At 66.2% G+C, this 222,483-nt stretch carries 213 protein-coding genes, 2 tRNA genes and 1 pseudogene (2 of these 216 only partly in view); 109 read left to right on the top strand and 107 right to left on the bottom strand.

What is annotated here, in order from left to right:
• A protein-coding gene (locus CHINAEXTREME_RS10625; RefSeq protein WP_007143526.1) for a hypothetical protein crosses the window boundary here: on the top strand, window positions 1-117 show its 3' portion. 201 nt of this gene lie to the left of the window's left edge; the window shows 117 of its 318 coding nt (coding positions 202-318); its start codon lies off the left edge, out of view; its stop codon occupies window positions 115-117.
• Between the two features lie 87 nt (window positions 118-204).
• On the opposite strand, the gene CHINAEXTREME_RS10620 is transcribed toward CHINAEXTREME_RS10625, so the two are convergent.
• A complete protein-coding gene (locus CHINAEXTREME_RS10620) occupies window positions 205-459 on the bottom strand; it encodes a HalOD1 output domain-containing protein (protein ID WP_007143525.1) in 255 nt (84 codons plus the stop codon).
• A gap of 238 nt (window positions 460-697) precedes the next feature.
• On the opposite strand from CHINAEXTREME_RS10620, the gene CHINAEXTREME_RS10615 reads away from it, so the two are divergent.
• Both CHINAEXTREME_RS10615 and CHINAEXTREME_RS10610 read left to right on the top strand, forming a co-directional pair.
• Window positions 698-907, top strand: a complete 210-nt coding sequence (locus CHINAEXTREME_RS10615; protein WP_007143524.1) for a hypothetical protein — start codon at window positions 698-700, stop codon at window positions 905-907.
• 146 nt (window positions 908-1,053) lie between these two features.
• Window positions 1,054-1,458 (top strand): SPW repeat domain-containing protein, encoded by a 405-nt coding sequence (locus tag CHINAEXTREME_RS10610; RefSeq protein ID WP_007143523.1) that lies wholly within the window; start codon window positions 1,054-1,056, stop codon window positions 1,456-1,458.
• Between the two features lie 211 nt (window positions 1,459-1,669).
• Here the strand turns inward: CHINAEXTREME_RS10610 and CHINAEXTREME_RS10605 are convergent.
• Together CHINAEXTREME_RS10605 and CHINAEXTREME_RS21455 are read right to left on the bottom strand one after the other, a co-directional pair.
• Window positions 1,670-1,744: transfer RNA gene (locus CHINAEXTREME_RS10605), tRNA-Glu, on the bottom strand.
• Window positions 1,745-1,809: 65 nt separating this feature from the next.
• Complete coding sequence (locus tag CHINAEXTREME_RS21455) at window positions 1,810-1,950, bottom strand: hypothetical protein (RefSeq protein ID WP_156875542.1); 141 nt, start codon at window positions 1,948-1,950, stop codon at window positions 1,810-1,812.
• 71 nt (window positions 1,951-2,021) lie between these two features.
• On the opposite strand from CHINAEXTREME_RS21455, the gene CHINAEXTREME_RS10600 reads away from it, so the two are divergent.
• Window positions 2,022-2,759: a fumarylacetoacetate hydrolase family protein gene (locus CHINAEXTREME_RS10600; RefSeq protein ID WP_007143522.1), complete on the top strand. Its 738-nt coding sequence runs from the start codon at window positions 2,022-2,024 to the stop codon at window positions 2,757-2,759.
• Window positions 2,760-2,801: 42 nt separating this feature from the next.
• On the opposite strand, the gene CHINAEXTREME_RS10595 is transcribed toward CHINAEXTREME_RS10600, so the two are convergent.
• Together CHINAEXTREME_RS10595 and CHINAEXTREME_RS10590 are read right to left on the bottom strand one after the other, a co-directional pair.
• A complete protein-coding gene (locus tag CHINAEXTREME_RS10595) occupies window positions 2,802-3,902 on the bottom strand; it encodes a CNNM domain-containing protein (RefSeq protein ID WP_007143521.1) in 1,101 nt (366 codons plus the stop codon).
• Between the two features lie 147 nt (window positions 3,903-4,049).
• Window positions 4,050-4,337: a DUF357 domain-containing protein gene (locus CHINAEXTREME_RS10590; RefSeq protein WP_007143520.1), complete on the bottom strand. Its 288-nt coding sequence runs from the start codon at window positions 4,335-4,337 to the stop codon at window positions 4,050-4,052.
• Window positions 4,338-4,519: 182 nt separating this feature from the next.
• Here CHINAEXTREME_RS10590 and grxC point away from each other — a divergent pair, with 182 nt between their 5' ends.
• Complete coding sequence (gene grxC / locus CHINAEXTREME_RS10585) at window positions 4,520-5,893, top strand: glutaredoxin 3 (protein WP_007143519.1); 1,374 nt, start codon at window positions 4,520-4,522, stop codon at window positions 5,891-5,893.
• 414 nt (window positions 5,894-6,307) lie between these two features.
• Here grxC and CHINAEXTREME_RS10580 read toward each other — a convergent pair whose 3' ends face one another.
• Window positions 6,308-8,944 (bottom strand): BGTF surface domain-containing protein, encoded by a 2,637-nt coding sequence (locus CHINAEXTREME_RS10580; RefSeq protein ID WP_076738722.1) that lies wholly within the window; start codon window positions 8,942-8,944, stop codon window positions 6,308-6,310.
• Between the two features lie 739 nt (window positions 8,945-9,683).
• On the opposite strand from CHINAEXTREME_RS10580, the gene CHINAEXTREME_RS10575 reads away from it, so the two are divergent.
• The 12 genes and pseudogenes from CHINAEXTREME_RS10575 (at window position 9,684) to CHINAEXTREME_RS10520 (ending at window position 25,815) form a co-directional block, all read left to right on the top strand.
• Entirely contained in the window at window positions 9,684-11,231 is a 1,548-nt protein-coding gene (locus CHINAEXTREME_RS10575; RefSeq protein ID WP_007143517.1) for a COG1361 S-layer family protein, read from the top strand.
• A 10-nt stretch (window positions 11,232-11,241) separates the two neighbouring features.
• Entirely contained in the window at window positions 11,242-14,160 is a 2,919-nt protein-coding gene (locus CHINAEXTREME_RS10570; protein ID WP_007143516.1) for an efflux RND transporter permease subunit, read from the top strand.
• Window positions 14,161-14,266: 106 nt separating this feature from the next.
• Entirely contained in the window at window positions 14,267-15,442 is a 1,176-nt protein-coding gene (locus CHINAEXTREME_RS10565) for a sugar phosphate nucleotidyltransferase (RefSeq protein WP_007143515.1), read from the top strand.
• A 3-nt stretch (window positions 15,443-15,445) separates the two neighbouring features.
• The gene (gene glmS / locus CHINAEXTREME_RS10560) at window positions 15,446-17,248 is read left to right on the top strand and encodes a glutamine--fructose-6-phosphate transaminase (isomerizing) (RefSeq protein ID WP_007143514.1); all 1,803 of its coding nucleotides are present in this window, start codon (window positions 15,446-15,448) and stop codon (window positions 17,246-17,248) included.
• Between the two features lie 227 nt (window positions 17,249-17,475).
• Window positions 17,476-18,015 carry a VanZ family protein gene (locus tag CHINAEXTREME_RS10555; protein ID WP_010546613.1) on the top strand — a complete coding sequence of 180 codons (540 nt, stop codon included), beginning with the start codon at window positions 17,476-17,478 and terminating at the stop codon, window positions 18,013-18,015.
• A 28-nt stretch (window positions 18,016-18,043) separates the two neighbouring features.
• Window positions 18,044-18,664 (top strand): hypothetical protein, encoded by a 621-nt coding sequence (locus tag CHINAEXTREME_RS10550; protein WP_007143512.1) that lies wholly within the window; start codon window positions 18,044-18,046, stop codon window positions 18,662-18,664.
• Between the two features lie 6 nt (window positions 18,665-18,670).
• Complete coding sequence (locus CHINAEXTREME_RS10545) at window positions 18,671-19,156, top strand: metal-dependent hydrolase (protein WP_007143511.1); 486 nt, start codon at window positions 18,671-18,673, stop codon at window positions 19,154-19,156.
• A gap of 110 nt (window positions 19,157-19,266) precedes the next feature.
• Complete coding sequence (aglF, locus tag CHINAEXTREME_RS10540; protein ID WP_007143510.1) at window positions 19,267-20,031, top strand: UTP--glucose-1-phosphate uridylyltransferase AglF; 765 nt, start codon at window positions 19,267-19,269, stop codon at window positions 20,029-20,031.
• A 157-nt stretch (window positions 20,032-20,188) separates the two neighbouring features.
• Complete coding sequence (locus CHINAEXTREME_RS10535; protein ID WP_010546612.1) at window positions 20,189-21,247, top strand: DUF4330 family protein; 1,059 nt, start codon at window positions 20,189-20,191, stop codon at window positions 21,245-21,247.
• 253 nt (window positions 21,248-21,500) lie between these two features.
• Complete coding sequence (locus CHINAEXTREME_RS10530; protein WP_238593249.1) at window positions 21,501-22,115, top strand: hypothetical protein; 615 nt, start codon at window positions 21,501-21,503, stop codon at window positions 22,113-22,115.
• A gap of 116 nt (window positions 22,116-22,231) precedes the next feature.
• A pseudogene (locus CHINAEXTREME_RS22540) lies at window positions 22,232-22,619 on the top strand (hypothetical protein); the annotation flags it as partial.
• Window positions 22,620-22,836: 217 nt separating this feature from the next.
• Window positions 22,837-25,815, top strand: coding sequence for a YegP family protein (locus CHINAEXTREME_RS10520; protein ID WP_010546611.1), 2,979 nt, complete (start codon window positions 22,837-22,839; stop codon window positions 25,813-25,815).
• A 34-nt stretch (window positions 25,816-25,849) separates the two neighbouring features.
• Here the strand turns inward: CHINAEXTREME_RS10520 and CHINAEXTREME_RS10515 are convergent, their stop codons facing one another.
• The 4 genes from CHINAEXTREME_RS10515 to CHINAEXTREME_RS10500 all read right to left on the bottom strand — a co-directional run bounded on the left by CHINAEXTREME_RS10515 (window position 25,850) and on the right by CHINAEXTREME_RS10500 (window position 30,393).
• The gene (locus tag CHINAEXTREME_RS10515; protein ID WP_007143505.1) at window positions 25,850-26,644 is read right to left on the bottom strand and encodes a VOC family protein; all 795 of its coding nucleotides are present in this window, start codon (window positions 26,642-26,644) and stop codon (window positions 25,850-25,852) included.
• 101 nt (window positions 26,645-26,745) lie between these two features.
• On the bottom strand, window positions 26,746-28,533 hold the full coding sequence (locus CHINAEXTREME_RS10510) for a Na+/H+ antiporter NhaC family protein (RefSeq protein ID WP_007143504.1): 1,788 nt from the start codon (window positions 28,531-28,533) through the stop codon (window positions 26,746-26,748).
• 135 nt (window positions 28,534-28,668) lie between these two features.
• Window positions 28,669-29,781, bottom strand: a complete 1,113-nt coding sequence (locus tag CHINAEXTREME_RS10505) for an OBG GTPase family GTP-binding protein (RefSeq protein ID WP_007143503.1) — start codon at window positions 29,779-29,781, stop codon at window positions 28,669-28,671.
• A gap of 132 nt (window positions 29,782-29,913) precedes the next feature.
• Complete coding sequence (locus CHINAEXTREME_RS10500) at window positions 29,914-30,393, bottom strand: nucleoside deaminase (protein ID WP_007143502.1); 480 nt, start codon at window positions 30,391-30,393, stop codon at window positions 29,914-29,916.
• A 209-nt stretch (window positions 30,394-30,602) separates the two neighbouring features.
• Here CHINAEXTREME_RS10500 and CHINAEXTREME_RS10495 point away from each other — a divergent pair, with 209 nt between their 5' ends.
• Window positions 30,603-30,806: a VNG_1110C family protein gene (locus CHINAEXTREME_RS10495; RefSeq protein ID WP_007143501.1), complete on the top strand. Its 204-nt coding sequence runs from the start codon at window positions 30,603-30,605 to the stop codon at window positions 30,804-30,806.
• A gap of 150 nt (window positions 30,807-30,956) precedes the next feature.
• Window positions 30,957-33,002 (top strand): hypothetical protein, encoded by a 2,046-nt coding sequence (locus CHINAEXTREME_RS10490; protein WP_238593248.1) that lies wholly within the window; start codon window positions 30,957-30,959, stop codon window positions 33,000-33,002.
• Window positions 33,003-33,124: 122 nt separating this feature from the next.
• Here CHINAEXTREME_RS10490 and CHINAEXTREME_RS10485 read toward each other — a convergent pair whose 3' ends face one another.
• On the bottom strand, window positions 33,125-34,438 hold the full coding sequence (locus CHINAEXTREME_RS10485; RefSeq protein ID WP_007143499.1) for a tRNA(Ile)(2)-agmatinylcytidine synthase: 1,314 nt from the start codon (window positions 34,436-34,438) through the stop codon (window positions 33,125-33,127).
• 181 nt (window positions 34,439-34,619) lie between these two features.
• Between CHINAEXTREME_RS10485 and CHINAEXTREME_RS10480 the strand changes: the two genes are divergently transcribed.
• Window positions 34,620-35,603: a transcriptional regulator gene (locus CHINAEXTREME_RS10480; protein WP_007143498.1), complete on the top strand. Its 984-nt coding sequence runs from the start codon at window positions 34,620-34,622 to the stop codon at window positions 35,601-35,603.
• 205 nt (window positions 35,604-35,808) lie between these two features.
• On the opposite strand, the gene CHINAEXTREME_RS10475 is transcribed toward CHINAEXTREME_RS10480, so the two are convergent.
• Window positions 35,809-36,054 carry a glutathione S-transferase N-terminal domain-containing protein gene (locus CHINAEXTREME_RS10475; RefSeq protein WP_007143497.1) on the bottom strand — a complete coding sequence of 82 codons (246 nt, stop codon included), beginning with the start codon at window positions 36,052-36,054 and terminating at the stop codon, window positions 35,809-35,811.
• Between the two features lie 86 nt (window positions 36,055-36,140).
• Complete coding sequence (locus CHINAEXTREME_RS10470; protein ID WP_007143496.1) at window positions 36,141-37,568, bottom strand: NCS2 family permease; 1,428 nt, start codon at window positions 37,566-37,568, stop codon at window positions 36,141-36,143.
• A gap of 253 nt (window positions 37,569-37,821) precedes the next feature.
• Between CHINAEXTREME_RS10470 and CHINAEXTREME_RS10465 the strand changes: the two genes are divergently transcribed.
• A complete protein-coding gene (locus CHINAEXTREME_RS10465; RefSeq protein ID WP_007143495.1) occupies window positions 37,822-38,484 on the top strand; it encodes a potassium channel family protein in 663 nt (220 codons plus the stop codon).
• A gap of 233 nt (window positions 38,485-38,717) precedes the next feature.
• On the opposite strand, the gene CHINAEXTREME_RS10460 is transcribed toward CHINAEXTREME_RS10465, so the two are convergent.
• The 3 genes from CHINAEXTREME_RS10460 to CHINAEXTREME_RS10450 form a co-directional block, all read right to left on the bottom strand.
• Window positions 38,718-39,800: a DNA methyltransferase gene (locus tag CHINAEXTREME_RS10460; protein WP_007143494.1), complete on the bottom strand. Its 1,083-nt coding sequence runs from the start codon at window positions 39,798-39,800 to the stop codon at window positions 38,718-38,720.
• A gap of 139 nt (window positions 39,801-39,939) precedes the next feature.
• Window positions 39,940-40,215, bottom strand: coding sequence for a DUF7513 family protein (locus tag CHINAEXTREME_RS10455; protein WP_007143493.1), 276 nt, complete (start codon window positions 40,213-40,215; stop codon window positions 39,940-39,942).
• Window positions 40,212-41,783, bottom strand: coding sequence for a Na+/H+ antiporter NhaC family protein (locus CHINAEXTREME_RS10450; RefSeq protein ID WP_029601561.1), 1,572 nt, complete (start codon window positions 41,781-41,783; stop codon window positions 40,212-40,214). Before CHINAEXTREME_RS10450 ends, CHINAEXTREME_RS10455 begins: the two co-directional genes overlap by 4 nt.
• A 164-nt stretch (window positions 41,784-41,947) precedes the next feature.
• On the opposite strand from CHINAEXTREME_RS10450, the gene CHINAEXTREME_RS10445 reads away from it, so the two are divergent.
• Together CHINAEXTREME_RS10445 and CHINAEXTREME_RS10440 are read left to right on the top strand one after the other, a co-directional pair.
• Window positions 41,948-42,931: a calcium/sodium antiporter gene (locus CHINAEXTREME_RS10445; RefSeq protein ID WP_007143491.1), complete on the top strand. Its 984-nt coding sequence runs from the start codon at window positions 41,948-41,950 to the stop codon at window positions 42,929-42,931.
• Window positions 42,932-43,137: 206 nt separating this feature from the next.
• On the top strand, window positions 43,138-44,208 hold the full coding sequence (locus CHINAEXTREME_RS10440; RefSeq protein ID WP_007143490.1) for a glutathione S-transferase family protein: 1,071 nt from the start codon (window positions 43,138-43,140) through the stop codon (window positions 44,206-44,208).
• 225 nt (window positions 44,209-44,433) lie between these two features.
• On the opposite strand, the gene CHINAEXTREME_RS10435 is transcribed toward CHINAEXTREME_RS10440, so the two are convergent.
• On the bottom strand, window positions 44,434-44,727 hold the full coding sequence (locus tag CHINAEXTREME_RS10435) for a DUF7535 family protein (RefSeq protein ID WP_007143489.1): 294 nt from the start codon (window positions 44,725-44,727) through the stop codon (window positions 44,434-44,436).
• Between the two features lie 66 nt (window positions 44,728-44,793).
• Complete coding sequence (locus CHINAEXTREME_RS10430; protein WP_007143488.1) at window positions 44,794-45,606, bottom strand: NAD-dependent epimerase/dehydratase family protein; 813 nt, start codon at window positions 45,604-45,606, stop codon at window positions 44,794-44,796.
• Between the two features lie 729 nt (window positions 45,607-46,335).
• On the opposite strand from CHINAEXTREME_RS10430, the gene CHINAEXTREME_RS10425 reads away from it, so the two are divergent.
• Both CHINAEXTREME_RS10425 and CHINAEXTREME_RS10420 read left to right on the top strand, forming a co-directional pair.
• Window positions 46,336-46,716, top strand: a complete 381-nt coding sequence (locus CHINAEXTREME_RS10425; protein ID WP_007143487.1) for a 2Fe-2S iron-sulfur cluster-binding protein — start codon at window positions 46,336-46,338, stop codon at window positions 46,714-46,716.
• Window positions 46,717-46,784: 68 nt separating this feature from the next.
• The gene (locus CHINAEXTREME_RS10420) at window positions 46,785-47,222 is read left to right on the top strand and encodes a thiol-disulfide oxidoreductase DCC family protein (RefSeq protein ID WP_007143486.1); all 438 of its coding nucleotides are present in this window, start codon (window positions 46,785-46,787) and stop codon (window positions 47,220-47,222) included.
• A gap of 13 nt (window positions 47,223-47,235) precedes the next feature.
• On the opposite strand, the gene CHINAEXTREME_RS10415 is transcribed toward CHINAEXTREME_RS10420, so the two are convergent.
• On the bottom strand, window positions 47,236-48,612 hold the full coding sequence (locus tag CHINAEXTREME_RS10415) for a nicotinate phosphoribosyltransferase (protein ID WP_007143485.1): 1,377 nt from the start codon (window positions 48,610-48,612) through the stop codon (window positions 47,236-47,238).
• A 151-nt stretch (window positions 48,613-48,763) separates the two neighbouring features.
• Here CHINAEXTREME_RS10415 and dps point away from each other — a divergent pair, with 151 nt between their 5' ends.
• A complete protein-coding gene (dps, locus tag CHINAEXTREME_RS10410; protein WP_007143484.1) occupies window positions 48,764-49,423 on the top strand; it encodes a DNA protection during starvation protein in 660 nt (219 codons plus the stop codon).
• Window positions 49,424-49,553: 130 nt separating this feature from the next.
• Window positions 49,554-50,009, top strand: coding sequence for an SRPBCC domain-containing protein (locus tag CHINAEXTREME_RS10405; RefSeq protein WP_007143483.1), 456 nt, complete (start codon window positions 49,554-49,556; stop codon window positions 50,007-50,009).
• Here CHINAEXTREME_RS10405 and CHINAEXTREME_RS10400 read toward each other — a convergent pair.
• Entirely contained in the window at window positions 50,006-50,665 is a 660-nt protein-coding gene (locus CHINAEXTREME_RS10400) for an HAD family hydrolase (protein ID WP_007143482.1), read from the bottom strand. The genes CHINAEXTREME_RS10405 and CHINAEXTREME_RS10400 overlap by 4 nt on opposite strands.
• A 247-nt stretch (window positions 50,666-50,912) precedes the next feature.
• On the opposite strand from CHINAEXTREME_RS10400, the gene CHINAEXTREME_RS10395 reads away from it, so the two are divergent.
• On the top strand, window positions 50,913-51,581 hold the full coding sequence (locus tag CHINAEXTREME_RS10395; protein WP_007143481.1) for a DUF6735 family protein: 669 nt from the start codon (window positions 50,913-50,915) through the stop codon (window positions 51,579-51,581).
• A gap of 30 nt (window positions 51,582-51,611) precedes the next feature.
• Here CHINAEXTREME_RS10395 and CHINAEXTREME_RS10390 read toward each other — a convergent pair whose 3' ends face one another.
• Entirely contained in the window at window positions 51,612-53,435 is a 1,824-nt protein-coding gene (locus CHINAEXTREME_RS10390; protein WP_029601560.1) for a MutS-related protein, read from the bottom strand.
• A 127-nt stretch (window positions 53,436-53,562) separates the two neighbouring features.
• Here CHINAEXTREME_RS10390 and CHINAEXTREME_RS10385 point away from each other — a divergent pair, with 127 nt between their 5' ends.
• On the top strand, window positions 53,563-55,203 hold the full coding sequence (locus CHINAEXTREME_RS10385; RefSeq protein WP_007143479.1) for a long-chain fatty acid--CoA ligase: 1,641 nt from the start codon (window positions 53,563-53,565) through the stop codon (window positions 55,201-55,203).
• Between the two features lie 33 nt (window positions 55,204-55,236).
• Here CHINAEXTREME_RS10385 and CHINAEXTREME_RS10380 read toward each other — a convergent pair whose 3' ends face one another.
• A complete protein-coding gene (locus tag CHINAEXTREME_RS10380) occupies window positions 55,237-55,791 on the bottom strand; it encodes a molybdopterin-dependent oxidoreductase (RefSeq protein ID WP_007143478.1) in 555 nt (184 codons plus the stop codon).
• A 111-nt stretch (window positions 55,792-55,902) separates the two neighbouring features.
• Between CHINAEXTREME_RS10380 and CHINAEXTREME_RS10375 the strand changes: the two genes are divergently transcribed.
• Window positions 55,903-56,691, top strand: a complete 789-nt coding sequence (locus CHINAEXTREME_RS10375; RefSeq protein ID WP_007143477.1) for an MOSC domain-containing protein — start codon at window positions 55,903-55,905, stop codon at window positions 56,689-56,691.
• Between the two features lie 60 nt (window positions 56,692-56,751).
• On the opposite strand, the gene CHINAEXTREME_RS10370 is transcribed toward CHINAEXTREME_RS10375, so the two are convergent.
• Both CHINAEXTREME_RS10370 and CHINAEXTREME_RS10365 read right to left on the bottom strand, forming a co-directional pair.
• Window positions 56,752-57,102 carry a rhodanese-like domain-containing protein gene (locus tag CHINAEXTREME_RS10370; RefSeq protein WP_007143476.1) on the bottom strand — a complete coding sequence of 117 codons (351 nt, stop codon included), beginning with the start codon at window positions 57,100-57,102 and terminating at the stop codon, window positions 56,752-56,754.
• A gap of 9 nt (window positions 57,103-57,111) precedes the next feature.
• Window positions 57,112-57,411: a sulfurtransferase TusA family protein gene (locus tag CHINAEXTREME_RS10365; RefSeq protein WP_007143475.1), complete on the bottom strand. Its 300-nt coding sequence runs from the start codon at window positions 57,409-57,411 to the stop codon at window positions 57,112-57,114.
• Window positions 57,412-57,650: 239 nt separating this feature from the next.
• On the opposite strand from CHINAEXTREME_RS10365, the gene CHINAEXTREME_RS10360 reads away from it, so the two are divergent.
• Window positions 57,651-58,736, top strand: coding sequence for a PLP-dependent cysteine synthase family protein (locus CHINAEXTREME_RS10360; RefSeq protein WP_007143474.1), 1,086 nt, complete (start codon window positions 57,651-57,653; stop codon window positions 58,734-58,736).
• Window positions 58,737-58,742: 6 nt separating this feature from the next.
• Here the strand turns inward: CHINAEXTREME_RS10360 and CHINAEXTREME_RS10355 are convergent, their stop codons facing one another.
• Complete coding sequence (locus CHINAEXTREME_RS10355) at window positions 58,743-60,008, bottom strand: RNA ligase (protein ID WP_007143473.1); 1,266 nt, start codon at window positions 60,006-60,008, stop codon at window positions 58,743-58,745.
• A gap of 119 nt (window positions 60,009-60,127) precedes the next feature.
• Between CHINAEXTREME_RS10355 and CHINAEXTREME_RS10350 the strand changes: the two genes are divergently transcribed.
• The 3 genes from CHINAEXTREME_RS10350 (at window position 60,128) to CHINAEXTREME_RS10340 (ending at window position 62,110) form a co-directional block, all read left to right on the top strand.
• Entirely contained in the window at window positions 60,128-60,571 is a 444-nt protein-coding gene (locus tag CHINAEXTREME_RS10350) for a hypothetical protein (RefSeq protein ID WP_007143472.1), read from the top strand.
• A gap of 174 nt (window positions 60,572-60,745) precedes the next feature.
• Window positions 60,746-61,384, top strand: coding sequence for an HTH domain-containing protein (locus CHINAEXTREME_RS10345; RefSeq protein ID WP_007143471.1), 639 nt, complete (start codon window positions 60,746-60,748; stop codon window positions 61,382-61,384).
• Between the two features lie 51 nt (window positions 61,385-61,435).
• Window positions 61,436-62,110, top strand: a complete 675-nt coding sequence (locus CHINAEXTREME_RS10340; protein WP_007143470.1) for an RNA ligase partner protein — start codon at window positions 61,436-61,438, stop codon at window positions 62,108-62,110.
• Window positions 62,111-62,153: 43 nt separating this feature from the next.
• Here the strand turns inward: CHINAEXTREME_RS10340 and CHINAEXTREME_RS10335 are convergent, their stop codons facing one another.
• The 4 genes from CHINAEXTREME_RS10335 to CHINAEXTREME_RS10320 form a co-directional block, all read right to left on the bottom strand.
• Complete coding sequence (locus tag CHINAEXTREME_RS10335) at window positions 62,154-62,729, bottom strand: diadenylate cyclase (protein WP_007143469.1); 576 nt, start codon at window positions 62,727-62,729, stop codon at window positions 62,154-62,156.
• A 162-nt stretch (window positions 62,730-62,891) separates the two neighbouring features.
• The gene (locus CHINAEXTREME_RS10330; RefSeq protein WP_007143468.1) at window positions 62,892-63,158 is read right to left on the bottom strand and encodes an elongation factor 1-beta; all 267 of its coding nucleotides are present in this window, start codon (window positions 63,156-63,158) and stop codon (window positions 62,892-62,894) included.
• A gap of 6 nt (window positions 63,159-63,164) precedes the next feature.
• Window positions 63,165-63,344, bottom strand: a complete 180-nt coding sequence (locus CHINAEXTREME_RS10325; RefSeq protein ID WP_007143467.1) for an HVO_2753 family zinc finger protein — start codon at window positions 63,342-63,344, stop codon at window positions 63,165-63,167.
• A gap of 377 nt (window positions 63,345-63,721) precedes the next feature.
• On the bottom strand, window positions 63,722-65,569 hold the full coding sequence (locus CHINAEXTREME_RS10320) for a cation:proton antiporter domain-containing protein (protein ID WP_007143466.1): 1,848 nt from the start codon (window positions 65,567-65,569) through the stop codon (window positions 63,722-63,724).
• A 101-nt stretch (window positions 65,570-65,670) separates the two neighbouring features.
• Here CHINAEXTREME_RS10320 and nreA point away from each other — a divergent pair, with 101 nt between their 5' ends.
• Window positions 65,671-67,011, top strand: coding sequence for a DNA repair protein NreA (gene nreA / locus CHINAEXTREME_RS10315; RefSeq protein ID WP_007143465.1), 1,341 nt, complete (start codon window positions 65,671-65,673; stop codon window positions 67,009-67,011).
• A 240-nt stretch (window positions 67,012-67,251) separates the two neighbouring features.
• Window positions 67,252-68,688 (top strand): arginine/ornithine antiporter ArcD, encoded by a 1,437-nt coding sequence (gene arcD / locus CHINAEXTREME_RS10310; RefSeq protein WP_007143464.1) that lies wholly within the window; start codon window positions 67,252-67,254, stop codon window positions 68,686-68,688.
• Between the two features lie 37 nt (window positions 68,689-68,725).
• On the opposite strand, the gene CHINAEXTREME_RS10305 is transcribed toward arcD, so the two are convergent.
• Window positions 68,726-69,868 (bottom strand): AI-2E family transporter, encoded by a 1,143-nt coding sequence (locus tag CHINAEXTREME_RS10305; RefSeq protein ID WP_007143463.1) that lies wholly within the window; start codon window positions 69,866-69,868, stop codon window positions 68,726-68,728.
• Between the two features lie 31 nt (window positions 69,869-69,899).
• Between CHINAEXTREME_RS10305 and CHINAEXTREME_RS21450 the strand changes: the two genes are divergently transcribed.
• On the top strand, window positions 69,900-70,064 hold the full coding sequence (locus CHINAEXTREME_RS21450; RefSeq protein WP_156875540.1) for a hypothetical protein: 165 nt from the start codon (window positions 69,900-69,902) through the stop codon (window positions 70,062-70,064).
• Here CHINAEXTREME_RS21450 and CHINAEXTREME_RS10300 read toward each other — a convergent pair.
• On the bottom strand, window positions 70,054-70,518 hold the full coding sequence (locus CHINAEXTREME_RS10300) for a DUF302 domain-containing protein (protein WP_007143462.1): 465 nt from the start codon (window positions 70,516-70,518) through the stop codon (window positions 70,054-70,056). The genes CHINAEXTREME_RS21450 and CHINAEXTREME_RS10300 overlap by 11 nt on opposite strands.
• Window positions 70,519-70,686: 168 nt before the next feature.
• Between CHINAEXTREME_RS10300 and CHINAEXTREME_RS10295 the strand changes: the two genes are divergently transcribed.
• From CHINAEXTREME_RS10295 to CHINAEXTREME_RS10285, 3 genes are all read left to right on the top strand, one after another.
• Complete coding sequence (locus tag CHINAEXTREME_RS10295) at window positions 70,687-71,016, top strand: hypothetical protein (RefSeq protein ID WP_010546607.1); 330 nt, start codon at window positions 70,687-70,689, stop codon at window positions 71,014-71,016.
• 71 nt (window positions 71,017-71,087) lie between these two features.
• Window positions 71,088-72,251 (top strand): DUF7345 domain-containing protein, encoded by a 1,164-nt coding sequence (locus CHINAEXTREME_RS10290; protein ID WP_007143460.1) that lies wholly within the window; start codon window positions 71,088-71,090, stop codon window positions 72,249-72,251.
• Between the two features lie 278 nt (window positions 72,252-72,529).
• Complete coding sequence (locus tag CHINAEXTREME_RS10285) at window positions 72,530-73,441, top strand: hypothetical protein (RefSeq protein ID WP_007143459.1); 912 nt, start codon at window positions 72,530-72,532, stop codon at window positions 73,439-73,441.
• A 134-nt stretch (window positions 73,442-73,575) separates the two neighbouring features.
• Here CHINAEXTREME_RS10285 and CHINAEXTREME_RS10280 read toward each other — a convergent pair whose 3' ends face one another.
• The 4 genes from CHINAEXTREME_RS10280 to speB form a co-directional block, all read right to left on the bottom strand.
• Complete coding sequence (locus tag CHINAEXTREME_RS10280) at window positions 73,576-74,283, bottom strand: CPBP family intramembrane glutamic endopeptidase (RefSeq protein WP_007143458.1); 708 nt, start codon at window positions 74,281-74,283, stop codon at window positions 73,576-73,578.
• Between the two features lie 6 nt (window positions 74,284-74,289).
• Window positions 74,290-74,574, bottom strand: a complete 285-nt coding sequence (locus CHINAEXTREME_RS10275) for a DUF5789 family protein (protein WP_007143457.1) — start codon at window positions 74,572-74,574, stop codon at window positions 74,290-74,292.
• A gap of 67 nt (window positions 74,575-74,641) precedes the next feature.
• The gene (locus CHINAEXTREME_RS10270) at window positions 74,642-75,820 is read right to left on the bottom strand and encodes a pyridoxal phosphate-dependent aminotransferase (protein ID WP_007143456.1); all 1,179 of its coding nucleotides are present in this window, start codon (window positions 75,818-75,820) and stop codon (window positions 74,642-74,644) included.
• A gap of 5 nt (window positions 75,821-75,825) precedes the next feature.
• Window positions 75,826-76,860 carry an agmatinase gene (speB, locus tag CHINAEXTREME_RS10265; RefSeq protein WP_007143455.1) on the bottom strand — a complete coding sequence of 345 codons (1,035 nt, stop codon included), beginning with the start codon at window positions 76,858-76,860 and terminating at the stop codon, window positions 75,826-75,828.
• 251 nt (window positions 76,861-77,111) lie between these two features.
• Between speB and CHINAEXTREME_RS10260 the strand changes: the two genes are divergently transcribed.
• A complete protein-coding gene (locus CHINAEXTREME_RS10260; protein WP_010546606.1) occupies window positions 77,112-78,218 on the top strand; it encodes a DUF128 domain-containing protein in 1,107 nt (368 codons plus the stop codon).
• Here CHINAEXTREME_RS10260 and CHINAEXTREME_RS10255 read toward each other — a convergent pair.
• From CHINAEXTREME_RS10255 to CHINAEXTREME_RS10240, 4 genes are read right to left on the bottom strand one after another with little or no spacing between them, the layout of a single operon-like run.
• The gene (locus CHINAEXTREME_RS10255) at window positions 78,215-79,090 is read right to left on the bottom strand and encodes a nitrilase-related carbon-nitrogen hydrolase (RefSeq protein ID WP_007143453.1); all 876 of its coding nucleotides are present in this window, start codon (window positions 79,088-79,090) and stop codon (window positions 78,215-78,217) included. The genes CHINAEXTREME_RS10260 and CHINAEXTREME_RS10255 overlap by 4 nt on opposite strands.
• Window positions 79,087-80,988, bottom strand: coding sequence for an ABC transporter permease subunit (locus CHINAEXTREME_RS10250; RefSeq protein ID WP_007143452.1), 1,902 nt, complete (start codon window positions 80,986-80,988; stop codon window positions 79,087-79,089). The genes CHINAEXTREME_RS10255 and CHINAEXTREME_RS10250 overlap by 4 nt, the downstream gene beginning before the upstream one ends.
• Window positions 80,989-82,089, bottom strand: a complete 1,101-nt coding sequence (locus CHINAEXTREME_RS10245; protein ID WP_007143451.1) for an ABC transporter ATP-binding protein — start codon at window positions 82,087-82,089, stop codon at window positions 80,989-80,991.
• A gap of 3 nt (window positions 82,090-82,092) precedes the next feature.
• Entirely contained in the window at window positions 82,093-83,193 is a 1,101-nt protein-coding gene (locus CHINAEXTREME_RS10240) for an extracellular solute-binding protein (RefSeq protein WP_007143450.1), read from the bottom strand.
• 220 nt (window positions 83,194-83,413) lie between these two features.
• On the opposite strand from CHINAEXTREME_RS10240, the gene CHINAEXTREME_RS10235 reads away from it, so the two are divergent.
• On the top strand, window positions 83,414-84,379 hold the full coding sequence (locus tag CHINAEXTREME_RS10235; protein WP_007143449.1) for a DUF7139 domain-containing protein: 966 nt from the start codon (window positions 83,414-83,416) through the stop codon (window positions 84,377-84,379).
• Window positions 84,380-84,431: 52 nt separating this feature from the next.
• Window positions 84,432-85,346, top strand: a complete 915-nt coding sequence (locus CHINAEXTREME_RS10230) for a phosphatase PAP2 family protein (protein WP_007143448.1) — start codon at window positions 84,432-84,434, stop codon at window positions 85,344-85,346.
• A 118-nt stretch (window positions 85,347-85,464) separates the two neighbouring features.
• Here the strand turns inward: CHINAEXTREME_RS10230 and CHINAEXTREME_RS10225 are convergent, their stop codons facing one another.
• The gene (locus CHINAEXTREME_RS10225) at window positions 85,465-85,950 is read right to left on the bottom strand and encodes a metal-dependent hydrolase (RefSeq protein WP_007143447.1); all 486 of its coding nucleotides are present in this window, start codon (window positions 85,948-85,950) and stop codon (window positions 85,465-85,467) included.
• 152 nt (window positions 85,951-86,102) lie between these two features.
• Window positions 86,103-86,645, bottom strand: a complete 543-nt coding sequence (locus CHINAEXTREME_RS10220) for a CinA family protein (RefSeq protein ID WP_007143446.1) — start codon at window positions 86,643-86,645, stop codon at window positions 86,103-86,105.
• A 135-nt stretch (window positions 86,646-86,780) separates the two neighbouring features.
• On the opposite strand from CHINAEXTREME_RS10220, the gene CHINAEXTREME_RS10215 reads away from it, so the two are divergent.
• On the top strand, window positions 86,781-87,881 hold the full coding sequence (locus tag CHINAEXTREME_RS10215) for a pyridoxal phosphate-dependent aminotransferase (protein WP_007143445.1): 1,101 nt from the start codon (window positions 86,781-86,783) through the stop codon (window positions 87,879-87,881).
• Between the two features lie 18 nt (window positions 87,882-87,899).
• Here CHINAEXTREME_RS10215 and CHINAEXTREME_RS10210 read toward each other — a convergent pair whose 3' ends face one another.
• The gene (locus CHINAEXTREME_RS10210) at window positions 87,900-88,097 is read right to left on the bottom strand and encodes a DUF7501 family protein (protein WP_029601557.1); all 198 of its coding nucleotides are present in this window, start codon (window positions 88,095-88,097) and stop codon (window positions 87,900-87,902) included.
• 144 nt (window positions 88,098-88,241) lie between these two features.
• On the opposite strand from CHINAEXTREME_RS10210, the gene CHINAEXTREME_RS10205 reads away from it, so the two are divergent.
• The 3 genes from CHINAEXTREME_RS10205 (at window position 88,242) to CHINAEXTREME_RS10195 (ending at window position 91,691) form a co-directional block, all read left to right on the top strand.
• On the top strand, window positions 88,242-89,411 hold the full coding sequence (locus tag CHINAEXTREME_RS10205; protein WP_007143443.1) for an ArsA family ATPase: 1,170 nt from the start codon (window positions 88,242-88,244) through the stop codon (window positions 89,409-89,411).
• A gap of 189 nt (window positions 89,412-89,600) precedes the next feature.
• Window positions 89,601-91,217, top strand: coding sequence for an MATE family efflux transporter (locus CHINAEXTREME_RS10200; RefSeq protein ID WP_007143442.1), 1,617 nt, complete (start codon window positions 89,601-89,603; stop codon window positions 91,215-91,217).
• Between the two features lie 72 nt (window positions 91,218-91,289).
• Entirely contained in the window at window positions 91,290-91,691 is a 402-nt protein-coding gene (locus tag CHINAEXTREME_RS10195) for a helix-turn-helix domain-containing protein (RefSeq protein ID WP_007143441.1), read from the top strand.
• 153 nt (window positions 91,692-91,844) lie between these two features.
• On the opposite strand, the gene CHINAEXTREME_RS10190 is transcribed toward CHINAEXTREME_RS10195, so the two are convergent.
• From CHINAEXTREME_RS10190 to CHINAEXTREME_RS10175, 4 genes are all read right to left on the bottom strand, one after another.
• Window positions 91,845-93,254: an FAD-dependent oxidoreductase gene (locus CHINAEXTREME_RS10190; protein WP_029601556.1), complete on the bottom strand. Its 1,410-nt coding sequence runs from the start codon at window positions 93,252-93,254 to the stop codon at window positions 91,845-91,847.
• A 268-nt stretch (window positions 93,255-93,522) separates the two neighbouring features.
• Window positions 93,523-94,452 carry an SDR family oxidoreductase gene (locus CHINAEXTREME_RS10185; protein WP_007143439.1) on the bottom strand — a complete coding sequence of 310 codons (930 nt, stop codon included), beginning with the start codon at window positions 94,450-94,452 and terminating at the stop codon, window positions 93,523-93,525.
• Between the two features lie 60 nt (window positions 94,453-94,512).
• Complete coding sequence (locus CHINAEXTREME_RS10180; RefSeq protein WP_010546603.1) at window positions 94,513-95,346, bottom strand: endonuclease V; 834 nt, start codon at window positions 95,344-95,346, stop codon at window positions 94,513-94,515.
• Window positions 95,347-95,470: 124 nt separating this feature from the next.
• Window positions 95,471-96,436, bottom strand: a complete 966-nt coding sequence (locus CHINAEXTREME_RS10175; protein ID WP_007143437.1) for a rhomboid family intramembrane serine protease — start codon at window positions 96,434-96,436, stop codon at window positions 95,471-95,473.
• 177 nt (window positions 96,437-96,613) lie between these two features.
• Here CHINAEXTREME_RS10175 and CHINAEXTREME_RS10170 point away from each other — a divergent pair, with 177 nt between their 5' ends.
• From CHINAEXTREME_RS10170 to CHINAEXTREME_RS10160, 3 genes are read left to right on the top strand one after another with little or no spacing between them, the layout of a single operon-like run.
• Complete coding sequence (locus CHINAEXTREME_RS10170) at window positions 96,614-97,054, top strand: DUF5788 family protein (protein WP_007143436.1); 441 nt, start codon at window positions 96,614-96,616, stop codon at window positions 97,052-97,054.
• A 5-nt stretch (window positions 97,055-97,059) separates the two neighbouring features.
• On the top strand, window positions 97,060-98,811 hold the full coding sequence (gene polX, locus CHINAEXTREME_RS10165; RefSeq protein ID WP_007143435.1) for a DNA polymerase/3'-5' exonuclease PolX: 1,752 nt from the start codon (window positions 97,060-97,062) through the stop codon (window positions 98,809-98,811).
• Window positions 98,811-99,371 (top strand): Mut7-C RNAse domain-containing protein, encoded by a 561-nt coding sequence (locus CHINAEXTREME_RS10160; protein ID WP_007143434.1) that lies wholly within the window; start codon window positions 98,811-98,813, stop codon window positions 99,369-99,371. The genes polX and CHINAEXTREME_RS10160 overlap by 1 nt, the downstream gene beginning before the upstream one ends.
• A gap of 30 nt (window positions 99,372-99,401) precedes the next feature.
• Here CHINAEXTREME_RS10160 and CHINAEXTREME_RS10155 read toward each other — a convergent pair whose 3' ends face one another.
• Window positions 99,402-100,130: a PHP-associated domain-containing protein gene (locus CHINAEXTREME_RS10155; protein WP_044961688.1), complete on the bottom strand. Its 729-nt coding sequence runs from the start codon at window positions 100,128-100,130 to the stop codon at window positions 99,402-99,404.
• A 267-nt stretch (window positions 100,131-100,397) separates the two neighbouring features.
• Here CHINAEXTREME_RS10155 and CHINAEXTREME_RS10150 point away from each other — a divergent pair, with 267 nt between their 5' ends.
• On the top strand, window positions 100,398-100,691 hold the full coding sequence (locus CHINAEXTREME_RS10150) for a DUF7565 family protein (RefSeq protein WP_007143432.1): 294 nt from the start codon (window positions 100,398-100,400) through the stop codon (window positions 100,689-100,691).
• Between the two features lie 170 nt (window positions 100,692-100,861).
• Here CHINAEXTREME_RS10150 and CHINAEXTREME_RS10145 read toward each other — a convergent pair whose 3' ends face one another.
• The gene (locus tag CHINAEXTREME_RS10145) at window positions 100,862-101,299 is read right to left on the bottom strand and encodes a transcription elongation factor Spt5 (protein ID WP_007143431.1); all 438 of its coding nucleotides are present in this window, start codon (window positions 101,297-101,299) and stop codon (window positions 100,862-100,864) included.
• Entirely contained in the window at window positions 101,299-101,475 is a 177-nt protein-coding gene (locus CHINAEXTREME_RS10140) for a protein translocase SEC61 complex subunit gamma (protein ID WP_007143430.1), read from the bottom strand. Before CHINAEXTREME_RS10140 ends, CHINAEXTREME_RS10145 begins: the two co-directional genes overlap by 1 nt.
• Before the next feature lie 165 nt (window positions 101,476-101,640).
• Here CHINAEXTREME_RS10140 and CHINAEXTREME_RS10135 point away from each other — a divergent pair, with 165 nt between their 5' ends.
• Window positions 101,641-101,847 (top strand): hypothetical protein, encoded by a 207-nt coding sequence (locus tag CHINAEXTREME_RS10135; RefSeq protein WP_007143429.1) that lies wholly within the window; start codon window positions 101,641-101,643, stop codon window positions 101,845-101,847.
• A gap of 6 nt (window positions 101,848-101,853) precedes the next feature.
• On the opposite strand, the gene CHINAEXTREME_RS10130 is transcribed toward CHINAEXTREME_RS10135, so the two are convergent.
• Complete coding sequence (locus CHINAEXTREME_RS10130; RefSeq protein ID WP_394295319.1) at window positions 101,854-102,939, bottom strand: S1C family serine protease; 1,086 nt, start codon at window positions 102,937-102,939, stop codon at window positions 101,854-101,856.
• 330 nt (window positions 102,940-103,269) lie between these two features.
• Here CHINAEXTREME_RS10130 and CHINAEXTREME_RS10125 point away from each other — a divergent pair, with 330 nt between their 5' ends.
• Complete coding sequence (locus CHINAEXTREME_RS10125) at window positions 103,270-105,219, top strand: glycoside hydrolase family 15 protein (protein WP_007143427.1); 1,950 nt, start codon at window positions 103,270-103,272, stop codon at window positions 105,217-105,219.
• 46 nt (window positions 105,220-105,265) lie between these two features.
• Here CHINAEXTREME_RS10125 and CHINAEXTREME_RS10120 read toward each other — a convergent pair whose 3' ends face one another.
• The 4 genes from CHINAEXTREME_RS10120 to CHINAEXTREME_RS10105 form a co-directional block, all read right to left on the bottom strand.
• Window positions 105,266-106,504, bottom strand: a complete 1,239-nt coding sequence (locus CHINAEXTREME_RS10120) for a mandelate racemase/muconate lactonizing enzyme family protein (protein ID WP_076738721.1) — start codon at window positions 106,502-106,504, stop codon at window positions 105,266-105,268.
• Window positions 106,505-106,576: 72 nt separating this feature from the next.
• Window positions 106,577-107,647: a glucose 1-dehydrogenase gene (locus CHINAEXTREME_RS10115; protein WP_007143426.1), complete on the bottom strand. Its 1,071-nt coding sequence runs from the start codon at window positions 107,645-107,647 to the stop codon at window positions 106,577-106,579.
• Window positions 107,648-107,810: 163 nt separating this feature from the next.
• Window positions 107,811-108,464: a bifunctional 4-hydroxy-2-oxoglutarate aldolase/2-dehydro-3-deoxy-phosphogluconate aldolase gene (locus CHINAEXTREME_RS10110; RefSeq protein WP_007143425.1), complete on the bottom strand. Its 654-nt coding sequence runs from the start codon at window positions 108,462-108,464 to the stop codon at window positions 107,811-107,813.
• A 136-nt stretch (window positions 108,465-108,600) separates the two neighbouring features.
• Complete coding sequence (locus CHINAEXTREME_RS10105; protein ID WP_007143424.1) at window positions 108,601-109,668, bottom strand: TrmB family transcriptional regulator; 1,068 nt, start codon at window positions 109,666-109,668, stop codon at window positions 108,601-108,603.
• 167 nt (window positions 109,669-109,835) lie between these two features.
• Here CHINAEXTREME_RS10105 and CHINAEXTREME_RS10100 point away from each other — a divergent pair, with 167 nt between their 5' ends.
• Entirely contained in the window at window positions 109,836-111,947 is a 2,112-nt protein-coding gene (locus tag CHINAEXTREME_RS10100; protein WP_007143423.1) for a glycoside hydrolase family 15 protein, read from the top strand.
• A 101-nt stretch (window positions 111,948-112,048) separates the two neighbouring features.
• Here CHINAEXTREME_RS10100 and CHINAEXTREME_RS10095 read toward each other — a convergent pair whose 3' ends face one another.
• Both CHINAEXTREME_RS10095 and CHINAEXTREME_RS10090 read right to left on the bottom strand, forming a co-directional pair.
• Window positions 112,049-114,196, bottom strand: a complete 2,148-nt coding sequence (locus CHINAEXTREME_RS10095) for an alpha-amylase family glycosyl hydrolase (protein WP_007143422.1) — start codon at window positions 114,194-114,196, stop codon at window positions 112,049-112,051.
• 72 nt (window positions 114,197-114,268) lie between these two features.
• Complete coding sequence (locus CHINAEXTREME_RS10090) at window positions 114,269-115,402, bottom strand: ABC transporter ATP-binding protein (protein ID WP_007143421.1); 1,134 nt, start codon at window positions 115,400-115,402, stop codon at window positions 114,269-114,271.
• 208 nt (window positions 115,403-115,610) lie between these two features.
• On the opposite strand from CHINAEXTREME_RS10090, the gene CHINAEXTREME_RS10085 reads away from it, so the two are divergent.
• From CHINAEXTREME_RS10085 to CHINAEXTREME_RS10075, 3 genes are read left to right on the top strand one after another with little or no spacing between them, the layout of a single operon-like run.
• Window positions 115,611-116,807: an extracellular solute-binding protein gene (locus CHINAEXTREME_RS10085; protein ID WP_007143420.1), complete on the top strand. Its 1,197-nt coding sequence runs from the start codon at window positions 115,611-115,613 to the stop codon at window positions 116,805-116,807.
• Window positions 116,808-116,830: 23 nt separating this feature from the next.
• The gene (locus CHINAEXTREME_RS10080) at window positions 116,831-117,865 is read left to right on the top strand and encodes a carbohydrate ABC transporter permease (RefSeq protein WP_007143419.1); all 1,035 of its coding nucleotides are present in this window, start codon (window positions 116,831-116,833) and stop codon (window positions 117,863-117,865) included.
• The gene (locus CHINAEXTREME_RS10075) at window positions 117,862-118,779 is read left to right on the top strand and encodes a sugar ABC transporter permease (RefSeq protein WP_007143418.1); all 918 of its coding nucleotides are present in this window, start codon (window positions 117,862-117,864) and stop codon (window positions 118,777-118,779) included. The genes CHINAEXTREME_RS10080 and CHINAEXTREME_RS10075 overlap by 4 nt, the downstream gene beginning before the upstream one ends.
• Before the next feature lie 235 nt (window positions 118,780-119,014).
• On the opposite strand, the gene CHINAEXTREME_RS10070 is transcribed toward CHINAEXTREME_RS10075, so the two are convergent.
• From CHINAEXTREME_RS10070 to CHINAEXTREME_RS10060, 3 genes are all read right to left on the bottom strand, one after another.
• On the bottom strand, window positions 119,015-120,253 hold the full coding sequence (locus CHINAEXTREME_RS10070; protein WP_010546599.1) for a mandelate racemase/muconate lactonizing enzyme family protein: 1,239 nt from the start codon (window positions 120,251-120,253) through the stop codon (window positions 119,015-119,017).
• A gap of 232 nt (window positions 120,254-120,485) precedes the next feature.
• The gene (locus CHINAEXTREME_RS10065) at window positions 120,486-121,889 is read right to left on the bottom strand and encodes an alanyl-tRNA editing protein (protein ID WP_007143417.1); all 1,404 of its coding nucleotides are present in this window, start codon (window positions 121,887-121,889) and stop codon (window positions 120,486-120,488) included.
• Between the two features lie 73 nt (window positions 121,890-121,962).
• Complete coding sequence (locus CHINAEXTREME_RS10060; protein ID WP_007143416.1) at window positions 121,963-122,511, bottom strand: helix-turn-helix domain-containing protein; 549 nt, start codon at window positions 122,509-122,511, stop codon at window positions 121,963-121,965.
• Window positions 122,512-122,650: 139 nt separating this feature from the next.
• Here CHINAEXTREME_RS10060 and CHINAEXTREME_RS10055 point away from each other — a divergent pair.
• Window positions 122,651-122,735 (top strand) — tRNA-Leu (locus CHINAEXTREME_RS10055).
• A gap of 371 nt (window positions 122,736-123,106) precedes the next feature.
• Complete coding sequence (locus tag CHINAEXTREME_RS10050; protein WP_007143415.1) at window positions 123,107-123,670, top strand: DUF420 domain-containing protein; 564 nt, start codon at window positions 123,107-123,109, stop codon at window positions 123,668-123,670.
• A 171-nt stretch (window positions 123,671-123,841) separates the two neighbouring features.
• On the opposite strand, the gene CHINAEXTREME_RS21850 is transcribed toward CHINAEXTREME_RS10050, so the two are convergent.
• Window positions 123,842-123,985 (bottom strand): hypothetical protein, encoded by a 144-nt coding sequence (locus CHINAEXTREME_RS21850; RefSeq protein ID WP_007143414.1) that lies wholly within the window; start codon window positions 123,983-123,985, stop codon window positions 123,842-123,844.
• 482 nt (window positions 123,986-124,467) lie between these two features.
• On the opposite strand from CHINAEXTREME_RS21850, the gene CHINAEXTREME_RS10045 reads away from it, so the two are divergent.
• Window positions 124,468-124,785 carry an RPA12/RPB9/RPC11 RNA polymerase family protein gene (locus tag CHINAEXTREME_RS10045; RefSeq protein WP_029601555.1) on the top strand — a complete coding sequence of 106 codons (318 nt, stop codon included), beginning with the start codon at window positions 124,468-124,470 and terminating at the stop codon, window positions 124,783-124,785.
• Between the two features lie 297 nt (window positions 124,786-125,082).
• Here CHINAEXTREME_RS10045 and purF read toward each other — a convergent pair whose 3' ends face one another.
• The 4 genes from purF to CHINAEXTREME_RS10025 all read right to left on the bottom strand — a co-directional run bounded on the left by purF (window position 125,083) and on the right by CHINAEXTREME_RS10025 (window position 129,227).
• Entirely contained in the window at window positions 125,083-126,555 is a 1,473-nt protein-coding gene (gene purF / locus CHINAEXTREME_RS10040; protein WP_007143412.1) for an amidophosphoribosyltransferase, read from the bottom strand.
• A 166-nt stretch (window positions 126,556-126,721) separates the two neighbouring features.
• Window positions 126,722-127,609 (bottom strand): ferritin family protein, encoded by an 888-nt coding sequence (locus tag CHINAEXTREME_RS10035; RefSeq protein WP_007143411.1) that lies wholly within the window; start codon window positions 127,607-127,609, stop codon window positions 126,722-126,724.
• Window positions 127,610-127,651: 42 nt separating this feature from the next.
• Window positions 127,652-127,960, bottom strand: a complete 309-nt coding sequence (locus tag CHINAEXTREME_RS10030) for a cupin domain-containing protein (RefSeq protein ID WP_007143410.1) — start codon at window positions 127,958-127,960, stop codon at window positions 127,652-127,654.
• Between the two features lie 100 nt (window positions 127,961-128,060).
• The gene (locus CHINAEXTREME_RS10025; RefSeq protein ID WP_007143409.1) at window positions 128,061-129,227 is read right to left on the bottom strand and encodes a YeeE/YedE family protein; all 1,167 of its coding nucleotides are present in this window, start codon (window positions 129,225-129,227) and stop codon (window positions 128,061-128,063) included.
• A 257-nt stretch (window positions 129,228-129,484) separates the two neighbouring features.
• On the opposite strand from CHINAEXTREME_RS10025, the gene CHINAEXTREME_RS10020 reads away from it, so the two are divergent.
• Entirely contained in the window at window positions 129,485-129,943 is a 459-nt protein-coding gene (locus tag CHINAEXTREME_RS10020; RefSeq protein ID WP_007143408.1) for a desampylase, read from the top strand.
• Between the two features lie 15 nt (window positions 129,944-129,958).
• On the opposite strand, the gene ubaA is transcribed toward CHINAEXTREME_RS10020, so the two are convergent.
• Complete coding sequence (ubaA, locus tag CHINAEXTREME_RS10015; RefSeq protein ID WP_007143407.1) at window positions 129,959-130,816, bottom strand: SAMP-activating enzyme E1; 858 nt, start codon at window positions 130,814-130,816, stop codon at window positions 129,959-129,961.
• 125 nt (window positions 130,817-130,941) lie between these two features.
• On the opposite strand from ubaA, the gene CHINAEXTREME_RS10010 reads away from it, so the two are divergent.
• Window positions 130,942-131,208 (top strand): MoaD/ThiS family protein, encoded by a 267-nt coding sequence (locus CHINAEXTREME_RS10010; protein WP_007143406.1) that lies wholly within the window; start codon window positions 130,942-130,944, stop codon window positions 131,206-131,208.
• A gap of 12 nt (window positions 131,209-131,220) precedes the next feature.
• Here the strand turns inward: CHINAEXTREME_RS10010 and CHINAEXTREME_RS10005 are convergent, their stop codons facing one another.
• Window positions 131,221-131,922: an MBL fold metallo-hydrolase gene (locus tag CHINAEXTREME_RS10005; protein WP_007143405.1), complete on the bottom strand. Its 702-nt coding sequence runs from the start codon at window positions 131,920-131,922 to the stop codon at window positions 131,221-131,223.
• Between the two features lie 59 nt (window positions 131,923-131,981).
• Window positions 131,982-133,160, bottom strand: coding sequence for a cystathionine gamma-synthase (locus tag CHINAEXTREME_RS10000; protein ID WP_007143404.1), 1,179 nt, complete (start codon window positions 133,158-133,160; stop codon window positions 131,982-131,984).
• 351 nt (window positions 133,161-133,511) lie between these two features.
• Between CHINAEXTREME_RS10000 and CHINAEXTREME_RS09995 the strand changes: the two genes are divergently transcribed.
• From CHINAEXTREME_RS09995 to CHINAEXTREME_RS09970, 6 genes are all read left to right on the top strand, one after another.
• Entirely contained in the window at window positions 133,512-133,820 is a 309-nt protein-coding gene (locus CHINAEXTREME_RS09995; RefSeq protein ID WP_007143403.1) for a 50S ribosomal protein L21e, read from the top strand.
• Between the two features lie 22 nt (window positions 133,821-133,842).
• Window positions 133,843-134,199, top strand: coding sequence for an RNA polymerase Rpb4 family protein (locus CHINAEXTREME_RS09990; protein ID WP_007143402.1), 357 nt, complete (start codon window positions 133,843-133,845; stop codon window positions 134,197-134,199).
• 104 nt (window positions 134,200-134,303) lie between these two features.
• Window positions 134,304-134,903 carry a DUF655 domain-containing protein gene (locus tag CHINAEXTREME_RS09985; protein ID WP_007143401.1) on the top strand — a complete coding sequence of 200 codons (600 nt, stop codon included), beginning with the start codon at window positions 134,304-134,306 and terminating at the stop codon, window positions 134,901-134,903.
• Between the two features lie 50 nt (window positions 134,904-134,953).
• Window positions 134,954-135,793, top strand: a complete 840-nt coding sequence (locus CHINAEXTREME_RS09980) for a 16S ribosomal RNA methyltransferase A (RefSeq protein WP_007143400.1) — start codon at window positions 134,954-134,956, stop codon at window positions 135,791-135,793.
• A 96-nt stretch (window positions 135,794-135,889) separates the two neighbouring features.
• On the top strand, window positions 135,890-137,071 hold the full coding sequence (locus CHINAEXTREME_RS09975) for a mechanosensitive ion channel family protein (RefSeq protein ID WP_007143399.1): 1,182 nt from the start codon (window positions 135,890-135,892) through the stop codon (window positions 137,069-137,071).
• Complete coding sequence (locus CHINAEXTREME_RS09970) at window positions 137,072-137,644, top strand: HemK2/MTQ2 family protein methyltransferase (protein ID WP_007143398.1); 573 nt, start codon at window positions 137,072-137,074, stop codon at window positions 137,642-137,644.
• 263 nt (window positions 137,645-137,907) lie between these two features.
• Here CHINAEXTREME_RS09970 and asnB read toward each other — a convergent pair whose 3' ends face one another.
• Window positions 137,908-139,803: an asparagine synthase (glutamine-hydrolyzing) gene (asnB, locus tag CHINAEXTREME_RS09965; protein WP_010546596.1), complete on the bottom strand. Its 1,896-nt coding sequence runs from the start codon at window positions 139,801-139,803 to the stop codon at window positions 137,908-137,910.
• A 329-nt stretch (window positions 139,804-140,132) separates the two neighbouring features.
• The gene (locus CHINAEXTREME_RS09960; RefSeq protein WP_007143395.1) at window positions 140,133-140,984 is read right to left on the bottom strand and encodes a VOC family protein; all 852 of its coding nucleotides are present in this window, start codon (window positions 140,982-140,984) and stop codon (window positions 140,133-140,135) included.
• A gap of 174 nt (window positions 140,985-141,158) precedes the next feature.
• On the opposite strand from CHINAEXTREME_RS09960, the gene CHINAEXTREME_RS09955 reads away from it, so the two are divergent.
• From CHINAEXTREME_RS09955 to CHINAEXTREME_RS09915, 9 genes are all read left to right on the top strand, one after another.
• On the top strand, window positions 141,159-142,163 hold the full coding sequence (locus CHINAEXTREME_RS09955; protein WP_007143394.1) for a hypothetical protein: 1,005 nt from the start codon (window positions 141,159-141,161) through the stop codon (window positions 142,161-142,163).
• Complete coding sequence (locus tag CHINAEXTREME_RS09950; protein WP_007143393.1) at window positions 142,160-143,275, top strand: methionine synthase; 1,116 nt, start codon at window positions 142,160-142,162, stop codon at window positions 143,273-143,275. Before CHINAEXTREME_RS09955 ends, CHINAEXTREME_RS09950 begins: the two co-directional genes overlap by 4 nt.
• 218 nt (window positions 143,276-143,493) lie before the next feature.
• Window positions 143,494-144,594 (top strand): BMP family lipoprotein, encoded by a 1,101-nt coding sequence (locus tag CHINAEXTREME_RS09945; RefSeq protein WP_007143392.1) that lies wholly within the window; start codon window positions 143,494-143,496, stop codon window positions 144,592-144,594.
• Window positions 144,595-144,631: 37 nt separating this feature from the next.
• A complete protein-coding gene (locus CHINAEXTREME_RS09940) occupies window positions 144,632-146,203 on the top strand; it encodes an ABC transporter ATP-binding protein (protein WP_007143391.1) in 1,572 nt (523 codons plus the stop codon).
• 44 nt (window positions 146,204-146,247) lie between these two features.
• Complete coding sequence (locus CHINAEXTREME_RS09935; RefSeq protein WP_007143390.1) at window positions 146,248-147,324, top strand: ABC transporter permease; 1,077 nt, start codon at window positions 146,248-146,250, stop codon at window positions 147,322-147,324.
• Complete coding sequence (locus tag CHINAEXTREME_RS09930; RefSeq protein WP_007143389.1) at window positions 147,321-148,355, top strand: ABC transporter permease; 1,035 nt, start codon at window positions 147,321-147,323, stop codon at window positions 148,353-148,355. The genes CHINAEXTREME_RS09935 and CHINAEXTREME_RS09930 overlap by 4 nt, the downstream gene beginning before the upstream one ends.
• A gap of 163 nt (window positions 148,356-148,518) precedes the next feature.
• The gene (locus tag CHINAEXTREME_RS09925) at window positions 148,519-148,764 is read left to right on the top strand and encodes a hypothetical protein (RefSeq protein ID WP_007143388.1); all 246 of its coding nucleotides are present in this window, start codon (window positions 148,519-148,521) and stop codon (window positions 148,762-148,764) included.
• 55 nt (window positions 148,765-148,819) lie between these two features.
• Window positions 148,820-149,779 (top strand): carbohydrate kinase family protein, encoded by a 960-nt coding sequence (locus CHINAEXTREME_RS09920; RefSeq protein WP_007143387.1) that lies wholly within the window; start codon window positions 148,820-148,822, stop codon window positions 149,777-149,779.
• Window positions 149,780-149,964: 185 nt separating this feature from the next.
• On the top strand, window positions 149,965-150,933 hold the full coding sequence (locus CHINAEXTREME_RS09915; protein ID WP_007143386.1) for a sugar phosphate isomerase/epimerase family protein: 969 nt from the start codon (window positions 149,965-149,967) through the stop codon (window positions 150,931-150,933).
• Window positions 150,934-150,955: 22 nt separating this feature from the next.
• Here the strand turns inward: CHINAEXTREME_RS09915 and CHINAEXTREME_RS09910 are convergent, their stop codons facing one another.
• Window positions 150,956-151,546 (bottom strand): riboflavin synthase, encoded by a 591-nt coding sequence (locus CHINAEXTREME_RS09910; protein ID WP_007143385.1) that lies wholly within the window; start codon window positions 151,544-151,546, stop codon window positions 150,956-150,958.
• Window positions 151,547-151,686: 140 nt separating this feature from the next.
• On the opposite strand from CHINAEXTREME_RS09910, the gene CHINAEXTREME_RS09905 reads away from it, so the two are divergent.
• A complete protein-coding gene (locus CHINAEXTREME_RS09905) occupies window positions 151,687-152,817 on the top strand; it encodes a Gfo/Idh/MocA family protein (protein ID WP_007143384.1) in 1,131 nt (376 codons plus the stop codon).
• A 5-nt stretch (window positions 152,818-152,822) separates the two neighbouring features.
• Here CHINAEXTREME_RS09905 and CHINAEXTREME_RS09900 read toward each other — a convergent pair whose 3' ends face one another.
• Window positions 152,823-153,074, bottom strand: coding sequence for a hypothetical protein (locus tag CHINAEXTREME_RS09900; RefSeq protein WP_007143383.1), 252 nt, complete (start codon window positions 153,072-153,074; stop codon window positions 152,823-152,825).
• A gap of 278 nt (window positions 153,075-153,352) precedes the next feature.
• On the opposite strand from CHINAEXTREME_RS09900, the gene CHINAEXTREME_RS09895 reads away from it, so the two are divergent.
• The 3 genes from CHINAEXTREME_RS09895 to CHINAEXTREME_RS09885 all read left to right on the top strand — a co-directional run bounded on the left by CHINAEXTREME_RS09895 (window position 153,353) and on the right by CHINAEXTREME_RS09885 (window position 156,297).
• The gene (locus CHINAEXTREME_RS09895; protein ID WP_007143382.1) at window positions 153,353-154,591 is read left to right on the top strand and encodes an HD domain-containing protein; all 1,239 of its coding nucleotides are present in this window, start codon (window positions 153,353-153,355) and stop codon (window positions 154,589-154,591) included.
• A 104-nt stretch (window positions 154,592-154,695) separates the two neighbouring features.
• On the top strand, window positions 154,696-155,718 hold the full coding sequence (locus tag CHINAEXTREME_RS09890; RefSeq protein ID WP_010546594.1) for an amidohydrolase family protein: 1,023 nt from the start codon (window positions 154,696-154,698) through the stop codon (window positions 155,716-155,718).
• A 105-nt stretch (window positions 155,719-155,823) separates the two neighbouring features.
• Window positions 155,824-156,297: a universal stress protein gene (locus CHINAEXTREME_RS09885; RefSeq protein WP_007143379.1), complete on the top strand. Its 474-nt coding sequence runs from the start codon at window positions 155,824-155,826 to the stop codon at window positions 156,295-156,297.
• A gap of 59 nt (window positions 156,298-156,356) precedes the next feature.
• Here CHINAEXTREME_RS09885 and CHINAEXTREME_RS09880 read toward each other — a convergent pair whose 3' ends face one another.
• The 5 genes from CHINAEXTREME_RS09880 to CHINAEXTREME_RS09860 all read right to left on the bottom strand — a co-directional run bounded on the left by CHINAEXTREME_RS09880 (window position 156,357) and on the right by CHINAEXTREME_RS09860 (window position 159,656).
• Window positions 156,357-157,307, bottom strand: coding sequence for a biotin--[acetyl-CoA-carboxylase] ligase (locus CHINAEXTREME_RS09880; protein ID WP_007143378.1), 951 nt, complete (start codon window positions 157,305-157,307; stop codon window positions 156,357-156,359).
• Window positions 157,308-157,356: 49 nt separating this feature from the next.
• Window positions 157,357-157,857 (bottom strand): small multi-drug export protein, encoded by a 501-nt coding sequence (locus tag CHINAEXTREME_RS09875; protein ID WP_007143377.1) that lies wholly within the window; start codon window positions 157,855-157,857, stop codon window positions 157,357-157,359.
• 127 nt (window positions 157,858-157,984) lie between these two features.
• Window positions 157,985-158,965 (bottom strand): tyrosine--tRNA ligase, encoded by a 981-nt coding sequence (locus tag CHINAEXTREME_RS09870; RefSeq protein ID WP_007143376.1) that lies wholly within the window; start codon window positions 158,963-158,965, stop codon window positions 157,985-157,987.
• Between the two features lie 98 nt (window positions 158,966-159,063).
• Window positions 159,064-159,261, bottom strand: coding sequence for a hypothetical protein (locus CHINAEXTREME_RS09865; protein WP_007143375.1), 198 nt, complete (start codon window positions 159,259-159,261; stop codon window positions 159,064-159,066).
• A 104-nt stretch (window positions 159,262-159,365) separates the two neighbouring features.
• A complete protein-coding gene (locus CHINAEXTREME_RS09860; RefSeq protein WP_007143374.1) occupies window positions 159,366-159,656 on the bottom strand; it encodes a HalOD1 output domain-containing protein in 291 nt (96 codons plus the stop codon).
• A 194-nt stretch (window positions 159,657-159,850) separates the two neighbouring features.
• Between CHINAEXTREME_RS09860 and CHINAEXTREME_RS09855 the strand changes: the two genes are divergently transcribed.
• Window positions 159,851-160,507 (top strand): hypothetical protein, encoded by a 657-nt coding sequence (locus CHINAEXTREME_RS09855; protein WP_007143373.1) that lies wholly within the window; start codon window positions 159,851-159,853, stop codon window positions 160,505-160,507.
• A gap of 34 nt (window positions 160,508-160,541) precedes the next feature.
• Here the strand turns inward: CHINAEXTREME_RS09855 and CHINAEXTREME_RS09850 are convergent, their stop codons facing one another.
• The 3 genes from CHINAEXTREME_RS09850 to CHINAEXTREME_RS09840 form a co-directional block, all read right to left on the bottom strand.
• A complete protein-coding gene (locus CHINAEXTREME_RS09850; protein ID WP_007143372.1) occupies window positions 160,542-161,393 on the bottom strand; it encodes an SDR family oxidoreductase in 852 nt (283 codons plus the stop codon).
• A 312-nt stretch (window positions 161,394-161,705) separates the two neighbouring features.
• Window positions 161,706-163,244 (bottom strand): sodium:solute symporter family transporter, encoded by a 1,539-nt coding sequence (locus CHINAEXTREME_RS09845; RefSeq protein ID WP_007143371.1) that lies wholly within the window; start codon window positions 163,242-163,244, stop codon window positions 161,706-161,708.
• A gap of 1 nt (window position 163,245) precedes the next feature.
• On the bottom strand, window positions 163,246-163,761 hold the full coding sequence (locus tag CHINAEXTREME_RS09840; protein WP_007143370.1) for a hypothetical protein: 516 nt from the start codon (window positions 163,759-163,761) through the stop codon (window positions 163,246-163,248).
• A 431-nt stretch (window positions 163,762-164,192) separates the two neighbouring features.
• On the opposite strand from CHINAEXTREME_RS09840, the gene CHINAEXTREME_RS09835 reads away from it, so the two are divergent.
• Genes CHINAEXTREME_RS09835 through CHINAEXTREME_RS09820 form a run of 4 tightly spaced genes read left to right on the top strand, consistent with a single transcriptional unit; the run spans window position 164,193 to window position 167,585 of the window.
• Window positions 164,193-165,380, top strand: a complete 1,188-nt coding sequence (locus tag CHINAEXTREME_RS09835; RefSeq protein ID WP_049918419.1) for a thiolase domain-containing protein — start codon at window positions 164,193-164,195, stop codon at window positions 165,378-165,380.
• Window positions 165,377-165,793 (top strand): Zn-ribbon domain-containing OB-fold protein, encoded by a 417-nt coding sequence (locus tag CHINAEXTREME_RS09830; RefSeq protein ID WP_007143368.1) that lies wholly within the window; start codon window positions 165,377-165,379, stop codon window positions 165,791-165,793. The genes CHINAEXTREME_RS09835 and CHINAEXTREME_RS09830 overlap by 4 nt, the downstream gene beginning before the upstream one ends.
• Entirely contained in the window at window positions 165,790-166,812 is a 1,023-nt protein-coding gene (locus CHINAEXTREME_RS09825; protein ID WP_007143367.1) for a CoA transferase subunit A, read from the top strand. The genes CHINAEXTREME_RS09830 and CHINAEXTREME_RS09825 overlap by 4 nt, the downstream gene beginning before the upstream one ends.
• Window positions 166,809-167,585 carry a CoA-transferase subunit beta gene (locus CHINAEXTREME_RS09820; protein WP_007143366.1) on the top strand — a complete coding sequence of 259 codons (777 nt, stop codon included), beginning with the start codon at window positions 166,809-166,811 and terminating at the stop codon, window positions 167,583-167,585. Before CHINAEXTREME_RS09825 ends, CHINAEXTREME_RS09820 begins: the two co-directional genes overlap by 4 nt.
• Here CHINAEXTREME_RS09820 and CHINAEXTREME_RS09815 read toward each other — a convergent pair.
• The 5 genes from CHINAEXTREME_RS09815 to CHINAEXTREME_RS09795 form a co-directional block, all read right to left on the bottom strand.
• Window positions 167,575-168,354 (bottom strand): helix-turn-helix domain-containing protein, encoded by a 780-nt coding sequence (locus CHINAEXTREME_RS09815; protein ID WP_044961670.1) that lies wholly within the window; start codon window positions 168,352-168,354, stop codon window positions 167,575-167,577. The two genes, CHINAEXTREME_RS09820 and CHINAEXTREME_RS09815, sit on opposite strands and share 11 nt — an antisense overlap.
• A gap of 172 nt (window positions 168,355-168,526) precedes the next feature.
• Complete coding sequence (locus CHINAEXTREME_RS09810) at window positions 168,527-169,303, bottom strand: 4-phosphopantoate--beta-alanine ligase (RefSeq protein ID WP_007143364.1); 777 nt, start codon at window positions 169,301-169,303, stop codon at window positions 168,527-168,529.
• Window positions 169,304-169,480: 177 nt separating this feature from the next.
• Window positions 169,481-172,402, bottom strand: coding sequence for a DUF1508 domain-containing protein (locus tag CHINAEXTREME_RS09805; RefSeq protein ID WP_007143363.1), 2,922 nt, complete (start codon window positions 172,400-172,402; stop codon window positions 169,481-169,483).
• A gap of 316 nt (window positions 172,403-172,718) precedes the next feature.
• Window positions 172,719-173,552, bottom strand: a complete 834-nt coding sequence (locus tag CHINAEXTREME_RS09800; RefSeq protein WP_007143362.1) for a pantoate kinase — start codon at window positions 173,550-173,552, stop codon at window positions 172,719-172,721.
• Between the two features lie 64 nt (window positions 173,553-173,616).
• Complete coding sequence (locus tag CHINAEXTREME_RS09795; protein ID WP_007143361.1) at window positions 173,617-174,678, bottom strand: zinc-dependent alcohol dehydrogenase family protein; 1,062 nt, start codon at window positions 174,676-174,678, stop codon at window positions 173,617-173,619.
• A 172-nt stretch (window positions 174,679-174,850) separates the two neighbouring features.
• Here CHINAEXTREME_RS09795 and CHINAEXTREME_RS09790 point away from each other — a divergent pair, with 172 nt between their 5' ends.
• Entirely contained in the window at window positions 174,851-175,291 is a 441-nt protein-coding gene (locus CHINAEXTREME_RS09790) for a hypothetical protein (RefSeq protein WP_007143360.1), read from the top strand.
• A 502-nt stretch (window positions 175,292-175,793) separates the two neighbouring features.
• Here the strand turns inward: CHINAEXTREME_RS09790 and aspS are convergent.
• The gene (gene aspS / locus CHINAEXTREME_RS09785; RefSeq protein WP_007143359.1) at window positions 175,794-177,098 is read right to left on the bottom strand and encodes an aspartate--tRNA(Asn) ligase; all 1,305 of its coding nucleotides are present in this window, start codon (window positions 177,096-177,098) and stop codon (window positions 175,794-175,796) included.
• Between the two features lie 151 nt (window positions 177,099-177,249).
• On the opposite strand from aspS, the gene CHINAEXTREME_RS09780 reads away from it, so the two are divergent.
• Window positions 177,250-177,729 carry a cupin domain-containing protein gene (locus CHINAEXTREME_RS09780; RefSeq protein WP_007143358.1) on the top strand — a complete coding sequence of 160 codons (480 nt, stop codon included), beginning with the start codon at window positions 177,250-177,252 and terminating at the stop codon, window positions 177,727-177,729.
• A gap of 25 nt (window positions 177,730-177,754) precedes the next feature.
• Here CHINAEXTREME_RS09780 and CHINAEXTREME_RS09775 read toward each other — a convergent pair whose 3' ends face one another.
• Window positions 177,755-179,134 (bottom strand): cytochrome P450, encoded by a 1,380-nt coding sequence (locus CHINAEXTREME_RS09775; protein WP_076738720.1) that lies wholly within the window; start codon window positions 179,132-179,134, stop codon window positions 177,755-177,757.
• A gap of 150 nt (window positions 179,135-179,284) precedes the next feature.
• Here CHINAEXTREME_RS09775 and CHINAEXTREME_RS09770 point away from each other — a divergent pair, with 150 nt between their 5' ends.
• Both CHINAEXTREME_RS09770 and CHINAEXTREME_RS09765 read left to right on the top strand, forming a co-directional pair.
• Entirely contained in the window at window positions 179,285-180,004 is a 720-nt protein-coding gene (locus CHINAEXTREME_RS09770; RefSeq protein WP_007143356.1) for a helix-turn-helix domain-containing protein, read from the top strand.
• Between the two features lie 76 nt (window positions 180,005-180,080).
• Window positions 180,081-180,977, top strand: coding sequence for an SIR2 family NAD-dependent protein deacylase (locus tag CHINAEXTREME_RS09765; protein ID WP_007143355.1), 897 nt, complete (start codon window positions 180,081-180,083; stop codon window positions 180,975-180,977).
• Window positions 180,978-181,003: 26 nt separating this feature from the next.
• On the opposite strand, the gene CHINAEXTREME_RS09760 is transcribed toward CHINAEXTREME_RS09765, so the two are convergent.
• The 7 genes from CHINAEXTREME_RS09760 to CHINAEXTREME_RS09730 form a co-directional block, all read right to left on the bottom strand.
• On the bottom strand, window positions 181,004-181,210 hold the full coding sequence (locus tag CHINAEXTREME_RS09760) for a hypothetical protein (RefSeq protein ID WP_007143354.1): 207 nt from the start codon (window positions 181,208-181,210) through the stop codon (window positions 181,004-181,006).
• A complete protein-coding gene (locus tag CHINAEXTREME_RS21695; protein WP_160165595.1) occupies window positions 181,207-181,503 on the bottom strand; it encodes a HalOD1 output domain-containing protein in 297 nt (98 codons plus the stop codon). Before CHINAEXTREME_RS21695 ends, CHINAEXTREME_RS09760 begins: the two co-directional genes overlap by 4 nt.
• A gap of 76 nt (window positions 181,504-181,579) precedes the next feature.
• Complete coding sequence (locus tag CHINAEXTREME_RS09750; protein ID WP_007143352.1) at window positions 181,580-182,245, bottom strand: helix-turn-helix domain-containing protein; 666 nt, start codon at window positions 182,243-182,245, stop codon at window positions 181,580-181,582.
• An 81-nt stretch (window positions 182,246-182,326) separates the two neighbouring features.
• Window positions 182,327-183,034, bottom strand: coding sequence for a phosphoglycerol geranylgeranyltransferase (locus tag CHINAEXTREME_RS09745; protein WP_007143351.1), 708 nt, complete (start codon window positions 183,032-183,034; stop codon window positions 182,327-182,329).
• 210 nt (window positions 183,035-183,244) lie between these two features.
• Window positions 183,245-184,438, bottom strand: a complete 1,194-nt coding sequence (locus CHINAEXTREME_RS09740; RefSeq protein WP_007143350.1) for a threonine synthase — start codon at window positions 184,436-184,438, stop codon at window positions 183,245-183,247.
• Window positions 184,439-184,583: 145 nt separating this feature from the next.
• Window positions 184,584-184,760 carry a 50S ribosomal protein L37e gene (locus CHINAEXTREME_RS09735; RefSeq protein WP_007143349.1) on the bottom strand — a complete coding sequence of 59 codons (177 nt, stop codon included), beginning with the start codon at window positions 184,758-184,760 and terminating at the stop codon, window positions 184,584-184,586.
• Window positions 184,757-184,987 (bottom strand): LSM domain-containing protein, encoded by a 231-nt coding sequence (locus tag CHINAEXTREME_RS09730; RefSeq protein WP_007143348.1) that lies wholly within the window; start codon window positions 184,985-184,987, stop codon window positions 184,757-184,759. Before CHINAEXTREME_RS09730 ends, CHINAEXTREME_RS09735 begins: the two co-directional genes overlap by 4 nt.
• Before the next feature lie 308 nt (window positions 184,988-185,295).
• Between CHINAEXTREME_RS09730 and CHINAEXTREME_RS09725 the strand changes: the two genes are divergently transcribed.
• Together CHINAEXTREME_RS09725 and CHINAEXTREME_RS09720 are read left to right on the top strand one after the other, a co-directional pair.
• Window positions 185,296-185,649, top strand: a complete 354-nt coding sequence (locus CHINAEXTREME_RS09725; RefSeq protein ID WP_007143347.1) for a hypothetical protein — start codon at window positions 185,296-185,298, stop codon at window positions 185,647-185,649.
• A 128-nt stretch (window positions 185,650-185,777) separates the two neighbouring features.
• Window positions 185,778-186,740, top strand: coding sequence for a zinc-dependent metalloprotease (locus CHINAEXTREME_RS09720; RefSeq protein ID WP_007143346.1), 963 nt, complete (start codon window positions 185,778-185,780; stop codon window positions 186,738-186,740).
• 15 nt (window positions 186,741-186,755) lie between these two features.
• Here the strand turns inward: CHINAEXTREME_RS09720 and CHINAEXTREME_RS09715 are convergent, their stop codons facing one another.
• The 3 genes from CHINAEXTREME_RS09715 to CHINAEXTREME_RS09705 form a co-directional block, all read right to left on the bottom strand.
• Complete coding sequence (locus CHINAEXTREME_RS09715) at window positions 186,756-187,010, bottom strand: hypothetical protein (protein ID WP_007143345.1); 255 nt, start codon at window positions 187,008-187,010, stop codon at window positions 186,756-186,758.
• Window positions 187,011-187,012: 2 nt separating this feature from the next.
• Window positions 187,013-187,441, bottom strand: a complete 429-nt coding sequence (locus CHINAEXTREME_RS09710; RefSeq protein WP_007143344.1) for a nuclear transport factor 2 family protein — start codon at window positions 187,439-187,441, stop codon at window positions 187,013-187,015.
• 87 nt (window positions 187,442-187,528) lie between these two features.
• Entirely contained in the window at window positions 187,529-188,080 is a 552-nt protein-coding gene (locus CHINAEXTREME_RS09705; RefSeq protein ID WP_007143343.1) for a helix-hairpin-helix domain-containing protein, read from the bottom strand.
• A 242-nt stretch (window positions 188,081-188,322) separates the two neighbouring features.
• On the opposite strand from CHINAEXTREME_RS09705, the gene CHINAEXTREME_RS09700 reads away from it, so the two are divergent.
• Window positions 188,323-188,592 (top strand): hypothetical protein, encoded by a 270-nt coding sequence (locus CHINAEXTREME_RS09700; protein WP_007143342.1) that lies wholly within the window; start codon window positions 188,323-188,325, stop codon window positions 188,590-188,592.
• Window positions 188,593-188,692: 100 nt separating this feature from the next.
• On the opposite strand, the gene CHINAEXTREME_RS09695 is transcribed toward CHINAEXTREME_RS09700, so the two are convergent.
• Window positions 188,693-189,241 (bottom strand): SPW repeat domain-containing protein, encoded by a 549-nt coding sequence (locus CHINAEXTREME_RS09695; protein ID WP_007143341.1) that lies wholly within the window; start codon window positions 189,239-189,241, stop codon window positions 188,693-188,695.
• A 153-nt stretch (window positions 189,242-189,394) separates the two neighbouring features.
• Here CHINAEXTREME_RS09695 and CHINAEXTREME_RS09690 point away from each other — a divergent pair, with 153 nt between their 5' ends.
• The 4 genes from CHINAEXTREME_RS09690 (at window position 189,395) to CHINAEXTREME_RS09680 (ending at window position 194,285) form a co-directional block, all read left to right on the top strand.
• A complete protein-coding gene (locus CHINAEXTREME_RS09690; protein WP_007143340.1) occupies window positions 189,395-192,223 on the top strand; it encodes an AAA domain-containing protein in 2,829 nt (942 codons plus the stop codon).
• Between the two features lie 136 nt (window positions 192,224-192,359).
• Window positions 192,360-192,500, top strand: a complete 141-nt coding sequence (locus tag CHINAEXTREME_RS21845; protein WP_007143339.1) for a hypothetical protein — start codon at window positions 192,360-192,362, stop codon at window positions 192,498-192,500.
• A 1-nt stretch (window position 192,501) separates the two neighbouring features.
• On the top strand, window positions 192,502-193,959 hold the full coding sequence (locus CHINAEXTREME_RS09685) for a sodium/proline symporter (RefSeq protein ID WP_010546589.1): 1,458 nt from the start codon (window positions 192,502-192,504) through the stop codon (window positions 193,957-193,959).
• Window positions 193,960-194,039: 80 nt separating this feature from the next.
• Window positions 194,040-194,285, top strand: coding sequence for a hypothetical protein (locus CHINAEXTREME_RS09680; protein WP_007143338.1), 246 nt, complete (start codon window positions 194,040-194,042; stop codon window positions 194,283-194,285).
• Between the two features lie 66 nt (window positions 194,286-194,351).
• On the opposite strand, the gene CHINAEXTREME_RS09675 is transcribed toward CHINAEXTREME_RS09680, so the two are convergent.
• Both CHINAEXTREME_RS09675 and CHINAEXTREME_RS09670 read right to left on the bottom strand, forming a co-directional pair.
• Window positions 194,352-194,750: a hypothetical protein gene (locus CHINAEXTREME_RS09675; RefSeq protein WP_007143337.1), complete on the bottom strand. Its 399-nt coding sequence runs from the start codon at window positions 194,748-194,750 to the stop codon at window positions 194,352-194,354.
• 130 nt (window positions 194,751-194,880) lie between these two features.
• The gene (locus CHINAEXTREME_RS09670) at window positions 194,881-195,861 is read right to left on the bottom strand and encodes an AIR synthase family protein (protein WP_007143336.1); all 981 of its coding nucleotides are present in this window, start codon (window positions 195,859-195,861) and stop codon (window positions 194,881-194,883) included.
• 199 nt (window positions 195,862-196,060) lie between these two features.
• On the opposite strand from CHINAEXTREME_RS09670, the gene CHINAEXTREME_RS09665 reads away from it, so the two are divergent.
• Entirely contained in the window at window positions 196,061-196,435 is a 375-nt protein-coding gene (locus CHINAEXTREME_RS09665; protein WP_007143335.1) for a hypothetical protein, read from the top strand.
• A 34-nt stretch (window positions 196,436-196,469) separates the two neighbouring features.
• Here CHINAEXTREME_RS09665 and CHINAEXTREME_RS09660 read toward each other — a convergent pair whose 3' ends face one another.
• The gene (locus CHINAEXTREME_RS09660) at window positions 196,470-197,246 is read right to left on the bottom strand and encodes an SDR family NAD(P)-dependent oxidoreductase (RefSeq protein ID WP_007143334.1); all 777 of its coding nucleotides are present in this window, start codon (window positions 197,244-197,246) and stop codon (window positions 196,470-196,472) included.
• A gap of 246 nt (window positions 197,247-197,492) precedes the next feature.
• Here CHINAEXTREME_RS09660 and CHINAEXTREME_RS09655 point away from each other — a divergent pair, with 246 nt between their 5' ends.
• Both CHINAEXTREME_RS09655 and CHINAEXTREME_RS09650 read left to right on the top strand, forming a co-directional pair.
• A complete protein-coding gene (locus CHINAEXTREME_RS09655; RefSeq protein ID WP_007143333.1) occupies window positions 197,493-198,200 on the top strand; it encodes an HAD family hydrolase in 708 nt (235 codons plus the stop codon).
• Between the two features lie 87 nt (window positions 198,201-198,287).
• On the top strand, window positions 198,288-199,358 hold the full coding sequence (locus CHINAEXTREME_RS09650; RefSeq protein WP_007143332.1) for a phosphotransferase family protein: 1,071 nt from the start codon (window positions 198,288-198,290) through the stop codon (window positions 199,356-199,358).
• 48 nt (window positions 199,359-199,406) lie between these two features.
• On the opposite strand, the gene CHINAEXTREME_RS09645 is transcribed toward CHINAEXTREME_RS09650, so the two are convergent.
• The 4 genes from CHINAEXTREME_RS09645 to CHINAEXTREME_RS09630 form a co-directional block, all read right to left on the bottom strand.
• Window positions 199,407-199,949: a winged helix-turn-helix domain-containing protein gene (locus CHINAEXTREME_RS09645; protein ID WP_007143331.1), complete on the bottom strand. Its 543-nt coding sequence runs from the start codon at window positions 199,947-199,949 to the stop codon at window positions 199,407-199,409.
• A gap of 75 nt (window positions 199,950-200,024) precedes the next feature.
• Entirely contained in the window at window positions 200,025-202,790 is a 2,766-nt protein-coding gene (locus CHINAEXTREME_RS09640) for an ATP-dependent helicase (RefSeq protein WP_007143330.1), read from the bottom strand.
• A gap of 81 nt (window positions 202,791-202,871) precedes the next feature.
• A complete protein-coding gene (locus CHINAEXTREME_RS09635; RefSeq protein ID WP_007143329.1) occupies window positions 202,872-203,138 on the bottom strand; it encodes a hypothetical protein in 267 nt (88 codons plus the stop codon).
• Between the two features lie 154 nt (window positions 203,139-203,292).
• Window positions 203,293-205,623 carry a hybrid sensor histidine kinase/response regulator gene (locus tag CHINAEXTREME_RS09630; RefSeq protein ID WP_238593385.1) on the bottom strand — a complete coding sequence of 777 codons (2,331 nt, stop codon included), beginning with the start codon at window positions 205,621-205,623 and terminating at the stop codon, window positions 203,293-203,295.
• Between the two features lie 433 nt (window positions 205,624-206,056).
• Between CHINAEXTREME_RS09630 and tsaA the strand changes: the two genes are divergently transcribed.
• The 5 genes from tsaA to CHINAEXTREME_RS09605 all read left to right on the top strand — a co-directional run bounded on the left by tsaA (window position 206,057) and on the right by CHINAEXTREME_RS09605 (window position 214,445).
• Entirely contained in the window at window positions 206,057-206,446 is a 390-nt protein-coding gene (gene tsaA / locus CHINAEXTREME_RS09625) for a tRNA (N6-threonylcarbamoyladenosine(37)-N6)-methyltransferase TrmO (protein ID WP_007143327.1), read from the top strand.
• A gap of 75 nt (window positions 206,447-206,521) precedes the next feature.
• Window positions 206,522-207,256 carry an MBL fold metallo-hydrolase gene (locus CHINAEXTREME_RS09620; RefSeq protein WP_007143326.1) on the top strand — a complete coding sequence of 245 codons (735 nt, stop codon included), beginning with the start codon at window positions 206,522-206,524 and terminating at the stop codon, window positions 207,254-207,256.
• A gap of 388 nt (window positions 207,257-207,644) precedes the next feature.
• Window positions 207,645-210,011, top strand: coding sequence for a PAS domain-containing sensor histidine kinase (locus CHINAEXTREME_RS09615; protein ID WP_007143325.1), 2,367 nt, complete (start codon window positions 207,645-207,647; stop codon window positions 210,009-210,011).
• A 367-nt stretch (window positions 210,012-210,378) separates the two neighbouring features.
• Window positions 210,379-213,669: an MMPL family transporter gene (locus CHINAEXTREME_RS09610; protein WP_007143324.1), complete on the top strand. Its 3,291-nt coding sequence runs from the start codon at window positions 210,379-210,381 to the stop codon at window positions 213,667-213,669.
• Window positions 213,666-214,445, top strand: coding sequence for a TrmB family transcriptional regulator (locus tag CHINAEXTREME_RS09605; RefSeq protein WP_007143323.1), 780 nt, complete (start codon window positions 213,666-213,668; stop codon window positions 214,443-214,445). Before CHINAEXTREME_RS09610 ends, CHINAEXTREME_RS09605 begins: the two co-directional genes overlap by 4 nt.
• Here CHINAEXTREME_RS09605 and CHINAEXTREME_RS09600 read toward each other — a convergent pair.
• Both CHINAEXTREME_RS09600 and CHINAEXTREME_RS09595 read right to left on the bottom strand, forming a co-directional pair.
• Window positions 214,426-214,776, bottom strand: a complete 351-nt coding sequence (locus CHINAEXTREME_RS09600) for a hypothetical protein (RefSeq protein ID WP_007143322.1) — start codon at window positions 214,774-214,776, stop codon at window positions 214,426-214,428. The two genes, CHINAEXTREME_RS09605 and CHINAEXTREME_RS09600, sit on opposite strands and share 20 nt — an antisense overlap.
• A gap of 26 nt (window positions 214,777-214,802) precedes the next feature.
• Window positions 214,803-215,870 carry an mRNA surveillance protein pelota gene (locus CHINAEXTREME_RS09595; protein ID WP_007143321.1) on the bottom strand — a complete coding sequence of 356 codons (1,068 nt, stop codon included), beginning with the start codon at window positions 215,868-215,870 and terminating at the stop codon, window positions 214,803-214,805.
• Between the two features lie 342 nt (window positions 215,871-216,212).
• Here CHINAEXTREME_RS09595 and CHINAEXTREME_RS09590 point away from each other — a divergent pair, with 342 nt between their 5' ends.
• The 3 genes from CHINAEXTREME_RS09590 to CHINAEXTREME_RS09580 all read left to right on the top strand — a co-directional run bounded on the left by CHINAEXTREME_RS09590 (window position 216,213) and on the right by CHINAEXTREME_RS09580 (window position 220,105).
• On the top strand, window positions 216,213-216,848 hold the full coding sequence (locus tag CHINAEXTREME_RS09590; RefSeq protein ID WP_044961658.1) for a hypothetical protein: 636 nt from the start codon (window positions 216,213-216,215) through the stop codon (window positions 216,846-216,848).
• Window positions 216,849-217,111: 263 nt separating this feature from the next.
• Window positions 217,112-218,911 (top strand): asparagine synthase-related protein, encoded by a 1,800-nt coding sequence (locus tag CHINAEXTREME_RS09585; protein ID WP_007143319.1) that lies wholly within the window; start codon window positions 217,112-217,114, stop codon window positions 218,909-218,911.
• A 54-nt stretch (window positions 218,912-218,965) separates the two neighbouring features.
• Window positions 218,966-220,105: a thiamine ABC transporter substrate-binding protein gene (locus tag CHINAEXTREME_RS09580; protein ID WP_029601551.1), complete on the top strand. Its 1,140-nt coding sequence runs from the start codon at window positions 218,966-218,968 to the stop codon at window positions 220,103-220,105.
• A 137-nt stretch (window positions 220,106-220,242) separates the two neighbouring features.
• Here the strand turns inward: CHINAEXTREME_RS09580 and CHINAEXTREME_RS09575 are convergent, their stop codons facing one another.
• Window positions 220,243-220,575 (bottom strand): thiamine-binding protein, encoded by a 333-nt coding sequence (locus tag CHINAEXTREME_RS09575; RefSeq protein WP_010546586.1) that lies wholly within the window; start codon window positions 220,573-220,575, stop codon window positions 220,243-220,245.
• Window positions 220,576-220,724: 149 nt separating this feature from the next.
• Here CHINAEXTREME_RS09575 and CHINAEXTREME_RS09570 point away from each other — a divergent pair, with 149 nt between their 5' ends.
• Window positions 220,725-222,483, top strand: the 5' portion of a protein-coding gene (locus tag CHINAEXTREME_RS09570) for an ABC transporter permease (RefSeq protein WP_007143316.1). Its footprint extends 173 nt past the window's final position; only the first 1,759 of its 1,932 coding nucleotides appear in the window; it begins with the start codon at window positions 220,725-220,727; its stop codon lies beyond the right edge, outside the window.

Raw genomic sequence — 222,483 nt, 5'->3', positions numbered from 1 at the left:
AGGCGGGACGGCGAACTCGAGCGCACGGACATCCCCGCCATCTCCGAAATCGAAACGGCGACCGACGATCCGACGCAGGACGAGACGACGTTCCAGCGTCCCGACGTCAACCCCTGAACTGGTCGAATCCGTTCCCCCATAGCCGTTCCCCCATAGGCTTCGTAACCGGAGCGATCGACAGTAGCCGGGCCCCAAGCCTCTCCGCTATTCACTCTCGACGGTCACGACCGGTTCGTCGTCGAACTCGACGGTGATCCGATAGCCCGCGTAGGGAAACTCGACCCGTCCCGTCCGGGTCGTCCCGGACTCGGTCGTCGAAAAGACGGCCGTCAGCGCGTCGGGATCGACCGCGTCGAACAGCGGCGGTAACTCGGTGGGATCCGCGTCCTCAAGCGTGGCAACCGCCGTTACGATCCGTTCGCATACCCCGTCGGCATCGCCCTCGAGGCTCTGTCTCATTGCTACGGTTGGCTACGCTCAATCGTTAATATATTCCGGTATCAAAATAACCCAAATTAATTTTCTGTAGTTATAGCTATCCACACTATCCGATTGCTTCCGCCAGTTCTCCACGACATCCTTATAGAGGAAACGCATGTCCAATTGAATTCGGTTTCTGCAGCCTCTAGTAGCCGATCGTTATCGACAGCGGGAAAATATTGAAGTGTCTGCACACCCTTTCGTGGTACACAATACCATGAGTGTAGATATCACTCTCGAGCGAGTCGACGACGTCCCTGCCGAATCCCGGATCTGCCACTACGACGAACTGGGCGAAGCAGCGAAGGAACGCCTTCCAGCGCTGACGGATGATCCGGGCACTGACGTCGACGGGACCGTCGCGGATGGATTCCAGGACTGCGATCTCGTCAAGTTCACCGAGTACTACGAAGTTTCCCTGCACTGACTGCGTTCGATCGAACTCTCGGTTTCATCACCCGCTAGCGACCGCACTACTCCGCTACTTCGCTACTTCGCTACTCCTGAGAAGACGACTCTCACCGGCGTTTACACGGTCGTACCTTTAGTGACCTCGAACGCGTACGTGTAGTCATGACCACGAGCGACTCGCGATCGATCCACAGGGCGTCGCCGACGGCACAGCGCGCAATCGGGCTCGCGGCCGGCATCGGCGCATGGACGGTGTTCTCGGGCGTGTTATTTACCGGCACCGGGTGGATCGTCCCGCACAACCTGCTGATCGGGGTCGCGATCGCGACAACCGCTGCCTTCGCCGCGGCGTTTCCCGGCGGCGGGCCGCTCCCGATCCCCGGCCTCGTCCCGCGGCTCCTGACCGGACTGCTCGGAGGGTGGTTGCTTGCGTCGGCGTTCGTCTTCGGTCTGTCAGGGATTCTGTTCTGGAACAACGTCGTGGTCGGCGCAGTCGTCGCCGTCCTGGGGATCGCGAGCGTCGTCGCGAACCGTAACACGGCGGACGTCTCCGCGACGGCGACCTGATCGGATACCGTCGGACGTCTCGAGAGAGGAACAGACCGAGTCCGGGACAGTACGATATCGACAGCTATCGCTACCGAACGTGAGTACCGAGGCGTGGCCAGTCCGGGATTCGAACCACGCGAAGACGGTCGCCTCGCCGCGCTCGGCACTGCGCCCCCTCTCGTTCAAATCAGAATCGCATTCCTAGCTCACGAAATTGTTTGCGAAGAAGTGCTCCGTCTGGGATTTGAACCCAGGTCATCGGCTCGAAAGGCCGAAATGATTGGCCGGACTACACCAACGGAGCGTTCACGTCTTCACGCACCGCACCGGGCGGCGCGTCCTTCGAACGTATTCCTTCGTTGCTCGGGGCTAGTAAAAAGCGTTCCGTTCCGACGCCGTCGTGGGACAGCCTGACGCACCGTGGTCGCCGGCCGCGAACGACGCCCCCTCCAGCGGGTAGTCGTCTCCCGGTTCCTTGGCCGATCGATCCTCGAGAACTGGCGACGCCATCGGACAGCAGCGACCAGAACCGCCGTCTTCTCAACGTTTTTGACCCGCCAAGACGACCGAACAGCCAGACGATGAAATACGTTCGATTCCGTGATCCGGCCGGCGCCGTCCGGCGCGGCGAGTACGAGAGCGGCCACGTCCACTTCGCGAACGAGAGCTACAGCCTCGAGGGCGACGAGATCGACGTCCTGCCACCCTGTGCTCCCTCGAAGATCGTCTGTGTCGGGCGCAACTACGCGGACCACGCGGACGAGATGGGGTCGGACGTTCCCGACCGACCGCTGCTGTTCCTGAAACCGCCGAACGCCCTCGCCGGCCACGGCGATACCGTCACCACTCCTGCCGGCAAGGACCGCATCGACCACGAGGCGGAACTCGCCGTCGTCATCGGCGAGCAGTGTCGCCACGTCCCCGAGGCCGACGCCATGGACGTCGTCGAGGGCTTTACCTGCATGAACGACGTCTCGAACCGCGACGACCAGCGACAGGAGAAAAACTGGATCCGCGGAAAGGCCTTCGACGGGGCCGCACCGCTCGGGCCAGTACTCGCGACGCCGGACGAGGTACCCGAGGACGCGGCCGTCCGATCGCGGGTCAACGGCGACCTCAAACAGGACGGCTCCCGGGAGCAGTTGATCTTCTCGATCCCCGAACTGATCGCCGAGATCACGACCTACCTCACCCTCGAGCCCGGCGACGTCATCGCGACCGGGACCCCCGAGGGCGTCGGACCGCTCTCCGACGGCGACGAGGTCGAGATCGAGGTCGAGGGCGTCGGGACGCTCGAGCACACGGTTCGAATTCCCTGACCGTCCGCGCTGTGAGATTCTCCGACGATCGATCCCGCTCAGTCAGTGGAGAGCGCTTTCCCGTGTCGTTCTTCCTTCCTGCCCCCCGTACTCGAGATCGAGGGGATCGTCGATTTCGCCCATTACCGCCTCCAGGGCGTCGGTCGCGGTGAGCAAGCCGACGACCTCCGTTCCGGACTCGTCGTACACCAATGCGAGTTCCTGATGGTTCTCCTGAAACCGGTCGACCGCTTCGCTGATGGTCACGTCCTCCCGGATCGTCATCGGCGGGGCGGCGACCGCTTCGAATCCGACCTCGCCCCGCCGGAGGTCATCGAGTCGATCGATAACGGCGGGGACGTAGACGATTCCCCGAAAGTCGGCCGGTTCCTCGCCGATCAGCGGAAACCGCGTGTGGGGACTGTGTCCGATCCGATCGAGGTTCTCCCGGAGGGAGACAGCCGTCGAGAGGAAGACGATATCCCCGCGGTCGGTCATCACGTCGCTGACGGGGATCTCGCCGACAGTGAAGGCGTTGATGATCTCCTCCTTGCGCTCCCTGGAGAGGCCGCCACGGTCGAGTAAGGACCCCAACCGGTGGCGAAGTTCCGCCCGTGACTCGACGCGGTCGGTCTCGGTCTCGAGCCACGCTCCGGTCATCTCGATGCCGAAGCGTCGGAGCGTCCACTTCGCGACGCCGTCGCCGATCAGGATAACAGGATACAGCAGCTTCGCGAACCAGTACAGCGGTGTCGCGCCGTACCGGGCGACGAACTTCGTCCGCTCGACGCCGAGGTACGTCGGCGTCTGCTCGCCGTGGGTCAGGTGCAGCAGGTTGATGATGACGAACGCGACGAGCCCGCCGGCACCGATCGACGCGAGAACCGTGTTCTCGAACACCGGCGCGAGCAGCGACTTCAGCGCCGGTTCGGCGACGATGCCGACGGCGATGCTCGTCGCCGAGATCCCGACCTGACAGCTCGTGAGATAGATCTCGAGGTCCTGGGTCATCTCCCATGCCCGCCGAAGTCCGGGGACGTCGAACTCGGACTGGGGGTACTGTCGAACGCGAGTGAGCGCGAACTCGATCGCGACGAAGAACCCGTTCGCCAGGATGAGCAAGGCCCCCGCGAGCAACCGGACCGACAGTTCTACGGCCTCCATACCTGCACTCTAGTAGCTATCGTTATGAATGTCGGCCGGCGGTCGGGTGCCAGACTCCCGCTGGCAGGTTGGCTCCGCGACCGGAACCCGGGCCCAAAGCACGCGACGATGCCCGACGGTCGACGCCCATCGAACGACTCGAACGACTCAGTCGACGGTGAACAGGTGCCCCTCGGTAGGGACATCGAACAGTCCGACTCGCGCGCCCGCGTCCAGCCACGCGTGCCCGTAGGAAAACGATGCCAGCGCGTTGACCGGATCGTCGTTCTCACGGAAATGTCGCCCGTCCTCGAGATAGGACTCGGCCATCTCGTAACACTCCGCGGCGGCGTCGGCCATCGGCGTCCCCTCCGGCGGGGCGATCGTCGCCTCCGCGAGCGCCTCCGCGAGCAGTTCCCCGTACCGGTCGGTCTTCTCCTCGAGATCGGCGGCCATACCGGATCGTCGGGGCTGACGGCCCTAAACGCGTCGACACGATGCCAGCGGACGGGACGACAAACTGGATGACTACCCCTGGACACGCCCTCTCGCCGATCCCGGGCGACCCTCGCTCACCCGACGACCCTGCAGGGAACGCAACTCGTATACGCCACGTTTCCGTACACGAAGACAGACAAATGAGCGACCAGCCTCGAGTCGAGATCTATACGAAGGAGGACTGTCCCTACTGCGAGAAAGCGAAGGACCTCTTCGACAACAAGGGCGTCGAGTACGAGGAGTACAACGTCACTGGCGACGAGGAACTCTTCGAGGAGATGGTCGAACGCGCAGATGGCCGCAAGACCGCACCCGAGGTCTTCATCGACGACGAACTGATCGGGGGCTGGGACGACACGAGCGCCCTCGACGAGACGGGCGAACTCGACGAAAAGCTCGGACTCGTCACCGACGGCGGCGACGAGATCGTCGAACACCGTCCGCTGCTCATCGCCGGCACGGGAATCGCCGGCCTCACCGCCGCGATCTACGCCGGCCGTGCGAACAACGACCCGCTGGTCATCGAAGGCGACGAACCCGGCGGCCAGCTCACGCTGACCACCGACGTCGCGAACTACCCCGGCTTCCCCGAGGGGATCAGCGGCCCCGAACTCGTGAACAACATGAAAGAACAGGCCCGGAAGTTCGGCGCCGACCTGAAAAACGGCGTCATCGAATCGGTCGAGCGTGTCGAACAAAGTTCGACTGCAAACCAGAACGCGTCGCGTTCCGGTGACGACTCGAGCCGACCGTTCCGCGTCGAACTAACGAACGGGGACGTCTACACCGCCGACGCCGTGATCGCCGCCTCGGGTGCGAGCGCCCGCACGCTCGGAATCCCCGGCGAAGACGAACTGATGGGCTACGGTCTGTCGACGTGTGCGACCTGTGACGGCGCGTTCTTCCGCGGCGAAGACATGCTCGTCGTCGGCGGCGGCGACGCCGCGATGGAAGAAGCAACCTTCCTCACGAAGTTCGCCGATACCGTCTACATCGCCCACCGCCGCGAGGAGTTCCGCGCCGAGGACCACTGGGTCGACCGGGTCCACGAAAAGGTCGAGGACGGCGAGATCGAGATCATGAAAAACACCGAACTCGTCGAGGTCCACGGCTCCCAGGAAGAGGGGGTCGACCACGTGACGCTCGTCGAAAACGAGAAGGGTCACCCCACCGACCGCCTCGACGACCCCGAGACCAACGAGTTCGAGTTCGACGTCGGTGCCGTCTTCCTCGCGATCGGTCACACCCCCAACACCGAATATCTGGAGGACACCGGCGTGAAGATGGACGACGAAGGGTATCTGAAGACACAGGGCGGCGAGGGCGGCGGCCAGACCGAAACGGACGTGCCCGGCATCTTCGGCGCCGGCGACGTCGTCGACTACCACTACCAGCAGGCTGTCACGGCTGCGGGGATGGGGTCGAAGGCCGCGCTCGACGCCGACGAATATCTGGAAGACCTCGAGCGTGCGGAATCGGCGGGTGAAGTCGAAGCGGCTGCGGCGGACGACTGACCGAGACGAACCTACCGATTCGACACGTCTGTTGCGTTCGTAAGACACAATTCTGTAGGGGATCTCTCCACTTTCTCGGAACTACCAGCGGTCTGGTCAGTTTTCTAGCACGGTGGATCCCGTACCGCCCAGCCCAGATCGGACGAAGGCCGACTGTACAACGGTTCAACGTTGTCCACGTTCTCACTGAGCCGTCCCGATGGACTGGCTGTGGTGTTTAGTGCCTACAGACGACGGTTCGTATCGATTTCAGTGGCATCAGTGGTAACTGCCGGCTCCGATCGAAGCCATTCGGACGGAGCTCACGAACGGCTCTCTGGCTGTGAGAAGCCCGAAGCTAACAGTCACGTAGCGTCGAAAAAAGCGGGATGCGGCGGAAACTGCAGGCCGGCGTGAGCCGGTAGTTAGTCGGCGTTAGTTCTGGCGGCGCAGGGCGAGCATGGCGGCGGCGAGCAGCGCGACGACAGCGACAGCGACGCCGAAGCCGGGCGTCCCGTCTTCTTCGCCGTTGTCACCGTTCTCGCCGTTCTCGCCGTTCTCACCGTTCTCGCCGTTCTCACCGTTCTCACCGTTCTCACCGTTCTCACCGTTCTCACCGTTCTCCTTCTTGTCTTCGGAGACGGTCAGGGTGCCGGTGGCTTCCTCGTCGCCAGCGGAGACGCTCCACTCGATGTCACCAGCTTCCGAGGTGTCGAAGTCGAAGCTCTCGCTCCACTCTTCGTCAGGCTCGAGGGTGACGTTGTCTTCGCTGTAGGTGTTCTCGTCGTCGATGACGACGCCGATGTCGATCGTGTCGGCGGCGCCACCGTTGTTCGCGACGGTCACCTCAAGCGAGGCGTCTTCACCGACCTGAGTCTTCTCAGGTGCGGAGGTGTCGAGCTGGATCAGTGGTTCACCAGCGTCGACGAGTTCAGCGCTGAGTTCGTCGGATTCATCACCAGGGCCGTAGGCTTCGAGGTCGACACTGGTGTTGGCTTCGTAGTCGCTGAAGTCGAAGGTACCCAGGAAGGTACGGTCGTCGTCGACGAGCGTGTCGTTGTCGAGGACGAAGTTACCCGAGGAGGCGGCACGGACTTCGACTTCCGAGCCGGGGGCGATCGTCGTGTCGCCCGTGACGGCGGTATCCTCAGCGTTCGGGAGTTCTTCGTTCGCGTCGTCGAGGGTCAGTTCACGCTCGTCGAGCGTGAGGTCGCCTTCGACGTCGATTTCTTCGTCGGAGTCTTCGACGTAGGCGTTGTCCTCGGTGATCTGGATGTTCCAGGTGTAGTCTTCGTCAGCGTCGGCGTCAACCCACTCACCGTCGAAGTTATCGCCGATCTCGTAATCGTTACCGCTGAACTCATTCTCGAGGTCGTCGATCGGGACTTCGAGGATCAGCTGGTCACCTTCGTACTCGTCAGCGTTGACGAAGTTGAAGTCAAGCGGATCTGCATCGACGTCCGAGTCGACGAGAGCGCTGTTGTTCCAGACCTGGTCAGGCGAGTTTGCAGGCACGTCGTCCTGCTCGAGTTCGAAGTAGATATCCTCACTGGCGAGAGTTTCGCCGATGTTGTCACCGGCGTTGAACTGATCGAGCAGGCCAGAGGTGCCGAAGTCGTCGATAGTGACGATGAGGTGGTCGCCTTCGGCAACGGTCTCCGTCGACGTAATAGTGGACTCGTTGAAGTCCTCGAAGCTGCTCATGCTGTCGTCACCAGGCGCAGTGTGCGTGGCGACTTCACTCGCGGGCATCCGCGGCGACAGCACCAGGAAGTCACTGTCGTCGGTATCGTCGATTTCGGGCAGGTCCTGGTCATCGAGCGTCCACTGACCGCCCGTGGTCACTTCGTAGTCGCCCTTAGCAAGCGGATTGCTGAGGCCGTCGTCTTCGATACTGAACGTATCGAGCGTCTCGTAGTTGTCGTCGTCACCAACACCGTTGAAGAGGTCGTTCGTTGCGGGGGTGTTGTCGAGCTCGTCGTTGTAGAAGACAGTGTCGGAGATGTTGAGGTAGGCGAAGTGAATCTCAACGTCGTCCTGCTGGGCCTCGAACACGTCCTCGCTCAGCACGTCGAAGTCCGCATCATCGGAATCGACGTGCCCAGCACCGGCCGTGTGGGTGTTCATCGTGACGTTGATCTCGTCGTAGCCGTCGTCGGAGTTGTCCACGACGATGAGGCCAGCCTCGTAGCTGACGTCCTCGTATTCACCGACCTTAATGGCACTGTAGTCGGTCTCGTAGGGTTCGACGGTGATGTTCGACAGTTCACCGCGATCGACGTTTTCAGCGTTGACGTCACGTTCGACGTCTTCGTCAGTCACCGTAATGGACGCGTTAGCGGACGCGTACGAGTCAGTGACACTGAAGTTGAAGTCGTAGTCACCAGCGTCGATGTTGGTGAAGTCAAGGTCGTAGTCCGTCTGCTCGGTAGTATCCAGCTCGAACGTCAGGACATCTTCATCTTCGTGATAGTCTTTGTCATTGACGCCAGATGCGTCGTCGTTGTCATTGAAGACGTCCACAAGTTCGTCACTGTCGAGGTCTTCCGACGTGACGTTCACCGTCTGCACATCACGGTCGGACTCGAACTCGAGAGTTTCAACGCCGTCCTGAATGACGGTCCCACTACTGAACTCGGCACCGAAGTCCTCACTCTGGACCTGGAACGTTGCCTCTACCGAGCCCTGATAGCTCCCACCGGCGTTCGGATTCCGGATGTGGTACGGCTCATCAGCTTCGAAGTCTTCATCGATTTCGAAGCTAACCGAGCCTTCATCTTCGAAGACGCTTGCAATGACTTCAGCGTCCTCGTCAGGGAAGCCAGCACGGATCTCGGCGTCACTACCGAAGTTTGCAATCGTTACCTCTTGGCCAAGCCAAACCGGATCTTCGTCCGCTAGCTCATCTGCGTCAGTGAACGTAGGTCCGGATTCGTACGTGTCCTCCGTGTTCTGGTTGACCGCTGCCGCCGCGCCCGCAAACGCTGCGGACATGGCGACAACGGAGAGGACCATCATCGCTGCCAGGAACGCTGCACGTCCCTTTTCGCGATATGAAATCTCGCTTGTCATGTTGTGTTGTATTATGTTTCGATTGTCTGCATTGGTTAGCGCGCGATCAGCGGAGGCGACGTCAACGACCACCGTCCGACTGCGTCGGCAGCGCCTACTCGACCTCCGGGTAGGGGTATCAGAGAGATGTTGGCATCGCGTAATAAGTTTTGTGTTCGATTACTACGATTGCGGTACTATCTCAAAGACGTATTAATCGACCGATGGCGCGGACTCGAGCGTGCTATCTATCCGAATAGTAACTATCGGTCTCACCGACGATCGGCGGATTTCTCCTTTGTAATTGGAGAGAATACGTGAGTCACAATCGGTAGTTTCTGTAAGGGCCTCCCGTCGAGAACTCCGTACTGACACCCAGCTATGGCAACAACCGAAACGATTCACACGTCGATCACACGCCGGTCGTTCGATCGGACTGCATTGACTTTCAGTGGCTACGAAACGTGAGAGAGCGCCGATCGAGGTCGGTGAGTATGTCCGTATCGGCCGCTGCATGACTGAACATTCAATCAAAAAGGTTATATTCCTATTAGCCTCGTTAACTATCAATGAGAGATTATCGGAACCGAGAACAGTTTTGCGAAACCAGAGTTCAGCAGTACCGTAGATCTGTACCAAAGGTTTCTGTACCAAAGGTTGGCGCACCCGGGTGGAAAACGACGGACCAAGGCGAAAAATGAGCGGAAGAACCACACTCAAAGGCACGGCTATCGTTTTCTCGGCTATACTGGCCCTCGGAATGACGGTACCGATGCTCGCCGGAGCGGCCGTCGACGGAACCGAGATCGGAAAACCCGATGTCGACGTTCACCTCACGGATAACCAGCTCGAAACGGGAACCCAGGAGACGCTCGAGCTTGACGTGAGCAACGACGGGCGTCTCGATGCCGGTTTCGGAGAGCAAGTTCTCAACGTCCGTGCGGGCACGTTAGAAATTTCTGATTCCGGCCCGTTCGAATCCAAATCCGGGGAAGCCTCACTCGGGACGATTCCCGACGGACAGTCCGTCCCGGCAACACAACGGATCGAAGTCCCGAACGGCATCGAACCCGGTGAATACGAGATTACCGTCGAAGTTGACTACACCTACGTCTATATGGTGAGCGGTTCGACCTACGATCGACGTTCGACTACCGAAAAGGAGACAGTGACTGTCGTCGTGCCGAGCGATCCGCAACTCGCCGTCACTGATCTTATGACCGACGTCGAACCCGGTGGTAGCGGAGAAGCCAGGATAGAGATCGAAAATACCGGACCAGTCACTTCGAACCAGACACGAACGAGCATCACGTCCGGAAACGGCATCACTTTGGACGGTAGCACACCGGAAGCTCCCGCCGAACAGATCATCGGCGACCTCGAGCCGAACGAATCGACGACGATGACCGTCGACGTGGCAATCGACGAGAGCATCAGCGGCGGCGAGCGCCCCCTCGAGATCGACTTTACCTACGAGGACGAGAACGGCATCGAACGAGCGGCCAACAGCGTAACGGCGTCGCTTTCGCCGGCAGCAGAGCAGACGTTCGCCATCGACGACCTCGAGAGTACTCTCGCGGTCGGCTACGACGGAGAAGTGACGGGGACGCTCACCAATGAGGGGCCACGAACCGTCGATGACGCGGTTCTCGACGTCACTCCCCAGAGCGAGTCGCTGTTCATCGAGGATACCCGGTACGCCTTGCCCGAACTCGAGCCGGGCGAATCCACGGAATTCCGCTACCCGACGGACGTCAGCGGACAGGCCGACGCGGGACCGCGCCAGCTCCAATTTACGGTCGAGTACGGCAGCGGTGACCGGACGACGGCCACCGACGGCCCGATTTCGGAACGCGTCGTGATCGACGACAGGTACGAGGAGTTCTCGATCGAGACGGTCGCGGCCGACGTCCGCCAGGGCGAGACGAGCGAGGTCTTGCTCGAGATCACCAACGAGCGGCCGGAGACGCTGTCGAACGTGGACGCGAAGCTCTACGCGGACAGCCCCCTGGATGCGCCCAACAGCGACGCGTTCGTGAACGAACTCGAGCCCGGCGAGTCCGCCGAGATTCGGTTCGAGATCGCGGCCACGGCGGACGCGGCACTCGAGACGCACCCGGTCGAACTCGACTTCGAGTACGACACGGAACGGGGCGACACGGTGGTCTCGGACGTCTACCAGCACCCGATCGACGTCGGCGAGGGCAACGGCGACGACGGCGGAACCACAGTCGGCTCGATCGTGACGGTGATGGCGCTGCTTACGGGTGCGGGGCTCGGAATCGGGCTCTGGTGGCGACGAGCGTGACTGTTCACCGATGAGTGATTTCGACGCGCCGGGTGACGAAGCGGAGAGCGAGGAGTCGAACGGCTCGGACGACGTGTGGGCAGCCGTCGAGGGAGATGGAGAGATCGACGCCGACGGGAACCCGCCTCGAGACGCGAGGAAGACGGAGTCGGAAGCGGGAGCGGAAGCAGGCTCCTCGAGCAGCGACGTGAAAGGGGCTGGCGAACGGGAAGGGAGTTCCACGACTGGTCCCGGAACGGAAACCACGACCACGACCACGAGCGCGAGCGCGACGAAAGCGATCGGAGCGCTCGTCTCACGGCTCGGCTCGCGATTCGGGAGGGGAACCGACGATGCTGGCGCGAACACCGGGCCAGCAGAACGTGACGGGAATCGCGACTTCGGGAGCGGTGGAGCCGCTGGCCTCTCCGATAGTACCTCCAAAGCCGGCTCCGAGTCCAGCCCCGACGGCGGGAGCAAGGACCCGTTCACTCGTCGCATCAACCCTCTGATCACCGAACGGACCTGGACCGTCGTGCTCGTCTTTCTGCTCGTGACGGCCGTCTTCCTCAGTGGGGCGGTGGCCGGCGGCGGCGAACAGCAGGCCGGTACCGACCAGTTTACCGAGGATTCGGAGGCGCAGGAGGCGTTCGATGAAATGCAGGAGAACTTCGACCGCTCCGGTCGGGACGCCGGCGGCACCACCGCCCAGCTGTTCGTCACCGATCGGAACGACGGGAACGTCCTCTCGAAGCCGAACCTGTTGCGAATGCTCGAGTTCCAGGATCGGGTCGAGAACGAGGACGGTCTGCGGGTCGCCTCGACGACGAGTCCGGCGTCGCTGATTGCGACGCAACTCGATCCGGAGGCGACGACGGCCGAACGGCAGTACCGGGCGATCGAGCGAGCATCCCCGCGTCAACTCGAGGACGCGATCGCTCGAGCCGACGAGCGGATGGGGATCCCGGTAAGCACCGACTTCACCCGTGAATCGGCGCGCGCGGACGTCGCACAGGTAGCGATCACCTACGACACGCCGCCGATGTCGGAGACGAGCGATCACGCCCACCTGCAGTTCGAGACCCAGGAGATCGCCGACGAGATCGAGGGCTTCGATACGGACGACAACGTCGTCATTTTCGGCGACGCCGTGATCGAGGAGGAGACCGTCCAGTTGCTGGGGGATACGGCCATCGTCGTCTTCCCGGCGGCGATCGTCCTGATCCTGTTTTTCCTGCTGGTCGCGTACCGCGATCCGGTCGACCTCGCGCTGGGACTGGCGGCGCTGGTGATGACGATGATCTGGACGTTCGGATTCATGGGGTTCGCGAACATCCCGTTCTCGGACTCCCTGATTACCGTCTTCCCGCTGTTGCTCGCGGTCGGGATCGACTTCGGGATCCACATCATCAACCGCTACCGGGAGGAGCGGGGCACCGGAACGTCGATCGGTGACTCGATGGGGATCACGACCGACCAGTTGACGACGGCGCTGCTGATCGTCACCCTGACGACGGTGTTCAGCATTATGGCGAACCTGGTCAGCGACATCACGCGGGATTTCGCCATCGTCGCGTCCGCGGGGATGGTCTTTACGTTCCTCATCTTCAGTGTGTTCCTCCCTGCGGGAAAGGTCGGCTTCGACCGCCTCCGGGAGGGGACGCGGTTCCCGGAGTTCGGTTCCACCCCGCTCGGGCAGGAGAACTCGTGGATGGGCCGTGTGCTGCCGGTCGGCGTTCACATCGCCCGGGCGGTTCCGGTGCTCTTCCTCGTCGCGATGCTCGTACTCGGTGCGGGGGCCACCGCGTACGGGACCGGCGTCGACACCGAGTTCGATCAGGAGGCGTTCTTCCCCGACGAGGACCGGATCGAACAGTATCAGTCGCTTCCCGGCCCGCTCCAGCCCAGCGACTACACCTTCATGACGGTGCTGAACTACCTCGAGGAGGACTTCGATCGGAGCCTCGACGGCTCGGTGACGATATACGTCGCCGACAGCGATCTCAGGTCCGATCGCGGGCTCAGGGAGGTCGACCGCGCGGTCCGGAACCCGCCCGAGGCGTTCAAATCCGACGGCCGGGAGGCCGACGCCGACACCATCCTCGACGTCATCGACTCCCAGGCCGCGACGGATCCGGAGTTCGCCGCGACCGTCGAGCGGTACGACTCGCGCGGCGACGGGATCCCGGATCGTAACGTCGACGCCGTCTACGACGCGCTGTTCGCCTCCGACGGGGCGGACGACGCCGCCGATCGGCTGACGACGGACCGGAGCGCGACCCGGATCGACGTCCAGATCGACGTCGACGCCGACCAGGACGAGGCCGTCGCCGCCGCCAGGAGCGTCGCCGACGGGATGGAACTCGACGCGACGGCGACGGGGCAACTGGTCATCTTCGAGGCCGTGATCGAGAAGACGACCGAATCATCGATCAACAGCCTCGTCGTCGCCTTTCTCCTGACGATGGTCTTCCTCGTGCTTTCCTACTGGTGGCTTGAGGGCCGGGCGATCTACGGCGTCTTGAACCTGGTTCCGGTGTTGCTGGCGGTTGCCCTGCTTGCGGGCTCGATGCGGCTGTTCGACGTGCCGCTAACGCCGATCAACGCGCCGATCCTCTCGGTCTCGATCGGGCTGGGTGTCGACTACACCGTCCACTTCATGCACCGGTTCGTCGACGAGTACGAGAACACGGGCGACGTGCACGAATCGCTGCTCGTGACCGTCCGCGGGACCGGCGGCGCGCTCACCGGGAGCATGCTGACGACCGTCACGGGGCTGGGAGTGCTGTACCTCGCGTTGATCCCCCTGATCATGGAGTTCGGCCTCCTGCTCGCGCTCGGCGTGTTCTACGCGTGGCTGACCTCCATTCTCGTGTTGCCGTCGGTGATCGTCGTCTGGGACCGACTCGAGAGCGGAGACGGCGTTTCCGTCGGAGTTCCGGGTCGCTGATCCCGGCTTCGGGAGTCGAGGCAGTCCCGATCGGCCACTACCCTTACGGGTTCCAGCGGGAGACATACCACAAGACGTACACTGGATGCCACGAGAAACGCGTTCGATGTCCGTCCGATCCGCTATCGTCCTGGCCGCGGGAGAGGGGAAACGGCTCCGGCCGCTGACGCGACACCGGCCGAAGCCCATGCTTCCCGCCGGTACCAAACCGATCCTCGAGCACGTCTTCGACGAGCTCGTCGCGGCCGGAATCGAGGAACTGACAGTCGTCGTCGGCTACGGCCGGTCGGCGGTCCAGTCCCACTTCGGCCCCTCCTACCGGGACGTGCCGATAGAGTACGTCGTACAGGAACACCAGCTGGGCAGCGGTCACGCCCTCGCCGTCGCGGCATCGACGGTCGAGGAGCGGACGCTCGTCGTAAACGGCGACCAGCTGGTCGACCGGAAGATCGTCGGCGACGTGATCTCGACTCATGAGACCGACCCCGACGCGGTCGCGACCCTCGGCGTCATCGGTCACGACGACCTCGCGGAGTACGGCGGCGCCATCGTCGACGCCGATGGAACGGTCTCCGAGATCGTCGAAAACCCGACCGACGACCGAACGTACCGACTCAACGCGGGCGTCTACGCGCTCGAGGCCGAGGCCGTCGAGGCGATGACCGACGTCGAACCCACCGCCGGCGAGTTCTCGCTGGTCGACGGCCTCGAGGCGCTGGTCGACGACCGGACGGTCAGGGCGGCGGCGAGCGAGGGGATCTGGATCGACGCGACCTACCCCTGGGACCTGCTCGAGGTCGCCGAGACCCTCTTCGAGACCGGAACGGTGACCGGATCGGTCGCGTCGTCGGCGCGCGTTCACGGAACGGCGACGATCGTGGAACCGGCGGTCGTCGGCCCGGACTGCGTGATCAACGCCGGTGCCGTCGTCGGGCCGAACGTCTGTCTCGGACAGAACGTGACCGTCGGCTCGAACGCGACGGTCCGGCGCAGCGTCGTCGACGCGGACTCGCGAATCGGGTCGAACGCGACCGCGATCGACTGCGTTACCGGCCGCGGCGTCCGGATCGGTCCCGGATCGGCAGTCGTCGGCGGGCCGGGTGACGTCCGCGTCGACTCGACGGTCCACCGGGACGAACGCCTTGGAGCGTTGATCGCCGATCGGACCCGGGACGAGGGGGGCGTCACCTACGCCCCCGGAACGATCGTCGGCGCGGAGGCGACGATCCACGCCGGAGCGACGGTCCGGGGCTCGGTCGACTCGGAAACGGAGGTCCGGTAAGCGATGTGTGGAATCGTCGGTTACGTCGGCGTCGACGACGGGCCGGACGCCCTCGAGGTCCTGCTGAACGGGCTCTCGACGCTCGAGTATCGTGGGTACGACTCGGCGGGGGTCGCCCTCGCGAACGCGTCGCTTTCGGTCCACAAATCCGAGGGCGAGCTGTCCGAACTCCGGTCGACGCTTCCCGAGGAGTCCCTTCGCGGGGAACGGACCGGTATCGGCCACACCCGCTGGAGCACGCACGGCCCGCCGTCGGACGCGAACGCTCACCCCCACACCGACACCGAGGGTCGCGTCGCGGTCGTTCACAACGGGATCGTCGAGAACTACCAGGAACTGCGGGACGAACTGACCGATGCGGGTGTCTCCTTCGACAGCGAGACGGATACCGAAGTCGTGCCGCACCTGATCGCTTCACACCTCGAGGCCGGCGACGATCCCGAACAGGCCTTTCGGCGGGCGATCGACCGGCTCGAGGGAAGCTACGCGATCGCGGCGGTCGTCGCCGGCGGGGACGAGATCTTCGCCGCGCGAAACGAGTCGCCGCTGGTCGTCGGCGTCGGCGACGATGGCCACTACCTCGCGAGCGACGTGCCAGCGTTTATCGATCACACGGATCGAGTCATCTACGTCGACGACGGCGAGTTCGTCCGGCTCTCGGCGACGGGGCGGCGGATCACCGACGCCGACGGGGAGGTCGTCGAGAAGCCGGTCGAAACCGTCGACTGGGACGCCGAAGACACCGGCAAGAGTGGCTACGACCACTACATGCTCAAGGAGATCCACGAGCAGCCGACCGCGCTCCGCCAGTGTCTCCGCGGACGGGTCGACGAGCTAGCGGGCGAGATCACGCTCGACGACCTCGACGGGCTCGAGCACGACGGCCCGATCCAGTTCGTCGCCTGTGGGACCTCGTATCACGCCGCCGTGCACGCGGCGACGATCTGTCGCGAGCGCGGTATGCGCGCGAACGCGTACGTCGCGAGCGAGTACGCGGCCGATCGAGTTCCGGTCGACGGGGAAACGCTGGTCGTCGGTGTCACCCAGAGCGGCGAGACCGCGGATACCCTGCGGGCGCTCCGGGAAGCGAAGCGCTCGGGGGCCCGGACGCTCGCCGTCACTAACACCGTCGGCAGTTCCGTGACGCGTGTCTGTGACGACACGCTGTATATCCGTGCCGGCCCGGAGATCGGCGTGGCGGCGACGAAGACCTTCGCCAGCCAGCAGATCGCGCTCACCCTGCTGGCCGGGCAGTTGAACGGCGGCCTCTCTTACGACGCGATCGAGGCGCTCCGGTCGGTCCCCGACCAGGTACAGACGGTGCTCGATACCTCGGACGCGAAGACCGTCGCGGAGGAACTGGTCGGCTCCGACGCCTTCCTGTTTATCGGCCGCGGGCTGGCTTACCCGGTCGCCCTCGAGGGTGCGCTGAAGTTCAAGGAGATCACGTACGAACACGCGGAGGGATTCGCTGCCGGCGAACTGAAACACGGTCCGCTCGCGCTGGTGACGGACGAAACGCCCGTGTTCGCGGTCGTGACCGGCGACGGGGAGACCGCACGGAAGACGATCTCGAACATCAAGGAGGTCGAGGCACGCGACGCGCCGGTCGTGGTCGTCACCGACGGACGATCAGAAGCCGAGCGGTACGCCGACTACGTGCTCGAGATTCCGGCGACCGACGACGTCGGTGCGGCCGTCGTCGCGAACGTCCAGTTGCAACTCGTCTCCTACTGGGTCGCCAATCTCATGGGACGGTCGATCGACAAACCACGGAACCTGGCGAAGAGCGTGACAGTCGAGTGAGCAGTGAGCGGGGCGACCGTCTTCGAAGGGGCGTCGGTATATCGAACCACCGTGTCGGACGTCGACGTTCTCCGGTTCCTTTCGACGGACCATGTCCCCACCGGGAAGGCAGTCCGGCCGGATAGCACGGAAACCACCGCCTGAACGATCGCAGTTCGTTCTTTACTAATTCGATAGGAGAAGCCACGACGTACGTGGCGGTCAGGTTCCCGCTCTTCCCACGATCCGTGCGTTGGACGACGACCGGCGTCGTCGCCGCGGCGATCTGTTACTGGTCCCTCGTTACGACGCCGCCCGCGTTCTCCTGGCCCGGAACGGGAGTGTTGCTCCCCGACCCGGCCGTCACCACCAGCGGATTGTACGCGACTGGACTCGAGCGGCTCCCACGCTCCACCCACCAGCACGCGCTGGCGTACGCGACGCTCGCTGTCACCCTCGGTTACACACTGGTTGACGATCGAGGGTTGGAGCCGCGAGAGGGACTGGTCGTGGTGCTCGTCGTGGCTGGGTTCGGCGGGGCACTCGAGGTCGCACAGCTGTCGCATCCGGCCCGTGTCGGTTCCCCGATCGACGCGATCGTCAACGGACTCGGCGCGACTGCCGTGTCGATCTGGTACGGCCTCGAGCGCCGAGTCGAGTTCGTTCCCGTCACCGTCCTGCCCGTCCTCCGGAAACGTTCCGGCGCAGCGGTCCGTTTCCTCGAGCAGTCGCCCGACGACCCCGGATCGGCGGGCAGTGGGGAAACGGAAAACGGAACGGTCAAGTGAGAAATCCGCGAGCACGTAGACGAACGGAATGCGTCTCGCAGTCAGAGCGACCGTCGCCGTCGTCCTGCTCGCCGGGGTGGTGGGGCTGTGCGTTCACTACGGAGCCACCTACGAGGAGAACTGGCCGCACCCGACCGGGGAGCAACTCGACGCGGAGTACGATCGCCACGTCGACGATCAGGTGCTCCTGTTCGGCGAGGTACAGGACGTCAACCCGGACGAGACGATGGAAATTCACGTCACCGACTCCGCGGACGAGGTGGTGGCGGAACTCGAGGTCGACGTCGGGTCCGACCCGAAGGGGACCACCGTCGACTCTCCCGGGACCGATTCGATCCGGGGCAAAGCGACGCCCCTCGATCCATCCGCCGTCGAACCGGGCGGGGTCGTACAGGTCTACGGCGAACTCGAGGCGGATCGTTCGATGACGGCCGACGAGGTAGTCGTGGTCAACCCGGGCCCGGACGCCGCGACGTACAAGCACGGGACGTCCGTCCTCGGAATCCTGCTTGCGGTGGGGTACTTCTTCCGGCACTGGCGGCTAGACGGTCGACGGCTCGGGTTCGAACCGCGGACCGCAGGGAAAACGGAACGTATCGGGGCGGACGTAGAACCTGAGCAGCGACCGAACGGGAGCCGGAACGGGTGAGACTCCGTGGCTGAACTCCTCTCCCACGTTCTCGTGGCCTACGTCTGTTTTACCGTCGCGAGCTGGAAACTCGACTGGCTCACGAAACGGTGGGTCGCCGTCGGAACGATCGGCGCGCTCTTGCCCGATCTCAATCGGATCGGACTGTTCGTCTCCGACGCGTCGCTCGAGGCCGCGTTCGGCGTGCCGTTTCGTATCGGCGCGATTCACACCCTCGGGGGAACGCTCCTGCTGGCGGGTGTCGGAGCGGTCGTCGTCGCCGACGAACACCGGCGGGCGTTCGGCGTGTTGCTCGCCGGGGGTCTCTCGCACCTGTTCGTCGATGCGCTGAAGGTGTATGCGGACGGAGCGGCGGGTGCGTGGCTGTATCCGGTCACCTGGCTTCGGCACCCGACGCCGAACCTCTACGTGTCGTCGGATCCGTGGGTACTCCTGTCGGCAGGAGCGCTCGCGGCCGTCGTGGCCTCCATCGACCGCTATCGAACCCGATGAAAGACCGCCGTGTGACGATCGAACCGTTCGTCGCGGCTGGGGGAGGGATGCGATCGAACTGGTACGCCAAGCAAGAAGACATATGTAACTCCAGTTGGTCGAATCGAATTATGCAAGCTGTCGTACTCGCAGCCGGAAAGGGGACGCGGCTGCGGCCGCTGACCGATGACAAACCGAAGGGAATGGTCGAAGTCGACGGGAAACCCATTCTCACGCACTGTTTCCAGCAAGTCGTCGACCTCGGCGCCGAGGAACTCGTCGTCGTCGTCGGCTACGAAAAGGAGCAAATCATCGAACACTACGGGGACGAGTTCCGGGGCGTGCCGATCACGTACACCCACCAGCGCGAACAGAAGGGACTGGCTCACGCCCTGCTCACCGTCGAGGACCACATCGACGAGGAGTTCGTGCTCATGCTCGGAGACAACATCTTCCAGGCGAACCTCGAGGACGTGGTCAACCGCCAGCGGGAGCAGCGAGCCGACGCGGCGTTCCTCGTCGAAGAAGTGCCCTGGGAGGAGGCCTCCCGATACGGGGTCTGTGACACCAACGAGTACGGCGAGATCACCGACGTCGTCGAGAAACCCGACGATCCACCCTCTAATCTGGTGATGACCGGGTTCTACACGTTCACGCCGGCGATCTTTCACGCCTGTCACCTGGTCCAGCCCAGCGACCGCGGCGAGTACGAACTCAGCGAGGCGATCGACTTGCTGATCCAGTCCGGTCGGACGATCGATGCGATCCGGATGGACGGCTGGCGGATCGACGTCGGCTACCCGGAGGACCGCGAGGAGGCCGAACGTCGGTTGCAAGACGAACGAGACGGGGCCCAGCCTTCGCCCGAGAGCACGTCCGAGGCATCCGAGGGATGAAGGGGAGGGGAATCGAACCCGTCACCGTTGCCGAAATGGGCGCGTTCGTCTCACCCAGTCGTGATGATACAGACGGTACACCTCCCAATATGAACACCGGTGTAGACACGGCTGCAGCCTCGACTCGAGCCGCTTCGATCACGATTCGGAGGAAGCCATGCCATTGATCGACGAAGAGGGGAACCTGTTCGGCGTCGTCAACGTCATCGACGCGCTCGTCGTTTTACTGGTCCTCGCGGTCGTCGTCGCAGGGGTTGCGGTCGTCGGCGTCCTGGGGTCCGACGAAGACCAGGAACCGGACTCCGACGTGGAGCCGGTCGAGCAGCCGGAGACGAAGTACCTCACGCTCGACCTGGGGCACCAGCCCGACTACATCGCCGAACGCGTCGAAGCGGGTGATTCGTTCGCGGTAACCGACGAGGAGTCGAACGTCGACGGGACGTTCTCGATAACGGACGTCCACGTTACCTCCACGGTCGACGACGAGCGGAACGCCCACGTCGTCGTTCGGGCGGAGGTCACGGGCGACTACCCCCGAATCGGGACGGACCTCCGGATCGAGACCGACGAATACGTCGCACAGGGCAAAGTGACTGCCCTCGACGACGACGGAACGTCCCTCGAGACGACGACCACGCCGGTCCTGCTCGAGACGACGGTCTCGGAACGAACGGCTACGGGGATTACCGAGGGCGATACGGTAACGTTTGGAAACCACACCGCGGCAACGGTCACGAACGTCCGACTATACCCGGTCGGGCCGGACCAGTACCGCGTACTCGTCGGCGCCGACCTGCACACCCACTCGAGAGCGTCGGCACCGACCTATGCAGGAGCACCAGTGTCGACCGGGACCCAGTTCACCCTGCCGTTCGACGGCTACGAACTCGTCGCCGAGGTGGTCGACCCGGCGACCGACGAACTTCCGGGTGAGCCGTCGACCGCGACCGCCGACGTCGAACTCGAGGACGTCCCGCCGGAAATCGCGGACGGGCTCGAGGCGGGACTCACCGAATCCATTCGGGGAGAAACGCTCGCAACGGTACAGTCCGTCGACCGCAGGGACGAAGGAAACGTGACGCTGACGGTCGAACTGCAGACACGGGAGACCGAGACCGGGCTGCAGTTCCACGGCGAATCGATCCGTGACGGCGACCGAATTATCCTCGATTTCGAAACGACGCTGATCGAGGGAACCGTGACACGACTCGACTGAGATGCTCGAGAGCGCACGCGAACGATCGACGGCGGTCCGAACGCTCGACGAGGTAGCCGCCCGTGTTCGGACCGCGTGGGAGCAGTCACGAGCGGGATCGATCGTGCGTGGGCGTGGTTTCGGTCACGCGCCACAGTCCGAATCCCACGACTGTGAGTCCGGGCCGTCGGAAAGAGCCGATCGATCGAATCGGTCTCGATCTCTTCCCCACGAGCGACTCGAGGCCGTCCGGTCATCGTCGCGGGTGTGGTCGGTGGGGACGGCGGTGGCGGAGCGGGTACGGACTGCGGGCTCGCAGTCCCGCGTCGCAGCGGCGGGACGGACGTTCCGTCGATACGTGATGGCTTCCTTCCTGTATCGATGGCTCACAGCCGAACCGGACCCGGACGTGATCGTGATCGACCTCCGCGAGACGTGGACGGTCGGTCCCGTCATCGCCGTACTCGATCGCGTGGTGGCAGCCCTCGAGCGGGGCGTTCCGGGGTCCGCCGTCGTCGCCGCAGGAGCGGATGCCGCCGCGGTCGTTCGTGCGCGTCCGGTCGCAGTGCTTTCGATGCTGGTACTTCCGGTCGTCGCACTGTCCGCGGTAACCAGTGCGCTCACCGCGTCACTGACAGCGGGTTCGTTCGCCGCCCATCTCGTCGCTGCCGTGCTCTCGGCGCTGGGAACTCGCTCGAAGCGAGACCTCGAGGAACTTCGGGAGACCCGTCTCGGTCGACTGCTCGTTGCTGCGTTCGAACCGCCGGAACCACCGGCCCCCGCTCGGGAGACCGACGAGCCGACTGCACCCCTGTCGTCGAAGGAGGCGCTGACGAACGGTTCGGAGGAAAACGAGACGACGAACGAATCGACCGACGAACGGCAGTGACGACGCTCCGACCGGTGAGTGACACCCTCTCCCTCAAGACCGTGCGAGTGGGAAATCGATAGGCGGACGCGCAACGTTCCCATCGGTGGGGGAGAGTGGATCTCGTGTGCTTTCGAGTCCAGTGGAGTCGGCTGCGAAACAAGATCCGCGATCAGACCGAACACGCCCAGTACATCCTCGAGACGATCGCAAAACTCGAGCAATGCGGCGAGGTACCGGCTCGACCGAATGAGATCCAGGAGGGGTACGAGCGGGTCGCGGACGCCTATGGGGCGACCCCGTTGACGACCCTGAAGAGCATCCAGGATCACCTCTCGGATCTACAGAGATACGGCGAGAGTGCCTCGGGGCTCGACCCCGAGTACTTCACACATGCTCGGCTTTCCGGTCCGTCACGAACGGAACAAGGGGCTCAGCGGCGGTCAGTACTACGAGTACGAACTGGACCTCGATCCGGCGATCGTCCGCGAGACGAGAGAAGAGATCGTCGAGATCGCCGACTGAAAGCACACGAAATCCACTCTCTCACCTCCATCTAGCGGAGTGACTGCCGTAACCCAGTCGTATCGCCGTTAGTCACGAACTACACGGCACGCTGAGTCCGGAGGTGCCGTGATTCTGGCCGTGCTCCCGGTATCCGCGACCGAACCGACCTACCGCTCGAGAGCACCGGATACGTCGCCCATAATAATGGGTTCGCTCCCCTTTGGCACTGGTATACATGTCACTCCCGCGGGCCGTCCGCCGACGCCTGCGCTGGATCGGGGTTGACGGGAACCGGCCGAAACCGTGGCCGCTCCGCTATGCTCGACCGCAGGGCCGACCCCGCCGCTCGCGATTCACGAACTCGAGTTCCCCCGCGTTCGGGGTCGTGCCGGCCGGCACGATCGGGGGGGTTCAGTGGGGCGAGCGCGGCCTCGAGATGAGTCCAGGGGCCGCTGTCGCGGTCGGCCTCCTGTTGTTCGCGGGCGTGGCCGTCGTAGTCGCGGCGCTCACCGGGGGAAGACCCACGAGTGGAGGCGGGGACTCCGACAGCCGAGAGACAAACAGGAACGATGTCGAACCCGCGGCCGATGCCGACACTGAAACCCTCCGGTCGGCCGATCACCCGCCCATTCCCGACGAGGGCGCACGGGTCGCGCTCTTCCGCGAGGACGGTGACTGGATCTGGCGGGTGTTCCACCTCGAGGCGCTCGGCGAGAGTTCGTCGGGAGCAGCGACCCAGTCGGCGGCTACTGCACGGATCGAGCGGGTGCAGGAAGCCGCCGACGGCGCTCGAGTGCGGGAACTGACCGAGGGCGAGGAGGCCTTCCGCGTATATACGGACGCCGACGGCCGCTGGCAGTGGGACCTGATCCGGACCGACGGGCACCGAGTCGGGACGAACGCCACCGAGTACGACGAGCGGGGTGCTGCGACGGAGGCAGTGGCCGGTCTACAGGATCACGGGCCCGATTCCGATTGCATCGCGGTCGAACGGGCAGCGTTCGCGATCGACGAGCATCACGACGGGTGGTACTGGCGGCTAGTCGACGACGAACGTGAGCCGCTGGCCGAAAGCGCCGACGGCTACGGGAGTCCGGACGAAGCCGAGCGCGCTGCCGAGAGGGTTGCCGAGGAGATGGCGGCGGCGCGGTTCCCGGAACTCGAGGCCGAGACGGACGAACCCGAGGCAGGGATGGACGGTTCGAGAGCAGCGGTCGGTATCGAACTGTACGAGCCAAGCGACGAGGGGACGGACAAAGGCGAGGCCGACAGCGAAGGCGATACGGGCGGCAACTGGTCCTGGCGCGTCGTCGACGACGTCGACGAAGTGGTCGCCGACGGAACGACCGCGTTCGACGGGCGAAAAGCCGCCGAGGACGAGGCGATGGCGGTCCTCGAATCCCTCGAGGAAGCGGCGGTGACCGTTGCCGGACGGCCGGCATACGAACGATACCGGACGGACGCGAGCGACCGCTACCGCTGGCGGTGGCGACTCGTCGACGAAACCGACCGGGTCGTCGCTCGCTCGACGGGAGCCGACTCCGAAACGGGAACGCGACGGGCGGTCGACCGGTTCGCGGAGGCGGCCCCGGACGCACCGATCCGAGCGGTCGACGGTGCGGTCTACGAGGTCCATCCCGCGACCGGCGACGGCGAGACCGACGCCGATCGTGCGGCCGCGGAGGAAGGCTCGAGGAGGCCGTCGGAACACCGCGACTCCGCCCCCGAAGCGGACGGGGAAGCCGTCGCGGATGGTGCCGGACTCGAGGTGGACGACGCGGACTCGGGGGCATCGACGACGGACGGCAGACGGTGGCGCTGGCGTCTCGTGGTCGAGGGTCGGGACGTCGTCGCCGCGAGTCCGCGGGCCTACGACGATCCGGAGACGGCGACGGAGACCATCGACCGAATCCGGGCACAGGCCGCCGACGCCGAGGTCACCGAGTTCGAAAGCGCCGCGTTCCGGGTCTACGAGAGCGCAGCCGGTGAGTGGCGCTGGCGGTTGCTCGACGAGCGGGGGGCGCTCCTGGCCGACAGCACTGCGGAACACGACACCCGGAACGAGGCAGCCGAGGCGATGGTGACGCTCAAGGAGCAAGCGCCCGACGCCGACGTGATCGAGATTGAAACGGCCGCGTTCGAACTGTTCGCCTCGGACGGGGAGTGGTGCTGGCGGCTGATCGACAGCGCCGGACGCTGCGTCGCCGAGGCCCCCTCTACCTATCCCGACCGTGCGGGCGCCCGCGAAGCGCTGGATCGTGTGCGGGACCATCTAGAGGCCGACGCTCGAACGATGGACGGCCCGGTCTTCGAACCGTACGTGGACGGCGACTGGTACTGGCGGTTCGTCCTGCCGACGGGCGAACCGCTCGCGGTTGCCGCCTCGGGGCGTTCGACCCGGGACGACCTCCTCGAGGGCCTCTCGGACCTGCGGGAGACGGCGGCCACCGCCCAGCGCTACTCGACCGGAGCGACGACGGTCCAGCTCTCCTGCAGCGACGGGTGGCGCTGGCGGGTTCTGGATCGCGACCGCGACACCGTCGTCGAATCCGCCGGCGTCTACGCCGACCGCGAGGCGGCGCGGCGGGCCGTCGACGTCCTCGAGCGCACTGGGACGGACGCGCCCGTGTTCACGGCCGCGGAGCCCGTGATCTCCCTCGAGCGGATCGACGGGACCGACAGTAGCGCCGATACTGCTGGCGAAAGCGAGGGAGAAGACCGCCGATGCTGGCGGTGGCGACTCCTCGACGCCGACCGGAACGAGGTCGCGGTCGGAACGGAGTCGCTCGCTCGAGCCACCGTCCCGGATGCGATCGAGGAAATTCGCAGGCTCGCCCCGCAGGCCGAACGGATCGACGTCTCCGGCACGTCGTTCGATCTCGTTGCCGACGACGGGCGCTGGCGGTGGCGATTCCTCGACGAGGGGAACACCCCGATCGCGACCGGGACCGTCCGCTACGAGTCGAAGGGCGCGGCCCGGGCGGCGATCGACGAAGTCCGTGATTCCCTCGAGAGTGCGAACGTGTTCGAACTCGAGGGAGGAACGTTCGAACTCTACGAGGGTGGCGGCGAGTGGGGGTGGCGGCTGGTCGACGGGTGCGGGGAGACGCTGCTCGAAAGCACGGAAACCTACGAGACGCGTGCGGCCGCACACGAGGCGCTTGCGGCAGTACGGACACATACGCCCCACGGCGAGGTAACGGTCGTCGACTGAAACCCAAACGGCGTTCCGGAAGCGGGCGGGCGGCTCAGAACGGGAACAGCGACTCGGCCTCGAGGTCGCGCTCGAGCAGTTCGATCTCGTGGCCGTCCTGGTCCTTCGTGAACGCGTACATGTTATCGTTGCTCTCGGGGTCGCGGTAGTCCGGCGCTTCGCGTTCGACGAGCGTCTCCCAGTCCTCGGCGAGGTCGTCGACGCGGACACAGAGATGCCCCCAGGCGTCGCCCATGTCGTAGGTGCGGCCGTCGTAGTTGTAGGTGAGCTCGACCGACATCGCCTCGTCGGCGGCGTCGCGGGGCTCGACGAAGTAGTTCGCGAAGGTGTCGGCCTCCCAGCGGCCGACCTCGTCGTACTCGAACTTGCGGGTCCAGAAGCCCAGCGCCTCGTCGGCGTCCTCGACGCGGATCATGGTGTGATCGAGCGACCACAGCGCGCCCTCGTCGGGGTCGCGCTGGACGATCTCGATCTCGTGGCCGTCGGGGTCTTTCACGAACGCGTAGCGCCCGCCACAGGACTCGGGGTCCCGGTAGTCCTCGACGCCCTCGTCCATCAGCTGCTCGTAGTACGCTTCGAGTTCGCCCTCGGGGACGCGGACCGCAACGTGCCCCCAGGCGTCGCCGAGTTCGACGTCCTCGCCCTCGTTGTGGGTCAACTCGAGCATCGCGCCCTCCTCGTGCATGTCCTCCGGCCCGAGGTAGACGATGGTGAAGCCGTCGCCCTCGTAGCGGTCCTTTTCCTCGTACTCGAGGTGGGTCCGGTACCAGTCGAGCGACTCCTCGAGGTCCGAGACGCGCAGCATAACGTGGTCGAGCGTTCCGTCCATATCCGTCGAAACGCCCGGAAATAGCAAAAGGGTGGCGGAACCGGCGGATTGCCGGGCATTCACCGGTTGCCGGCTGTCGGTTGCCGGTTGCCGGTTGCCGGTTACTGCTCGCTACCGCCGTCGCGTTCGGGACCGCGGTCGGAGGCGTCGTCCGCTCGAGCGGAACCGGATCGGGGCCCGACTCCGGAGCCGTCCGCCTCGGCTTCGGCTTCGGCTTCGACCCTCCCGAGGTCGACTTCGACCGACGAGGGCTTCGGATCGACGCCCTTCCGGCTGGCGTCGAACTCCGAGAAGGCGTAGACCAGCCCGACCAGCAGAACGACCCCCACCGGGAGGAAGACCGCGGGCGGCACCCCGACGAAACCGTAGAGCGCGTAGCAGACGATCACGACGAGCATGACCGTGCCCGCGTAGTACAACTGCGTGCGGATGTGATCGATGAGGTCGGCCCCGGTGAACGTCGAGGACAGCACCGAGGTGTCCGAGATGGGGGAGGTATGGTCGCCGAAGATCGCGCCGGAGAACACCGCCCCGACCATCACCGGCATGAGTTCGAACGTACCGGTGAGGTCGTAGGCGACGCGGATCGCGATCGGCGTAACGATCCCCATCGTCGCCCACGACGAACCCATGGTGAACGCGACGAACGCGGACACGAGCAGGACGACGATCGGGAGCACTGCCGGCGAGACGACCCCCTCCGCGACCCCGGCGACGTACGTCCCTGTCCCGAGTTCGTCCGCGACAGCGCTGATCGCCCACGCGAGCACGAGGATCGTCACCGCGGTCAGCATGAGGTTGAACCCCTCGAGCACGGTGTCGACGCCGTCACCGAGATCGAAGAGGTCGTAGGCCAGCCCGATGAGAATCAGGGTCGCGACCATCGCGAACGAGCCCCAGACGAGCGCGGCCGCGAAGTCGCCAGCGCCCACGACGTCGACCAGTACCTGTACGGTCCCGTCCTCGCTCATAGCCGCGCCGATCGACGTCGGCGCGTCAGCCTCGGCCTGGTCGGCGGTCCACGACTCGTAGCCCGTCCAGAACGCGCCGGCCAGCGTCACCGCGATCAGCACGACGATCGGCGCGAAGAACGTCCGGAGCATCGGCCGGTCTTCGATCGGCGCCCCGAGGTCCTTCTCGACCTCCTGGAGCGGCTGGGCCTCGTCGCGGTTGACTTTTCCCGTTCGCCAGGATCGGTGCTCGGCGTCGAGCATCTCGCCGTAATCGCGTCGCGTAAGCACGATGAGTCCCACCATGACGATCGCGAGCAGCGAGTAGGTGTTGAACGGGATCGAACTGACGAACGTCTCGAACACCCCCGGTACGTCCGCCTCCGCGACGTTGTAGTCGTCGCTCTCTACGAGCCCGGTGTATCCGTCATCGATCATCGAGAGCTGAAACGCAACCCAACTCGAGAGCCCGATCGTCGCGACTGGCGCGGCCGTCGAGTCGACGATGTAGGAGAGCTTCTCCCGTGACATCCGCATCTGGTCGGAGATCTCCCGCATCGTGGAGCCGACGATGGCCGTGTTGGCGTAGTCGTCGAAGAACAGGAGGATTCCGAGCACCCACGTCGCGAGGCCGGTATTTCGCTGGGTCTCGAGGCGGTCGGTCGCCCAGTTGCGGACGGCGGTCGCGCCGCCGAGCCGCCAGATCAGCGCGACGCCCGACCCCAGTAGCAGGGTAAACACGAGGATGTTTGCGTGGAAGACGTCCCCGATGGACTCGGTGATCCACGCGAACGTCTGACCGATGCCGATACTTCCAGTCGCGATCACCCCACCGGACCAGATCCCGAGGAACAGCGAGAGGATCGGCCGACGTGTAACGATCGCGAGGACGATCGCGAGCAGCGGCGGCACGAGCGATAGTACTCCGAATTCGGCCATACCTGAGTGGATTTTTCCCAGTTTAATAACGTTACTCGTTCTCACGGTAATAGTGGGCACAGTCGCTGCGGTCCGTGAGCGTGAGCAGGCAGGACGGCGTCTCAGTACGATCGGACTACATGCGGCCGAAACCGTCTATCGACGCAGAATCAGCTTGAGGACGTCTTCGTCCTCGAGGACGTGGTCTTCCCCGACCTGCTGTTGGTCGTGGGTCGCGCTGGGGCCGGAGACGCGGGCGAAGCGGAATCGCTCTTCCATTTCGCCGCCGAGTTTCTCGATCGCTTCGCCGACGGTCGTTCCCCTCTCGACCACGAGGGGTTCCTCCCAGTCAATACCCCGGCCGGGTTTGTCCATGTAGACCCGGATGAGGCCCAGGTTCTCCCAGATGCGGTCTTTTAGCGCGTCGAGGCCCTTCTCCTTCTCGGCGCTGATGAACGTCACCTCCTCGGGATCGAGGTCGCGCTCGCGGAGTTCCTCGTCTACCGTCTCCTTGTAGTCGGGCTCGATGAGATCGACCTTGTTGACGCAGGTGATCGAGGGGATGTACTCCCGGTTGTCCATCAGCCCGTCGACCAGTCGGTCGATGTTGACGTTCTCCTGGAGGTTGAGATCGGCGTTGACGTAGCCGTGTTCGCGGAGGACGTCCTTGATCGTCTTCTCGTCTAGGTCCTGGTCGGTGCTCGAGGTGATCTTGATGCCGTCTTTGATCTTCGGCCGGACGGTGACCCGCGGGGGCTCCTGATCGACGCGGATGTTGATGTCGTACAGTTCCTCCCGGAGCCGGTCGTACTGTTCGATCTCGAAGACCGAGAGGACGAAGACGATCAGGTCGGCGTTGCGGACGACCGCCAGCACCTGCTGGCCGTCGCCCTTGCCCGAGGCCGCGCCCTCGATCAGGCCGGGGACGTCGAGCATCTGGATGTTCGCCCCGCGGTGGTTGAGCATCCCGGGGTTGACGTCCAGCGTCGTGAACTCGTAGGAGCCGGTCTCGCTTTCGGCGTTGGTCAACGAGTTCAGCAGCGACGACTTGCCGACGCTCGGGAACCCGACGAGCGCGACCGTCGCGTCGCCGTGTTTCTCGACGGAGTACCCGCCGCCGCCGCCCGACCCCGACTGTTGCTTCTCCAACTTCTCCTTTTTCTCCGCGAGTTTCGACTTGAGCCGGCCGATGTGGGCCTCCGTCGACTTGTTGTAGGGCGTATTGGCGATTTCTTCCTCGATCTCCTCGATCTCCTCCTCGAGCCCCATATGACTGTATCCAACCGTCCGCGCCGAAAAACACTTTCGAGAACGGGGCGGCGAGCGGAAACGGGGGTCGAACGGAAAAGCCGGCTGCGGACGGGTCACCCTCGAGGTCGGCGACTCAGTTCGTCGCTGGCGTTACCAGTCGAAGTCGCGGTGTATGCGCCGCCCTTCCTCGTTCAGTACGGGGCCGACGACGTCGCTGACGCCGTCGAGGATCTCCGCCGATCGGACCGACGGCTCGGTCCCCGTGAACTCCGCGATCTCCTCGCTCGAGACGCTGTAGACGACCCGGCCGAAGCCGGCGCTGACCATCCCACCGGCACACATCGGACACGGTTCCGTACTCGTGTACATGACCGTCTCGGCGCGTTCGTCCGGCTCGAGTTCCCGGCAGGCCCGATACGCGAGGTGCAGTTCGGGGTGCCGACGGACGTCGTCTTCGGTGACGACCCGGTTCGAGTCGGACATGATCTCCGTATCGTCGCGGACGAGCACCGACCCGAACGGTCGGTCGCCGCGGTCGGCTGCCTCGCGAGCGAGTTCGAACGCCCGGCGCATGTGTGCTTCGTGGTCGAAGTCGTCGAAGTCGTCTTCGTCGGAGGTCGGATCGGACACGTCCCCACAGTTAAGCGAGATCCCCAATAAATCGGTAGGCGACGCTTCGGACGGATTCCCGGTGGCCATCAGCACTTCGATCAGTGGTGAGAACCCGTAGATTCCGTCGCCCCACGTTTAATACCCCCTCGTACCACGGCGTGCATTACCGTTGACAACGGAATTTCGACACACATAAACGACGGGCAGATGAACCCCGAAATAGACGAATGCCTGACCCCGCGCGGCTGCGAGACAGTACCCAGATCGTCCTCCGGCAGGAGGCACTCGAGCGACTCGAGCAGCCGTTAGACGACGAGTTCGCCGTGACGGTTTTCGAGGAGGAAGAAAACCGCTACCGGATCATCGGCAGTCCGGTCGAGATCAAGGAAGCCAGCGAGTTTCTCGCCCGCCGGGGCGTCGCCGTCCTCTGATCGGGTTCGCCGTCCAGGTCCCCAGTTCTTGCTCGAGACCGCTCGAGACTCGCCAGAACCCTCTCTCATCGGATCCGCGGCGGAGAGTTAATTCTACCAGGAGAATCGAGTTTGTATATTTATATGTGGGGGGTGAGAACGGTAGCTCGTATGCCCTCTCCAACGGGACGAACGACCGCTATTCACGGGACGAGATCGATGGCACTCGCGCTCGCCGCGCTCGTGTGCCTCTCGATGCTCGCCGTGGGTGGAACGTACAGCGTATCGGCAACTGACGGCGACGAAACGGAGTACGACGTCGAATCGTACGCCGACCTCGAGGAGGCGGACGCGTTAGAGCCCGCCGACGAACTCTATCTCGAGGACGACGGCAGCGGCGTGCTCGTCTACACCGAGGACACCGACGACGAAATCGACGAGATGAAACTCGGTGCCGACGTCGGCGAAGGCCTGGCGCACATCCTCGTCAGCGGCGAACACGACGGCGAGGAGGACGTCGAAGGCGAGATGAGCGCCGTTCTCGAGGACGATCGGTTCACCGCCGACGGCGCCCTGACGATGGAGCAGCCGCCCGAACTCGAGGAACTCGACGTCGAAATCGTCGGCAAGCAGACCGAGGAGACCAGCGAGTTCGATGCGGACGTCTACGCGCTGATCGGCACCGAGGACGGCGGCATCCAGCAGGTGTCGACGGCCGGCACGGGAGCAGTCCAGACACAGACCCAGGCACAACAGCAACGCCTGTTCGAGTCCGCCAGCACCTCCGGTGACATCGAGGTCACCGGGGACACGTTCTCCTCGTCCGGGACCGTCGACGTCGACTTCGGCACCGCGCCGATGAGCGACTCGCCCGACGAGACGTTCGCCTTCGACCTCTCCCAGACCGGGACCGGGTACGAGATCGAGGTCACCGAGCGGGAGACGGTCTTCAACTCGATGTTCGCCGACCCGGTCGAGGAGTGGGAGACCGAGGCGAAAGCGAAGGCCACCCTCGAAGAGCAGTACGCCGGGACTGCCGACGAACTCGGCGGCGAGGTGACCGTCGAGATCGACGACCACGAGTTCAAGGAAATCGATCAGCAGCGTGACACCTACCTGAAGGACGTCGAGTACACGGTCACCTACGAGGGGATCGAGGACGGACTCGAGGACGCCCTCGCCGAGGAACTGGCGGACGATCCCTCGACCGACCTCTCGGACGACGACGCCGAGCGGATCGCGGGCCAGCTCACCGAGATCGAAATCGAGACCGTCGAGTTCGACATGACCACTGGTGACGAGGCGCTCGAGGCCGCCTGGAACGTCGAGATCGCCGAGTACGCCCCGGTCATGGAGGCGATGATGGAAATCAGCGAGGCCACGATCGACGACGAGCAAGAGAACGCGTTCGACGACGAGTTCGAGGACGTCGACGAGATGCTCGCGGCCCAGCAGGCCGCCGACCTCCGGACGACCGTCGAGTGGGACGTCAACGTCGCGTACACCGACGACAACCGGATCGAACTCGAGGCCACAGCCACGGGCGATACCGAAAATTACGACGCGTACACCGACGAACTCGCCGACCGCGGCATCGACGTCGGCGATCAGGAGACGACGTTCGAGTTCAACGCCTACACCGAAGACGGCGAAATCAACGTCGACGGCAACGTCGAAGTCGGTATGGACGACCTCGCTGAAGAGTTCCTGACCTCCGTCACGACTGCCATGCAGGACGAATCCGACGAGCTCGGGAACTTCGCCTCGACGCTCGAGGACAGCGAACTCGAGATCGCCAAAGTCGACGTCGACGTCGACAGCGAGACGGTCGAACTCGAAGCCGGTGCCAAGTTCGAGGACACCGAGTCGCTGATCGAGGACGGCGTCCTCGGCGACAACGTCGCCGTGACCCAGATCGTCGGCGAGAACGACGACGACGCCGAGGAGGTCGCGACCTACGTCTACGTCCAGGACCTCGAGACGGACGAGGAGATGTCCGAGGACGAACTCACGGAACTCGGTCTCGTCGACGACGATACCGAGGTCTACGAACCCGGCGAAGGCGACCGCGACTTCCCCGAGATGGACACCGAGGCCGCCGCGAACTACCTCGGCGTCGATCTCGAGGGCGAGGACGGTATGCCCGGCTTCGGATTCGGCGCTGCGATCGCCGCGCTCGGTGCGGTTCTCGCAGTGCTGATCGCGCGTCGCGCGTAAGAACCGATCACCTGATCGTCTGATCGCCTGATCGGTTCGTAACCCGATACGAACCGTCGGAGAACTGCGGTTCGTTCTTCAGTTCTCGTTCCGACCGTCGACAGCGAGCGCTCCCCGTCTTGCTATCGCTCCGGATGCGTCGGCGCGTCGAACCCGCCCCGAACCAGCGGTTTCGCGACGTGGCGGCGTGCACACGGCGGCACCTCGTACCACCCTTCTTCGAGATCGCGGTCGATCGGAACCTCGCGTTTCGTCGCGGCGGTCGTCTCGCAGTCCCGACAGCGATAGCCCTGGTTCCGGCCGGCGCTTTCCATCGTCCGCTCGCAGTCCGGACAGATCGGCGTCGCGAGTTCCGTCTCCACGAGGTTCCGGACGGCGAACTTCTCGAGTTTGAGGGTGCCGTCTGCGACTTCGCCGCAGACGGTGATCCGGTCCCCAATCCGCAGCGCGCGAACGCGGTCGCGAAAGCGTTTGGTGGGTTCGAAGGCCGCACACTCGAGCCGAGCGGCGTCGTCCGACCCCGTCACCGTCGCGTTCGGATCGACCACCTCGAAGAAGACGTGTCCGCCCCGGCGGGTCTCCGGTTCCGACGCGACGTGGGCCTCGAGGCGATACGCACGACTGTCCCGGACGTCCGCAACCGAGCGGTCGTCCTCGCCGGCGCGAACGTGGGCGTCCGTCCCCTGGTTGGTGACGAACAGCTGGCTCTCGGCGACGGGTTCGGCGTCGATACGGCCGGCGACTGCCCGGACAGTCTCCGGGTCGTCGCCCCGGATCCCGTGGAGGATCGGCCCGGGCGTGTGGGGAACGCAGACGGTTTCGCCCTCTTCGCGGTCGACCGTGTCCCAGGCCTCGGGATAGCCCCAGTCGGCGGCCGCGAAGACGCTCTCGTCGTCGACTTCCCGGGGGGTGCCCCAGCGCTCGGGTTCGCGGTAGGAGATGTACTCGTAGGTCCACTCGTCGAAGGCCGTCCACGCACCGACCGCGGCGAGCGCGCCGATACGGCCGCGACCGTTGCCCGCGTGCCAGGTGCGGAACCCGTGGCGGTCACAGCGGGCCGTCGCGTCGGCGAGCGGCAGTTCCTCTTGGACCGCCCGCCGGGCGAACCCGACGACGTCGTCCGGCACCGCGCCGGAATCGCTGTCGGCCACGACGAGTCCGGGATGGGTCCGCTCGTCGGCGGTCTCGGCGAGCGACTCGAGACACTCCCGGGCGATCTCGAACGCGCGGTCGGGATCGCAGTCGGCGTGGATCGCGAGCGAGGCGTTGCCACGCGTCTTGTATTCGACGGCGGGGTTGAGCCGTACCAGCAGGAGCCGTTCGACCGTCGCTCCCTCGATCTCTCCGCGCAGTCGCTGGGCGACGCGTCTGGCAACGTAGGTCGTACACATACCGCGCTCGCGGGAGTCGGTATCGTCGATCCCGACGACGGTCATCGACCCGAGGTTAGCGCCGCGGCGTGTAACGCCTTTCGGGACGGACGCCAGGAGAGCGATTTCGAGGCCGGCGGATCCCCGACCCCGTAATAAGTATACTGCCGGTACGAAGGGAAACCGCTACAGGGCGACCGGACATCCGGGGAAAGGCTATTATAGGAGGAATAGCTTACATCCCCCTATGTCCCGCTCCGCACTGGTCGGTAACGTGACCGCGATGTTAGAGGACGCGGGATTCGCAGTCAGCGACCGGTGTGCGATCCGGCCGAAGAGTTTCGACGTCGCTGCGCGCCGCGGTAACGATCTGATCCTCGTGAAGATTCTCGGAAACATCGACGCCTTCAACGAGGAGACCGGCCACGAGATGCGCCGTCTCGGGACCTATCTCGAGGCGACGCCGCTCGTCATCGGACTTCGCAGTCGCGACGAGGACCTGAAACCCGACGTCGTCTACTTCCGACACGGCGTCCCGGTACTCAGTCCGGACACCGCGTACAACCTGTTCATCGAGGACGTCCCGCCGCTGATCTACGCCGCTCCGGGCGGGCTCTACGTCAACATCGACGGCGACCTGCTCGCCGACGAGCGCGAGCAGCGCGACCTGAGCCTCGGCCAGCTCGCGAGCGAACTCGGCGTCTCCCGGCGGACGGTCTCGAAGTACGAGGACGGCATGAACGCCTCCGTCGAGGTCGCGATGGAACTACAGGAGATGTTCGACGCGCCGCTGACCAGCCCGGTGGACGTCTTGGATGGGGCGGACGACGTCCACGAGACCGACTCCACCCCGGAGGACCCGGAGGCCGATCCCGACGACGAACAGGTCGTCGCGGTCTTCACCCGGGCCGGCTACAAGGTCCACCCGACGATTCGCTCGCCGTTCAAGGCGGTCAGCCGCGAGACCGAAGAGGGAGACGACGACGGGGAAGAAGACGTGGTCCTGACGGGCCACTCCGAGTTCACCAAGGCCGCCGAGAAGCGGGCCCGCATCATGAGTTCGATCGGTCAGGTCACCCACACCCAGTCGGTGTACGTCGTCGACCGTGCGAAACGCGACTCCGTCGACGGCACCGCCCTGGTCGAACGCAACGAACTCTCGGAGATGCGCAACGCGGAGGAACTCCGGAAAGTAATCCGCGAACGCGCCGAACGAGAGGAAGCGGCCTGATCGTCACGCCGGACTCGATCAGGAGTAGTAAGGGGAAGGTATCCCGCGTCGATGACGTCGTACCGCGCTTATGCGTATCGATCGAGAACCGCGAGCTGTGCCTGTCGTCCGCCAGCGGCTCCGTAGAGGGCCCCGGAGAAACGACTGCCGGACGTAGGTTACGGATCGAACAGGAAAACGAATCGAACGTAATCGACGGCGCAGTTTACGCGTAGGTCTCCTCGAGGTACTCGACGATGTCGTCGCTTTCGTTCATTCCCTCGACGCCCTGGGCCTCGTCGGTGATGACCGGCACGCCGGTCTGTCCGCTTACTTTCTCCACTTCGGTTCGGTCGCCGTGGGACCGTGGCACCTCGATCACGTCGTACTCGAGTTCGAGTTCGTCGAGCTTCGAGTGGACTTTCGCACAGTAAGGACAGCCGGGGAGTTCGTACAGCGTGATGTCGGACATACCCGAGGTAGACGACTATCGCCTAAGAGGCCACCGGTCGACTGTCGCTTTGCCGGAACTCGAGTCGCTACCGACGGCGAACGGGGTCAGAACGTGACGTTGCCGGCCTCGACCGTGAAGTAGATCGCGAAGTAGACCACGAACGCGAGGGCGAGGGCCCACTGGCCGAGCGAGACGTCCCGCGGTTCGCCGGTCGCGGCCTTGACGAGCGGGTAGCTGACGATTCCGGCGGCCAGCCCGTTCGAGATCGACGCGGTCAGCGGCATGACCGTGATCGTCAGTCCGCCGGCGATCGCCCAGGCCGGGTTCTGCCAGTCGATGTCGGCGACGCCACGCAGCATGATGATCCCCACGACGACCAGGGCGACGTAGGTCGCGTACTGTGGGATGGCGCTGATCACCGGAACGATCAACAGCGACAGCAGGAAGAGGGTGCCGACGACGAGGGCGGTGAACCCGGTTCGGCCGCCCTCCTCGACGCCGGTCGAGGATTCGATGTAGGTGGTCACCGTCGAGGTGCCGATCATCGCGCCGACGGTGGTCCCGACGGCGTCGGCCATCAGCGGCTTCTCGATCTCGGGGAGGTCACCCTCCTCGTCCAGGAAGCCGCCGACCTGGGAGACGCCGATGAGCGTCCCGGCGGTGTCGAAGAAGTCCACGAAGAAGAACGTGAAGACGACGATCACGAAGACGAGCGGGTCCTCGGTGATCATCCCGAGGCCGTCGACGAAGCCGGCGACGAGCGGCGTGAAGTCGTACTGGACATTCGCGATCATGTTCGCCAGCCCGTCCTGGGTCACCTGCTCGTAGCTTCCCGGCGGCGTCAGTGTGCCGGGGGACGTAATGCCGAAGAGCGTCAGCAGCCAGCCGGCGGCGGCGGTCGCGAGAATTCCGATGACGATCGATCCCCGAACGCCGCGAGCGTGAAGCATCAGCATCAGCGCCAGGCCGGCCAGCGACAGCGCGGCGACGGGGCTCGTCGCGACGTTCCCCATCGCCACGAGGGTAGCGGGATCGGCGACGACGATCTCCATCTCCTGGAGGCCCAGAAAGAGCAGGAAGAGTCCGATACCGGCTCCGACGGCGAACTTGACCGGCTCGGGGAACAGTTCGATGACGTAGCGACGGGCGCCGACCGCGGTCAGGAGGATGAAGATCACGCCCTCGACGAACACCGCCGCGAGCGCGACCTCCCACGGCACGCCGAGGCCGAGCACGACCGTAAACGCGAAGAAGGCGTTCAATCCCATCCCCGGCGCGAGTCCGAACGGCCTGTTCGCCCAGAACGCCATCACGCCGATGGCGACCACCGACGCGAGAATCGTCGCGACGGCGATCATCTGCTGTACTTCCCCCTGGCTGTAGCCGTCGATCGTTATCGCCTCCCCGAGGATGAGCGGGTTGACGACGATGATGTACGACATCGCCAGAAACGTCGTCAGCCCCGCGATGGTTTCAGTCTCGAGGTCAGTATCGTGTTCGTCGAATCCGAAGTGTCGGTCGAGGATCCCCATCTTGGATAACCGAGCATAGATACAGCTCCCGTTTAAGTTTTCCCGTCTTCTCTCAACCCAGTGTAAGCATGTTCGTGCATATCTAACCTGTACGGTAGCCGGAAGCAACCCGTCCTCGAGGGACCGCTGCCGCTCGCGGTCGGCGACGGCAGTCCCCGCGTGAAGACGGTCAAAGACCGCCCGTCGCAGGTCCCGGGATGGGGCCGTGTTTGCCGGACAAACGTATTTCACCCCGGACCGCATACCTCGAGCCATGCAGTTTGTTATCGTGGGGTACGGACGCGTCGGATCGCGGACGGCACGCATCCTGCGGGAGGAGGGCTACGACATCGTCGTCGTGGACATCGATCCCGACCGGGTCGAGCGCGCCACGAACGACGGGTTCGAGACGGTCACCGGCGACGGGTCCGAGGAGGACGTCCTGCTCGAGGCCGGCATCGACGAGGCCGACGCGATCGGCGCGTTCTCCCCCGACCTGAACGCCAACTTCGCGGCCTGTATGGTCGGCAAACACCACGGCTGTCGAACCGTTCTCCGTATCGACGAGGACTACCGCGAGGACATCTACGAGAAGTACGCCGAGGACGTCGACGAGATCGTTTACCCGGAGCGACTCGGTGCGGCCGGCGCAAAGACGGCCTTGCTCGGGGGCGACTTCAACGTCGTCGCGGACCTGGCCGCGAACCTGCAACTCACCGTCCTCGAGATCGGCGAGGACTCGCCGGCGGTCGGGAAACGGGTGAGCGAACTCGAGTTGCCCGCGTCGGCGCGCGTCTACGCACACGGACGCGAACACGAGTCGCTCTCGATCCCGCTCCCGGGGACCGAACTCGAGGCCGGCGACGAGGTCGCGGTCATCACGGAGACCGACCGTGCGGACGATGTCCGTGCGGTGTTGTCGTCACCGAAAGCCTGAGTCGCCTGTCGGGACCGGAGACTCCGGATCGGTCCGCTGAAGAGGGGGAACTGGAGCGAAAACGAGGGTGAAAGGGGATGACGCGCAACCGATCGTCCGTTGGGGATGGGGGGAGAGGGGATGAGTCGTGCGCGCCGAGTGAGTGATCGAACCGGATGCTCATAAAATCCCGTCAGACGACCGAATGACGACAGTCAGACGGCCCCGGTCGGCCGGTAGCGGCCGTCTGTCGGTCAGTCCTGTTCGTCTTCGGCCTCGCTCTCGCTCTCGCTCTCGAGCCGAAACACGAGCACGTTCTGGTGAACCATCGACGGAACGAACGAGAACGGGTAGCCGTAGACGTGCAGGTCCTTCGTCGGGTCGTACCAGATCAGGTTCGCCGCGAGCGTCAGTGGAGCCGCGGATTCGATCGCCCGCGCGAGGTCGGCCGAGAGGAACTCGTAGGACTGATCGCGGTACATGTCTCCGATGAAGACGACGACGTGGCCCGTCGGATCGACCGCGTCGGCGAACCGGGAGAACTTCTCGCCCATGTCCGCGAGCCACTCGGCTTTCGTTCGCTCTTCGTCGGCGACCGGTTCCCCGTCGTTCGAGTCTCCCCCGTCGTCACCGGTAGCTCCGTCGAACGACCCCAGTTTGCTCTCGCGGGTCCGGCGTTCGTTGCGCGTCTGCTCGAGTTCGTCCATGTGCCAGTAGGGGACGTCAGTCAGCAGCAGGTCGATCGAGTGCTCGGGCACGTCCTCGATCAGGTCGGCACAGTCCCCGTGACGGAGTTCCTGGGGCTCGAGTGGGGGGTCACCGCGGGCGCGTCGCTCCTCGTTTTCCTGCTCGAGGACCGTCTCGTAGACGTCGACCCAGCGCTCGTTGCGCTCGAAACCGATCGCCTCGCGAAGCCCGGTTCCCTCGTGTTCACAGAGGCTCGCCCCAAGCAGCGTGCCGCCGACCCCGGCGAACGGATCGAGTACGGTGTCGCCGGCCTTGCTGAACCGGCCGATCAACTCGGCGCAGAGCCGCGGGGGTTTCTGTCCGCCGTGTTCGCTGCGCAGCTCGTGCTGGAGGTCCGGCGGGTATCCTTCCGCGATCACCGACTTGGTCGCGTACTTCCACTCCTTGCCGGTGAGGTCGTTGACCCGATTGCGCTCGTCGTAGATCCCGCGGCCCTCGACGTAGCGCTGGTGATCCGCGAGTTCGTCGGTGTCGATCAACTCGCCGTCTTCGACCGGCAGCGACTCCTCGCGGGCGCGGTCGGCGTCGAACTCCCCCTCCTCGGTCGTGAACAGTCGGCTCTGGCGGTGACCGTGTCCGTCGTCTCCCATCGGTCTCTATCCCTCGAGTGAGACCGGCGGATCATAAATCCGCGTCCCTCGTCGGCGATCCCGCGTTCGACGTCGCGGCGCTGGGACGGAGAGCCGCCGCTCGAGGTCGTGGCACGAACCGCGAAAAGCCGGCTCCCGATCAGCCGGTGTAGGAACTCTCGCCGACGACCTCGACGAACTCGCCGCGTCCCGTCGCCGAGGTCTCGTCGAACTCGGTGACGCGGACCTTGACGCGTTTCTCGACGGTTTCGGGGCCGGCCCCCTCGACGATCAGGTGCGTGTCGCCGATGTAGGCGTGGCCCTCACGGTTACTGTTCGACTCCGCGATGAAGACGCTCAACTCGTCACCCGTTGACAGCGACGGACTCGAATCGCGGAAGTGCCATCCTTTGAAATACTTGTCAAAGACGCTCATATTCGTGCCACCTCTTCGCTTTCACGGTCGATAACGTATTCGCGTCCGAACCCGGTCAGCGCCGCCACGACGAAGACGGCGACCAGGAGCCAGCCCTGGAAGACGAACGGGACGACGTCGATCGGCGTCACCAGCATCCCGGTTTCGAACCACTCGTATTCCCCGGGCAGAGTCTGCATCGCGGTGAAGCCGGCGAGAACGCCGCCCGACCACGGGAAGATGTATCCCAGCGCGGCCGTCTGGCCGTCCAGGATGTTCGCCCGGCGGTAGCCGTTCAGGTTGAACCGTTCGCCGATCTTCGAGATGTACGGTCCGATCGCGACCTCCGCGGCCGTGTTGATGGTGATGACCGCGTTGATCAGCGCTGCGGAGCCGACCATCGTCAACTCGGCGTTGCGAACGTTCGTCGCGAGGTTCTCGATCGACCAGTCGAGGATCACCTGGAAGGCCCCGCCGCGGATCATGATCTGTGCGGCCGCGATGATCAGCAGGACGAGGATCGCGAGCTCGAAGAAGCCCGCGGCCCCGTTTATCAGACTGCCGCCGACGCCGACCGCGTTCGCGTCCTCGACGACCGTGAGCACGGGGAGGAACTCGAGCGGTTCGGCCAGCGGCGCGTCCGACGGCGCGTTGAACATGACGATGTCGCCGAGCGACGTCAGGCCGAGGATCAGGCTGAACCCGGCCGCGAAGACGATCCCCCACGAGATCGCCTCGACGATGTGACGGCCGGCGACCGCGGTCCCGATCACGACGCCCATCGAGATGAGATGGACGAGGCCGACCGGTTCGCTCTGGGCGACCAGGACCTCCTGGGCGTCGCCCGCGATTTCGAGGCCGCTCATGAACTGACCGGCGAAGACGTAGCCGACGAACGCCACGACGGCCGCGATGATCACGTATTTGAATCGAGAGGCGACGACGCCGCCGATGTCGGAGTCCTGCGTGACGGCGCTTACGATCGTGGTGTCGCTGACGGGCGCGAGGTTGTCGCCGAAGATCGCGCCCGAGAGGATCGCGCCGAACAGCAGGATGGGGTTCGCTCCCAGCAGGATCCCCGCAGGGAAGAACAGGGTGACGAACGCGATGGTCGCGCCGTACCCCGTCCCGATCCCAGTGGTGAAAAGCGCCGCGAGGACGAACGTGATCGCGGGGAACAGCGCCGCGCCGATACCGGCGACGTCGGCCAGCCAGACCAGGCCGTCGACGAAGCCGCCGTCCTGGAGCAACTCGGCGAACATCCCCGCCCAGATCCAGGCGACGATCGCCGTCACTGCGACGGGCTGGGTCATCCCTTCGAAGATCGTGTTCGCGTACGTCTTCCAGTCGCCACGGACGAAGAACATCCCGACGATCAGCCCGACGAGGATCCCGACGATCAACCCGGCGGTGTCGGAGATTCGCCAGAGTGCAGTCTGTGCAACCGCCCAGAGGATAAAAAACGCGATCGGAAACGCGCTCATCCCCCGGCCGCCGTAGAACGTTATTTTCGGCCCATCATCCCCAGTTTCCTGGGTGAATGAGTCGGCCGGATCCGAGCCGGCCGAGTCATCACTGCCATCACTCATCTTGATACACGATATCAACACTCCCTCAGTGGGTGATAAATCTTGCCGATACTCCCGGCGCGAACCCCTGACTGGGGGCCTTCGTGGCCGAACACCTCGACCGTCGTCGCCCAGTTACACGAGCGGTAGCGAGCCGCTATGGGAATCGAGCCGGTAGCAAAGGTATGAACGTCGTGTCGGTCGGCGTGGGGATACTCGCCCTGTGGCTCGGTGCGCGCTGGCTGGTGGACGGAGCCGCGAACATCGCCGGGGACGTCGGCGTTTCGCCGCTCGTCGTCGGGCTTACCGTCGTCGCTTTCGGCACGTCTTCGCCCGAACTGGTCGTGTCGGCGAGCGCGGCGTTCTCCGGGGGCGGGGACGTCGCGGTGGGGAACGTTATCGGCTCGAACGTGTTCAACGTCGCGATCATCCTCGGCGTCGTCGCCGTTCTCTCTCCGTTTCGTGTCACGGAAACGCTGCTCCGTCGGGACGTCCTTGCGATGGTCGCAACGACGGCGATCGCGACCGTCGTTCTCGTCGACCTCTCCGTGACCCGCCTCGAGGGCGGAGTCCTCGCCGCGTTGCTGGCGAGTTACGTCGCGGCGCTCTGGATCTCGGTCCGCGGGAGCGACGGGCCGGCCAGTGACCAGCCGTTCGTTGAGGGGGCGTCCACCGAATCGAAGTCCGTCGGGGCAATCGATGGAACGGATCCTGACACCGTTCGAATCGACCGCTGGCGCGACGGCGGCCGTCTTCTCGTCGGGCTTATCTCCGTCGTCGTCGGCGGCCGGCTGCTGGTGGAGTCCGCAACCGCGGTAGCGCTGTCGCTTGGCGTCTCGCAGTGGCTTATCGGCGTGACCGTCGTTGCTGCCGGGACCTCGCTGCCGGAACTCGTCACGTCGGTCGTGGCGACGCGACGCGGAGACGTCGCGATCGCGGCCGGCAACGTCGTCGGCTCGAACGTCTTCAACTTCCTCGGCGTGCTCGGCGTCGCTGCGCTCGTCCGACCCCTGACCGTCGACGGCGCCGTACTCGGCGGACTGCTCTGGGTCGGCGCGCTCACCCTGGGCGCGGCGACCGTCCTCGCCACCGGCCGGCAACTGACGCGTCTGGAGGGCGTCGCACTTCTGCTCGCCGGAATCGGCTACTGGATCGCGAGCGCGCTCTGATACGGGTTACTGTCCGGCAGTTCCAGCGCAACCGCCACCCGGGTCGCGGTTGCGCTGGTAGATCGGTACAGGGATCCGTGTGAGTGGATCCGACACCGATCCCGCCGCCGACGCGAGCAGTTACGGCCGGGTGACCGGCCTCCTCGAGTCCCCGGTGACACGAGGGTTAGCGAGCGCCTTTGTATCTGCCACCGACTAGGACTGGTATGAACAAACTCGTCGACGGCGAGTGGCGAACGGACGCATACGAGACGACCAACGAGGAAGGCGAGTTCGAGCGCCAGGAGACGACGTTTCGCGACCGGATCCGCGACGATCCCGACGCTCGGTTCCAGCCGGAAGCGGGTCGGTACCACCTCTACGTCTCCTACGCCTGTCCGTGGGCCCATCGGACCCTCGTGATGCGGGCGTTGAAAGGCCTCGAGGACGCCATCTCCGTGTCGGTCGTCGACCCCTACCGCGACGACGACGGCTGGCAGTTCACGCCCGAGAAGGACGGCTGTACGCGCGATCACGTCCACGACGTCGACTACCTCCGGGAGCTGTACGTGAAGGCCGATCCCGACGCGACCTGTCGGGTGACGGTCCCGGTCCTGTGGGACACGCAGGAGGACACCATCGTCAACAACGAGTCCGAGGAGATCATGCGGATGTTAGACACCGAGTTCGACGAGTACGCGACTCGAGACGCGGACCTCTACCCCGAGGGCTACCGAGACGAGGTCGACCGGATCATCGACGAGATCTACGAACCGATCAACAACGGCGTGTACCGGGCTGGCTTCGCGACCGACCAGGGGCCCTACGACGAGGCCGTCGACGACCTCTTTTCCGCGCTGGACCACTGGGACGAGGTCCTGGCGGACCAGCGATACCTCGCCGGCGACCGGCTCACGGAGGCCGACGTCGCGATGTTCACGACCCTGGTCCGGTTCGACAACGTCTATCACACACACTTCATGTGTAACGTCCAGTACATCCGCGAGTACGAGAACCTGTGGCCGTACCTCCGGGACCTCTATCAGACGGGCGTCGCCGACCGTCGGGAGGGGACGTCGAACGAACGAGCGGAGAGCGAAGCGACCCGCGAGACCTCCGGCGTGGCCGACACCGTCCGGATGGACCACATCAAGGAACACTACTACACGACCCACCCGGACGTGAACCCTCACCGGATCGTCGCGCACGGCCCGGACCTCGAGTTCGAGGCCCCTCATGACCGCGACGAACTCCCGGGCAACCCGCCAACGGATCTCGTGGCGGCGGCCGACGACTGAGACGGTCTGCTATACCGAGTTCCCGGCCGACCGCCGGAGTTCGCGGTTGGGCCGGCAACGACTACGCTAGTCCGTACGAGGGTCGCGGTCTCGAGCGGCGACTCGAGAGTCGACCGAAAACGAACGTAGAGGAAGGGACGAAATCGGGGAGGAAGAGCGAACCGGAACGAACCGGAACGAAACAAACCGGGACGGGACACAGACGACGCAGGACCGAGCGTCGTTTTAGGCCTCGGCTTCCGCCTTCTCCTCGGCCTCCTCGGCTTCCGCTTCCTGTTCCTCCTCGTCAAGGCCGGCGACCGATCGCGCCCAGTCGGTGTTGGCTTGCTCCCGCCAGGTCTCGTAGCTCGGTTCCGCCGGTTCCTCCGCGATGAAGGCCCGCCAGACGATCCAGGCCAGCGCGATGATCGGAAGGACGGGCAGCATGACGATAACGAGGATCGCCGCCATGACGTACCCGAACGCGGACATCTGTACGTTCGGGACGTACCCCGTCGACTCGGATACTTTCGTGGACATGTGTTGCGCTACGAACGTCCCGATATTCGGTCTTTCGATCCCGAGACCGGCGTACCCGGCTGATTGTCAGCCCATCTCGAGGCCGGCACGCCCCTCTCCGTCGTCGTCCAGGACGTCCTCCGCGTCGTCCTGCGGTCGGTAGCCGAGTTCGAGCATCGTCTCCGACAGCGAGAGGAACCGCTGGGAGTTGTTCGAGATACCATGCACGGTCAGGGGGGTGGTCGAAAGTGGCTTCGTGGCGGCCGCCTCGATGACGCGCCGACAGTCTCCCGGGCTGAGCCACATCGCCCTGGCGTAGCGCTCGCCAGCCCCGTCGCGGTCCGCGACCTCGGACCGCAGTTCGTCGCGGGTGAGCAGCCAGCCGATCCGGAGGTTGATCACGTCCAGCCCGTGACGCTTGGCGTAGTAGGATCCCATCGCTTCCCCGAAGACCTTGGTGACGCCGTAGTAGGTGTCGGGATCCCCGGGCTCGCCAGGTCGGACGACGTCGGGGTCGCCCACCGTCGACTCCGGACGGATCGGCGAGACGGTGTTGTCCATGTTGACGGCGTGGTTCGAACTCGCGAAGACGACCCGCTCGAGGTCGTTCTCGACGGCCGCCTCGTAGGCGTTGTACAGGCCCTCGACGTTCGGTCCCGAGAGCGCGTCCCACTCCGCGCGCGGGTCGGGGTTTGCGGCCAGGTGGATCAACACGTCCTGGCCCTCGAGGACGTCGACGAACGTCTCCCGATCGGCGACGTCGATCGGCGTCGTCTCGAGGTCTTCGGTCTCGCTGTGGGAGAACAGCGTCAGCGAGGCCTCGCGGTCGGCGAACGCCTCGATCGCCTCCCGTCCCACGTTGCCGGACGCGCCGGTGATCGCGATGTCGGTCTCGGCCATGGGGGCGTCCACATCGACCGCGGTGAAATAGCTCGGGCCGGCGCGTTCCGGCCGATTCTCCGGTTGGTCGCCGATCGGAGCAGATGACTGCTCACGAGACCGTGTCGTCGCCGCGGTTCGGTCAGCCGATGCGTCCGGGCGATTACGCGGTTGTAGCGGGGCCGCCCATCAAGAATCGGACAGTGTACAGGATAGGTAGTTCTAAGTGAGATGGTATCCAACCACGAATCGCACCGGACAGTGTCGGACGTGGACACGCACCACCTACCCCACCAAACCACACGTTGCATCCCTACGTCCGACGGCCAGCGATCCGGTGCCCATCGATTTTCCCGCGCGATCTCCCGGTAGCGCTCGGTCTCCATCCACTCGAGCGAACCCAGGGCGGCTACCGGTGTGACAGCAGTGCCGGTAGCCGTTTCAGGAAAGCGTCGGAGTCGGCGTCACGCCGCTTCTACGGGGGCGACGACCGAACTACGCTCGCGGGCGTACGCGAGGAATTCGTCGAGCACGTCGGCCTCGGAGACGGTGTCCGTCCGCTTCACCGGCGAACGCCCCGACGACGTCGTCGGGTCCCTCATCCGCGGGACCGCGAACCAGCACCGTCGGCATACTCGCGCGACGGTAGGAGGCTGGACTCCGTAGGTTCAACGGTTCAGGACGACACCATCGGCCGACGGCTGCCCGCAGCAGGCTTTTCGGTCGTCGCTTCCGACCCACACACGATTCGTGACAGGCTCGACGTCGACCACCTGGACTGTCGAACTCCGTGTCCCCGAGGACGCCGACCTCGAGGCAGCCGGCGAGAGCCGGAGCATCGAGGTCCGGGAGAACCAGTCGATCCTCTCGGCGGCCCGCGGGGCCGGCCTCTGGCTCTCCGCGGACTGCCAGCAGGGGTGGTGTATCACCTGCGGCGCGCGGCTCCTCGAGGGGGAGGTCGACCACGCCAACGCCAAGCGGTACTACCCCGAGGACGAGGCGGCGGGGTTCGTCCTCACCTGCGTCGCCCAACCCCGCTCCGACTGCGTCCTCGAGGTCGAACGGTACGACGAACTGCTGGAGCACCGGGCGGAGCACGACCGGCCGCCGGGGCGGTCGAAACTCGGGTGACCGGCACGGACATTGATAGCCCGCGGCGTCGAAGGGGAGTCTACCGCGGCTCCGAGCTACCCGTCAGTATGACCGACACGAACGAGTTCACCGGCATCCTCGTCTACGACGGCGACTGCCCGTTCTGTTCGGCCGCCTCGACCGCCATGCGTCAACTCGAGGACGTCGGCGTCGTCCCCTGGGACGACCCGAGCGCGCAGGCCTTCCTCGAGGCACAGTTCGACGAAGCGCCGTTCGCGCTGTTCTTCGCCGACCGCGAGGCCGGGCGGATCTGGGCCGGTCGCGCCGCGGCGAGCGAACTGTGTCACCGCGCGGGGATGCCGGTCCTGATCCAGGACGTCGTCGACGAGAACTACGAGCGGCTGGCCGACGCGATCCGGTTCGTCTCGGGAGTCGACCGCGAGATCGATCCCTACCACGGCGAGTACCCGCTCGCCGACGGGGCAGTCGAACGGTTCGACGAGGTGGCGGCCAACGCGGCCGCCACGCACGTGCCGACGGACTGACGCCGGATCCGTATCAGACGTCCATCCGCTCCTCGAGCGTCCGGCGCAGGCCCTCCGTTTCGGCCTCGAGCGCGTCGCTGATTCGTACCTCGTAGGGCTCGGGGTCCTCGATCCGCCGGTGTTCGACCGGGAGCCGCCGCCGGAGGTCGGCCGCGCGCTCGCGGATCGTCTCGAGGTCGGGGAGGTCGACGACCCGCTCGCCGTCCTCGACGACGGTCTCGAGCAGTTCCTCGCCGGGGAGGTCGTCGCTCTCCTCGCGCAGGCCGACGACGTCGCCGGCGTACTCGCCGCCCTCGGTCGTCCGGCGGACGCTCTTGGCGCCGGGGTAGGTGACCTTCCCCTTGGAGAGCTTCATCGTCGGTTGCATCTCGCCGTCCCGTTCGACCGCCACGAGTTTGTAGACGCCTTCGACCTTGGGCGAGTCGGTGCTCGTCACCAGCGCCGTTCCGGGCCCGAAGCCGGCTGCGATCCCGTCCCTGTCGAAGAACTCCCGGATCGCGTACTCGTCGATCCCCGACGAGATGAACTCGTCGACCTCGGGGAACACCTCGTCGACGGCCTTCGAGAGCGCGGGCAGATCCCCCGAATCGAGTCGAACGCCGCGCAGGTCGACGTCGTTCTCCTCGGCGACCGCCTTTGCCGTCTCGGCCCCGGCGACCGTGTCGTAGGTGTCGATCAGCAGGACGCTGTCCTCGCCGTACTCGTCGACGAACGTCTCGAAGGAATCGCGCTCGTGCTCGAAGCTCTGGACCCAGGAGTGGGCCATCGTCCCGAAGACGGGGACGTCGAAGGCCTCCCCCGCGGCGACGTTCGACGTCCCGTCGAAGCCGCCGACGTAGGCCGCCCGCGCGGCCTTGATCCCCGCGTCGGTACCGTGGGAGCGCCGCGAGCCGAAATCGACGAGCCGCTGGCCGTCACCCTCCCGATCGATCACGTCCCGCATCCGGGCGGCCTTCGTCGCGATCAGCGTCTGGAACCCGATCTGGTTGATGACCGCCGTCTCGAACAGTTGTGCCTGCGAGATGGGGGCCGTCACTTCGAGCAGCGGCTCGTTTTCGAAGACCGGCGTCCCCTCCGGCAGCGCGCGGATCTCGCCGGTAAACTCGAACGACTCGAGGTAGTCCAGAAACGCCGGGTCGAACTCGAGTTCGGTCAGGTACTCGATCGCTCGGTCGCCGAACTCGAGGCCCTCGACGTAGTGTAGGGCCTGCTCGAGGCCCGCCGCGATCATGTATCCGCGATTTGCCGGCAACTCGCGGGTGAAGAGGCTGAACGTCGCCGTCGGGTCGTGTCCCTGATTGCGGTACGCCTGCAGCATCCGCAACTCGTACAGGTCGGTGAACAGGGGGAGGGTCTCCGGGGTCAGGTAGCCGAAGCTAGGCTGGGACATGTCAACGAACACTACGACGTTCTCCGGCAAAGGTGTTGCATCAAATATCGCATGCATTCAAGAGCGAACGGCACCGATCGCTCGCGCCGACGGTCTGGAAATCGTGTAAACGCCAAGCACTATACGTGGAGTTATGGCAGTCCACTGGTGCATGTCCGACGAGAAACCACACGCGTCAGGAGACATCGAGACAGGTGACACGAGCGAGCGAGTCGGGATGGCCGTCCTCCGCGAACGCGGTCTCGACCCCGAAGACCTCCGGGAGAAACTCATCGACGCCGTCGGCGCCGAGTTTACGACGTACTACTACTACACCAACCTCCGGATGCACCTCGCCGGCCACGAGGACTACAAGGAGATCACCGAGGACGCCCGCCTCGAGGACCGGGCCCACTTCGAACTGGTCGCGCCGCGAGTGTACGAACTCGGCGGCGCGTTGCCGAACGACATCCGGGCGTTCGCGGACCGCGCGTCCTGCCCGGACGCCGAGGTACCGACGCCGATGGGCGACGAGGGCGGGTTCGACACCGGGCAGTTGTCGGCGGAAGCGATCCTCGAGGTACTGCTCGAGGCCGAGCGGTGTGCCATCCGGACGTGGTCGGAGATCTGTGACATGACTCACGGCGTCGACCCGCGGACCTACGACATGGCCCAGCGCATCCTTCAGGAGGAGGTCGAACACGAGGCCTGGTTCGTCGAACTGCTCTCGATGGAGCGCGACGGCGAGATCAACCCGGCCGGCCACTTCGTTCGGGGCGAACCCGGCGACGCGCCGTACTCGACGAACCGTCGGTTCAACGACAGCGCCTGATCCCTCGGGTAGCGTCACGAAGGCACTACACGTCGACCCCTCTCGCGGGCCGCCGTTCTCACCACTCGCCCGAAACGACCCGTACGACCCACCGACACAGGCATAACCGACCACCTCGTTAGTCGTTACCATGGAAAAGATCGAAACCTTCGAGGAGATCGACGCCCCGCCCGACGTCGTCTGGGACGTGTTGCTCGAGTTCGACAGCTACCCCGAATGGAACCCGTTCATCCGGGCGATCGAGGGCGACCCCTCGAGGGGAGAACGGTTACGGGTCCGCATCGAACCGCCGGAGTCCCGCGGGATGACGTTCCGACCGACGGTCATCGCCGTCGAGCCGGAACGTCGCCTGGCCTGGCGGGGTCGGCTGATCGTCCCCTTCGTCTTCGACGGCGACCACGAGTTCCACCTCGAGCCGATCGACGACGACCGTACCCGGCTGCTTCACCGGGAGACGTTCCGGGGCGTACTCGTGCCGGTGTTGCTCGACCACGACCGGGTCGAACGCGGCTTCGAGGCGATGAACGAGGCGGTCAAGGAACGGGCCGAGCGACGGGCGGCAACCGAGACGCCGGTCTCGAGCTAGAGGATCCGCTCGAGGGCGGTCAGCGACTCGATCTCGTAGTCGGGGTCGATCGGTAGCTCGTAGCCCCGGCGGTGGTCCCGGCGCAGGAACGCCGCGTCGATCCCCGCGGCCTCCGCCGCCTGGACGTCGACGCGGCTGTCGCCGACGTACAGCGGGTTCGACGCCGCGAGGTCGTCGATCGCCGACTCGAGATAGTAGGGGGTCGGCTTCTTTCGCTCGACGCCCCGGATCGTGGGCTCGCGACCGTACCACGTCTCGAACCCGTACTCCGTCAGTTCGCACTCCTCGAGAACGTTCTCGATCGTGCGGTGCTGGTTGTTGCTGACGATCGCGGTCGGTGCCTCGAGGTTCCGCAGGGCGGCGACGTCGTCGTACGGTCGCTTTCGGCCGGCGCGCATCTCCTCGAGTTGAACGGCGATCGCGGCTTCCTCGCGTGCTGTCCACAGGTCCGTCGGCTCGAGGCCGTGCTCCCCCGCGACGCGGCGCAGCGAGTCGACGGTCGGGCCGAGCAGCGTCTCGACGTGGTCCGTCGGCGGGTCGCTCACGCCACAGTCCGCGAACGCGTCGCGGATGGCCTCGACGAGGACGTCACGATCCGTCGGGGTCGTCAACACGCCGTCGTTGTCGAAGAGGACGGCGTCGTACTCCGTTGCCATTCGAGTTCGGAGAACGGTAGGAGTCGCGGGGTTTTCGTCGTTGCGTTCCGTCGGGCTCGAGTCCGTCGTCCCGTCTCCGTGGGTTCAAGTACGGACACGGGGCCAAGCCCGGCGATGGCTTGCCACTGCTGTCACTACTACCACCACCCTATCCCCGACCCACATCACCGTTACCGCCGTCGCGGCACGAGCGACATCGGCGTCCGAACTCCCGTCCTCGACCGGGACGACGCCAGCGGGGGGACGGATGGGACATAGAGCGCTCGTCGGCTACCGTCGGCCTGACCGGCTCTACGACCTGCGGTACAGCCACTGGGGCGGGGACGACCTCTCGCTCGCGGAAGCGATCGACGACGGGTCGCCCCTCGCCGACGGCGCCGTCGACGCCGACCTGCTCGCGGACTCGGTCGCACGCGAGCGGATCCTCACCGACTACCTCGACCCGTGCATTTACGAGGCACTGTACCTCGTCGATCCGGGACGGGACTACGCCGTCGACGCCTACCGGGTCTGCTGGCTCGAGTGGGGCGACGGCCGCGACGGCGGCCGCGGAGCCATCGTGGCCGCGGATCCCTCGGCGGACGAGCCCCCGACCCGGATCCGGACCTGGTTCCGCGCGACCAAGACGACACTCGGCGACGCGGTCGAAATGGGCGCGCTCTCGAGGCGGGCCGCACAGGCGTACCTCGAGGCCCGCGTCTGCGAGGACGAGGACGGGACGGTGTACACGTACACGGGTCGCGGGACGGAAGACGGGACCCGCGACGGGTCGGCCGGCAACGGGGACGCGTACGAACCGACGCCCGACCGATGGCTCGAGCGCGATCACGGCCAAGAAGTCGACATCGATGGGGAGTTCGACGACCCCGACTCGGACGGAGACTGGGACGACCGTGACCGCGACGGCATCGGCTGAGTGCCGCGGTGTCGCGGTAGTCGACGGTCCTCAGTCGGTGCCCGCGTTGCCCTCGCCGGACCAGCGCGCGTCGGCGAGCGTCCGCTGGACCACGTCGTTGCCCACGGCCTCGCCCAGCGTCTCGAACCCCGCGCGTTCGCGCCGGTCCGAGGCGTTCGCGACGAGTCGGGAGACGATAAACTCCGGCGTCGACCGGCCAACGGTGTCGAACCGGGGCTGGTAGTCGACGCGCAACTCGAGGTCGGGATCGAGCCCTTCCGCGAAGATGCCGTCGACGCGAGCCTCGGGCGGCAGGGGCTCGAGGTCGTCCGCGAGGTGGGTGACGAACACGCCCATCGCGTCCCGGTCGACGGTCAGGGTGACCAGCCCGTGCAGCAGGTCCGCCGCGCTGCCCGGTTCGGTGATCGCCTCGAACTCGTCGACCAGCATCAGCGTCCGCCCGTCGGAGGTCAGCGGCGGCACGATCGAGCGCAGCGTCGACTCGAGGACGCCGGCGTTGAAACTCGCGTGCCGGCGGTGGAAGACCAGCGAGTCGACGGGCGTGACCTCGGCCCGCTCGGCGGGGACGGGTAGCCCCATCGACGCCAGCAGGACGACCTGGCACAGCGTCTCGAGCAGCGTCGTTTTCCCGCCGCTGTTGGCGCCGGTGAGGACGGCGACCTGCTCCCGATCGGGAGCCTCGAGGTCGGAATCGGCGTCGTCCGGAACCGACGTCACCCCGTGATCGCCCAGCGCGTAGGTCACCGGCTGGACGGACTCGTCGTCGCGGGCCGCGAGCGTGAGGTTCCGCGCGTCGACGACCGAGACGGCGGCCTCCCCGCCATCGGGCGCTACGAACTCCGGGCGCGTGCAGTCGTACTCGAGGGCAAAGCGCGCGAGCGACAGCTGGAGGGCGATGTCGTCGACGGCCTCGACGGCCCGGTCGACGGCCGTTCGGGCGTCCGCGAGGGTTTCCTGAAACGCCTCGGCGACGGTCTCCTCCCGCTCGTCGATCGCTTCGGTCAGGTCGGACCTGAGCGCCCGGAGGGTGCCGCCGACGAAGTCGGTCGCGTCGGTGGCGTTCTCCGGCATCGCGGCGCGCACCCGGTCGATCGTCACGTCGGTCTCCGAGAGCAGGCGATCCTCGAAGGCCTGCCGGAACGCCGTCACGTCGCGAACGCCGTCGTCGCGCAGGTCCTCGATCACCTCGAGCGCGTTGGCGTCCATGTCCTCGACCGCGCCGAGCGTCCCCCGCAGGCGGTCGAGTTCCTCGTCTGCGCCCTCGCGGACGCGAACCCGGGAGCCGCTTTCGTACCCGTCGAGGGCCGCGAGCGCCTCCGCGGCCGCCTCGAGGCGCTCGCGCTCGAGGTCGGCGATCGCGGCGAACGGGCCGGAGTCGACCCCGGCCTCGAGCAGTGCGAGCGCGGCGTTGACGGCCGCGCGTTCGCTGCCCTCGCGCTCGTCGTAGCGCTCGTAGGCCGCGAGCACGGCTTCGCGATCGTCCGCGGACAGCCCGGCCCAGGCGTCCCGGGCCGCGAGCACGTCGTCGAGCCGTTCCTCCATCGCCTCGCGGGTCGACAGGGGCGTCAGCACACGGATGCGGTCGGCCGCTCGCTGCGTGACCGCGTGGTCGCTCGCCAGCTCGAGCAGGTCCTTGTACGCCGAGCGAGCGTCGCTCGTCGCCAGCGTGTCGATGCCGTCGCCGCCGGTCGCGCGACGGAGGATGCGCGTCGCGCGGCCGCGGGCCAGCCCCGCGTCCGCGAGCGCCCGGACGTTTCCGTTCTCGATGGCCCGGATCGCCGCCTCGCGCCCGAGTTCGTCGACCAGCGTCTCCCGTGTCTTCGGACCGACCCCCCAGTACTCCTCGAGTCGCATATCCAAGGGGTTCGAGCCGACGTTCTTCAAGACTTCGTCGTGCAGTTCTACCCACCGTCCCGAGAAGAGAGAGCGCATCTGTGAATTCGTCGGTAGAATTATGCGGGAACGTGTGACGATATAACGTATGGCAGGATACGATCAGACGCTCCGACCGTTCCTCTGGCGCGCGGAACGGCTCCACCCGGACCGGGAAGTCGTCTCTCGAACACACGAGGGAATCGTCCGCAACACCTACGAGGAGTACGCCGATCGGACGCGACAACTGGCGAACGCGCTCGAGGACGCCGGAATCGGTGATGGCGACCGCGTCGGGACGTTCTGCTGGAATCACCACCGGCACGCCGAGGTCTACTTCGCAGCGCCGAACGTTGGGGGCCAACTCCACACGATCAACCCGCTGCTGCCGGCCGAACACATCCAGTACATCGTCGAGAACGCTGCGGACCGACTGCTGTTCGTCGACCAGTCGCTGCTCGAGGCGCTCGAGGGGGCTCACGACGCGGCGGCCTTCGAATCCGTCGAGCAGTACGTCGTCATGGGCTCGGAGGTACCGGAGACCGACCTCGAGTCGGTTACCGACTACGAGTCGTTCATCGACGCTCACGGGACGGAGTACGACTGGCCGGAACTCGACGAGGACCAGCCCGCGGGGATGTGTTACACCTCGGGGACGACGGGGAAGCCGAAAGGGGTCGAGTACACCCAGCAGATGCTGTGGTCGCACACGATGGCGAGCCTGACTCCCCAGGCGCTCGAGATCGACGAGGACGACGTCGTCATGCCGGTCGTCCCGATGTTCCACGTCAACGCCTGGGGGATGCCGTTCGCGACGACCGCCGCCGGCGCGAAACACGTCTATCCCGGCCCCTCGCCCGAGCCCGAGGACCTGGTTCGACTCATCCAGGAGGAGGGGGTTACCCTCACGGCCGGCGTCCCGACCGTCTGGCTCGGCGTCCTCGAGTACGTCCAGGAACACGACGTGGACCTCGACTCGCTCGAGCGGGTCGTTATCGGCGGAAGCGCCGCTCCCGAGAGCCTGATCCGCCAGTACGACGACCTCGGCGTCGAGGTCGTCCACGCCTGGGGGATGACCGAACTGTCGCCGCTGGGGACCGTCGCCCACCTCAAGAGCGACCTCGAGGACCGCTCGCCCGAACAGCAGTACGCGAAGCAGGCCAAGCAAGGGCTGATCGTTCCGGGCCTCGAGTTCAAAGTCGTCGACGACGACGGCGAGGAGGTCCCGTGGAACGGCGAGGACTTCGGCGAACTGTGGGTCCGTGGCCCCTGGGTCACGGACTCGTACTTCGAGCGGCCCCAGGCCAACGAAGTCGACTTCGAGGGGTCGTGGCTCAAGACCGGCGACATCGTCACCGTCGACGAGGACGGCTACATCCAGATCGTCGACCGGACGAAGGACGTGATCAAGAGCGGCGGCGAGTGGATCTCCTCCGTCGAACTCGAGAACAAGATTATGGCCCACGAGGCGGTCAGCGAGGCCACCGTCGTCGGCGCGCCCCACGAGAAGTGGCAGGAACGGCCGGTCGCGTTCGTCGTCCCGACCGACGACGCCGGGATGGACGAAGACGAGTTCCTGGCCGAACTCGAGGCGTTCATCGCGGAGGACTATCCCGACTGGTGGACGCCCGACGCCGTCGTCCACATCGACGAGGTGCCCAAGACCGCGACGGGTAAGTTCGACAAGAAGACGCTCCGCGAGGAGTACGCCGACGAGGACCTGCTGGTCACGGAGGAGTCGGACGACTGACCGAGCGGAGACTGCAAGAGACCCGCCTCCGTCTCACTCGAGTCGCGACAGCGCCCGCTCTTTCGCGGTGTCGTCCCCGCCGAAGGGATCGTCGCCGATCTCGATCGCCGACACCCACTTGATGCTCTCCCAGCAGTCGTCGTCATCGTCCAGCGGGACGAGACGGGCCGGGCCGCCGTGCTCGAGCGGGAGCGGTTCGCCGTCGAGTTCGAGGGCGAGCAGCGCCGTCGACAGGCGCTCGAGCGGGAACGAACACGCGTAGTCCCCGTCGAGCGCGCGAACGAGCGCGTGCGGTTCGTCGGCGACGGGGCCGGCCCGCTCGAGCACCCGTTCGACCCGGACCCCGCGCCACGCGAGGTCGTCGGCCCGCCACCCCTCCACGCAGTCGAAGTCCTCCGTCGCCGTCTCGAACGGGAACGACTCGAGGTCCCGCCGGGAGAGAGACAGTGGGTCCGTGACAGCACCCGAGACCTCGAGGTTCCACCCGTCGGAATCGACGGTGTAGGGATCGAACGCGCCCGGATCGTCCTCGAGTCCGAGCGCCTCGAGGACCGCGTCGGGCACCGCGTGGGGTTCGAGGTCGCTCATCGCCGTCCGTACGACGCGACCGGCTGAAACCGTTCGGCCGAACGTGTGCGGCGATCGTGCGGTTTCGCTGGAACGAACACCTATATCCCGCCCGCCGGCCACGGCACTCCCATGGCACGGCTCGAGCGCATCCGAACCTACCCCGTGAAGTCCCTCGACGGCGTCGACCGCGAGGAAGCAACGATCCGCGAGAACGGCACGCTCGCCGGCGACCGGGCGTTCGCCATCTTCGACGCCGACGGCGAGGTCGTCGAGGGTCCACGGACCGATCGCGTACACGATATAACGACCGAGTACGATCCCGAAACGGGAGCGTTGACCGTCGACGTGACGGGGAGCGACGCGGACGGCCCGCGCCAGTTCGACCTCGAGAGCGAAGTGGGCCGCGAGCGCGCGGCCGCGTGGTTCTCGGACGTCTTCGACCTCGGCGAGCTCGCGCTCGAACGCGACGACGAGCGCGGTTACGTCGCCCGGAACGGTATGGGAACGTCCGTGATCAGCACCGCGACCCTGGAGACGGTCGCCGACTGGTTCGACGACCTCACCGTCGACGGCGTTCGCCGGCGGATGCGGGCGAACCTCGAGGTTTCGGGCGTCGAACCGTTCTGGGAGGATCGGTTCGTCGGCGCGGACGCGCCGGCTTTCACCGTCGGCGACGTGCGACTCGAGGGAGTCACGCCCTGTGCGCGCTGTGTCGTCCCGGAGCGGGATCCGGACACGGGCGAGGCTCTCCCCGAGTTCCGCGAACGATTCGTCGAGAAGCGCCGGGAGACGTTCCCCGAGTGGGCCGACGAGGCGGCCTTCGACCACTACTACACGCTGATGCTCATCGCCGACGTCGTCGACGCGGATCGGGGGAAGACGGTCGCCGTCGGCGATCCCGTGGAACCGCTCGACTGACGGACTCGGCGCTCGAGGCGTCGGAAACGGAGAGAGAATCGAACGGGCGAGTCGCTCGCGTCAGGCTTGCGCTTCCGATTCGTCGGTCTCGGATTCCGTGCCCGTCTCGAGTTCGTACTCCCACTCCCGGTAGCCGCCCTCCATGCTCGCGACGGCGTCGCTGTCGGCGTCCTCGTAGCTGCCGATCAGCCGGGCCGCCTGGATCGAACTCTGGCCGATCGGGCAGGCGACGACCACGTCGTCGCCCCAGTCGTACTCGTCGATCCGGGCGGGTAGTTCGCTCATCGGGATGTTGATCGCGCCGGGGATGTGGCCCTGTTCGTACTCCGATTCCGGCCGGATGTCGACGACCTGTACGTCGTCGTCCTCGAGCTTTTCTTTGACTTCGTCGGGGGTGACTTCGTCGACCATGGATGTGGATTACTTCTTGGAGAGGAAAATACGGTACAGTCCCGACCCGCTCTTCCAGACCTTCGCGTCGGCGAGGTCCTCGACTGCCTTCGGGACGTTTTCGGTACTCGGTACGTGGTCGGTCTCCTGGACGAGCAGGTCGCCCGACCCGAGCCCCTGGATCGCCTTCTTGGCCTCGAGTTGCGGGTACGGACAGACCTCGCCCGTCATGTCCTGGCGTTCGTCGGCCTCCTCGTAGAGCTGTTCGGCCGTCTCGTCGTCGAGTTCGTCCGGGAGGTCGACGACGTCGTCCCAGGTCGGCTTGCTCATATGGTTTCGCTTCGAGTTGGTGTCGGAGTCCGTTAACTCCTTTCGGTCGGGTCAGTTCTCTCTCGTATCTGCGACGCCAGGCAAGCCCCCGTCGGCCGACCGGTAAACCGGACTCGAGACCCGCGAACGGCCGTCGAGCGGCCGCTCCACTCGAGCACCCGGGACGAGGTCGGAACCGAGATGTCCGCGGAGACGGCCGGTTCCGTCGGACCCATATTCGGCCCGTGGAAAGGACCGCTATGACCGACCAGCGGACGCCGGACGAGTCGGCCGGCGGGACCGAATCCGGGACCACCGGAACCGGGACCGGGACCGGAATCGGAACCGGGATCGACGAGTCCACGATCTTCGAGACCCCGCTACTCGAGCTCGAGGTCGACGTCCCCGGCACCGTCTACGGCAAGGCGGAGTGGTTCAACCTGCCGGAGGCCCCACACGGCGGCGGCTCCATCAAGTCACGCATCGCGAAGGGGATGCTCGACGGGGCCGAACAGCGGGGCGAACTCGAGCCCGACGCGACGATCATCGAACCCACATCGGGCAACACGGGCAGCGAGATCGCTCGACTCGCCACGGCGCGAGGGTACGACGTCGAGATCGTGATGCCGGACAACGCAAGCGGCGGCAAGATCGAGGCGGTCCGGGACGCCGGCGCCGAGATCCACTTCGTCGACGCCGACCTCGGCTACGACGCCGTCATCGAGCGCTGCGAGGAACTGATCGCCGCAAACCCCGAAGACTACTACCGCCCGAACCAGTACGAGAACCCCGACAACCCCGGCACCCACGAGCGGACGACGGCCCGGGAGATTCTGGAGCAGACCGACGGAGCGGTCACCCACTTCGTCGCGGGGGCCGGAACCGGCGGCACCGTCACGGGGACGGGCCGGGGGCTCCACGACCGCGGCGACGACGTCACCGTCGTCGGCTTCGAGCCAAAGGAGGCGCTGCACGCCATCGACGGCCTGAAATTCCTCCGGACGGGCGACCACTACCACCCCGAGACGTACGACGAGTCCGTCCTCGACCGCAAGGAGTACGTCTCGACGGGCGACGCCTACGACCGCGCCCGGGACCTCCGGGATCGCTACCAGGACGCGGCGGTCGACGTCCACGATCCGGGCCAGCACGACCCAGAAACCGTCGAGGACTACCTCCGGGTCGACGGCCAGTTCGTCGTCGGCACCTCGAGCGGGGCCGGGATCCAGGCCGTCCACCAGTTAGCCGAGGACGGGGCGCTCGACGAGGACTCGGTGACGGTCGTGATGCTCTGCGACCGCGGCGACAAGTACGCCGACATTCCGCTGTGGGAGGAGTACCTCTGACCGCCGTCACTCCCGGACGACCTGTCCCTCGAGGTAGTTTTTCGTCTTGTCGTTGGTCGACTGCGTTCGCTTGCAGAACGTGACGACGCGGTCGCCGTCCTCCCGCTCGTCCGACTCGATCTCGATCCGCAACCCCTGTCCCCGGAGGTGCTCGAGCAGGGCGTCGACGGCCTCGGGGCTGGCCCGGACGGTGTGGCGCTCGCCGACGCTCTCCCCCTCGGCGACGGTCTCTATGGTGTCCCGCATCGACAGCAGGATCGCCTCTCCGAGGTCGTGGGTGCGCTCGCGGGCCTCCTCGTCGGATTCGTCCCACTCGACGGACTGGAACGCCTCGCGGATGAGCCGCCGGAACATGAACGCCTGGCCGTAGTCGAACGGCAACGAGAACGCGTAGGCGAGGTCCCCGACGTTGGCGGCCGACGTCGTGTACTTGAGTTGCTCCCGGCCGTCGAGGGACTTCATCACGACGCCCTCGCGGCCCCGTTCGTCCAGGCGCTCGATGATCCGTCGCACTTCGTCGGCGGCGGTCGGCTTCCCTTTCGGCGAGTCGCCGCCGTCCTCGCGTCCCGAACCGTCCGTGGTCGGCGATCGGCCGCTCTCCGCGACGTCGTAGATGCCGAACAGCCGCGTCTGGGGGACGTCGAACCGCTCGTATCGCTCCCGTCGTTCCCGCACGGGGAGGGGGTCGCCGGACTCGCGGTCCCGCCAGTCGAACGCGCGGAACGCGAGCGAGTCGACGTCCGCGTACTCGTGGGCCGTGTAGGGGTTCTCCGGCCCGATCATCTCCCCACACACCATCGCATCGGGGAAGGCGTCGAACAGCGGCTCGAGCTCGACCAGTCGCTCCAGTACCCGGGTCGTGAACGGGCAGATCAGGCCGCTTCGGGTGAACGCGAGCAGGTCGCCGTCGTCGCCGTCGTCGCTGCCGATCCGCGCCACACGGACGTTGTAGCCGTTGAGCTTCTCCTCGACCGCGACGGCGTCGTGATCGGGGAACCCCTCGGGGACGCCGGTCTCGAGGACGAGCGTCCGGGGAACCTTCGGAAACCCGCGGACGACCGTTCCGCCGATCAGGACCGTCCCGCGTTCGATTCCCCGGCGGTAGTCCGAGACGTGCCAGTAGGGCCGCCCCTCGTACTCCCGTCGCTCGAGGTACTCCGCGAGCTGGCGGAACGCGGATTCCCCGATCCCGAGTCGCCTGTGGTACCCTTCTGCCAGCAGGGCGTCGGGATCGGGCGGCGCTCCGTCGGCCGGCCGGTTGCCGTCGGCCATACGGGCTCGTACGATATCGGGGGCAAAGAAACCGCACGGGCGGGACGGAAGGCAACGGCGATGGGACGGCAGGTCGGGAAACGGAATTCTCATCGGCCTCGAGCGACAACGGACGTCCAATGCGACTCGAACTCCGCGTCTGCCAGCACTGTCTCGACGGCGATCACCCGGGCCACGAGGACAAGACCGCTTTGCTCCAGGACATGGTCGCCTGCGCCGAGCGGATCGAGGAGTACAAGGAGGTGCTCGACCTCGATGCGGTCCACATCCGCAAGGTCCGCGACGACGAACCCGGCAAGCCGGCGGCGCTGCCGGTCGTCTCGGCGACCATCCAGAACGATCAGGTCGTGTTGAACGACACCCAACTCGTCGCCGAAGGGCAGGACGGGACGATGCTGCTGTACGCGAACCCGGACGACATCCTGACGGTGCTCGCCGGGAACGTCGACGAGATCAGCAAGGCCGTCCCCGAGGACGTCACCGTCGACCTCTCGGAGCCGGGCGCACAGATCGTCTCGGAGGCGGACCTCGGGGCCGACCCGGACCGACAGCCCGACCAGTAACCAGTAACGTCGTTCCGTCCCGTCTTTTCCCCCGGCGTCGGGTCGCCGGCTTTGTCGGCTCGTTCTCTCGAGCCGACCTGAGCGCAGCCGCGAGAGTCGGACGCACTGATAAACTGATACTTTTAACCACGGCGGCAGTGCCCGCACTACTACCGACGCCGTCTCACTCGAGCAATGATTGACTCCGATACACCGCCGCGAGAACCGCTCCGCGTGGATCTCTACCTCCGCGGGCGGGCACCGGCCGAAGCCGTGGACCGACTCCTCGCTGTGGTCGAGAGGGCACGCAGGCTGGAGGAGATCGATCGCGTCTCGGACGTAACGGTGACGACGTGGAGTTCGGTCCGACCCGTGCTCGAAACGATCGCCGACGGCCCCGCGTCGGTGACTGCGACCGTTGCGGCCTTCCGGTCGTGGGCCGACAGCGAGGGGTACAGCCTCGAGCCGGCGTTCAGGCGTCGCGAGGTATCGTCGATGCTCGAGGCGGGGACAGGGACGGAAAGTCACCCGTTCCCAGGCTCAAACTCTGCCTCCGATCCCGACACCGACGCCTTTCGAGAGCTTTGCGTTCCGACCGTCTGTGCCGCTATTTACGCCGGCGAGACGCTCGAGTGCGTCGTCCCCTGTTCGGACGATGAACGCACGTACTCCGTCGAGGAGTGTTTGCAAGCGCTCGAGACGGGGGTCCTCGAACACCTCCCTGGACCGATGACGCACCGGGAGTGGGCACGAGGGGCGACCCCCGACGCCTCGCGGGACGACTCCGACGTCGGTTCCCGCGAAGACACCGAGACGTCCACGTCCGACGGGTAAGTCCCCGGCGGACGGCCCACTTATTTCTCCGTCCGCCCCCAATCTCGCACCATGTCCACGGAGACGTTCAAACAGCGGTTCGTCCTCGACACCTCGCTGTTCGTCACCGAGGAGATCCGCCGTGAGGACGAGTCGCTCGAGGAGGCCGTCCTGCGACTCCTCGACCTGATCGCCCACGCGCGGCTCAACCTCGGCATCTCCTGTTACGTCCCGCCGACGATCCACGACGAACTCACGACGATGCTCGAGGCCCGCGGGGTCGCCGAGGAGGTCTACGCGAAGCTCAACACCTGGGTCGTCCGCAAACACCCCGACCGGTACGGGCTCGAGATCCCGGCCAACGTCGTCTACAGCTTCGTCGACGAGATGAGCGACCGGGTCGACCGCGGGCTCCGGGTCTCCGAGGAGGCCGTCCGCCGGGCCGAGCGGGCGTCGGACGAACCGCTCGAGGACCACGAGCACAAGACGGAGGTCGACGCGGTGATCTCCGACCTGCGCGACAAGTACCGCGGCGCGATGCGGACCGGGGTGCTCGACTCGCGGGAGGACTTCGACCTCCTGATCCTCGCCCGCGAACTCGACGCGGGGGTCGTCACCGAAGATCGGGGGATCATCGACTGGACCGAGGACTTCGGCCTGCGGTACATCCGCGGGCGGGAGTTCCCGGACCTGCTCGAGCAGTACCTCGCGACGGTCGATCCCGAGGAGAAGCGAACGATCGATTGATCCCCCGGCCGTCACTATTGCGCCGAACCGCCTTCGATCCCTGTCAGGAATCCGCCCGCCAGACGCCGCCGATCTCCTCGCGCTCGAAATCGACGTAGTCGCCGTCCTGGAAGATCGAGACGCGGCCGCTCTCCTCGCTGAGCGTTACGGTGGCGACCACCTCCTCCCGCGCGGAGGTGTCCATCGCGCTCATGTGGCGTGCTCCCATCCACTCGGCGTAGGAGTGATCCGCACTCACGGGCAGTGCCTCGAGTTCGTCCGCCGAGAGGTCCTTGAGCCGAACCATCTGCTCGTGGATCGTCCCGTCGACCGTGACGACGACCGCGCCGTCGCGCTCGAGCGCGACCGACCGGGCGACGTCGTAGAAAGACTCCAGCCGTCCGCTGACCGATGGACACTCGTCGGTCGGCCACCGGTTCTCGCCCATCGGGTCGGCGTACTCCTCGATCGACGTTCCGGCGACGACCACGAAGTACAGACCCGGCCCCTGCACGTAGGGTTCGTCCCACCGATCGAACGAGAGACTGATCCCTTCGACACAGTACGTGATGACGTCGATGAGTTCCGTGACGGCTTCGTGGTCGATGTAGTCGATCGAGAGCGTCTCGTCGCTCGCCATACACCCCCGTTCGTCGCCACTCACAAAGGCCTTCAGTCACCCGGTCGACCCCGGAGGATCCAGCGAGTCGAGCGTACCGACCGCCGTCCGGCAGAGCACGCTCGAGACGCGTCGCTTCGCGGTTCGACTCCGAAAAACCGCAAGTCGCGACCGCGAGTGGGTTCAGATACGGCCGACGTTATCGACGTCGACGCTCTCGACGCCCTCGACGTCCGCGAAGTTCTCCTCGACCGTCTCCGTGCCGCCCGCACCGTCCGGGACGATCACGGTCGGGTAGAGCGCGGTGAGGCCGAACGCGACTTCCTCGCGCTCGACGCCGTTGATCTTCGCACCCTCGGGGAGCGCGCTCTCGAGGCGCTCCTGGAGCGCGTCGAGGTCCATCTCGGGGCTGTCCGGCATGACCTTGATCTTGGCTGCTACTTTTCCCATGGTGTATCAGGGTCCGGTGAATCCGCAGTCCGGGCACTCGTAGAGGTTGCTCTGCTTGCGACACTTGGCACAGCGGTAGATCTGCTGGCCACAGTCGGGGCACTTGAACGACGCGGCGTTCGTTCCCGCGATGTTGAGCCCACAGGAGACGCACGAGCGCGTCTCTCGGTCGTTCGTCGTACTCATACACCTCCCTTCCCGCCCGGCGTTTTTAACGGTTGTCTTTCGCCTGCTCGCCAGGGGCCAGGAAGCCGGGAAGCCAGGGTGCCAGGGGGTCCTCGCGCGAGTCGATGCACATGTGGGCGTTTTCTCGTTCGGAAAACACCCTGACGGCTATTTTACTCCCCCCGGGGTATAGACGAGTGCGGCCCACCGTCGAGTTCGACGGAGTGCCTGACGCCGGTGGGGCCGTGCCTCTGACAACAGTACGGACAGCCGCGGACGCCGTGCCGGCGTCCGCCAGTCCGTCCGCTCGGCCGATTCTTGCCACGAACTCGAGACGCGAGCGTCCAGTCCGACGGTCCCGTTCGGCGGCCGACCGCGAGTGTTCGACTCGCCAGCCGTCAGTCGTGCGGGTGGAACCGCCGAACCGCGTCACGGACCGCCTCCTCGCGGCCGAGGAACGTCACCTTGTCCTCCTCCTCGAGAACCGTATCGGCCCCGGGAACGTGAGTCTCGCCGTCGCGAGCGATAACCCCAACGATGACGCCGTCCGGGATCTCCGCGTCGAGTTCGGCGATCGTCGAGCCGACCAGATCGGTCGCGGTGACCGTGATCTCCTGGGCGTCGTGGCCTTCGCCGAGTTCGTTCATCCAGTGGGCGAGCGCGGGTCGTTCGATCTCGTTGTCGAGCGACCAGGCAGTCGCGCTCGCGACGTCGATCGCCTGCACGTCGAGTGCCTTGAAGGAGTCGACGTTGTCCGGCTGGTTGACCCTGGCGACGACCGTCTCGACCCCGAACTTGGTCCGTGCGAGCTGGGAGACGAGCAGGTTGGTATCGTCGTCGGCCGTCGTCGCAGCCACGATGCAGGCTCGTTCGATGTCGGCTTCCTCGAGCGTATTGGCGTCCGTTCCGTCCCCTTCGACGACGGTGTACCCGTCCTGGCGCAACCGCTCGACTTCGTCCGCGGATTCGTCGATGATGACGACGTTTTCGCCCCGGTTCTCCAGTCGCGTGGCGAGAGCACGTCCGACGCGGCCCCCGCCGACGATGATCGTTGGCATTGGTATCACTCCGAAGTATTCGGCGATCTGGCGGGCGAATCCCGCCTGAATGACGACGGTGATGAAGATCACCAGGAAGACGGTCCCCGCGAGCGTCTGGGCGGCCTCGAACTGTCCCGCGGCCTCCAGTTCGATCGCGAACAGGGTCGCCACGGAGGCCGGGATGATGCCGCGGGGGCCGACGAACGAGAGGAAGAGCCGCTCCTCGCGGCTGAAGTGGGGGTCGGTCGTCGAGAGCGCAACGAGGATCGGGCGGACGAACAGCGTGACCGCGACGACGACGGCGATACCGCCGGTACCCAGCCCGATCAGCGAATCGAAGTCGATCAGCGCCGCGAGCGAGATGAACACGAACGCGAGAACGACCAGCGTCAGGTCGCGGTTGAACGCGAGAATCTCGTCTCTGTGTGGGAGGTCGACGTTGCCGAGGATGAGCCCGCTGGTCGCCACCGCGGCGACCCCCGTCTCTGGAAAGATCGACTCCGCGAGGCCGAACGCGACAAGCGCCCCCGTCAGCGTTACCAGCCGCGCCATCTGCGGGGCGTCGCCCGCCGGCGGCCTGACCCGCACCAGGAGGAACCAGACGACGGCCGCGACGACGACGCCGATCCCGATCCCGGAGATCAGCCGCTGGAGGAACTCCACGGGCACCGACTCGGGGGAGTTCCCGACGACGACGGCCTCGAAGATAACGATCGCCAGCACGGCCGCGGTCACGTCGTTGATGATCCCTTCCGCCTCGAGCGCGGTCTCGACGTGTTTTCGGACCGTGATCACCTCGAGGATGGGGGTGACGACGGTCGGCCCGGTCGCCACGAGCAACGCGCCCACGAGGAAGGCGATGTCCCACTCGGTGCCGAGAAACACCCGGACGGCGACGGCCGTCCCGACGAACGCCAGCGCCGCGCCGACCGTCGTCAACCGCCCGACCGATCGAAACGCCGTCTCGAGTTCGTCCCGGCGGAGGTGGAATGCCCCGTCGAAGATGATGATGGCGACGCTGACGCCGACGATCGTCTCGAGTCCGTCGCCGAACATCTCGATCGTCACGAAACCCAGCCCCTCCGGACCGACGATGACGCCGATGATGATGAGAAAGAGAACGCTGGGGACCCTGAGCCGCTTCGCGACTATCTGCACTCCGATTCCCAGCGCGAGAATCCCGATGACGACTAGCAGAACGTCCACAGTTATAGTTTGAGCGGAATGACCTATAAGTAACGCCTCCGTCACTCGTTTTCTGGACTGAAGCTCAAGATTCAAGCCCGCGCGATCCATACGACCGGTGAATGCGCCTCGACGAGTACATCGAGGATCTCGAGCCCGACGAGGAGGCCGAACGTCGCCGCCTCGCCAAGGAGAAGTCCTACGAGATCACGGACCACCTCGAGGAATTCGAGCGCCGGTTCGACGACGCGCTCTCCGGGGATACCCTCGTGGGCTCGACCTCGCCCTCGATCTTCGTCGGGCGGTCGAACTATCCGGATATCCCCGTCGGCCTGCTCTCGCCCGTCGGGGACGAGGACGACGCCGAGGAGTACGTCACCGACGGCGACTGGTATCGGCAGGGGTACGCGATCGACGACGTGCTCCAGCGTCGGACGGGCCTGCTGAACTCGAACAAACGCGCGAACGTCGACTCGCCGTCGATCGCGAGCCGGTTGACGCCGTCGGTACACGACGCCTGGGAGGGGTTCGTCGGCGTCCAGCGCGAGGTCGCCATCGCGGATCGGCCGGTCGACCTCGAGATCGGGCTCGACGACACGCCGGATCTCGGGATCGACCCCGGAACCGACGTCGCGACCCCACGGGGGCCGCGGGCCAACGCCCGCAACGCCGAACTGCGGGAGAACCCCTACGTCCCGAAGCCGGTCAAGAAGACCCTCGAGGACGACGACTGGCAGGCACAGGGAGCGATGACGTACCTCTATCGTCGCGGGTTCGACGTCTACGACATCAACTCCATCCTCTCGGCCGGTGCGCTGGGTGAGACCGAACAGCGCCGGCTCGTTCCGACTCGATGGTCGATCACGGCCGTCGACGACACGATCGGCCAGTTCCTTCGGGGTCGCATCCGGAACGAGCCGAGCGTCGACGAGGTCCAGGTCTGGGTCAACGAGTACATGGGCAACCGCTACTGGGTGATCCTCGCGCCCGGCAGCTGGGAGTTCGAACTCGTCGAGATGAAAGCGCCCGGCAGCATCTGGAACCCCAATCCCGAGGACGACGTCTGGCTCCAGAGCGCGAGCGAGGGCTACGACGGGCGCTCGAGCTACGTCGACGAAACCGCAGGCGCGTATTACGCCGCCCGCCTGGGCGTCCTGGAACACCTCGAGTCGATCGGCAGGCAGGCGAAGTGTCTCGTCCTGCGGGAGGTGAGCGACGACTACTGGGCACCGGTCGGAGTCTGGCAGGTCCGCGAGAGCGTCCGTAACGCCTTCGACGGCGTTCCCGGAAACGCTGGCGACCGGGAATCGCTCGCCGGCGAGTACGGCGAGGCCGAGACGTTCCACGGGGCGGTCGCACAGGTCGCGAAGCAGCTCCCGGTTTCCTACGAACGGCTGCAGCGAAAGTCCGAACTCGCGGCGGGGTTGCAGTCGAATCTCGACGCGTTTTCCCGGTCGAACTGAGCCGGTGAGCGTCGTTAGCGATGGCTGTTCGGGGAGCCGTGTCCACGTGCTGACGGACTGATGTCGCGACGGTCGCGTTCGCGACGATAATTTTCAGCGCCGCCGACTCCGTACTGGCACTCGAGTAATCCATCGGCTCCGATCGTATGGCTCGTGAGGCCATGGTTCTCGGTATCAGGTTGCATGTTCTGTAGTAATGAAACGCCAATCTTTTATTCCCTATGTGCATAACCCGGAGTGATGACACTGGACTTTACACCGACGACGATCGACGACCTCGATCCGGACCGGCGCCCCTCGTTCCGTCTCGCGCTCGTTCCGGTGCTCGCGGTCGTCCTCTTTCTCGGGATCGGGTCCGCACTCCTCGGGCTCGATCCCCACGTACCGCTGCTGTGGAGCATTATCGTAACCGGTGCGTTCGGTCGGTATCTCGGCTACACATGGAACGACCTCTCACAGGGGATCACGAACGGGCTCCTGATGGGGATGCAGGCCCTGCTGATCCTCTTTACGATCTACGCCCTGATCGCGACCTGGGTCGATGCCGGCACCATCCCGGCGATGATGTACTACGGCCTCGAGTTGCTCTCACCGCAGGTGTTCCTGCCCGCGGCGGCGATCCTGGCGGCCGTCGTCGCGTTCTCGATCGGCTCCTCGTGGACGACGGTCGGGACGCTCGGCGTCGCGTTCGTCGGGATCGGCGCGGGGCTCAACATCGACCCGGCGATGACCGTCGGTGCGGTCATCTCCGGCGCGTACGCGGGGGACAAGCAGTCGCCGCTCTCGGATACCACGAACCTCGCTGCCGGCGTAACGAACACGCCGCTGTACGAACACATCTACCGCATGCGAACCGGGACTGCCGTCGCCTTCGGCCTCTCGGTGCTCGGCTTCGCCGCGCTCGGGCTCCGGGCCAGCGGCGCCGTCCCGGCCGGGCAGGTCGCGGAGATCCAGACCGCACTCGCAGGGACGTACTCGCTGTCCCTGCTCGCGTTCCTGCCGCTCGTGGTCACGTTCGGCCTCGCGCTTCGCGGCTATCCCGCTCTGCCGACGCTGGTCGCCGGCATCCTCGCCGGCGTCGTCACGTCGATCGTCGTCCAGGGAACGGGCTTCGTCCCGGCCTGGGAGGTCTTCATGTACGGCACCGCGCCGGAGACGGGTTCGGAACTCGTGAACGATCTCCTCGGCACTGGCGGTCTCACGGGCTCGGCCTGGACGATTACCGTCGTCGTCGCGGCGCTCGCCCTCGGCGGCCTGCTCGAGAAGACGGGCGTGCTCGCCGTGCTCGCTCACCGCCTCTCCCAGGGCGTCAGTAGCTCCGGGAGCCTGATCGCCGGCACCGGCGTCTCTGCGATCGTCATCAACGCGCTCACCGCTCAGCAGTACATGAGCATCGTCCTGCCGGGCATGACGTTGCGCAATCTCTACGACGAGTTCGGTCTGAGCAGCGACGAACTCTCGCGTGCGGTCGAGGCGGCCGGTACGCCGACCGGCGCGCTCCTCCCGTGGCACGCCGGCGGCGTCTTCATGGCGTCGGCGACCGGCGTACCGACGCTCTCGTACGCCCCGTTCTATCTGTTCGGCTTCCTCTCGCCGCTCGTGCTGTTCGCCATGGCGAGCAGCGGTCGCGGGATTCCGACGACCACGCGTGCCGAGCGTGCACAGCATGCCGACTGACGTGTCCGACGTTCCCGTCGGGCAGTAGCCGCCTCACCTATTCTCCGGCGCTCGCCCCTGTCCCGGACCCAGTTCCAGCCCCGGTTCCGGCCCCGCTCTCGCCTTCCGCCGTCCCGTCGAGACGGCGACCGCCGTGTCGCGACCCCGGGCCTCCGGTCGGATCCTCGCCGTACCCGTTTACCCGGCTGAAGACGGTCACGCCCGCCTTGAACACCGCGAGCAGGACCGGGCCGAGGAACAGCCCCATGATGCCGAGCAGGTAGATTCCGCCGATAACGCCCACGAGGACGACCGCGGGATGGAGTCCCGATCCCCGGTCGACGAAGATCGCCCGCAGGTAGTTGTCGATAAGCGAGAGCGCGGTGATCCCGTACAGGAACAACACCGCGGCCTCGAGCGGGGTCCCTGTCGTCGCAAGGTAGAGAACCGCCGGCCCCCAGATGAGCCAGACGCCGACGGCGGGCAGGAACGAGGCGACGACCATTACGACCGTCCAGAACGCCACGTTCGGGAGTCCGAGCAGGTAGAACCCGAGCCCGCCGAGCAACCCTTCGACGAGCGCGACGAGGACGTGACTCCGGATCACCGCCCAGGTGACGACCTCGATCTCCGCGAAGAGTTCGTCGCGCACCTCGTCGGAAATCGGCACGACGGCCTCGATCCAGTCGATAAACGCGTCCCCGTCGACGAGCATGTAGTAGAGGACGAACACGAGGACCAGCAGACCGACGCTCATCCGGATGCTCGCGTTCAACAGCCGTACCAGTTCCATGAGGACGAGTTCGACGGCGTTACCGAGCGTATTTTCGATCTCCGCGAGGAGTTCGGCCTCGAGCGAGGCGAGGACGTCCTCCTCGATCCCGGCCTCGAACGCCACCTCGCGGAGCGCCTCGATCGCGGCCAGTTCGTCGAAGGAATCGAGATATCCGAAGACCGACTGGAGGATGACGACCGAGAAGTAGAGGGTCGGGACGACCGCGCCCGCGACGGCGAGGGCGGTGAGCACGATCGCGGCGAGTCGTTCGGGGACGCGTTCCTCGAGTCGCACCTGTGCGGGGTAGAGGACGAACGCGAGCAGCCCGGCCGCCAGCACGTACTGTAACAGCGGCGCGACGAGCAGGGCGGCGATCGTACCCAGGGCGACGAGCAACAACCCGAAGAACGCGGTGCGGACGTCCATGGCCCGATGTAATCCGTCCAATACGTAAGTATTGACATTTCCCGCCGTCGGCCGTGCCGCCGCGTTCGATCGGTTGCCGATGGCCGAGACGCTACCGGGAGGAAATCGCGGCGAGAACGGAACCTCGAGCGCCACGACCGCGAACCGACGGCGAAACGGGGACGGGGCGCGACTCGAGTCGACGGTCAGTCCGTGATCTCAGTCTCGACCGAGTCGAAGCGTTCGAACGCCTCCTCGACGTAGTCGCCCGTCTCGTCGATGATCCCGGCCCACGCCTCGTTGTCCGGGGCCGTTCCGAGCAGGCGGGCGATCTTCATGATGGAGACGTGGTAGACGCGCTGCCGACCCGGTTCTTCTTCCCAGACGATCATGTTACAGGGGAAGAGACCGCCGATCTTCGGCGTTTCTTCGAGGGCCTGGTCCGCGATTTCGGGGTTGCACGCGCCCAGCACGTAGTACGGGTCCCGATCGGCGTCGACTTTCTCGTTGAGCAGTTCCGAGGGCGAGAACTCGACCGGGATGCCGAACCCGACGTCCGTACACACCTCGCGGACGTGTTCGATCGCCTCCTCGTGCTCCATCTCGAGGACGGCCTGCTTTTCGCCGTACTCCTCCGGGTCGATCGTCGCGGGGTCGATCGGGAGACTCATGGGCTACCGTTCGTCGCCGGGACTCTTAGTCTGTCCGCTGTCGCCTGCGGCGGTCGTTCGCGGACCCGTTCGAGCCGCGAAAACGAGCGAAAACCGCCGCCAAATCGACTCAAACCGGCGATACGGACACCCCGATTGAATACCGTGACTGTCACAGTGACTGATGCAATGGTTCGACGCACACTGCTCGTCGTGGCGATGGCAGCGGTCGTATCGATCGGCGCAACCGGCGCTGTAGCCGCGGTCCCTGGACAAGGAGGGGGAGAGGGACAGGGAGGCGGTCCCCCGGCGGACCTTCCCGATCAGGTTCCGGACTTCGTAACGGACGTCCACGAGGCGATCAACTCCTTCGTGGACGACGTGGCTGAGACGTCTACGTCGCTGGGCGACACGGTCAGCGACCTCACGCCCGACGACGACCCCGATCCCAACGAATCGAACGGCGGGGACGAAGACGATAGCGGTACCGACTCCCGGGCCAGTCTCGGTGTCCGGTAACGACAGGACAGTCAGTCGATGAACACTTTCCGTTTCGCACGTTTTATGCGCCCGAAGTCTCTGGAACCAGTATGAATTTCCGGGTCGTCTCTCTGGCCGTGCTCGTGCTGACGGCGACGCTTGCGGGCGCTGCGGTCCCAGTCCCGGGCGCGGGCGCGAGCGGGGCGGACGGTGACGGGGTCGAGACGGAGCCCCTGTCGGCCCAGTTCGACGACGCCGACGCCGACGACGTTCACCTCGAGGTCGCGCTCCAGCCGGACGGGTCGGCCGAATGGACCGTCGAGTTCTGGATCCGTCTCGACGACGACGAGAGCGTCGAGGCGTTCGACACGCTCGAAGCCGACATCGAGTCGGATCCGGACAACTACACCGCGGAGTTCGCCGGTCGCATGGAGGAGACGGCGGCCGCAGCGAGCGACGCGACCGGGCGAGAGATGGCCGTCGACGAGTTCCGGGTCGACACCGAGCGCCAGACGCTCGATCCGGAGTACGGCGTCGTCAGGTACGAGTTCCGGTGGGACGGGTTCGCCGCGGTCGACGGCGACGAACTCCGTGCCGGCGACGCGATTTCGGGGCTGTACCTCGACGATCGGACCCAACTGCTGATTAGCTGGCCCGAGGAGTACGAACTCGCTTCCGTCTCACCCGAGCCCGACGACGAGCGCGACCGGACCGTCATCTGGCAGGGTACCGACACCGACTTCCTCGCCGACGAACCCCGCGTCACCGTCTCGAGCGGCGGTATCGGCGGCACCTCGACCCTCGGCGCGGTCGCGGGAGCGATCGCCGTCGCGACGCTCGGTCTCGGTGCAGCGTGGTGGGTTCGTCGAGGCCGAAACGGTTCCGACGACGCACCGGCTGGAAGCCCCGGCGCCGGCCCCGACGTGACTACGGAGGCGGATGCCGCCGACGCGACGGGAGCCGGAGCGGGAGAGGACGACGACGACGACTCCGACCGACCGGATCCGCGCGACGAACTGCTGAGCAACGAGGAACAGGTGTTGCTCCTGCTCGAGGAGTACGACGGCCGGATGAAACAACAGACCGTCGTCGAAGAACTCGACTGGACCGACGCCAAGACGAGCAAGGTCGTCAGCGGCCTCCGCGAGGAGGGGAAACTCGAGTCGTTCCGGCTGGGCCGGGAGAACGTGCTCTCGCTGCCGGACGAGGACCCACCGTCCGAGTCGGGCACTCTCGGCGACAAACCGGACGACGGCGACGATTCCGAGGAGTAGGCCCTCGTTCGGCCCGATTCGGACGTGACCGACGGTGGTGACTCCGCAGTTCCGCTTCTTCCCTCTCGACTCGTAACCCGCTAGTCGCCCGGCTGGTTCGCCGGAAGCAGCCCCGGCGTCTCCGTCGGGCTAGCGGCGAGTCGGCCCAGTTTCCGTTTTGTCCCCGAAACCGCCCGAGGGAACCGGGACGAAAATCGCGTAAACTATCGTTGATAGTCGTTGAACCGGGGCTATCGTCTCGAGCGTATATGTGCCCGGAACCCTAGAACTCAGGTGAGATGAAACGAAACACGACGATCGCGCTGGTCGGCGTACTGGTCGTCGCCCTCGCGGCGATGCCGCTCGGTGCGGCCAGCGTGGGTACGGCCCTCCAGGACGAAACGGACGATACCGACAGCGACGAGATCGCCCCCGGCGAACGTCTCTCCGGCGTCGTTGCGGTCCAGGACGCCGAGCTTGCGGGCGAGGTGAGCGAGCGGACCTACGGCGTGAAACTGGCTCAGGCCGAGACCGACGAGGCGAAAGCTGCCGTCGTAGACGAACAGGTCGAGGACGTCGACGAGCGGCTGACGGCCATCGAGCAGCGCCTTGAGGAACTCGAGGCGGCCCGCGAGGCCGGCGAGATCAGCCACGGACAGTACCGCGCCGAGGTGGCCCAGCTCGCTGCGGAACGTGCGACGGCCGAACGGCTCGCCGAGGGCGCGAACGCGACGGCGAGCCAGCTGCCTGCCGACCTCCTCGAGGAACGCGGCGTCGACGCCGAGGCGATCGGCGAACTCCGGCAGCGAGCCGACGAACTGAACGGCTCCGAGGTGTCCGAAATCGCCCGATCGATCGCCGGCGACCGCGTCGGACAGCCCCCGGTCGCCGATCGCGAGCCGGGCGCGCCGCTCGAGACTCCCGGACAGAGCGGAGACGAGACGCCCGGTGACGGCCCGGCGGCATCCGGCAACGAGTCCGACGATCGGCCCGGGGCTGGCGGTCCGGCGGACGCGCCGGGTAACGGCTCCGACGGCTCGTCCGGTCACGGCGGTCCGGACGGTGATTCCGACTCCGGCCCCGATGTTGACGACTCCGATGCTAACGACTCCGATGCTAACGACTCCGAAAACGCCGGCGCTGAAGACATCGAGAACGACTCCGCCGGGGAAGGCGAGGAACCCGAGGAATCCGGGGAGCGCGAGGAATAGTCCACTCGTCCGCTAATTCTCACTCGAACGTCGATTCCGGGGACAGGACGCTCTTTCTCGTCTCGAGGGAAAAGCCCGGCCGCAGGCACAGTAACCCACTCCGGTCGACTTCCGGTCACCTGCACTGAACCCCGTCAGATCGGGATCGGCAGCCACTCGAGGAGCGCCAGGAACGGCGTCGGATCGAACAGCGGGTCGTGGAGGACGAGCCAGTCCAGCAGGACGAGTCCGGCCCCATGAGCGATCACCGACGGCAGGATCGACCCGGACTCGTAGTCGACCGCGCCGAAGAGGACGTCCGTCGGCCCGGACAGCAGGAACTCGACGGGCGGCTTCGTGGAGTGGTGGAGCATGTAGACGACCGGGCTGATGAACACGGCCTTGAAGCCGATCTCCCGGACGCCGACACAGAGCAGCCCGCGGTAGTAGGTCTCCGCGGCCAGCGCGAGGGTAAACAACTTCAGCGCGTGCGGGACGAACTCGCCGGGGGCCGCCGTGGTCTCCCACATCGGATAGAACGCCCGGATCGTCGGCAGGGTCGACCCGACCAGGTAGAACGGCAGAACGAAAAGCGCGAGTAACACGGCGTTACGGACGGCAGTGCGGTTGATCGTCCACCCGATCCGTCTGCCGTGGGAAAACCCGAGCGCGAGCGGCCCGCCGATCAGGACGACGGCGTCGACGATCGCCCGTCCAAGCAGGTTCCCGGGGACGAACCGCATCCACACGAGCGTCAGGACGGCCCCGGTCAGCAGCGACTTCTGGACCCAGGACAGCCGGTCGAACTGGCCGCGGAGCCAGCCGCGAGGGGTACGTTCGGTGTGGCTCTCCTCGGTTGCCACAGGTAGTTACTCGTCGGCGGTCGGGATCGGTCCGGTACCGATGACCTCGCGAACGTGTGTTTCGAACTCCTGGCGCCGCTGGAAGTAGGTCTCGTCGACCTCCTCGAGGACGGCCGACAGTTCCCGCGGGCCGTCGGGCGTGCGGATGGTGCTGTCGCCCTCGAGGCGATCGACCTCGCTTTTCTCCTTGGGCCAGGTCAGCCTGGACGTGACCCGGGCAAGCGGTGCGCCCTCGACGGGGGTTCGGTCACCGAGCGTGACGGCGGGTTCCTCCTCGTCCTCGTCGCTCATGGACGGGAGTTGGCCGGCCCGTCGATTCAAGGTTTCGTTTGGGCGGTGGGTGGTCGGTGATCGTGTCTCACCACCAGCGGTTCTCGATCAGTCGATCGACGGCCTCCCGGATCGTCGACTCGCTGCGCGAGAAGGTAAACCGGACCCAGTCGGCATCGGCGTCCGGATACGTGTAAAAGCTGCTGCCCGGGACGGCAGCGACGCCGGCCTCCCGGATCAGCCGGTAGCAGAACTCGAGGTCGTCCTCGTCGGTCGGATACCGGGTCATCACGTAGTAGGCCCCGTCGGGCTCGACGGGATCGAGGCCTGCCTCGCGCAGCCCTTCGACGAGGACGTCCCGGCGGCGCTCGTAGGAGTCGGAGAGGTCCTCGTAGTACTCGTCGGGCAGGGACAGCGCCTCGACGCCGGCCCGCTGGAACGGCGTCGGCGCGCAGATGCTCGTGTAGTCGTGGACCTTCCGTAACTCCTTGGCGAGGTACTCCGGCGCGAGACAGAAGCCGATCCGCCAGCCAGTGACGCTGAAGGTCTTGGACATCCCCGTACAGACGACGGTCCGTTCCGCGAGATCGCCCACTTCGACCGGGCTGACGTAATCGTCCGTGTAGACGATGTGCTCGTAGATCTCGTCGGTCAGCACGATCAGGTCGTGCTCGAAGACGATCTCCTCGATGCGCTCGAGTTCCGTCCGAGTGAACACCTTCCCGGTCGGGTTCATCGGCGTGTTGAGCACGATGATCCGGGCGCTTTCGGCGGCCGCCTCGAGGGCCTCGTAGTCGGGCTCGAGGCCCTCCGTCATGTCCAGCGGGACGGCCTCGGCCCCGGCGAACTGGCTCGCGGGGATGTAGCTCTCGTAGACGGGTTCGAAGTAGATCACCTCGTCGCCGGGGCCGGCGAGCGAGAGCATCGTCGACATGATCGCCTCGCTGGTGCCGCTGGTGATCGTCACCTCACGCTCGGGGTCGTACTCGATCCCCTTCCACTCGGCGTACCGTTCGGAGACGGCCTCGCGCAGTTCGGGCAGCCCCCAGGTGATGGTGTACTGGCTGTCGGTGTCGATCGCCTCCTTCGCGGCGCGTTTGATCTCGGGCGGGGTCTCGTCCTCGTCGGGGATCCCCTGCGAGAGGTTGATTGCCCCCTGATCGATCGCCTCGCGGGTCATCTCCCTGATGACCGACTCGGCGACGCCGTCGGTGCGTCCGGTCCCGACCGCGCCGTCCGGCAGCGGTCTGTTGCTCGTGTGTTTCATAGTAGTTACTCCGCGAACGCTCGTTCCAGCAGCGTGACCAGCAGGTACGCCGCGAGTCGCTGTGTCCCCTCCGTCGAGTCGTACCGCGGCGCGACCTCCATCAGGTCCGCCGCGCCGACGGCCTCGTGGGCGCCGAGTACCTCCATGATCTCTAGCGCCTGGTGGGCCGACAGTCCGCCGGGCGTCGGCGTCCCGGTGCCGGGTGCGACGCTCGGATCGACGCCGTCGATGTCGAAACTGACGTACACCGCGTCGGTGTCCTCGGCGGCCGCGGCCACGGCGTCCTCGATCACTGGACGGACGCCGCGTTCCTCGATCTCCCGCATCGTATAGAGGTTCAGCCCCGTCTCGTCGGCGAACTCGAAGAATTCGGGCGACTCGTAGCCGCGGATGCCGACCTGGCTCACGGAGTCGTAGTCGACGTACGGCGAGTCGGCGATCCGTGCCGTACTCGAGCCGTGGAACTCCGAGCCGAACACCGGACTTTCGGAGACCGTATCGGTGTGGGCGTCGATCTGGACGAATCCGACGCTGTCGTGACCCGCACCCTCCGCGAATCCGCGGACGGCGGGGAACGTACAGTAGTGATCGCCGCCCAGTAACACGGGGAACGTCTGGGCGGCGACCGCGGCCAGGTGGGCCGTGATGCTCTCGGCGGTCGTCTCGCGGTCCATCGGGAAGACGGGGACGTCGCCGCAGTCGGCGACCGAGAGGTCGTCGAAGTCGACGGTCTTCCCGGTCTGCATGTTCGTGAGTCCGCCCTTGTAGTCCGAGAGGTAGGCCCACCAGCCGCTGGCGTGGCGGATCGCCTCGGGGCCGTACCGCGCGCCGGGCCTGTTCGAGACCGCGCCGTCGTATGGGACGCCGACCACCGCCGCATCGACGTCGTCCACGTCGTCGACGTCGCGCCGGTCGCCCTTCATAAAAGTCTTGATTCCCGCGTACGCGAGTTCGACGTTCGCGCCGGTCACCGACTCGCGAAAGGCGGCCGCACGGTCACGCTCCCGTTCGGGGTCAGGGCCGGAGCCGTGACCGCTCATCGCCTTACCACCTCCTGCGCCGGCGAGACGCGCTCGCTGTGGGGCTCAACTCCCAGGTCCTCGATCCGTGTCGTGTGGAATGCCATACAGTAACAATCCGGCAATCTATTGCCACCTGTTCGGTTGACGGACGGAGCACAAAAGCGTATCTCCGACCCCCGACCGCGCGGCCCGATCGTCGATCCTGACTTCGATCCCTCGAGCGGCCCAAACGTTACCGTTACACCCGTCCGCTCCTAATCGGCGGTCGAATGCCACCGGACCTCGATCGGCGGATGTACGACATCCTCCGGCTGGTCGACCACCACGGCCCGATCGGGAGCATCCAGCTGGTCGAACTGCTGCAACTTCACGGGTACGACATCAAGGATCGGACGATCAGGCTGGCGCTCTCCGAACTCGACGAACTCGGGCTCACCGAGAAGGTTCCCGGCCAGGGCCGCCGACTCACCGAGCGCGGCCGGCGCGAACTCGAGCAGGGCGACGTCAACGCTCGCCTCGAGCGCATTCGGGCCCGCATCGCGACCCTCTCGAGCCGCGTGACCTACGACCCGGGCGAGGACGGGGGTGACGTCATCGCCTCCTGTGTGTTCCTCGAGGAGGAGATCGTCGACGACGCGCTCGACCTCGTCGCCCGGCTCGACGCGCTCCCGCTGGGCCCCATCCCGATCAGGCTCGAGGAGAGCAACGCCGAGGAGCCCGGCGACCGCCGGCTGCTTGCCCCCTCGAGCATCACGCTCGACGGCGTGTTGCTCACCCGCGGGATCGACGCACGCCTGACGAACGCCGCGGTCCTCGAGTACGAGCCGGTCGAGAGCCGGTCCGATCCGGGCGGCCCCGCGGATGCGCTCGAACCGGACGCGAACCCGCCGTCCAGCGCCGGTGGTCGTATTCTCCGGCACGTCGACGTCATCGACGGCGAGGGGTCGTCGATCGACGTCGTCACCCTGTTGATCGAGGCCGGACGGAACGACGTCGCGGGGATTCTCGAGGCCGACGGGGCGGACGGAGAAGCCGACTCCGACTCCGACCGACCACGCGGAACCGGCCTCCTCGTCGGCGACGACCGGGAGTTCCCGATCAACCGGCTCGAGGAAGCCCGGGATCTGACGATCGCGACACGAGACGCGCTGGGGGGTGTCGTCGACTTCCAGCGCCCGCGGGAACGCGACCGGCTGCCCGGCGGCGATCCGACCTGGGCCTTCGGCTCGGTCACCCACGTCGGCAGCGGCGAACTGTTGCTCGCTGCGCTGGACGAGTACGGGCTCTCGACCTCGTGGGAGACGCTGTACGGAACGGTGCCGCGGCGAGAATTCGAGTCGGTGACGCGGGTGACGACGGAAACGGCCGACGACTAAGGCTGCGGTTCCGTTTCTCCGAGGTCGTAGACATCGGGCCGACGATCCGCGAGCGCGTCGTCCCGCGGGGTCAGTGACTTGTCCCGCGCTCGAGCGAGGTCGCAGTCGACCGCGAGGACGCGCTCCCCGGCGGCCGGCGCGGGACCGGCGGCCGGCACGCCGTCGGGCGCGACGACGACGCTCCCCCCTTCGAACGTCGTTCCGCGCTCGGTGCCGGCGCGGTCCGCGCAGGCGATCCACACGCGGTTCGCGTCGGCGTGGGCGATGGCCTGGTGGACGCCGGCCGTCCAGCCGCCCGGCCGCCCGTCGCCGTCGGGGTTCGAGTTCGGGCTCAGGTTCGGGTTCGGAACCCAGTTGGTCGGAACGGCGATCAGGTCGGCCCCGGCCCGGGCCTGCGTGACCGTCGACTCGGGGAACCACTGGTCGTTACAGATCTGGACACCGAGGCGGCCGAACGGCGTCTCGAAGACCGGCAGGTCCGATCCCGCCGCGAACCAGCGTTTCTCCTCGTTCCAGGGGTGGACCTTCCGGTAGACACCCTCGAGGCCGTCCGGGGAGACGACGAGAGCGCTGTTGTAGTAGCTCGTCCCGGCGCGCTCCGCGACCCCGCCGACGATCCAGGTTCCCGTTTCGGCCGCGACCTCGGCCCACGCGGTCGCCGTTTCGCCGTCGCGAGGTTCCGCGAGGTCCGCGAGTTCGGCTTCGGACTCGAAGACGTACCCCGTCGTCGCGAGTTCCGGCAGCACGACGAGGTCGGCGTCGGCGTTTTCCCGGACGATCTCGAGGGTTCGTCGCCGGTTCCGGTCGACGGCTCCGAACTCGGGGATGGTCTGGGCGACGGCGACGCGGACGCGGACGCGCTCGCCGGTCACTCCCAGATCCCCCCGGACATGCGGTCGATCGAGGTCATCACGATGACGGTCAACGCGATGAAGACCACGCTCGCGGCCGCGATCGTCGGCGAGTAACCGTACCGCAGCGAGTTGAAGATCTGGATCGGGATCGTCTCGACTAAGAACAGCGACAGGAGCCACGCGATGATGTACTCGTTCAGCGAGAGGATGAACGCGAACAGGGCCCCGGAGACGACGTTTGCCCGCAACAGCGGGTACGTGACCGTCCGGATCGTCCGGCGGGGCGACGCACCCAGGTTCATCGCGGCCTCCTCGTAACTCCGGTCGATCTCGCCGAGCCCCTGTGAGATCAGGATGAACGGGAACGGTGCGTAGAAGATCCCGTGGGCGACGATGATACTCAACCGGGAGCCAGCGAGCCCGAGTTCCAGGAAGAACACGAGGAACGCGACCCCGACGATCACCGGCGGCACGAGGATCGGCAGGACGCCGAACGTGCCGAAGATCGCTCCCAGCCGGTAGTCGAAGCGGTCGAGCGCGAACGCCAGGCTGCCACCGATCGTCGTGCTCAGCAGCGCGACGGCGGCGGCGATCCCGAGGCTGTTGACGAGCGCCAGCACCCAGTCGGGATCGGTGAAGAACTCGACGTACCATTGCAGCGAGAACCCGCCGGGCGGGAACGTGAGGAACTGCTCGGGGGTGATCGAGACCGCGACGATGATGGCAAGCGGCGCGGCGATGAACACCATCACTGCCGTCGCGTAGGCCTTGCTAACGACCGAGAGGACTCGTTCCCGGGTCCGCGGGTCGACCACGTCGACGGCCGAGCCGATCCCAGCGGCGGCGCGAGTCAGGCCGAGGATCCCGGCGAGCGAGCCGAGCCCGTTCCGGAGTCGGCCGAAGACGCCGCTCGAGGGGGCCGTCGCGGTCGTCGTTCCGCCGTCGGTCGCGGCCGGTTCCGAGCCGCCGAGGCTCGCCGTCGTGAGGTTCGTAAACTGGACCAACACCCACAGGAAGGCGACGACGACGACGATCAGGCCGATGCTCATGGCGGCGCCGAAGGGGTAGTTCGCCTCGGCCATGATCTGTTGTTCGATCAGCACGGGCAGGGTCCGTTCGGCGGAACTCCCGAGCAGCCGCGGCAGGACGTACGAGCCAAGCGCCAGGATGAACACGAGCGACGAGCCGCTCATGATTCCGTTTTTCGACAGCGGGAGCGTCACGCGGCGAAACGTCCTGGTCGGGCCCGCACCGAGGTTCTTCGAAGCCTCGAGCAACTCGCCGTCGATGTTGCGGATGCTACTGTAGAGGGTGAGGATCATGAACGGCAGGAAGACGTACACCATGCCGACGATCAGCCCCCAGTAGCCGGGGTAGAACGACTGGGGTTCGGACAGAAGTCCCAGTGAGACCCCGATCGAACTCAGGATACCGCCCGAGGCGAGGATCACCTGCCACGCGTAGGCGCGAATGACGTACGTCACCCACAGCGAGGAGATGATCGTGATCAACAGCACGCTGCGCAGCCACGCCCGCTTCATCTGCGCGAGGTAGTACGCGATGGGATACCCGAGCAGCAAGGACAGCGCCGCCGTGACCAGCGAGATCTCGATCGTCAGCCACAGCTGGCGGAGGTAGAGTCGGGTAGTCAGGAACCGGACGTAGTTCTCGAGCGTGAGGCCGGCCTCGTACCGGCCACCGGGGATGTTCACGTAGAAACTGAACACGAACAGCATCCCCAGCGGGACGAGGAAGATCAGCCCCAGCCAGAACATCGGGTACGAGACGATGTACCACTTCGCGTTGGCCTTCAGGCCGGCGCGGCCGGACTCGCCGGCCGCCGACTCCGGCCCCTCGGAGCCGCCCGCACCCGTGCCCGCGCTATCGGCGTCCGTCGGTGGTGTTTCCGTCGCCATCTATGCCTCCACGATCCGGCAGTCGTCGGCCTCGACCCGGACCGACACGCGTTCGCCGGCCGTTCGTTCGTCGTGGCCGCTCCGCCGGACGACCACGAGTTCCCGTCCCTCGAGCGTCTCGAGGTGGTACTCGATGCTGCTGCCGAGGTGCCGCCGGAAGGTGATCTCGCCCTCGAAAACGTTGAGGTCGGCACCATCCGCCTCGGCGGTCGTCCCGCCGTCGGTCGTCGCGGTCGAGAGTTCGAACCGCTCGGGCCGGATCACGACGGAGACGTCGTCGCCCGTCTTGACGCCGCTCGTGGCTCGTGTCCGGAGCGTTACGTCGTCACACTCGACGGTCGCGCGGCCGTTCTCGACGGCGCGGACGGAGCCGTCAAAGATGTTGGCCGTGCCGAGGAAGTCCGCGACGAACCGGGTCTTGGGCTCGTCGTAGACCTCGCCCGGCGGGCCGACCTGTTCGAAGCGGCCGTCATTCATCACGGCGATCCGGTCGGACATCGTCAGCGCCTCCTCCTGGTTGTGCGTGACGAAGACGGTCGTGATGCCGACCTCCTGCTGGATCCGCCGGAGTTCGACCTGCATCTGCTCGCGGAGCTTCTTGTCGAGGCTCGCGAGCGGTTCGTCGAGCAACAGCGCCTGCGGCTTCGGCGCGAGCGCCCGTGCCAGCGCCACGCGCTGTTGCTGGCCGCCTGACAGCTGGTCCGGCGTCCGGTCGCCCATCTCCGGCAGTTCGACGAGTTCGAGCATCTCCGCCACGCGGGCGTCGATCTCCTCGTCGGTGTAGCCGCCGTCGGCCTCCATTCCGTAGGCGACGTTCTCGTGGATGGTCATATGCGGGAACAGCGCGAAGTCCTGGAAGACCATCCCCGTGTCGCGTTCGTACGGCGGCAGGTCGGTAACCTCCTCGTCGGCGATCGACACCGTGCCGTCGGTCGGCCGCTCGAAGCCGGCGATCGTCCGCAGCGTCGTCGTCTTCCCACAGCCCGAGGGACCGACGAGCGTAACGAACTCGCCGCTCTCGATGTCGATATCGACGCCCTTGACCGCGAGTACGCCGCCCGGATACCGCTTCCTGACGCCGTCGAGTGTGATAGCGCTCATCGATTAGCCGATGATGAACTCTTCCCAGCGTTCGTTCACCCACTCTTCCTCCTCGAGGTAGAGTTCGTAGTGGGGGACGATCGCTTCCTCGGGGCCCGGACCGGCGATCTCCTCGTAGGTCTCGTCGTCGATTTCGGAGTGCTCGCGGTCGATCGTCGGCGCCGTATAGAGGCTCTCGGCAACGCGGTCCTGGACCTCGGGTCGGCTGGCGTAGTCGATGAACTGGCGGGCTTCCTCGGTCAACTCTGTGGTTTCGAGTGCCACCCACGAGCCGGAGTCGAGTACCGACCCCTCCTCGACGAAGTTCGACTGAACGGGTGCGCCGTCGTCCTGCATCACCTTCGTGATGTCACTGTAGAGCATCCCGGCCGGCACCTCGCCGTCCCGGAGCCGTTGCTGGAACTCCGCCTCGTTCTCGTACCAGAAGTTCGCCTGGTCGGTGACCCCCTCGAGTTGCTCGAAGACCTCCTCGACGCCTTCCCGATCCTGCAGGGTCTCCTGGCCGTCGAAGTAGACTTCGGCGGTGATATCCAGCAGGAACGAGTTCGACGCGAGTCCGAGCAGCCCGAAGGTGTCCTCGTACTCCTCGTCCCAGAGAGCCTCCCAGCTATCCAGCGACTCCTCGATGACCTCGGTGTTCTGGACGAGGTTGATGTACCACGAGAGCGCGCCGACGCTGGCGATGCCGCCGTCGGCCTCCTCGATCAGGTCGTCGCTGATGTACTGGAGGTTCTCGAACTCGTCTTCGCTCTCCCAGATGTGCCACAGATCGGAATTGAGTCCCCGCAGGACGCCGACCGTGGACATGATCGCGACGTCGACCGGCGCTTCGCCCGCGTCGACGGCGCTCTCGTACTGGGCCAGCGCCTCCTCGGCAGTCGGCTGTTCCTGGGAGGTCGCCTCGAAGTCGACCTCTTCGTTGAACGGTTCGAACAGTTCGTCGTCCAGTACGTCCTGGAAAACGCCGCCGTAGACGGCGACGGTCAGGCTCTGGTCCTCGAGGAATCCCGTACAGCCTGCGATCCCCCCGAGCGTCGCCGCGGTCCCGGTCGCCGCGGCAGTCCTCAGGAACGCACGTCGGTTCTGTCTCGATTGTCCTGGCATGGCATTGCCACCTACGCCTCATTATCCATGTGACCAGTATAAACCTTCGCACACTGTTCCCACACCGGATGACAACAGCCCCCGTCGAGGGCCGCGCGATTCGGGCGTCCGCTCCGGACGGTCCACCGACCGGCAGTCGCTCTCGAGCCCACGTCACCTCTCCGACTCTCGAGGTGTGTCTGACGTACCGTTTTGTGACGGGAGGTCGAACGGACCGGGTATGACAAGCCTGACGGAGGTCTACGAGGGGACCGAACGAGAGGTGACGAGCCTCCGGCGGCTGTACGCGGGCACGGCGCTCGTTCTGCTGGGGGCGGCGCTTGCGATCGTCGCCGTCCTCGTGGCGACGACCGATCTGTTCGCCGGCCTCGCGATCGGCGTCGTCGACTGGGGGATAGCCGACCAGTTCGTCGTCGTCCAGGTCGCCGGCGTCCTGGCTGGGCTGGGCGTCCCGGCCGCGCTCGTCGGCGTCTTCATCGTCCTGCCGGCCGGCCCGCGGGTCCGGGCCGCGGCCGCGATCAGCGCCAGCCTCTGCCTGCTCGGGGTCAGCCTCTTCTGGTACGCCTACCCCGAAAACTGGCGCTACGGCAGCGACCAGCTCACGCTCGAGGTCTCGGCGATCTACCTTCTCGGACTCTTTACGGCCGTCTGGTGTCTGTTCACCGCCGTCGTCAACTTCAAGACGCGCAACGATCCCGGCGGGATGCTCGAGATGAACGTCACCCGGAAGAACAAGACGGTCCTCGAGGTCGAGGACAGCGACGACTCGACCGGCGGCCTCGGCGGGATCGGGTTCCTCGGGTCGACGCCGGACGGCGACGTCGAGACGCAGACGAACACGGACGCCGAGTCCGGAGACGCCGGTTCGGTCGGTGCGGCTTCCGGAGCCGGGACCAGTTCCGGGGGACCGATCGCCGACGCCGCCGGCCCGGCCACGAGCGACGGGGGATCGGCCGCCGCCGATATCACCTCGCCGCTCGACGGCGGCGCGGACGGCGCGGAAATCGTCGGCTCCCCCGGTTCCGCATCGGAGGCCGAACCGGCCGACCGCTACTGCGGTAACTGCCGCCACTTCGAGTACGCACGGTCCTCCTCCGGCATGGTGCCGTACTGTACCCGCCACGAGACCGCGATGGACGACATGGACGCCTGCGACGAGTGGGTTCCGAACCGGAACCGCGACTAGCCTGACGGCGAATTACGGGCGGCTTTTTGTTCCCCGCTTCGTACCCGCCCGCATGTCCCGCGGTATCGGCGGAGTCGAGGTAGTCCAGCAGTACCTCCCCGAGTGGGGAGCCGTTGTCCTCGCGTTACTCACGCAACTGGGCGATATTTGGTTTCTCGCAACGGTCTTCGCCGCCCTCTACTGGTTCGGCGTGCCGAACCGCGACGACGTCGCCACGCTCGCGGGCGTCTGGCTCTCCGGTATCGGCCTCTACAACGGGCTCAAGGAACTGTTCGGGTTCCCGCGACCGGACCGGCCGCTGCTCGAGACCGAACTCCTGCCGCCGGTCGTCCAGCCGCTGTACGAGGCGACCGCCTTCGCGACCGGCTACGGCTTCCCGAGCGGGCACGCCGTCAACGTAACGATCGTCTACGTCGGCCTGGCGGCGCTCCTGCCGGTCGGGACGGCCCGAACGCGGTTCGGCGCGGCCGCGGCGGTCGTCGCGACGGTCTCGTTCACCCGCGTCGCCCTCGGCGTCCACTACGTGATCGACGTCGTCGTCGGCGTCGCCGTCGGCCTGACTCTGCTCGCGGGAACGTGGCACCTCGTGCGCCGCCTGCCGGTCGACGGCGCGACAGTCTCGTTCGGCCTGGCCGTCGTCTTCGGAGGATTCTTCCTCGCGACCCTCGGCACCGACGCCGCGATCGAGGGCTTTGCCGTGCTGGGGGCCGCCCTCGGCGCGTTCGGCGGGTGGCAACTCGTCGCGCTCGAGCGCCACCTGGGCGCGGAGCCGCGTTCGACCCGTCGATCGGCGCTGAGATCCCGGCCCGCCGCCGTCAGAGGAGGGCTCGCCGCGCTGGCATTGCTCCCGCTGCTCACGGCGCTCGCGCTGGTCGTGCTCTCGTCGGCGTACGCCGCGGGCGGCGCCGCCGGCCTCGCGACGGCCGCGGCCGTCTTCGTCCCGACCCGCTTCTCGAGTCGGCGATGACGGACCTTCGCCGCGCTCCGCGGGAGCCTCGCTGGACATCCCGGCAAGATCGGTCCCACTCCCTCGAGATCGCTTCGAGAACGCGGCCCCGGATCGAGAAACGAGCGTCGACCCGACGCTACAGTCCGACGGACTGCCGAGCCACCTGGACCCCGTACTGCGGGACGTCGTAGACGACGAGCGCGGCGATGCCGAGTTCGAGCGCCGTCACGAACACGGTCATCAGGTCCGCGCGACTGCTGCTGACCGGGACGCCCAGCGGCAGCCCGAACTCCTTCTTCCAGACCGGGTAGAACAGCGCGATGCCGCGTTTGCTCCCCGCGACGTCGAGGACGTAGTGGGTGAGCACGCCGATCCAGACGTACTCGAGGTTGCCGAACAGTTCCGGGAACGCGACGAAGCCGACCAGCAGCGGGAGGTTGTGCAGGGTCTTGCGGTGCTTGCCGAAGGCGGTGTCGACGTCGGGAACCAGCGCTCCGAGCGTGACGGGCACCCCGATGGTGACGATCGTTCGGAAGGTCTCGAGGTTCCCGGCGGGCTCGAAGAGATACCCCAGCCCGAGGCTGAGTAGCATGGCGTTGAGAACGTGTCCTCGCTTGTTCATTATCCGCTACTGGAGAGTCGAGTTCCGAATAGTTTTCCTCTCGAGGGAACGTCGGGCGAGGGTGAGGATGAGGTCTCGGGTACCTGTCGGCCTCGAGTACTCGACGGTCTCGACAGTCTCGACGGAACGTCCCGACCCCGTAGCGCCCAGCGTCAGTCGTCCGCCCCGTCTGCCTCCGTCGATCGAACCCGCTCGAGCTCCGCGAGCAGGTCCTCGAGCGCACGGTCGACGGTCTTCGCGCGGACCGCGGCGCGGTCGCCGTCGAACTCGTAGCGGGAGACGGTCGCGTAGGAGGACTCGCTTCCCCACGGGCCGGCGTAGGCGACGCCGATGTAGACTGTGCCGACGGGGTTCTCCTCGGTGCCGCCCGTCGGGCCGGCAATCCCCGTAGTGGAGACGCCCCAGGTAACGTCCGCGACGTCGCGGACCCCGCGAGCCATCTGGCGCGCGACGGGTTCGGAGACGGCCCCGTGTTCGTCCAGCGCCTCGCGGCTGACGCCCAGCCGGCGACGTTTGGCGTCGTAGGCGTAGGTGGTCGACCCCGAGTGGAAGTAGTCGCTCGCGCCGGGGATGGCGGTGAGGGCCGCGCCGATCAGTCCACCCGTACAGGATTCGGCCACGGCGACCGTTCCGTCCGTCTCTCGGAGGGCGTCCGCGACGTCCATCGGGAGTTCTCGATCGATGTCGTCGTTCATACGCGAGCGGACGGGCCGGATCGTTGTCAAAGCGTGGACTGCAGGGGAGACCGCGAACTCGAGCCGACGGGAGCGGTATCGGGAACGGGAACGGGAACGGAAAGACCGACGTAGGACCGGCCCCCAGACACCCCCATGGAATACGAGACGCCGCTTTTCTTCCGCGTGATGGAGTACGCCTCGCAGGCGGAGGGAGACGTCATCGACATGGTCAGCGGAAACCCCGACTGGGAGCCGCCCGAAGCGCTCCGGGACGCGCTCCACGAGTACGCCGACCTCGAGCCGGACGCGTTCCAGTACCCGCCCAGCCCGGGACTGCACGAACTCCGCGAGGAGATCGCCGCCCGACGGGGCGTAGACGCCGAACAGGTCGTCGTCACGAACGGGGCCGGCGAGGCCAACTACCTCGCGATGGCCCGCGCGCTAGAGCGCGACCGCGGCGACGAGATCGTCCTCGCCGACCCCGTCTACCCTTACTATCCCGGAAAGACGACGATGCTCGGGGGCACCCAGACCTACGTGTCGACCGACGAGACCGGTCAGCTCGATCCCGCGGCCGTCCGCGAGGCCGCAAGCGAGGACACCGCCGCGATCGTCGCCAACTCGCCGAACAACCCGACCGGTGCGGTCTACCCCGAGGAGACGGTCCGGGAACTCGTCGCGATCGCCGAGGAGTACGACGCCGTCCTGGTGAGCGACGAGGTGTACGACCACTTCGACCTCGCCGGGAACTTCTCGAGCGCGCTCGAGGTCGAGTCGGATCACCGGATCGTCACCAACGCCTTTTCGAAGTCGCTGGCGATCACCGGATTCCGTGTCGGCTACGCGATCTTCCCGCCGGAACTGGTCGAGAACGCCAAGAGCCGGCACATGCTCGTCAACGTGGCCGGCAGCCGCCCCTCCCAGTACGCCGTCCTGCAGGCGCTGCGCGAGACCGACCCCGACTACTACGAGCGAAACCGCGACCTGCTGCGCGAGCGGGTCGACGCCTTTACTGACGCCCTGGATGCCGCGGGAGCGTCCTACACCGAGCCCGAGGGTGCGTTCTACGTGATGGCCCGCTTCGAGGAGTACCCCGGGACGCTCGAGAACGTCTTCGAGTTGATCGACGAGGCGGGCGTCGCGGGGATGCCGGGGACCGCGTTCGGCGACTCCCGGTCCGACTGGATCCGGTTTGCCCTGGTCACTCCGCGGGTCGAGGAGGCGGCCGACCGGCTGGCAACGTACTTCGAGTGAGCGGATCCGGGCGGGTCGCTACCCGCCCCACTCGCCCTCCATGTCCTCGCGAACCCGCTCGAGCCAGTCCCGGAAGCGTTCGTCACAGACCGGCGTCTCGTCGACGTGGTCCATAAATCCGCCGCCGCCGTCGGGGAGTGTCGCCCCGCAGAACGGACAGCAGTCGGGAGTGTCCCAGTCGGCCGAGTCCCGCGGTGGGTGGGAGTCCGTCGTCATGTCTCCGTCCCGATCCACGTCGGCGACCGGCGTATACGTTCGGAGGGGTCGGATCCCGTGAACGTTCGGGGCGTCGTCCCTCTCTCTCTTCGCGAGTGACTCGAGACCGACGAATACTCGTGTACGGCCGGAAAACGGGGTGGTATGAGCGGAATCGACGTCGAGCCGGTCGACGAGGAGGCGGATACCGGAACCGATGTGGACGCTGACGGCGACAACACCATCGAAGTGACGCCGACCGAGTCGGTCGGCGACGAGCGGGACACGATCGACGTCGAGCCCTCCGACGAGCCGATCGACGGCCCCGACTACGTCCTCTACGGCGGCAAAGGCGGCGTCGGGAAGACGACGATGGCGGCCGCGACGGCGCTCGACAGCGCCCGCTCGGGCGTTCGCACCCTCGTCGTCTCGACGGACCCCGCACACTCCCTGTCTGACACGTTCGAGACCGACGTCCCCGCCGAACCCGCGCGGCTCCGCGAGGACGTGCCGCTCTACGGGGCCGAGATCGACCCCGAAGCGGCGATCGAGCGCGGCGAGGCGGCGTTCGTGGGCGGCGACGGAGCGGGAACGGGACCGGGAGCCGGCGGCCCCCTCGGCGGCCTCGGCGAGATGTTCGGCGACGACTCCCCGATGGACGCGCTGTTCGGCGGCTCCATGCCCGGTGCGGACGAAGCCGCCGCGATGCAACTGCTGCTCGAGTACATGGACGACGAACGGTTCGACCGGGTCGTCGTCGACACGGCCCCGACCGGTCACACCCTCCGCCTGCTCGAGTTGCCCGAGATCATGGATACGATGGTCGGCCGCATCCTCCAGTTCCGCCAGCGAATCGGGGGCATGTTCGAGAACATGAAGGGGATGTTCGGCGGTGAGGAGCCGGAACCCGAGGAGTCGGCCGACCTCGAGGACCTGCAGGTCCTCCGCGAGCGGATCGAACGGCTCCGCGCGGCGCTGCAGGACCCGGCACGGACGGACTTCCGGATCGTCCTGATCCCCGAGGAGATGAGCGTCTTCGAGTCCAAACGGCTGCGCGAGCAACTCGAGGAGTTCTCGATCCCGGTCGGAACCGTCGTCGTCAACCGGGTGATGGAACCGCTGTCGGACGTCACCGACGACGTGGAGGGCGCCGAGTTCCTCCAGCCCAACCTGGACGACTGCGAGTTCTGCCAGCGACGCTGGGACGTCCAGCAGTCCGCGCTGGCCGAAGCACAGGACCTGTTCCGGGGCACCGACGTCAAACGCGTCCCCCTGTTCGCCGAGGAGGTCCGCGGCGAGGACATGCTCGAGGTCGTGGCGGCCTGTCTCCGGTAGTCGCGGCCGGTCGTCACCTCCGGCCCGGCTCGAGGGACCTTCGTTTCGAAAGAGCTTTACCGCCCGTAACTGACTACTTAGTCAGCAGGCGCGACCGGTCCCCGATAGGACGCAATTGCTGGCAGTGATCGTTCGTGCCACGGATTTCCTGTCGGCGGACGTCATCGGACCGACGCCGTAGAGTGAGAGATGAGTCCAGAGCAACCACCCTCCGGCCCCGACGAGGACCCCCTCGCGGACGACGAGTCCGCCGAGGAGGGGACGCCCAGCGACGGCGCTCCCGACGAAGGTTCGAAAGCGAATCCCGACATGAAGTCGGTTCCCGGCGGGAGTTCGATCACCCGCGGGAGCCTCGTGAAGCCGCTCTTTCACCTGGCCTGGCCGATCGTCGTCATCCAGTTACTCCAGGTCACCTACAACGTCGTCGACACGCTGTATCTGGGGCGGCTCTCGGCGGAGGCCGTCGGGGCGATCAGCCTCGCGTTCCCGCTGATCTTTCTGCTGATCGCCGTCGCCGGCGGGTTCACTACCGCCGGAGCGATCCTCGTCGCCCAGTATACCGGCGCGACCGGCGACCGCTCGGCAGGGCTGGTCGCCGGCCAGACCGTCTCGTTCGTCGGCGGCCTCTCGATTCTGCTCGGCATCGCCGGCTACTTCTACACGCGGCCGGCGCTCGAACTCCTGCCCAGCGATCCGGAGACTTCCGCGAGCGTCATCCCACTGGCGGCGGACTACATGGAGGTCATCTTCCTCGGCCTCCCGCTGATGTTCGGGTTCTTCATCTTCTCGTCGCTGATGCGGGGCTACGGCGACACTCGGACGCCGATGCTGGTGATGGTCGTCTCCGTCGCCGTCAACGTCGTTCTCGACCCGATATTCATCTTCGGGTTCCAGGACAACCCCCTGTTCGCGTGGCTCGGGTTGACCGCCCTCGAGGAGAGTCTGTTCGCCGCAGTTGGCTTTACGGGACTGGGAATCGAGGGCGCCGCCCTCGCGACAGTCCTCGCTCGCGGAGTCGGGACCGGAATCGGCCTCTGGCTGCTGTTCGGGACCGGACTGGGCCCCACGGTCGACCTCGCGCACCTCCGGCCCGACTTCGGGTTCATCGAGGACATCGTCCGGCTGGGAACGCCGAGCATGGTCGAACAGAGCACGAGCGCCCTGGCGATGATCGCCCTGACCGCGATCGTCGTCACGTTCTCGCCCCCGGTCGTCTCGGCCTACGGGCTGGGCAACCGGCTGATCTCGTTGGTCTTCCTGCCGGCGATGGGGTTGGGGCGCGCGATCGACACGATGGTGGGGCAGAACCTCGGGGCGGATCGGGCGGATCGCGCATCGCGCTCGGCGTGGCTCGCCGCCTCGACGGGTGCCGGCGTCATGCTGCTGGTCGCCGTGATCGCCGTGGCGTTCACGGAACCGATCGTCAGCGTGTTCCTCGGGGACGTCCCCGATGCCCCCGAGACGATCGCCCTCGGGGTCGAGTACGTCCGGATTCGGTCGGTCGAGTTCGCCTTCATCGGCGTCTCGCAGGTGATGCTTGGGGCGTTCCGCGGGGCCGGCAACACGAAGACCGCGATGGTCATCTCGATCATCACGCTGTGGGTCGGGCGCGTCGGTACCGTCTTCACCCTCGTATTCATCCTGGGCTGGGGCGAAACCGGGATCTGGGTCGGCATGGCCGTCGGTAACGTCCTCGGGGCGATCGTCGGCGTGGCCTGGTTCGCCCGGGGGACCTGGAAGGAGAAGTACATCGACGAGGATCGCGTCGACGAACAGGAGCCGGTTTCTGACAGCGCGGCGGGATAGCGACCTCGCTCCGTTCCCGGTCTCTCGGCCGCCGCACCCGTATATTACACCGTCGTTCGACCCACCAACCGTATGGCCACCGGAGAACGGCACCACCACTCCCAGCAACTGAGAATGGCGACGCCGATTGATACCGGAACACGCGAATACGTCACACACCTGATGGCGACCGACGACCACCCCACGAAACCGGAGCCGGAACCGAACCGGTCCAGTCCGGACGACAGGACGCTTCTGGAGACGATCGCGGACACCGAGCCGACGACGATCCCCGAACTCGCCGACGGACTCGGCGTCCACCCGGCGACGATCGAACGGCGGTGTCTCGAGTTGCAGCGACGCGGGCTGGTTCGGCAGTGTACCGGCGGCCATCTGACCGTCGCCGATTCGACGGCGGACGAACGTTCGAACGCGAACGCGAACGCGACCCTCAGCCCCGACGGCGGCTCGAGCGAGCCTGTCGCCGGCGACTGACGGCGCGTCGCCGCACGTGACCGGTTCGTCTACGGCATCGATTTCCTGTCCGTCGCTGTCGGAATCACTGGCTCTAATGAAGTTCTCGAGTACGGACGGGGTTCGGTGTCGTACTGAATAGAGAGCGGCTATACAGCGGATACTCTCTGTCCTCTATGATGTTTTCTTCGACTGTTTTCGCGAGCGAGAAGGGAATCCCGTACCGATGTCCGAAGGGGTAGGTTTGAGAACCTGCCAGACGATGCCGGGCCGCAGGAGCGTGGTTGGGGGCACCTCCATCGTGATGACGCGGTAGAAGGCTTCCCGCAACTCGGCGTCGGTGTGTGCTTTGCTGGTTAGCCGGGACAGATATCGGTTGAAGAAATCGGTGCCCCGGGGTTTCGGCCCCGTGGTTTGCGGAAACCCGAAGTCGGACCCGACGGCCATATTCCACGCGATGTCGATGACTTCTTCGGCCTGTTCGAAGAAGGAGAGTGCGATATTCGTACGGTCGCCTGCCGCCAGCACGTGGTGGAGTACGAGGGCCTCTAGGGCGGCGACCGACATACCCTGGCCGTAGATCGGGTTGAAGCTGGTGATTGCGTCGCCGATGACGACCAGCCCGCTCGGAAACCGATCGAGTTCCGCGTAGCGGTACCGTCTATTGGATGGGAAGGGGTAGTGATCGATCTCCTCGCCGACCCACGACTGGGTGTCTACGAGTCGTTTCAGGTCGGGGACAGGGAGGGTCCCCGCGAACTCGGCGAACCCTTCGAAATCCGTCGGCGGATGATCACCATGGACGCCGTGCATGTTCACCAGCCAGCGATCCGCTTCCACCGGGAACACTGCGCCACCGCGTGTGCGCGGCGCGGAGGCTGGCACGAAGAACGTCCGCCGGTCGTCCGGTGGTCGCTCGAAAAGGGCTGTGCTGTAGGCAATATCGATACGCACTTCCTCGGTGGAAGGCGGCACGTACCCGTGCTCCTCTAACCAGGAGGGGGTCCGACTCGTCCGGCCGGTTGCATCGACGGTCAGGTCAGCGGCGATTTCCTCCCGTGTGCCATCATCGGTACGGACGACGACGCCGTCGACGCTCGTTGCTTCGTCGTCGGCGAGATAGTCCATCCACTGGCAGTTCGACCGGATGTCGATCCCGTCGAAATCGGAGATACGCCGCCGGGTGATCGACTCGAACAGCGGCCGACTGGCAGCGTACATTGGTAATCGTGTCGACCCGTCGGCGAGGAAGTCTCCGTTCTCGTAGTGTTGAAAATCGGTCAACGCATCGATCACTAACCCGCCGGCCGAAATGAGATCCTCGCCGTATCCCGGAAACAGGTCTTCGAGCGTGGCCCGGCCAGCCTCCAGCAGGGCGTGAGGGTGATCGGCCTGTGGGACCCCCTTACGCGTCCGAAGCTGGTCGGATAGCGAGTCACGCTCGATGATCGTGACCGCTTCGAACCCGTCTGCCAGAACGCGGGCCGTCAGCAGTCCCGCCATACTCCCTCCGATTACCACCGCGTGTTCACCGCTTTCGGAGACGTGAGCCGGGGTATACCGCGACACGGTTTCCAGAGTCATGCGGGAACGCCCATAAGAGACGGTATAAAATCCGGCTCTAGGTGGCTCTAGGCAGCACCGGAGCTCAGTCTCGAGCGGGAAAAACGGCGATTCAGACGGGGGAGACGGCGTCCAGAAGGTCCAAACGGCCGGGAGGGCGTCGCCGGACCAGCGGAACGGTTCTCGGTCGAAACGATCACACGGTGGGCGTCGCGGATCGGTGGAGGAGACTCTCGTTCCGGCTGGAAACGGGGCGACGGACCAGCACCGGCCCGGACAGCGGCATCCGTCAGACGAGTTTGCGAAGGAGCGCGTAGCCCGCGTCGCGCAGGCGATCCGGCAGGTACTGGGCGTAGACGCCGTACTGCGCGAGCGGCCCGACCGGATAGCGGGCCGGCGGATCCGGCGTCGTGCTCGCGGTCAGGATCGCCTCCGCGACGTCTTCGGGTTCCGACGCGAACGGGCCGCCCGCGCCGCCGCCGATCAACTGCATCTCGTCGTACAGCTCGTAGAGCGTCTCGTAGGCCGGGGTCCGCTCCGATTCGGGTAGCTCCTCGTCGACGCGGTCCGTGAAGTCGGTCTCGACCGGCCCGGGCTCGACGACGACCACGTCGACCCCGAACTCCTCGACTTCCGCCCGCAGGGAGTCGCTCATCGCCTCGAGGGCGAACTTCGAGCCCGAGTACGCGCCGGATCCGGGCATGGAGATACGGCCGGCGACGCTCGAGACGTTGATGATCCGGCCCGCGCCCTGGGCGCGCATGTGTGGCAGGGCAGCGCGGACGAGCCGGTGGGGGCCGTAGACGTTGACGTCGAACTGCCGGTGGAGATCGGCCGTCGAGACGTCCTCGAGCGGCCCCATCTGGGCGTAGCCGGCGTTGTTCACGACGCAGTCGATCGCGCCCCCGATCTCGACCGTGCGCTCGACGGCCCGCGCGACCTGGTCCGGGTCGGTGACGTCGAGTTCGAGCGTCGTACAGCCGGCGTCCTCGAGATCCTCGATGTCGGCCGGGTCCCGCGCCGTGGCGAACACCTGCCAGTTCGACTCGAGGAACGCTTCGGCGGTCGCACGGCCGATCCCCGAGGAGCAGCCGGTGATCAGGACGGACTGTTTCCGGGTGTAGCGGTCGTCGGAGTCGGTCGTCGCCGTCGCACCCTCCGAATCGTCGCCGACGGAATCGGCGGCTCCGTCGGTGCCCTCGTCGTCAGCGGTAGCCATGTGCGATCCGTTCGTGAGACGATACCTAAGTATCGACGGTTTGTCGCGCAGAGCGTACCGTCAGTTCTCGTGATCGGTTTCCGGCTCGACGAGTGACTTCGCCTCCTCGGCGTAGCTGTCGGCCAGCCGAACTGGTTCGGGCAGTTTGTAGCTCGTTGCCAGCGCCTCGACCACGTCGGCGGCCGTCTCCGGTCCGACACGGTGGCCAGGGCTGACGTACAGGGGGTTGATGTAGCGGTCCGGCGAGTCGTACTGGCGGGTCTGGAGAGCATAGCCCAGCAGCGTCCCGTCGGGCGCGTCGACGCTCGAGTCGGCCTCGATGGGCACCCGCGTTCCGGCCGGAAGGTTCTCGGTCTCCGCTGCCGGCTCCCCGCACAGCAGGCTCTTCGCGACGCCGACGCTCGGCACGTCCCGGACGACGCCGATATGGGTGGCGATGCCGGCCTGCCGGAAGTGGATGCGGCCGCTGCCGTCGAACAACAGGATGTCGGGGGAGACCGACAACTCCTCGAGCGCCGCCAGGATCGGCCCGCCCTCGCGGAACGCGAGCAGCCCGGGAACGTAGGGGATCTCGAGGGGAGTGACCGCGTGGACGCGTTCGATCACCTCGCCGGCGCGAGTCGCGACGACGGCGGAAAGCGCCCGGTCGTCGTCGAGAAACGACTGGTCGACGCCGGCGACGATCGGCGGGTCAGCGCGCTCGGCGGCCTCCGGGGTCTCGAGGTCGGAAGCGGCCGCGTTCGCGCTGGCCTCGAGCGGGTTCGTTATTGCGGCCGGATCGAACGGGAAGTCGTCCTCGAAGACGGCGGCGTCGGCGATCTCCCGCTGGAGGCGTTCCATCTCCCGGCGGGAGAGGCCGGGTTCGGGAGCGAGGTCGGAACGGGGTGCGCTCATAGGAGCAGCGTTGACGGTGCGGGAAAATCAGTGGTCGGGTTGCGAACGAGCGAACGAGCGAACGAGCGAACGAACGAGCGGTAAGCGGCGGCTGGCGAGCGGCGACCGGCCCGGTGCCAACGGGTCAGAAGCGGCGGCGACCGCCACCGGGACCGCCGGGCCCACCCGGTCCACCGGGGCCGCCCGGTCCGCCGCCCAACTGGAACTGGTTCGGCGTACGGACGTTTTTCGTTCGCTTGATGTACTCGCCGTAGCCGAGTCCGACGAGCAGCCCGACGAGGTGGGCCGCGTGGGCGATGTTTCCACCGCCGCCGACGCCGACGAAGAAGACGCTGACGACGGCGATACCGGCGGTCAGCACCCAGAGCGGCATCGGGATCATGAACATCAGGTAGACCCGGAGGTTCGGGTTCAGGATGGTGATGACGCCCATGATCGCCAGTGCGGCACCGCTGGCGCCGAGAACGCCGCCGATGCCCGGTATCGCCGCGTACCCCTGCCCGATCTGGATCGCCGTCTGTGCGAGGCCGGCGAGCGCGCCGCTGACGACGAACAGGATCGCGAACTTCTTCGACCCGACGTAGCGCTCGACGATGGGGCCGAAGAAGAATATCACGATGCTGTTGAAGACGATGTGGAAGATGTTGCTCGGATCGTGGGCGAAGACGGACGTTACCCACGTCCAGACGTACTCTGGGTTCTGTGGCGACAGGATGAACAGCGTCCGGTGGACGACTGCACCCCCGACCAGGAGCGTGACCCACTGGAGCAGGAACGTGACCCACATCACCGCCAGAAGGGTATACGTCATGTTCCCGCGGAAGTACGCCAGCGGGCCGCCGGGACCCGTGTCGATCGGCAGTTTATCGAGCGCCTTCGCTGCCGTCGATTTCGACGTCCCCGAGCTGCTTCCGGTCTGGACGCTGTCGTCGAAGCCGCTCCCGAAGACGCCGCTGGGGTCGTTCCAGTTCTCGAGCCCGGAGCAGTTGTGGTTCTCCGGGAGCCGATGGTCGGCACAGTAGGTGCCGCCGCAGTGCCGACAGTTGTACGGCATATTGTCGTCTTTCCCACACACGTCGCACTGGGCCATTGGGCTGAGGTAAGGGGGGAGTCGTCAAGGGATTTGGGGTTCCGTCTCAGGACTCGGGGTCGACGGCCATCGGGTCCGGTAACGGCCGGCGAGAGCCGACACTCGGGGACATCCAGCGCCCGCCGGTAGCGCTCGACGGACTGTACACTTTTGGCTCCCCGGACCCCATATCGAGGCGTGCAAGAGTACGAGCGCAAGCAACTGCTCGAGCGCGTCGAGCGTGAGGGCGCGACCGTCGGCGCGGACATCCCGGAGACCATCGAGGTCCAGGGCGAGGAGATCGATCTCCGAACCTTCGTCTTCGAGATCAAGCGCCGCGAGACGGTCCCGCCCGGGGAGCGCGACCGCGTCGAGCAGGCCAAACGGAACCTGCGACGCGAACGGCTCGAGCGCCTCGAGCGGATCGAAGAGGGGGATATCTCCCGCGAGAGGGGCGAGGAACTCGCCGGCAGCATCATCGGGATCGACCGCGCGCTGAACGCCCTGGAGAGCCTGGGGCCGACCGACATCGAGCGCGAGCAGAAGGCAAAGCAGGCCCAGGATCGCAAACGCTGGATGTCGTTCCTGAAGAAAGCCCTGGGTCAGGACGACGATCAGGGCAAACGGAGGGGTCGGTGATACCGATGGCGACCAACGCCGAAATCGCCGGCCGGTTCGAGGAGTTCGCCGACCTGCTCGAGGCCGACGACGTCGAGTACAAACCCCGGGCGTACCGGCGCGCGGCCGAAAACGTCCGCTCGCACCCGACGCCGATCGCCGACTACGTCGCCGAGGGCGACCGCGACGCCATCGAGGACATCGACGGCGTCGGCGACGCCATCGCCTCGAAGATCGTCGAGTACGTCGAGACCGGGTCGATCGACGAACTCGAGGAACTGCGCGCCGAGTTGCCGATCGACATCGCCGACATCACCCGCGTCGAGGGCGTCGGCCCGAAGACGGCCGGCAAACTGTACCGCGAACTCGGGATCGAGACCTTAGACGACCTCGAAGAGGCCGCCGAGAACGGCGAGATCCAGGAAGTCAAGGGGTTCGGCCCCAAGACCGAGCAGAACATCCGGGACAACCTCGAGTTCGCCCGCCAGGTCGGCCAGCGCTACCTGCTCGGCGAGGGACGCCCGCTCGCCGACGACGTACTCGCCTTCCTCGAATCCCTCGAGGAAGTCGATCGCTGTGAAGTCGCGGGCTCGATCCGCCGGTGGCGCGAGACGATCGGCGACGTGGACGTGCTCGCGGCGACGGACTCCCCGGAAGCGGTCGTCGAACGGTTCGTCGACTGGGACTCCGTCGACGGCGAGATCGAGTCCGGACCCGCGAAGGCCAGCGTCCGGGTCGGCGAAATTCGGATCGACCTCCGGGTTGTCGCACCCGAGGAGTTCGGCTCCGCCCTGCAGTATTTCACCGGGAGCAAGGACCACAACGTCACCCTGCGCAACTACGCGATCGACCGCGGGATGAAACTGAACGAGTACGGCGCCTTCGACGTCAGCGACCTCGAGGACGCCGAGGAGGGCCAACGCGTCGGCGACCGCGTCGCGGGCGAAACCGAGGAAGGGATGTACGAGGCCCTCGGGCTCCCCTGGATCCCGCCGGAACTCCGCGAGGACCGCGGCGAGATCGAGGCCGCCGAGAACGGGGACCTGCCGGAACTGGTTACTCGCGAGGACGTCCGGGGCGATCTCCACACCCACACCGAGTGGTCCGACGGGAACAACACCGTCGCGGAGATGATCGCGGGCGCCGAGGAACACGGCTACGACTACTTCGGGATCGCGGACCACGCCGAAGGGCCGGGCGTCGTCGGCGACATGGGGCTCTCCGACGAGGAGATCCTGAAGCAGGTCGAGGTGGTCCGCGAGGCCGCCGAGGACAGCGACCTCGAGGTCTTCGCGGGGATCGAGGCTAACGTCGACGCGACCGGGGAGATCGATCTCGGGGACGACGTCGTCGACGCGCTCGACGTCGTCGTCGCCTCGCCCCACAGCGCGCTCGACCAGGACGCCGAGACGGCGACCGAGCGACTCGTCCGCGCGATCGAGAACCCCGCGATCGACGTGCTGGGCCACCCCAGCGGCCGATTGCTCAACGAGCGCTCCGGCCTCGAGTTCGACGCCGCCGAACTCGGCCGGGCCGCGGCCGCCCATAGCACCGCCCTCGAGGTCAACAGCAATCCCCGCCGACTCGACCTGTGGGGGAGCGCCGTCCAGGCCGCCGTCGAGGAGGGCGCGCCGATCGCGATCAACACCGACGCTCACCGGCCGGCGACCCTCGAGTACGTCCGCTGGGGCGTCCACACGGCCCGACGCGGATGGGCCGACCCCGCGGACGTGATCAACACCTGGGACCTCGAGGACCTGCGGGCTTTCCTGCACTGATGCGGCTCCTCCTCGACGTCATGTGTGGCGGGCTCGTCCCCTATTTGCGGCTGTGTAATCACGACACCGCCTACGCCGGCGAGCGGGGCCGGGATCTCGAGGGCGACGACGCCGTGGTGGTCGTCGCCGAAGACGAGGACCGGACAGTCGTCACCCGCGACGTCGCGCTCGCGAACCGGACGGCCGACTCCCCGGGGTCGATCCTCCTCGAGGCCCACGAGGTCGAGGCCCAGCTGGTGGAGCTGGCGACGGCCGGCGTTCCCCTCGATATCGCGGCCGAACCACGGTTTTGCGGTCGGTGCAACGGTCCGCTCGAGCGAGTCGATCCGGACGCCGTAGACGACCTTCCCGACTACGTTCCGGGACCAGGCTCGCGAGGGGCCGACTCGAGCGGGAACGGAACGGGTGACGGAACGGAGGCAGATCGTGACCGCCCGTCCGACCTCTGGCGATGCGTAGACTGCGGCCAATACTTCTGGCAGGGCAGCCACTGGGATCGCATGGCGGCGACGCTGCAAGCGGTCCGGTCGGACGGAGCGGAGAAAGGAGATGATGGGTAACGAGCGCTCGAGTCGACCGAAACGGGGGACTCAGTACACCGCGACGTCTTCGAACCGCCCGTCGTAGGCGATGTGTCGGGGATGAGTCGGCTCGATCCCCGACAGGAAGAGCCGATCCACCTTCTTCCAGGTGTTCTCGTAGGCGAGGTGACCGAGTTCGCCCGCGGTCGTCGCCCACCGATCGAGCCCGTTCCGGTAGACGATCCGCCGCGCGAGGCCGTCCTCGAGGGCGGCCCGGAGGTCCGCCTCCGTCTCGATCGGGACGTCGAAGGTCGTATGCGAGACCCCGACCGTTCGCGGCAGGTGGGCGTAGGAGGAGGTAAACGGCGGTAGGTCGACCGATTCGGCGATCTCGCGGGCCTGTCGGTTGTGCAGCGGGAGGTGTTTCGGGTTGAAGATCTCGAGCGCGTCGATCCGGTCCGCGTACCGATGAACGTCGGACGCGGTGACGCTCACGTTGGCGAACTCGGGGTGAGGGGCGAGTACCGTCGCGTCCTGGCGTTCGAACTCGTCCATCGCGGTCTCGAGCGGGATGAAGTCGGGAACCGGCTCCTCGAGGCCGATCGCGAGGACGTGTTTGCGTTCGTACCAGGGGCCGGTGAAGACCTCCCGGGCGGGCACGACCAGCAAGTCGTCGGTCGAGTAGCGCTCGGCTTCGCGCCGAATTTCCGGGAGTCGGGTGAAGTGTGGAGCGTAGACGATCGCGTCGAGGCCCGCCTGCTCGGCCCGCGCCACGACCTCGTCGTCGAGCACTTTCACGTGACAGTCGACGCGCGAGACGGCGTCGCCGTCGCCGACTTCGCTTTCGTCATCGACGCCGACACCGGGACCGCCGTCACCGTCGCCATCGCTCTCGCTCACACGGGACGATAACGGGACGGGCGAGTTATTCGTTCTGATTCCGGGATTCCGGCCCACTCGAGTGGACCCCCGACGACGAGGGGTTGTCCACGCTGACTCGAACGGTTATATCGACGCGAGGTAACGACGAAAAGACCATTAGGTCGGCCCACCGACTACCCCCAAATGGCCTGGGAATGCGGAATCGACGGCTGCGGGGAGGTGTTCGCCGACGTCGAGTCGGCCGTGGTCCATCAGGCGACCGAACACGAGCGTCGGGAGTGCAAGGTCTGTGGCACCGTCGTTCCGGACGGCTACCTGGCGATCCGCCACGCGTTCAACGAACACAGCCGGGCGGAGTACGTCCGGGCCTACGGGGCCGACGCGGAGGACGTCCGCGAGCGCGAGGAACTCTTAGACGAGATCGAGTCCGAAGCGAACATGGAAACGATCGCGACCGAACTGAAACGCGAAGGCTGACCCTCGAGCAGTTGCGTCTGTGTCCGTCTCGAGCGTGCGTTCGGCTCTCGCTTTTCTACTCGCCCGTTCGCGATGAACACCGAGCACATTCGAGAAGAGACTGCCGATAGGTGTCGTTCGAGCAGCCTCGAGTCGGGTGCCGAACCGGCTAGCCGTGGGCTAAACGGGAGTTACCGCTCGTCGGAATCGAGGACGCGAATCTGGTCGCCCCGAACGGTCACCGGAATCGGGACCGTCGCTTCGTACAGTTCGACGGTCACCTGATCCTTGCCCTCGTCGATGCGCTGGACCTGTGCCTTCTCGCCCTTGAACGGGCCGGCGATGAGTTCCACGATGTCGCCCTCGGCGATCCCCTCGACGTCCGGCTTCGGCGAGAGGAAGTGCTCGACTTCCGAAATGTCGGACTCGCCGGGGACGATGCTCCGGGCGTGGGGGATGTCCTCGAGGACGCGCTGAAGGACCGCGTCGCCGTCGGACTCGACCATCACGTAGGAGGTAAGCGAGTCCGGCGCGAGCGCGGCGTGGATCTCGGGCTCCTCGCGGTTGATGATCATGTCCGCGACGGTGCGTTCCTGGCTCGCGGTGGTCTTGACTGCGTAGATTCCCATCAGATGCCACCACCGGTCAGCACGAGCATTATCGCGCCGATGAGGAATCCCATCAACCCGACGAGCAGGATGCCAGCACCGGCGATCTTCGACACCTGAAGGAACTCGTTCGTCGTGGGTGTCGTCGCCATCTTCAACACCCTGACGTACGAGGTGAGGTCGTACGGAACGTCCATATCTATGTGTTCACAACGCGGGGCCTTTTATCTGTCTTTCGTGTCGGCTGGACGGTTAGTTCGATCGGAACTCGAGACGAGACCCGAGACGGGGCCGTTCGGCTGGATCGACGTTGCACTCGACGGCCGGAGGCCCACGTCGCTGGACGACGAACGACCGGTGTCATGGCCGAAGACGACAGCGACAGAACCAGCGAACGCGAGGCGGAACGGGAGGCCGAAATCGAGGACGAACTCGAGCGGATCGACCGTGATCCGGACGAGGTCGACGGCGGCGACCTCGGGACACAGAACGCGCCGCGGGACGAGGAGATCGAGGACCTCGAGGACGCGGAAGAGGAACCAGAGGAGAGCGCGAAAACCGGCGGCTGACGACTCTCAGGGGCCCTCTACCGGCGGTCGTTCCTCGAGGGTTAACTCGACCGTCTCTCGCTCGCCGTCGCGAACGACGTCGACCTCGATCGTCTCCTCCGGGGACGTCTCGAGGGCCAGGTACGACGCGAGTCGTTCCTCGTTTGGAATCTCCTCGTCGTCGATGGCGACGATCACGTCGCCGCCTGCGGGAACCGGCACCCCGTCGACGGTCGCCACCTCGTCGGCCGGCTCGAGCACGCCACTGGCCGGCCCATCTGGCCTGACCTCGCGGACGAGGACCCCCCGCGGCTCGTCCAGCCCGTTTGCCTCGGCGATACGCGGATCGACGGGGTCGACCCCGACGCCGACGTAGGAGTGGCGGTACTCCCCGTCCGCGGCGAGCGCCGGCACCACCCGCGCGGCCAGTTGGGAGGAGATCGCGAACCCGATGGTCTGTCCGGCCCCGGCGAAGACCACGCCCAGCACCGACCCCTCGAGGTCGACAAGTGGGCCGCCGCTGTTGCCCGGGTTGACGGGCGCGTCCGTCTGGATCGCTGCGGGGATGGAGAACCCGGTGGGGCTCGGCAGCGAGCGATCGACCCCGCTGACGATCCCCTGGGTGATCGAGGCGTCGAGTCCGAGCGGGTTGCCCAGCGCGACGACTTCCTGTCCGACCGCCGGCCGCTCGTCGGCCAGCGAGAGCCCGTCGACGACGTCCGGGAAGTCGTCGACCTCGAGGACGGCGAGGTCGCTGTACTCGTCGGTTCCGAGGACCGTGGCGGTTCGCCACTGCTCGTCGGTGAACTGGAGTTCGACGTCGTCCGCGTCCCGGACGACGTGTGCGTTCGTGACGACGTGGTCGTCGACGACGAACCCGGAACCGAGTCCGCCGGGACCCGGCCCGTCCATCCCCGAGACGGAGACGAGGACGACCTCGTCGATGATCGACTCGTAGACGTCGACGTAGCGCCCTTCGCTTGCGTCCTCGCCTTCGTCGTCGTCCTGTGCGGCTCCACTGGCGACCGCCGTGCCGGAGCCGACGATTCCGAACCCGACGGCAGCGGCCCGGAGCAATCCGCGACGTGTGGTGTCGATCGGAGTCTGCGTCACGCGCGCTTCCACCCCGAGCAGTGCTATAAAACCGAGGCCAGCACGGCCATCCCGTCGAATTGTGGGGCGACCGCCAACCACGACGGCGTTCCGCCAGCCGAACTCGAGGGGAACCGGCGGTTCACGTCCCTCGAGCGCGGGCCTCCCCCTCGAGGACCCCGAGACCCACGAGGGATCGCGGACCGTCGCCGTGACTCGTACTCCCGGCCGCTGCCGGCCGACGCTTATTGGCTCGAGCCCCCGACGTATCGGGCACTGACACACGCCGGCCGAGGAATCGCCGTTCGACCGCTCCCGTAGCTCCACCCCACGTCCGAGCGATCGTTCCAGATGGACTACCCACCGCTTCGCGACTACGGCGTCATCGGCAACGACGACCGCTGCGCGCTCGTCAGCAGGACCGGCTCGATCGACTGGTGTTGCTTCCCGCACCTCGAGGACGCGAGCGTCTTCGCCCGGGTCCTCGACGTCGACCGCGGCGGTCACTTCGCCGTCTCCCCGACGGCGGCCCACGAGTCGAACCACCGCTACGTCGACCGGACGAACGTCCTCGAGACGACCTTCGAGACCGAACGCGGTCAGGCGACGGTGACCGATTTCATGCCGATCCGGAACGGACGCGAGGCCGGTTCCGGGCGCGGTCGGGACGACGGCCACGACTACGCGTTCGACTTCGACCACGAGGGCGACGCCAATCGGTTCCAGCAGGCGATCTACCGGCTGCTCGAGTGCGACCGGGGCGATGTCGAGTTCGGCCTCGAGTTCGCGCCCCGGTTCGACTACGCCCGGGTGACGCCGACGTTCGAGCGAGTCGCGGACGGCGTCGTCGCCCGTGGCGACGACCGGTCGCTGTTCCTGTACACGGGTTCGGAATCGCCGCTCGACGACCTCACGGTCTCGGAGTCGGACGCGACCGTCTCCGGCACCGTCTCGCTCGCGGCCGGCGATCGCTGGTGGACCGGCATCCAGTACGGCGGCCGGGGGCCGCTTTCGTCGATCGACCTCGGGGCTTGCCTCGACGGGACGAAACGCTACTGGCGCGACTGGCTCGGCACCCGCGACGGCGCGCCCGGAACGATGCCCGAGCGGTGGTACGAGGCCGTCGTCCGGTCGGAACTCGTCCTGAAACTGCTGATCCACCACGAGACGGGGGCGATCCCGGCGGCGGCGACGACGTCGATCCCCGAGAAGATCGGCTCCGACCGGACCTGGGACTACCGGTACAACTGGATCCGGGACGCAAAGTTCACCGTCCAGGCGTTACACGATACGGGCCACGAACGGGAGGGTCGGGAGTACTTCGACTGGTTCGCCGACGTCGCCCGCACGGACCCCGACGAGATCCAGCCTCTCTACAGTCTGCACGGTGAAACCGGCGACGCGGTCGCCGAGCAAACCCTCGAGCACCTCTCGGGGTACCGCGATACGGGTCCCGTCCGTGTCGGGAACGCCGCGGCTCCGCAACAACAACTCGACGTCTACGGGACGATCGTCCAGGCCCTTTACGAGACGGTCCAGTTCGACGTCTCGGTCCCGATCGAGGACGACTGGGACGCGCTCCGCGACATCGTCGACTACGTCTGTGCCCACTGGGACGAGCGCGACGCCGGCATCTGGGAGTTCCGCGAGGAGCAGCGACACTTCCTTCACTCGAAACTGCTGTGCTGGGTCGCGCTCGACCGGGGGATCGTGCTCGCGCGGGAAAACGACCTCGAGGCCCCGCTCGAGGAGTGGAAGGACAGCCGGGCGGCGGTCCGCGAGGCGATCGAGGAACGCGGGTACAGCGAGTCGGCCGGAAGCTTCGTCCAGTACTTCGGCAGCGAGGAGGCCCTGGACGCGACCGCGCTGTTGCTCCCGATCTACGAGTTCCTGCCGCCGGAAGACGACCGCGTCCAGTCGACGATCGACGCCGTCCTCGAGCGACTGACGACCGACGACGGCCTCGTCGTCAGGTTCGTCGACAGCGAAGTCCGCGAGGACGAGGAGGAGCCGTTCCTGCTGTGCTCGTTCTGGTTGATCGACGCGCTCGTCCTCTCGAACCGCCTCGAGCGAGCCAGGGAGTACTTCGAGTCGGTGCTCGAGTACGCAAGCCCCCTGGGGCTCTACTCCGAGAAGGTCGACCCCGATACCGGCGAACTCCTGGGGAACTTTCCGCAGGCGTTCTCCCACCTCGGCCTGATAAACAGCGCGACGTACCTCTCGCGGGCGCTCGAGGTCGACGGCGACGTGTCCCCGGAGAACTTCGACCCGGGTCACGTAGAGACGCTGTTCAGGCGGTGAGAGGTATCCTAACAGCGCAAATCAGAGATTTGCTGGCTCGACGAAGCTATGCTTCGTCGAACAACTCCTCACCTTCGACCATGTGCTCCTCGACCGCGTCCAGGTCGAGGGTCACACCGAGGCCGGGCTCCTCGGGAACCTCGATGTAGCCGTCCTCGATGATGTCCTCCTCGACGAGATCCGACCACCAGCCGAGTTCGTAGGAGTGGTACTCGACGGCCAGCGAGTTCGGGATCGCCGCGCCGACGTGGGCGCTCGCCATCGTCGCGACCGGCGAGGCGACGTTGTGCATCGCGACCGGGACGTAGTACAGATCCGCCAGATCCGCGATCTTCCGGGTCTCGCGCATCCCGCCGACCTTCGGCATGTCCGGTGCAATGATGTCGACCGCCTGCTCCTCGAGCAGGCGGCGCTGACCGTGCTTGCGGTAGACGTTCTCGCCGACCGTGATCGGCGTCGTCGTCGACTGGGTCACTTCCCGCTGGACGTCGTGATTCTCCGGCGGCACCGGGTCCTCGAGCCACCAGACGTCGTACTCCTCGAGGCGCTTCGCGAGGCGTTTCGCGGAGCCACCAGAGAAGGTCCAGTGACAGTCGAAGGCGACGTCGGCCCGGGAGCCGACGCGCTGGGTGACGGCCTCGACGATCGAGGCCTTGTGCTCGATTTCTGGCTCCCTGAGGTGGCGGTTCGCACGGTCTTTCTCGTGGCCGGAAGGGACGTCGAGGTCGAACTTCAGGGCGTCGTAGCCGAGTTCGGTGACGACGCGTTCGGCCTCGTCGGCGCAGGCGATCGGGTCCGCTTCCTCTTCGGTGTGGCAGTCACAGTAGACCCGGACCTCGTCGCGGTACTTCCCGCCGAGCAACTGGTAGGCCGGCACCTCGAGGATTTTGCCCGCCAGATCGTGCAGTGCGACCTCGATGCCCGAAATCGCGGTGACGGTGACGCCGCCGATCGACCCCTCGCCGGACATCTTCTGGACGAGATGCTCCGTGAGGCGATCGATGTCGAGGGGATTCTCGCCCCGGAGGAACGGCGCCATCCGTTCGATGAGTTCCGGCGCGCCCGCGCCCCAGTAGGCCTCGCCCGTGCCGACGATCCCCGCATCGGTGTAAATTCGGACGAGGGTCCACGGGAAGTTACCGTCGACCATCGTCGTCTGGACGTCCGTGATCTCGACGTCCCGACCGCCCCCGCGCTCGCGGGTCACGTTCATCGTCTCCGCCGACAGATCCCGCATCGTGTATTCCGCGTTCGGATCGCGTAGCTTCGAGTAATCGACTCCCATGGGAAAAATCACTACTCGCAAAGGAAGTAATTGTTTTCATCACGGGCCGGTCGTCGACTCGAGACGCGCCGACTACAGCGAGGCGAACTCGACGGCCGTCTTCACGACCTCGTCACCGGTTTCGAACGCCGCGTCGTACTCCTCGAGGCCGTAGACCCCGGTCACGAGGTCGTCGGTGAACCAGTCGGGAAGCTGGGAAAGCGTGTCGACGGCCGATTCGAACTGGCCGCGGTGGGAATTGACCGTGCCGACCAGCGCCTTGTTGTGCAGGACCATCTCGCGGTGGAGGTGACCGCCGTCGACCTCGAATTCCCAGGGTTCGGGGACGCCCAGCAGCGCGCCGACGCCGTTCGGTGCGAGCGCGTCGACCGTCTCGACGGCGTGTTTCGCGTATCCCGTCGCCTCGTAGACGAAGTCGACGGCCTCGTACGCGTCGGGGACCTCGGAGACCGGCGTCTCCCGCGAGTCGACGTACGTCGCCCCCAGGGCCTCGATGATGTCGATCGTGGGGTCGGGCCGGTCCCGCCGCCCGAGGCAGTACGTCCGGTCGAACTCGTAGACCTTCTCGAGCATCGCCAGCGTGAGCAGCCCGAGGGAGCCGTTCCCGAGCACGAGGGCGGACTCGGGGTTCCAGTCGAACGCCGACCGCGAGGCGAAGGCGTGCTCGAAGGCCTTCTCGGAGATGCTGATCGGCTCGACGAGGAAGCCAAGCGCCGCGAGTTCCTCGGGGATCGAAACGAGGTATTCCGCGGGACTGGTGAAGTACTCGGACATGAACCCGTGTTCGCCGACGATCCCGCGCTCGACGTACTCGCCTTCGGGGGCCATGTCCGGCTCGCCCCGCTCGAAGTACTCGTTGGTCCCGCCCGCGGGCGGTCGGCGAACCGTCGGGACGACGATCTCCCCCTCCTCGAGGTCGGTCCCGTTCGGATCGGCGACGACGCCGACCGCTTCGTGGCCCAGGACGAGTCGTTCCTCGCCCGGGGGGAGTTCACCGTGGTGTCCCGCGATGACTTCGTGGTCGGTCCCGTCGACGCCCACCCGCAGCGTTCGCACCAGCGCCTCGCCCGTACCTGGCTCGGGCTGTGGCCGCTCGACGAGCGTCGGCTCGCCGGCGCCTGGTTCGACAGCGATCGCTTTCATACCCGGACCAACGCACCGGGTGGCTAAAGTATTTACCCCCTTAGTAGTAAATTGTAGAACATTCTGATCGGCCGGGGATCGCGACGACGATCGACGGTCGGACCGCTCGAGGCGGAAGCGATCGGCAGGAAAATGAGGTCGGATGACCGGGGACTGACCGGACTCACTCGGTTCGCGCTTCGTCGACCGCCTCGACGAAGGTAGCAGCCGACTCCCGAACGCGGTCCATGTCGCCGTCGGCGATCGCCTCGTCGTCGACGATTGCACTGCCAGCACCGACCGCGAGCGCTCCCGCCTCGAGGTATTCGCCGGCGTTTTCCGCCGAGATACCGCCGGTCGGAATCACGTCGACATCCCCGAGCGGGCCCTTGATCGCGCCGATGTGTCCGGGGCCGACGGTAGAGGCCGGGAACAGTTTGAGTACGTCCGCTCCGGCCTCCATCGCGGTTACGGCCTCGGTCGGCGTCATGATGCCGGGCGCGGCGAGAACGCCGTGACGGTTACAGGTACGGACGACGTCGACGTCCAGGTGCGGCGAGACCACGAACTCCGCGCCCGCGTCGATCATCGATTCCGCAGTCGCGGCGTCGAGCACGGTGCCGGCTCCGACCACGGCGTCGGTATCGGCCAGCTCGCGCGAGACCGCGGCCATCTTCTCTCGAGCGAAGTCGCCGTCGGCCGTGATCTCGATCGCGGCGACGTCCCCCTCGTGGAGCGCTCGAGCGACGGGGACGATATCGTCCTCGCCGACACCCCGGAGAACGGCGACGACGCCGCCCTCGGCGATCCGATCCCGAACCGCGCGTGCGTCGGTCATCGTCGCGACCCTCCCTCCGTCGTGGCGTTCGACGCGGCACGAGGCCGCGTTCGATCGTAACTACTCCGTCCAGTCATTACGCCGGACGTTCTCCCCCTCGTCCCATGAAGTTTACTCACTGCAAAGTAAAGGAGGACTACTCTCCGTCCTCAAGCCGACGAAGCGTCACCGACTCCGCCTCGAAGTCCTCGAGGAACGCGCCGCTCCCGCCGATGCTGTAGCGGTCGCCGTCGACCTGGATCTCGAACGCGTTCTCGATGGGAACGGTCGACGAGACGGGCCGGACCAGGCTCTGTCGGACGTCGACGACCTCGCCAGAGAGTCGTGTCGGCAGGTCCCGGTCGGCGACCGGCGCCCCCTCGACGGTCGCCTCGAGCCGGGTGTCGCTCGTCCGGTGGAGCGCGATCTGGAAGACTGCGTGCCGGAATCCGTCGTACGTTCCCGGCAACTCCGCCGGCGACCTGACGTATCGCTCCTCCGCGATCGGCCAGTAGTTCGCCAGGAAGGAACCAGTGAGTACGGGGACGAGTTGTTCCTGTGAGAGGGCGATCGCACGCGTATCGCTCGTGGAACTCGTAAGGATCTGGTTCGGAGCCAACAGCCCGTGAACTCGATCGACCGTCAACATCGTCGGGACGAGTGCGTCCCAGGTCCGGACAGTACTCGCCGTCCCGGCGAGCGACGCAGTATCGATCCGCTCGCCGTCGGCCGTCCCGACGAGCAGGAGGACGAGGACGTCCCGTTCGACGGTCTCCTCGAGCGTCGACCGGATCTGCGGGAGTATCGACGCGGGCAACGACAGCGTCACCTCGGTTTCGGCGTTTCGCAGCAACTCTTCGATGCGCTTGAGGACCGTCTGTCGGGACTTGATCACCTCGAACTGCTCCCCGGTGCGTTCGGTCCGCGTGTACCGCGACTCCAGTTCCGGCTCCATCTGCTCGACGCTGCGGGTGAGCCGCTGGACGACCGTCTCCGGTTGGACCGGCCGGATGACCGTCGGTACCGCGTGGTCGTCGACCTCGACGAACCCCCGTTCCTCGAGTTCTTCGCTGATGCTGTAGACGTACCGCTTCGACACGTCGGCGGCGTCCGCGATCGTGCTCGCCTTCGATTCCCCGTGATCCAGGATGGCGAGATACGTGTCGATCTCCTTTTCCGAGAGGCCGAATTGCTCGAGTAGTCCGGCGAGGCCGTCAGTGTCCATGAGTAGTTAGTGTTGCAAGAATTGCAGCGACGGCTGAAAAAGATTCGCGCTCGACTCGAGCGGACCGACCGTCGATTCCACGGACGACGGCGGCTTCGCCATCGGTGAAAAGTGAGAATACATTTTACAACAAATTTTAGACGGTGGAGGTCGTATCGGGTTCCACGATGAAACTTCACAGCGCCCTGAACGACGTCAAGCGATCGCGGGGCGACTCTCGTCGGTTTCCCGGCGAGCGACGGTCGACGTCGGGGCTGTTCTCGGGGCTCGACGATCGGCTCGTCCACGTCGCCCCCGACGGGTCGGTCAGGGACTACTCCTATCCCGTCTCGGGGCTCGTCGGCATCGAGAAGTCCCGGTTCGGGGTCGAACTGGGTAACGGAACCCACTGGCTCGAGGGTGGCCAACAGCGCTACGTCGGCGACACCGCGGTCGTCGAAACCGTCCACCGGATCGATTCCGAACCGAGCTCGGATCCGGTCACGCTCGTCCAGCACGACGTGACCGTCGGCCGACTACATCTCACGCACTTCGAACTCGAGGGTACCGACGGGACGGACAGCCCCTCGGAGCCGTCGATCCACGCCTGTCTCGGTTTCGCCCCCGAGGGTCGGGTCGGCCGGACCGGACAGCTCCGACACGAGGACGTCGTCGAGATCTATCACGACCGCGAACGCGATTTCGTCGCCGCCTCGACGCCGCTCGAGGTCGCGGGACAGGTGCCGCCGAACTTCGAGGAACTGCTCGACGAGGAGCCGGTCGAGTTTCCCCGTCCGGACGCCGCCGGCCGATACGAGGAGACCTCCCTCAGCCCGATCGCGATGCTCGAGGTCACGCTGACCGGCGACGACCCGAGCGCGACGGTCGCGACGCTCCTCGCGGACGCCTCCGACGGCGACCGGCTCGAGGCCCTCGAACGGGTCCGTGCCGGCGTCGCCGACCATTCCGACCGCGAGACGATCCTCGAGGTCGGCCGGACCCAGGCGCGGGGACTTCTGGGCGCTGGTGACACTTCGAGCACGGTCGGAAACGGGACGATCGGCGACGCGGTCGACGACCTGCGAACCCTCGCTCTCCTGCGGGGCTCGAACGGATCCCGGATTGCCGGCCCCGAGTTCGACCCCTTCTTCAGGTACTCCGGCGGTTACGGCTACACCTGGTTCCGCGACGACGCCGAAATCGCGTCGTTCCTCCTCGCTGCCGACCGACGTGCCGACCTCGGTCTGGAGGAGTGGCACCGCCGAAGCGCCCGGTTCTACGTCGAGACACAACTCGAGGACGGCACCTGGCCCCACCGCGTCTGGCCCCACAACGGCGAGATCGCTCCCGGCTGGGCCAACGGCCGCCTCGAGCAGGGATCGGCGGGCGTCGACTACCAGGCCGACCAGACGGCGAGCGTCGCGACCTATCTCGCCACGTACCTCCGGGTCGTCGACGACGAGGACGAGGACGCAGACGTCCGGGCCGCACTCGTTTCCGCGCTCGACGGCCTCGACGACACCCTCGAGGACGACGGACTCCCCGAGCGCGTCCAAAACGCCTGGGAAAACATGACCGGCCGGTTTACACACACCGCCGCGACCTACCTCGAGGCCTACGCCGCGATCGCCCGCGCGCCGCTCGCCGACGAGTACCGCGAGCGAGCACTCGAGGGCGCGCGCGAGATCTACGAGGGGATCGACGCGCTGTGGGTCCCCGAACGCGGGTGTTACGGCCTGCGTCTCGACGACGGCGACCTCGACGACCGCCTCGACGGGAGCACCTTCGCGCTGGCCGGCGCCCACGCCGAGTACGACGCCGTCCCGGACCTCGCCGTCGACGACGATCGGCTCGCACGGCTCCGCTCCCACCTCGAGACGACGGTCGACGGCCTCTACCGGGACCCCGACGGACCGATCGAGGGCCTCGCGCGGTTCGAGGACGATCCCTGGCGGGTCAGCGACCAGGGCGAGCCGAAGGTGTGGACGGTGACGACGGCATGGGGTGCCCACGCTGCGGCCGAACTGAGCGAGCTGCTGGCAGCACGCGATCAGGAGGGGGCCGCCGAGTTCGACGAGCGTGCACGGGACCTGCTCGCGCTGGTCGAGCCAGGCGGGCAGCTCCGGCGGGACGGCGAGTACCTGCCGGAACAGCTGTTCGACGACGGGACGGCCGATAGTGCGACGCCGCTTGGTTGGCCGCACGCGCTCCGGCTGGCAACGGCGACCGCACTCTCCGAAGCCAACGCGAACGAGGTCGACGCGGAAGCGCAGGCGGACGGTCCGGCGGTACAGGACTGACACCTCTTTCCTCCGTCGGCTCTCCGAGAACGGTTCTACCCGTCAACGGCCCGTGTCGACCTCGCTCGAGAGAAAATCAGCCACCCTCGCTGAACCGACCCTCAGCGGTCGTCGGCGACTCGGAGGACCGCCGCGTCTTCGACCTCGAGGACGGTTCCCCCGTCGGTCCGTTCGAGATTCCGTCCCTCACCGGTCACGAGATCCATCGACTCGAGGTCGAGATCTACTCGAACGTGCACGGGTTCTGCACCAAAGTTCAGGACGACGGCGACGGCCTCGTCGTCGGTTTCGCGAGTGTAGGCGACGACGGCGTCCGACTCCTCGCCGACAGCCTCGTGGTCGACGTCGACCAGGTCGCCCCGCGAGAGCGCCGGCGAGTCGTGGCGCGCGGCCACCAGCCGGCGGTGGAACGTCGTCGCCTCGCCGTCGCCCTCCCAGGGCATCAACTGGCGGTACTCCGTCGCGCCCCGTTCCTGTCCGTAGTAGATCATCGGCACGCCCGGCATCGTCAGGACGGCCGTCACCGCCGCCCGCTGGGCCTCCGGCCCGCACTCCTCGAGGTAGCGCGTCTCGTCGTGGTTTTCGACGTACCGCATGTGTAGCGACCACTCGGGGAACCCTTCCCGGCGGGGCGCTCGCGCGGCCTCGAGGAGGGCGTTGGCGGGCCGCTCGCCGTTGCCGACGTCCCGCAGCGCGTAGTACAGCGTCGTATCGTAGTGGACGTCGAACTCGGACTCGGCATACTCGGGTTCGCGCGGAACGGTCTCGTCCAGCAGCAGGAACTCCGAGTCGTGGGACTTGACCCGCTCGTAGATCTCCTTCCAGAAGCCGTGGGGAACCCCCCAGGCGACGTCACAGCGGAACCCGTCGACGACGTCGACCCACTCGTCGACGACCTCGAGGAAGAACGAGCGGACGGCCAGCGAATCGTAGTTGACGTTCGGAATCCCGCGCCAGTTAAAGTAGTACTGGGCGACCTCAGTCTCGCCGTCGGGCGTCGTACGGGCGGGCGGCGCGTAGTCCTCGCGGGGGTTCTCGGCCCCGATCTCCGACGCGAGCTCGTCAGGCTCGACCCCGGTCTCCGCGAGGTCCTCCCAGACGTACCAGTCCTCGTACTCCGGGACGCAGGCCGCGCTCATGTCGAAGGCGGCGTGCTCGCGCGCGGTATGGTTGATCACGAGGTCGAAGACCACCCGGATGTCGCTCTCGTGGCAGCGATCGACGAACGACTCGAACTCCTCGCGCGTCCCGAGATCCGAGGACGTGTCGAAGTAGTCGGTGATGTGGTAGCCGTGTTTCGTCGGGCTCTCGAGGACCGGCGTTAGCCACAGGCAGTCGACCCCCAGCGACTCGAGGTACGGCACGCGGCGTTCGAGCGATTCGAACGTGGCCTCGTCGGTGAACGAGCGGACGAAAATCTCGTAGACGACGGCGTCGCGGGCCCATTCGGGCGGGTCGTTGCGGCGCTCGACGCGTCCGTCCGGGTGGACGATCACGCAGTCGGCGACGCTGTGGCGCTCCCCGACGGCGACCGCGTGGATCCGAACGGGTTCCTCGAGGTCGGTGACCGGAACCCGGGCCCGGTGGCCGTCGACCTCGAGGTCCGCGTCGGTCAGTTCGTCGCGGTCGTCGACGTAGAACTCGACAGCGAGTTCGTCCGCGTCGTACTCGCTGTCGGTGCCCGGCGTCGCCTCGGCCGTGACCGTCGTCGTATCGGCGTCGCCGTCGGCCTCGTCCGGCCCGTCGAGGAAAACGCGGGGCTTGCCGGGCCCCGGAACAGTCACTTCCTCCCAGACGGCGTTCTCGAAGTCGTCGCCCGGAACGTAGCCGTACCGGTGGGTGCCCGGTTCGGCGTCGATCTCGTACCGATAGGTACCGCCCTCGAGCGTCGGATGCTCCCGGTCGAAGAGGTGTTCGTTGAACGGCCCCATGATCGACACCTCCTCGGGGTCGTGCTCGGGGAGTCGATCTCGCTCGAGGTCAAAGCTCGTCGACCGGCGGACGTCAGGGAACGCGCGAATGCGCTGTTCGTACCGTCCCTCCGGGGTTTCGAGTTCGAACCGGTAGGTGCCGGGTGCGTCCGGCTCGAGATGCCACACCGGATCATCCGGTACGGAGAGGTCGCTGTCGGGAGGTGACTCGATGATCGACCACTCGTAGCTCGCCTCGTGCTCGGGATTCGGATCCCGGGGAGCGAGTTCGACCGATTCGCCGACGGCACAGAAACGCGGCGGGCCCGGCTGGTGCATACGGATGCGAACGAGCGGGGCCGATTTATCGTTTATGGATGAAGAATTATTACACCATAATTTCCGACCACGTCAGGGCGCCGGCGTCGTGGCCGCCGCGTTCTCGTGGAGCAGCGATTCGCCCGTCTCGTCGTTGAACAGGCGAACGTCCTTCTCGTCGAACGTGACCTCGATCCGTTCGTTCGGCTCCGGTTCGAAGTCGGCGTCGACTCGGGCCATGAACTCCTCGTTGTCGTCCCCGAGGTCGAGATAGAGATAGTTGTCGCTGCCGACGGGTTCGACCACCCGGACGGTCGTCTCGATGCCGCGTCCGCCGTCGGTCGGAGCGATGTGCTCCGGCCGGATGCCGGCGACGACGGTGTCGCCCGCCTCGAGGGGGGCTTCCTTCGAGTACGTCGGCGAAAGCTCGTATTGGAAGCCCGCGTCGTCGTCCAGAACCAGCCGGTCGCCGGACTGTTCGACGCCCACGCGCACGAAGTTCATCGAGGGCGAGCCGATGAAGCCGCCGACGAACCGGTTGGCGGGCTCGTCGTAGACGGTGTTGGGATGACCGACCTGCTGGAGTTTGCCGTCTTTGAGGATGACGATCTTGTCCCCCATGGTCATTGCCTCCTCCTGATCGTGGGTGACGTAGACGGCGGTGATGTCCAGTTCCTCCTGGAGCCGCTGGATCTCCGCGCGCATGCTCGTTCGCAGCTTCGCGTCGAGGTTCGACAGCGGCTCGTCGAACAGGAACACGTCCGGCTCGCGGACGATCGCCCGCCCGAGCGCGACGCGTTGTTTCTGTCCGCCGGAGAGTTCGTCCGGCTTGTCGTCGAGGAGCTCGTCGATGTCCATCATCTCCGCAGTCTCGACGACCCGCTGTTCCCGCTCGTCTTCGGTCATGTCCGTGCTCATCCGGAGCCCGAACGCCATGTTCTCGAAGACGGTCTTGTGGGGATACAGCGCATAGTTCTGGAAGACCATCGCGACGTCACGGTTCTTCGCGTGCACGTCCGTGACGTCCCGTCCGCCGATCTCGATGCGTCCGTCCGTCGGCTTCTCGAGGCCGGCCAGCATCCGCAGCGTGGTCGTCTTCCCACAACCCGACGGCCCCACGACGGTGACGAATTCACCGTCTTCGATCTCGAGGTCCAGATCGTCGACCGCGACGACCCGTCCGACGTCGTACTCCTTCCGGAGGGAGTCGATGGTGACCCGTGCCATTTGGCAGGAGTTAGTCCCGATAATATAAAGTCTTTCCCAAAATTGCCAATCTAAGATGTAATATTTCACCACGAATTTCTCGAAATTCGCTCTGCTCCGATTTTCCCCCGATCTAACTCCTCTCGAGGCGACATAGCGAACGGCCATCCCGACGCGGACCCTAACGATTAAATATATGAAGACATAATTCGTAACTACTTTCATGCCAATGCAACGCAGGAAGCTCCTGGCGGGGATCGGTGGGATGGCTACGCTGACCGCAGCGGGCTGTCTCGGGAACGAAGAGCAAGGGACCACTCTCTGGCACGACTTCACCGAAGGCGAGCAAGAGGACCTCGAGGAACAGGTGGCGACGTTCAACGAGGGACGCGAGGAGGAGCTCAACGTCGAGCAGGTGCCCGAGATCGTCGACCAGCTGGACACGGCGATTCCCTCCGGCGAAGGGCCGGAGACGTTCGCCTGGGCCCACGACTGGGTCGGCACCTACTACGATCGTGACTTCGTCTACGACGCGTCCGACGACCTCTCGATCGACCTCGACGACACGTTTACCGACGCCGCGGCCGACGCTGCGCGGTGGGAAGGCGGCGTGTACGGGCTCCCGTACGCCGCTGAGACGACGACGCTGATGTACAACAAGGACCTCGTCGACGAGGCCCCGGAGACCCTCGACGAGATGGTCGACGTGATGGAGGAGTACCACGATCCGGAGGGCAACATGTACGGCCTGTCCTGTCCGCCGGCAGATCCCTACTTCATCAGCGCGTTCGTCCAGGCCTTCGGCGGCCGGTTCTTCGACTCGGAAACGGAAGACACCCACATCGACGACGACGAGTTCGTCGAGGGCGTCGAACTGCTCCGGGACCGGATCTGGCCGTACGTCCCGCAGGACCCTGACTACGACGCGCAGGTTCCGGTCTTCGCCGACGGGAACGCCCCGTTCGCGATCAACGGCCCGTGGGAAGTCGGCGGCTTCCGCGACGGCGGTATCGACGTCGGCCTCACCTCGATGCCCGACATCGACGGCGGCGACCCCACGCCGTACACCGGCATCCAGCTGTGGTACTTCACCACGAACCTCGAGGACGCGCCCGAAGCGGAGGTCGAAACCGCCGTCGAGTGGGCCGAGTGGCACTCGACGAACGAGGACGCGATCCTATCGAACGCGGAGAACCACGGCTTCATCCCGGTTCACCGGGACTACACCGACTCGGACGACCTCGGTGAAGACGTCGCTGCCTTCGCCGAGACGGTCAGCATGGGCGTCCAGATGCCTGCCCACGAGCGGATGGACCAGGTCTGGAACCCTGTCGAGTCCGGCCTCGAGCAGGTGTTCAACGATCAGGCGACGCCGCAGGAAGCGATGGAATCGGCAGCGGAAGAGATTCGGGGGCGCTGGGAGTAACCTCACTACGCCGCTATCCAATCATGTCCACGTCATTCTTCGAGCGCTTTTCACAACGCAGCCAGCAGCAGCTCCCGGACCGCCTGGAGAACCGCGACTGGCTGGCGTTCTTCCTCGTTGCACCGGGTATCGCCCTGTTCCTGTCGTTCATGCTGTTCCCGATCGCGTTCCTGATCTACCTCTCCTTTACCGACGCGACCCACACCGGGACCGTCATCGGGGGCGGCGCGAATCTGACCGGGTTCGACAACTACATCTCGCTGTTCTCCGACGTGCAGTTCTGGAACTCCCTCGGAGTGACCTGGCTGTTCATGGCGGTGAGCGTCACCGCCAAGATCGTCGTCGGGATCGCCATCGCAGTGGTCCTCACGCACGCTCGCGTCCGCGGGAAACGCTACATGCGTGCGCTGGTGATCGTCCCGCTCGGGTTCCCGGAGATCTTCTCGATCACGGTCTGGCGAGGGCTGTTCAGCAGCGCCCGGTTCGGACCGTTCAACCAGATCCTCTCGATGTACAACGGGGCCGTGACGGCCGTCGTCGGCGCGATCGACTCGGTACTGTTCTTCCTGTCGATCAACGCACCGGAGTTCCTGCTCGCCGACGTTCCGGTCGCGTGGATGGGCAGTCGCTGGGGCGCCTTCGGCTCCTACGTCACGACCGAAGTCTGGCTGGCGTACCCGTTCATGGTGATCATCATCGTCAGCGCCCTGCAGGACGTACCGATGGAACTGCACGACGCGGCGAAAGTCGACGGTGCCGGCTACCTCCAGCGGTTCAGACACGTCACGCTGCCAGCGATCAAACGACCGGTGATGTTCGCCTCGATCCTCACCGCGGCGGCCTCGTTCCAGCAATTTCTGGTCCCGTGGGTGTTCAACCGCGGAGGCCCCGCGCGGGACAACGAGCTCATCCTCGTCTACGGGTTCCGCGAGGCGATCGAACTCAACGAGTACGGGCTCTCATCGGCGATCATGGTCACGGCGCTCGCGTTCGTCGGCATGTTCATGTGGATCGCGGTGAAGAAAGGCGACCTCGCTGACGGGGTGGGTAACGAATGATCGATACGGTACGAAAGACCATCGAACAGGTACAGACCGGCCGACGAACCCTCGGTGACGTCGGCAAGACGATCGCGGGAAGCACCGGCGCCACCGTGCTGGTACTGCTGTTGATGTTCCCGGTGTACTGGATCATCACGGCCTCGTTCTCGCAGGGCGCGGGCCTGATGAGTTCCGAGGGGCTGTTCGCGGACCCCTCGACGTACAACCTCGACGCCTACCGCTGGGTGCTGTTCGAGTCGAACTTCGTCTTCGAGGACGGCGAAGTCGGCAAGCCCGGCGCGCTGTTTAACAGCCTGATCGTCGTCTTCGTCACCGTCAGCGTCTCGCTGTCGGTCATCATCCCCGGCGCGTACGCGCTCTCGAGGCGGAAGTTCGCGGGCCGTGAGAAAGTCCTCTACGGCTACGTCCTCTTCACTCAGGTCGGTGCGGGGCTGTCGATCGCGACGCTCGTCGCGCTGTACGCCCTGTTCGTCAACCTCGGGCTGAGTAACAACTTGCTCGTGCTCGGGCTGTTCTACGCCGCAGGAGCGATCCCGTTCAACACCTGGCTGCTGAAGACGTTCATGGACAACATTCCCGTCTCCTACGAGGAGGCGGCAATCGTCGACGGAGCGAGCCAGTGGCAGGTCATCCGCGAGGTGATCCTGCCGCTCGCGAAGCCGGGGATCGCCGTCGTGCTCATCTTCACGTTCCTTGCCGGCTGGAACGAGTTCATCATCGCCCAGACGCTCCTGCAGCCGGAGAACTACACGCTCTCGGTCGAACTGTACGCGCTGGTCGACGACTACGAGACGCCGTGGACCGAGTTCGCGGCGTTCGCGATCCTGTTCGCGCTGCCCGTCGCGATCATCTACTTCGCGGCACAGAACTACGTCGAGAGCGGCCTCTCGTTCGGCGGCATGGAAGGCTAACGGGACGGCCTTCTTCATTCCCCGCTTCCCCCTATTCTCCTCGAGTGTCGACCGGCAGAGGCCGGTCGTCTCGAGTCTCGAGTCTCGAGGCGCTTCGTCGAACACCGTGAATCGAAGATTCACGAGCCCGATGAAGCTACGCTTCATCGAACACCGTTGAGCAGAGCTCAACGTACTTGACGAGGCCTATGCCTCGTCAAACAGCACAAATCCGCGATTTGCTGGCTCAACGAAGCTACGCTTCGTCGAACAACTCCTCTCCCTCGACCATGTGCTCCTCGACCGCGTCCAGGTCGAGGGTCACACCGAGGCCGGGCTCCTCGGGAACCTCGATGTAGCCATCTTCGATGACGTCCTCCTCGACGAGGTCGTCCCACCACTCGAGTTCGTACGAGTGGAACTCGATCGCCAGCGCGTTCGAGATCGCCGCACCGACGTGGACGCTCCCCATCGTCGCGACCGGCGAGGCGACGTTGTGCATCGCGACCGGAACGTAGTACAGATCCGCCAGGTCCGCGATCTTGGCCGTCTCGCGCATCCCGCCGACCTTCGGCATGTCCGGCGCGATGATGTCGACCGCCTGCCCCTCCAACAGTTGTCGCTGCCCGTGGGTCCGATAGACGTTCTCCCCGACGGCGACGGGCGTCGCCGTTCCCTTGGTGATCTCCCGCTGGACGTCGTGGTTCTCCGGCGGCACCGGGTCCTCGAGCCACCAGACATTGTATTCCTCGAGGCGCTTCGTGAGTCGTTTCGCGCTCTCCGCGGAGAACGACCAGTGACAGTCGAAGGCGACGTCGGCCCGGGAGCCGACGCGTTCGGTCACGGCCTCGACGATCGAGGCCTTGTGTTCGATCTCGGGTGCGCGGAGGTGGCGGTTCGCGCGGTCCTTCTCGTGGCCGGAAGGGACGTCGAGGTCGAACTTCAGGGCGTCGTAGCCGAGTTCGGTGACGACGCGTTCGGCCTCGTCGGCACACGCGATCGGATCGGCCTCTTCCTCGGTGTGGCAGTCACAGTAGACCCGGACCTCGTCGCGGTACTTCCCGCCGAGCAACTGGTAGGCCGGCACCTCGAGGATTTTGCCCGCCAGATCGTGCAGTGCGACCTCGATGCCCGAAATCGCGGTGACGGTGACGCCGCCGATCGACCCCTCGCCGGACATCTTCTGGACGAGGTGTTCCGTGAGGCGGTCGATATCCAGCGGGTTCTCGCCGCGGAGGAACGGCGCCATCCGTTCGATGAGTTCCGGCGCGCCCGCGCCCCAGTAGGCCTCGCCCGTGCCGACGATGCCTGCGTCCGTATAGACCCGAACCAGCGTCCACGGGAAGTTACCGTCGACCATCGTCGTCTGGACGTCCGTGATCTCGACGTCTCGACCGTCCCCGCGCTCGCGGGTCACGTTCATCGTCTCCGCCGACAGATCCCGCATCGTGTACTCCGCGTTCGGGTCCCGCAATTTCGAGTAATCGATGCCCATGCGGCGTCCTTCACCCGGACTTCAGGAATAGGTTACACCGGCGAATGAACGCCGGGCGTCTCCCACCGGTCTCGAGTTCGTCCGTCGGTCGTCCCCAGTTGTCGGCTCGCGACTCGAGCATTCGATCGATTGAACGAACGAAAGTATTTAGTTACGGTAATTCCCAATTCGAGTTGCTGTCGGTCATGCCTATCCGGACGTCCCCACGATCGTCCACGACAGCACCCGACGCTTACTCCCGGTCGAGGTAGCGCCCGATCGTTTCGGGCGCGGCGTCGAACCCTCCCCCTTGTGCCAACCGATCCGAGCCGCCGCCACCGCCGCCGAACTCCGCCCCCAGCTCCTCGAGGACGGCCGTCGCAGGCTGGACCTCGGGGGCAGCTGATCCGACGACTGCGAACGTGGTCTCGTCGCCCCCGAGTGCGACGACACCGACGACGTCCGCGTCGACCGGGCCGTCCCCGTCCGGGCCCGTGTGTTCCCGCACAGCGTCGCTGACCGCGTCGACCGGGAGGTCGCCGACGGTCGCCACCAGCCAGTTTTCCCCGTCCCTGTCCCCGTTCCCGTCACCGTCACCGCCCCCGCCCCGTTCGATAACACACGCGTCCTCGCCCGTGAGACGTGACGCCGCGAGCTGTCGTTCCCGTGTCGCTACCCGGTCGGCGAGTTCTTCCCGGTCATCGACGACGCGTGTTACCTCCTCGCCGACGTCCGCGATCGATGCGCCGAGCGTCCGCTTTGCGTCGAAGACTGCCCGCTTCTCGGCCGTCCGCCGTTCGATCGCGGCCGGCCCGACGGCCAACTCGACCCGCGTCAAGCCCTCGCCGGGGTTCGAGCGGCCGAGCACGGTCACCGGCCCGATCTCGCGAGTGTTTCGGACGTGGGTTCCGCCGCAGGCGGCCACGTCCCAGGTGTCGTCCCCAAGTCCGGATCCCGAGCCGTCACCGATCGGCTCGTCCCCGCCACTCGAGGTGACGACTTTCGGTCCCGCGCCATTGCGTCCGAAGCCACCGGTTCCGACCCCGTTGCCGCCGTTCCCGTTCTCGTCTTTCCCGCCGATCGTCACGATTCTGACGCGCCCTTTTCGGAACGCACCGTCCTCGGTCGCCTCGTTGAAGGCCACGTCTTCGCGCTCGCGGGCCTCCGCGACCGGCACCGACTCCCAGGAGACGGGGCGGGATTCCCAGACCGCGCGGTTGACCAGTTCGTTCAACTCGATCAGCGTCTCGTCGTCGATCTCGGTACCCGTCTCGAGATCGACCCGGACCTTCTCCTCGCCGATGTCGAACCCGCCGTAGCCCAGGTCCTCGAGGAGCCGTCGCCCGGCCCCGTAGAGGACGTGACTGGCCGTGTGCGCGCGCATGCAGTACATTCGGAACGACCAGTCGATCGAGCACAGCACTCGCCTTCCGACCCGGAACGACGGTTCCTCCGCCAGCACGTGGACCGGTTCGCCGTCTTCTAGTTGAACGTCGACGACTTCGGCGTCGCCGATCCGGCCCCGGTCGGCCGGCTGGCCGCCGCTTTCGGCGTAGAAGTAGCTTCGTTCGAGCCAGACCCGCTTCCCGTCGATCGACGTCACTTCGGTCTCGAACCGCGTGGCGTACGGCTCGGCTGCCGCCAGTTGCCCGCTCATCGGTTTCACTCCGGTGGCCGACAGTAAAAGTCTGCTCGCCGACGCGCCGATGCGCCGTCGACACCGGCGACTCTTACTCGGAGAGCGTGACGTCCAGCCGCTGCTCGAGGGCCGCGATCAGCCCGCCACCGACGCCGGCCTGGGTTGCCCGGCCCTGCTCGACGGCGAGGATGTCTTTCTCCGGCGCCTCGAGTTCCTCCGCGAGTTCCTCGCGCTGGAGGCCGGCTTCCTGCCGGGCCTCGACGAGTTTCTCACCGTAGTCAGAGACGAGGTACGGCAGGGGGTCGTCGTCGTAGTTCGTCCCCTCCTTCTCCCAGTGTTCGGAGTCGCCGTCCCAGACCGGGTTGGCCTTCGCGACGTTCTGAGCCGCTTTCTGCTTGCGACTAGGGCCGTCATCCTGACCGGACCCGCTCGCGCCGCCGGCCGAGGCCGAGGCCGAACCCGATCCGGAACCCGACCTCGACCCAGACCGCTTCCCTTCGCCGTGTGGCGCACAGTCCGGGCACACCTCGAGTTCCGCGCCGGCCACCGACGCGAGCTCGAGGGAGTCGCTTTCCGCACCGCAGAGTTCGCAGTTCGTCCCGCCGCCGCCGGAGGACGAACCCGTCGAATACTTGGCCATGGTACAGTTTGGCAACTGCGCCATTTCAACTCTCCGCTCCACCCGTTCCGTGTGACCTCGCCGCAGGCATCGACCGAAAAGAAAGGTCTTTTATAATCACGCTGGATACGATTGAGTGCGGAAAAGAAAGAGACTGCGAGCGTGGGTAGCCAAGCCAGGCCAACGGCGCAGCGTTGAGGGCGCTGTCCCGTAGGGGTCCGCCGGTTCGAATCCGGTCCCACGCATCGCATGCGCGGCATGACGCCGCGAAACGTGAGGCGAGCGCGGGGCCTCCCGTCCCGCGGCTGCCACGGGCTCGCCCGTGATGCAGTTCACCGCCGAGCGACACGATGCAGGTGATTTCCCTTCGTGGAAATCACCCACGCACAATTCCTTCCGAGAACTACGCCGGACAGCGGTAGCTCCCGTCGACTGACTCCGACCGGGGCTGCCGGTAGCGACCAGTCCGGCTGACCGTCCCGTCGTCTCGAGACCGACGAACGCCGCGACCGCCCCCATCTCCGGAGACGCGAGGACGTGGCGGTCGGTTCACGAAACCTCGAGACGCGTCGACCGGGACAGAAACGGCTTTCCGCTATCGGTCGAAGGTCGACGTATGGAGTACGTGCCTCGAGAGCGCGTTCGGTCGCTCGCCGCCGTCCTGAGCGTCGTTTCGCTGACGGTCGTCTTCGCGGCCGCCGGCGGCCGGATCCCCCAGTCGGCCGTCCCGACGGCCCCCGAGTGGATCCTCGATCTGATCCCCCACGTCAACGTCGTCATCAGCGCGACCGCGATCGGGACGATCACGGCCGGCTGGCGCGCGATCCGTCGCGGAAACGTCGACAGACATCGTGCCGCGATGATCACCTCGTTCGGGCTGTTCGCGGCGTTTCTCGCCCTCTATCTCTACCGGCTCGTGGCCACGGGCGGCCCCCAGCCGTTCCCGGGGCCGGAAAGCGTCTACCTGTACGTCTACCTGCCGGTGCTGGCGATCCACATCCTCCTCGCGGTCGTCTGTATCCCGTTCCTCTACTACGCGCTGTTGCTCGGGTTCGCGTACCCGATCGAGGAACTGCCCCGGACCGCCCACGCCCGGTTCGGCCGGATCGCCGCCAGCCTGTGGCTGATCTCGTTCAGCCTGGGGATCGTCGTCTACGTCCTGTTGCACGTCGTCTACTGATACTGCCGGACAGAACTACCTAAACCCGGTCGCATACGTGCAGCCGTTTCACGTCGGAACGGCCACGAATTCGCGACCGACTTCGTATTGACTGCTATCCGGTAGTATGAGCGGTCGACGCTCGAGACCCGGCCGCTCGAACTCCGCTTCCGTTCGGTTCGTCCCGATACCTCACGTGACCAGTTGCTGGAAGAAATCGCTAAACGTGATCAATATGAGGCCAGCGATGACGATCAGGATGAGGAACCCGAAGAAGATGAGTATCGCCTGTCGGCCCGTGAGCGATTCGCCCTCGAGAAACTCGTTTACGTCCATAGCGGACGTTCTACGGGGCCAGTAAAAAACGGACCGACTGGACTCAACGGATCGAGTCGTATCGCTCTCCTGTAGTACAGCGGAGCCGGTTCGAACAACCCGGAACAATCATCGTCGTTCTCCCGTATTTCCGCGCTTCAGCCCACTAATTCGGGGCCGGTTACGTCTCGTTGAGGTGCGCTTCCGCCAGTCGATACAAGAGCGACGTCGATCGATACGAGTCGGCCGGAGACGATTGCTCGACCCGATTGCGCTTCCGTAGCGGACTCGATCGATGATCGTACTATTTCCGTTTGTCGTCTCAAAATGCAGATTGTTGGTCCTCTCGCCGATGATCCCCTCGAGTTCCTCGTCGGTTTGTGTTTTGACGGCTCCGTCGAATCGCTGTACTGCGGTATATTTTACCGTTTGACGATACGTTTGATTCCCGAACGTAGTTGAATTAAAAACCTATATCTGCCACGTGCGTAGATTGAGTTACGATGCAATTTTGCGACGAGTGTGGTTCGATAATGCACACGGAAGGCGACACGTGGGTGTGTCGCTCCTGTGAGAACGAGGACCCGCGGGAATCGAACGCGGAAGCGGCGATGGCGATCCGGGAGGGGCAGCAAGACGACGGGGCACCTGCCGTGGCCGACACGACCCAGGGCTCCACTGAGACGATGCAGGAGCCCTGTCCAGCGGACGACTGCGACAGCGACCAGGCCTACTCCGAGATGATGCCGAAACCGGGCGGTTCCTACGAGGTTCGGCTGTTAACCTGCGTCGAGTGTGGCCACAAGTGGCGCGAGTCCTGACGGCGCATCTCGCGAACCCCCTCCACTTAAATGCGCACGGACTTTCCCCGCATTCCTTCCGGAAATGTACGCCGATACGCAACTGCTGTCTGCTGATTCTGCTTTCAACTGCAGACGAATAGTCTGCCGATACGGTTCTCAGCATCGATCAGATCGCATTCCTTCTGTCACCGTCTCACAAGACGCGTCACGACCAAATCCGGGAGCTAGAAACCGCGGTCCTACGTGGCTTTTCGACTATCTGGGAGATTCCCGCCCAGAGGGTCGATGGACGGCAGGTCATCCCTCTCCCAGCCGTCAGTCGTCGGCCATCGTCCGACCTGCCTCGAGGTCGGGGCGGGTGACGTCGCGGTCGGTCTCCTCGCCATCGATATCGTAGGGGTATTCGCCGGTCACACAGCCCAGACAGAGGTCGATCCGGTCTTTCCCGAGCACGTCCGCGACGGCGTCGGTCGAGAGATAGGCGAGGCTGTCGGCGTCGATGGCCTCGCGGATCTCGTCGACGCTCTTGTCCGCGGCGATCAGCTCCTCGCGAGTGGCCATGTCGATCCCCATATAACACGGCGCGGCGATCTCGGGCGCGCCGATGCGCATGTGGACCGCCTCGGCGCCGGAATCTTTCAGGAGCTTGACGAGCTGGGTCGAGGTCGTGCCGCGGACGATCGAGTCGTCGATCAGCGTGACCGTCTTGCCCTCGACGGTGGACTTGATAGGATTGAGCTTCAGCCGGACCGCCCGCTCGCGTTCGTCCTGGGTCGGCATGATGAACGTACGCCCGACGTAGCGGTTCTTCATCAGGCCCTCGGCGAACTCGACGCCGTCGTCGTCGGCGTCGCGGGGCTCGCCGTCGGCGGTCGTCTCGCCGGCCGCGTCGGCGTAGCCCGAAGCGAACGCCCGGCCGGAGTCGGGGACCGGCATCACGACGTCGGTCTCGACGCCGCTTTCCGCCCAGAGTTTCCGGCCGAGATTTCGGCGGGCTTCGTAGACGAGCGTGTCGTCGATGACGCTGTCCGGGCGGGCGAAGTAGACGTGTTCGAAGAAACAGTGGGCCGTATGGTCCCGCTCGACTAGCTGGTAGGAGTCGAACCCCTGCCCGTCTTCCTCCAGGACGATCAGTTCACCGGGCCGGACGTCACGGACCAGCTCCCCGTCCAGGGTGTCGATGGCCGCCGACTCCGAGGCGAGGATGTAGCCGTCCTCGAGTTTCCCGATACAGAGCGGTCGGTTCCCCTGCGGATCCCGAACGCCGAGGACGGTGTCGTCGTGGCTGATCGTCAGCGAGTACGAGCCGTGGATGCGGTTCATCGTGCGCTTGACCGCGCGCACGAGGTCCTCCTCGAGGAGGTTGCGCGCGAGGTCGTGGGCGATGACCTCGGTGTCGCCGTCGCTGGTGAAAGCGTGGCCGACGGCGGCCAGTTCCTCGCGGATCTCGTCGGCGTTGACGAGGTTGCCGTTGTGCGAGAGACCGAGCGAGCCGCTCTTGAACGAGACGGAGAACGGCTGGGCACAGGAGGAGTCGACCGAGCCCGCGGTCGGGTAGCGGACGTGGCCGATGCCGGCCGACCCCGCCAGTCCGTCGAGGTCGTCCTCGCCGAAAACGTCGCCCACGAGGCCCATCTCGACGTGGCTGTGCTGTTGAAAGCCGTCGTGGGTGACGATGCCGGCCGACTCCTGGCCGCGGTGCTGGAGCGCGTACAGCGCGTAGTACAACGGCCGCGCCGCCGAACGACCGGCCAGCGAGACGCCGACGACGCCGCACTTTTCGGTCATCCCTGTTCGCCGGGGAGTCTCGCCCCGCCCATCAGTCATGGTCGACCGTAGCGTGCTCCCCCGATAAAAATCCCGTGTTTGTGCCCTCAATGCCGTCTCGAGAACGTATTTTTATCCACGTTTGTGTATAACGAAACCGCAACCAGGCTCGAAGCCACGTCCCACGCTACTCCTCGAGACGAACCAGTTCCTCGACGTCTGGCAACTCGCCGTCGTCGACGATCTGTGCCATCCGGTCGCGGTGTTTCTCCGCGGCGTAGCCGACGAGAGTCTCGTCGTCGACGCCGGTCGCACCCTCCTCGACCGACTCACCGACGATTCCCTGAACGAGCATCGCGAGTTCGCCGACCGTCCCCTCGATCAGGGCGGGATCGACGCCCGCCTCGTGGACGAGCCGCTCGAGTTTCCACATCCCGAAGCCGACGTGTCGGCCCTCGTCGCTCCGGATGCTGGAGAACCCCTCGACCAGCCCCGGCAGCCGCGGGAGGTCCGCGTACTCGCCGCTGAAGTTCCGCTGGACGCCGTAGTAGCCCGTCTGGGCGAGAATTCCCTCGATCGCCATGTGGTAATGACAGTACGCGAGCGCGCGGTTTTCCGGCGTGTCCTCGACCAGTAATCGGCCCATCGCCGTCTCGTTGCGCTCGAACAGTTCCTCGTACGGGTCGGAGAACCACCGCTCGTCGATCGGAGCGGTCGGCTCGAGGCCTCGCCGCCGTTCCTCGGGCGTGATCACCGTCCGCCAGTACCGGTCGAAGAAGTCCGCGTGTTTGGCCTCCTCGTAGAGTTGCGTCGTCACGAACAATTGATCGGCGACGTCCTCGAGGACGACTCCCAGCGGCGAAAGGTCCTCGGTGACGGCCTCCTCGCCCGCGCCGAACAGCGCGAGCGTCTCGCGCAGGCCGTCGAACGCCGGTTCCGGAACCCCTCGAATCGCATCGCGGTCGGCCTCGAGGTCGATCCCATGGGGATCCCAGTGACGTTCGACGGCGTTGCGGTAGTAGCGAAACGAGCGGCGGTCGTGATCGATCCGCCCTGTCGAGTCATTCGTTGGCATATGACGGCGTTCGACGCCGCCGGGAAAAACGGTATCGCTCGGTTAGCCGTCCGAGCCGGTCTTCGGCGCGAAGACGACCAGTGCCGTGCTCTCCTCCCTGGCGTGTGGCGAGACCTCCCGGTCGCCGTCGAACCGGACGAGATCGCCCGCCTCGAGGTCGTAGGTCTCCCCGTCGAGGTCGAGGTCGACGGTCCCCGAGAGGACGTGGAAGAGGACGTGCGACTCCGGGTGTCGATGTTCGGGGATCCGCTGGTCCCCCTCGAGTTCGAGACGAACGGTTCGGGGCTCGTCGTCGAACGCGACCGCGTGTGGGGTGTCGGTGAGCGACTCGAGCGACGTACGTTCTGGCATGAATGAGTCGTCGTCGCTCGTCCACTTGTACTCACGGCGAACTCCGGGGCTGTGGGAACACGGGAGTTCTCGAGCGCGAAAGGGAGGGAGACTCGTCGGATCAGATCGCGCAGCCGACCTCGCGGTAGAGCCAGTGGGTCATCACGTAGACGCCAAGCACGATCCCCACGGCCGCGATGAACGAGTGGATCGACAGCGAGGCGATCCCCGAGTAGATGTTCCCGATGTTACAGCCGGGCGCGAGCCGGGAGCCCGCTCCCATCAGGAAGCCGCCGACGACGGCGTTGGGGAGCCGCTGGAGCTTGGGCGTCCGCACGGAGAAGTCGCCGCTCCAGGCGGCAGCGATCCCCGCGCCGACGATGACCATCGCGATCATGATCATGTCGACGGTAACGGAGACGCCCTCGCCCGCGAACAGGATCGATCCCCAGTACTCGTAGGAGCCCGCGTCGACGCCGACCTGCTGGAGCAGGTAGCCCGTCCAGCGTGCCTCGGGGCCGGTGACGCCGACGATCGAGACCTGCGAGAACCAGACGACCGCGACGGCGGTGATCCCGAGCGCGGCCGTCCGCGGGTCCCACGGCTGCTTCGAGGCGGCTATCGGGTCGTCGATCTCGCGGAAGCCCCGAACGTACGAGCGCGTCCCCTCGAGGAGTCGCCGGGTTCCGACGACGGGCGTCGCGAGGACGACCGGGCGGAACTCCGCGGCCTGCTCGCGTCCCGTCCCGGTCTCGCCGGCCTCGCGGCCGACGACGGTGACGTACGCGAGCCCGATCAGCGCCGAGGCCAGCAGCGCCACGAGCGGCGCGGGAAGCGAGGACGCCTCGAAGAGCGTGACGCCCTCGCCGAACGTCAACGGCGCGAAGTACGTCGACTGGAGCGTCGGAAAGGCGACGGAGAAGGCCGCGTAGCCGACGCCCATGAACAGCAGGGTCAGCCAGAAGTGGAGGTACCCCTGGCCGGCCCGATAGAGAGTCCCACTCGCACAGCCGCCGGCGTAGGTCATCCCGACGCCGAAGACGAAGCCGCCGACAAGCCCCGTCAGGCCCCAGTCGGGGGTCCAGAACCCCTGGTAGTAGCCGAGCTGGTAGAGCACGCTCCAGCCCAGCATCGTCGATACCACCGCGACGAGGACGCCCTTGGTAACTCGGGTGTCCTTGAACGCGAACAGGTCGCGAAACGCGTGGACGAAACAGAACCGGCCCTTCTGGAGGAAGATACCCAGTCCGAGGCCGACCACCGCCGCGACGAGCAGCGTCGATGTCATCACCGGTCGTTCTCACTGCCGGTCCTAAACCGCCCCCGTTACGGGAACCTCTGCACGGATCGATGACGGCCCTCAGGACGAAATACGGTGCTTCGGTAACCGATACGGCCGCCTCAGCGCGATACCGGGAGGGCGGGAACTCTGAGGCCCCGGCAACACTGGCTCCTATCTATGATCGGCCTCGCCGCGACCTGTTCGGGCCGATATCGCCGATCCGGAGTGGATAGCTTAAGACGCTGCAACCCCCAGCCACGCGCATGATCGAACTGTCGCGGTCGGCGTACGACGAGATCGTCTATCAGGCCTACGACGGCGACGAACGGGAAGTCTGTGGGATCCTCGCCGGCGAGTACGACCCGGACCACACCGTCGTCACCGACGCCTATCCGGCCGAAAACGTCGCCGACAACCCCGAGATCCGGTACGCGATCGATCCCGAGGAACAGTTCGAGATCACCGAACGGATCGAGGAGGCGGGCCTCGAGGTCGCCGGCTTCTACCACTCCCACCCGGCGGGGCCGGCCGAACCCAGCGAGACGGACGCGGCGCGGGCGACCTGGCCCGATTTCTCGTACGTCATCGTCGCGCTCGACGGCTACCCGTTCGTGGGTTCGTGGCGCTGGCGCGAGGACGAAGAGCGGTTCGAGGGGGAGCGGGTGCGCGTGGTCTCGAGCCGTAGCGAAGGGGACGGTGACGACCCCGTTAGTTGTCGTTAATCGTCGTCAGTCGCGTTAGTCGTCACTGGCTTCGATCTCCGGTTCCTTGGCCGTCCCGTCGATCGAACAGGAGGCCGTGTACTCGACGTCGTGAACCGAGTCGATCGCGGGATCGTCACCACAGACCGGACAGTCGTCTTTCTTGGTGATCTCGACGGTGTCGAACTCCATGTTCAGGGCGTCGTAGAAGACCATCCGGCCGTCGAGGAGGTCGCCTTTCCCGAGCAGGAACTTCACGGCCTCGGTGGCCTGGATACAGCCGACGGTGCCGGGGAGGACCCCCAGCACGCCAGCCGTCGCGCAGTTGGGGACCATCCCCGCCGGCGGAGCTTCGGGGAACATACAGCGGTAACACGGCGAGTCCTTGCCGCCGGCGAAGGTGGTGATCTGGCCCTCGAACTTGAAGATCGAGCCGTGGGAGAAGGGGACGCCGGCGAGGGTACAGGCGTCGTTGACGAGATAGCGGGTTTCGAAGTTGTCAGCGCCGTCGATCACGAAGTCGTAGCCCTCGATCAGGTCCTCAACGTTGTCGGGCGAGACGCGGAGTTCGTGTTTCTCGACGTCGACGTCGGGGTTGATCGTCTCGACGTACTCCGCGGCGCTGTCGACTTTCTTGCGTCCCACGTCGTCGTCGTCGTGGATGACCTGCCGCTGGAGGTTCGAGAGTTCCACCTCGTCGTCGTCGGCGATGCCGATCGTTCCGACCCCGGCCGCCGCGAGGTACTGGATGATCGGCGAGCCGAGCCCGCCCGCGCCGATCACCAGCACGCGCGAGTCGAGCAGGTCGCTCTGTCCCTCCGGCCCGACCTCGTCCATGATGATGTGTCTCGAGTATCGGTCCAGTTGCGTCGGCGAGAGATCCAGGTCGCTCATCGTCCGCCGTTGGCACCGGCGCGGAATAAGGACCCCTCCGTCGGCGTCATCTGCCGCCATCCGCGACGAGAGCCGTTCTTGCCGAGGGCGGGGGCCTTTTAGGACGGTGTCGCCAACCGCCGGGTATGCCAACCATCAAGGTACCAGCCGTACTGAGCGGCGGCGGCGCGTCCTCGCGCGTCGAAGTCGAGGGGGAGACCCTTCGCGAGGCCTTCGACGCTCACGCCGCAGAACACGGCAAGTCGCTGCGCGACAGCGTGATCGAGGACGGCGAGATCAAGGAGTTCATCAACGTCTACGTCGACGGTGACGAGGTCTCGGACCTCGAGGAGCCCGTCGATGAAGGGTCCCAGATCCGGGTCATTCCGGCGGCCAGCGGCGGCTCGCGGTAGGTCCCCGGGTTCTCACTTCTCGCGTAGTTCTCGGTGTAGCTCCTCGAGTCGCTCGGTTCCCGCCTCGGCGTAGCCGCCGTGGTAACAGACCACGCCGTCGATCTCGAGGCCCGCGAGGTCGCCGACCGATTCGATCGCGCGATCCATGTCCGGCGTGAACTCCGGTTTGGGGCCCTCGAGCGTCTCCGTTCCGTCCGCGACGAGCGCGTCGCCGGCGAGCAACACCCCGCTCTCGGGGAAGTACAGCGACACGTGCCCGGGTGCGTGGCCGGGCGTCTCGACGACTTCCATCGGGCCGGCGAGCGTCGGGATCCGGACGCCGCCGGCGAGTTCCAGGTCGACCTCGACCGGGGGGTAGCGGTCGCCGTCGCCGTCGCCGTCGCTCCCGAGGGGATCACGTTCGCCGGTCAGGAACGGCGCTTCCTCGCGGTGGGTCGCAACGACTGCGTCGGTGTGCTCGAGCAGGGCCGCGAGCCCGCCCGCGTGGTCGGCATCGTGGTGGGTGACGACGACCAGCCAGACGTCCGCGAGTTCGTGGCCGAGGCTCCGGACGTGCGTTCGAAGCGACTCGAGGCTCCCCTCGGGGCCGGCGTCTATCAGGACGAGGCCGCGCTCGGTTTCGACCAGCGCGGGCGTAACGGTTAGCTCGCGGCCGCCGTGGTCGACCGCGATCGGGAGCGCGTGCAATCCGACGTCGTCCTCCTGTCGTGACATGCGCGTCCGTTCGTACGGGACGCAGTTAGGTGTTCAGCGATCGGTCCGGGCTCGACGGCTTACTCGAGTCCGGTCTCGAAAGCTCGCTCGAGGTCGGCGATCAGGTCGTCGACGTGTTCGATCCCCACCGAGACGCGAATCAGGCCGTCCGTCAGGCCGGCCTCGATGCGCTCCTCGCGGGGGATCGCAGCGTGGGTCATCGGCGCGGGCTGTTCGATCAGGCTCTCGACGCCGCCCAGACTCTCCGCGAGGGTGAACACCTCCGTCGAGGAGACGACCTCGCTCGCCTCCTCCATGCTCGCGTCGAGTTCGAAGCTCAGCATCCCGCCGAAGTCATCCATCTGCTCGCGTGCGATCTCGTGGCCCGGATGGGACTCGAGGCCGGGGTAGTAGACGCGGTCGACCTCCGGCCGGTCCTGGAGCCAGTCCGCGATCTGCCGGGCGTTCTCGCAGTGTCGGTCCATGCGGACCGGCAGCGTCTTCGTCCCGCGGAGGACGAGGAACGACTCGAACGGGCCGGGCGTCGCGCCGACGGAGTTCTGGTAGAAGCCGAACTCCTCGTCGAGGTCCTCGTCGTTCGTCAGCAAGGCGCCGCCGACGACGTCCGAGTGGCCGCCGAGGTACTTGGTCAGCGAGTGCGAGACGATGTCAGCTCCGAGGTCGAGCGGGTTCTGGAGGTACGGCGTCGCGAACGTGTTGTCGATCGCACAGAGGGCGTCGTGGTCGTGGGCGATCTCGGCCGCGCCCGCGATGTCGACGATCGACATGAGCGGGTTCGTCGGGGTCTCGAGCCACAGCAGTTCCGTGTTCTCCTGGAACGCCGCCTCGATCGCCTCCAAATCCGTCATATCGACGAAGCTAAACTCGACGTCGTAGTCCTCGTAGACCTGTGTGAAGATGCGGTGGGTGCCGCCGTAGACGTCGTTGCCGGTGACGACGTGGTCGCCGGCCTCGAGCAGGTTGAGGACGGTGTTGATCGAGGCCATCCCCGAGGCGAAGGCGCGTCCGTACTCGGCGTTCTCGAGGCTGGCGAGGTTCTCCTCGAGGTCGGTTCGCGTGGGGTTGCCGGTCCGGGAGTACTCATAGCCGCGGTGCTCGCCGGGAGCGTCCTGCTGGTAGGTCGAGTTGGCGTGGATCGGCGTCATCAGCGCGCCGGTCTCCTCGTCGGGGTCCTGTCCGGCGTGGATCGACCGGGTCTCGATCCGATAGTCGGAACTGCTGTCGTGCTCGTCGCTCATGGTCGCCACGATGCGCGGACGAAAGTTACGTCTGTCCATCCTCTTCTGCCGTCGGAAAGTCCGACGTTCCGGCCGCAAAACGTCCCACTGGCAGGATGTCAGTCACAGGCGAGTGGGACGGGCAGGGGACGATGTCACATAGTGGACGGAACCGATCTGGCAACGACTGATTCCCCCAATCCCCTGCCAGCCGTTCCTACACGGTCCGCCCCTGTAAACTTGTTGGTTATCCAACTATCGGGGTCGAATCGAGACGGGATCGAATCGGCGTCCCGGGCGAGCGACGCACAGTCGTGACGAACCCGGAACGTGCGTTTTATAACGGTCACCAAGTAAGAGGGTCGTACGACTATGCCGAACTCTAATGGCCCTCGTCAGGGAACCCGGAACAAACTCTCGAACGATCCCCGAGAACGCGGAGCATCGCCGCCACAGCGTGCGATTCAGGAGTACGAGGAGGGCGAGAAGGTCCACCTCAAGATCGACCCGAGCGTCCACAAGGGTCGCTTCCACCCGCGCTTCGACGGTCTCACCGGCGAAGTCGTCGGCAAGCAAGGCGACGCGTTCAAGGTGCAGATCAACGACGGCGGCAAGGACAAAACGCTGATCGTCACCGCCGCCCACATGCGCGCACAGGAACGCGCCGAGGACCGGGTCTGAACGCTCCTCACCCGAACACAGCATGACGATCTTCAAAGAGATCGTCGACGAGGAGTTCCTGACGGTCTCGGAAACGAAGGAACTGCTCGCCGACATCGAAGCCGAACGCGCGTTAGACGAGGACCGCGAGCTCCCCTACGAACTCGCGCGAGCGATCGAACACGTCAACCGCTTCGCCCACCTCGAGCCCGAGGAGGCCCAGCAGCTGGTCGACGACATCCAGGACCTGGAGAAGGTCGACGAAGCGACCGCGTACAAGATCGCCAACCTCCTGCCGCGCAACCGGGACGAACTCCGCTCCGTGTACGCACAGCAACGCTACTCGCTGTCGGGGGACGAACTCGACGAGATTCTCAACGTCGTCGCGCAGTACGCCTGACGACGAGTCTTTCCGACCGTCTCGAGCATCGAGGACCTGGCGGCGGTCCGATCGTCCGCGGGCGGGCCGATTCTTTAAGTAAGCCGTCCTCGTATCTACCCGTTATGAGCGAAGCCGACAGCGATGGGACGGACGCGGACGATGACGTTCGGCGCGCAGTCGTGTTGGATTACCTCGCCCACGGCCTGTCGGACGACGGACGACCGCAGTACGAGAAGTCCCCCGCGGGGTACGCCCTCGGCGTCGAGGACTTCCAGCTGTACCAGGTCGCGTTCGACGAGGACGAACGGCTCACGATCGGTACGAAGGTCGTCGTCGAGCCGCCCGCCGAGCGCGACGTGGTCACCGAGTGCAACGAGGTCGAGTACGACGATCTCTCCTCGGGTGCCCAGTCCGAACTCGAGTACGTCGTCCAGGACTTGGTCGAGGAGAACGAGGATCGGTTCGTCGACTTCTACAACGAGGCCCAGCCGATCACGCTGCGGCTCCACCAGCTGAATCTGCTTCCGGGGATCGGCAAGAAACTGCGAAACAGCATCCTCGACGAGCGAAAGCGCAAGCCCTTCGAGAGCTTCGAGGACCTCTCCGAGCGGGTCTCGGGGCTGCATGACCCCGACGAGGTGCTCGTCGAACGTATCCTCCAGGAACTGCGGGACGACGACCTGAAGTACCAGACGTTCGTCGGCCGACAGCAGGACCAGTAAGACGGGACCGAGACGGTGCGTTTACACCCGCCGCCCCCCAACCGCCGGCAATGAGAGACCCCGACGCGCTGATCGCCCGGGCCGGCGTCCGCGGCGACCCGGACCGCGACCAGCACTTCCTCGTCGACGATCGCGTCCTCGATCGACTCCCCACCTACCTCGAGGAGATCGATGCCGAGACGAACCACCTGCTCGAGATCGGCGGCGGAACGGGGGCGCTGACCGATCGCCTCCTCGATCTCGGCGACGAGGTGACCGTCGTCGAACGCGACCCCGACCTCGCGGCCTTCCTGCGCGAGGAGTTCGCAGATGCGATCGACAACGGTCGGCTGACGGTGATCGAGGGCGACGCTCTCGAGGTCGACCTCCCCGACTTTACGGCGTCGGTGTCGAACCTCCCGTACGGCGTCTCGAGCGAGATTACGTTCCGCCTGCTCCCGGAGGGGCGGCCGCTGGTGTTGATGTTCCAGCAGGAGTTCGCCGAACGGATGGTCGCCGATCCCGGCACGTCCGAGTACGGTCGGCTGTCGGTCTCGACGCAACACTACGCCGACGTCGAACTCGTCGAGACGGTCCCGAAGGAGGCGTTCTCGCCGCCGCCGGCCGTCGAGAGCGCGGTGGTCCGTGCGGTGCCGCGCGATCCCGAGTACGACGTCGCCGACGAGGACTTTTTCCTGCGGTTCGTGAAGGCCCTGTTCACCCAGCGACGGAAGACGATCCGCAACGGGATCCGGAACACGGCCCACATCTCCGGGCTGGCGGATCCGGACGCAGTCGTCGATGCCGCCGACGAGGACCTCCTGGGAAAGCGGGCCGACGCGATGGCACCCGCGGAGTTCGCCGCACTCGCCGAACTGGCACTCGAGGTCAGTGGGCTCGAGGACGACTAATCGGGGCCGTAGAGCCCCAAACCTGCCGACGGCTCGCCGACACCGACCAACGGATACTCAAAGCTCCGCGGCAGATTGGTGGCAGAGAGAACGACCATGTCGGCGCTACTGACCGGACTCGACTGGCTGTCGCGGGCCGTGGAGCCGACAGAACTACGTCTCGCGGTGACCGTCGCGGCCGTCGGGCTCTTGCTCGTCTCATTGTTCGGCTATCGGCGAGTGCAACGCTGGATTACCGAACGGTCCAGGCCGCTGTACGGCGATATCGTCGCCTTCACGTTGCTCACCGGCGCGTGCCTGCTCAGTCTGGCAATCGTCGTCGGCGTGTGGGGCCAGACGAGCGAACTCCAGTCGATCTACGCCGAGCGGGGGCTGGGCGGCGAGGTCATCGCCCGAGCGATCGTTTCCTTCATTCTGCTCGTTGCGACGTACATCTTCGTTCGCTTTCTCAAACGGGTCCTCGACGAGGTGCTTGGCTCGGCGACGGCCGTCACCGACCACCAGCGCGAGATCACCCACCGGATGACGCAGGTCCTCGTCTGGTCGGTGTCACTGGTCGTCGTCCTCGGCGTCTGGATCGACGACCTCGGCGGCCTGCTGGTCGGGGCCGGCTTCCTGGGGATCGTCGTCGGTATGGCCGCACGACAGACGCTGGGGACCGTCCTCGCCGGCTTCGTGTTGATGTTCGCCCGGCCGTTCGAGATCGGCGACTGGATCGTCGTCGAGGACGAGGAGGGGCTCGTCACCGACATCTCGATCGTGAACACGCGGATCAAGTCGTTCGACGGCGAGTACATCATGATCCCCAACGACGTCATCGCCTCGAGCACGGTGACGAACCGATCGCGGCGGGGCCGGCTCCGGGTCGAGATCGACGTCGGCGTCGATTACGACGCGGACGTCGAGCGTGCCGCCGACCTCGTGGAGGGCGTCCTCTCTGACCTCGACCGGGCGCTCGACGCGCCCGCACCGCAGGTCGTCTCCAAGGAGTTCGGCGACTCCTCGGTCGTGCTGGGCGCGCGGTTCTGGATCGACAAGCCGAGTTCCCGCCGGCGCTGGCAGGCCCGGACGGCCGCTATCAACGCCATCAAACGGGAGTTCGACGAGGAGGGGGTCGACATCCCCTATCCGCAGCGTGAACTCTCGAGTCGGGAACGGACGGACGTCCGACTCGAGACGCCGAGAGGGACCGTCGACGGCGACGACTCGAACTCCGAATCCGAAGACGGAAACGGCGAGAGCCGCGAGTACCGCATGAGCCAACCTGAGGATCACTAGATGGGACTGCGCGACCGACGGGACGTGGAAACGGAGGTCTATCAGCCCGCCGAGGACTCGCAACTGCTGGCCGAGGCGGCCCGTGAGCGACTCGAGGCGAGCGATCGCGTCCTCGAGGTCGGCACCGGCTCCGGCTACGTCGCCGACCGGGTCGCCGTGGAGACCGACGCGCGGGTGCTCGCTGCCGACCTGAACCCCCACGCGGTCCGGCAGGCCCGCGAGCGAGGCCTCGAGACCGTCCGGGCGGACCTCGTCTCGCCGTTCGCCGACGGCGCGTTCGACGCCGTCCTCTTCAACCCGCCGTACCTGCCGACCGACCCGGACAACGAGTGGGACGACTGGATGGAACGGGCCCTCTCGGGCGGCGAGGACGGCCGAGCCGTGATCGACCCGTTCCTCGAGCGCGTCGGCCGCGTGCTCGCGCCAGACGGCGCCGTCTATCTGCTGGTCAGCAGCCTGACGGGGGTCGACGACGTCGTCGAACGTGCAGGTGAGGAAGGGTTCAGCGCCGTCGCGGTCGCCGATGAGTCGTTCCCCTTCGAGACGCTGACCGTGCTCGAACTGGTTCGATAACGTAGCTGAACGTGCTGCTTCTTAACTGAGGGTTTGGCCCGGTTCATGGTGGCGCGCGTCTACTGGACCGCCGTTCTCGAGTCCCCCTTCCTCGAGACGTGCCGTGGCGTATCGATGTACGGGCACGTTTCGGAGATACCGCCGGTCGGCGTGACAGAGGCGCGTCCGACAGTCGCTCGAGGGAAGGGAGTGTACCCGGGTCGCTCGAACGTCGCCGGGTAGCGGTTTTCGGTCCCCGCTTCCCCTACGGAGTCAGCGAACGTCTATCGGACGGTCAGTTCCACGGGCGAACTTACGATCGACGTCCGTTCGTCGATAAAAACGTGATACCAGGAGACGTACATGAGTATCATCCAGAGGGTTCGACCGACGGATCTGTCACCGCGGCGGTGAGCGATTCGCAACGCCATGGCCTCTTCAGCGTCGACGTACGGCGTTTTCCGGAGCTTTTCTTCCGTAAACCACGACTCGATAGCCTCGTGTTCGTCGCGGAACCAGTCTTCGACGGGCGGTCGCATTCCTTGCTTCTCCCGCTCGACGATCTCGTCCGGGAGCAGGTCACTGACCGCTCGTTTGAGCACCCGCTTCACGTCCTGATCCGTCATTTTGTGCTGGATCGGCAACGAGTGGGCGAACTCCACGATATCCGTCGACAGGAAGGGGACCCGAAGCTCCAGCGAGTGGGCCATGCTCGTGTGGTCGGCCTTGTAGAGGTGATAGTCCGGGAGCGTATAGTGTGTCTCGAAGGCAGTCATGTGTTGCTCGGGGGCCGGATCGTCGACGTGGTCGGTCACCCTCGTGACGCGCCGACGGAGGCCCGACGTCTCGGCCGTCTCGCCGGTCTCGAGGAAGTCCTCGGGTTCGGGTCTGAACGGCATGAACCCACACGTCTGGTGTAAGACCATCTCGGTGTTGTTTTTCAGCCACGAGAGGTACCTGAAGTATTTCGTTCCGATCGGCGAAACGGGGGCGACGGTTCCGGCGACGTCGTGTGCGATCCCGGGAAGGGGGTCGACTTTCCGTTTGTAGTTCCCGACCTGCTGGTACCGCGGATACCCCGCGAACAACTCGTCGGCGCCCTCCCCCGCGAGGGCGACTTTCACGTCCTCGCTGGCGCGACGGGAGAGTGCGAAGATGGGGAGCATCTGCAGGTGGCCGGTCGGTTCCCCCAGATACGTTATCATCTCGTCGAACAGGTCCATCGACGAGAGGTCGACGTGGACTTCGTGGTGATCGGTTCCGAAGTGGTCGGCGACCAGTCGGGCCTCGTCGCTCTCGTCGAACCGGTCGTTACTGAACGACAGGGAGTACGTCTTGAGCGGTCGGTCCGTCAGCTCCGACGCGATCCCGACGATCGCGGAAGAGTCGAGACCCCCCGAAAGGAACGCGCCGACCGGAACGTCCGCCATGAGCCGCTGCTCGACCGACCGCTCTAACAGGCCCGTCAGCCGGTCGGCCGCGCTCTCGAAGCTCATCGTTGCGCTGCCGGTGTCGACGTCGAGGAGGCTCCAGTACTCCCGCTCTCGCACTCCGTCGGGGTCGATCCGGATCGTATGGCCCGGCTTGACCTTGTTGACGTCCCGGAGGAGAGTCTGCGACCCCGGCGTGTACTCGAGCGAGAAGTGATTGTACACGGCTGCCGGATCGATGGTCCGATCCACGCCGCCGATCAGCAGTGCCGGAAGTTCACTCCCCCAGACGTACCCGTAGTCGGTTCGTCCGTAGTACAGCGGCTTGATGCCGAGCCGATCGCGGGCGAGGAAGACCGTCTCCTCCGTTTCGTCCCAGAGGGAGAACGCGAACATCCCTTCCAGGTGGTCGACCATCCCGTCGCCGTACTCCTCCCAGAGGTGGACCAGAACCTCGGTGTCGGACCGGCTTTCGAAGCGGTGTCCCTGCCGTTTCAGCGATTCGCGCAGTTCAACGTGGTTGTAGATCTCCCCGTTGAAGACGACACGGACCGACCCGTCCTCGTTGACTTTCGGCTGCGAACCGCCGGTGAGATCGACGATCGAAAGCCGACGTGCACCCATCATGAGTCCGGCGTCCCGGTCGACGTACGACCCCTCCTCGTCCGGCCCCCTGTTCTCGATCCAGTCCAGCATCTCGGAGAGCATTCGCTCGTCCGCTTCGCCGTACGCACCGACGATACCGCACATGCCCGCAAGGGCCGTGGCTACGCTTATTGTAAGGCACCTCTTCAAAACGGTTGAAAGGCTATAGTTTTGGCGTGTAGGAGCAACCTACTGGGCTTTCATGGGCTAGACGAGGACTGTGATCGTGTCCAGAACGCGTTTGGCGACCGAATTGGACCGAGCCTCGAGGCCTTCTCACGCGCTCGTGCAGACGTCTGGATTCCAGGATTCTCGGTGGTACCCGTTCGAGTCCCGAAGTCGGCGATCGATTCATACGGTTTACTGTCCGTCAGTTCCGGCGCAACCGCCGCGCGGGTCGCGGTTGCGCCGATACACCGGTACAGGGATCCGTATCAGGACTGTCGCTCGAGGACGCCCAGCCGCCGCCCGAGGACGTCCGAGTCGAAGAAGGCGACCTGTCCCTCAGGCCACTCGAGCGGCTCCCCCAGCGGGTAGACCTCCCGGACGGCCTCGAGGTCCTCGGTCGCCAGCAGGCAGCTACACGGGGAGCCGGGGAACCGCTCGAGGCGGTCGGCGAGCCAGCCGTCGCCGTCAGGGGCCGCGAACGCCACCGGCTGACCGGGGACCGACGCGACGGTACCGAACCCGGCCGGCGAGTCGCGGATCGGCGTCGGAATCCCGTAGCAGTCCCGGAACGCTCGGAACACGTCCTCGAGTCGGTTCGGGTCGACCCCGAGGACGACCTGGCCGATGCCCTCGAGGGGTCCACCGGAGACGCTCGCGGCGGGTTCGACGCGATAGGAGAGCGGCGTCCGGTCGGCGATGACGAAGGGGAACGGCACGCGTTCGTCGGCCCCCGACCCGAACTCGGCCATCTCCCACTCGACGAGCGTTCCGTCCTCGCGCTCGCGCGAGCCCGACAGCGGGCCGTGGACCGCGTAGCCACGCTCTAGGGTCCGTTTACACTCCTCGCGGACGTCGGGAACGCGGCAACACCACGCGGCCGGCCCCGCGTCGGCACGGATGTGTTCGGGCCAGAAGTCGTGGTCCTCGCCTTTCTTCCCCTCGCGTTCGGCGATCAGTTCCACGTACGAGCGATCGTCGAACCCGAGCACGCTCATGTGGGTGACGCCGTTGCCGTGGACGCCGCCGTACTCGGGCTCGAGTCCGAGTCGAACGAACTCCTCGGTGATCGACTCGAGATCCCCGAACGCGAAGGGAACGTGGTCGACAGTGAGGTCCATACCGGACGTATCGCGGCCGGGCGTATAATTCTCGACGGCTGCCCTGGCGACTCACACCGGTGATCCTGCGGCCAGCCGGTCCTCGGACCGACCGACGTCGCCGCGGCGGATTACTAATGCGCATCAAACAGGATGAAAAATATTAAGCAGCGGTATAGCCTAGCCGTGTATACGATGACTGACTACGTCTCGACCACGCCGGGGCTCTTTCCGCTCCCGGACTGGGCGAAAGACGACCTCTCGGACCTGAAAGGTCACCAGAAGGGCGACCTCATCAGCGGCGACGAGGACGAGGAGATCACCGCGGCCTACGACGAGGCGCGCGAGGAAGTGATCGGGATCCAGGGGGAGGCCGGCCTCGACCGCGTCGTCGAGGGCCAGCTCCGGTGGGACGACATGCTCGCGCACCCGCTCGCGGTTCACGACGCCGTCGAGACCCGCGGGATCGTCCGCTACTACGACAACAACAATTTCTATCGCGAACCCGTCGTCCAGGACGATCTGGCGTTCTCCGGAGACGTCGCCTCCGAACTCGAGTCGGCAGCCGAACTGGCCGGCGGCGACGCCCTCCAGGCCGTGCTCCCCGGCCCGTACTCGCTGGCCGACCTCGCGACCGACGAACACTACGGCGACGAGGCCGACTTCCTCGCAGCCATTGCGGACTTCCTCGCCGGCGAGGTCGAGGCGTTCCCCACCCACGAGACGCTGTTCCTGCTCGAGCCCTCGCTGGTCGAGAATGCGCCCGAAGACGGCGTCGACGAACGAGCTAGCGAGGCGATCGACACCGTCGCGTCCGCGACCGACGCCGACGTCGTCGTCCAGCCCTACTGGGGCGCGCTCGAGGAGAAGGTCTACGCCCACCTGCTCGACGCCGACATCGACGCCGTCGGCTTCGACTTCGTCGCGAACCAGGAGGACAACGTCTACAACCTCCAGGAGTACGGCGCGACGGACGCCGTCTCGCTCGGGCTCGCCGACGGTCAGAACACGCTGGTCGAGGACCCCGAGGCGATCCGGGACCGCGTCGACTGGGTGTACGACCAGATCCCGGTGACGGAGTTCGAGACGGTCTACCTGACGACCAACACCGAGACGTTCTACCTGCCCTACGGCAAGTTCGAGGAGAAACTGGCCGTCCTTGCCGAGGCCGCGGACCTCGCGGAGGTGAAAGCAGCATGACTACCAAGGATCAGTTCCGACCCGAGGACCACCCGAACGACAACTTCCTGCTGACGACCGTCGTCGGCTCCTACCCGAAGCCCAAGTGGCTCAACCGCGCGAAGGAACTCTACCAGGACCCCGACCACGAGTTCGACGCCGAGGACTGGCAGGAGGCCAAAGACGACGCCGCACGGCTCATCACCGACGAGCACGAACGCGCCGGCCTGGACGTCGTCGTCGACGGTGAGATGCGCAGAAACGAGATGGTCGAGTTCTTCGCCCACCGGATCGAGGGCTACGAGTTCAACGGGCCCGTGAAGGTCTGGGGCCACAACTACTTCGACAAGCCCTCCGTCGTGCGCGAGGTCGAGTACGACGAGAACTGGCTGGTCGACGAGTACGAGTTCACTGCGGCGGCAAGCGACCGCCCGGTCAAGGTTCCCATCACCGGACCGTACACCCTCGCGAACTGGTCCTTTAACGAGGCCTACGAGGACGACGAGGAACTCGCCTACGACCTCGCGGACCTCGTCAACGAGGAGATCGAGAAACTCGTCGACGCCGGCGCGCGGTACATCCAGATCGACGAGCCCGCACTCGCCACGACCCCCGACGACCACGCCATCGTCGGCGAGTGTCTCGAGCGCATCGTCGACGGTATCTCCGCGAGCGACGCGAGCGGAGGCTCGTCGGACGAGTCCGACGGTGTTCCCGAAGAAGTGCGGATCGGCCTTCACGTCTGTTACGGCGACTACTCCCGTATCTACCCCGAGATCCTCGAGTTCCCCGTCGACGAGTTCGACCTCGAGCTCGCCAACGGCGACTACGAGCAGCTGGACGTCTTCAAGGACCCCGAGTTCACGAAGGACCTGGCGCTCGGCGTCTGTGACGCCCACGTCGCGGAAGTGGAGTCCGTCGAACAGATCGAGGAGAACATCAAGAAGGGACTCGAGGTCGTCCCGCCGGAACAGCTCGTGGTCTCGCCGGACTGCGGTGTGAAGCTCCTCCCGCGAGAGGTGGCCTACGGCAAGATGGCGAACATGGTCGAAGCGGCCCGCAACGTCGAGGAGGACCTCGACGCGGGCGAGATCGACGTCGAACGCGGTGCGCCGACGCCGGCCGACGACTGACGACGGCTCCCGACAGCAAGTTCGTTTTTCGGTGGATCGTTCCCGCCGCTCTATCTGCCTTCATATATAAAGGTTCGATTCACAACGGAAGTTGTTCTGACTTTTGATAAGTTAGCGACGGTTCGTCGTTGGGTGAATTCTATGGTGAAATGATTCAGACGAAATAGTACGTCCACAGGAGTAAATTTATAATAGTCGACTATGAGGTTGCGAGTATAATGCCACGCGATCACAAAGGCAAGCGAACGGGTGGGGAGTCCGAAGGTATCGGTCGACGGACGGTGCTCGCTTCGGGTGCAGCGACGATCACCGCGACGACCATCGCTGGCTGTATGGGTGACGACGGTGAGAGTGCCGGGACGAACGTTGCGATCATCTCGAGTCCGGCCGGCTTCGACGACAACGCGTTCAACGACAACGCGGTCGAGGGACTCGAGGAAGCGTCGAACGACTTCGACCTCGAGTACACTACCATCGAGGAGACCGAAGAGGCCCAGTACGAGTCGACTCAGGCCGACGCCGCCGAGAGCGGTTACGACCTCATCATCTGCGTCGGGGACAACCACACCGATCCGCTCGCGACGAACGTCGAGCAGTATCCGGACCAGAACTGGATGCTCATCAACAACATGATCGACGGTGCCGACAACGTCTCCGGCTGGATCGAGATGAACAACGAGATGTCGTTCCTCGCGGGCGTCGTCGCTGGCGTCATGACCGACGAGGAGTTCGCCCACGAAGATAGCGAGACGAACCCCGACGAGTCCATCGTCGGCTTCGTCGGCGGCGAGGACATCCCGCTGATCCGGGCCTTCGAGCAGTCCTACGTCGAGGGCGTCGAGTGGGTCAACGACGACGCCGAGGTGCTGACCGGCTACGGCGGGAGTTTCTCCGACACGGGTGCGGCGAACGACGTCGCCGAGTCACAGATCGACGACGGCGCGGATATCGTCTGGCACGCCGCGTCGGCGGCCGGTGCGGGCGCGTTCTCGGCGGCGCAGGACAACGGTCGCTTCGCGCTCGGGGTCGACGTCGACCAGTCCGTCACGGAAGAGCAGTACCAGGACGTCATTCTCGGCTCCGCCGTCAAGGCACTCAACGAAGCGACCTACCAGGTCTCCGAGGCGGTCGTCGAAGACGACTTCGAGAGCGTCGTCGGGGAACAGAACCTGAGCATCGAGGACGGCAGCATCGACTTCGTCGTCGGACAGGCGTTCGAAGGCGAACTGCCCGACTCGGTAGAACAGACTCTGGCGGACGCGAAGGAAGCGTTCGAAAACGACGAAATCGAACTGACCTGCGGGCCGACCAGCTGCTAACGACCGCCGCTTTTCATTCGCATGTACACATCCAGAAATGACGAGAGATAGTACGCCGCCCGCAGTCCACCTCGAGGGGATCACCAAGCGGTTCGGTGACGTCGTCGCCAACGACGACGTCGACCTCACCGTCTCCCAGGGGTCGATTCACGCCCTGCTCGGCGAGAACGGGTCCGGGAAGACGACCCTCATGAGCGTTCTCTACGGGCTCTACGACCAGAACGAGGGGACGATCCACGTCGACGGGAAACCGCGGACGTTCGAGTCGCCCAAGGACGCGATGGAGGCCGGGGTCGGCATGATCCACCAGCACTTCCAGCTCGTGAAACCGATGACGGTACTTCAGAACGTCGTACTGGGCCACGAGCCGACCGAGAACGGGCTGGTCGACGAGGCGGCCGCACGCGAGGAGATCGAAGCGATCTGTTCGCGGTACGACTTCGACGTCGATCGGCATCTGGACTCGCCGGTCGAAGAACTCGACCTCGGCATCCAGCAGCGCGTCGAGATCGTCAAGAGCCTCTACCGCGGTGCGGAGGTCCTCATCCTCGACGAGCCGACGGCAGTGCTGACGCCACAGGAAGTCGAGAGCCTGATCGACGTCATGACCGATCTCCGGGACGACGGCCGATCGCTGATCTTCATCACTCACAAACTCGATGAGGCGCTCTCGGTCGCCGACGAGATCACCGTCCTCCGGGACGGCGAAGCCGTCGGCACCGTCCCCGCCGACGAGGCCACCGAACAGGACCTGGCGAGAATGATGGTCGGCCGCGAGGTCGTGTTCGACCGACTCTCTCGAGAGACGAGCACCGGCGATTCCGTCCTCGAGGTCGAGGAACTCCGAATGCGGAGCGATCGCGGTCGCGAGTCCGTCCACGGGGTCGATCTGACCGTCCGTGAGGGCGAAATTCTCGGCATCGCCGGCGTTCAGGGGAACGGCCAGAGCGAACTCGTCGAGGGGATCACCGGTCTTCGGTCCGTCGAGGACGGCGCCGTTCGGCTCCGAGGGACGGAGATCACCGGGATGAGCCGTCGAGACCGGATCGAAGCCGGCATCGCCTACATCCCCGAGGACAGACAGACCGAGGGGCTCGTCCAGGACTACACGCTCGTCCGGAACGCCCTGCTCGGGAACCAGACCGTCGAGCCGTATGCCGACGACGGGATCCTCGACTGGTCTGCGGTCAGACGCCATGCAGAAGAGATCATCGAGGAGTTCGACGTCCAGCCGCCAAATCCCGACACCGACGCGGCGTCGCTGTCCGGCGGGAACCAGCAGAAGTTCATCGTCGGTCGGGAGATCGGACACGACCCGGAGGTCATGATCGCCTCCCACCCGACCCGTGGGGTCGACATCGGCTCGATCGAGTTCATCCACAATCGACTGATCGAACTCCGTGACGAGGGACTGGCGATCGTCGTCGTCTCCTCGAAGCTCGAAGAGATCCGGAAACTGGCCGACCGCATCGCGGTCATGTACGAAGGTGAGTTCATCGACATCGTCGATCCGGAGGCGGTCACCGAGGAGGAGATCGGCCTGCTGATGGCCGGCCAGTCGCTCGAGGAGACGAGCGACGGCGAGACCGATAGAGGTGTTCAGGCGTGAGCGAGCGAACGGGTAGTTCGGTGCTCGATCGCGCGGCATCGCGGATGCTCGAGGCGTCCGTCCTCGAGCGGATCGGCATCGCGATCGCGTCGACGGCGCTTGCGTTGCTCATCGGCCTGGTGATCGTCGCGGCGGCGGGGCACAACCCGGCGCGGTTCGCCTATCAGTTGATCGTCGGCTCGTTCGGGAGCGGCCGGGCTGTGGCGCGGACGCTGCGGTACTCGGTGCTTTTCGTGCTCGCCGGGGTCGCCGTAGCCATCGCCTTCCGTGCGGGCGTGTTCAACATCGGCGTCCAGGGACAGTTCGTCGTCGGCGGCTTCACGACCGTCGTCACGATCGTCTCGCTCGCGCCGTACCTGCCCGAGGGGACGATCGGCGGCGTCGTACTGGTCGTCGTCGGGACGGTCGCGGCCATCGTCGCCGGCGGCCTGTACGCCGCGTTCCCGGGCGTGTTGAAGGCCTACGGCGACGCGAACGAGATCATCACGACGATCATGCTGAACTTCATCGCCATCGGGTTCGTCGGCTGGCTCGTCGCCGGCCGGTTCGGCGATCCGGAGGCGACGGCGACCCGAACAGAGCGACTTCCGGACAACGTCGGGTTTCCGTCGATCCTGTTCGACGATCCGAACCTCTCCATCGTCGGGATCGTCGTCACGCTCGCGGTCGTCGCGCTCGTCGCCGCGATCATGACCCGAACCCGGTTCGGCTACGACATGGTGACCAGCGGCCACCAGGAGCGCGCCGCGACCTACTCGGGCGTGGACGCGAAACGGATGATCGTCTCGACGATGACCTTCTCCGGGATGGTCGCCGGCCTGGCGGGTGCGATCTTCGCGATCATGATCCAGGGGTACTTCACCGATCCGTCGGGGATCGGCAACTACGGGTTCGACGCCATCGCGGTCAGTCTGCTTGCGGCGAACAACCCCGTCGGCGTCATCCCCGCGGGACTGCTGTTCGGCGGCCTCGAGTCGGCCGGCTCACACGTCCAGATCAACAGCGACGTGCCCGTCCAGTTGATCGACGGCATCGTCGGACTGGTCGTCCTGTTCGTCGCCGTCCCGGAACTGTTCCGGATGCTCGCACAGCGGACGGGCCTAGGAGGTGACGCGGAATGAGTCTCGCCGAAGACGTGACGCGAAACAGAGTTCGAATCGGGACGCTCCTGGTGCTCTCCCTGCTCGTCGGCAGCGCAGTACTGGCGCTTCGGTTCGACGTGTCGCCCGACGAACTCCTGGTAACGGTCCGACGGATCTTCACGTACGGGTTCATAACCCGGTCGCTCGAGATGGCGACACCGATCGCGCTCGCGGCTATCGGTGGGCTGTACGCCGAAAAAAGCGGCGTGTTCAACATCGGCCTCGAGGGATTCATGATCTTCGGCGCGTTCAGTGCCGCAGCGACGATGTACTTCCTCGGAGGGACGTCGCCCTCGCAGGGCCACGTCTGGGTCGCCGTCCTCGCCGCGACGATCGTCACGGCATTGCTGACCGTCGTCTTCGCCGTCCTGCTGATCCGGTACAAGGCGGATCAGATCGTCGCGGGCCTGGCGGTCTGGTTCCTCGGTCTCGGGTTCGCACCGTTTACGGCGGCCGTCATCTGGGGCAGTCGCTCGAGTCCCGGACTCGAGAGCGTCGCCACGGTCGCGTTCGGCCAGTCGCCGTTCGTGTTACTCACGGTCCTGGTCGTGCTCGCCTCCTGGGTGTTCCTCTACCGAACCCAGTACGGCTACTGGGTACAGGCAGCGGGCGAGAACCCGGAAGCGCTGGACACCGCCGGAATCGACGTCAATCGCGTCCGGTACGCGACGGTGATCTTCTCCGGTGCGATGGCGGGACTGGGCGGTGCGGTGCTGCTGGCTCACGCCGGCAACTTCGTCGGTACGGGCGAGACGATGGTCGACGGGCGCGGCTGGATCGGTATCGTCGCCTACCTGTTCGGGAACTACAACCCGATCGGTGCGGCCGCCGCGGCGTTGCTGTTCGGCGCCCTGGACATGCTGAACGTCCAGTTCCAGACGGTCGGAATCGAGGCGTCGGCGCGGCTGGTCAACCTCCTTCCCTACGCCGCCGTGATCGTCGTCCTCTCAGCCTGGGGGAAGACGCGGATGCCGTCGTCCGTCGGCGAACCGTACGAGAGCGAAGAGTAGTCGCCCGTCGGCCGTTCTCCCCTCGTTTCAGGCTCAACGGCTTTTCGTCCGCCAGTCGAACTCGAGGTATGGAGGACCCGCTCTCGAGCATTTCAAGTCGCTGTACTTCCAGTGGGAACTGGTCCACCTGACGCGATCGATCCTGTACGCCGGGCTGCCGGGCGTGATCGTCGCGACGGGGACGGTGCTGTACCTCGATCCGGGACTGGCTCCGGGGACGACGTTCGGCGTGGACGACCTCGTCTGGCTCGTCAGCGCCAGCACGACGGTCGCGCTCGTTCCCTTCTTCTTGCTTGCGGCCTACGTCCTGCGGATCGCGACGGTCTCGAAGCGGACCGGCTCGCTCGGCCCCTTCATCCTTCGACGCGTGGAGCGGACGGCAGCGATCGACTGGGACGACGAGAAGTGATCCGTCTCTCGAGGGATCCGTAACGTCTTGTGGACGGCGGGTCGAACAGGCGGCCATGAGCCACGAGATACTGGTCGCCGGCGAGACCCTGATCGACTTCCTCCCCGAGGAACCCGGCCCGATTTCGAGCGTCGAGGGGTTCGACCGCCGGCCCGGTGGCGCACCGGCAAACGTCGCCGTGGCGCTCTCGCGACTCGAGCGGACGCCGCTGTTCTGGACGCGCGTGGGCGAGGACCCCTTCGGGCGATACCTCCTCGAGATTCTCGAGGAGCAGGGGCTCCCGGATCGATTTCTCGAGACCGATCCGACGGCCAAGACGAGCCTCGCGTTCGTCACCCACGACGAGACCGGCGACCGGGAGTTCTCGTTCTATCGCGACGGGACGGCCGACACCAGGCTCGAGCCCGGCAGGATCGACGACGCGACGCTGGCGGACTGCGAGTGGGTCCACGCCGGCGGCGTCACGCTCTCGAGCGGTCGGTCGCGGGAGGCGACGCTGGACCTGCTCGAGCGTGCGGCCGCACAGGGCTGTACGGTCTCGTTCGACCCGAACCACCGACCGGAGCTATGGCCGGACGACGAGACCTACCGTGCGGTCGTCGAGGACGCACTCGCACACGTCGACGTACTGAAAGCGACCGAAGACGAACTCGCCGCGCTCGGGCTCGAGGGGGAGTCGGCGACGGCGCTCGCCCGCGCGGCGAGGGAAGCCGGACCGGACTCGGTCTTCGTCACCCGTGGCGGCTCCGGTGCGATCGCCGTCACCGACGAGGGAACCGCGAGCCATCCCGGCTACGGCCCCGACGTGGTCGATACGACCGGCGCGGGAGACGCGTTCGTCGCCGGGACGATCGCCGGCCTGCACGAGGGGCGGGAGCCGAGCGAGACGCTCGCGTTCGCCAACGCGGTCGGGGCCGCTGCGACGACCGCTGCGGGCGCGATGGCGGCGCTTCCGGACCGCGAGGGCGTCGCGTCGATCGCCGACGGAAACACGGACCCGGCCGACGAGGAGTGAGACCCGTGCCGAAGCGATCCGGGCACGAAACCGCCAGTTTACCACCGGACGGGACGCCTCGAGCGGCGATCACGGCGGGGAACGTTCGCCGAAGTTATCACTCCTGTCGCTCGGCGATCCCGTTGTTCGGATAATTCACCCGAATAACAGTAAACAACTTATCAGTCGGTACAGTAGCCACGCGTATGGATATCGGTGTCCACACGCCACCGCTGGCCGACGAATCGCTCGAGGGAGCGCTCGCCTACCTCGCCGAGATCGGGGTCGACGCGATCGAACCCGGCGTCGGAGGGTATCCCGGCGAGGACCACCTCCCGCGACGGGAGTACCTCGACGACGAGGACGCCCAGGCGGAACTCGAGGCGGTCCTCGACGAGCACGACATACACATTAGCGCGCTCGCGACGCACAACAACCCCCTGCACCCCGACGACGGGCGAGCAGAGGAGGCCGATACGGAACTCCGGGAGGCCATTCGACTGGCCGACCAGCTCGAGGTCGACGTCGTCACCTGCTTCTCCGGCCTGCCCGCGGGCGGCCCCGAGGACGACGTTCCGAACTGGATCACCGCCCCCTGGCCGTCGGAACACGCCGACGCCCACGAGTACCAGTGGGAGGTCGCCGTCGACTACTGGTCGGATCTCGCGGCGTTCGCCGACGATCACGGCGTCGACCTGGCGATCGAGATGCACCCCAACATGCTGGTCTACGAGCCCCACGGGATGGCCCGACTGCGCGAGGCGACGAACGAACGCGTCGGGGCGAACTTCGACCCCTCGCATCTCTACTGGCAGGGAATCTCGATCACCGATGCGATCCGCTTCCTCGGCGAGCGCGACGCCATCCACCACGTCCACGCCAAGGACACGAAGGTCTACGAGGAGCAGGCCCGCGAGAAGGGCGTCCTCGACACGACCGCCTACGACGACGAACCCAACCGCTCGTGGCTGTTCCGCTCGGTCGGCTACGGCCACGGCGAGTCCCACTGGAAAGACGTCGTCTCGACGCTGCGGATGGTCGGCTACGACGGCACGCTCAGCATCGAACACGAGGACTCGCTGACCAGCGGTCGCGAGGGCCTCGAGAAGGCCGTCGAACTGCTCGACCGGGCCGTCTTCCGGACCCAGCCCGGCGAAGCCTACTGGGCGGAGTAGTCGGCGCAGTACGTCGTATTCGTTAATACCCCGCTATCGTTCGTTGTCGTTCGACGTACTTCGCGAGAATGTCCGCCTCGAAGTGAACGGGATCGCCGACCGTCTTCTCCGAGAGCGCGGTTACCTCGTCAGTCGTGGGGACGACGGCAACGCTGAACGTTTCTTCGGCACAGTCGGTGACGGTCAGACTGATCCCGTCGAGGGCGACTGCTCCTTTTTCGACGAGATACTGCCGATACCCCTCGGGAATCGAGAACGTAAACCGCCGGTCGTCGCCGAGACGCGTCACGTCGACGACTTCGGTAACGGTATCGACCGTCCCCTTGACGACGTGCCCGTCGAACCGTCCCGTCGTCGAAAGCGGCCGTTCGATGTTGACCGCAACCGGGGGCGTGAGATCCGCGAGATACGTTCGGCGAACCGTTTCGCTCGAGAGAAACGCCTCGAACCCGTCGTCGTCGACCGATTCCACGGTCAGACAGACGCCGCTGACGTTGACACTATCCTCCGGCTTGATACCCGTCGTATCCGCAGCTATCCGGACTCTCGCTCCGTTTTCGTATCGACTCACGTCCTGAATCCGTCCCGTGGATTCGACGACTCCAGTATACATGCGACCGAACCGAGGGACAGGAATATTATATTTGTTATGAATAACAGTTTTGGAATGACGGAACTGAGGCGCTGCTGGGGGAGATACCGGATTCCGCCGTGACGAAAACCTCTAACTACACGTATTGTGAACTTCTACGCATGACACTCGAGGTCGGTGTACTCGGTTATCGGTTCATGGGCAAGGCACACGCGAACGCGATGGCTCGGCTGCCGATGTTCTTCCCGGATGCACCGGAGATCGAACGCTCGGTGCTCGTCGGCCGCGACGAGGAGGCGCTCGCCGACGCCGCCGACCGGTTCGGCTTCGAATCGACCGCGACCGACTGGGAGGCGGTCGTCGACGACGTCGACGTCTTTTACAACCTCGGTCCGAACCACGTCCACCCCGAGCCGTCGATCGCCGCGCTCGAGGCCGGCACACCCGTCTTCTGCGAGAAACCGCTCGCGCCGACGCTCGAGGAGGCCGAGCGGATGGCCGAGGCGGCCCGCGAGGCCGGCGACGACGTGCCCGCCGGCTGTGCGTTCAACTACCGGTTCGTCCCCGCGATCCAGTACGCGAAGGGGCTGCTCGAGGACGGCGAACTCGGCGAGATCCGCCACGTCCGCGGCCGCTACCTGCAGGACTGGCTGGTCGATCCCGACGCGCCGTGGTCCTGGCGGCTCGACGAGGAGATGGCGGGGTCGGGCGTGCTCGGCGACCTGGGCGCGCACACGGTCGACCTGGTCCGGTTCCTCGTGGGCGACGACGACCTCGCGGGCGATATCGAACGACTCAGCGGCCACCTGCAGACGTTCGTCGACGAGCGGCCTGTAGAAGGCCAGGATGAGACGCGCCCCGTCACCGTCGACGACGCCTACTCCGCCCAACTCGAGTTCGCAAACGGCGCGGTCGGCACCCTCGAGGCCTCCCGCTACGCGACGGGCCACAAGAACGACCACACGATCGAGATCCACGGCTCGCAGGGCAGCCTGCGGTTCTCGCTCGAGCGGCTGAACGAACTCGAGGTCCATCGCGAGGGCGACCGCGGCTACGAGACGATCCTGGTGACCGACGAGGACGACCCCTACGTCGATCACTGGTGGCCGCCGGGCCACGTCCTGGGCTGGGAGCACACGTTCGTCCACGAGAACTACGAGTTCCTCTCGGCGGTCGCAGCGGGCGAGGCCGACGCGTTCGAGCCCAGTTTCGAGGACGGGCTCGCGGCCCAGCGGATCCTCGCGGCGATCCAGGAGGGCGACGAGCGCGGCGAGTGGGTCTCCCTCGAGTGAGTTAACTACCCGGTGTCGTCGAGTTTGACGAGGGTGTGAATCTCGTCGTAGCGCGGACTCCCCTCGGCCGGCGGATTGCCGTCCAACTCGAGGTAGCCGGCTTCGATCCCGGTCACCTCGCCGGTCGTCTCGGGGTCGTCGCCCCCGGTGCGGTCCATCTCCCGGACCTCGACCACGTCACCGACCTCGACGTGATCGGCGACGAGTTCGGCGGCTCGCGTCCCGTCGGCGTCTGGCGGAATCGTCAGTTCGGTCATCGTCGGTACGACGACGGCCGTGCGGGTAAACGACCCCGCGTCAGGTGACGGGGCCTTTTGAGGGGCGGCTCACTCCTACTCCTCCCAGTGAGTCGAGATGTACAGCAGCGCGATCAGACAGAGGATGACGACGACGAACAGCGCGATCGTCAACAGCGGCGGTCCCGGAACGTCCATACCGACGGTTCGAAATCGTCCTCCTAAGCAGTATCGCTCTTCTGGCTCCACGGCACGTCGATTCGCCGACGTTTTTTGTACGGACCCGCCGAAAGCCCGGCATGAAAGTCATCAAGGACAGCGTCCACGACCACATCCAGGTTGACGGGGTCGCCCGCGCCCTCCTCGATACGCCCGCGCTCCAGCGCCTCCGCCGGATCCGCCAGCTCGGAACCGTCTCGCTCGTCTACCCTTCCGCGAACCACACCCGCTTCGAACACAGCATCGGCGTCTACCACCTCGCCTGCGAGGCCCTCGAGCAACTCGACGTCGACGGGAAACGCGCCGAGCGCGTCCAGGCCGCCGCGATGCTCCACGACGTCGGCCACGGCCCCTTCAGCCACAACCTCGAGTCGCTGACCTACCGGCGCACCGGCCGCTACCACGACGACGTCCACGACCTGCTGGCCGACGGCGAGGTCGGCGAGGTCCTCCGGGAGCACGACCTCGAGCCCGAGACGGTCGCCGATCTGGTCGCCGGCGAGGGTCGGTTCGGCCAGCTCGTCTCCGGCGAACTCGACGTCGACCGCATGGACTACCTGGTGCGTGACGCCCACCACACCGGCGTCCCCTACGGGACGATCGACCCCGGACGCATCCTGCGGGAACTCGTCTTCGTCGACGGCGAACTCGTCCTGGACGAGGGCAACGTCCAGGCCGCCGAGAGCCTGCTGGTTGCCCGCGCGCTGATGAACCCGACCGTCTACAGCCACAGCGTCGCCCGGATCAGCAAGGCGATGTTGCGCCGGGCGGCCGAACGACTGCTCGACGACCCCGAAACCGACGTCGACGCCGCCTCGCTCCAGCGGATGGACGACCCCGACCTGCTCGTCGCCCTGCGCTCGTGTGACGCAACGAGCGAGTTCTCCCGCCGGCTCGACGAGCGGGACCTGTTCAAGCGGGCCGTCTGGGCCGAAATCGACGCCGTCCCGGGTGGGGTCATCGAGGCCGACCACGACAAGATCCGGTCGTTCGAGCGCGAGATCGCCGACGCCGCGGACGTCGACGGCGAGGACGTCATCCTCGACGTGCCGAGCCGTCCGTCGATGAAGGAATCGACGTCCCGCGTGATGGTCAGCGGCGAGATCCGTCGCCTCGAGCAGCAGTCGCCGCTGGTCGAGGCGCTCCGGGCGGCCCAGTACTCCCAGTGGCGGCTCGGCGTTTACTCGCCGCCGAGCGTCCGCGAGCGGGTCGGCCAGGCCGCCGTGAAGGTGCTCGGCCTGGACATCGACGGCGCGCTGGTCAGCGAGGTCCGGAACGGCGACGACCTCGAGACGACGCTGGATCAGTTCGTGGACTGATCGCGACCCGTCGGTGCGATCCCGCGCTCGAGGAACCAATCCATCCCGCCTCTCTCACAGGCCGGAACCGGAGACGTTGAAGTGATCGCGTCCGAACGACGGGTATGGAACTCACCGGCACGATCCTCCGCGGGCGAACGTTCGAACCCGTCGAGGGACGAGTCGTCGTCGACGACGAGGGTCGAATCGAGGCTATCGAAGAGACGGCCGTCGAGAGTTCGGACATCGTTCTCCCGGCGTTCGTCAACGCCCACACCCACATCGGCGACTCGATCGCCAAGGAGGCCGGCCGCGGGCTCTCGCTCGAGGAACTGGTCGCACCCCCCGACGGCCTGAAACACCGGCTACTCCGTGACGCCTCGCAGGCGGAACTGGTCGAGGCAATGGGCACCCCGCTGCGATTTATGCACGAGAGCGGCACCGCGGCCTGCCTGGATTTCCGCGAGGGCGACGTGGCGGGGGTCCGCGCGCTGAAGGAAGCGGCCGACGGGACCGACGTCGACGCCCTCGCGTTCGCCCGCGGCTCCGTCGAGGCGATGGAGGAAGGCGACGGCTTCGGTGCGAGCGGGGCCAACGACGACGACTTCGAATACGAGCGCCGGGCGACCCGCGAGGCGGGCAAACCGTTCGGGATCCACGCCGGCGAGGTCGACGAGACCGACATCGACCCCGCGCTGGATCTCGAGCCGGACTTCCTCGTGCACATGGTCCACCCCGAACCCGATCACCTCGAGCGGGTCGCCGAGACCGAGGTGCCGATCGTCGTCTGTCCCCGGTCGAACCTCGTGACCGACGCCGGACTCCCGCCGGTCGAAGACCTCCACGAGCGGACGACGGTCGCGCTCGGTACCGACAACGTGATGCTCAACTCGCCGTCGATGTTCCGCGAGATGGAGTTCCTCGCCAAGTTCTCCGACCTCTCCGCGCCCGACGTGCTCCGGGCGGCGACCGTCAACGGGGCCGAGATCGCCGACCTCGAGTACGGGCTGATCGAGCCGGGACGGAAGGCGCGACTGACGGTCCTGGACGGCGAGACGCCGAACCTCGAGGGCGCGCGCGATCCGGTTCGTGCGGTCGTTCGGCGGGCCGGCGTCGACGACGTTCGCGAGGTCGTGACGGCCGGGTGACCGCCCCCGTTCTTTTCGCCTGCGGTTCCGCCGTCTGCGTCGGTTCGCGGCGAAACGCACGACAACGTTATTACAGTCGGAGGTAGTACGTTATCACATAACACGATGTACGACCGTATCCTCGTCCCGACGGACGGGTCCTCCGAGGTCGAGCGTGCGCTCGAGTACGGGTTCGACCTCGCCGAGGCCCACGACGCGACCGCCCGGGTGATCTACGTCGTCAACGCCGCCAACTACGGCGGCCTGCCGATGGAAACCGCCTGGGAGGGGATCAGCGACGCGCTCCGGGACGAGGGACGCGAGGCGGTCAGTCGCGCCCGGGAGCTCGCGCCCGAGGACCTCGCGGTCGAAACCGAGGTGCTCGAGGGCGCGCCGAGCCGGATCATCGTCGACCAGGCGTCGACCGGCGACTGCGACCTGATCGTGATGGGGACCCACGGCCGTGGTGGGATCGATCGGCTCCTGCTGGGCAGCGTCACCGAACGGGTCGTTCGCCGCGCACCGGTACCGGTGTTGACCGTCCACGTCGATCCCCAGGAGACGGACGAGGAACCGGAACGCAAGGTCGCAGCGGAGTGAGGCATCGCTCGGACCGTTTTTCGATCACGCTACCCCACAGAGCGGCGTCGATACCGCCGTCAAACCGGGCGCAGGTGTTCGCAGTCGCCCGCGGTCACCATCTCCCTGCGGTCGTCCGTTTCCACGACGAGCGCGCCGGTGTCGGTCACGTCGACTGCCTCGCCGACGACCTCCCCGCTCGGTCGGTCGACGCGAACCCGCTGACCGATCGTCAGCGCCAGGTCACGCCAGGCGGGTACGATCGAATCGAGGTCGGTCCGGAGGGCGTCGAACTCCTCGAGAAGCCGCTGGACGAACCGGCGACGGTCGACGTCGCCCGCCTCGTCGCGGATGCTGGTCGCGCCCGCCGGCAGGTCGTCGGCGTCGATGTTCGCGTTGACGCCGATGCCGACGACGAGCCACTCGATGCGGTCGGTTTCGCCCTCCATCTCGGTGAGGATGCCGGCGAGTTTTCGGTAGCCGGTATCGTCTCCGTCGTCTTCGTCGCCGGGGACCACCACGTCGTTCGGCCACTTGATCCCCGCGTCGACGCCCGCCTCGCGGGCCGCTCGAGCCGTCGCGACCGCCGCGGCGAGCGTAAAAAGCGGCGCACGGAGCGGCGCGATCCCCGGCCGGAGGACCGCGCTGGCCCAGACGCCGCCGGACGGCGCGGCCCACTCGCGCTCGAGTCGTCCCCGGCCGCCGGTCTGTTCGTCCGCGAGGACGACGACGTCCTCGGCTCCCTCGGTTGCGAGTTCTCGGGCGCGGTCGTTCGTGCTTCCGACAGCGTCGTGATACTCGACCTCGAAGGGGGCCTCGAGTCCGAACTCGACCGTCGGCCCGTCGTAGGCGGCGACGCCCTCGAACCGGTAGCCGGTCGGTTCGCTCTCGATCTCGAACCCCGCCTCCCGAAGTTCCTCGACGTGTTTCCAGATCGCGGCTCGAGAGACCCCGAGCGCGTCGGCGAGTTCCGGGCCCGAGACCGGGCCGGCGGAGAGTTCCTCGAGGATCGCGCGTCGCGTCTCGTTCATACGCGCTCGAGGGTACCGCTCGTACTTCAAGGTACACGGGTCCGCCGACTTACGAGATTCCGAGCACCGACAGCCCCGCGACCGAGGCTGCGACGAGGGCGCCCGTCCAGGCCGCGAGGCCGGCGACGAGCCACGCGATCGTCACCCGGTCGTCCGGACCGACGACGCTCGCCAGCAGCGCCGTGAGGTGAATGCCCGCGAGTATCGGTCCCGCCACGGCGAGGCCGGCGAGCCCGTACCGCTTCCAGACCCGCCGGGCCCGACCGTACCGGTCGCTCGCGTTCGTTACGTCGGTGCCGGTCTGCCGTCGCCACCACTCGGTGAGCCGGCTCCGGGCAAGGACGATTGCGACGACCGCAGCGACGCTGCCACCGAACGCAGCGACGCCGGTCAGAAACGGATCCAGCCCGAGACCGATCGCGACCGGAATCACGACGAAGGGTTCGACTGCGGGAACCATCGCGAGGGCGAACACGAGCAGGTACTGGGAGACGCCGGTCGTGCTCTCGAGCGTCGAGGCGACGTCGAGGAGGGTCGTCGTGGGGGTCATAGGAGACCGCCGTCCGTCGTCGACGGACGTGTTACTCGAGCGAAACGATCGGCGAGAATATAACGGTTTCCGTCCGGTCGCGCGACGCCGATCGCGGCACTATCGGGGCCTTGGGTTCGATCCCGGTTCAGTCCCGAATCTCACGCAACTTCTCGCGACCCGGCGCGATCAGGTCGTCGAGGTACGTCGCCAGCGTCCCCTTCGCGTCCGCTGGGTGGAGTTCGCCCGACTCGAGGTCCGCGGCCAGCGACTCGTACTCCTGGTAGGTGAGGTCGCCGCCGTACTTCTCGGGTCGCTCGACGACGATCTCGTCGAACCGCGGGAAGACGTGGTACTCGAACAGTTCGAGCACGGGGTTCTCGAGGTCGCCCTCGGGGTCGCGGGTCGGCGGACAGAACGCCGAGTTGACCTTCTCCTCGAGGTCCTCGGTCGAGTCCTCCATCGAGATGGTGACGCCCTCGCTCGAGGACATCTTCCCCTCGCCGGAGGTGAGGTCGGCGACGATCGGCGTATGCAAAGCGGGCCGGACGTCGTAGCCGAGTTCGGGCAGTTCCTCGCGGGCGAGCATGTGGACCTTCCGCTGGTCTAGGCCGCCGACGGCGAGGTCGAGGTCGAGGTACTCGATGTCGAGCGTCTGCATCAGCGGGTAGACGACGTGGCTCACCTTCGCGGTCTCGCCGCTCTGGATCTCGGCCATCGCGCGCTGGGCGCGGTTGAGCGTGGTCGAGAGCTCGAGTTCGTGCAGGTCGAGGGTGTACTCCTCGTCGAGCTGGAACTCGGAGCCGTAGACGAACTCCGTGTTTGCCTCGTCGAGGCCGTACGCAATAAACTGCGCCTTCATCTGCTCGGCAGTGTCGCGGATCTCCTCGAAGGTGCCCTTCCCGTTGAGGTATGCGTGGACGTCCGCCAGCAGGACGACGACCTCCATACCGGCCTCCTGGAGGTCGATGAGCTTGTTCGCGGTCAGTAGGTGTCCGAGGTGGAGTACGCCGGAGGGCTCGTAGCCGACGTAAACCCGCTTTCCGTCAGGATCGTCGGCCAGTTCCCGCACCTCCTCCTCCGTGACGACCTCCTCGGCGTTCCGGGTGATCAGGTCGTAGGTATCCATCACTGTCCGAGTGGTATCCACGGACGGATTTATGACTTCTTGAACGACGGTCGTATACCGGACGGTCACACGCCGCTTTGCTGTCGACCGCCGCGACGCTAGAAGGGCTTTAGCACCGATTCGACGCGGTCGCGGGCCGTCCCGGCGAGATACCCCGTCGCCGCGCCGACGCCGGCACCGACCGCGCCCCCGGCGGGACCGGCGACGCGGCCGACCTTGCCGCCGAGTTTCGCTCCCTCGGCCGCTCCCTTCGACGCGTGCTCCGACCGCAGACACGGTGGCTCGAGCGATGGCATCGGCTGCGGGTTCGAGCCTCGGTACAATAGTCGTTGGGGAGACCCAGCCGTGCCCCGATCACGGACCCGGAACATAAACCGGATCGGTCCGGAACCGGCCCAGATCAGGCCTCCGACCCCTGGAACACCGTCGTCGTCCCGTCCTGTTCGACGCGGATCCGGTACCCCAGATACGAGAACGTCACCGTCGCGTCGGCTTCCTCGGGCGGCGGCGAGGAGAACAGATCCCCGATCAACGAGTCGATGCAGTTGTAGATCGGAGAGACGTTCATCGGATCGGCCCCCTCGAGTTCGGCGACGATCTCGACGATCTGCGTCGCGGGGGTTTCCTGCTCGGTCTCGAGCCGTTGCTGTGCGACGATATCCTCGTCGACGGAGTCGATCGGCCCTGTCATCTATCGGATAGTCCCGGCGCGGCGCCGTAACCGTTGGACCAGCCGTTGCAGGCGACTTCGGTATAACGTAGCTACTGGCCGATCGAACCGGGTTCCTCGGCCGATCACGTCCGTCCCCCCAGCGTCCGCACGGCTGGGGGACTCGGAAACTGCTTGCCGAACGCTCTCGATCCCGCCTTGCCTACGACCGACGGATGGGCTACACCGACGACTTCGTCAATGCGGTGCGCCGGAGCTTCCTTCCCCAGCTCCACTACCTCTTTCGGGGTACCTTCGGCGGCTACGCGGTCAGCCACACTACCGCCGACGAATACGTGCTGACTGCCCACTGTACGGAAGACACCCTCGAGGACGTGCTCGACGAACTCGGCTTCTCGCGGAACCCGATCGCCTCGCTGAAGGTTCGACTGGACGGCAACACCTCCGAGGGGTCGTGGGTGTGGCGAGCGTCGCCCCTCGCTTCCAACCAGCTACACGTCGTCCTCCACGACCTCGAGGGTGCCGAGGGCGTCGACGTCTACGCCCACTGGGAGTGTTCCTGGATCCGCCACCCCTACAAACACTACGTCACGCGGGGGTACGACGCCGAGATCGGCGTCGCGCTCGCCCGACGCTGGCTCGTGAACCTCGACGGTGACGGGCTCGAGGCGGCCGACGGGATTGCATACGAGATCGACGATTCGCTCGCCCGACGCGTCAGCGAGTACCTGTCGTTGTCCTACTATCGCGGCATCGAGGCAGTCGGGTCGCTCCGGTCTCGAGTTCCGGTCCTCGAGGACTCGCAGGACACGCTCACGATCGATCGGGAAGACGAACGGGACGACGTATCGCCCCGGATCGCGGAGTTTTGAGCACCAGTCGCGTCCCGTTGCGGAGACAAGCGGGTTACTCGTAGGTGTGGGTGTAGCCGCCGTCCCACAGCAGGTCGTTCCCGTTGAGGTGGCGCGCGTTCTGGGAGAAGCCGAACGCGAAGAGGTTCCCGACCTCGACGGGTTCCATCATCTCCTTCGTGCGGGCCTGGCCGAGCATGACGTCCTCGACGACCTCGCGCTCGGTGATGCCGCGGCTCTCGGCGGTGTCTTCGATCTGGTTCATCACGAGCGGCGTCTTCACGTAGCCGGTACTGATCGAGAACGAGCGGTTCTGGCCCTCGCCCTCGGCGGCGATCGATCGCGTCAGGCCGCGGATCCCGAACTTCATCATGTTGTACGCGACCTTGTCGCGGGTGACGTAGTGGCCGTGGACGGAGGCCATGTTCCCGATCACGCCGCCGCCGGCCTCCTCCATGTGAGGTAGACAGAGCTTCGAGAGGTACAGCGGCCCGCGAAGCATCACCTGGTGCATCACGTCGTAGGTGTCCATCGGGAAGTCCTCGATGGCGTCGATGTGTTGTATCCCGGCGATGTTCGCGAGGAACCGGATATCGCCCAGTTCCGCCGCCTCTTCGACGACGGCCGCCATCTCGGCATCGTCGGTGAGGTCGCCCGGCAGCGCGTGGATCTCACCCTCGACGCCCAGTTCCTCGCCCTTCTCGACGGTCCCCTCGAGGCCGTCCTCGTCGACGTCGGTCGCGACCGTCGTCACCCCGTTTTCCGCGAGGACGATGGCCGTCGCCCGGCCGATCCCCGATGCGCCCCCGGTGACGATGGCCACGTTGTCGCCGGTAAATCGCTCGTCGCTGAATCGCTCGATGTCCGACCGCTCGAGTTCGGCCGGCGCTACGGTGTCTTCTGACATCGTCCGTGACTTCCATTGCTATCAGGATATATCTTATTATATCTAAAGCATCAGATCGTGGGGTCGTCCGACCCCATCGTAATCGAATCCGGCTTTAGACCGATTTTGTTCGGTTTCTGTGGCGCATTCGGACCGATAGTATAAATAAAAATACTTGTAATAGTAGGGACTAATAATGGGAAAACCCGAATGTGTTATAGTTCGGTTCGGCGCTCCTCCGCTAGATCTTCATGAACGCGACGATCAGGTTGATCAGCACCATCCCGACGAAGCCGATCAGCCAGAGTGGGAGTTCCATGCGTTGTCACCTCCTTACAGGTCGAACACCGGTTTGAGTCGCTCGGGCATGTTTTCGCCGCTCGCACCGTTCGTCACCAGCGAGACGGCGACCGTCACGACGATCGCTGCGACGATCGCGATGAAGTAGAAGTCCATCCCGATCGGGAACGAGTACCCGAGCTGGGTCGCGATCAGCAGGGCGACGTTCAGCAACACCGCCGTCGAGAGGCCGGCGACGACGCCCTCCCTGCTGCAGTCCTTCCAGAGGAGTCCGATCACGACCGCGGGGAAGGTCCCGCTGACGAAGGTTCCCCAGCCGAAGGTGCCGAGGATCGCCACGAGGTGCCCCCCGTAGAGGCCGAACAGGACCGAGAGAACGCCGACGACCAGCGTCGTGATTCGGCCGACCCACGTCTCGCGGGACTGGCTCAGATCCCAGTCGAACATCCGGACGAAGTCCCGGGCGATCGCACCCGAGGCCACCGACAGGAAGAAACCGGCCGTGGACATGATCGCCGCGACCAGTCCCGCGTAGATGATCAACTGGATGCCGATGTGGAGTTGCTCGACGAACTGGAGCGCGGCGAAGTCGGGGTCGGCCATCGGCGCGACCGTTCCGTCGGCGACCATCTCCAGCGCCGCGAAGCCGATCAGCAGCCACAGGAGGCTGCCGACCGCGTAGGTGATTCCGCTGATGAGCCCGACGGTACGGAGCCCCTCGGGGTCGTCGATCGAGTACATCCGCTGGAGGACCTGGGGCTGACCCACGACGCCGACCGAGAAGACGATGGGCCAGATGAGCAACAGGCCGGGCGCGGACGCTTTCGCGAGCCCGAAGCCGTCCAGCATCTGCGGCGTGAACGCCTTCACGATGTCGCCGTTGGACACCTCGCCGGCCTCGGCGACGGTCATGGTCACTTCCGTCATCCCGCCGGCGACCTGGAAGAACCCGACGACCGCGCCGGCCGCACCGATAAGCATCACCGCGCCGGTGTAGGCGCCGGACAGCTGAGCGGCCGCCATCCCGCCGAAGGCGATGTAGAGGATGATCGCGCCGAAGACGGTCCAGACGGCGACCTCCATGCTCACGCCGAGCAGTACGGAGAGGACGTAGCCGCCGCCGGCCACCTGCGAGGCCAGATAGGAGATACACGCGATAAAGAGGATCAGCGCGAGCAGTCCGCGCGCGGCCGGGCTCTGGAACCGTTCGTCGACGATGTCCGGCAGCGTCCCGATGTCGGCAGCGTCGGCCATCCCGCGGACGCGCTTGCCGACCATCCAGTAGGCCATCGCGAAGCCGAGCCCCGCCGCGAAGGTCATGTACAGCGAGGACGTCCCCATCTGGTAGACCAGGCCGGGTCCGCCGATGAACCCGAACGCCGACATGATCCCCGACATACTCGCGAGCGTGATCACTGCCGCCCCGAACAGCTTCGTCGCGCCGTAGTACTCGTCGGGGTCGGAGATCAGCCGTTCGGCCCACAGCCCCACGAGGACCGTCGAGATCACGAACAGGATCACGAACGCCGTCTGGACGACCTGTACCCCCTCGAGCCACGATGCGAGTGTCACGTCAGTTCACCTCCGTCGCTTCCGCTACCGGTTCGGACGCCGACTCCGACGCCGCGGTCTCTTCGTCTTCGATCGCCTCGAGTTCGGCGAGGAACTCGTCCCAGGCCCCGTCAGGCAGGAAGTGTTCGCGGTAGAAGAGGCCGTAGGCGAGGTTGACGCTCATGAACCCGCCGATCCAGTACAGCCAGAAGACCGCCGCGAACGACGGGTGCATTCCGGTAATCAGGAACTCGGGGGTCTGGCCCATGAAGGCCTCGCTGTAGTACTGGGCCCCGCCGAAGCCGGCGAGTCCGAGTACGGTGAACACCCCGAGCGGGTACACCAGAAGCTTCAGGCTGATCTCGTGGTCGTGGGCCGCACCCACGACGAAGTACGGGTGGAACACGAAGACGGTTACGAGCAGTGCTTCGAACCAGTACCCTGCCACCCCCAGCAGGAGCGAGCCGAGCCACAGGGCCGCTCCCGCGACCATGAGATGAGTGACGTAGGGTTCGACGTCGATTTTCCTGTCTAACATGTATATTCTCGCGTCTGGATCGATCGGTCGAGGTGTGGTCGGCGACGGCCGGTTTCCCGACGCGACCGCCAAGCCTCGGCCTCGATCGTTCCGGATCGATCACTCGGTATTAGTAGATGCCGTGGCGACCGGGTAAACGGCCGGGTTTAGGCGTAAACCTCGAGTAGCGGCGTCGAAAACCGCGATCCCCGTCGACGGATCGCCCGGATCGTCGCCGACGCCCCTCGAGGCAGTGCCGGACGAGACCGTTGCGACCGGCCGCCGAAACGATTTTGGATCCGCTCAATCGAATGGTAGTTGCCAGCACGGTACGAGGTCTCCCACCACACAGTAGGGAGCGAATATGGTCGTCTTACGTCGTTCAGCGCCCGGCTCTCGAGGATTACATGTCAACCCGCCGTTTTTCCACCGTCTACTGCCACGATACACGTATGAGAGACGTATTGATAGCCGGCGTCGGCGCGACCGACTTCGGCGAGCACCCCGACAGAACCGGTCGGGACCTGTTCGCCGAGGCGCGGTCACTGGCGCTCGAGCGAAGTGCCGTTCCGCCCGACGAGGTGGCCGCCCTCTACTACGGGAACTTCATGGGCGAGACTGCCGAGGGTCAGAGCCATCAGGCACCGCTGATGGCCGAGGGGCTCGGCTCGTCGGGACTCGAGGCGACCCGCATCGAGAACGCCTGTGCGTCGGGCGGCTACGCGGTCGCCGAAGGGGTCAGGGCGATCCGCAGCGGGGCGGCCGACGTCGTACTCGTGGGCGGCATGGAGCGGATGACTACCCTCGGCACCGAGGGAACGACGGCCTCGCTTGCCCGGGCCGCCGACGAACTGTACGAGATTAGCGCCGGGATGACCTTCCCTGGCGCGTACGGCCTGCTCGCGGACGCCTATCTGGACCGCCACGACGGCACGCGGGAGGACCTGGCCCACGTCGCGGTCAAGAACCACGCGAACGCGACGACCAACCCGAAGGCCCAGTACAGACGGGAGATCACGGTCGAGGACGCCCTCGAGGCACCCACGGTCGCCTCCCCGCTCGGACTGTACGACGCCTGCCCGATCACCGACGGGGCCGGCGCGGCGGTCCTCGTCTCACCGGAGTACGCCGACACCGCCGGCCTCGAGCCGAAGGCGGTCGTGACGGGATCGGGCCGGGGAACCGACGCGCTCCCCCTGCAGGGCCGTGACGACCTGACCCGAACGCCTGCGGCCGAGGCGGCGGCTGAGACCGCCTACGAACAGGCGGGGATCGGCCCCGGCGACGTCGACTTCGCGGAGGTCCACGACTGCTTTACGATCGCCGAAGTCCTCGCGCTCGAGGCGCTCGGCCTGTACGAACACGGCGAGGCGATCGATGCCGCCCGCGACGGCGAAACCACTCGCGACGGCTCGATCCCGGTCAACCTCTCGGGCGGGCTGAAGGCCAAGGGCCATCCGGTCGGCGCGACCGGCGTTTCCCAGCTCGTCGAGGCGACGAAGCTGCTCGCCGGCACGCACCCGAACGCCGATGCGGTACCCGAGGCGTCGACGGCCGTCACCCACAACGCGGGCGGGACGGTCGCCACCGCGGCGGTCCACGTGCTCGAGGCGGTCGACGTCGAGGAGGTGGGAGCATGAGCGAAGGCGACGCCGCCTCGCGAGTCAGTTACGACGAGTGGCTCGACGCCCTCGCCGACGGCGACGGGTTCTACCTGCGAAACGGCGAGGACGAGGCGACGGTCCCGCCGGCCCCGGGCCGCGGCGGCCTCGAGCGCGAACCGCTCCCCGGGACGGGGACGATCGAAGCGGTGAGCACGATCCACGTCCCGCATCCCGACTTCGGCGACGACGCGCCGTACGCGATCGCGGTGGCGTCGTTCGGCCCGGTCCGGCTGACCGGCCAGGTTCGCGGCGTCGATCCCGAGGCATCCGACCTCGAGCGCGGGCTCGCGGTGGAGCCGACGGTGGTATCGAAAGGCGAGAACGAGGACCACACCGAATCGCGGTTCGTCGGGTTCATTCCCGTCGAAGCGAACCCATCAGAACGATGAACGTACACGCAGAAGGCGACGGCGAACTCGTCGGGTGGGAACACCCGGACGAGGTCCGACGGTGGAACAGGGAGAACCGAACGCGCGCCTACGAGGACAAGCGCATGAGCGCCGCCGAGGCGGTCGAGCGCTACGTCGACGACGGCGACGTCGTCGCGAGCGGCGGCTTCGGCCACGTCCGCATCTCGACGCCGGTCCTCCACGAGATCGTCCGCCAGGGTATCGAGGACCTCACGCTCATGGGCAAGACCACGGTCTTCGACGCCGACCTGCTGATCGCGGCCGGCGCGGTCTCGCGGGTCGAGAACGCCTACTGTTTCGCCCACGAGACCCGCGGCCTCGCGCCAGCCGGCCGTCGGAAGGTCGAGAACGGCGAGGTCGAGGTCGTCTCCGAGGCCAGCAACGCGACGCTCCAGTGGCGGTTCCTCGCCGCGAAGATGGGCGTCCCGTTCGTCCCGACGCGGATCCTCAACGGGACGGACACGTTCGAGAAGAGTTCCGCGAAGGTCGTCGAGGACCCCTGGAGCGGCGACCCGGTCACGCTCGTGCCGGCCTGTTACCCCGACGCTGTCTGTATCCACGTCGACAAGGCCGATAAGTACGGCAACGCCGTCATCGAGGGCATCAGCGTCGAGGACCCGCAACTGGCGGGCGCGGCCAAGCGACTCATCGTCACCGCCGAGGAGATCGTCGACGACGACGAACTCCGCGACCGGCCGAAGGACGTCGAGATCCCGTTCTTCCAGGTCGACGCGGTCGTCGAAGCACCGTACGGCAGCCACCCCGGCGAGATGCCCTACCACTACTACTTCGACGACGACCACCTCGAGGAGTGGATGGAACTCACCGAGACCGAGGAGGGCACCCAGGAGTACCTCGAGACGTACGTCACCGGCACCGACGAGTTCGAGGAGTACCTCGAGGCGGTCGGCGGCGCGGAACGGCTGGCCGAACTCGAGGCGATCGAGAACTACGAGCGTCCGGAGTCGGGCGGTCCGGAGGGAGGTGATCACGCATGAGCGACGCTGCCGAGGGCGAGGAGTACACGCCAACCGAACTGCTGACGACGGTCGCGTCGACCCTGATCGAGGACGAGAGCACGGTCATCGTCGGCACCGGAATGCCGATGCTCGCGGCGATGCTGGCCCAGAAGACTCACGCGCCGGACGCGACGATGATCTACGAGGCGGGCGGCATCGGGCCCGACGCGCCCGAACTTCCCGTCTCGGTCGGCGACGAGCGGACGTTCCACCGCGGCGTGAAAGCCGCCGGCATGCACGACGTGATGTCGTACATGCAGGCCGGCTTCGTCGACTACGGCTTCCTCGGCGCGGCCCAGATCGACAAGTACGGCAACCTGAACTCGACCGTCATCGGCGACTGGGAGGAGCCCGCGGTCCGGTTCCCTGGTAGCGGCGGGGCGAACGACATCGGCTCGCTCGCGAACTCGACTATCGTCGCGATGCGCCAGGACGACCAGAGCTTCGTCGACGAACTGGACTTCCGGACGACGCCGGGCTACCTCGACGGTCCCGGCGCCCGCGAGGAAGCCGGCCTCCCCGCCGACACGGGTCCGCAGAACGTCATCACCCAGTACGGCGTCTACGGCTTCGACGAGGACACCCGCGAGATGGAACTCGAACTCCTCCACCCGGGCGTCGACGTGGAAACGGTCCAGGAAAACAGTAGTTTCGAGATCACGGTCGGGGACTACGAGCGAAGCCCCGAACCCACCGCGGAACAGCTCCGCCTCCTCCGCGAGGAGATCGACCCCCGGGGCGTCATTCGCTGATCGGCTCTGGATCCCGCGACTCGTCGCTGCCGCCGCTGACCCGCGGGCCTTCCTCGAGGTCCAGTTGCGCCTCGACGTCGTTGATGACCCGCACGAGTTCCGTGAGAACCTTCCGCTGGCTCCGCCGGAGATTCTTCGAGGCCCCCATCTTCGAGATGTCGAACTCGTCGGCCAGCCCCTCGAGATTGGTCTGCCGGGGCGTCGAGAAGTAGCCCTTCTCGACGGCGGCCTCGAGGGTCGCCCGCTCGGTGTCGGTGAGACCCTGCAGCGCCGACAGCAGGGCACACAGCGAGTCCACGTTCTGCATGACGTCGAAGAACTCGTCGATGTGGATCGAGTCGTCGTTTTTCACCGTGAACTCGTTGTTCCGGTCGAGTTCGGCGAGCGCGTCGTCGGCCTGTTCGCCCCTGTCGAAGCCGACGTTCCAGAGTTCGCTCCCGTTACGGATGACGAACGGCCCCGTCACGTAGCCGTCGTTGTGCAGGATCGTTCGCATCGCGTCGGTCTCGTCGATCCGGGACCGCAGCACGGCCGTGTTCTCCTTTCGCGCGAGCAGATCGTAGTCCCGCAACATCTGGTACTCCCCGAGCGTCTCGAGTCCCCCGCTTAGCTCCTCGCGGCTCTCCCCGATCACCATGAGCCGCGTCTCGAGCGTTCGGTCCGCGTGGTTGAAGTCCCAGTGTTGGGCGTGAAAGGCGACGTCGTGTTCCCGGGTCGTCCGGATGTACGGACAGTCGTACTGGACCATGTCCAGTTTAAGAGACTTCATAGTATCCCCTCCCCCGGAGATAGCCGACTACACACTTTTTTAGATTGTGGATCGTGGCGGAATATAATTCCTTCGCGAACAGCTTATAAAATTAGCACGTAGGCAGAGACACCGATAGATCGAGACCGCTCCCGGACGTTGCGGGGACCGTCCGCGTACCACCCTGTGTTGGTCACAGGCCGTTTCGAATCCGCTCCTCTGCCGCCTCGAGCGCGTGGTCCGGGTCGAACTCCTCGACGATCTCCCAGAGACGGTCCTCGTCGGCGTCGGCCAGGTCCCGCGCGTGTGCGGTCACGTTCGGGATCGCCCGAATGATGTTGTCGACGATCGGCACGTCCGCGACCTGCGGCGACCGCGAGAGCGGGTTGAGGTCGACGACGATCTCGGTCTTGCCCATCTCCTCTAGGGCCTCCGCGCGGTCGCCGTCCTCGAGAGGGACGAGCACGACGTCGGCCGCGTAAATGCCTTCCTCGTCGACTTTCGCGCGCTGGTGGTCGAGGTTGGGAATTCGGGCATCGGCCTCGAGCCCCTTCACGTCCTCGGCACCGTGGTCGCGCAGGTGGTCGGCGATCGCCTCCATCCGCTCCGGCGTGCGATTGAACAGGTTCACCTCGAGGTCGGCGTCGACGGCCTCGGCGAGGTCGACCATCTCGCCGGGGACCAGCGCCGCGACGTTGCCGTTGATCGAGAGCACGGGACGGTCGGCGAGGAGGAGGTGGGCGGCCGCCGCCCGTTCCGCCTCGTCCGCCGTCGGGATCGTCTCCTCGCCGAGCAGGTAGTCGAACGCGCTGCCCCGTCCCTCCGCGTGCATCCCCTGGAGGTGGGTGATGCCCTTCTCGACGCCCTCCTCGATCCGATGGCGCGTGAGCAGGTCCTGGTATCTCGGGTGGTCCTCCGGGATCTCCTCCTCGTCGTCGACGTCGGCCGAGACGGTGTCGTAGTCGGTCACGATCGATCACTGGAGACGGGTGATAAAAAGCCGAACGGTCTCTCCGACGCCGCCGAACGGATCGACGACTCGAGGCCAGAGCGGTCCGCGGACATCGAAAAAATCGTCACGTCAGTGCGCCGCCGATCGTGCGACGGTCGGTCGATCGACGGGCTTCGATCCCCGCCGGGGGGCCGATCACTCCGTGAACGTAATCCAGCCGTCCGGCGCGTGAGACTTCACTGCGTTCATCGCTTCGCGGGCCTCGGTGCGGTTCTCGTAGGTCTGGGTGCTCTCGGCCATCGTCGAGCCGAACTCGTCGACCAGCCGCCACACCCAGCCGTCCTCGTCGGTGTGGAGTTCGAACGAGACGCTGTCGATCTCGAGGATGCTCGCGTTCTCGATCAGGTCGCGAGCGTCGTCGAGCGCGGCGCGTGCGGCCTCGCTCGAGTCGTACGCCTCGGTCCCGGTCGCGACCGGCGTGCCGTCCTCGTCGATGAGCCGCCAGCGCCAGCGGTCGTCCTCGTCGGCGACGAGTTCGAACGAGGCGACGTCGAAGTCGACCCGGCCGGCCATCGGGGCGAGTTGACGGATCTCGTCGACCCGCTCGAGGGCCGCGTCCTTCTCGTCCGCCCCGGTTTCCCCGCTCGCGAGGACCGTCCGTTCCTCGTCGACGAGGTCCCAGCGCCAGCCGTCCTCGCCTTCCTCGAGGCGGATCGCCGCGTCCTCGATGGTGAAGATCGGCGCGTCAACGGCGTGGTCGCGCCACTCGTCGACGTGGTCGATCGCCGCCTCGCGGTCGTCGTACGCGACCGCGCCGTCGGCGATCTCCTCGCGGTCGCGGTCGAGCAGCCGCCACGCCCAGTCGCCGTTGCGGTAGAGCTGGATCGTCGCGTCGCCGATCGTCGACCGGCGAGCCTGGGTGGCTCCGCGCCGAATCGAGTCCAGGTCGTCGACGAGCGCGTCCCGGGTCGGGTAGGAGCCGTCGTCGACCGCGACGACGTCGCCGGACGGCAGGACGAACCGCCAGTGCCAGTCCTCGGCGACGTACGTCTGGAACGCCGCACGATCCATCGTCCGCACGTCGGAGTCGAGGTGCTCGAGCAGCCGGTTCATCGCCTGACGAGCGGCACCGCGGGTCGGGTGGGTCGCGGGGTCCTCCGCGACCAGCTTCCCGGCCTCGTCGATGAGCCGCCAGCCCCACTCGTCGTCCTCGTTGACGAACAGCTCGAAGGCTGCCGTTTCGATCTCGAGGAGTTCGGCGTCGGGGGCCTGCTCTTTCAGCGTCATCATCGCCTCGGCGGCCTCGCTACGGGAGGTGTGTTCCTCGCCGCTGTCGGCCAGGACGTTGCCGTCCTCGTCGATCAGCCGCCACCGCCACTCGCCGGAGTCGGCCTCGTAGACTTGGAAGGCCGCGTGTTCGAACTCGATCAGGTCGGCCTCGCTTGCCTGCTCGCGGACGCGTTCGATCGCGTCGGAAGCGGCGTCCGCGTCGGGGTGGGGCTCGGTGCTCGCGGCGACGACCTCGCGGTCCTCGGTCACGAGCCGCCAGTGCCAGTCCCGGTCGTCGTCTTCGCCGCCGTCCTCGCCCTCCTCGAACGTGACGGCCGTTCCGCCGTCGGTGGCTGCAGCCTCCTCGAAGGGGGCCGGGAGGTCGCCATCGGCGTCTCCGTCGGTGTCGTCGCTGGCGGTAGCGTCAGCGGACGGATAGACCTCGTACTCCGCGTCCTCGATCTCGACGACGTCGGCTTCGGTAGCGTTCTCGCCGAACTGCTCGGTCTGCCACTCGCTCCGGCCGTGCTCCGCCTCGCCCTCGGGACTGCGAGCGACGATGTCCTCGCCCTCGTCGACGAGCCGCCAGTGCCACTCCTCGCCGGATTCGTACAGTTCGTAGGTCGGCTCGCCGGCGACCGTGACCGACGCCGACTCGAGGGCCGGCAGCAGCGCCTCGGCGGCCTCCTCGGCGTCGCGGCGCGTGTCGTAGGCGGCGACGGCGTCGGCGACGACGTCGTCCGCGTCGTCGACGAACCGCCAGGTCCAGTCCCCGTCCACCTCGTAGAGTTCGACCCCGAGATGCCCGACGTCGAGCAGCCGGGCGTCCTCGAACCGCTCGGCGAAGGTCCGGGCCGCGCTCTCGGCCTCGTCCTTGTCCCTGTAGCCATCGTCGTGTCCCGCAAGCGGCGTGTGGTCGTCGTCGACCAGTTGCCAGTACCACTGGCCGCGGTCCTCCGAGTAGGTAAACGCCGCCCCCTCGATCTCGATGACGTCGGCCTCCGGGCCGCGATCCTTCAGGAAGCTCACCGACTCCTCCGCGCCGTCCCGCTGGTCGAACTCGAGCCCGCAGTCGGCGACGACGCTCCCGTCGTCACGTGCGAGCGTCCATTGCCAGGTGCCGTCGCGGTCCTCGTAGAGCCGGAACGCCGAAGTCGTCAGCTCCATCAGCCCCGCAGAGCTGATCTGGGACTTGACCCGCTCGATTCCCTCGCGGGCCTCCGGGCGCGTGACGGCGCTCTTGTCGCTCGTGGCGAGTGCCTCCCGGTGGAGCACGTTCCACTTCCAGTCGCCGTTCTCGTTCCTGAAGACGGCGAACTGCGCGTCCTCGAGCGCATTGCCGGTGAGAATCGGTGGATCTTCCGTCGTCCCCTCTTCTTCGACGAACATCCCTTTCTGCCCCGTAAACACCGGAACGAGGGCTGCGACACCTGTGATGATGGCGATACCGGCCGCGTATATCGAGATCACTTCGACGTCGAGCCCCCGCCCGAGATGCCGCCAGTCGTCGGGGTAGACGACCCCGAACGCCGCGACGCCGACCAGCGAAACGAGCAACCCGACGACGCTCGCCTGAATCCCCCGTCGTCGTACCGGGAGCATCAACCCGATCCCGAACAGACAGAACGCGAGTCCGGCCGATGCCGCGACCCCCGAGATACGGATCATCATCTCCTCGGCGATGTTGCCACCGTAGCCGACGATGAAGCCGACGATACCCGCGGCCCCGATGATGTAACCGAGAATGAACAGCCAGTAGCCGTATACGTCCTTCCCCGAGTCCGGTTCCCCAACGTAGTGTTCGTAAAGCCTGTATAGGCTCTGATGAATTTCGCCTGCGACTGACATTCGTAATCTCGGGCGCATAACTCTGACGTAATATAATAAAGCTTCGGCCATAGATACGATGAATTATATGTCTTCGGAGACGCATTTGCCCTCGGGATCCCCGCAGACGGTAGCGTTCGACCGCCGTCCCGACGGAACCTCCAGACCGGACGGATCGGGTATCCACGCGGCCGATTACGGGTCGGCGAGCGTAATACCCGACCGGTCGAAAGCTGAAATTCGACCTTCCCAGCGAAAAATCAACCCGGGTACCGCCGAACCGTACGGCGATTCCGGCGGCCGCTCGAGACAGTGTAAGACGGCTGGTAGGTGAGGACTACTTGAGTACCGCGCCTGCAGGGTGGGTCGCACAGACCGAAGGCTCGTACCCTGCGTCCGAGAGGCCGGTCCCGAGCGCGAAGACGGTCTCGCCGAGCATGGCCATCGACGCCTGGCCGTCCGCCGCGGCGACCTCGGCGATCGTCTCCGCGACGCGGTCAGTAAGGAGGCCGGCCTCCCGAGCGAACAGCCGCGACGCGTACATGAACGAGAGCAGGGTCGGCTCCTCGACGACCCGGGAGAGCGCGTTCCGGCCTGCCTCGGTCAGCCGGTCGGTGTCGCCCGAGAGCACGTCGGCCGTCGAGAGTTCGCCGAACGAGAGGTACTCGACGCGCGCTCGAGCGGGGATCGAGTCGAGTTTATTGTCCTGGGGACCGCCGGGCTCGAGGCGGACCGGGATCCCGCCGTGGGCCTGGGCGACGACGTCGCCGAGTCCGGTCCCGGCTTTCACCTCGGCACCGTGAGCGATCGTCACCAGTTCGTTCGTCGAGAGCGTCCGCTCGAACACGCGGTTCGCGGCCAGCGCCGTCCCGAGCGCCATCGCTCCCGAGATGCCGAAGCCGGCCCCCAGCGGCAGATCGGATTCAGCCTCGACGCGGGCCGGCGCGTCGAGCGTCTCGAGGACCGTCCGAACCGGCTCGACCTCGATCTCGTCGCCGTCCAGGACGACGGTCGGCTCGCTCGCGGTCGTGGGCTCGACCGTCACCTCGACGCCGTCCGTCAGGGTGAGTCCGGCACCGCGGGAGCCCGCCTTCGTCGGATCGTCGTGGGGATGGGCGCTGAAAAACCCCGTAATGTGGCCGGGGACGAACGCTGTCGCCTCGTCGCGCATTACCCCGGCGTTTCGGCCCGAACGGTAAAACGTTGAAGATTTCAGCCCCTGTGCCGGTTCGGGGTCACAACTCGGTGACGACTTCGATCCCGCGGGTATCGTAGCTGGTCATCGCGGCGAGGCGATCCGACACGTCCGCGAGGGCGACCTCCCGAGTGACCAGCCGGGCGGGCTCGAGTCGGCCCGCGTCGATCAACCCGAGCAGTTCGTCGTACCTCGAGGGCGGCATCCCCCGCGAGCCGACGAAGGAGACGTCCCAGCGGGTGAGTTCGTCGATCGGCAGCGACACCTCGCCGCGCTCGGCGTCGGTCGTCAGCCCGACCTGGACGTGGGTCCCGCGCGGGCGGAGACAGCCGAGGCTGTTGCGACAGGTTTCGGCCCGTCCGAGCGCGTCGACGGAGACGTGAGCGCCGCCGTCGGTCGCGCCCTCGATGACCGCGGGAACGTCGTCGGTCCGGTCCGCGCGAACCGTCTTCTCAGCGCCCAGGTCGGCCGCCATCGAGAGCGGTTCGTCCCGCACGTCGACGGCGACGACGCGCCCCCCGAGCGCGGCGGCGATCTGTACCGCGGCGAGCCCGAGGCCGCCACAGCCGTGGACCGCGACCCAGTCGCCGGCCCCGACATCGGCCCGGTGGGCCAGCCCGTGGAAGGCCGTCACGTACCGGCAGCCGAGCGCGGCCGCCTCCGTCGCGGAGACGCCGTCCGGGAGCGTCGTGAGGTTGTAGTCGGCGTGGGGGACGTGGACCCGCTCGGCGAACGCGCCCGGGACCTCGGGCTCGAAGCCCAGCGCGTACCCGTCCGTACAGACGTTCCCGTGGCCGTTGCGACAGTACCGACAGGAGCCCTCGCCGAGGTTGAACGGGACTGCCACCCGGTCGCCGGCCTCGAGCGAGTCGACGCGGTCGCCCGTACGGACGACGCGACCAGCGGGTTCGTGACCGAGGATCTGCCCGATCGGCACGCGGTCGTCGGCCCACTCGCCGTGGCCCTGCCAGGCGTGCCAGTCGCTCCGGCAGATCCCGCAGGCCTCGACCTCGACGACGACCCCCTGTGGGTCGAGGGCGGGGTCGTCGACCGACTCGATCGACAGCGGTTCGCCGTAGGCCTCGAGGACTGCAGCGCGCATACCTCGAGATCGGTCGACCCCGAGTTAAGCCTGACCGTCGGGACCGACTCTTTCGGGCCGGTACCGCGGGACGCGTCGGGATCGAGTGTCCGCAGCGTTCACCGTCGTCGAACTCTCGTCAGTCGATGAATGTCAGGGAAGCGTATTTGTAGCCGATCGTGGACGTACGAGTATGTCCCCCAGCGGCGATCCGCCCGCAGTAGAGTCCTCCTACACGGAACTTCCGGCGGCCTCGAGCGCCGATCCTGACGTCGATGCTGACGATGATACCGACTCGAATCCCGTCGACGGGCCGACCGGTGTCCGGCCGTCGGAGCGTCCCGCCGTCGAGGTGGCACACGATACCTGTGCCGCCTGTGGCACAACCATTGGACCGACGGACTACCGGCTCAGTTGGCAGTTTTCCGACGGACCGGCGAGCGTCGAGCGCCATTACTGCAGCGAGTCGTGTTTCCCCGATCCCGACCTCGAACACGAGCACGAACACGAGCACGAACACGAGCACGAACACGAGCACGAACACGAGCACGAACACGAGCACGAACACGAGAACCGACCTACCGACCGGACGGACGAGGACAATCGACCGCAGGACTGGTCCTACTGTCGGTGAACGTTCCGTTGAACCGGACTCGAGCGAATCCACTCCGGATAGTGACGGCTCCGACATCGGGGATAACGAGGTGAGAACGAAGGGAGAACGAGGGGAGAACGAAGGGAGAACGAGACGAAAACGAAACCGGACGGTCGCTTCACCCTCGAGTGTACGCTTTTGCCGCGAAAGCCACGGACGATCCGGCGTCCTCGTCAGGGGTTCGGACGTCAACGATCTCGCGGGAACGACGTGGGATCTTCGATCCTGCGAACTCTCGCTCGACGAACAGCGCCTCGCCTACGGCGAGAGTCGCTGTCGGTCACGCGAGACTCGTTTCACTCGTCTTGCTTGCTCTCAGCGTCTTCGTTACGGACTCAGACGCTGACGATCTCGCGGGAACACGGTCGGAGCAAAGCCCCTCTCTGCTCCCGATCGACGGCTGCGCCGTCGCCTACGGCGACAGGCGCTGTCGGTCACGCGAGACTCGTTTCACTCGTCTCGCTTGCTCTCAGCGTCTTCGTTACGGACTCAGACGCTGACGATCTCTCGGGAACAACACAGCCTCTCGGATGTTGTCCAGCCCGAGCAGCGTCATGATCAGACGCTCGCCGCCGAGGCCGAAGCCGGCGTGGGGCGGCATACCGTACTTGAACATCTTCGTGTAGTACTCGAACTGGTCGGGGTCGAGTCCCTGCTGTTCGAACCCTTCGATGAGGTGCTCGTGGCGGTGCTCACGCTGGCCGCCCGAGACCAGTTCCATCCGCGGGTGCATCAGGTCGAAGCCCGTCGAGAGCGTCTCGTCGTCTTCGGTGTCCTTGATGTAGAACGGCTTGATCTCGCTTGGCCACTCGGTGATGAAGTAGTGGCCGCCGACGTCCTGTCCGAGCGCCTTCTCGGCTTCCGTCGGGAGGTCGTCGCCCCAGACGAGTTGCTCGTCGAGTTCGCCCGTCGCGTTGATGCGTTCGATGGCCTCCTCGTAGGAGATACGCAGGAAGTCGCCCTCGGGAACCTCGAACTCCTCTTCGAGGTCGAGCGCCTCGAGTTCCTCGCTGCAGTTCTCGTTGACCGCCTCGTAGGCCGCCTTGACGATGCCCTCCGCGACGTCCATCGCGTCGTGGGCGTCACAGAACGCGCCCTCGAAGTCGATCGACGTGGCCTCGTTGAGGTGCCGCGGCGTGTTGTGCTCCTCGGCGCGGAAGATCGGGCCGATCTCGAAGACGCGCTCGACGTTCGAGCCCGCGATCAGCTGCTTGAACAGCTGCGGGGACTGGTTCATGAACGCTTCCTCGCCGAAGTACGTGATCGGAAACAGCTCGGTCCCGCCCTCGGTCCCGGTGGCGACGATCTTCGGCGTGTTGATCTCCGTACAGCGGAACTCGCGGAACTGCTCGCGGACGGCCCGCAGGATCTCGGCGCGGATCTCGAAGACGGCCTGGACCTCCTCCTTCCGCAGGTCGAGCGTGCGGTTGTCGAGTCGCGTCGAGAGGTCGGCGTCGACCTTCCCTGACGGATCGAGCGGCAGTTCGGGATCGGCTTCGGAGACGACCTCGAGCGATTCCGGCGTGACCTCGACGCCGGTCGGTGCGCGGGGCTCCTCCTCGACGTCGCCGGTGACCCTGATGACGCTCTCGCGAGCGACGTCGAGGCCGGTCTCGACGAGATCGTCGTCCATCTCGTCTTTCTCGAACTTGATCTGGATCTTTCCGGTGGTATCCCGGAGGATCAGGAAGGCGATGCCGCCGAGGTCGCGGATCTCGTGGACCCATCCGGCGACGGTAACTTCGTCGCCCGGCTCGGCGTCTTCAGTATAGGTTCTGTCCTGCATACCCTCCGATTCCGGTCGCCGGAACTTAAGCGCAATCGTTCTGGATTGCCAGTTCGGGCCCGGTCGAGGCGACCGTCCCGGCGCTCGGTCGCCGTAGCGCCTCGATCCGTCCGTCCCGGGGACTCTTTGCCGGTCCGGTGTATCCTCCCGTATGACGACCCCGATCAACGAAGCCGACCTCGAGTGGACCGAGCACGACCAGGAGTCGTCCCGATTCCGCCGCAAACAGCTTTCTGAGGCAGCCGGCGCGCCCCATCTCGGCTGTAGCCTGTACGAACTGCCCCCGGGCGAACGTTCCTGGCCCTACCATTACCACACCGCGAACGAGGAGGCGATGTTCGTCCTCGAGGGCGAGGGCACCCTTCGGTGCGAGCGTGGAGCGGAGCCGCTGGCGGCGGGCGACTTCGCGACGTTCCCGGCGAACGAGGAGGGCGGACACCGGATCGTCAACGACAGCGACGGGGTGCTTCGCTACCTGCTGGTCTCGACGATGATCGAGCCCGACGTCACCGTCTACCCCGAGATGGACAAGATCGGCGTCTTCGTCGGCTCGCCGCCTGGCGGCCGGGGAGAGCGATCGGTCCACGGCTACTACCGGCTCGACGACGACGTCGACTACTGGGAGAAGTAGCCGCGAACGGCCGGTACCGAGCCCCCTATCGTTCGGAGACGGTCATCGGAATATCGTCTTTCGGGCGGGCAGTGATCGTCGCCCGCAGGTTCAGTTCCGTCCCCGGGACGAGTTCGAGGTGGTACCGCTGGTAGACGGTTGCAAGCAGGAGCCGCGCCTCGAGCATCGCAAACCGGTCGCCGATACAGCGCCGCGGCCCCGCCGCGAACGGGAAGTAAGCGAGTTTCGGCAGGTCGGCCTCCATCCCGTCGGTCCACCGCGCCGGCCGGAAGGCGAGCGGATCGTCGTACCACCGCGGGTCGCGGTGGACGACCCACTGGTGCATCCGCACCGTCGCCCCCGGCGGGATCTCGTAGCCGCCGATGATGTCCGGTTTGACCGGCTCGCGGACGATTCCCGGCACGGGCGGGTAGAGCCGCATCGACTCCTTGACGACCTTTTCCGTGTAGGAAAGCTCCGGGAGATCCGCCATCGTCGGCGGGTCGCCGTCGAGCACCGTCTCGAGTTCGTCGACCAGTTCCCGTTCGACGCGGGGGTTCTTCGCGAGGAGGTAGAAGGTAAGCGTTAGCGACAGGGCCGTCGTCTCGTGGCCCGCCAGCAGGAGCGTGACGACCTCGTCGCGGATCTGGTCGACGGACATCCCCGTCCCCGTCCCCGTCCCCGTCCCCGTCCCTGTTCCCGGGCCGTCCCCGCCTTCGTCGCCCTCGAGGAGCTTCGAGATGACGTCTCGCTCCGTCGGGTTTCGCTTGCGTTTCTCGATCAGGTCGTAGACGACCTCGTCGAGGTCCTCGCGTGCGCGCTCGATCCGCCGTCGGGCTGGCGTCGGGATCCCGGCTGGCAGGACAAGATGTGCGAGGTTCTCGCTGGCCGCCATGAACTCCCCCAAGGCCGCGCCGACCGTGTCCACGTGCTCGTCGACGTCGGCCCCGAACAGCGCACGGGCGACGATGCGCAGGGTCACCTCCATCATGTCCTCGTGGACGAGGCGAGTTTGCCCGTCCTCCCAGTCCTCGAGGGTCTCCATCGCGAAGTCGGTCATCATCGTCGCGTACTCCCGGATCCGGTCGGGGCGGAAGGCCGGCTGGATCTGGTGGCGATTGCGTCGCCAGACCGCACCCTCGCTGTTCAGGATGCCGTTGCCGGTGATCGGACCGAGGATGTGCTGGAACCGGTCCCCTTTGACGTAGTTCTCGTTGTTCTGGACCAGCACCTGCTCGATGTAATCGGGGTGGTTGAGCTGGTAGACGGGGCCGGTCGGATCCTCCCAGTGGGCGATATCGCCGTACTCGCGTGCCGTCCGGGTCATGAACCCGTACGGGTCCCGCAGGAAAGCAAGCTGGTTGCCGAGCAGCGGCAACCCGTCGGGTCCCGGCGGCGGATCGCTGATCGACGAAACGTTGCTCATGTATCACTGCCAACCACGTCCGGCCGTCTCCCTCTGTATCCGATCATACTAGCCGTACTTATATGCGGACGTCGAGGCGAGTGACGTGAGCGCAAGCACGAACGCGACCGCCGACCGAATCGGAACGACCGTCCCGGGTGGTGGTCCCCGATGAGGTACGCGACCGTCGTCCTGACCTGGCCCGACGAGCACCTGACGGGTATCGACGAGGCGTTCGCCGCACGCGAGGGTGTCTCGCTCGAGGCGATCCGGCACCTGAACCCGATCGACGCCGACGACGGCCGACACGCCGAACTGCTCGAGATGCGAGGCGACCTCGAGCGCGCCCGAACCGCGCTGGCGGACGCGCCCGAGGTGCTCGAGTACGACGTCGCCGGCGACGACGGCCGCGGGGCCGCGTACGTTCGGTGCCGTACCGTCCCGCCGGTCGACGACCTCCTCGCGGTACCCCGGGAGTACGAGGTCGTGATCGACTGGCCGCTGCCGTTCGTCGCCGCGGGCGGGAGCGACAGCCGGGGAAACGCCGACCGCGGCCTCGAGGTGACCCTCGTGGGGCCGGGCCGGGCGCTCAGGCGGGCGACGCGGACGCTCCCGGCGGGAGTCGAGTTCGACCTCCGGCGGACGGGGGCGTACGAGGCCGATTCGCTCGGGAGCGGATCAGCGGACTCGCTGTCGCGCTCGGTCCGGCTGACCGACCGCCAGCGCGAACTGTTCGCGGTGGCCCGCAGCGAGGGGTACTACGAGGTGCCGCGGCGAACGACGCACCGCGAACTCGCGGACCGGCTCGGGCTCTCGCCGGGGACTGTCGGGGAACACCTCCAGCGGATCGAGGCGAAGCTGGCGGCGGCGTACGGGTCGTCGATGAGATAGGGGGGCTACCGAAGCCGCAGCCGAAACCGCAGCCACAGCCGCTCCCGTTTTTGTCTCTCGAGGCCGAGGACCCGACATGGACGAGTCCGATCGGGCGTCCGACCGTGACCGCGACGCCCTCGAGCGACTCGCCGCCGAGATCGATCGGGACGCGACGGTCGTCGCCCTGACGGGTGCGGGGATTTCGGCCCCCTCGGGCGTCCCGACGTTCCGCGGCGAGGACGGCGTCTGGGAGCACTTCGACGAGGGACAGTTCACCTACGGACGGTTCCGGAGCGACCCGGAGGGGTTCTGGGCCGACCGGGTCGCCCTCCAGCGGGAGCTGTTCGGCGAGGAGTACGAGCCCAACGCGGCCCACGAGGCCCTGGCCGCGATGGGTCGGGACGGCTACCTCGACGCTGTACTCACGCAGAATACGGACGGATTACATCGCGATGCAGCCGACGGGGCCGACGGGGGTGACGGGGCTAACGGGGCCGCCGAGGACGGAAAGCGCGAGGACGACCCAGGGGCCGGGGATGACACACCCGCCGGAACCGGGGAACCGCCGATCCTCGAGCTACACGGCAACGCCCGCCGCGTCCGCTGTACCGACTGCGGACGGCGACGCGACGGTGACCCGATCTTCGACCGTGCCGCAGAGGGTGACCTCCCGCCGACCTGCGACTGCGGCGGGATCTACAAACCCGACGTCGTCCTCTTCGGTGAACAGCTTCCCGGGGCGGTCGTCCAGCGAGCGCGGACGCTGACCCGCGACAGCGACGTCTTCCTCGCGATCGGCTCGTCGCTGGTAGTCGAACCTGCCGCCTCGTTCCCGCGGGAAGCCGGGGCCACCGGCGCGACAGTCGGCGTCGTCAACCTCGAGTCGACCCCGGTCGACGGGGCCGCCGACGTGGTCTACCGGGACGACGTCACCGAGGCGTTGCCGCGGCTCCGGTCGCTCCTCGAGCGCGGGGCGGACGGCGGTGAGTAAGCGGCAAGCCGACGGACTCGATCGAATCAAGCGGTCGGATCGGCCGACGGCGAGAGTTCGCGGACCAGCAGTTCCGCACAGACCGATGGCGGCGTCGGTCGACCGGCCGACTCTCTCGTGTCGATCGCGTGTCCGGTTTCGACGAAGTGCTCGACCGCGAGCCGCGAGCGTTCGGTTTCGGTGGCTCCGTCGTCCGCGGAGGCGAACCAGTCGCAGGCGAGACAGACCTTCATATGGAACGACGCGAGGAGCGGTCGGTTTCGGGGGACGAATCGATCGTGATCTCGCCGTCGGCCCCGACGGTGACCTGTTTGCCGTCGTAATCGAAGGTCAGGCTACCGACGCGTTCGCCGGGCCTGGCGGGGCTGGTCGGTTCGAAGAGCGAATCTAGCGCCGCGGGATCGATACTGGCGTACAACGGCGGCGAGAGGTCGACCGGATCGACCCCGTCGTGTGCTGCTATCGCACGAACAACCCTGATCGACAGCGGCTCGTCGGCAGGGGGAGAGGAGGGCTGCCTTGCCATCATCATCGGGAGGGGACTGCGCGGCATAAGGGTGACGACCGACCGCCGACCGCAAGTGTGCTTTCGGCACCGACCCCTACCGCGTTTGCCTCCCGCCCGATACCACGTGCTCCGCGACCAGGCTCGACTGTGCCCGTCGTAACCGCTCGCTGACCGCCTGGTTCGAAATCTCGAGTTCGTTCGCGATCGCGGAGAGATCCGCCTCGCGGGGAACCTCGAAGAAGCCGGACTCGAACGCGATCTCGAGGGCCTCGTACTGGGAGTCGGTCAACAGGTCGTCGTCGCTCGGCGCGTCGTCCTCCGAAAGGCGATGGAGGGCGATTTCGACGCCCTCCCCTTCGAGGAACGCGTGATACCGCGTGAACGCCCCCCGGTCCGGAAACCGCATCTCGATCCGCCAGCGACCGCTCGATCCCCGGCACTCGAGGAGTTCCCCGCCGAGTGCGACCCACCGACGGTATGCCCCGACGACCCCGGAGCCGCTGCGACGGATGCGGTACAGCGCCCCGTCGTGGGCGTCCGCGATCCGCTGGAACTCGGCCACGGTGTCGTCGTCGGCCAGGGTCCGTTCGACTCGGTTCCGGTCCCCGCCGGCACACCGCATCCAGCAGAACGCGATCGGCCGGGACGGGTCGACGGCGTACTGCCGCTCGAGTTCCACCTCGAGCGAGGGCAGCGCCTCGAGCGTGGGACCGAGGACGAGTTCCTGCGAAGCCGCGTCGAACTCGGCGAAGAGCGCCATACCATCCGATGGAGAACGGAGACGCAAAACAGTTTAGGCCAAACGGCCTTTTTCAGCCCCGAGAAGAGCTAATTCCAACGATCAGGCGTCCGAAGCGCCCTCGACGGTCGCGCGGACCGCCTCGACGCCCTCGTCGTGTGCGAGGTCGCCGACGACCACGACGTCTGCGTACTGGGCCATCGAGTACGCGGAGTCGTAGTCGTGGATACCGCCGCCGTAGAACAGGGTCGCGTCGTCGGTCGCCTCGGCGGCCGCCCGGACGATCCCCTCGTCGCCCAGCGTCCCCGAGTACTCGAGGTAGACGATCTCCTGGCCGAACATCCGTTCCGCGACGGTGGCGTAGGCGGCGACGTCGTCGGCGTCGAGATCGCAGTCGGCCTCGGTGTAGGTGGCGACGTCGGCCTCGGGGTTCATCACGATGTAGGCCTCCGTCGTCGTTCGATCCCAGTCGTAATCGTCGTCGATCCGGACCCACTCCTTGTGCGCGCCGGTGATCCAGAACGGCGAGCCGGCGTTGAAGACCGTCGGGATGAGATACCCCTCGAGCGCATCGTCCTCGAGGACGACCTCGGGGCTCGAGGGTTCCTGGTAGAGCGGCACGTCGTGTTCGGCACAGGCCTCGATGACGGCGGCCATCTTCTCCTCGGTGACGCCCATCGTGCCGCCGATCTCGATCGCGTCGGTGCCGGTCGCACAGAGATCGCCGTAGGTGACGCCCTCGGGGAGGTCCTTGTCGGGGTCGATTTTGAGAATATGGTCCCAGTCGTCCCAGGGTGTCGTGGTAGTCATACCCCTCCGTTTCCCGACAGCCGGCAAAAACGCTACGAAACGAGCCCCGTGCTCCGGTCCCCGCCGCGGACGCCGGGGTCACCGCTCGGCGATCCAGACCATCTCCCGGGAGACGTCCTCGAGCGGGTCGCCGTCGGCGTCGCGGACTTCGTCCCGTTCGACGACCGTCAGGAGCAAATAACTGTCGTCAGTGTGGTGGGGCCGGCCGGTTCAGACGCCCTGACTCATCAGGTGGCTGCGGAGCACGTCCGCCTCCTTGTTCCCGGCGCCGGTGTTGAGAATGACGATCGTCTCGTCGCCGTCGAACTCGCCCCGTTCCGCGAGTTCCCACGCGCCGCTCGCTGCGGCCGCCGAACTCGGAACCATCTCGAGGCCCTCCTGCTTGGCGACCTGGACGCCGGCCTCGAGGATGTCCGGATCGGCCGTCGAGACCGCGCCGCCGTCGGTCTCCCGGAGCGCCTCGAGGATCCACGGACTCGCGCCGGGGTCGGGGATCTCGAGGCCGCCACAGATCGTGTCGGGGTGTTCGACGGGTTCGTGTTCGTCCCACCCTTCCTCGTAGGCCTCGACGATCGGATCACAGCCCGAGGCCTGGGCGGCGTACAGTTCCGGAAGGTCGTCGATCAGGCCCAGATCGCGGTACTCTTTCGCGGCCTTGTACATCCCGATCAGGCCGACGCCGCCGCCGGTCGGGTAGACGATGGCGTCGGGCGTTTCCCACTCGAGTTGCTCGACGACCTCGTAGAACATCGTCTTCTTCCCCTCGTGGCGGTAGGGGGTGACGAACGTCTGGAGCGGGTACCAGTCGTCGTGGTCCGTGCTGGCCTCCTCGTAGGCCTCGCCGGCGTCGCCGATCCGCCCGCCGACCACGCTCATGTCGCCGCCGTGGACGTTGACCATCGCCTTGTTCGTGAAGCCGGCCCGCGACGGTAAGTAGACGTGAGAGTCCATACCCGCACGGGCGGCGTAGGCCGAGGCCGCCTGCCCCGCGTTGCCCGCCGAGGCGAGGACGACGTCGCTCGCGCCGTGCTGGCTCGCCGCCGTCACCGCCACCGTCTGGCCGCGGTCCTTGAACGTGTTCGTCGGGTTGCGTCCCTCGTCTTTGATCAGGACGCGCTCGACGCCGAACTCGTCGGCGAGGGCCGGACAGTCGACCAGCGGCGTCGTCCCCTCGTCCATCGTGACCGCCGACTCGCGTCGGAACGGCAGCAGTTCCTCGTAGCGCCACATCGAGTCGAACGGCCGCGACTCGAGGGTCTCGCGATCGAGGTCGATCGCGTCGTAGTCGTATGTCGGGTCGAGAACCCCATCGCAGTCCGGACACCGGTGGGTCACCTCGGCAGCGTCGAACGCGGTCCCGCAGTCGACACACTCGAGGCCCGCGAAGGCGGCTGTCGTCTCCATACTCATATCGGAGTGTTCGCGGCCCAGGACTAATGGTTGTTCATCGCCGATAGGTCGATAGGTCGGACCGCGTCGCTCGAGGTGGAAAGCGAAGAATCCGGTCGAGATCGATCCGGCAGGTGGGCGAGAGCGAACGGCGTTCGCGTTAGTTGTCGCCGGTCTTCGACTGCCACTCGTAGTCGCGGCGCTTCGACGACTTGCCGAAGCCACACGACGAGCAGACCTTCTTCTTCACGTGGTAGGACTTCTCTCCGCAGCGACGACACTTGACGTGGGTCGTCTTGTTCTTCTTTCCTTGGCTCGGGGTTCCTGCGCCAGTCATGGAGTGATCGAAACGACGTTATCGCCGCGTATAATGGTTGTGTCTTCGATCGGCTCGCCGTCCCCGGAGATCGATTCGTCCGCGGGAATCGTGACTTCCTCGAGCACGAGGTTCATGTGCTGGTCGTAGCCGGCGAGTTCGCCGACGTACTCGTCACCACTCTTGAGTCGTACGGCGACTCGTTCGCCAAGGGACGCCTCGAGGACGTCCAGCGGTCGTCCACTCATACGAAAGAGCGTTAGTGACGGCTACTTAATCGTACCGGAACCCACCGGATCGGAAGCGCTTCAACGTGAGGCTAATTCGGCGGCGGAGCCGGGATTCCGATCCGTCCCTCGACGGGGACCGTCCGGCGTGATCGCATATTGATACTACTGGACAAAAGTCAGTACACACCCGATCGCGTCTCGAGTGCGATCGGTGTGTGTGTGTGTGTGTGTATTGTTTTGCCCGGCAGTATGAAGTCCGGCGGGATCCGTCGCGCGATCGTAAGCCGAACCAAACGGCTAAGTGCGGCGTCGTTGACCCCGCCGATATGGGAGAAAAGAAGTTTACCTTCATCGAACTCCACCTGGACGGCGATACACAGTTCGGGCCGCGAACGCTCGAGTCGCTCCCGTTTGCCGAGGCAGTAATCGGTGGCGGCGAGGAATCGGAAACGGGGACGAAGACTGACCTCGAGGCCGGATCGTCGCTCGAGACCGACCGCGAAGACGAGGACGACGAGAGCGGTGCGGCCGACGAGGAGGGCGGCAGCGGCGGCAAGGCGATCGGCGCGCTCGTTGCGCTGGCCGTGCTCGTCGCCGCCGGCGTCGCCGTCCGGAAGTACCGCGGCGAGGAATCGGAGACGGAACGGGCGGAAGAGGAACCCGACGTCATCGTCAACTGAGACGGACTGCTGTAACTGGTTACCGGCGCACCCGGCAGACGGGTCCCCTGTGCGCCGGGACTGACTGACAGCAGACCGTCTGCGGTCCGAGCCGAACCCTTTTGCGTTCGCTTCCCGTACGAACGTTCGTGAACCTCTATCGTAGTGCCCGGGCCGTCGCCGGCGCGTCCGGCGACGACGCGATCGACTGGGCATCGGCAGCCGAAGCCGCAAAGGCCGCCACCGATCCCGGCTCGATCGCGCTCGAGGCCGGGGAGCAGGAGGCGTACGCCCGCGACGTCCGCGACGCTCGCGAAGGGATCCGCACGGTGTCGGGCCTCGAGTTCGACGTCCCGGACACCGTCGAGATCCAGAACCGCCACCACTGGATCGACGCCAACGTCGCGACCTTCGAGCGGGTGATGGGCACGCTCGAGGACCACGCCCCACCCGGCGCGTTCCCCGGCGTCGCCCGAACGATCAACACCGGGACGATGACCGTTCTGCTCGCCTTCCTCGGGCGGAACGTCCTCGGCCAGTACGACCCGCTGTTGCTCGCCGAAACGCCCGACGACGACCACGCACTGTACTTCGTCCGTCCGAACATCCTGAAGGCGGCCGACGCGCTCGCGGTCGATTCCGACCGGTTCCGCCGCTGGATCGCCTTCCACGAAGTGACTCACGCCGCCGAGTTCGGGGCCGCACCGTGGCTCTCGGAACACCTCGAGCGGCGGATGGAAGACGGCATCGCGAAGCTCTCGGAGGGGTCGTTCGACCGGCAGGCGTTCCGCGAACTCGACGCCGCGATGACCGTCGTCGAAGGGTACGCCGAACTGCTGATGGACCACGCCTTCGACGGCGAGTACGCCGATCTGCGACGGAAGCTCGACGAGCGACGGCAGGGACGGGGCCCGCTACAGCGGCTGTTCCGCCGACTGCTCGGCCTCGGCCTGAAGCGTCGCCAGTACGAACGCGGGAAGGACTTCTTCGAGACGATCGTCGACGCACGGGACCTCGAGACCGCGAGCCTGGTCTGGGAGGGACCGGAGTACCTCCCGAGTCACGAGGAACTGGACGCGCCGGGTGTCTGGCTGCGCCGGGTAGAGCGCTAGGAGCTGCTGCTCCGCTCAGCTGACGATCCAGGCGAGATACCACACCAGCGCGCCGCCTGCGAGCAGGCCACCGGCGGTCACCAGCCCGACCATCGGCAGCGACGCGCCGCCCTGGAGCGCCATCATGCTTCCCGAGAGGCCGACCAGCAGGACGAACCCGGCCGCGAGGCGGCGTCTTCCCGCCGGATCGCCCGTGTTTCGGTTCGGCCGTGACCCCGAACTCGAACTCGACCCCGAACCCGATCCCGAACTGCGGTTTCGCCGCCCCATCGTTACTCGAGCCTCCGCGGTGTGCTGACGTGCATCGTCGCGAAGCGCCAGTGGGGGTCGGGATCGGCAGTCGGTCCGTCGGCACTCGCGTCCGTCCTCGCCGGCGACGGGACCAGCGTTCCGCTCCAGCGACTCTCGAACTCCCGCTCGTCGCCGCTCTCCGCGTCCGTCCACGCCATCCGCACCTCGTCCGCGAACCACGCGGCCGAATCGCGTTCCTCGACGACGAGGCGACCGCTCGTGACCGTCCAGTCCATCGTCGTCTCGGTCTGGCTTCGGAGGGCATCGGCTACCTCGTCGTAGCCGAACAGCGATTCCTCAATGCCGAACTTCACCGTCGAGTCGTCCTCGAGGAAGTACGGCGCGAGCGGATCGCCCTCGCGGAGCGCCTCGTAGTAGTCCCGGACGACGGTTTCGGCGGCTTCGACCATGGACGTAGTGGTGGCTCGCGTCCTCAAAGGTTCACCGGACGCGAACGCAGGCCTGGTCGGCTGGGAAGCGAGAAAAGCAACTGCGGCTCACATGAAGCCCCGACCGACCTCGTCCGTCTCGATCAGGTCCTCGAGTTCCGCGTTCAGCAACTCGTCGGCCTCCTCGAACCGGTCGGCCAGTTCCTCGAGTTCGTCGGGCCGATCGTACTGGTCGTACTCCATCGGGCCGAACGCAGGGCTCTCGATGGCCTCCATGACGTCGTCGAACAGGTCCTGGGGCCGCGTCGGGGCGTCGGCGTGGGTCTCGAGGACGGTCTCCAGCCGGTTCGAAAGCGTCTCGGCTTCGTCCTCGTCCTCGGGCGGGGACTGGACAGCGAATCGGCCGCTGCCGTCGTCCTCGGGCATGAACGCCCCGATCTCGTCGTCGATCTTGCGCGCGACCTGGGTGCCGACGCCGCGCACCTCGAAGGGGTTCTTCGCGTACGTCTTCAGGAAGAAGACGCCAGCGGAGGGATGCGCGAGGTACATGTCTTCGCCGACGCCGCCGGCCCGGTCACCGGCGACGGCGCGCCAGTCCTCCGACTCGACGTCCTGCTCGGTGACGTCCTCGAGTATGTCCTGCCACTCGCGAATCCGCATACGTGAGGGTTGTGACGCGGACGGAATGAACGTATCGGTCCCGGCGGTCCCCCGCGGGTCGCGCTCGCGTCCCGATCGCAGGCATCGGCGTCGGCGTCGGCGTCGGCGTCGGCGTCAGCGTCGCCTTCGAACCGGTCGCTCGTGGTGACCGTCTCCGCGCCCGGAACGTGGGCGAACCAAAAGGAATACGACCGCTCCGTCGACAGGGATCGTAAGCGGTACTCGGTAACCGATCGTTTCCAATGTCCGTCCGCCAACCACTCCCGCTGATCGAACTGTTTCGCGCCGCACCGGCAAAGAGCGCGCTCCTGACGCTGGGACCGGCCGCGCTCGCGGTCGGACAACTGCTCAACAGCTACGTCAACGGCGTCTCGCCGGTCGTATCACTGGGTTTCGCCGCCGTTATGCTGACGTTTGCTGCCGTCGCGACCGGCCACCATGCCGCCGAACACCGTCTGCGCGAACTCGAGCGCGAGGTCGTTTCCGACGCGGACCTCGAGAGCTCGGACTGACCTCGCCGTTCGGCCGCTCGACTCGGGACCCTGCGCTTTCGTGACCCGGCCCCGGGGATGGAAGCCGCTGCGTAGAAATCGCCCGCAGCCGCAGCACTCGCTACGTTCGCGCCTCCGGTTCCGTCGTCACGGTCCGCGCCTCTCGAGCCTCGTAGGCGTTGTACCCGGCGAGTCCCGCGATCAACAGCCCGGTGACGATCGTGCTCCAGAACATGCCGCCGATCATCTCGAGTAGCGCCGCCGAGATGATCAGCCAGATCCCGAGCACTGCGACGAGGGACGCGACGCCGACGCTCAGCGGCACGTCGTTCGAGAGCCGGTAGTAATTGTAGCCCGCGGCGACGAAGACGACCGCGCCAACGAGACCGTTGTTCCAGAGAATCTCGCTGCCGACGTCGTAGATCAGGACGGACGCGGCGGCCCACAGGCCGAGCACGGCGACGATCCCGCTGACGACTGACGTGTTCCGACGGCGCTCCTCGTTGGCGAGTGCCGCGCCGTCGTCGCGGGGAGCGTGACCGCCCTGGCCGGTCCGCTCGCCGGAGGCGGCTCCCGTCCCGGAATCGGTTTCGGCCGGCGTCGGGCCGCTCGGATCGTCGACGCCGGGCTCCGAGTCCGTTCCCCGGTCGTCGCGGTTCGGATCACTCATGGCACCCGGTGGTTCGGCCGTAATTCAAAAAGGAGTCGCGACCGTTTCGATCCGTCCCGGACCGGTTCGGTCGGTAATGGTTGCTTACGACCGGATCCGGGCGACGAGCCGGGACCGATAGCGTTTTTGATCGGTCGCCCGTGACGAGTAGCCGTGCACGTACGCGGAACCGTCGCGGGCGAGGTCGAGGTTCGCTCGGTGTCGACGACGTACGGCGAGAGCGACCTCGCCGAGGTACCGCTTCGCCTCGAGGGAGTCGAGGGGGTCGAGGGGGTCGAAGGGGTCGAGGACGACGAGGACGGGAACGAACACGCGGCAGCCACCCCGGAACAGGGCGAGAACGAGCCGACCGAACGGCCCGGTACAGCCGAGACCACGGTCACGCTGTGGAACAAGTGGACCGAGTCGGCAGAACTCCTCGAGCCGGGGATGGAACTGCTCGTCACGAACGCCAAGCGTGAGGAGTACCGCGGCGAGATCCAGTACGCGACGACCGGCGACTCCTACGTCGTCGTCGAGCCGAGTTTCCTCGTGAACGTGACGGCGATCCGCAACTGGGTGGAGTGTCCCCGCCTCTATTACCTGAACAAGCTCTCGGGGATCCCGCTGAACTACCCCGTCGTGAAAGGGACTATCGTCCACGAGGTGTTCGGCGACCTCCTGCGGGGCCGGGACCTCGAGGAGGCCATCGAGGCCCGCGTCGAGGAACACGGCCTCGAACTCGGCCTGCTCGGCGAGTCCGCCGACGCCGTCGCCGACGACGTCCGGGAGAACGCCGCGGCGATCGAGGGCTGGCTCGAGCAGGGCCGGCTGACGGAGGAGGATGGGGTGGCGACAGCCGCCGACAACCCGGAGCGGGCGTTCTCACCCGCGGAGGGGAGCTGGCGGTCGGAACAACTCCTGATCAGCGAAACCTTCGGCATCCGCGGCCGGGCCGACGCCATCCGCCGGGGCGCGCCGGTCGAGTTGAAGACCGGCAAGAACCTCAAGAAGGAACCCCGGTTCAAGGACAAGGTCCAGGCCGCCTGCTACGCACTCCTGCTCGAGGAACACGGGGGCGACGTCGATACCGGGACCCTGCTGTACACGAAGAACTCGGCGCTGGATCGCAACGAGGAGACCGGCGATCTCACCCCCGCGAAGGACTTCTCGATGGGCGATGGCCTTCTAAAGTTCGTCGTCCGCCTGCGAAACGAGATCGCCGCGATGGAGACGGGCGGCGACGTGCCGACGGGGTACGAGGGCGACGCCAAGTGCGAGTACTGCTTCGAGCAGGACACCTGCATGGTCGTCTCGGGCCGACTCGACCAGGAGTCGAAAGCCGGGCAGATCGGCCAGGCCTTGCCCGAAGACGAGCGCGAGTACTTCGAGCGGTTCTACCGCGCGATCGAGGAGGAGCGTCGGGAGGTCCACCGCGAGTACGCCAAACTCTGGGAGCAAGACCCCGAGGAACGGGCCGACGACGACCGCGCGCTGATCGACCTCGAGTTCACGGAGATGCGGGAACTCTCGGAGGGGCGGTGGGAGCTTCGCGCCCGTCGGCAAAGCGGCGCGACCTCGAAACTTCGCGAAGGGGACCTGGTGCTGGCGAGCGACGGCGATCCGGTTCGAGGGAGTTCGGAACTGGCGCGGATCGAGCGATTGGGAGACGAAATCGTCCTGACCGCGGACGAGCCGGTCGAGGTCACTCGGTTGGACGTCTATCCCTCCGAACTCACGACCGACCGGCTGCTCGCTGCCCTGCACGACTTCCTCCTGAAAGGGGACGACCGACGGAAAGACGTGCTGTTCGGCCGCGAAGAACCCGAATTCGACCTGCCCGACGAGACGTTCATCGGCAACAACGACGCACAGAACGAGGCCGTCCGGATGGCCGTCGGGGCCGAGGACGTCGCGCTGATCCACGGGCCGCCGGGCACCGGCAAGACCTACACCATCGCCCGCGCCGTCCGCGCGATGGTCGAGCGCGGCGAGCGCGTCCTGCTGTCGGCCTTCACCAATCGCGCCGTCGACAACGTCCTCGAGGCCTTGCTCGAGGGACTCGAGGACGTGATCGACGAGGATCGGATCGTCCGCGTCGGCTCCGAGAGCGGCGTCCGCGAGGACATGGAGCCGTATCGCCTCGAGCGAGCCGGCGACCCCGAGGATCGACTCGCGGAACTGCAGAACGCGCAGGTGGTGGCGGCGACGACCGCGACCTGCGGCTCGCGGGTGATGAAAGAGCAGTCGTTCGATGTCGCGCTGGTCGACGAGGCCGCTCAACTGACCGAGCCCGGCACCTGTGCGGCGATCAACCTCGCGGAGCGGTTCGTCCTCGTCGGCGACCACGAACAGCTCCCGCCGGTCGTCCGTGCAGAGAACGACCTCACGGAGTCGCTGTTCGAACGGCTCGTCGACCTCCACCCCGAAGCCGGGGTCATGCTCGACCGCCAGTACCGGATGAACCAGCGCATCCAGGCGTTCGCCTCGCAGGAGTTCTACGACGGGAAGCTCCGGCCCGCCGAACCGGAGGTCGCCGCGCGGACCCTGGACGACCTCGAGGATGTCGCCCGCGCGGACTTACCAGAGAACTTGCAGGACCCCGTCTCGTTCGTCGGCGTCGAGGGCGACGGCGGCCGCTACACGGACGGCGAGGAGGCCGCCCGGATCGCCGACCTGATCGACGCCTACGAGGCCGCCGGGCTCGAGCGCTCCGAGATCGGGGTCATCGCCCCCTTCCGGGCGCAGGTCTCGGAGATTTCGAAACGTGTCCCCGACGACGTCGCCGTCGACACCGTCGACCGCTTCCAGGGCTCGAGCCAGGAGGTCATCGTCGTCTCCTTCACCGCGACCGGGTCGCTCGAGGGACCGATCTTCGAGGACTACCGCCGGATCAACGTCGCGCTGACCCGGCCCAAGCGGGCGCTGGTGCTCGTCGGCGATCCCGCGGCGCTCGAGACCGACCCCGTGTACGAACGGATGCTCGAGTGGGCACGACAGTAGCTGCGGAAGCGTCGGTGACAGCGTTCATTAACGCTGTTTTCTTCGCCGTCCGTCCCTGAACGTGTAATATCACGAATTTTTTCGATCGATGTTCGAAAATCACATATAGTAGAACAATTCTATTCCGCGATGTGTTATGACGTCGCTAGGAGGATTACCGGTCGGAACGGCCGTCGCGATCCTCGTGATGGTGCTCGTTCCGATCGTCACGTACCTGTTGTACAGGATCGACCACCAGCGCGGAGACGGGCGCGTAACCGTCCTTGGCAAGCAATAACATGTCAGAGACACAGCTACAGGCGACGTTCGGACTGTTCGTCTTGGTACTGCTGTCGATCGGGCTGTACTTCTTCTTCACCACGGAGACGAAGCGGCTGTCGGATTACATGCTCGCGGATCGGGACGTCGGCACAGTCCCGATCGCGATCTCCGAGGTGACGGCGGTCGCCAGCGGATGGACGTTCTTCGCGTGGGTCGGTATCGGCTTCACGGTCGGGATGAGCGGCCTCTGGTTCTCGATCACGATGGTCCTGATCGTGCTGTTTCTCTACCGGTTCGTCGCTCCCCGATTCCGACGAACCTCCGAGGCGCTGGGGAGTCAGACCGTCGTCGACCACCTCGCGTCCACGTTCGACGACCACCGGCTGGGCCCGGTGATCCGACTCGTCGGCACCGTGACGATCGTCGTCTTCCTGATGTCGTACATCGGGGCCCAGATCATCGCCATCGGCGAGGCGATGGACGTCGGCCTCGGTATCCCCTACACTACGGCCATCCTGATCGGCGGACTCGCGGTCGCGTTCTACACTACGCTCGGCGGCTTCAACGCCTCCGTCACGGCCCACCTGCTCATGGGCTCGCTCGTGATCGTCGCCGCCATCCTGGTCCCGATCGGGATGGTCCTCGAGATCGGCGGCTGGTCCGCGTTCGTCTCCGAGGCGTCGGCGGTCGATCCGTCGCTCCTGACGATGACCGGCGGCGACGCAGGGACCGCGTTGCTGATCGCGGTCCTCTCCTGGGTGACCTTCGCCGCGGGCGCGATCGGCCAGCCCCACGGATTGATGCGGTTCCAGGCGATCCGCTCGGAGAAGATCATCAGCAAAGCGTCGGTCATCGCGGTCGCCTTCCAGTCGCTTCGGCTCACGGTCCCGCTGATCATGGGTGCCGCGGGCCGCGTGCTCTACGACGGCGCCGACATCCACCACGAGAACGTCGCAATGTACGCGATCATCGACATCTTCCCGGCGTGGCTCGCCGGGCTATTGCTGGCGGGGATCATCGGCGCGATCCTCTCTACGTCTGACTCGATGATGATCGTCACCTCGGCCGACGTCACCCGATTCTACGAGGAACACCTCAACCCCGACGCGACCGAGCGCGAACTGATCCTCTTCGGCCGCGGCGTCGTCCTCGCCGCCGCCTTGATCGGGATCGCGCTGGCCTACGTCCGGCCGGGGACGATCTTCGACATCATCGAGTTCGCGTTCGTCGGACTCGGCGCCTCGCTGGGGATGCCCCTCGCCGCGGTCGTCATCTGGGAGAAGACGACCGCCGAAGGGGTGTTCGCGACGATCATCGTCGGCCTGCTGGGCTCGGTCGGGAACCTCTATCTCTTCTCCGACTACTTCCCGATCCTCGTCTGGCCGGTCGCGATCGCGACGCTCGTCCTCGTGAGCGTGGCGACGTACGACGGCCGTGGGCAGTACGCCGACGAACGAACCGTCCCCACGGACTGAACGCCAGTTCGGTCGCCACTACTCCCGTTCCACTCGTTCTACGTGAGCAACGTTATGTATCCCCTCTCGCAAGAGCCGATATGTCCCAGGCAGAGGGAGACGACCTGCCGGTCTACCCAAAGGACCTCCTCGTGCTCGGCGTCGTATCGCTGTTCGGTGGCCTGCTGATCGCGGCCTGGCTGCGCCCGCTCGAGGCCACGCCGGAGTTTCTGTTCTCGATCTTCTCGGGCGCGGTCATGCTGGTGTTCTTCCTGTTCATTCCGGTGATGGGGATCCGCCTGTTCCTCGAGGACCGGAACGACGAAACGGAGACGGACCCGGAGTGAGTACGAAAACTGAAGAGTCGGACCCGGCCGACGCCCATCGCCGACCGTCGAACGGACGAGTTCCCTTCAGGGACTCGAGGTCGGCACTCGCTTCTCGAGGTAGTCGAGACACCACTCGAGGTCGCCGTCGATCAGTTCGTCGCTGCCCCGATCGACGGATACCAGGATTCCCGCCTTGGGATCGGCCGGGTCCGGGACCGAGAGGAACCAGGCGTCGTCGAAGGCCCGGACGAACCCGCTGAACTCGCCCGCCCGAAAGGCGCCCGTGTCGCGATCGAGTGACAGTTGGGTAACGATCGTCCGATCGACGACGGCCTGGAGGTCGGACCCGGAGTACTCGGTTCGGACGTCCTCGCGCAGTACGCGTTCGAAGTCGGTTGCCTCGTAGCAGACGACAGCCCGTAGATCCTCGCCGATCCGATTCGAGACGTCGTCCCAGATCGACTGCGGATGAACATCGTTCATAAATGGCCCTGAGTGATAATGCCGATTGCCAATAAATATAGTCTATGATATAATCGAGGGACGTAACGGGGGCGGTGAGTTGAGGTGAGGAGTACGGGGACGAGAATGCGACCGTCGCGATCCACTCCGGCTACTCCGTCGCGTCGGCGGCCGCCCAGAGCGGATAGAGATCGTCCGCTACGGGCTCTCCGATCACCACGTCGTCGAGGACCAGTTCGGGCTCGCCCTCGGCAACCGTTCCGACGGTCGCAGCCTCGATACCTGCCGACGAAAGCGCCTCGAGGGCCTCATTTCGGCGTTCGCCGGGCACCGTCGCGAGCAACGCGCCGGAGCCGAAGATCCGGAGCGGATCGACCCCCGCGGCCGCACAGAGCCGTTCGGTCTCCTCGCGGACGGGCACCGCCTCGCGGTCGATCTCGAGCCGAACTCCGGAGGCACGTGCGATCTCGAGCAAGCCGGCGGCGACGCCGCCCTCGGTCGGATCGTGCATCGCCGTCGCGAACTCGCGGACGGCCCGACCGTCCGGGACGACGCTGATCTCCTCGAGGAAGGCGCCCGCCCGATCGACGGTTTCGGAATCAACCTCGAGGTCCGCCGCGAAGTCGGCCGCCAGGATCGCGGTGCCCTCGATCCCCGCCGCTTTCGTGAGCAGGACGGCATCGCCCGGCTCGGCTCCGCCGGTGGGAACGAACGACTCGGTCGCCCCCATCGCGGTCAGCGAGACGAGCGGCCGCTCGAGCTGGTCGACGTACTCCGAGTGGCCGCCGACGACCGACGCGCCGACCTCGCTCGCGGCGGCGTCTATGTCGCGGGTGATCGCCTCGAGGTCGGCGGTCTCGTCGGGCAGGAGGACGACGACGGTGAGCCACCGGGGGTCGGCACCCGACGCGGCGACGTCGTTGCAGGCGACGTGGACGCCGAGGTTGCCGACCTGCGAGGCCGCGAGCGAGATCGGGTCGGAACTCACGACGAGGTCGCCGCCGGGCCAGTCGATGGCAGCGGCATCCTCCCCGTCAGCGGGTCCCTGGAGGACGGTCTCGTCGACGTCGGCCTCTCCCGTCCGCTCGAAGACGTGTGCGAACAACTCGTCGGGTGGTACCTTCCCCGGCATATCACCAACTGGGACGATGTGGCGTTTGTAGCTGTCGACGTCGCGATCGTCGCGAACGCCGTCTCGCGAGCACCCGCTCGAGGTCGGTGTATTTGTTCCCCGCCGTCGTACGACGGAACGTGCATCCGTGCGGAATCGTACGCCTGGACGGAACCGAGTGGAGGACGAGCCCCGGGAAACCAGCGGACGGTGACCGGTCATGAAACGGACGCTCACCCGAATCGCGGCGGTCGCGATCACGATCCACGGGCTCATCCACCTGCTCGGTACCGGCGTCTACCTGGAACTCTTCGAGTTGGCGGAACTGCCGTACAAGACGACGCTGCTCGGCGGCGTCCTCGACGTCGGCGATAGCGGGATCAGGGTCGTCGGCGCCCTGAACGCCGTCGCGGCCGTCGGATTCGTCCTGTCGGCCGCCGCCATGGTCACCCGCTGGACCCACTGGCGACCGCTGCTGTTCGCGGTGACGGTTCTGTCGCTGGTCCTCACGACGCTCGACTGGACGGTCGCCTTCGCCGGGATCCTCGCGAACCTGGCGATCCTGGCCTTTCTCGCCGCGTGGCCGCGGCTGTGAGCGGCCGAACGGGGTTCGCTCCCTCGAGCGCGTGCTAGACGTCCGGCGACTCCATGACGTCCGGGACGCCCCGCGCCGTGATCGTCTCGCCGACGATGTACGACGACGCTGGACTGGCGAGGAACTGGGTCAGGTCGGCGATCTCCTCGACGGTCCCCATCCGGCGTTCGACAGCCGAGCGGTCGACGTCGTCGGCCGAGATGCCCATCTGGCTTTCGACGCCCGCCGTCGCGACGAACCCGGGTGCGATACAGTTGACGCGGACGTCCTCGCTCGCCCACTCGTAGGCCAGCGTCGTCGTGAGGTTGACGACGGCCGCCTTCGCGGCTCCGTAGTGGCTCATGTACGGCGCTCCCTGCTGGCCCGCCACGCTCGCGAAGTTGACCACGGAGCCGCCGCCGTCCTTGAGATGGTCGGCGGCCGCCTGAATGCAGTTGTACGTGCCGTGGAGGTTGATGTCGACGATCGTCTTCCAGCCGTTCTCGGAGATGTCGTCGAAGTTGGCCATGAACGAGGCCCCGGCGTTGTTGATCAGTACGTCGAGGCCGTCGAACTCCTCGACGGTCGCCTCAACCAGGGCGTCGACCGCCTCCCGGTCGGTTACGTCGCACTCGACGGCCAGCGCCTCGCCCGGCCGGTCGCTCTCCGCGATCTCCTCGGCGACCGGATCGACGTTCTCCTGTTCGCGCGAGCAGATGACGACGTCGACCCCGTCGTCCGCGAACGACTTCGCGATCGCCTCCCCGATCCCGCTCGAGGCCCCGGTGACGACGGCGACCTCTCCGTCGACGCTGAACTGGGACGTACTCATGCGCGGTCACCCGTATCGAACCGATGTCTTGCTACCATCGTTAGCTATAGAACCCGATACGTACACAACGTTAATAAAAATACGCACGAGTGCCGCACAGTTAAGTGAGTGGCCCAGCACCCAACGGACGAGTCCGTCCGCGACGGACCGTGAGAGAGCGATGGGGTCGAGATCCCTACCGACCGCCGATCGAGCCCGAAACCGTCCTCGAGCGTGCCGCCGTGCGCGCTTCCGCGGGGGCAACCGATGAGCGACGCGACGAACACCGAAACGTACGACGCCGTCTTCTGGGACATCGGCGGCGTGATCCTCGACCTCGAGTCGGTCGGGCGGGCCCACGCCGCGTTCGTCGACTGGCTCTGCGAGCGCTACGACCTCGAGATCGACCGGGAGGAAGCGGTCGAAACCTGGCGGGCAACGGTCGGGCAGCACTTCCGCGAGCGGGAGGGAACGGCATTCAGATCCGCCCGGGAGGGGTACGCCAAGGGCGTCAGCGCCGTCGTCGGCGAGCCGGTGTCGGAATCGGCGTGGAAACCCGCCTTCGACGAGCGCGTTCGCGGGGCGATCGAACCCGTCCCGGGCGCGGTGGAGGCGGTCGACCGACTCGCCACGACCGACTACCACGTCGGCGTCGTCAGCGACGTCGACGATCACGAGGGGAAACGGATCCTCGAGGCCTTCGGGATCCGCGACCGGTTCGACTCGATCACGACCTCCGAGGAGGTGGGCCGGACGAAACCCGACCCCGCGATCTTCGAGACCGCGCTCGAGAAGGCCGGCGTCGCGCCCGATAGAGCGCTCATGATCGGCGACCGCTACGACCACGACGTCGCTGGAGCCGACGCCGCGGGCATGGACGGCGTCGCCTTCGGCGCGGAGGACGGCCCTGCGGTCGCCTACCGGATCGACTCGCCGCTCGAGATGCTCGAAATCCTCGGGATCGGCGGCGAGTGAGTGTACCGGACTGGAATACATTGTAAACTTACTGTCTCGTCGTAACTATTTTCGTTAAGGAGCGAGTGGGATTGCGTATCGATCACGATGAGCGAGGACTACTACGAGCGGCTGGTCGACGAGGAGGCCCTGGCCGCGTACCTGACCGACCACCTCGGCGACGTCGACGACGGGGAGTACGCCGTCGAGCGCCACCAGGCCGGCCACTCCAACGAGACCCTGTTCGTCACGTGGGGCGACCGCGAACTCGTCGTTCGCCGGCCCCCGCCGGGCGAGACGGCCGAGACTGCCCACGACGTGCTCCGGGAGTACCGCGTGACGGAGGCGCTGGTCGACACCGACGTTCCCGTCCCCGAACCCCTGCTCGCCTGCGAGGACCACGACGTCATCGGCAGCGACTTCTACGTGATGGAGCGACTCGAGGGCGAGGTCCTGCGCGAGGCCGAACCCGACGCGTTCGCCGACGCCGATTCCCGACGACGGATCGGCGAGGAACTGGTCGACACGCTGGCCGCGATCCACGACGTCGACTACGAGGCCGTCGGCCTCGCGGACTTTGGCCATCCGCCGGGCTACACCGAACGGCAGGTCGAGCGCTGGGGGCAACAACTCATGTGGGCGTTCGATACGACCGCCGAGGAACGCGAGGTGCCGGACCTCTACGAGGTCGGGGCGTGGCTCCAGGACAACGTCCCCGAGGACCACCCGCATACGCTCGTCCACGGGGATTACAAACTCGACAACGTGATGTTCGGGACCGACGACGGCCGCCCGGAACTGATCGGCGTCTTCGACTGGGAGATGGCGACGCTCGGCGACCCGCGTGCGGATCTGGGGTGGATGCTCTCGTACTGGCGGGACCCGAAGGACCCCGATCCCGTGGTGCCCGAACTGACGACGACGTTCATGGAGCGAGACGGGTATCCAACCCGCCAGGAGTTGGTCGACCGCTGGGAGTCCCGCACCGGCTTTACCTTCGAGCACGAGCGGTTCTACCGCGCGCTTGCGGTCTACAAGCTCGCGGCGCTGGGCGAGATGTTCTTCCGGCGCTACCTCGAGGGCAACAGCGACGATCCGATGTACCCGAAGATGGAGGACCGCGTTCCAGCGCTGGCCGCGCGGGCGAAGCGGATCATCGAGGGCGACGAGCCGCTGTGAGCGTTCCGTCCCTGCGTCGGCAGTTCGCGTCGTAGCGGCGCGAGCCGGTCACTCGCCGTCGCCGTCGGGCCGCAGGTCCTCGTAAATCTCCGGATCCGTCCGGAACTTGAGCACGTTGTGAACCGCTGAGTTTCGCAGGTTCGAGATCACGGCCCCGTGTTCCTTGTAGAACTCGTGGATCCACTTCGAGACCTGCTGGCGGGTTCGGAACATCATCACCGTCTTCCACTGGTACTCGCCGTCCGAGAGGAAGAAAAAGAGGGTGTGCTTGTCCGACTCGATGTACTCCATCGCGTCGCGCCACCCGTCCGCGAAGTTCTCCGTGTTGAACTTGAACTCGAACAGCGCGAAGATGTAGTACTCCTCGTTGGGGATGATCGCCTCGCGGAAGACCCCCTCGTCGCGCATCCGCCGGATCGACTCGCTGACCGTGACGTGGGAGACGTCGATACCGTACTCCGCCTCGAGGACGTCGGTCAACTCCCGCGAGGAGAGTTGCGGATCGTTCGAGAGCTCACAGAGGATCGCGATGTCGCGATCCTTGAAGTCCCACTCCGGGGGATCGGGGCTCAGGATCGGGTCGTCGGTCATACTTTCGAGACTGTCCCGAGGGCATGCAAGCGTTACGTCTCGCCGGCAGTCCCTCGGGGACGACTCCCAGCCCGGTCAGTCCTCCGACGCGACCCCCGGAAGCGAGTCGTCGCCGATCTCCTCGAGCACGCGGTCGTGAAACGCCTGCAGGGCGGCGCTCTCGTCCTCCGCGAGGACGACGTCGCTGGCCGACAGCGTCGCGAGGCCGAACGCCCGCGGCGTCGGGGAGTCGACGAGGTGCCGTTCCACGTCGATATCGCCGGTGTCGATCGCGTCGACGACGTCCTCGATCTCCGTGACGTTGAGTTTGTCCTCGAGAATCTCGCGGTACGTCTCCTCGATGACGGCGAACTCCGACAAGTCCTCCGCGAAGCCCAGCAGCATCTCGCTCGAGACCTGCTGTTCGCTCGCGGACTTCTCGTAGCCCTTGTAGCGTTTGAGGATCATCAGCGAGCGGGTCGCGTTGATCCGGAAGTACCGCTGGAGCAGGTCCGTGCCGTCGAGGGCTGCCCGCAGATCCGCCCGGACCTGGTCGGCCTCGAGGTCCGCGAGGATCGCCTCGAGATCGACCTTGCGGTTGAGCGGCATCGAGAGCACGAAGCCGTTGTCCGCGACGGCGACGCGGACGTTGGCCGTCGCTTCCTGGGCGCAGCGGTAGGCCAGCAGTCGCGAGAGCCCGTCGTTGAACTTCCGGCCGTACGTCGAGTGGACGTAGTAGTGGCGCTCGTACTCCTCGCGGTCACGCTCGACCTCGACCGCGAGTCGACGGTCGGTGCTGACGCTCTCCTCGCCGGCGTACCGCAACTGGTGGTCGAACAGCCGCGCGATCGCCCGCACGCTGTCGTCGTCGAGCGGGAACTCCCGCAACCAGGCGCGGACGCGGGCCGGCCCGCCCTCGTCGTAGTGTGCGAGGAGCTGGCCCTGGAACGCGAGGATTTCCCGGCCCAGGTCGTACGACAGCGGGAGCCGCTCGGAGTACCACGAGGGAACCGTCGGGCGGGCGCTCGTGCGGTCGACGTAGACCTTCGAGCCCCGCCGGTAGCGGTACTCGAAGTGATCGCCGCCGAGGACGAAGACGTCACCCTTCTCCAAGGTGTCGAGGTAGTCCTCGTCGAGTTGGCCGACCCACTCGTCGCTCGCGCGGGTGTAGACGTCGCAGGTAAAGGAGTCCGGAATGGTGCCGATGTTTGTCATGTAGATCACCCGCGCCAGCCGGCCCCGCTTGCCGATGAGGGGTTCGCCGACCGGGAACTCCTCGTAGTGGTGTTCGCCGTCCGGCGGGTCGTTCTCGTCGCGCCAGATCTTCGCGTAGACGTTCTTCTCCTCGAGGCCGGCGTAGTCGGCCGTGAGGTAGCGACAGAGCGACTCCCACTCCGTCTCGGAGTAGTTCCGGTACGGATGCGCCCGCCGGAGGATCGCTTTCACCTCCGACTCGGGGCGGACCTCGGCGATGGCCATCCCGTAGACGTGCTGGGACGCGACGTCCTGGGCGTTCTCCGGGATCGACACCGAATCGACGAACCCCTCCTCGGCTTTCTTCAGCATGACGGCACACTCGAGCAGTTCGTCCCGGTCCAGAGCGATGACCCGGCCGGTCACGGTCTGGCCGACGCGGTGGCCGGCCCGTCCGATTCGCTGGAGGAGGGCGGCGACCGACTTCGGTGATCCGACCTGGACGACGAGGTCGACGTGAGGCATGTCGATCCCAAGCTCGAGGCTGGTGGAGGAGGTCACGACGTCGAGGCTCCCTTCCTTGAGCCGCCGCTCGACGTCCTGTCGGACCTCCTTCGAGAGGCTGCCGTGGTGGCAGGCGGAGTTGTCCTCGTCGTAGCCGTCGAACCGCTCGCGGAGGTTGTGCAGTACCCGTTCCGCGCCCGACCGGGTGTTGGTGAATACGAGGGTGTTCGTGTGGTCCTGGACGTGCTCGTGGAGCTGTCGGTAGAACCGCTCCTGGACGACCTCTCGGGGCGTGTTGATCAGATCGTCGGTCGGACACTCGAGTTCGATGTCGAACTCGCGGGCGAAGCGGGCATCGACGATGTCGTACTCCCTCGGTTCGCCGCCAGGCTCCCGGCGACCGACGAGGAACTCCGCGACCTCCTCGAGCGGCTCGATCGTCGCCGAGCAGCCGATCCGCGTGATCTCGCCGTCGGCCATCGCCGCGAGTCGCTCGAGGCTCACCGAGAGGTGGGTGCCGCGTTTTCCGGCGGCCAGCGAGTGGATCTCGTCGACGATGACGTACTCGACGGTGCGGAGCTTCTCGCGGAACTTCGGCGAGTTCAGCAGGATCGCGAGCGTCTCCGGCGTCGTGTTGAGGATGTGGGGCGTCTCCTCGAGCATCTTCTGGCGGTCGTTCGAGGAGGTGTCGCCGTGGCGGATGGCGTGGCGGATCTCGCCCATCTCCTGGTCGTCCCGGTCGGCGACGATCGACTCGATCCCCTCGAGGGGCACCTCGAGGTTGCGGTGGATGTCGTTTGCCAGCGACTTCAGCGGCGAGACGTACAGGCAGTAGACGGAGTTCTCCAGCCCCTCCTCGCTGTCGCGGTCGCGCTTGTACAGTTCGTCGATAATCGAGGTAAACGACGCGAGCGTCTTCCCCGACCCCGTCGGCGCACAGATCAGCGTGTTCTCCCCCTCGTGGACGTTCGGGATCGCGCCGCGCTGTGGCGGCGTGAAGAAGCCGTCGTTCTCGGGGACGTACTCGCCGAACTCCTCGAGCCACCACTCGCGGACCGCGGGCTCGAGCAACGCGAACACGTCGCCGTCCTCGATCGTCGTCTCGGCCGGATCGAACGGGAGGGCGTCGTCGACGGGCAACTCGAGACCGTCGGTTCCGTCCATCACCGTGGACTGAGGACCCGGCGTGTAAGAGGGTTTGGCCACCGAGGCGGAAGTAAAACGCGCCCGGAAACCGTCGACAGGTCAGACGACCGCCGCGCCGACTGTGACGAGCAGGAACGCGTGCCAGACGACGGCGGCGACCTTCGCCCGCGCGGAGCCGGCCGGAATCGGCGGATTCCGGAACATCGCGTCGTAGACGAACACCGTCGCGAGCACCGCGCCACCCGCCAGGCCCGTGAGGAAAGCGACCGACGTTGCAAGCCCGATCGCCATTCCGAACCCGAGGCTCGCGACAATGGCGAGCAGGAGTTTGTCGTAGTACTCGAGGTGGATTCGAGCGGGAGTCACTGGCCTTCTATGTTAGGGTATGCCCGCATGGACCGAGAACCCCTCGCCGATTACGACCGGGTGAGAATCGAACTGCGACGGTGCAGTCGCGCCCCGTCGCGACTCTCGACGCGCTCGTCGTCTCGCGATCGACGTGCCGCGGGGAGACGGCCCCTCAACGATCCGTCTCGCCGCCCTCGACACGGAACTCGAACCGGGCGCCGCCGTCGCTCCCCTCCGTCACGGCGACGTCCCACCCGTGTGCGTTTGCGATCCGCTCGACGATCGCCAGCCCGAACCCCGTGCCGTCCTCGGCGGTCGTGAACCCGCGGTCGAACGCCCGCTCTCGGTCCGACTCCGGAATGCCCGGCCCGTCGTCCTCGAGGAAGAATCCGTCCTCGAAGTCGAGGGGACCGACGCGGACCACGACGTCCTCGCCGACGTGTTCGACAGCGTTGCGAAGCAAGTTCGAGAGGAGTTCGCGCAACCGGTCCGGGTCGGCGTCGACGGTCGTGTCCTCGACGGACAGGTCGACGTCGGAACCGATCTGTCGGTGTGCTTCGGCCGCGACCGTCTCGAGGGAGACCGGGTCCGGATCCAGCACCAGCTGGCCCTGTTCGGCCATCGTCAGCAGGTCGTCGATCAGCGTTCGCATCCGGTCGACGACCTCGTCGACGTTCGAACACCGGTCCCGCACGGCCGCGGGGTCGACCCTCTCGTCGTCGCAATCGGCCGTCTCGGCGACCGTCCGGAGCGTCTCGAGTTCGGCCTCGAGGAGGGTCAGCGGGTTCCGGAGGTCGTGTGCAACGGTGTGGCCGTACTCCTTGAGCCGCTCGTTTTGCCCCTCGAGTTCCCGCTCGTACTCCTTGAGTCGGGTCACGTCGCGGTTGATCGCGACGAAGCCCTCGATGTCGTCCGGCGAAGGGGTGCCGTCGCCACCTCCGCCCTGCCCGGTCGCGGTGATCGGCGCGATGGTCTGATCGACCACGTACTGGGTTCCGTCCTTGCGCTCGTTGATCACCTCACCCTGCCAGACCTCGCCCTCGAGGATCGTCTCCCAGATCTCCCGGTAGAACCCCTCGTCGTGTTCGCCGGACTTGAGGATCGCGGGGGTTCGGCCGATGACCTCCGCGCTCGAGTAGCCGGTCATCCCTTCGAACGCCTCGTTGACGTACTCGATCGTGCCTGCGGCGTCGGTGATCAGGACACCGTGACCTGCGTGGCGGACGGCCTTGCGGAACTGGCGAAGTTCCCGCTCGCGTTCCCTGCGTTCGGTGACGTCCCGGTTGATCGCGACGTACCCCTCGACCGCCTCCCCGTCGGCGTCGGTGATCGGTGCGATGGTCTGATCGACCACGTACTGGGTTCCGTCCTTGCGCTCGTTGATCACCTCGCCCTGCCAGACTTCTCCATCCGTAATCGTCTCCCACAGTTCACGGTAAAACGCCTCGTCGTGTTCGCCGGATCGCAGGATCGCCGGAGTCCGGCCGACCGCGTCCTCACGGTCGTACCCCGTGATTCGTTCGAACGCCTCGTTGACGTACTCGATCCTCCCCTCGGCGTCGGTCATGAGGACGGCGTGGCCGGCGCGTTCGACCGCGTTGCGGAACTGGCGGAGTTCCCGCTCGCGTTCCTTGCGCTCGGTGACGTCACGGTTGATCGCGACGAACCCCTCGACAGCCGGTCGAGGGCCATCTCCGGAGACGTCGTCCCCGTCCCCCATACCGATCGTCCGTCCGCCCGCCGTGACCGGGGCGATCGTCTGATCGATGACGTACCGGCTCCCGTCCTTGCGCTCGTTGACCACCTCGCCCTGCCAGACCTCGCCGTTCGAAACCGTCTCCCACAGATCCTGATAGAATTCGTCGTCGTGGACGCCGGACTTGAGGAGCGCCGGCGTCTCGCCGATCAACTCCTCGACCTCGTATCCCGACAGCGCCGCCATCGACGGGTTCGCGTACGTGATCGTCCCCTGCCGATCGGTGACCACCAGTGCGTGGCCCGCGTCCTCGATCGCATCGTAGAGGTTCCGGAGCTGTCGCTGCTGGCGGGCGATCGTCACGCAATTCCGGATCCGAGTCGCGAGCAGGTCGTACCGGATCCGGCCGGTGTCCTTCTGGAGGTAGTCGTCCGCACCCCGCTGGATCGCACGGCTCGCAACCTCCTCGGAGCCCTGCCCCGCGAACATCACGAATGGAAGCTCCGGGTAGCTGTCGGTCACCGTCTCGAGCAGTTCCAGTCCGTCCGTGCCCGGCATCCGGTAGTCGCTGACGAGACAGTCGACGGTCTCCGCTCCGCGCTCGAGGAACTCGAGGGCCCGATCCGCCCGGGTGACGGTGTGGGTCGCGAACCCGTGTTCCCGCTCGAGGTAGTCAGCGACCAGTTCGACGAAGGCCTCGTCGTCGTCGACGAGCAGCACCGTAACCGACGACGAGAAACTCCCGCCACGTTGTTCGTCGTTTCCAGTCCGTCCCCCGGTTTCGGTGAGCGTTGATGCCATAGTCATACGATAGCTCTCGTCGTGACCCGGTCTGTGACCCCGTGGTGTCCGTTCCTCTCGTCCCGTTCTTCCGGCCGACCGATCGAGCCCGCATCTCGATCCCGCCGGCCCTGATCCTTACCCCGTCGTTTTTACCCCGATTATATGAATATACTGCCCAACCGAGTGTTCGGGAACTCCGATCCGATAGCTACGATCCGGGTGCGGTGAGATGTTCGATCGATCCGGAGGTACGGTCTTCGAGTCCGTTTCCACGCCGAATAACTGTTGCTGGTAGCCTTCGATTTCCAGACGGAGGCGTATTGTGTCGGACCCCGATGGTAACTCTGTCGACCGATGAATGAATGCAGCTTCATATGTGAAGGTAGTATCGTCCGGACTGTCGTCCCGCGGTCCACTGGCGATGGGGTTCAAGCCATCCCCGCTCGAACCCCCACCGATGACAGAACCACCGTTCGAACTCGAGCCGATCGGTGAGGTTCGGACGCCCTTCGAGACGAGCGACGAGGCCCCGCGGCAGGGACTCGAGGGAGAGGAGCCCACCCACGGCGAGATCGTCCTTGCGCCGGCGTTCGAGCCCGGACTCGAGGGCATCGAGGACGGCGAAACGGTCGACGTCCTCTGGATCGCGGACGAGGCGGATCGGTCAGTCCTCCGGGTCCGCGACGGGGAGCGAGGAGTCTTCTCGACGCGGTCGCCCCACCGTCCGAACCCGATTTGCGTGACGACCTGCCGTGTGCGTGCGGTCGACGGGCGTCGACTCGCCGTCTCCGGGGTGGATATGCTCGACGGATCGCCGGTGGTCGACCTGAAGGCACCCCTCGAGTGACGGAAAGCGCCGTCGTCGGCTCCGGATCCGGCGGCCAGCGCAATCCTTTTGCCCCGGCCGGGCACAGCCACTCGCATGCGCATCACCTTTCTCGGGACCGGAAGCGCGATGCCCACCGGCGAACGCTTCCAGACCGGTATCCTGGTGCAGGACGACGGCCGCACGCTCCTGATCGACTGCGGGTCCGGCGTCCTCCACCGGCTCCAGCAGTCCGGCGTCGGCTACGAGAACGTGTCGACGATCCTGCTTACCCACCACCACCTCGACCACGTCGCGGACCTGCTGCCGCTGATGAAAGCCCGCTGGCTCGCCGGCGAGGAGCACCTAGAGATCGTCGGCCCCCAGGGGACGAAGGGGCTGGTCGACGACCTGCTGTCGGTCCACGACTACATGGAGGGGCGGATCGACCTGCAGGTCCGCGAGGTCGTCGCCGGGGAGTTCTCCGTCGCCGGGTTCGACGTCTCGGCCTACGAAACCCGCCACTCGCTGCCCTGTCTCGCCTACCGGTTCGGCGACCTGTTCACGTACAGCGGCGACAGCGAGGCCTTCGCCGGCCTGGCGAACTTCGCCGACGAGTCGGCGATCCTGGCCCACGACTGCTCGTTCCCGGACGACGTCGACGTCTCGAACCACCCGACGCCCGAAACCCTCGGGCAGGAACTCTCCGGCCACGACATCGGCCGGGTCTACCTCACCCACCTCTACCCCCACACGGACGGCCGCCACGACGAGATGCTCGAGTCGATCGGCACCCATTACGACGGCGAGGTTCGGTTCGCCGAGGATCTGAAGACGGTCACCGTGGAGTGACGAGTTCGCCGACGATTCGTCTTGTCAGCAGCAGTTGCTTTTTCGGCGCCCCCTCGTGCTAGCGTCCGTGTCGGACTTCCGGTGCCATTTTACCAGCAATTATCAACGAGATTCGTTTATTTGAATTGTTACGTGAATCCGCTCCCAGGACAGGAGAGCGGTGTAACACGACGATTTGTGACCTCTCCGGTTCCTGTCAGATGTGGGGTGGTGAATATAGAGCGCATATCCTGCGCGAAGAATACTTGTAATTCTCCTTATCTTATACAGACTCCAACGCCGGAGGGCTTATTCATGTGTGTCATCAGTAACTGAAGCAGTGACCGATTCGCAATTGACGAGTACACTTCGAGAAACCCTCGCTCTCTTCGAATCGGGAGGGGCACCCATGACGACAACCGAGGTGGCCGAACAACTCGACCTCGGCCGCCGGAGCACCTACGAGCGCTTGGAACGACTCGTCGGTCACGACCGACTCGACACAAAGAAAGTCGGAGGGAACGGACGCGTGTGGTGGCAGCCATTCACGGACGGACAAGCGTTACCGAAGGGGCAGGAAAGGGATGCGGTAGACAGCGACCTCGGCAAGGTCTTCGATCGAATCTCGGACGGGTTCTACGCCCTCGACGAAGAACTCCGCTTTCGCTATCTGAACGACACTGCAGCGGACCTTTTTGAACTGAACGAGGACGCAATTGGTTCGGACATCCGTACCGAGAATCTCACGGAGACGTACGAGAACGCACTGTATGAGTCTCTTGAAACACAAGAGGTCGTAGTCTTCGAAGACTACTATCCTCCGTGGGACAAGTGGTTTCTGAACGCCATCTATCCCTCTGAATCGGGCCTGTCGGTCTACTCCCGGGACATCACCGAACGGAAGCGACGTGAACGAGAACTGAGCCGCTACGAAACGATCGTCGAAACGAGTCCAATCGGCATCACGATCGTTGACAGTGACGGCGAAATGCAGTTCGCCAACGACCGCGCTGAGGAAATCTACGGTCGGAGCAAAGACCGGATCAACGACCTCAGCTTTGACGATCCCGAGTGGACCGAAGTCGACGTTGACGGCGAACCACTCCCGGATGACGAGAAGCCTTTCCCGCAAATTATGGAGTCCGGAGAACCCGTGTTCGATCATGTCAGTGGAATATCTCGTCCGGATGGAGAACGAGTCTGGATCTCTATCAACGGAGCGCCGGTCTACGACGACCACGGAGAGATCGAGAGTGCTGTGTTCGCCATCGAAAACATCACCGAGCGCAAGGAGCGCGAACAGGCACTCAGGGAGAGCGAGGCGCGCTATCGGTCGCTGACGAACGACGTCCTCGACACATCAGACGTGGGAACGTTCATCCTGAATTCCGACTTCGAGGTCGTCTGGATCAACGAGGCGATCGAGGAATTCTTCGGACTCGATCGCGAGACGATCGTCGGTCGGAACAAACGAGCGCTCATCGAGGCGGAGATCGCGGGTATCTTCGAGGAGCCCGAACGGTTCGCCAACCGCGTGACCGCCACCTACGAGGACAACACTTACACCGAGGAGTTCGAGAGCCACGTCCTCGGCGAGGGGAGCCTCGAGGAACGCTGGGTAAACCACTGGAGCCAGCCCATCGAGTCCGGGCTCTACGCCGGCGGCCGCATCGAGCATTACACTGACATCACCGAACGAAAGGAGCGCGAACGTGCGCTCGAGGAGTCCGAACGGCGCTACCGGACACTCGTCAAAAACTTCCCAAACGGTGCGGTTGGCCTGTTCGACGATGACCTGCAGTACACGGCCATCGGTGGGGAGTTGCTGGACGCGACCGGTGTCTCTCCGGAGGATCGGATCGGAAACAGTGTCTACGACATCTATCCGGACGACATCGTCGAGGAGATCGAACCGTACTTCGAGGCTGCGCTGGAGGGCGAGGCGAATTCGTTCGAGGCCGAGTACAACGATCAAAATCTGTTCGCCTATACCTTGCCCCTCAGAAACGACGGCGGAGAGGTGTTTGCGGGGATGCTCGTCGTCCAAGACGTTACCGAACGACGGGAGTACCAGCGCAAACTCGAGGAGTCGAACGAACGGTTAGAGCAGTTCGCTTACTCCGTCTCCCACGACCTCCAGGAGCCGTTGCGAATGGTCACGAGCTACCTCCAATTGATCGAGAATCGATACGGCGATGCGCTCGACGAAGACGGCGAAGAGTTCGTCGAGTTCGCCATCGACGGCGCCGAGCGGATGCGGCAAATGATCGACGGGCTGCTCGAGTACTCGCGCATCGAAACGCGTGGCGATCCGTTCGAACCGGTCGACCTCGACGATGTCCTCGATGACGTTCGCGACGATCTCCAAATGCGGATCGACGAGAGGAACGCTGATATCACGACCGACGATCTCCCGTGTGTAGATGGCGACGACAACCAGTTGCGCCAGGTTTTCCAGAACCTGCTGAGTAATGCGATCGAGTACAGCGGCGACGAGCCACCGAAGGTCGACATTTCCGCCACGCGTGATGGCGACCGATGGAGTATTTCAGTACAGGATAACGGTATTGGGATCGATCCTGATGAACAGGAGCGTATCTTCGAAGTGTTCCAACGACTGCACACCCACGAAGAACACTCGGGGACAGGCATTGGCCTCGCGCTGGCTCGGCGGGTCGTCGAGCGCCACGGCGGCGAGATCTGGGTCGACTCAGAACCCGGAGAGGGGTCGATCTTTTCGTTTACGCTTCCTGCAAGTCAGAATCAGGATGAGTGACCCCGGTTCACGTATCGTTCCCTTCGTCCGAATTGGATTGAACGATCATCACGCCGCTACGATTGGATACCGAGCGTGAACCATGCACGCTCTGTAGTTCGTACGGCTCACTGGGCATAATCTGAACCTGATAAAAACGCTGATGCCCGCTTTTCACACGTAGTTGCCGAATCGCCTGGTTTAATTCAGGATCTTGACTCGATAAGGGAGTTACGCTGCTGCCCACTGTTACGCGACGACCCGTCGCGAATCGTGACGTTCACGATAGTGTAAAAATCCTAATGTGTTTACGCGAGCGTCGTTTGTAGGATCGTAACAACAGCATGGTCGCCACGAACAACCCGCGCCGCTCGAGGGAGGCGGTCGAATGAGCCTCCCGGAGCAACTCGCAGGCGTCGTCACGAACCGTTCCCGAACCGTCTTCGTCGTTCTTCTTTTGGCCACCGCCCTGGTCGGCGCGGGGGCACCGATGGTCGACGACGACTCCTCGCTCGAGCAGTTCGAGACCGACTCGCCCGAGGCCGAGGCGATGGAGGAGATCGACGACCGGTTCGTCGCCAGCGACGAGGAGAACACGACCGGCGTCCAGTTGATAAATAGGGAGGGGAACGTCCTCACCCGCGAGTCGTTGCTCGAGTCCCTCGAGTTCCAGCAGGAGATCAGGGACAACGAGTCGATAAACGAAACGCTCGTCGACGAGGAGCCGATCACCGGCGTCGAGAACCTCGTCGCGATCACGGCGATCACCAACGAGGAGATCGAGGATCTCGAGGAGCGGGGCGATGACCTCGAGGAACGTGGCGAGGAACTCGAAGAACGCAGTGCGGACCTTGAGGAACGCGGCGAGGAACTCGGACAGCGACAGGCCGAACTCGAGGCAACCAGCGCGGAACTCGAGGCCGGGATCGACGAAGCCCGCGACCTCCAGCGCGAGTACGAGCAACTCGAGGAGACCTACGACGAGGACGACCCCGAGTACCAGCAGGGCGTCGACGAGATCGAAGCCGAGTACGAGGCGCTCCTCGAGGAGGTCACTGCCAGCGCCGACCTCGACGACGAGCGGGCGGCCGAGTACGAGGCGTTCGCCGATCAGGCTCGAGAGATCGAGTCGCAACTGTACGGGATCGAGCAGTCGACCGACGACCCCGAGTCGGTGCCCGAGTACGGGGAACTGAACGAGCAACTCGAGGGCGTCTACGCCGGCGCGACGACCGGAATTCTCGAGGAGGAGTACGCGGCCCTCGAGGAGGACTCCGAACAACTGGAAGCGGACCAGCAGCAACTCGAGGAGGACTTCGAGGAGTTCGAAGCGGACCAGGAAGCCCTCGAGGACGACTGGCAGGAACTCGAGGAGGACGACGGGCGACCGTCACTCGAGGAGCAGATCGAGACCCTGGAGGAGATCGACGACGAGGCGTTCGAGGAGGCACTCGACGAGACGCTCTCGGACGACGACGATGGGGGCGCGGGGCTGGCCTTCATGCCCTCCGATTACGACCCCGGCTCGACCGAGGCCGACGCCCGGATGACCTCGATCACCCAGGAGACCGCCGGCGAGAGCCTCGAGATGGGTGCGGCCGCCGACAGCGACGAGGGAGTCGTCCAGGCCCAACTCGACCTGCGGGAGCTGGCGACGGCACACGATCACGACCAGATCGTCTTCGGCGCGGGCGTCATCACCGACGAGATCGACCGCTCGATGGGTGACAGCCTCGCGATCGTGAGTCCGCTCGCGCTGGCGTTCGTCGCCGCGGCGCTGCTGATCGCCTATCGGGACCCGCTGGACATCGCTCTCGGACTGGTCGGGATCGTAGCAGTACTCGTCTGGACGTTCGGCTTCATGGGCTGGACCGGGATCGCGTTCAACCAGATGTTCGTCGCGGTGCCCGTCCTGTTGATCGGGCTTTCGATCGACTACGCGATCCACGTGTTCATGCGCCACCGGGAACAGCGGGAGACACAGCGCAGGTCCGACCGGTCCGCGGGACGCGATCCCGAAACCGGCTCGAGCGCGATCCGGAGTTCGATGACGATCGCCCTCGCCGGCGTCGGCGTCGCGCTGGTCTGGGTTACCGCGACCACCGCGATCGGCTTCCTCGCGAACCTCGTCAGCCCGATCCAGCCCATCCGCGAGTTCGGCGTCGTCAGCGCCGTCGGCATCCTCGCGGCGCTCGTCGTCTTCGGCGGGCTGATCCCCGCCGCGAAGGTCGAGATCGACTCGCTGCTCGAGGACCGGGGCTACGACCGCCACAAGCGGGCGTTCGGGACCGGCGGCGGCCGGTTCAGTACCGTCCTCTCGGCGGGATCGGTTGCGGCGCGTCGGATCCCGCTCGCCCTCGTCGTGGCCGTCCTGTTGCTCACCGCCGGCGGCGTCTACGGCGCGAGCCAGGTCGACACCAGCTTCGAGGAGGAGGACTTCCTCGCGCAGAGTCCGCCCGACTGGACCGAGAACCTGCCCGCGGCGATGGCACCCGGCGAGTACCAGGCCGCCGACGACCTGGACTACATCAACGCCAACTTCCAGCGCCAGGACGCACAGGCTCAGATCCTCGTCGAGGGCGACGTGGCCGACGGCGACGTCCTCGAGGAACTCGAGGCGGCCCGGAACGAGGCCGCGGACAGCCCCGTCGCGTACACGCTGGCGAACGGCGATGCGGACGTCCGCGGGCCGCTGTCGGTGATGGAGGAAACCGCGGCACGAAACGAGTCGTTCAACGAGTCCTTCGAGGCCGCCGACACGACCGGCGACGGCGTCCCCGACGAGAACGTGACGGCGCTGTACGACGAACTGTTCGAGGCCAACGAGGAAGGCGCACGCGACGTCCTCCACCGCACCGACGGCGGCGAGTACGATTCGGCTCGGCTGATCGTGGCCACCGACGGCGAGGCGACGTTCGCGGAGACGACCGACGAGATGCGCGCCATCGCGGCCGGGCTCGAGGACGGCGATGCCAGGGTCAGCGCCATCGCGACCGGCGATCCTATCGTCAACTACATCGTCGAACAGGACCTGTTCGACACCGTTCTCCAGAGTCTGCTGGTGACACTCGTCGCGGTCTTCCTCTTCCTGACCGCCGCCTACTGGCTGACGGGCAACAGCGCGACGCTCGGGACCGTCACCCTGTTGCCGGTCGCTTTCGCCACCAGCTGGATCCTGGGGACGATGTACCTCGTCGGGATGCCGTTCAACGTGCTGACCGGGATGATCACCAGTCTCACGATCGGCCTCGGCGTTGCCTACAGCATCCACGTCAGCGCCCGCTACACGCTCGAACTCGAGCGCCAGGGCAACGTCTGGTCGGCGCTCGATACGACGGTTACCGGCACCGGTGGCGCGTTGCTCGGCAGTGCGGCGACGACCATCGGCGGCTTCGGGACCCTCGCGTTCGCAATCCTGCCGGTGCTCCGCCAGTTCGGGATCATCACCGCGCTGACGATCACGTACGCGTTCCTGGCCAGCGTCGTCGTCCTGCCGGCGCTGCTGGTGTTCTGGACGCGGTACTTCGGGCCGGACGTCTCCTTCGACCGACGCCGGAGCCGGGACCCGACGACGGCGGCGAGCGACGGCGGGCTGGCGGTCGAGGAGGCCGACGAACGGACGGACTCCGAAGGCCCCGGCGACGGGACCGAGGACGCCGACCGGGGTGATCGACGATGAGCGTCGACGAGAACGGGGCTATCGACGCCTTCGAACGGCTCGGGCTCACGAGCTACGAGGCCAAGGTGTTCATCGCGCTCCACCGCCTCGGCTCCGGGACCGCGCGGGACGTCGCCCGCGTCGCCGACGTCCCGCGGTCACAGGTCTACAGCGTCGCCGAGAGCCTCGAGGCCCGGGGCCTGGTCGAAACCCAGCAGTCGAGCCCGATCCGTTACCGGCCGGTCAGCCTCGAGGAGGCCGAGGAGACGCTGCGCAACCGCTTCGAGCAGGAGCGGGAGCGCGCCTTCGAGTACGTCGACGAGGTCAAACGCGAGTCCAGCGGCGAGGAGACGCGGGAGGACATCTGGACCGTCCGGGGACGGGACCGTATCGACGACCGGGTCGTCGACCTGATCTCGGACGCCGAGGAACGGATCGTCTTCGGAACGCGGCTCCCTGAACTGTTCACGGACCGGATCGAACGGGCACTCGAGGAGCGTTCGAGCACCGGAACCGTCGCCATCGGGCTGAGCCGCGACGACCGGGTCCGCGAGCGATTGGAGGCCCTCGAGGGAGTCACGGTCGAAACGCCCGCGACTTTCCCGGAGACCGACCGGCGATCGGGCCGGATCGCCATCGCGGACGACGGCATTCTGCTGAGCGTGGTCGACGACGACGGCAGCGAGACGGCGATCTGGAGCTCCGGGTCGCTGTTCGCATCGGTACTGATCCAGTTGATCGAGACGGGCGAAGCGATCCCCGTCGACCCATCTTCGTCTACCGAGCGGTCAGCATAGTCCGAACGTTGGTTGCGACGGCGTAGCTGCCGATCGCGGCGATCCCCGCCGGGATCGCGAACCGGAAACGGACCTCCAGCCCCTCGAGCGCGAGATATGCCAGGTAGAACCCGCCCAGCAGAACGGCCTTGTACAGACCGAAGAGGCCGAGCCGCCACGCCGTGGGGGACTCGCCGAGCAGTCGCCGAACGAACGGCTGGCCCTCCTTCAGCCCCGCACGCAGCCCCGCGGCAGTCGTGACGAGGTCGCCGAGGCCGTAGAGAAGGATCGCGAGCAGCCACAGGATGGCGGCCGTCGCGGGCGCCGTCACCGTCGCGGGCGCCGTCGCCATCGGTATCGTCATCAGGGGACACCACATCAATCCAGGCGATACCGCAACAGCGCGGCGATACCGCCCAGGTTCGACAGCTGCTGGCCCGGCGGGAACTCGCTCGAGAAGACGGTCACATCGCCGCCTTTCTGCTCGGTCGTGCGGACGATCCCGTCGACGTCGACGTCCCACTCGCCCTCGGGGCCGCGTTCCTTGCGGAGTCGGTCGTCGAGGATCAGGAGTCGGTCGATCGCGCCGAACTCGGCCGCCTTCTCGACCGCTTCGGGACCGTACGCGACCTTCGCACCCTGGGCGATGCGCTCGGTGAGTTCGTCGATGTACTCGGCCTCGCGCTCGATGCGGGTCTCCTGCTGGACGTCCGCGACCGCGCCGCGTTTCAGCACCTCGTGGACGCCCCGGTCGCCGACGCTTGCCGTATCGACCATCGTCACCGTCTCGGCGACCTCGGGGTATTCGTCCTCGAGGTAGTCGTAGGCGTCCTGTTTGGTGAAGCCGGGGCCGGCGAGGATGATCGCGTCCGCGTCCTGTCGGTTCAGGAGGTCGGCCAGTTCGGCGAACAGTTCCGAGCGCTCGCGGGCGTACTCCCCCTTGCCGGTGGGGCCGGTGATCGACGCCCGCTCCTCGGCCCCGTACTGGGCGACCGTGTGGACGTGGGCTTGCCCCTCCTCGACGGTCGCGATCGCAACGTCGGGGTTCTCCGTGGCCTCTTCGGCCTCCTCGAGGCGGGCCTCCTGGTCGGGCTTGAACCGCTTCTCGATGGAGATCTCGTCGCGCTCCTCGACGTTCAACGTGTGGTGAAAGCCGAGTTGGTCCTCGCGCGAACAGGCGACGATCTCACCGCCGACCCGAAGCCGGTTGGCGAACTTGTGGAACTCGATGTCTTCGGCGGCGATGGCGACCCACATGTGTTCTCGCTCGCCGCCGGTGTCGCGTATCTGGTCGTCGTTGCGCTGGATCCGCCGGGTCGTGTCGCCGGCGACGCGGTCGCCGGGCTCTAGGACGTACTGGAGGTGCCAGAGGTCGTCGACGCTCTCGGGGACGACCGTGACCCGTTCGCGTCCGCCCTCCAGGGGCTCCCGGTCTTTGATCTGCATGCCCGTGGATTCTCGGGGTGGCGGTAAGTGGGCTGCGATCTGTTGAACGCGGCCATACGTCGCGAACTACCGTCCGAATCCGCCAGCAGCGACGGGCCGCCGTTCGATTACTTGGCCACTACGTCGGTGATCGATTCGTCGCACCACCGCGGGAACGGTCCCTCGTAGCGGTCGGCGTTCGGGAACCGTTTCCGGACCTCGAGTTCGAGAAGTCGATTACGGAGTAACTGTCGGACGCGATTCCGCCACCCGGACGGGTCGAAATCGGCGGACAGTCACGGCGTTCGAACTGTTGCACTGGTAGGTGTTCGTTCTATGAGCGCTGGGCCCCTACTCAGTAGTATGAGTTCTGGATACTCCCACAGCCTCGAAGACTTCGGCACGCGGTCGCTAGTGACCCACGGTATCATGGCACTCTCGCTCACGGGTGCGATCGTGACGGGACTGTTCGTCGACGGGCAGATCGGACTGGTCTCGTTCGTCGCGCTGCTCAACTTCACTGCCGGCATGTGGATCGCCCAGTCGATCCACTCGGCCGGGAACGCCCGAAGCGGCGACAGTTACGACGGAGTCCTGTCCGTGCTGCGCGATACGACGGGCGAGAAGGAAATCGCCGGCCTCGATACGGGTCGGCTAGCCCGGCTGTTCACGCTCATCGCGGCCGTGACTGCGGTGTCGCTGCTGACGGCCGGCCAGGTTCTCTCGGGGACGCTCGTCTCGATCGGTATCGTCGCGATCGGAAGCGTCGCTCTCGTGACCGCGATGACGGGGTTCCTGATCGCGCTCGGCTCGTCCTACGACGCAGCCGAACGGAAGCGGCAACTCGCGCTCGAGGAGCGGACCGAGGCTACGGCCACGCTCGAGGAGTCGACGACGGACCGCTCGTCGGCCGCGACCGAGGCTGGCTTCGACGAGACGTCGACGGTGGAAATCCCGGTCCGGGAGCCCTCCGTGGACGAACGGTACCGCCGTCAGTAGCTCCCAGGTCCCATATCTCCGGTCTCCATTTCACTGGCCGGGACGTCGAAGCCCCCCATCGTGTTCCTCCCGTTCCCGGTCGGTCCCGTACCGACAACCGTGAATCGGCCCGACACCCGTCTCGAGCGACCGTACGGCCGAAGCCGAGGCTGGGGGGATATCATCACGTCGGTCCGGCGCTGCCGGTGTGACCGCTGGATCGTCGAACCGGTCGACGTCCTCCCCACCGCCGGGCCTATATACTCCTTCCCGAAATCACGGGTATGGAAACGGCCCTCCGATCGGCCGACTGGACACGCGTCGACGGGGTCGCGGTTCGCGGCCGGGCGTTCGACGGCGACGCCGTCCTCGGCGGCCCCGACCTCGCGGAACGGTTTCTGGACCCGCTGGCGGATGACGGGCGAGGGGCGAGCGACGGCTCTCGACTCGAGGCCGTCGCGGCCACCGCCGCCGACATCGAGGGATTCTACGCGGTCGTCGCCGTCCGCGACGACGCGACGTTCCTAGTCGCTGATGGTGCACGTTCGATACCGCTGTACTACGACGGCGAGGGGACGATCGTCTCCGACCGAGGGCGACTCGTCCGCGACCGGCTCGAGGCCGAAACCGATCCGGTCACGGAGAGCGAGTTCCTGCTGACGCGGTACGTGACCGGGCCGGAGACGGTCTGGCGCGGCGTCTACAGCACGCAGGCCGGCGAGGTCGTCCGAATCCGCGATGGTCGGATCACCCGACGGACCGACAGCGAGTACTGGCCGGCCGGCGCGGCGAATCGCGACGCAAGCGAGTCCCGGTTCGGCCGTGACGAGCACCTCCGGAGACTCGAGTCGGCCCTCGAAACGGCGCTCGACCGCCTCGAGCGCGTCGCCGGCGACCGGCCGATCGTCCTCCCGCTGTCGGGCGGCCACGACTCGCGGCTGCTGACGGCGGCGCTCGCCGAGCGCGGCCGGGAGGTGATCGGCTACACGTTCGGCCGGTCGGGCCACCCCGACGTGGAGGTGAGCCGGGAGGTGGCCGACCGTCTCGGTATCGAATGGGCCCACGTTCCCTACGACGAGTCGACCTGGCGGGAGTGGTACCACGGACCGGCGGGCGAACGGTACCGGGAGCGAGCGTTCGGCGGCGACGCGCTCCCCTTCCTCGCCGAGTGGCCCGCCCTCCGAACACTCGTAGACGAGGGGCGACTGCCCGCCGACGGGCTCTACTGTCCCGGCCACACCGTCGCGACGCCGAGCGAGCGGGTGCCGACGTTCGTCGGAGAGGACGAAAAACCCGCGGCAGGGACCGTCGGCTGCGGCTCGAGCGCCGACGGGAACGACGCGATCGAACCCTCGCTCGAGGCGCTGATCGACTACGTCCTCGAGACCCACTACGCGCTCTGGGAGTGGGACGACGACCGGTTCCACGAGGCCGCCCGCGAACGGATCCGGCGGGGGCTGCTGGGAGACCACGAGGCCGAGGCGGTCGCCGACCCCGGGACCGCCGCAGCGGCCTACGAGCGCTGGGAGTGGCGCGGCCGCATGTCGACGTTCACCAACGGCGACTGTCGGGCCTACGAGGAGGCTGGCGTCGACTGGTGGCTCCCGCTGTGGGATCCGGCGTACGTGCGGGCCTGGGAGCGCGTTCCGCTGGGCTTGCGCCGGGAAAAGGAACTCCACGCCGAACTCGCGCGCCGATACTACGCTCGCGCGGCGGAGGTTTCTCGAGAGCGCGCGGCCGTCACCGACCGGACGCTCGCGCCCGTCGATCGGTGCCTGAATCTGATCAGACACACCCCGGCACGGCAGTTCACCGAACGCGACGGGGACTGGGAACCGCCGTTTCTCGTCCCGCGAACCGGGTGGGGAGAGCCCGGGAACCACCCGCTCGCGTGGTACGGCGCCGTCGAGGATCGCATCCTCGAGCGCGCGCCGGACGACCGGACCCTCTACGCGCTCCGGACCCTGGCCGCGACGGGGCGCCTCGAGTTCGCGGATCCGAACGCGGCAGTCCCCGAGACGGCCCGGATCGCCCTCCCAACCATCGACGATAGCGACCGTCATTCGGCCGAGGACGGCCGCTGACTTGTGGCTACCGAAACGATTCCCTTACGTATCACCGGGTGCGACCACCAGGTCATGAGACGACGAGCGTTTCTCGCATCCAGTGGCGCACTCGTGACGACCGGGCTGGCCGGCTGCTCCGCAGTAGACGTCGAAAACGGAGAGAACGGCAGCAACGGCGACGACGGGGGAAGCGACGGCGGCGACACCAGCGGCGATACCGAAGGCTCCGTGGAAGACGACGACGTCCTCGCGGTCGGTACTTACAGCACCTTCGTCGACGCGCCGAGCGACAGCCCGGGCGTCTGGATCAAGGAGACCTTCGAGGAGCGCCACGACGTCGAACTCGAGTGGCACACCCCCGACCAGGAACTCAACTACTACGCCGAACGCCACAACCAGGGCCTCGAGATCGAACCCGAACTGTTCCTCGGTGTGCGTCCGCAGAACCTCGTCCGCGTCGAGGAAAACCTCGAGGGCGACCTGTTCGCCGAAACGGACGAGAGCGTCCTCTCGAACGCCGAGAACGTCGGCGACGAATACTACTTCGACCCGGAGGGCCGCGCGGTGCCGACGTTCCGCAGCCACTGCGGGATCGTCTACGACGGTCGGAACGTCGCGGAACCCGAGACGTTCGAGGACCTGCTCGGCGATCGTTACGAGGGCCAGATCGCGCTCTCGAACCCCCAGGACTCGACGACCGGACTGCTCTTCCTGCTGTGGACGATCGATCGGTTCGACGAGGACGGCTACCTCGACTACTGGTCGGCTCTCATCGACAACGACGTCCGGGTGCTCAACTCCTGGAGCGACGTCTACACCCAGTTCGAGGAAGCGGAGGTGCCGGTCGTCGTCTCCTACACGAACGATCGAGTCTACGCGAGTCGGTTCGGCAACGACCTCGAGAAACACCGGGTCTCGACCCTGAACGACCAGGGGTACGCCAACATGGCCGGGATGGCCCGGTTCGCCGACGGCTCCGACGACGACCTCGCCCACGAGTTCATGGACTTCATCCTCGAGCCCGAAACGCAGGCCGAGATCGCCAACCGCAACGTCACCGGGCCGGTCAACGAGGAAACCGAACTCCCCGAGGCCTACGCCGAGTACGCCATCGAACCCGAGGAGACCGTCTTCTTCGGCTACGACGAACTCAAGGGTAACCTCACCGACTGGCTCGACGAGTGGGAGCGAGAAGTCGTCGGGAGCAACTGATCGGTCGACCGACCGCTCAAACGAGCGTGCCTGACTACCATTCCGTGTCCCGAACGATCCACGACCCACGCACCGCTCGCGACGGAAGCACACACCGTCGACGCTCGCTGAGCGACGGCGATCGGCCGCGGCTCCGATCAGTCCCCGCCGCCGTCGATCCCGCCCTCGCTGCGGGCCTCGCGTCCGAGTTCCGACTCGACGGCGTCGATCTTGTCCTCCGCCGCCATCTCGACCTCGCGTTTCTCCTCGACCTGTACCGTGGTCTGGATCTCGGCGGTACCGACCGCCTCGTGGGCCGAGGCACACGCCGCGAACAGTTCGTGGACGTCCTCGGCCTCGAGGATCGTCGCCATCGGCGTCGTCCGATACTCGACGTCGTGCTCCTCGAGGGCGTCGATCGCGGCGGCGACGTCCTCGGTGATGTCGTCGTCGGTCACGGGCGTCACGCGAAGCAGGGCGAATACGGTCATCGTGGTACCACCGGGTTGTCCCGTGGGCCACATAGCCGTTGTCGTTGCCGACGGGATCGACGACGCTACGTCCGTCCGAAACCCGACGGACCCGACACGCCGCGTCGAGCGAATCCGCTCGAGCGGGCGAGGAGAGGAGGTGTCGCGGGATGACCGACCCGTCCGATCCGTCCCGTAGCGATCGTTCCGCCGTCAATGCGGTGGCTCCCGCGACGGACGTCGACGGCAATCGAGCCCATTCCGGCGGCTCTGCGGATCAGCCCGACGACACCGCCGCACCCGACGCCGACGCCGATACCGACGGCTTCACCCGCCGCGTCCAGAACCGCCTCGAGCGCCGCGCCATCGCCGTCTTCGGCGTCGCGACGACGCTCGTCCTGGTCGTCCTGTTCTATTACCCCGTCGCGACCGTCTTCCTCGAGTCCGTCTACGTCCGGGGCACGCTCACGCTCTCGGTCTTCCTCGAGATCCTTCGGGATCCGCTCTACTTCGGCGACTTCGCACGGCTCTTCCGGGGCGAGTCACCGCTCGCGGTCGCGCTAGATTTGCTCTCCGCGGACCGCAGCATCGGCGTCGTCGGTTTTACGGCCTACCAGGCCGCGCTGTCGACGCTGTTGAGCGTCGCCCTCGGGCTACCCGCGGCCTACCTGCTCGCCCGCTACGAGTTCCGCGGCCGGCGAACGCTGCGGGCCCTGACGATCCTTCCCTTCGTCATGCCGTCGATCATGGTCGCGATCGGCTTCGTCGCGACGTTCGGCCAGAACGGGACCGTCAACGCCGTCCTGGGCGCGCTCGGACTCGGCTCCGTCGACCTGCTCCCCTCGCTGACGGTCATCCTGCTCGCTCACGCGTTCTACAACGCGCCGCTGGTCACCCGGGTGACGACCGCGGCCTGGGAGTCCGTCGACGCGAGCGCGATCGAGACCGCCCGCAGCCTCGGAGCCAGCCCGTTCCGGGCCTTCCGCGACGTGGTCGCGCCGCAGTTGTACCCCGCGGTCCTGATGGGCGCGGCGCTGGCGTTCGTCTTCACGTTCGGTACCTTCCCGATCGTCCTCGCGCTGGGCGGGTTCCAGCTTGCGACCGTCGAGGTGTTCGTCTACCGACTGATCCAGGACCTGAACTACGCCGAGGGTGCCGCGCTCGCGATCGTCGAACTCGTCATCTCGCTCGGGATCCTCTACGGCTACCTGCGGTACGAGGCGACCCACGTCGTCCGCTCGCGGGGGATCCGTCCGCTGCCGCGGCGACCGCTCTCCCCGCCGTCGCTGTCGGTCCGGGAACTGCTGCCGCGGCTCGGGCTCGCCCTCTACGGCGTCGTCGCCGTCTTCGTCTTCGTCGCGCCCGTCCTGAGCATGCTCTACGCGAGCGTCGACGGGGCAAACGGCCTCACCCTCGAGCACTACCGGTTCCTGTTAGAGCGCCAGGAGACGGCGGCGGCGTTCCAGGTTCGCCCCTGGGAGGCGGTTCGCAACTCGCTGGTCTTCGCCGCGGGCGCGCTCGCGCTCTCCCTGCCGATGGGAACCGTCATCGCCGTGCTGACGACCCGTCGCTACCGCGGCCGGAAGCTGGTCGACGCCGTCCTGATGGCTCCGCTTGCCGTCTCCGGGATCGTCGTCGGGATCGGACTCCTCCGCGGGCCGGTTTTCGGGATCGAGATCGGCGGCTGGCGGATCTCGGTCGCCGGCGCGGTAGCGATCGTCGCCGCCCACGCCGTCTCCTGTTACCCCTTCGTCGTCCGCACCGTCGCGCCCGGCCTCGAGTCGGTCGACCGAACGCTGATCGAATCCGCGCGGGCCCTGGGCGCGTCGCGAGCGCGGGCGCTGGTCGACGTCGAACTCCCGCTGGTCTGGCCGGGTGTCGTCGCCGGCGCGGCCTTCGCGTTCGCGATCTCGATGGGCGAGTTCTCCT

Origin of the sequence: Halobiforma lacisalsi AJ5 (assembly GCF_000226975.2) — an archaeon.
Classification (GTDB): Archaea; Halobacteriota; Halobacteria; order Halobacteriales; family Natrialbaceae; genus Natronobacterium; species Natronobacterium lacisalsi.
Note: the sequence above shows the minus strand (reverse complement) of the source record. Positions and strands in the feature narration are given on the sequence as shown.

Bases quoted from the DNA above. Each gene is read 5' to 3' on its own strand.
- CHINAEXTREME_RS10420 (WP_007143486.1), top strand. From the start codon at position 46,785: ATGACCGACACGAACGAGTTCACCGGCATCCTCGTCTACGACGGCGAC.
- CHINAEXTREME_RS10180 (WP_010546603.1), bottom strand. From the start codon at position 95,346: ATGAGCGCACCCCGTTCCGACCTCGCTCCCGAACCCGGCCTCTCCCGC.
- CHINAEXTREME_RS10010 (WP_007143406.1), top strand. From the start codon at position 130,942: ATGCCAACCATCAAGGTACCAGCCGTACTGAGCGGCGGCGGCGCGTCC.
- CHINAEXTREME_RS10065 (WP_007143417.1), bottom strand. From the start codon at position 121,889: ATGAGCGGGCAACTGGCGGCAGCCGAGCCGTACGCCACGCGGTTCGAG.
- CHINAEXTREME_RS09795 (WP_007143361.1), bottom strand. From the start codon at position 174,678: ATGCGCGCTGCAGTCCTCGAGGCCTACGGCGAACCGCTGTCGATCGAG.
- glmS (WP_007143514.1), top strand. From the start codon at position 15,446: ATGTGTGGAATCGTCGGTTACGTCGGCGTCGACGACGGGCCGGACGCC.
- CHINAEXTREME_RS10435 (WP_007143489.1), bottom strand. From the start codon at position 44,727: ATGTCCACGAAAGTATCCGAGTCGACGGGGTACGTCCCGAACGTACAG.
- CHINAEXTREME_RS09730 (WP_007143348.1), bottom strand. From the start codon at position 184,987: ATGAGTGGACGACCGCTGGACGTCCTCGAGGCGTCCCTTGGCGAACGA.
- CHINAEXTREME_RS10515 (WP_007143505.1), bottom strand. From the start codon at position 26,644: ATGGACGGAACGCTCGACCACGTTATGCTGCGCGTCTCGGACCTCGAG.
- CHINAEXTREME_RS10210 (WP_029601557.1), bottom strand. From the start codon at position 88,097: ATGACGACGGACTCCCACCCACCGCGGGACTCGGCCGACTGGGACACT.
- CHINAEXTREME_RS10205 (WP_007143443.1), top strand. From the start codon at position 88,242: ATGAGCGGAATCGACGTCGAGCCGGTCGACGAGGAGGCGGATACCGGA.
- CHINAEXTREME_RS10395 (WP_007143481.1), top strand. From the start codon at position 50,913: ATGGGACATAGAGCGCTCGTCGGCTACCGTCGGCCTGACCGGCTCTAC.
- CHINAEXTREME_RS09830 (WP_007143368.1), top strand. From the start codon at position 165,377: ATGAGCGAAGGCGACGCCGCCTCGCGAGTCAGTTACGACGAGTGGCTC.
- polX (WP_007143435.1), top strand. From the start codon at position 97,060: ATGGCGACCAACGCCGAAATCGCCGGCCGGTTCGAGGAGTTCGCCGAC.
- CHINAEXTREME_RS10120 (WP_076738721.1), bottom strand. From the start codon at position 106,504: ATGGGAGTCGATTACTCGAAGCTACGCGATCCGAACGCGGAATACACG.
- CHINAEXTREME_RS10505 (WP_007143503.1), bottom strand. From the start codon at position 29,781: ATGGGGCTCGAGGAGGAGATCGAGGAGATCGAGGAAGAAATCGCCAAT.
- dps (WP_007143484.1), top strand. From the start codon at position 48,764: ATGTCCGACGAGAAACCACACGCGTCAGGAGACATCGAGACAGGTGAC.
- CHINAEXTREME_RS10195 (WP_007143441.1), top strand. From the start codon at position 91,290: ATGGCCACCGGAGAACGGCACCACCACTCCCAGCAACTGAGAATGGCG.
- CHINAEXTREME_RS10295 (WP_010546607.1), top strand. From the start codon at position 70,687: ATGGTTCGACGCACACTGCTCGTCGTGGCGATGGCAGCGGTCGTATCG.
- CHINAEXTREME_RS10615 (WP_007143524.1), top strand. From the start codon at position 698: ATGAGTGTAGATATCACTCTCGAGCGAGTCGACGACGTCCCTGCCGAA.
- CHINAEXTREME_RS10075 (WP_007143418.1), top strand. From the start codon at position 117,862: ATGATCGATACGGTACGAAAGACCATCGAACAGGTACAGACCGGCCGA.
- CHINAEXTREME_RS09645 (WP_007143331.1), bottom strand. From the start codon at position 199,949: ATGACCGACGACCCGATCCTGAGCCCCGATCCCCCGGAGTGGGACTTC.
- CHINAEXTREME_RS10105 (WP_007143424.1), bottom strand. From the start codon at position 109,668: ATGGACACTGACGGCCTCGCCGGACTACTCGAGCAATTCGGCCTCTCG.
- CHINAEXTREME_RS10360 (WP_007143474.1), top strand. From the start codon at position 57,651: ATGACCGACCAGCGGACGCCGGACGAGTCGGCCGGCGGGACCGAATCC.
- CHINAEXTREME_RS09775 (WP_076738720.1), bottom strand. From the start codon at position 179,134: ATGAGCAACGTTTCGTCGATCAGCGATCCGCCGCCGGGACCCGACGGG.
- CHINAEXTREME_RS10450 (WP_029601561.1), bottom strand. From the start codon at position 41,783: ATGAGTGATGGCAGTGATGACTCGGCCGGCTCGGATCCGGCCGACTCA.
- CHINAEXTREME_RS10445 (WP_007143491.1), top strand. From the start codon at position 41,948: ATGAACGTCGTGTCGGTCGGCGTGGGGATACTCGCCCTGTGGCTCGGT.
- CHINAEXTREME_RS10620 (WP_007143525.1), bottom strand. From the start codon at position 459: ATGAGACAGAGCCTCGAGGGCGATGCCGACGGGGTATGCGAACGGATC.
- CHINAEXTREME_RS10250 (WP_007143452.1), bottom strand. From the start codon at position 80,988: ATGGCGACGGAAACACCACCGACGGACGCCGATAGCGCGGGCACGGGT.
- CHINAEXTREME_RS10510 (WP_007143504.1), bottom strand. From the start codon at position 28,533: ATGGCCGAATTCGGAGTACTATCGCTCGTGCCGCCGCTGCTCGCGATC.
- CHINAEXTREME_RS09915 (WP_007143386.1), top strand. From the start codon at position 149,965: ATGGATATCGGTGTCCACACGCCACCGCTGGCCGACGAATCGCTCGAG.
- CHINAEXTREME_RS09995 (WP_007143403.1), top strand. From the start codon at position 133,512: ATGCCGAACTCTAATGGCCCTCGTCAGGGAACCCGGAACAAACTCTCG.
- purF (WP_007143412.1), bottom strand. From the start codon at position 126,555: ATGACCGAAAAGTGCGGCGTCGTCGGCGTCTCGCTGGCCGGTCGTTCG.
- CHINAEXTREME_RS09780 (WP_007143358.1), top strand. From the start codon at position 177,250: ATGACGACCCCGATCAACGAAGCCGACCTCGAGTGGACCGAGCACGAC.
- CHINAEXTREME_RS10005 (WP_007143405.1), bottom strand. From the start codon at position 131,922: ATGTCACGACAGGAGGACGACGTCGGATTGCACGCGCTCCCGATCGCG.
- CHINAEXTREME_RS10480 (WP_007143498.1), top strand. From the start codon at position 34,620: ATGTCCCGCTCCGCACTGGTCGGTAACGTGACCGCGATGTTAGAGGAC.
- CHINAEXTREME_RS09905 (WP_007143384.1), top strand. From the start codon at position 151,687: ATGACACTCGAGGTCGGTGTACTCGGTTATCGGTTCATGGGCAAGGCA.
- CHINAEXTREME_RS09940 (WP_007143391.1), top strand. From the start codon at position 144,632: ATGACGAGAGATAGTACGCCGCCCGCAGTCCACCTCGAGGGGATCACC.
- CHINAEXTREME_RS10085 (WP_007143420.1), top strand. From the start codon at position 115,611: ATGCAACGCAGGAAGCTCCTGGCGGGGATCGGTGGGATGGCTACGCTG.
- CHINAEXTREME_RS09770 (WP_007143356.1), top strand. From the start codon at position 179,285: ATGAGGTACGCGACCGTCGTCCTGACCTGGCCCGACGAGCACCTGACG.
- CHINAEXTREME_RS10150 (WP_007143432.1), top strand. From the start codon at position 100,398: ATGGCCTGGGAATGCGGAATCGACGGCTGCGGGGAGGTGTTCGCCGAC.
- CHINAEXTREME_RS10535 (WP_010546612.1), top strand. From the start codon at position 20,189: ATGCCATTGATCGACGAAGAGGGGAACCTGTTCGGCGTCGTCAACGTC.
- CHINAEXTREME_RS10145 (WP_007143431.1), bottom strand. From the start codon at position 101,299: ATGGGAATCTACGCAGTCAAGACCACCGCGAGCCAGGAACGCACCGTC.
- CHINAEXTREME_RS09960 (WP_007143395.1), bottom strand. From the start codon at position 140,984: ATGGACCTCACTGTCGACCACGTTCCCTTCGCGTTCGGGGATCTCGAG.
- CHINAEXTREME_RS09715 (WP_007143345.1), bottom strand. From the start codon at position 187,010: ATGGGGCGGCGAAACCGCAGTTCGGGATCGGGTTCGGGGTCGAGTTCG.
- CHINAEXTREME_RS09920 (WP_007143387.1), top strand. From the start codon at position 148,820: ATGAGCCACGAGATACTGGTCGCCGGCGAGACCCTGATCGACTTCCTC.
- CHINAEXTREME_RS10045 (WP_029601555.1), top strand. From the start codon at position 124,468: ATGCAATTTTGCGACGAGTGTGGTTCGATAATGCACACGGAAGGCGAC.
- CHINAEXTREME_RS09850 (WP_007143372.1), bottom strand. From the start codon at position 161,393: ATGTCAGAAGACACCGTAGCGCCGGCCGAACTCGAGCGGTCGGACATC.
- CHINAEXTREME_RS09990 (WP_007143402.1), top strand. From the start codon at position 133,843: ATGACGATCTTCAAAGAGATCGTCGACGAGGAGTTCCTGACGGTCTCG.
- nreA (WP_007143465.1), top strand. From the start codon at position 65,671: ATGCGCCTCGACGAGTACATCGAGGATCTCGAGCCCGACGAGGAGGCC.
- CHINAEXTREME_RS09855 (WP_007143373.1), top strand. From the start codon at position 159,851: ATGGGCTACACCGACGACTTCGTCAATGCGGTGCGCCGGAGCTTCCTT.
- CHINAEXTREME_RS10575 (WP_007143517.1), top strand. From the start codon at position 9,684: ATGACGGTACCGATGCTCGCCGGAGCGGCCGTCGACGGAACCGAGATC.
- CHINAEXTREME_RS10345 (WP_007143471.1), top strand. From the start codon at position 60,746: ATGATTGACTCCGATACACCGCCGCGAGAACCGCTCCGCGTGGATCTC.
- CHINAEXTREME_RS10520 (WP_010546611.1), top strand. From the start codon at position 22,837: ATGTCACTCCCGCGGGCCGTCCGCCGACGCCTGCGCTGGATCGGGGTT.
- CHINAEXTREME_RS10185 (WP_007143439.1), bottom strand. From the start codon at position 94,452: ATGGCTACCGCTGACGACGAGGGCACCGACGGAGCCGCCGATTCCGTC.
- CHINAEXTREME_RS10125 (WP_007143427.1), top strand. From the start codon at position 103,270: ATGGACTACCCACCGCTTCGCGACTACGGCGTCATCGGCAACGACGAC.
- CHINAEXTREME_RS09685 (WP_010546589.1), top strand. From the start codon at position 192,502: ATGTCAGAGACACAGCTACAGGCGACGTTCGGACTGTTCGTCTTGGTA.
- CHINAEXTREME_RS10220 (WP_007143446.1), bottom strand. From the start codon at position 86,645: ATGAACGACGACATCGATCGAGAACTCCCGATGGACGTCGCGGACGCC.
- CHINAEXTREME_RS21850 (WP_007143414.1), bottom strand. From the start codon at position 123,985: ATGGACGTAAACGAGTTTCTCGAGGGCGAATCGCTCACGGGCCGACAG.
- CHINAEXTREME_RS09880 (WP_007143378.1), bottom strand. From the start codon at position 157,307: ATGAACGAGACGCGACGCGCGATCCTCGAGGAACTCTCCGCCGGCCCG.
- CHINAEXTREME_RS10110 (WP_007143425.1), bottom strand. From the start codon at position 108,464: ATGACCGACGCACGCGCGGTTCGGGATCGGATCGCCGAGGGCGGCGTC.
- aspS (WP_007143359.1), bottom strand. From the start codon at position 177,098: ATGCAGGACAGAACCTATACTGAAGACGCCGAGCCGGGCGACGAAGTT.
- CHINAEXTREME_RS10405 (WP_007143483.1), top strand. From the start codon at position 49,554: ATGGAAAAGATCGAAACCTTCGAGGAGATCGACGCCCCGCCCGACGTC.
- CHINAEXTREME_RS10330 (WP_007143468.1), bottom strand. From the start codon at position 63,158: ATGGGAAAAGTAGCAGCCAAGATCAAGGTCATGCCGGACAGCCCCGAG.
- CHINAEXTREME_RS09840 (WP_007143370.1), bottom strand. From the start codon at position 163,761: ATGTTAGACAGGAAAATCGACGTCGAACCCTACGTCACTCATCTCATG.
- CHINAEXTREME_RS09575 (WP_010546586.1), bottom strand. From the start codon at position 220,575: ATGACCGTATTCGCCCTGCTTCGCGTGACGCCCGTGACCGACGACGAC.
- CHINAEXTREME_RS10050 (WP_007143415.1), top strand. From the start codon at position 123,107: ATGGAGTACGTGCCTCGAGAGCGCGTTCGGTCGCTCGCCGCCGTCCTG.
- CHINAEXTREME_RS09740 (WP_007143350.1), bottom strand. From the start codon at position 184,438: ATGGAGACGACAGCCGCCTTCGCGGGCCTCGAGTGTGTCGACTGCGGG.
- CHINAEXTREME_RS09675 (WP_007143337.1), bottom strand. From the start codon at position 194,750: ATGAACGATGTTCATCCGCAGTCGATCTGGGACGACGTCTCGAATCGG.
- CHINAEXTREME_RS10260 (WP_010546606.1), top strand. From the start codon at position 77,112: ATGCCACCGGACCTCGATCGGCGGATGTACGACATCCTCCGGCTGGTC.
- CHINAEXTREME_RS09620 (WP_007143326.1), top strand. From the start codon at position 206,522: ATGCGCATCACCTTTCTCGGGACCGGAAGCGCGATGCCCACCGGCGAA.
- CHINAEXTREME_RS10465 (WP_007143495.1), top strand. From the start codon at position 37,822: ATGCAGTTTGTTATCGTGGGGTACGGACGCGTCGGATCGCGGACGGCA.
- CHINAEXTREME_RS09610 (WP_007143324.1), top strand. From the start codon at position 210,379: ATGAGCCTCCCGGAGCAACTCGCAGGCGTCGTCACGAACCGTTCCCGA.
- CHINAEXTREME_RS09585 (WP_007143319.1), top strand. From the start codon at position 217,112: ATGGAAACGGCCCTCCGATCGGCCGACTGGACACGCGTCGACGGGGTC.
- CHINAEXTREME_RS09975 (WP_007143399.1), top strand. From the start codon at position 135,890: ATGTCGGCGCTACTGACCGGACTCGACTGGCTGTCGCGGGCCGTGGAG.
- CHINAEXTREME_RS10090 (WP_007143421.1), bottom strand. From the start codon at position 115,402: ATGGCACGGGTCACCATCGACTCCCTCCGGAAGGAGTACGACGTCGGA.
- CHINAEXTREME_RS10305 (WP_007143463.1), bottom strand. From the start codon at position 69,868: ATGGACGTCCGCACCGCGTTCTTCGGGTTGTTGCTCGTCGCCCTGGGT.
- CHINAEXTREME_RS09895 (WP_007143382.1), top strand. From the start codon at position 153,353: ATGAAAGTCATCAAGGACAGCGTCCACGACCACATCCAGGTTGACGGG.
- CHINAEXTREME_RS09650 (WP_007143332.1), top strand. From the start codon at position 198,288: ATGAGCGAGGACTACTACGAGCGGCTGGTCGACGAGGAGGCCCTGGCC.
- CHINAEXTREME_RS09765 (WP_007143355.1), top strand. From the start codon at position 180,081: ATGGACGAGTCCGATCGGGCGTCCGACCGTGACCGCGACGCCCTCGAG.
- CHINAEXTREME_RS10375 (WP_007143477.1), top strand. From the start codon at position 55,903: ATGGCACGGCTCGAGCGCATCCGAACCTACCCCGTGAAGTCCCTCGAC.
- CHINAEXTREME_RS09910 (WP_007143385.1), bottom strand. From the start codon at position 151,546: ATGTATACTGGAGTCGTCGAATCCACGGGACGGATTCAGGACGTGAGT.
- CHINAEXTREME_RS10590 (WP_007143520.1), bottom strand. From the start codon at position 4,337: ATGGCCGCCGATCTCGAGGAGAAGACCGACCGGTACGGGGAACTGCTC.
- CHINAEXTREME_RS21455 (WP_156875542.1), bottom strand. From the start codon at position 1,950: ATGGCGTCGCCAGTTCTCGAGGATCGATCGGCCAAGGAACCGGGAGAC.
- CHINAEXTREME_RS10070 (WP_010546599.1), bottom strand. From the start codon at position 120,253: ATGGGCATCGATTACTCGAAATTGCGGGACCCGAACGCGGAGTACACG.
- CHINAEXTREME_RS10030 (WP_007143410.1), bottom strand. From the start codon at position 127,960: ATGCCAGAACGTACGTCGCTCGAGTCGCTCACCGACACCCCACACGCG.
- CHINAEXTREME_RS10490 (WP_238593248.1), top strand. From the start codon at position 30,957: ATGCCCTCTCCAACGGGACGAACGACCGCTATTCACGGGACGAGATCG.
- CHINAEXTREME_RS10430 (WP_007143488.1), bottom strand. From the start codon at position 45,606: ATGGCCGAGACCGACATCGCGATCACCGGCGCGTCCGGCAACGTGGGA.
- CHINAEXTREME_RS10580 (WP_076738722.1), bottom strand. From the start codon at position 8,944: ATGACAAGCGAGATTTCATATCGCGAAAAGGGACGTGCAGCGTTCCTG.
- CHINAEXTREME_RS10000 (WP_007143404.1), bottom strand. From the start codon at position 133,160: ATGAGCGACGAGCACGACAGCAGTTCCGACTATCGGATCGAGACCCGG.
- CHINAEXTREME_RS09725 (WP_007143347.1), top strand. From the start codon at position 185,296: ATGGGAGAAAAGAAGTTTACCTTCATCGAACTCCACCTGGACGGCGAT.
- CHINAEXTREME_RS10300 (WP_007143462.1), bottom strand. From the start codon at position 70,518: ATGAGTCTCCCGATCGACCCCGCGACGATCGACCCGGAGGAGTACGGC.
- CHINAEXTREME_RS09630 (WP_238593385.1), bottom strand. From the start codon at position 205,623: ATGACTATGGCATCAACGCTCACCGAAACCGGGGGACGGACTGGAAAC.
- CHINAEXTREME_RS09665 (WP_007143335.1), top strand. From the start codon at position 196,061: ATGAAACGGACGCTCACCCGAATCGCGGCGGTCGCGATCACGATCCAC.
- CHINAEXTREME_RS10275 (WP_007143457.1), bottom strand. From the start codon at position 74,574: ATGAGCGACGAGGACGAGGAGGAACCCGCCGTCACGCTCGGTGACCGA.
- CHINAEXTREME_RS10335 (WP_007143469.1), bottom strand. From the start codon at position 62,729: ATGGCGAGCGACGAGACGCTCTCGATCGACTACATCGACCACGAAGCC.
- CHINAEXTREME_RS09695 (WP_007143341.1), bottom strand. From the start codon at position 189,241: ATGAGTGATCCGAACCGCGACGACCGGGGAACGGACTCGGAGCCCGGC.
- CHINAEXTREME_RS10230 (WP_007143448.1), top strand. From the start codon at position 84,432: ATGTCCCGCGGTATCGGCGGAGTCGAGGTAGTCCAGCAGTACCTCCCC.
- CHINAEXTREME_RS10380 (WP_007143478.1), bottom strand. From the start codon at position 55,791: ATGAGCGACCTCGAACCCCACGCGGTGCCCGACGCGGTCCTCGAGGCG.
- CHINAEXTREME_RS10400 (WP_007143482.1), bottom strand. From the start codon at position 50,665: ATGGCAACGGAGTACGACGCCGTCCTCTTCGACAACGACGGCGTGTTG.
- CHINAEXTREME_RS09590 (WP_044961658.1), top strand. From the start codon at position 216,213: ATGAGTTCTGGATACTCCCACAGCCTCGAAGACTTCGGCACGCGGTCG.
- CHINAEXTREME_RS10460 (WP_007143494.1), bottom strand. From the start codon at position 39,800: ATGGGAGACGACGGACACGGTCACCGCCAGAGCCGACTGTTCACGACC.
- CHINAEXTREME_RS09875 (WP_007143377.1), bottom strand. From the start codon at position 157,857: ATGACCCCCACGACGACCCTCCTCGACGTCGCCTCGACGCTCGAGAGC.
- CHINAEXTREME_RS10550 (WP_007143512.1), top strand. From the start codon at position 18,044: ATGCGTCTCGCAGTCAGAGCGACCGTCGCCGTCGTCCTGCTCGCCGGG.
- CHINAEXTREME_RS09885 (WP_007143379.1), top strand. From the start codon at position 155,824: ATGTACGACCGTATCCTCGTCCCGACGGACGGGTCCTCCGAGGTCGAG.
- CHINAEXTREME_RS10570 (WP_007143516.1), top strand. From the start codon at position 11,242: ATGAGTGATTTCGACGCGCCGGGTGACGAAGCGGAGAGCGAGGAGTCG.
- CHINAEXTREME_RS10390 (WP_029601560.1), bottom strand. From the start codon at position 53,435: ATGCGACTCGAGGAGTACTGGGGGGTCGGTCCGAAGACACGGGAGACG.
- CHINAEXTREME_RS09800 (WP_007143362.1), bottom strand. From the start codon at position 173,552: ATGCGCGACGAGGCGACAGCGTTCGTCCCCGGCCACATTACGGGGTTT.
- CHINAEXTREME_RS10190 (WP_029601556.1), bottom strand. From the start codon at position 93,254: ATGACTCTGGAAACCGTGTCGCGGTATACCCCGGCTCACGTCTCCGAA.
- CHINAEXTREME_RS10270 (WP_007143456.1), bottom strand. From the start codon at position 75,820: ATGAAACACACGAGCAACAGACCGCTGCCGGACGGCGCGGTCGGGACC.
- CHINAEXTREME_RS09955 (WP_007143394.1), top strand. From the start codon at position 141,159: ATGACTGACTACGTCTCGACCACGCCGGGGCTCTTTCCGCTCCCGGAC.
- CHINAEXTREME_RS09615 (WP_007143325.1), top strand. From the start codon at position 207,645: ATGACGACAACCGAGGTGGCCGAACAACTCGACCTCGGCCGCCGGAGC.
- CHINAEXTREME_RS09745 (WP_007143351.1), bottom strand. From the start codon at position 183,034: ATGACTACCACGACACCCTGGGACGACTGGGACCATATTCTCAAAATC.
- CHINAEXTREME_RS10100 (WP_007143423.1), top strand. From the start codon at position 109,836: ATGAAACTTCACAGCGCCCTGAACGACGTCAAGCGATCGCGGGGCGAC.
- CHINAEXTREME_RS09930 (WP_007143389.1), top strand. From the start codon at position 147,321: ATGAGTCTCGCCGAAGACGTGACGCGAAACAGAGTTCGAATCGGGACG.
- CHINAEXTREME_RS10285 (WP_007143459.1), top strand. From the start codon at position 72,530: ATGAAACGAAACACGACGATCGCGCTGGTCGGCGTACTGGTCGTCGCC.
- CHINAEXTREME_RS09710 (WP_007143344.1), bottom strand. From the start codon at position 187,441: ATGGTCGAAGCCGCCGAAACCGTCGTCCGGGACTACTACGAGGCGCTC.
- CHINAEXTREME_RS10470 (WP_007143496.1), bottom strand. From the start codon at position 37,568: ATGGGGATCCTCGACCGACACTTCGGATTCGACGAACACGATACTGAC.
- CHINAEXTREME_RS10060 (WP_007143416.1), bottom strand. From the start codon at position 122,511: ATGGCCAAGTATTCGACGGGTTCGTCCTCCGGCGGCGGCGGGACGAAC.
- CHINAEXTREME_RS10140 (WP_007143430.1), bottom strand. From the start codon at position 101,475: ATGGACGTTCCGTACGACCTCACCTCGTACGTCAGGGTGTTGAAGATG.
- CHINAEXTREME_RS10565 (WP_007143515.1), top strand. From the start codon at position 14,267: ATGTCCGTCCGATCCGCTATCGTCCTGGCCGCGGGAGAGGGGAAACGG.
- CHINAEXTREME_RS10215 (WP_007143445.1), top strand. From the start codon at position 86,781: ATGGAATACGAGACGCCGCTTTTCTTCCGCGTGATGGAGTACGCCTCG.
- CHINAEXTREME_RS09670 (WP_007143336.1), bottom strand. From the start codon at position 195,861: ATGCCGGGGAAGGTACCACCCGACGAGTTGTTCGCACACGTCTTCGAG.
- CHINAEXTREME_RS10225 (WP_007143447.1), bottom strand. From the start codon at position 85,950: ATGAACAAGCGAGGACACGTTCTCAACGCCATGCTACTCAGCCTCGGG.
- CHINAEXTREME_RS09945 (WP_007143392.1), top strand. From the start codon at position 143,494: ATGCCACGCGATCACAAAGGCAAGCGAACGGGTGGGGAGTCCGAAGGT.
- CHINAEXTREME_RS10135 (WP_007143429.1), top strand. From the start codon at position 101,641: ATGGCCGAAGACGACAGCGACAGAACCAGCGAACGCGAGGCGGAACGG.
- CHINAEXTREME_RS09805 (WP_007143363.1), bottom strand. From the start codon at position 172,402: ATGTCAGTCGCAGGCGAAATTCATCAGAGCCTATACAGGCTTTACGAA.
- CHINAEXTREME_RS09680 (WP_007143338.1), top strand. From the start codon at position 194,040: ATGTCCCAGGCAGAGGGAGACGACCTGCCGGTCTACCCAAAGGACCTC.
- CHINAEXTREME_RS10350 (WP_007143472.1), top strand. From the start codon at position 60,128: ATGCGACTCGAACTCCGCGTCTGCCAGCACTGTCTCGACGGCGATCAC.
- CHINAEXTREME_RS09820 (WP_007143366.1), top strand. From the start codon at position 166,809: ATGAGCGACGCTGCCGAGGGCGAGGAGTACACGCCAACCGAACTGCTG.
- CHINAEXTREME_RS10080 (WP_007143419.1), top strand. From the start codon at position 116,831: ATGTCCACGTCATTCTTCGAGCGCTTTTCACAACGCAGCCAGCAGCAG.
- CHINAEXTREME_RS09980 (WP_007143400.1), top strand. From the start codon at position 134,954: ATGAGAGACCCCGACGCGCTGATCGCCCGGGCCGGCGTCCGCGGCGAC.
- CHINAEXTREME_RS10355 (WP_007143473.1), bottom strand. From the start codon at position 60,008: ATGGCCGACGGCAACCGGCCGGCCGACGGAGCGCCGCCCGATCCCGAC.
- CHINAEXTREME_RS09750 (WP_007143352.1), bottom strand. From the start codon at position 182,245: ATGGCGCTCTTCGCCGAGTTCGACGCGGCTTCGCAGGAACTCGTCCTC.
- CHINAEXTREME_RS10240 (WP_007143450.1), bottom strand. From the start codon at position 83,193: ATGCCAGGACAATCGAGACAGAACCGACGTGCGTTCCTGAGGACTGCC.
- CHINAEXTREME_RS10035 (WP_007143411.1), bottom strand. From the start codon at position 127,609: ATGCCAACGAATGACTCGACAGGGCGGATCGATCACGACCGCCGCTCG.
- CHINAEXTREME_RS09605 (WP_007143323.1), top strand. From the start codon at position 213,666: ATGAGCGTCGACGAGAACGGGGCTATCGACGCCTTCGAACGGCTCGGG.
- asnB (WP_010546596.1), bottom strand. From the start codon at position 139,803: ATGTGCGGTATCGTCGGTGCGTACGGCGAAGCGGACGAGCGAATGCTC.
- CHINAEXTREME_RS09760 (WP_007143354.1), bottom strand. From the start codon at position 181,210: ATGAAGGTCTGTCTCGCCTGCGACTGGTTCGCCTCCGCGGACGACGGA.
- CHINAEXTREME_RS10235 (WP_007143449.1), top strand. From the start codon at position 83,414: ATGACAAGCCTGACGGAGGTCTACGAGGGGACCGAACGAGAGGTGACG.
- CHINAEXTREME_RS21695 (WP_160165595.1), bottom strand. From the start codon at position 181,503: ATGGCAAGGCAGCCCTCCTCTCCCCCTGCCGACGAGCCGCTGTCGATC.
- CHINAEXTREME_RS09735 (WP_007143349.1), bottom strand. From the start codon at position 184,760: ATGACTGGCGCAGGAACCCCGAGCCAAGGAAAGAAGAACAAGACGACC.
- CHINAEXTREME_RS10175 (WP_007143437.1), bottom strand. From the start codon at position 96,436: ATGGCCCAGTGCGACGTGTGTGGGAAAGACGACAATATGCCGTACAAC.
- CHINAEXTREME_RS09660 (WP_007143334.1), bottom strand. From the start codon at position 197,246: ATGAGTACGTCCCAGTTCAGCGTCGACGGAGAGGTCGCCGTCGTCACC.
- CHINAEXTREME_RS09815 (WP_044961670.1), bottom strand. From the start codon at position 168,354: ATGAAGTCTCTTAAACTGGACATGGTCCAGTACGACTGTCCGTACATC.
- CHINAEXTREME_RS09705 (WP_007143343.1), bottom strand. From the start codon at position 188,080: ATGCGGATTCGCGAGTGGCAGGACATACTCGAGGACGTCACCGAGCAG.
- CHINAEXTREME_RS10325 (WP_007143467.1), bottom strand. From the start codon at position 63,344: ATGAGTACGACGAACGACCGAGAGACGCGCTCGTGCGTCTCCTGTGGG.
- CHINAEXTREME_RS10455 (WP_007143493.1), bottom strand. From the start codon at position 40,215: ATGAGCGTCTTTGACAAGTATTTCAAAGGATGGCACTTCCGCGATTCG.
- aglF (WP_007143510.1), top strand. From the start codon at position 19,267: ATGCAAGCTGTCGTACTCGCAGCCGGAAAGGGGACGCGGCTGCGGCCG.
- CHINAEXTREME_RS10095 (WP_007143422.1), bottom strand. From the start codon at position 114,196: ATGCACCAGCCGGGCCCGCCGCGTTTCTGTGCCGTCGGCGAATCGGTC.
- CHINAEXTREME_RS10595 (WP_007143521.1), bottom strand. From the start codon at position 3,902: ATGGAGGCCGTAGAACTGTCGGTCCGGTTGCTCGCGGGGGCCTTGCTC.
- CHINAEXTREME_RS10365 (WP_007143475.1), bottom strand. From the start codon at position 57,411: ATGAGCAAGCCGACCTGGGACGACGTCGTCGACCTCCCGGACGAACTC.
- CHINAEXTREME_RS10200 (WP_007143442.1), top strand. From the start codon at position 89,601: ATGAGTCCAGAGCAACCACCCTCCGGCCCCGACGAGGACCCCCTCGCG.
- CHINAEXTREME_RS09985 (WP_007143401.1), top strand. From the start codon at position 134,304: ATGAGCGAAGCCGACAGCGATGGGACGGACGCGGACGATGACGTTCGG.
- CHINAEXTREME_RS09595 (WP_007143321.1), bottom strand. From the start codon at position 215,870: ATGCAGATCAAAGACCGGGAGCCCCTGGAGGGCGGACGCGAACGGGTC.
- CHINAEXTREME_RS09580 (WP_029601551.1), top strand. From the start codon at position 218,966: ATGAGACGACGAGCGTTTCTCGCATCCAGTGGCGCACTCGTGACGACC.
- CHINAEXTREME_RS09700 (WP_007143342.1), top strand. From the start codon at position 188,323: ATGTCCGTCCGCCAACCACTCCCGCTGATCGAACTGTTTCGCGCCGCA.
- CHINAEXTREME_RS10600 (WP_007143522.1), top strand. From the start codon at position 2,022: ATGAAATACGTTCGATTCCGTGATCCGGCCGGCGCCGTCCGGCGCGGC.
- CHINAEXTREME_RS21845 (WP_007143339.1), top strand. From the start codon at position 192,360: ATGACGTCGCTAGGAGGATTACCGGTCGGAACGGCCGTCGCGATCCTC.
- CHINAEXTREME_RS10115 (WP_007143426.1), bottom strand. From the start codon at position 107,647: ATGAAAGCGATCGCTGTCGAACCAGGCGCCGGCGAGCCGACGCTCGTC.
- speB (WP_007143455.1), bottom strand. From the start codon at position 76,860: ATGAGCGGTCACGGCTCCGGCCCTGACCCCGAACGGGAGCGTGACCGT.
- CHINAEXTREME_RS10025 (WP_007143409.1), bottom strand. From the start codon at position 129,227: ATGACATCGACGCTGCTCGTCGCGGCGGTGGTCGGCCTCGGACTGGGT.
- CHINAEXTREME_RS10495 (WP_007143501.1), top strand. From the start codon at position 30,603: ATGCCTGACCCCGCGCGGCTGCGAGACAGTACCCAGATCGTCCTCCGG.
- grxC (WP_007143519.1), top strand. From the start codon at position 4,520: ATGAGCGACCAGCCTCGAGTCGAGATCTATACGAAGGAGGACTGTCCC.
- arcD (WP_007143464.1), top strand. From the start codon at position 67,252: ATGACACTGGACTTTACACCGACGACGATCGACGACCTCGATCCGGAC.
- CHINAEXTREME_RS09900 (WP_007143383.1), bottom strand. From the start codon at position 153,074: ATGACCGAACTGACGATTCCGCCAGACGCCGACGGGACGCGAGCCGCC.
- CHINAEXTREME_RS09655 (WP_007143333.1), top strand. From the start codon at position 197,493: ATGAGCGACGCGACGAACACCGAAACGTACGACGCCGTCTTCTGGGAC.
- CHINAEXTREME_RS10160 (WP_007143434.1), top strand. From the start codon at position 98,811: ATGCGGCTCCTCCTCGACGTCATGTGTGGCGGGCTCGTCCCCTATTTG.
- CHINAEXTREME_RS10370 (WP_007143476.1), bottom strand. From the start codon at position 57,102: ATGGTCGACGAAGTCACCCCCGACGAAGTCAAAGAAAAGCTCGAGGAC.
- CHINAEXTREME_RS09790 (WP_007143360.1), top strand. From the start codon at position 174,851: ATGTCCCCCAGCGGCGATCCGCCCGCAGTAGAGTCCTCCTACACGGAA.
- CHINAEXTREME_RS09600 (WP_007143322.1), bottom strand. From the start codon at position 214,776: ATGGCGACGGCGCCCGCGACGGTGACGGCGCCCGCGACGGCCGCCATC.
- CHINAEXTREME_RS10245 (WP_007143451.1), bottom strand. From the start codon at position 82,089: ATGAGCGCTATCACACTCGACGGCGTCAGGAAGCGGTATCCGGGCGGC.
- CHINAEXTREME_RS10440 (WP_007143490.1), top strand. From the start codon at position 43,138: ATGAACAAACTCGTCGACGGCGAGTGGCGAACGGACGCATACGAGACG.
- CHINAEXTREME_RS10340 (WP_007143470.1), top strand. From the start codon at position 61,436: ATGTCCACGGAGACGTTCAAACAGCGGTTCGTCCTCGACACCTCGCTG.
- CHINAEXTREME_RS09870 (WP_007143376.1), bottom strand. From the start codon at position 158,965: ATGGATACCTACGACCTGATCACCCGGAACGCCGAGGAGGTCGTCACG.
- CHINAEXTREME_RS09825 (WP_007143367.1), top strand. From the start codon at position 165,790: ATGAACGTACACGCAGAAGGCGACGGCGAACTCGTCGGGTGGGAACAC.
- CHINAEXTREME_RS10385 (WP_007143479.1), top strand. From the start codon at position 53,563: ATGGCAGGATACGATCAGACGCTCCGACCGTTCCTCTGGCGCGCGGAA.
- CHINAEXTREME_RS10610 (WP_007143523.1), top strand. From the start codon at position 1,054: ATGACCACGAGCGACTCGCGATCGATCCACAGGGCGTCGCCGACGGCA.
- tsaA (WP_007143327.1), top strand. From the start codon at position 206,057: ATGACAGAACCACCGTTCGAACTCGAGCCGATCGGTGAGGTTCGGACG.
- CHINAEXTREME_RS09860 (WP_007143374.1), bottom strand. From the start codon at position 159,656: ATGACAGGGCCGATCGACTCCGTCGACGAGGATATCGTCGCACAGCAA.
- CHINAEXTREME_RS10290 (WP_007143460.1), top strand. From the start codon at position 71,088: ATGAATTTCCGGGTCGTCTCTCTGGCCGTGCTCGTGCTGACGGCGACG.
- CHINAEXTREME_RS10475 (WP_007143497.1), bottom strand. From the start codon at position 36,054: ATGTCCGACATCACGCTGTACGAACTCCCCGGCTGTCCTTACTGTGCG.
- CHINAEXTREME_RS09950 (WP_007143393.1), top strand. From the start codon at position 142,160: ATGACTACCAAGGATCAGTTCCGACCCGAGGACCACCCGAACGACAAC.
- ubaA (WP_007143407.1), bottom strand. From the start codon at position 130,816: ATGAGCGACCTGGATCTCTCGCCGACGCAACTGGACCGATACTCGAGA.
- CHINAEXTREME_RS09640 (WP_007143330.1), bottom strand. From the start codon at position 202,790: ATGGACGGAACCGACGGTCTCGAGTTGCCCGTCGACGACGCCCTCCCG.
- CHINAEXTREME_RS10485 (WP_007143499.1), bottom strand. From the start codon at position 34,438: ATGACCGTCGTCGGGATCGACGATACCGACTCCCGCGAGCGCGGTATG.
- CHINAEXTREME_RS09935 (WP_007143390.1), top strand. From the start codon at position 146,248: ATGCTCGAGGCGTCCGTCCTCGAGCGGATCGGCATCGCGATCGCGTCG.
- CHINAEXTREME_RS10415 (WP_007143485.1), bottom strand. From the start codon at position 48,612: ATGTCCCAGCCTAGCTTCGGCTACCTGACCCCGGAGACCCTCCCCCTG.
- CHINAEXTREME_RS10020 (WP_007143408.1), top strand. From the start codon at position 129,485: ATGATCGAACTGTCGCGGTCGGCGTACGACGAGATCGTCTATCAGGCC.
- CHINAEXTREME_RS09865 (WP_007143375.1), bottom strand. From the start codon at position 159,261: ATGCCATCGCTCGAGCCACCGTGTCTGCGGTCGGAGCACGCGTCGAAG.
- CHINAEXTREME_RS09835 (WP_049918419.1), top strand. From the start codon at position 164,193: ATGAGAGACGTATTGATAGCCGGCGTCGGCGCGACCGACTTCGGCGAG.
- CHINAEXTREME_RS09970 (WP_007143398.1), top strand. From the start codon at position 137,072: ATGGGACTGCGCGACCGACGGGACGTGGAAACGGAGGTCTATCAGCCC.
- CHINAEXTREME_RS09890 (WP_010546594.1), top strand. From the start codon at position 154,696: ATGGAACTCACCGGCACGATCCTCCGCGGGCGAACGTTCGAACCCGTC.